At 41.2% G+C, this 230,686-nt stretch carries 204 protein-coding genes, 1 tRNA gene, 1 other RNA gene and 3 pseudogenes (2 of these 209 running past the window's edge); 68 read left to right on the top strand and 141 right to left on the bottom strand.

Translation table 11 applies throughout. From position 1 onward, the window contains the following. The 3 genes from ACH784_RS06425 to ACH784_RS06415 all read right to left on the bottom strand — a co-directional run. Nucleotides 1-5,541 carry the 5' portion of a FimV/HubP family polar landmark protein gene (locus ACH784_RS06425; protein WP_404394345.1) on the bottom strand. 420 nt of this gene lie to the left of the window's left edge, so 5,541 of the gene's 5,961 nt are visible here — the first part of the coding sequence; the start codon lies at nt 5,539-5,541; its stop codon lies beyond the left edge, outside the window. Nucleotides 5,542-5,813: 272 nt separating this feature from the next. Further along, complete coding sequence (locus tag ACH784_RS06420; protein WP_404394343.1) at nt 5,814-6,830, bottom strand: aspartate-semialdehyde dehydrogenase; 1,017 nt, start codon at nt 6,828-6,830, stop codon at nt 5,814-5,816. 11 nt (nt 6,831-6,841) lie between these two features. Beyond that, a complete protein-coding gene (locus ACH784_RS06415; RefSeq protein ID WP_404394341.1) occupies nt 6,842-7,966 on the bottom strand; it encodes a 4-phosphoerythronate dehydrogenase in 1,125 nt (374 codons plus the stop codon). Between the two features lie 213 nt (nt 7,967-8,179). Between ACH784_RS06415 and fadE the strand changes: the two genes are divergently transcribed. Further along, entirely contained in the window at nt 8,180-10,630 is a 2,451-nt protein-coding gene (fadE, locus tag ACH784_RS06410; RefSeq protein ID WP_404394338.1) for an acyl-CoA dehydrogenase FadE, read from the top strand. Between the two features lie 95 nt (nt 10,631-10,725). On the opposite strand, the gene ACH784_RS06405 is transcribed toward fadE, so the two are convergent. From ACH784_RS06405 to rppH, 17 genes are all read right to left on the bottom strand, one after another. Next, on the bottom strand, nt 10,726-11,799 hold the full coding sequence (locus ACH784_RS06405) for a DUF6136 family protein (RefSeq protein WP_404394336.1): 1,074 nt from the start codon (nt 11,797-11,799) through the stop codon (nt 10,726-10,728). Further along, on the bottom strand, nt 11,799-12,389 hold the full coding sequence (locus ACH784_RS06400) for an ATP-binding cassette domain-containing protein (protein WP_404394332.1): 591 nt from the start codon (nt 12,387-12,389) through the stop codon (nt 11,799-11,801). The genes ACH784_RS06405 and ACH784_RS06400 overlap by 1 nt, the downstream gene beginning before the upstream one ends. 73 nt (nt 12,390-12,462) lie before the next feature. Beyond that, nucleotides 12,463-12,537: transfer RNA gene (locus ACH784_RS06395), tRNA-Arg, on the bottom strand. Nucleotides 12,538-12,631: 94 nt separating this feature from the next. Continuing rightward, nucleotides 12,632-13,300, bottom strand: coding sequence for a FlgO family outer membrane protein (locus ACH784_RS06390; RefSeq protein WP_404394329.1), 669 nt, complete (start codon nt 13,298-13,300; stop codon nt 12,632-12,634). A gap of 10 nt (nt 13,301-13,310) precedes the next feature. Beyond that, entirely contained in the window at nt 13,311-13,985 is a 675-nt protein-coding gene (locus ACH784_RS06385; RefSeq protein ID WP_404394327.1) for a FlgO family outer membrane protein, read from the bottom strand. A gap of 14 nt (nt 13,986-13,999) precedes the next feature. After that, nucleotides 14,000-14,623, bottom strand: a complete 624-nt coding sequence (locus ACH784_RS06380; protein ID WP_404394324.1) for a FlgO family outer membrane protein — start codon at nt 14,621-14,623, stop codon at nt 14,000-14,002. Nucleotides 14,624-14,678: 55 nt separating this feature from the next. Beyond that, entirely contained in the window at nt 14,679-15,440 is a 762-nt protein-coding gene (locus tag ACH784_RS06375; RefSeq protein WP_404394322.1) for an SPOR domain-containing protein, read from the bottom strand. A gap of 10 nt (nt 15,441-15,450) precedes the next feature. Further along, nucleotides 15,451-18,291, bottom strand: coding sequence for a hypothetical protein (locus ACH784_RS06370; protein WP_404394319.1), 2,841 nt, complete (start codon nt 18,289-18,291; stop codon nt 15,451-15,453). An 89-nt stretch (nt 18,292-18,380) separates the two neighbouring features. Then, a complete protein-coding gene (locus ACH784_RS06365) occupies nt 18,381-19,175 on the bottom strand; it encodes a molecular chaperone (protein ID WP_404394315.1) in 795 nt (264 codons plus the stop codon). Between the two features lie 25 nt (nt 19,176-19,200). After that, the gene (locus ACH784_RS06360; RefSeq protein WP_404394313.1) at nt 19,201-19,638 is read right to left on the bottom strand and encodes a hypothetical protein; all 438 of its coding nucleotides are present in this window, start codon (nt 19,636-19,638) and stop codon (nt 19,201-19,203) included. Between the two features lie 14 nt (nt 19,639-19,652). Next, nucleotides 19,653-20,270: a hypothetical protein gene (locus tag ACH784_RS06355; RefSeq protein WP_404394310.1), complete on the bottom strand. Its 618-nt coding sequence runs from the start codon at nt 20,268-20,270 to the stop codon at nt 19,653-19,655. A 161-nt stretch (nt 20,271-20,431) separates the two neighbouring features. Then, nucleotides 20,432-21,001, bottom strand: a complete 570-nt coding sequence (locus ACH784_RS06350) for a hypothetical protein (protein ID WP_404394308.1) — start codon at nt 20,999-21,001, stop codon at nt 20,432-20,434. Between the two features lie 44 nt (nt 21,002-21,045). Beyond that, nucleotides 21,046-21,879 carry a thymidylate synthase gene (locus ACH784_RS06345; RefSeq protein WP_404394305.1) on the bottom strand — a complete coding sequence of 278 codons (834 nt, stop codon included), beginning with the start codon at nt 21,877-21,879 and terminating at the stop codon, nt 21,046-21,048. 15 nt (nt 21,880-21,894) lie between these two features. Then, nucleotides 21,895-22,683 (bottom strand): prolipoprotein diacylglyceryl transferase, encoded by a 789-nt coding sequence (lgt, locus tag ACH784_RS06340; RefSeq protein ID WP_404394303.1) that lies wholly within the window; start codon nt 22,681-22,683, stop codon nt 21,895-21,897. 9 nt (nt 22,684-22,692) lie between these two features. Then, on the bottom strand, nt 22,693-23,505 hold the full coding sequence (locus ACH784_RS06335) for a sulfite exporter TauE/SafE family protein (protein ID WP_404394300.1): 813 nt from the start codon (nt 23,503-23,505) through the stop codon (nt 22,693-22,695). A gap of 83 nt (nt 23,506-23,588) precedes the next feature. Further along, nucleotides 23,589-25,862, bottom strand: a complete 2,274-nt coding sequence (gene ptsP, locus ACH784_RS06330; RefSeq protein ID WP_404394298.1) for a phosphoenolpyruvate--protein phosphotransferase — start codon at nt 25,860-25,862, stop codon at nt 23,589-23,591. Nucleotides 25,863-25,877: 15 nt separating this feature from the next. Further along, nucleotides 25,878-26,405, bottom strand: coding sequence for an RNA pyrophosphohydrolase (rppH, locus tag ACH784_RS06325; protein ID WP_404394295.1), 528 nt, complete (start codon nt 26,403-26,405; stop codon nt 25,878-25,880). A gap of 581 nt (nt 26,406-26,986) precedes the next feature. On the opposite strand from rppH, the gene ACH784_RS06320 reads away from it, so the two are divergent. Beyond that, the gene (locus tag ACH784_RS06320) at nt 26,987-27,220 is read left to right on the top strand and encodes a hypothetical protein (RefSeq protein ID WP_404394293.1); all 234 of its coding nucleotides are present in this window, start codon (nt 26,987-26,989) and stop codon (nt 27,218-27,220) included. A 52-nt stretch (nt 27,221-27,272) separates the two neighbouring features. Here the strand turns inward: ACH784_RS06320 and ACH784_RS06315 are convergent, their stop codons facing one another. Together ACH784_RS06315 and ACH784_RS06310 are read right to left on the bottom strand one after the other, a co-directional pair. Next, on the bottom strand, nt 27,273-28,307 hold the full coding sequence (locus tag ACH784_RS06315; protein ID WP_404394290.1) for a methionine synthase: 1,035 nt from the start codon (nt 28,305-28,307) through the stop codon (nt 27,273-27,275). Between the two features lie 77 nt (nt 28,308-28,384). Then, the gene (locus ACH784_RS06310) at nt 28,385-29,359 is read right to left on the bottom strand and encodes a DUF1852 domain-containing protein (protein WP_404394287.1); all 975 of its coding nucleotides are present in this window, start codon (nt 29,357-29,359) and stop codon (nt 28,385-28,387) included. Between the two features lie 481 nt (nt 29,360-29,840). On the opposite strand from ACH784_RS06310, the gene ACH784_RS06305 reads away from it, so the two are divergent. Then, the gene (locus tag ACH784_RS06305; protein ID WP_404394285.1) at nt 29,841-30,650 is read left to right on the top strand and encodes a sulfite exporter TauE/SafE family protein; all 810 of its coding nucleotides are present in this window, start codon (nt 29,841-29,843) and stop codon (nt 30,648-30,650) included. Between the two features lie 106 nt (nt 30,651-30,756). Further along, nucleotides 30,757-31,431, top strand: a complete 675-nt coding sequence (gene mutH / locus ACH784_RS06300) for a DNA mismatch repair endonuclease MutH (RefSeq protein ID WP_404394283.1) — start codon at nt 30,757-30,759, stop codon at nt 31,429-31,431. A 6-nt stretch (nt 31,432-31,437) separates the two neighbouring features. On the opposite strand, the gene ACH784_RS06295 is transcribed toward mutH, so the two are convergent. The 12 genes from ACH784_RS06295 to rlmD all read right to left on the bottom strand — a co-directional run bounded on the left by ACH784_RS06295 (nt 31,438) and on the right by rlmD (nt 52,405). Then, nucleotides 31,438-32,445, bottom strand: a complete 1,008-nt coding sequence (locus ACH784_RS06295) for a glucokinase (RefSeq protein WP_404394280.1) — start codon at nt 32,443-32,445, stop codon at nt 31,438-31,440. A gap of 2 nt (nt 32,446-32,447) precedes the next feature. Next, the gene (locus ACH784_RS06290; RefSeq protein WP_404394278.1) at nt 32,448-34,994 is read right to left on the bottom strand and encodes a glycoside hydrolase family 3 protein; all 2,547 of its coding nucleotides are present in this window, start codon (nt 34,992-34,994) and stop codon (nt 32,448-32,450) included. Between the two features lie 4 nt (nt 34,995-34,998). Further along, on the bottom strand, nt 34,999-36,246 hold the full coding sequence (locus ACH784_RS06285) for a sugar MFS transporter (RefSeq protein ID WP_404394276.1): 1,248 nt from the start codon (nt 36,244-36,246) through the stop codon (nt 34,999-35,001). 126 nt (nt 36,247-36,372) lie between these two features. Continuing rightward, nucleotides 36,373-39,330 (bottom strand): TonB-dependent receptor, encoded by a 2,958-nt coding sequence (locus ACH784_RS06280; protein ID WP_404394273.1) that lies wholly within the window; start codon nt 39,328-39,330, stop codon nt 36,373-36,375. Between the two features lie 66 nt (nt 39,331-39,396). Further along, nucleotides 39,397-42,057, bottom strand: coding sequence for a family 16 glycosylhydrolase (locus ACH784_RS06275; RefSeq protein ID WP_404394271.1), 2,661 nt, complete (start codon nt 42,055-42,057; stop codon nt 39,397-39,399). Between the two features lie 588 nt (nt 42,058-42,645). Further along, complete coding sequence (locus tag ACH784_RS06270) at nt 42,646-43,479, bottom strand: LytR/AlgR family response regulator transcription factor (RefSeq protein ID WP_404394268.1); 834 nt, start codon at nt 43,477-43,479, stop codon at nt 42,646-42,648. Beyond that, the gene (locus ACH784_RS06265; RefSeq protein WP_404394265.1) at nt 43,472-44,602 is read right to left on the bottom strand and encodes a sensor histidine kinase; all 1,131 of its coding nucleotides are present in this window, start codon (nt 44,600-44,602) and stop codon (nt 43,472-43,474) included. Before ACH784_RS06265 ends, ACH784_RS06270 begins: the two co-directional genes overlap by 8 nt. Before the next feature lie 134 nt (nt 44,603-44,736). Beyond that, on the bottom strand, nt 44,737-46,029 hold the full coding sequence (gene eno / locus ACH784_RS06260) for a phosphopyruvate hydratase (protein WP_404394263.1): 1,293 nt from the start codon (nt 46,027-46,029) through the stop codon (nt 44,737-44,739). 228 nt (nt 46,030-46,257) lie between these two features. Then, nucleotides 46,258-47,892, bottom strand: coding sequence for a CTP synthase (locus ACH784_RS06255; RefSeq protein ID WP_404394260.1), 1,635 nt, complete (start codon nt 47,890-47,892; stop codon nt 46,258-46,260). A 165-nt stretch (nt 47,893-48,057) separates the two neighbouring features. Beyond that, nucleotides 48,058-48,858, bottom strand: coding sequence for a nucleoside triphosphate pyrophosphohydrolase (gene mazG, locus ACH784_RS06250; protein WP_404394257.1), 801 nt, complete (start codon nt 48,856-48,858; stop codon nt 48,058-48,060). Between the two features lie 71 nt (nt 48,859-48,929). Then, nucleotides 48,930-51,086 carry a GTP diphosphokinase gene (gene relA, locus ACH784_RS06245; protein ID WP_404394254.1) on the bottom strand — a complete coding sequence of 719 codons (2,157 nt, stop codon included), beginning with the start codon at nt 51,084-51,086 and terminating at the stop codon, nt 48,930-48,932. 5 nt (nt 51,087-51,091) lie between these two features. Further along, entirely contained in the window at nt 51,092-52,405 is a 1,314-nt protein-coding gene (rlmD, locus tag ACH784_RS06240) for a 23S rRNA (uracil(1939)-C(5))-methyltransferase RlmD (RefSeq protein ID WP_404394252.1), read from the bottom strand. An 81-nt stretch (nt 52,406-52,486) separates the two neighbouring features. On the opposite strand from rlmD, the gene barA reads away from it, so the two are divergent. Then, nucleotides 52,487-55,246 (top strand): two-component sensor histidine kinase BarA, encoded by a 2,760-nt coding sequence (barA, locus tag ACH784_RS06235; RefSeq protein ID WP_404394249.1) that lies wholly within the window; start codon nt 52,487-52,489, stop codon nt 55,244-55,246. On the opposite strand, the gene ACH784_RS06230 is transcribed toward barA, so the two are convergent. The 3 genes from ACH784_RS06230 to ACH784_RS06220 all read right to left on the bottom strand — a co-directional run bounded on the left by ACH784_RS06230 (nt 55,243) and on the right by ACH784_RS06220 (nt 56,955). Next, a complete protein-coding gene (locus ACH784_RS06230) occupies nt 55,243-55,587 on the bottom strand; it encodes an HIT family protein (protein WP_404394246.1) in 345 nt (114 codons plus the stop codon). The two genes, barA and ACH784_RS06230, sit on opposite strands and share 4 nt — an antisense overlap. A 169-nt stretch (nt 55,588-55,756) precedes the next feature. Then, nucleotides 55,757-56,209 (bottom strand): Hsp20 family protein, encoded by a 453-nt coding sequence (locus tag ACH784_RS06225; protein ID WP_404394244.1) that lies wholly within the window; start codon nt 56,207-56,209, stop codon nt 55,757-55,759. Between the two features lie 476 nt (nt 56,210-56,685). Then, the gene (locus ACH784_RS06220) at nt 56,686-56,955 is read right to left on the bottom strand and encodes a hypothetical protein (protein WP_404394241.1); all 270 of its coding nucleotides are present in this window, start codon (nt 56,953-56,955) and stop codon (nt 56,686-56,688) included. A gap of 313 nt (nt 56,956-57,268) precedes the next feature. Here ACH784_RS06220 and ACH784_RS06215 point away from each other — a divergent pair, with 313 nt between their 5' ends. Together ACH784_RS06215 and ACH784_RS06210 are read left to right on the top strand one after the other, a co-directional pair. After that, nucleotides 57,269-58,351, top strand: a complete 1,083-nt coding sequence (locus tag ACH784_RS06215; RefSeq protein ID WP_404394238.1) for a 5-methyltetrahydropteroyltriglutamate--homocysteine methyltransferase — start codon at nt 57,269-57,271, stop codon at nt 58,349-58,351. An 11-nt stretch (nt 58,352-58,362) separates the two neighbouring features. Further along, nucleotides 58,363-59,316, top strand: a complete 954-nt coding sequence (locus tag ACH784_RS06210; RefSeq protein WP_404394235.1) for a GGDEF domain-containing protein — start codon at nt 58,363-58,365, stop codon at nt 59,314-59,316. A gap of 60 nt (nt 59,317-59,376) precedes the next feature. On the opposite strand, the gene ACH784_RS06205 is transcribed toward ACH784_RS06210, so the two are convergent. The 6 genes from ACH784_RS06205 to ACH784_RS06180 form a co-directional block, all read right to left on the bottom strand. Continuing rightward, complete coding sequence (locus ACH784_RS06205; protein WP_404394232.1) at nt 59,377-61,398, bottom strand: S9 family peptidase; 2,022 nt, start codon at nt 61,396-61,398, stop codon at nt 59,377-59,379. 126 nt (nt 61,399-61,524) lie between these two features. Continuing rightward, the gene (locus ACH784_RS06200; protein ID WP_404394229.1) at nt 61,525-62,055 is read right to left on the bottom strand and encodes a TIGR00645 family protein; all 531 of its coding nucleotides are present in this window, start codon (nt 62,053-62,055) and stop codon (nt 61,525-61,527) included. 86 nt (nt 62,056-62,141) lie between these two features. Next, nucleotides 62,142-63,476: an MFS transporter gene (locus tag ACH784_RS06195; RefSeq protein ID WP_404394226.1), complete on the bottom strand. Its 1,335-nt coding sequence runs from the start codon at nt 63,474-63,476 to the stop codon at nt 62,142-62,144. A 131-nt stretch (nt 63,477-63,607) separates the two neighbouring features. Then, nucleotides 63,608-65,242 carry a methyl-accepting chemotaxis protein gene (locus ACH784_RS06190; RefSeq protein ID WP_404394224.1) on the bottom strand — a complete coding sequence of 545 codons (1,635 nt, stop codon included), beginning with the start codon at nt 65,240-65,242 and terminating at the stop codon, nt 63,608-63,610. Nucleotides 65,243-65,363: 121 nt separating this feature from the next. Next, nucleotides 65,364-66,176, bottom strand: coding sequence for a PhzF family phenazine biosynthesis protein (locus tag ACH784_RS06185; RefSeq protein ID WP_404394221.1), 813 nt, complete (start codon nt 66,174-66,176; stop codon nt 65,364-65,366). Nucleotides 66,177-66,494: 318 nt separating this feature from the next. After that, nucleotides 66,495-67,115, bottom strand: a complete 621-nt coding sequence (locus ACH784_RS06180) for a phospholipid-binding protein MlaC (RefSeq protein WP_404394218.1) — start codon at nt 67,113-67,115, stop codon at nt 66,495-66,497. 234 nt (nt 67,116-67,349) lie between these two features. On the opposite strand from ACH784_RS06180, the gene ACH784_RS06175 reads away from it, so the two are divergent. Then, nucleotides 67,350-67,892, top strand: a complete 543-nt coding sequence (locus ACH784_RS06175; protein ID WP_404394215.1) for an acyloxyacyl hydrolase — start codon at nt 67,350-67,352, stop codon at nt 67,890-67,892. Between the two features lie 69 nt (nt 67,893-67,961). Here the strand turns inward: ACH784_RS06175 and ACH784_RS06170 are convergent, their stop codons facing one another. Next, nucleotides 67,962-68,963 carry a zinc-binding dehydrogenase gene (locus tag ACH784_RS06170; protein WP_404394212.1) on the bottom strand — a complete coding sequence of 334 codons (1,002 nt, stop codon included), beginning with the start codon at nt 68,961-68,963 and terminating at the stop codon, nt 67,962-67,964. A gap of 253 nt (nt 68,964-69,216) precedes the next feature. Here ACH784_RS06170 and ACH784_RS06165 point away from each other — a divergent pair, with 253 nt between their 5' ends. After that, nucleotides 69,217-70,164 carry a LysR family transcriptional regulator gene (locus tag ACH784_RS06165; RefSeq protein WP_404394210.1) on the top strand — a complete coding sequence of 316 codons (948 nt, stop codon included), beginning with the start codon at nt 69,217-69,219 and terminating at the stop codon, nt 70,162-70,164. A gap of 12 nt (nt 70,165-70,176) precedes the next feature. Here ACH784_RS06165 and ACH784_RS06160 read toward each other — a convergent pair whose 3' ends face one another. Continuing rightward, nucleotides 70,177-71,136, bottom strand: coding sequence for a diguanylate cyclase domain-containing protein (locus ACH784_RS06160; RefSeq protein ID WP_404394208.1), 960 nt, complete (start codon nt 71,134-71,136; stop codon nt 70,177-70,179). 200 nt (nt 71,137-71,336) lie between these two features. Here ACH784_RS06160 and ACH784_RS06155 point away from each other — a divergent pair, with 200 nt between their 5' ends. Further along, nucleotides 71,337-71,993, top strand: a complete 657-nt coding sequence (locus ACH784_RS06155) for an NAD(P)H-dependent oxidoreductase (RefSeq protein ID WP_404394205.1) — start codon at nt 71,337-71,339, stop codon at nt 71,991-71,993. Nucleotides 71,994-72,015: 22 nt separating this feature from the next. Here the strand turns inward: ACH784_RS06155 and ACH784_RS06150 are convergent, their stop codons facing one another. From ACH784_RS06150 to ACH784_RS06135, 4 genes and pseudogenes are all read right to left on the bottom strand, one after another. Further along, entirely contained in the window at nt 72,016-72,924 is a 909-nt protein-coding gene (locus tag ACH784_RS06150; RefSeq protein WP_404394202.1) for a diguanylate cyclase, read from the bottom strand. Between the two features lie 81 nt (nt 72,925-73,005). Beyond that, nucleotides 73,006-73,224 (bottom strand): annotated as a pseudogene (locus tag ACH784_RS06145) (cupin domain-containing protein); the annotation flags it as partial. Nucleotides 73,225-73,434: 210 nt separating this feature from the next. Next, nucleotides 73,435-73,854, bottom strand: a pseudogene (locus ACH784_RS06140) (cupin domain-containing protein); the annotation flags it as partial. 35 nt (nt 73,855-73,889) lie between these two features. After that, complete coding sequence (locus ACH784_RS06135) at nt 73,890-74,657, bottom strand: SDR family NAD(P)-dependent oxidoreductase (RefSeq protein WP_404394199.1); 768 nt, start codon at nt 74,655-74,657, stop codon at nt 73,890-73,892. 104 nt (nt 74,658-74,761) lie between these two features. Here ACH784_RS06135 and ACH784_RS06130 point away from each other — a divergent pair, with 104 nt between their 5' ends. Both ACH784_RS06130 and ACH784_RS06125 read left to right on the top strand, forming a co-directional pair. Then, nucleotides 74,762-75,106: a winged helix-turn-helix transcriptional regulator gene (locus ACH784_RS06130; RefSeq protein ID WP_404394197.1), complete on the top strand. Its 345-nt coding sequence runs from the start codon at nt 74,762-74,764 to the stop codon at nt 75,104-75,106. Between the two features lie 90 nt (nt 75,107-75,196). Beyond that, nucleotides 75,197-75,862 carry a DUF1826 domain-containing protein gene (locus ACH784_RS06125; protein ID WP_404394194.1) on the top strand — a complete coding sequence of 222 codons (666 nt, stop codon included), beginning with the start codon at nt 75,197-75,199 and terminating at the stop codon, nt 75,860-75,862. A gap of 101 nt (nt 75,863-75,963) precedes the next feature. Here ACH784_RS06125 and ACH784_RS06120 read toward each other — a convergent pair whose 3' ends face one another. Further along, nucleotides 75,964-77,214, bottom strand: a complete 1,251-nt coding sequence (locus ACH784_RS06120; RefSeq protein WP_404394192.1) for a carbohydrate porin — start codon at nt 77,212-77,214, stop codon at nt 75,964-75,966. A 403-nt stretch (nt 77,215-77,617) separates the two neighbouring features. Then, the gene (locus ACH784_RS06115; protein WP_404394189.1) at nt 77,618-80,062 is read right to left on the bottom strand and encodes a TonB-dependent receptor; all 2,445 of its coding nucleotides are present in this window, start codon (nt 80,060-80,062) and stop codon (nt 77,618-77,620) included. Nucleotides 80,063-80,336: 274 nt separating this feature from the next. Between ACH784_RS06115 and ACH784_RS06110 the strand changes: the two genes are divergently transcribed. From ACH784_RS06110 to ACH784_RS06065, 10 genes are read left to right on the top strand one after another with little or no spacing between them, the layout of a single operon-like run. Beyond that, nucleotides 80,337-81,008, top strand: a complete 672-nt coding sequence (locus tag ACH784_RS06110) for a thermostable hemolysin (RefSeq protein WP_404394188.1) — start codon at nt 80,337-80,339, stop codon at nt 81,006-81,008. Next, nucleotides 81,002-82,537 (top strand): AMP-binding protein, encoded by a 1,536-nt coding sequence (locus ACH784_RS06105; RefSeq protein ID WP_404394185.1) that lies wholly within the window; start codon nt 81,002-81,004, stop codon nt 82,535-82,537. Before ACH784_RS06110 ends, ACH784_RS06105 begins: the two co-directional genes overlap by 7 nt. A gap of 10 nt (nt 82,538-82,547) precedes the next feature. After that, nucleotides 82,548-83,216 (top strand): TenA family transcriptional regulator, encoded by a 669-nt coding sequence (locus tag ACH784_RS06100; protein ID WP_404394183.1) that lies wholly within the window; start codon nt 82,548-82,550, stop codon nt 83,214-83,216. Next, the gene (locus tag ACH784_RS06095) at nt 83,213-84,013 is read left to right on the top strand and encodes an SDR family oxidoreductase (protein WP_404394181.1); all 801 of its coding nucleotides are present in this window, start codon (nt 83,213-83,215) and stop codon (nt 84,011-84,013) included. The genes ACH784_RS06100 and ACH784_RS06095 overlap by 4 nt, the downstream gene beginning before the upstream one ends. Then, nucleotides 84,010-84,675: a hypothetical protein gene (locus ACH784_RS06090; RefSeq protein ID WP_404394178.1), complete on the top strand. Its 666-nt coding sequence runs from the start codon at nt 84,010-84,012 to the stop codon at nt 84,673-84,675. The genes ACH784_RS06095 and ACH784_RS06090 overlap by 4 nt, the downstream gene beginning before the upstream one ends. Beyond that, nucleotides 84,676-85,332 (top strand): response regulator, encoded by a 657-nt coding sequence (locus ACH784_RS06085; protein ID WP_404394177.1) that lies wholly within the window; start codon nt 84,676-84,678, stop codon nt 85,330-85,332. It begins immediately after the preceding gene. Then, nucleotides 85,332-86,726 (top strand): sensor histidine kinase, encoded by a 1,395-nt coding sequence (locus tag ACH784_RS06080; RefSeq protein WP_404394174.1) that lies wholly within the window; start codon nt 85,332-85,334, stop codon nt 86,724-86,726. Before ACH784_RS06085 ends, ACH784_RS06080 begins: the two co-directional genes overlap by 1 nt. After that, nucleotides 86,723-87,067: a cupredoxin domain-containing protein gene (locus tag ACH784_RS06075; RefSeq protein WP_138481058.1), complete on the top strand. Its 345-nt coding sequence runs from the start codon at nt 86,723-86,725 to the stop codon at nt 87,065-87,067. The genes ACH784_RS06080 and ACH784_RS06075 overlap by 4 nt, the downstream gene beginning before the upstream one ends. After that, nucleotides 87,057-87,812, top strand: a complete 756-nt coding sequence (locus ACH784_RS06070; RefSeq protein WP_404394171.1) for a hypothetical protein — start codon at nt 87,057-87,059, stop codon at nt 87,810-87,812. The genes ACH784_RS06075 and ACH784_RS06070 overlap by 11 nt, the downstream gene beginning before the upstream one ends. Beyond that, complete coding sequence (locus ACH784_RS06065; protein WP_404394169.1) at nt 87,809-88,516, top strand: hypothetical protein; 708 nt, start codon at nt 87,809-87,811, stop codon at nt 88,514-88,516. The genes ACH784_RS06070 and ACH784_RS06065 overlap by 4 nt, the downstream gene beginning before the upstream one ends. A gap of 21 nt (nt 88,517-88,537) precedes the next feature. Here the strand turns inward: ACH784_RS06065 and ACH784_RS06060 are convergent, their stop codons facing one another. Together ACH784_RS06060 and ACH784_RS06055 are read right to left on the bottom strand one after the other, a co-directional pair. Continuing rightward, on the bottom strand, nt 88,538-89,575 hold the full coding sequence (locus ACH784_RS06060) for a tetratricopeptide repeat protein (RefSeq protein WP_404394168.1): 1,038 nt from the start codon (nt 89,573-89,575) through the stop codon (nt 88,538-88,540). 138 nt (nt 89,576-89,713) lie between these two features. Continuing rightward, nucleotides 89,714-90,940, bottom strand: a complete 1,227-nt coding sequence (locus tag ACH784_RS06055; RefSeq protein WP_404395206.1) for an amidohydrolase family protein — start codon at nt 90,938-90,940, stop codon at nt 89,714-89,716. A gap of 495 nt (nt 90,941-91,435) precedes the next feature. Between ACH784_RS06055 and ACH784_RS06050 the strand changes: the two genes are divergently transcribed. Continuing rightward, entirely contained in the window at nt 91,436-93,652 is a 2,217-nt protein-coding gene (locus ACH784_RS06050) for a TonB-dependent receptor (RefSeq protein WP_404394165.1), read from the top strand. A 93-nt stretch (nt 93,653-93,745) separates the two neighbouring features. Here ACH784_RS06050 and ACH784_RS06045 read toward each other — a convergent pair whose 3' ends face one another. From ACH784_RS06045 to ACH784_RS06025, 5 genes are all read right to left on the bottom strand, one after another. Continuing rightward, nucleotides 93,746-94,741 carry an acyltransferase family protein gene (locus ACH784_RS06045; protein WP_404394163.1) on the bottom strand — a complete coding sequence of 332 codons (996 nt, stop codon included), beginning with the start codon at nt 94,739-94,741 and terminating at the stop codon, nt 93,746-93,748. A 73-nt stretch (nt 94,742-94,814) separates the two neighbouring features. Continuing rightward, the gene (locus ACH784_RS06040; protein ID WP_404394160.1) at nt 94,815-96,020 is read right to left on the bottom strand and encodes a low temperature requirement protein A; all 1,206 of its coding nucleotides are present in this window, start codon (nt 96,018-96,020) and stop codon (nt 94,815-94,817) included. Between the two features lie 119 nt (nt 96,021-96,139). Then, nucleotides 96,140-97,258 carry an HD domain-containing phosphohydrolase gene (locus ACH784_RS06035; RefSeq protein ID WP_404394159.1) on the bottom strand — a complete coding sequence of 373 codons (1,119 nt, stop codon included), beginning with the start codon at nt 97,256-97,258 and terminating at the stop codon, nt 96,140-96,142. Between the two features lie 43 nt (nt 97,259-97,301). Beyond that, nucleotides 97,302-99,533: a hypothetical protein gene (locus ACH784_RS06030; RefSeq protein ID WP_404394156.1), complete on the bottom strand. Its 2,232-nt coding sequence runs from the start codon at nt 99,531-99,533 to the stop codon at nt 97,302-97,304. A gap of 548 nt (nt 99,534-100,081) precedes the next feature. Continuing rightward, a complete protein-coding gene (locus ACH784_RS06025) occupies nt 100,082-101,269 on the bottom strand; it encodes an MFS transporter (RefSeq protein ID WP_404394154.1) in 1,188 nt (395 codons plus the stop codon). Nucleotides 101,270-101,382: 113 nt separating this feature from the next. Here ACH784_RS06025 and ACH784_RS06020 point away from each other — a divergent pair, with 113 nt between their 5' ends. Continuing rightward, entirely contained in the window at nt 101,383-102,267 is an 885-nt protein-coding gene (locus tag ACH784_RS06020; protein WP_404394151.1) for a LysR substrate-binding domain-containing protein, read from the top strand. Nucleotides 102,268-102,283: 16 nt separating this feature from the next. On the opposite strand, the gene ACH784_RS06015 is transcribed toward ACH784_RS06020, so the two are convergent. Next, the gene (locus ACH784_RS06015; RefSeq protein ID WP_058030352.1) at nt 102,284-102,724 is read right to left on the bottom strand and encodes an Lrp/AsnC family transcriptional regulator; all 441 of its coding nucleotides are present in this window, start codon (nt 102,722-102,724) and stop codon (nt 102,284-102,286) included. Between the two features lie 283 nt (nt 102,725-103,007). Between ACH784_RS06015 and ACH784_RS06010 the strand changes: the two genes are divergently transcribed. The 4 genes from ACH784_RS06010 (at nt 103,008) to ltaE (ending at nt 107,585) form a co-directional block, all read left to right on the top strand. Beyond that, complete coding sequence (locus tag ACH784_RS06010) at nt 103,008-104,024, top strand: ornithine cyclodeaminase (protein ID WP_404395204.1); 1,017 nt, start codon at nt 103,008-103,010, stop codon at nt 104,022-104,024. Between the two features lie 31 nt (nt 104,025-104,055). Further along, complete coding sequence (ctlX, locus tag ACH784_RS06005; RefSeq protein ID WP_404394149.1) at nt 104,056-104,976, top strand: citrulline utilization hydrolase CtlX; 921 nt, start codon at nt 104,056-104,058, stop codon at nt 104,974-104,976. Between the two features lie 48 nt (nt 104,977-105,024). Then, nucleotides 105,025-106,431 (top strand): alanine/glycine:cation symporter family protein, encoded by a 1,407-nt coding sequence (locus tag ACH784_RS06000; protein ID WP_404394148.1) that lies wholly within the window; start codon nt 105,025-105,027, stop codon nt 106,429-106,431. A gap of 146 nt (nt 106,432-106,577) precedes the next feature. Next, the gene (gene ltaE, locus ACH784_RS05995; RefSeq protein WP_404395202.1) at nt 106,578-107,585 is read left to right on the top strand and encodes a low-specificity L-threonine aldolase; all 1,008 of its coding nucleotides are present in this window, start codon (nt 106,578-106,580) and stop codon (nt 107,583-107,585) included. Nucleotides 107,586-107,763: 178 nt separating this feature from the next. Here ltaE and ACH784_RS05990 read toward each other — a convergent pair whose 3' ends face one another. Next, entirely contained in the window at nt 107,764-108,213 is a 450-nt protein-coding gene (locus ACH784_RS05990; RefSeq protein WP_404394145.1) for a nuclear transport factor 2 family protein, read from the bottom strand. A 226-nt stretch (nt 108,214-108,439) separates the two neighbouring features. Here ACH784_RS05990 and ACH784_RS05985 point away from each other — a divergent pair, with 226 nt between their 5' ends. Continuing rightward, entirely contained in the window at nt 108,440-109,021 is a 582-nt protein-coding gene (locus ACH784_RS05985; protein WP_404394143.1) for a DUF7010 family protein, read from the top strand. A gap of 104 nt (nt 109,022-109,125) precedes the next feature. On the opposite strand, the gene ACH784_RS05980 is transcribed toward ACH784_RS05985, so the two are convergent. Then, entirely contained in the window at nt 109,126-109,740 is a 615-nt protein-coding gene (locus ACH784_RS05980; RefSeq protein WP_404394141.1) for a flavin reductase family protein, read from the bottom strand. Between the two features lie 147 nt (nt 109,741-109,887). On the opposite strand from ACH784_RS05980, the gene ACH784_RS05975 reads away from it, so the two are divergent. Beyond that, a complete protein-coding gene (locus ACH784_RS05975; RefSeq protein ID WP_404394138.1) occupies nt 109,888-110,811 on the top strand; it encodes a histone deacetylase in 924 nt (307 codons plus the stop codon). A gap of 802 nt (nt 110,812-111,613) precedes the next feature. On the opposite strand, the gene ACH784_RS05970 is transcribed toward ACH784_RS05975, so the two are convergent. From ACH784_RS05970 to ACH784_RS05960, 3 genes are read right to left on the bottom strand one after another with little or no spacing between them, the layout of a single operon-like run. Continuing rightward, nucleotides 111,614-112,702: a DUF4340 domain-containing protein gene (locus ACH784_RS05970; protein ID WP_404394137.1), complete on the bottom strand. Its 1,089-nt coding sequence runs from the start codon at nt 112,700-112,702 to the stop codon at nt 111,614-111,616. Nucleotides 112,703-112,712: 10 nt separating this feature from the next. Beyond that, nucleotides 112,713-115,646, bottom strand: coding sequence for a Gldg family protein (locus ACH784_RS05965; protein WP_404394135.1), 2,934 nt, complete (start codon nt 115,644-115,646; stop codon nt 112,713-112,715). After that, nucleotides 115,636-116,589: an ABC transporter ATP-binding protein gene (locus ACH784_RS05960; RefSeq protein WP_404394133.1), complete on the bottom strand. Its 954-nt coding sequence runs from the start codon at nt 116,587-116,589 to the stop codon at nt 115,636-115,638. The genes ACH784_RS05965 and ACH784_RS05960 overlap by 11 nt, the downstream gene beginning before the upstream one ends. 588 nt (nt 116,590-117,177) lie before the next feature. Here ACH784_RS05960 and ACH784_RS05955 point away from each other — a divergent pair. Continuing rightward, nucleotides 117,178-118,038, top strand: a complete 861-nt coding sequence (locus tag ACH784_RS05955; protein WP_404394131.1) for a hypothetical protein — start codon at nt 117,178-117,180, stop codon at nt 118,036-118,038. On the opposite strand, the gene ACH784_RS05950 is transcribed toward ACH784_RS05955, so the two are convergent. Continuing rightward, nucleotides 118,028-118,423, bottom strand: coding sequence for a DoxX family protein (locus ACH784_RS05950; RefSeq protein ID WP_404394129.1), 396 nt, complete (start codon nt 118,421-118,423; stop codon nt 118,028-118,030). The two genes, ACH784_RS05955 and ACH784_RS05950, sit on opposite strands and share 11 nt — an antisense overlap. Nucleotides 118,424-118,523: 100 nt before the next feature. On the opposite strand from ACH784_RS05950, the gene ACH784_RS05945 reads away from it, so the two are divergent. Beyond that, on the top strand, nt 118,524-119,402 hold the full coding sequence (locus ACH784_RS05945; RefSeq protein ID WP_404394127.1) for a LysR family transcriptional regulator: 879 nt from the start codon (nt 118,524-118,526) through the stop codon (nt 119,400-119,402). A gap of 26 nt (nt 119,403-119,428) precedes the next feature. Here the strand turns inward: ACH784_RS05945 and ACH784_RS05940 are convergent, their stop codons facing one another. Together ACH784_RS05940 and ACH784_RS05935 are read right to left on the bottom strand one after the other, a co-directional pair. After that, the gene (locus ACH784_RS05940; RefSeq protein WP_404394125.1) at nt 119,429-120,244 is read right to left on the bottom strand and encodes a DUF4437 domain-containing protein; all 816 of its coding nucleotides are present in this window, start codon (nt 120,242-120,244) and stop codon (nt 119,429-119,431) included. 111 nt (nt 120,245-120,355) lie between these two features. After that, nucleotides 120,356-121,243, bottom strand: a complete 888-nt coding sequence (locus tag ACH784_RS05935) for a LysR family transcriptional regulator (RefSeq protein WP_404394123.1) — start codon at nt 121,241-121,243, stop codon at nt 120,356-120,358. A 128-nt stretch (nt 121,244-121,371) separates the two neighbouring features. On the opposite strand from ACH784_RS05935, the gene ACH784_RS05930 reads away from it, so the two are divergent. From ACH784_RS05930 to rsgA, 4 genes are all read left to right on the top strand, one after another. Further along, complete coding sequence (locus tag ACH784_RS05930) at nt 121,372-122,010, top strand: NAD(P)-dependent oxidoreductase (RefSeq protein WP_404394122.1); 639 nt, start codon at nt 121,372-121,374, stop codon at nt 122,008-122,010. Between the two features lie 351 nt (nt 122,011-122,361). Continuing rightward, complete coding sequence (locus tag ACH784_RS05925; RefSeq protein ID WP_404394120.1) at nt 122,362-122,916, top strand: TetR/AcrR family transcriptional regulator; 555 nt, start codon at nt 122,362-122,364, stop codon at nt 122,914-122,916. Between the two features lie 118 nt (nt 122,917-123,034). Then, nucleotides 123,035-123,445 carry an RNHCP domain-containing protein gene (locus tag ACH784_RS05920; protein WP_404394119.1) on the top strand — a complete coding sequence of 137 codons (411 nt, stop codon included), beginning with the start codon at nt 123,035-123,037 and terminating at the stop codon, nt 123,443-123,445. Then, nucleotides 123,432-124,460 carry a ribosome small subunit-dependent GTPase A gene (rsgA, locus tag ACH784_RS05915; RefSeq protein WP_404394118.1) on the top strand — a complete coding sequence of 343 codons (1,029 nt, stop codon included), beginning with the start codon at nt 123,432-123,434 and terminating at the stop codon, nt 124,458-124,460. The genes ACH784_RS05920 and rsgA overlap by 14 nt, the downstream gene beginning before the upstream one ends. A 194-nt stretch (nt 124,461-124,654) precedes the next feature. Here rsgA and def read toward each other — a convergent pair whose 3' ends face one another. The 5 genes from def to ACH784_RS05890 all read right to left on the bottom strand — a co-directional run bounded on the left by def (nt 124,655) and on the right by ACH784_RS05890 (nt 127,250). After that, entirely contained in the window at nt 124,655-125,155 is a 501-nt protein-coding gene (gene def, locus ACH784_RS05910; protein ID WP_404394116.1) for a peptide deformylase, read from the bottom strand. Between the two features lie 195 nt (nt 125,156-125,350). Continuing rightward, a complete protein-coding gene (locus tag ACH784_RS05905; protein ID WP_404394115.1) occupies nt 125,351-125,545 on the bottom strand; it encodes a hypothetical protein in 195 nt (64 codons plus the stop codon). 36 nt (nt 125,546-125,581) lie between these two features. Further along, on the bottom strand, nt 125,582-125,749 hold the full coding sequence (locus tag ACH784_RS05900) for a DUF1328 domain-containing protein (RefSeq protein ID WP_404394113.1): 168 nt from the start codon (nt 125,747-125,749) through the stop codon (nt 125,582-125,584). A gap of 10 nt (nt 125,750-125,759) precedes the next feature. Beyond that, complete coding sequence (locus ACH784_RS05895; RefSeq protein ID WP_404394111.1) at nt 125,760-126,206, bottom strand: PA2169 family four-helix-bundle protein; 447 nt, start codon at nt 126,204-126,206, stop codon at nt 125,760-125,762. 159 nt (nt 126,207-126,365) lie between these two features. Continuing rightward, complete coding sequence (locus ACH784_RS05890; protein WP_404394109.1) at nt 126,366-127,250, bottom strand: mechanosensitive ion channel family protein; 885 nt, start codon at nt 127,248-127,250, stop codon at nt 126,366-126,368. Between the two features lie 451 nt (nt 127,251-127,701). Between ACH784_RS05890 and ACH784_RS05885 the strand changes: the two genes are divergently transcribed. The 5 genes from ACH784_RS05885 to ACH784_RS05865 all read left to right on the top strand — a co-directional run bounded on the left by ACH784_RS05885 (nt 127,702) and on the right by ACH784_RS05865 (nt 130,325). Further along, nucleotides 127,702-128,256 carry a BON domain-containing protein gene (locus ACH784_RS05885; RefSeq protein WP_404394107.1) on the top strand — a complete coding sequence of 185 codons (555 nt, stop codon included), beginning with the start codon at nt 127,702-127,704 and terminating at the stop codon, nt 128,254-128,256. A 115-nt stretch (nt 128,257-128,371) separates the two neighbouring features. Further along, on the top strand, nt 128,372-128,947 hold the full coding sequence (locus ACH784_RS05880) for an outer membrane beta-barrel protein (protein WP_404394105.1): 576 nt from the start codon (nt 128,372-128,374) through the stop codon (nt 128,945-128,947). Nucleotides 128,948-129,329: 382 nt separating this feature from the next. Then, nucleotides 129,330-129,650 carry a hypothetical protein gene (locus ACH784_RS05875; RefSeq protein ID WP_404394104.1) on the top strand — a complete coding sequence of 107 codons (321 nt, stop codon included), beginning with the start codon at nt 129,330-129,332 and terminating at the stop codon, nt 129,648-129,650. A gap of 2 nt (nt 129,651-129,652) precedes the next feature. Continuing rightward, nucleotides 129,653-130,078, top strand: a complete 426-nt coding sequence (locus ACH784_RS05870; protein ID WP_404394102.1) for a hypothetical protein — start codon at nt 129,653-129,655, stop codon at nt 130,076-130,078. After that, complete coding sequence (locus ACH784_RS05865; protein WP_404394101.1) at nt 130,071-130,325, top strand: hypothetical protein; 255 nt, start codon at nt 130,071-130,073, stop codon at nt 130,323-130,325. Before ACH784_RS05870 ends, ACH784_RS05865 begins: the two co-directional genes overlap by 8 nt. A 100-nt stretch (nt 130,326-130,425) precedes the next feature. Here ACH784_RS05865 and ACH784_RS05860 read toward each other — a convergent pair whose 3' ends face one another. From ACH784_RS05860 to ACH784_RS05770, 19 genes are all read right to left on the bottom strand, one after another. Continuing rightward, nucleotides 130,426-130,770: a hypothetical protein gene (locus ACH784_RS05860; protein WP_404394099.1), complete on the bottom strand. Its 345-nt coding sequence runs from the start codon at nt 130,768-130,770 to the stop codon at nt 130,426-130,428. A gap of 99 nt (nt 130,771-130,869) precedes the next feature. Continuing rightward, on the bottom strand, nt 130,870-131,745 hold the full coding sequence (locus ACH784_RS05855; RefSeq protein WP_404394098.1) for a restriction endonuclease: 876 nt from the start codon (nt 131,743-131,745) through the stop codon (nt 130,870-130,872). 78 nt (nt 131,746-131,823) lie between these two features. After that, complete coding sequence (locus ACH784_RS05850; protein ID WP_404394096.1) at nt 131,824-132,138, bottom strand: hypothetical protein; 315 nt, start codon at nt 132,136-132,138, stop codon at nt 131,824-131,826. Between the two features lie 123 nt (nt 132,139-132,261). Then, the gene (locus ACH784_RS05845) at nt 132,262-132,873 is read right to left on the bottom strand and encodes an SLATT domain-containing protein (protein ID WP_404394094.1); all 612 of its coding nucleotides are present in this window, start codon (nt 132,871-132,873) and stop codon (nt 132,262-132,264) included. A gap of 298 nt (nt 132,874-133,171) precedes the next feature. Next, the gene (locus ACH784_RS05840) at nt 133,172-135,121 is read right to left on the bottom strand and encodes a response regulator (protein WP_404394092.1); all 1,950 of its coding nucleotides are present in this window, start codon (nt 135,119-135,121) and stop codon (nt 133,172-133,174) included. A 131-nt stretch (nt 135,122-135,252) separates the two neighbouring features. After that, a complete protein-coding gene (locus ACH784_RS05835) occupies nt 135,253-135,702 on the bottom strand; it encodes a response regulator (protein ID WP_404394090.1) in 450 nt (149 codons plus the stop codon). Then, the gene (locus ACH784_RS05830) at nt 135,699-137,177 is read right to left on the bottom strand and encodes an ATP-binding protein (RefSeq protein ID WP_404394088.1); all 1,479 of its coding nucleotides are present in this window, start codon (nt 137,175-137,177) and stop codon (nt 135,699-135,701) included. Before ACH784_RS05830 ends, ACH784_RS05835 begins: the two co-directional genes overlap by 4 nt. Beyond that, on the bottom strand, nt 137,174-137,389 hold the full coding sequence (locus tag ACH784_RS05825; RefSeq protein ID WP_404394087.1) for a histidine kinase: 216 nt from the start codon (nt 137,387-137,389) through the stop codon (nt 137,174-137,176). The genes ACH784_RS05830 and ACH784_RS05825 overlap by 4 nt, the downstream gene beginning before the upstream one ends. Before the next feature lie 15 nt (nt 137,390-137,404). Next, the gene (locus ACH784_RS05820; RefSeq protein ID WP_404394085.1) at nt 137,405-138,808 is read right to left on the bottom strand and encodes a sigma-54-dependent transcriptional regulator; all 1,404 of its coding nucleotides are present in this window, start codon (nt 138,806-138,808) and stop codon (nt 137,405-137,407) included. Nucleotides 138,809-138,882: 74 nt separating this feature from the next. Continuing rightward, the gene (locus ACH784_RS05815) at nt 138,883-140,493 is read right to left on the bottom strand and encodes a diacylglycerol kinase family protein (protein ID WP_404394084.1); all 1,611 of its coding nucleotides are present in this window, start codon (nt 140,491-140,493) and stop codon (nt 138,883-138,885) included. Between the two features lie 270 nt (nt 140,494-140,763). Continuing rightward, on the bottom strand, nt 140,764-141,189 hold the full coding sequence (locus ACH784_RS05810; protein WP_404394082.1) for a hypothetical protein: 426 nt from the start codon (nt 141,187-141,189) through the stop codon (nt 140,764-140,766). Between the two features lie 189 nt (nt 141,190-141,378). Continuing rightward, nucleotides 141,379-143,175, bottom strand: a complete 1,797-nt coding sequence (locus ACH784_RS05805) for an ATP-binding protein (RefSeq protein ID WP_404394081.1) — start codon at nt 143,173-143,175, stop codon at nt 141,379-141,381. Nucleotides 143,176-143,193: 18 nt separating this feature from the next. Next, nucleotides 143,194-143,835 carry a PAS domain S-box protein gene (locus ACH784_RS05800; RefSeq protein ID WP_404394079.1) on the bottom strand — a complete coding sequence of 214 codons (642 nt, stop codon included), beginning with the start codon at nt 143,833-143,835 and terminating at the stop codon, nt 143,194-143,196. A gap of 210 nt (nt 143,836-144,045) precedes the next feature. Further along, nucleotides 144,046-144,654, bottom strand: coding sequence for a glutathione S-transferase family protein (locus tag ACH784_RS05795; RefSeq protein WP_404394078.1), 609 nt, complete (start codon nt 144,652-144,654; stop codon nt 144,046-144,048). Nucleotides 144,655-144,686: 32 nt separating this feature from the next. Further along, nucleotides 144,687-145,730: an NADP-dependent oxidoreductase gene (locus ACH784_RS05790; RefSeq protein ID WP_404394076.1), complete on the bottom strand. Its 1,044-nt coding sequence runs from the start codon at nt 145,728-145,730 to the stop codon at nt 144,687-144,689. A 32-nt stretch (nt 145,731-145,762) separates the two neighbouring features. Further along, a complete protein-coding gene (locus tag ACH784_RS05785) occupies nt 145,763-146,437 on the bottom strand; it encodes a type 1 glutamine amidotransferase domain-containing protein (protein ID WP_404394075.1) in 675 nt (224 codons plus the stop codon). Nucleotides 146,438-146,734: 297 nt separating this feature from the next. Beyond that, entirely contained in the window at nt 146,735-147,685 is a 951-nt protein-coding gene (locus ACH784_RS05780; protein ID WP_404394073.1) for a carbohydrate kinase, read from the bottom strand. Nucleotides 147,686-147,709: 24 nt separating this feature from the next. After that, nucleotides 147,710-150,106, bottom strand: coding sequence for a TonB-dependent receptor domain-containing protein (locus tag ACH784_RS05775; protein ID WP_404394072.1), 2,397 nt, complete (start codon nt 150,104-150,106; stop codon nt 147,710-147,712). 233 nt (nt 150,107-150,339) lie between these two features. After that, complete coding sequence (locus ACH784_RS05770; protein WP_404394071.1) at nt 150,340-151,536, bottom strand: MFS transporter; 1,197 nt, start codon at nt 151,534-151,536, stop codon at nt 150,340-150,342. A 201-nt stretch (nt 151,537-151,737) separates the two neighbouring features. On the opposite strand from ACH784_RS05770, the gene gtfA reads away from it, so the two are divergent. Next, nucleotides 151,738-153,207: a sucrose phosphorylase gene (gtfA, locus tag ACH784_RS05765; RefSeq protein ID WP_404394070.1), complete on the top strand. Its 1,470-nt coding sequence runs from the start codon at nt 151,738-151,740 to the stop codon at nt 153,205-153,207. Between the two features lie 71 nt (nt 153,208-153,278). Here gtfA and ACH784_RS05760 read toward each other — a convergent pair whose 3' ends face one another. Next, a complete protein-coding gene (locus tag ACH784_RS05760) occupies nt 153,279-154,346 on the bottom strand; it encodes a LacI family DNA-binding transcriptional regulator (RefSeq protein ID WP_404394068.1) in 1,068 nt (355 codons plus the stop codon). A gap of 146 nt (nt 154,347-154,492) precedes the next feature. Here ACH784_RS05760 and ACH784_RS05755 point away from each other — a divergent pair, with 146 nt between their 5' ends. After that, a complete protein-coding gene (locus tag ACH784_RS05755) occupies nt 154,493-155,368 on the top strand; it encodes a LysR family transcriptional regulator (protein ID WP_404394067.1) in 876 nt (291 codons plus the stop codon). A gap of 97 nt (nt 155,369-155,465) precedes the next feature. Further along, entirely contained in the window at nt 155,466-155,978 is a 513-nt protein-coding gene (locus ACH784_RS05750; RefSeq protein WP_404394065.1) for a hypothetical protein, read from the top strand. Between the two features lie 124 nt (nt 155,979-156,102). Here ACH784_RS05750 and ACH784_RS05745 read toward each other — a convergent pair whose 3' ends face one another. The 4 genes from ACH784_RS05745 to ACH784_RS05730 all read right to left on the bottom strand — a co-directional run bounded on the left by ACH784_RS05745 (nt 156,103) and on the right by ACH784_RS05730 (nt 161,837). Then, entirely contained in the window at nt 156,103-157,413 is a 1,311-nt protein-coding gene (locus ACH784_RS05745; RefSeq protein WP_404394063.1) for a peroxidase, FMP-type, read from the bottom strand. A gap of 349 nt (nt 157,414-157,762) precedes the next feature. After that, the gene (locus ACH784_RS05740; protein ID WP_404394062.1) at nt 157,763-158,929 is read right to left on the bottom strand and encodes a DUF1624 domain-containing protein; all 1,167 of its coding nucleotides are present in this window, start codon (nt 158,927-158,929) and stop codon (nt 157,763-157,765) included. Between the two features lie 142 nt (nt 158,930-159,071). Next, nucleotides 159,072-161,174 carry a TonB-dependent siderophore receptor gene (locus ACH784_RS05735; protein WP_404394060.1) on the bottom strand — a complete coding sequence of 701 codons (2,103 nt, stop codon included), beginning with the start codon at nt 161,172-161,174 and terminating at the stop codon, nt 159,072-159,074. Between the two features lie 201 nt (nt 161,175-161,375). Further along, entirely contained in the window at nt 161,376-161,837 is a 462-nt protein-coding gene (locus ACH784_RS05730) for an Lrp/AsnC family transcriptional regulator (RefSeq protein ID WP_404394059.1), read from the bottom strand. A gap of 136 nt (nt 161,838-161,973) precedes the next feature. On the opposite strand from ACH784_RS05730, the gene ACH784_RS05725 reads away from it, so the two are divergent. Continuing rightward, nucleotides 161,974-163,014 carry a zinc-dependent alcohol dehydrogenase family protein gene (locus tag ACH784_RS05725; RefSeq protein WP_404394058.1) on the top strand — a complete coding sequence of 347 codons (1,041 nt, stop codon included), beginning with the start codon at nt 161,974-161,976 and terminating at the stop codon, nt 163,012-163,014. 6 nt (nt 163,015-163,020) lie between these two features. Here ACH784_RS05725 and ACH784_RS05720 read toward each other — a convergent pair whose 3' ends face one another. Beyond that, nucleotides 163,021-163,887 (bottom strand): alpha/beta fold hydrolase, encoded by an 867-nt coding sequence (locus ACH784_RS05720; RefSeq protein WP_404394056.1) that lies wholly within the window; start codon nt 163,885-163,887, stop codon nt 163,021-163,023. A gap of 208 nt (nt 163,888-164,095) precedes the next feature. Here ACH784_RS05720 and ACH784_RS05715 point away from each other — a divergent pair, with 208 nt between their 5' ends. Together ACH784_RS05715 and ACH784_RS05710 are read left to right on the top strand one after the other, a co-directional pair. After that, nucleotides 164,096-164,854: a hypothetical protein gene (locus ACH784_RS05715; RefSeq protein ID WP_404394054.1), complete on the top strand. Its 759-nt coding sequence runs from the start codon at nt 164,096-164,098 to the stop codon at nt 164,852-164,854. A 12-nt stretch (nt 164,855-164,866) separates the two neighbouring features. Beyond that, on the top strand, nt 164,867-165,265 hold the full coding sequence (locus tag ACH784_RS05710; RefSeq protein WP_404394053.1) for a hypothetical protein: 399 nt from the start codon (nt 164,867-164,869) through the stop codon (nt 165,263-165,265). A 179-nt stretch (nt 165,266-165,444) separates the two neighbouring features. Here the strand turns inward: ACH784_RS05710 and ACH784_RS05705 are convergent, their stop codons facing one another. Beyond that, entirely contained in the window at nt 165,445-166,041 is a 597-nt protein-coding gene (locus tag ACH784_RS05705) for an OsmC-related (seleno)protein (RefSeq protein ID WP_404394051.1), read from the bottom strand. A 137-nt stretch (nt 166,042-166,178) separates the two neighbouring features. Between ACH784_RS05705 and ACH784_RS05700 the strand changes: the two genes are divergently transcribed. Further along, nucleotides 166,179-166,643 (top strand): Lrp/AsnC family transcriptional regulator, encoded by a 465-nt coding sequence (locus ACH784_RS05700; protein WP_404394050.1) that lies wholly within the window; start codon nt 166,179-166,181, stop codon nt 166,641-166,643. A gap of 329 nt (nt 166,644-166,972) precedes the next feature. On the opposite strand, the gene ACH784_RS05695 is transcribed toward ACH784_RS05700, so the two are convergent. Both ACH784_RS05695 and ACH784_RS05690 read right to left on the bottom strand, forming a co-directional pair. Beyond that, a complete protein-coding gene (locus tag ACH784_RS05695; RefSeq protein WP_404394049.1) occupies nt 166,973-167,743 on the bottom strand; it encodes an oxidoreductase in 771 nt (256 codons plus the stop codon). A 3-nt stretch (nt 167,744-167,746) separates the two neighbouring features. Beyond that, nucleotides 167,747-169,075, bottom strand: a complete 1,329-nt coding sequence (locus tag ACH784_RS05690) for an aldehyde dehydrogenase family protein (RefSeq protein ID WP_404394047.1) — start codon at nt 169,073-169,075, stop codon at nt 167,747-167,749. Between the two features lie 97 nt (nt 169,076-169,172). On the opposite strand from ACH784_RS05690, the gene ACH784_RS05685 reads away from it, so the two are divergent. Next, nucleotides 169,173-170,081 carry a LysR family transcriptional regulator gene (locus ACH784_RS05685; protein ID WP_404394046.1) on the top strand — a complete coding sequence of 303 codons (909 nt, stop codon included), beginning with the start codon at nt 169,173-169,175 and terminating at the stop codon, nt 170,079-170,081. Nucleotides 170,082-170,120: 39 nt separating this feature from the next. Here ACH784_RS05685 and ACH784_RS05680 read toward each other — a convergent pair whose 3' ends face one another. After that, a complete protein-coding gene (locus tag ACH784_RS05680; protein WP_138559217.1) occupies nt 170,121-170,486 on the bottom strand; it encodes a helix-turn-helix domain-containing protein in 366 nt (121 codons plus the stop codon). 107 nt (nt 170,487-170,593) lie between these two features. Here ACH784_RS05680 and ACH784_RS05675 point away from each other — a divergent pair, with 107 nt between their 5' ends. Genes ACH784_RS05675 through ACH784_RS05665 form a run of 3 tightly spaced genes read left to right on the top strand, consistent with a single transcriptional unit; the run spans nt 170,594 to nt 172,115 of the window. Then, on the top strand, nt 170,594-171,175 hold the full coding sequence (locus ACH784_RS05675; RefSeq protein ID WP_404394044.1) for an NAD(P)H-dependent oxidoreductase: 582 nt from the start codon (nt 170,594-170,596) through the stop codon (nt 171,173-171,175). Between the two features lie 21 nt (nt 171,176-171,196). Next, on the top strand, nt 171,197-171,739 hold the full coding sequence (locus ACH784_RS05670) for a redoxin domain-containing protein (protein ID WP_404394043.1): 543 nt from the start codon (nt 171,197-171,199) through the stop codon (nt 171,737-171,739). Nucleotides 171,740-171,743: 4 nt separating this feature from the next. After that, entirely contained in the window at nt 171,744-172,115 is a 372-nt protein-coding gene (locus ACH784_RS05665) for a hypothetical protein (protein ID WP_404394042.1), read from the top strand. A gap of 85 nt (nt 172,116-172,200) precedes the next feature. On the opposite strand, the gene ACH784_RS05660 is transcribed toward ACH784_RS05665, so the two are convergent. Next, the gene (locus ACH784_RS05660) at nt 172,201-172,812 is read right to left on the bottom strand and encodes a TetR/AcrR family transcriptional regulator (protein ID WP_404394040.1); all 612 of its coding nucleotides are present in this window, start codon (nt 172,810-172,812) and stop codon (nt 172,201-172,203) included. Between the two features lie 172 nt (nt 172,813-172,984). Here ACH784_RS05660 and ACH784_RS05655 point away from each other — a divergent pair, with 172 nt between their 5' ends. Next, entirely contained in the window at nt 172,985-174,079 is a 1,095-nt protein-coding gene (locus ACH784_RS05655) for an efflux RND transporter periplasmic adaptor subunit (RefSeq protein ID WP_404394038.1), read from the top strand. Between the two features lie 2 nt (nt 174,080-174,081). After that, complete coding sequence (locus ACH784_RS05650; protein ID WP_404394036.1) at nt 174,082-177,129, top strand: efflux RND transporter permease subunit; 3,048 nt, start codon at nt 174,082-174,084, stop codon at nt 177,127-177,129. Nucleotides 177,130-177,198: 69 nt separating this feature from the next. Here the strand turns inward: ACH784_RS05650 and ACH784_RS05645 are convergent, their stop codons facing one another. Both ACH784_RS05645 and ACH784_RS05640 read right to left on the bottom strand, forming a co-directional pair. Next, nucleotides 177,199-178,176: an MDR family oxidoreductase gene (locus ACH784_RS05645; protein ID WP_404394035.1), complete on the bottom strand. Its 978-nt coding sequence runs from the start codon at nt 178,174-178,176 to the stop codon at nt 177,199-177,201. A 333-nt stretch (nt 178,177-178,509) separates the two neighbouring features. Beyond that, the gene (locus tag ACH784_RS05640; protein ID WP_404394033.1) at nt 178,510-179,154 is read right to left on the bottom strand and encodes a TetR/AcrR family transcriptional regulator; all 645 of its coding nucleotides are present in this window, start codon (nt 179,152-179,154) and stop codon (nt 178,510-178,512) included. Between the two features lie 182 nt (nt 179,155-179,336). Here ACH784_RS05640 and ACH784_RS05635 point away from each other — a divergent pair, with 182 nt between their 5' ends. Next, a complete protein-coding gene (locus ACH784_RS05635) occupies nt 179,337-180,764 on the top strand; it encodes an alpha-amylase family protein (protein ID WP_404394031.1) in 1,428 nt (475 codons plus the stop codon). A gap of 68 nt (nt 180,765-180,832) precedes the next feature. On the opposite strand, the gene ACH784_RS05630 is transcribed toward ACH784_RS05635, so the two are convergent. Next, nucleotides 180,833-181,231 carry a hypothetical protein gene (locus tag ACH784_RS05630; protein WP_404394029.1) on the bottom strand — a complete coding sequence of 133 codons (399 nt, stop codon included), beginning with the start codon at nt 181,229-181,231 and terminating at the stop codon, nt 180,833-180,835. A 146-nt stretch (nt 181,232-181,377) separates the two neighbouring features. Here ACH784_RS05630 and ACH784_RS05625 point away from each other — a divergent pair, with 146 nt between their 5' ends. Further along, on the top strand, nt 181,378-182,151 hold the full coding sequence (locus tag ACH784_RS05625) for a MipA/OmpV family protein (RefSeq protein ID WP_404394028.1): 774 nt from the start codon (nt 181,378-181,380) through the stop codon (nt 182,149-182,151). A 38-nt stretch (nt 182,152-182,189) separates the two neighbouring features. On the opposite strand, the gene ACH784_RS05620 is transcribed toward ACH784_RS05625, so the two are convergent. The 5 genes from ACH784_RS05620 to ACH784_RS05600 form a co-directional block, all read right to left on the bottom strand. Then, a complete protein-coding gene (locus tag ACH784_RS05620) occupies nt 182,190-182,582 on the bottom strand; it encodes a hypothetical protein (RefSeq protein ID WP_404394026.1) in 393 nt (130 codons plus the stop codon). A 164-nt stretch (nt 182,583-182,746) separates the two neighbouring features. Next, on the bottom strand, nt 182,747-182,962 hold the full coding sequence (locus ACH784_RS05615) for a hypothetical protein (RefSeq protein WP_404394025.1): 216 nt from the start codon (nt 182,960-182,962) through the stop codon (nt 182,747-182,749). Nucleotides 182,963-183,166: 204 nt separating this feature from the next. Continuing rightward, nucleotides 183,167-183,985, bottom strand: coding sequence for a DODA-type extradiol aromatic ring-opening family dioxygenase (locus ACH784_RS05610; protein ID WP_404394023.1), 819 nt, complete (start codon nt 183,983-183,985; stop codon nt 183,167-183,169). Nucleotides 183,986-184,030: 45 nt separating this feature from the next. After that, the gene (locus tag ACH784_RS05605; RefSeq protein ID WP_404394021.1) at nt 184,031-184,594 is read right to left on the bottom strand and encodes a YceI family protein; all 564 of its coding nucleotides are present in this window, start codon (nt 184,592-184,594) and stop codon (nt 184,031-184,033) included. 86 nt (nt 184,595-184,680) lie between these two features. Beyond that, nucleotides 184,681-185,208, bottom strand: a complete 528-nt coding sequence (locus ACH784_RS05600; RefSeq protein WP_404394019.1) for a cytochrome b — start codon at nt 185,206-185,208, stop codon at nt 184,681-184,683. A 151-nt stretch (nt 185,209-185,359) separates the two neighbouring features. On the opposite strand from ACH784_RS05600, the gene ACH784_RS05595 reads away from it, so the two are divergent. The 3 genes from ACH784_RS05595 to ACH784_RS05585 all read left to right on the top strand — a co-directional run bounded on the left by ACH784_RS05595 (nt 185,360) and on the right by ACH784_RS05585 (nt 188,253). Then, nucleotides 185,360-186,268, top strand: a complete 909-nt coding sequence (locus tag ACH784_RS05595) for a LysR substrate-binding domain-containing protein (protein WP_404394017.1) — start codon at nt 185,360-185,362, stop codon at nt 186,266-186,268. A 100-nt stretch (nt 186,269-186,368) separates the two neighbouring features. Further along, the gene (locus ACH784_RS05590; RefSeq protein WP_404394015.1) at nt 186,369-187,370 is read left to right on the top strand and encodes a winged helix-turn-helix domain-containing protein; all 1,002 of its coding nucleotides are present in this window, start codon (nt 186,369-186,371) and stop codon (nt 187,368-187,370) included. A 121-nt stretch (nt 187,371-187,491) separates the two neighbouring features. After that, entirely contained in the window at nt 187,492-188,253 is a 762-nt protein-coding gene (locus ACH784_RS05585) for a DsbC family protein (RefSeq protein ID WP_404394014.1), read from the top strand. A gap of 98 nt (nt 188,254-188,351) precedes the next feature. Here the strand turns inward: ACH784_RS05585 and ACH784_RS05580 are convergent, their stop codons facing one another. Both ACH784_RS05580 and ACH784_RS05575 read right to left on the bottom strand, forming a co-directional pair. Beyond that, entirely contained in the window at nt 188,352-189,173 is an 822-nt protein-coding gene (locus ACH784_RS05580; protein WP_404394012.1) for a hypothetical protein, read from the bottom strand. Nucleotides 189,174-189,957: 784 nt separating this feature from the next. Next, nucleotides 189,958-190,221 carry a hypothetical protein gene (locus tag ACH784_RS05575; RefSeq protein ID WP_404394010.1) on the bottom strand — a complete coding sequence of 88 codons (264 nt, stop codon included), beginning with the start codon at nt 190,219-190,221 and terminating at the stop codon, nt 189,958-189,960. A 553-nt stretch (nt 190,222-190,774) separates the two neighbouring features. Here ACH784_RS05575 and ACH784_RS05570 point away from each other — a divergent pair. The 3 genes from ACH784_RS05570 to ACH784_RS05560 all read left to right on the top strand — a co-directional run bounded on the left by ACH784_RS05570 (nt 190,775) and on the right by ACH784_RS05560 (nt 194,980). Then, nucleotides 190,775-192,523, top strand: coding sequence for a hypothetical protein (locus tag ACH784_RS05570; protein ID WP_404394008.1), 1,749 nt, complete (start codon nt 190,775-190,777; stop codon nt 192,521-192,523). Between the two features lie 13 nt (nt 192,524-192,536). Continuing rightward, a complete protein-coding gene (locus tag ACH784_RS05565; RefSeq protein WP_404394006.1) occupies nt 192,537-192,848 on the top strand; it encodes a hypothetical protein in 312 nt (103 codons plus the stop codon). 455 nt (nt 192,849-193,303) lie between these two features. Then, entirely contained in the window at nt 193,304-194,980 is a 1,677-nt protein-coding gene (locus ACH784_RS05560; protein WP_404394004.1) for a hypothetical protein, read from the top strand. Nucleotides 194,981-195,528: 548 nt separating this feature from the next. On the opposite strand, the pseudogene ACH784_RS05555 reads toward ACH784_RS05560, so the two are convergent. From ACH784_RS05555 to ACH784_RS05545, 3 genes and pseudogenes are all read right to left on the bottom strand, one after another. Next, nucleotides 195,529-195,715 (bottom strand): annotated as a pseudogene (locus ACH784_RS05555) (endonuclease); the annotation flags it as partial. A gap of 128 nt (nt 195,716-195,843) precedes the next feature. Then, nucleotides 195,844-195,940, bottom strand: an RNA gene (gene ffs / locus ACH784_RS05550) — signal recognition particle sRNA small type. Between the two features lie 132 nt (nt 195,941-196,072). Beyond that, complete coding sequence (locus tag ACH784_RS05545; protein WP_404394003.1) at nt 196,073-196,963, bottom strand: DUF3014 domain-containing protein; 891 nt, start codon at nt 196,961-196,963, stop codon at nt 196,073-196,075. Between the two features lie 151 nt (nt 196,964-197,114). Between ACH784_RS05545 and ACH784_RS05540 the strand changes: the two genes are divergently transcribed. Next, nucleotides 197,115-198,266: a patatin-like phospholipase family protein gene (locus ACH784_RS05540; protein ID WP_404394001.1), complete on the top strand. Its 1,152-nt coding sequence runs from the start codon at nt 197,115-197,117 to the stop codon at nt 198,264-198,266. A 44-nt stretch (nt 198,267-198,310) separates the two neighbouring features. On the opposite strand, the gene ACH784_RS05535 is transcribed toward ACH784_RS05540, so the two are convergent. After that, entirely contained in the window at nt 198,311-198,604 is a 294-nt protein-coding gene (locus ACH784_RS05535; protein ID WP_404393999.1) for a hypothetical protein, read from the bottom strand. Between the two features lie 313 nt (nt 198,605-198,917). Continuing rightward, nucleotides 198,918-200,891 (bottom strand): cation:proton antiporter, encoded by a 1,974-nt coding sequence (locus tag ACH784_RS05530; protein ID WP_404393997.1) that lies wholly within the window; start codon nt 200,889-200,891, stop codon nt 198,918-198,920. A 144-nt stretch (nt 200,892-201,035) separates the two neighbouring features. On the opposite strand from ACH784_RS05530, the gene ACH784_RS05525 reads away from it, so the two are divergent. Then, nucleotides 201,036-201,932: a GGDEF domain-containing protein gene (locus ACH784_RS05525; RefSeq protein WP_404393995.1), complete on the top strand. Its 897-nt coding sequence runs from the start codon at nt 201,036-201,038 to the stop codon at nt 201,930-201,932. Between the two features lie 43 nt (nt 201,933-201,975). Here ACH784_RS05525 and ACH784_RS05520 read toward each other — a convergent pair whose 3' ends face one another. From ACH784_RS05520 to rpsB, 19 genes are all read right to left on the bottom strand, one after another. After that, complete coding sequence (locus ACH784_RS05520) at nt 201,976-202,326, bottom strand: hypothetical protein (RefSeq protein ID WP_404393993.1); 351 nt, start codon at nt 202,324-202,326, stop codon at nt 201,976-201,978. Then, nucleotides 202,316-203,653: a tRNA lysidine(34) synthetase TilS gene (gene tilS, locus ACH784_RS05515; protein ID WP_404393991.1), complete on the bottom strand. Its 1,338-nt coding sequence runs from the start codon at nt 203,651-203,653 to the stop codon at nt 202,316-202,318. Before tilS ends, ACH784_RS05520 begins: the two co-directional genes overlap by 11 nt. A gap of 53 nt (nt 203,654-203,706) precedes the next feature. Then, the gene (gene accA / locus ACH784_RS05510; protein ID WP_130257115.1) at nt 203,707-204,663 is read right to left on the bottom strand and encodes an acetyl-CoA carboxylase carboxyl transferase subunit alpha; all 957 of its coding nucleotides are present in this window, start codon (nt 204,661-204,663) and stop codon (nt 203,707-203,709) included. 14 nt (nt 204,664-204,677) lie between these two features. Then, a complete protein-coding gene (dnaE, locus tag ACH784_RS05505; protein WP_404393989.1) occupies nt 204,678-208,169 on the bottom strand; it encodes a DNA polymerase III subunit alpha in 3,492 nt (1,163 codons plus the stop codon). Then, the gene (rnhB, locus tag ACH784_RS05500; protein ID WP_404393987.1) at nt 208,169-208,765 is read right to left on the bottom strand and encodes a ribonuclease HII; all 597 of its coding nucleotides are present in this window, start codon (nt 208,763-208,765) and stop codon (nt 208,169-208,171) included. Before rnhB ends, dnaE begins: the two co-directional genes overlap by 1 nt. Next, nucleotides 208,755-209,912, bottom strand: coding sequence for a lipid-A-disaccharide synthase (gene lpxB / locus ACH784_RS05495; RefSeq protein ID WP_404393985.1), 1,158 nt, complete (start codon nt 209,910-209,912; stop codon nt 208,755-208,757). Before lpxB ends, rnhB begins: the two co-directional genes overlap by 11 nt. 80 nt (nt 209,913-209,992) lie before the next feature. Next, entirely contained in the window at nt 209,993-210,766 is a 774-nt protein-coding gene (gene lpxA / locus ACH784_RS05490) for an acyl-ACP--UDP-N-acetylglucosamine O-acyltransferase (protein WP_404393984.1), read from the bottom strand. Then, on the bottom strand, nt 210,766-211,218 hold the full coding sequence (fabZ, locus tag ACH784_RS05485; protein ID WP_058031624.1) for a 3-hydroxyacyl-ACP dehydratase FabZ: 453 nt from the start codon (nt 211,216-211,218) through the stop codon (nt 210,766-210,768). Before fabZ ends, lpxA begins: the two co-directional genes overlap by 1 nt. Before the next feature lie 10 nt (nt 211,219-211,228). Then, complete coding sequence (lpxD, locus tag ACH784_RS05480) at nt 211,229-212,266, bottom strand: UDP-3-O-(3-hydroxymyristoyl)glucosamine N-acyltransferase (protein WP_404393983.1); 1,038 nt, start codon at nt 212,264-212,266, stop codon at nt 211,229-211,231. After that, nucleotides 212,266-212,736: an OmpH family outer membrane protein gene (locus ACH784_RS05475; protein WP_404395201.1), complete on the bottom strand. Its 471-nt coding sequence runs from the start codon at nt 212,734-212,736 to the stop codon at nt 212,266-212,268. The genes lpxD and ACH784_RS05475 overlap by 1 nt, the downstream gene beginning before the upstream one ends. Before the next feature lie 58 nt (nt 212,737-212,794). Further along, a complete protein-coding gene (bamA, locus tag ACH784_RS05470; protein WP_404393981.1) occupies nt 212,795-215,266 on the bottom strand; it encodes an outer membrane protein assembly factor BamA in 2,472 nt (823 codons plus the stop codon). A gap of 68 nt (nt 215,267-215,334) precedes the next feature. Continuing rightward, the gene (gene rseP / locus ACH784_RS05465; protein WP_404393979.1) at nt 215,335-216,687 is read right to left on the bottom strand and encodes a sigma E protease regulator RseP; all 1,353 of its coding nucleotides are present in this window, start codon (nt 216,685-216,687) and stop codon (nt 215,335-215,337) included. A 2-nt stretch (nt 216,688-216,689) separates the two neighbouring features. Further along, a complete protein-coding gene (gene ispC / locus ACH784_RS05460; protein WP_404393977.1) occupies nt 216,690-217,880 on the bottom strand; it encodes a 1-deoxy-D-xylulose-5-phosphate reductoisomerase in 1,191 nt (396 codons plus the stop codon). Next, nucleotides 217,877-218,743 carry a phosphatidate cytidylyltransferase gene (locus tag ACH784_RS05455; protein WP_404393975.1) on the bottom strand — a complete coding sequence of 289 codons (867 nt, stop codon included), beginning with the start codon at nt 218,741-218,743 and terminating at the stop codon, nt 217,877-217,879. The genes ispC and ACH784_RS05455 overlap by 4 nt, the downstream gene beginning before the upstream one ends. 11 nt (nt 218,744-218,754) lie before the next feature. Then, nucleotides 218,755-219,528 carry an isoprenyl transferase gene (locus tag ACH784_RS05450; RefSeq protein WP_404393973.1) on the bottom strand — a complete coding sequence of 258 codons (774 nt, stop codon included), beginning with the start codon at nt 219,526-219,528 and terminating at the stop codon, nt 218,755-218,757. Nucleotides 219,529-219,661: 133 nt separating this feature from the next. Further along, entirely contained in the window at nt 219,662-220,219 is a 558-nt protein-coding gene (gene frr, locus ACH784_RS05445) for a ribosome recycling factor (RefSeq protein ID WP_404393972.1), read from the bottom strand. A 23-nt stretch (nt 220,220-220,242) separates the two neighbouring features. Further along, nucleotides 220,243-220,980, bottom strand: coding sequence for a UMP kinase (gene pyrH / locus ACH784_RS05440; RefSeq protein WP_138481234.1), 738 nt, complete (start codon nt 220,978-220,980; stop codon nt 220,243-220,245). A 149-nt stretch (nt 220,981-221,129) separates the two neighbouring features. Continuing rightward, the gene (tsf, locus tag ACH784_RS05435; RefSeq protein ID WP_404393970.1) at nt 221,130-221,981 is read right to left on the bottom strand and encodes a translation elongation factor Ts; all 852 of its coding nucleotides are present in this window, start codon (nt 221,979-221,981) and stop codon (nt 221,130-221,132) included. 103 nt (nt 221,982-222,084) lie between these two features. After that, nucleotides 222,085-222,813 carry a 30S ribosomal protein S2 gene (gene rpsB, locus ACH784_RS05430; RefSeq protein ID WP_404393968.1) on the bottom strand — a complete coding sequence of 243 codons (729 nt, stop codon included), beginning with the start codon at nt 222,811-222,813 and terminating at the stop codon, nt 222,085-222,087. Between the two features lie 264 nt (nt 222,814-223,077). On the opposite strand from rpsB, the gene map reads away from it, so the two are divergent. Then, nucleotides 223,078-223,866, top strand: a complete 789-nt coding sequence (gene map, locus ACH784_RS05425; protein WP_404393966.1) for a type I methionyl aminopeptidase — start codon at nt 223,078-223,080, stop codon at nt 223,864-223,866. Between the two features lie 74 nt (nt 223,867-223,940). On the opposite strand, the gene ACH784_RS05420 is transcribed toward map, so the two are convergent. Then, nucleotides 223,941-224,150 (bottom strand): hypothetical protein, encoded by a 210-nt coding sequence (locus tag ACH784_RS05420; protein WP_404393964.1) that lies wholly within the window; start codon nt 224,148-224,150, stop codon nt 223,941-223,943. A 239-nt stretch (nt 224,151-224,389) separates the two neighbouring features. On the opposite strand from ACH784_RS05420, the gene glnD reads away from it, so the two are divergent. After that, nucleotides 224,390-227,008: a [protein-PII] uridylyltransferase gene (gene glnD, locus ACH784_RS05415; RefSeq protein ID WP_404393963.1), complete on the top strand. Its 2,619-nt coding sequence runs from the start codon at nt 224,390-224,392 to the stop codon at nt 227,006-227,008. 8 nt (nt 227,009-227,016) lie between these two features. Beyond that, a complete protein-coding gene (gene dapD, locus ACH784_RS05410; RefSeq protein WP_404393961.1) occupies nt 227,017-227,844 on the top strand; it encodes a 2,3,4,5-tetrahydropyridine-2,6-dicarboxylate N-succinyltransferase in 828 nt (275 codons plus the stop codon). A gap of 70 nt (nt 227,845-227,914) precedes the next feature. Here the strand turns inward: dapD and ACH784_RS05405 are convergent, their stop codons facing one another. From ACH784_RS05405 to ACH784_RS05390, 4 genes are read right to left on the bottom strand one after another with little or no spacing between them, the layout of a single operon-like run. Continuing rightward, nucleotides 227,915-228,502 carry a hypothetical protein gene (locus ACH784_RS05405; RefSeq protein WP_404393959.1) on the bottom strand — a complete coding sequence of 196 codons (588 nt, stop codon included), beginning with the start codon at nt 228,500-228,502 and terminating at the stop codon, nt 227,915-227,917. A gap of 1 nt (nt 228,503) precedes the next feature. Next, nucleotides 228,504-228,944, bottom strand: a complete 441-nt coding sequence (locus ACH784_RS05400; RefSeq protein WP_404393957.1) for a flavodoxin — start codon at nt 228,942-228,944, stop codon at nt 228,504-228,506. Continuing rightward, the gene (gene truC, locus ACH784_RS05395) at nt 228,944-229,678 is read right to left on the bottom strand and encodes a tRNA pseudouridine(65) synthase TruC (RefSeq protein ID WP_404393955.1); all 735 of its coding nucleotides are present in this window, start codon (nt 229,676-229,678) and stop codon (nt 228,944-228,946) included. The genes ACH784_RS05400 and truC overlap by 1 nt, the downstream gene beginning before the upstream one ends. Before the next feature lie 12 nt (nt 229,679-229,690). Then, nucleotides 229,691-230,017: a YqcC family protein gene (locus tag ACH784_RS05390; RefSeq protein WP_404393954.1), complete on the bottom strand. Its 327-nt coding sequence runs from the start codon at nt 230,015-230,017 to the stop codon at nt 229,691-229,693. A 140-nt stretch (nt 230,018-230,157) separates the two neighbouring features. Between ACH784_RS05390 and ACH784_RS05385 the strand changes: the two genes are divergently transcribed. Further along, nucleotides 230,158-230,686: the 5' portion of a DUF3549 family protein gene (locus ACH784_RS05385; RefSeq protein ID WP_404393952.1), read on the top strand. The gene runs 500 nt beyond the window's last position; the window shows 529 of its 1,029 coding nt (coding positions 1-529); its start codon is at nt 230,158-230,160; its stop codon lies beyond the right edge, outside the window.

The raw sequence follows: 230,686 nt of genomic DNA, 5'->3' as shown, positions 1-230,686 counted from the left end.
TGAATCAGTATCAATTGGCTCAGGTTCCGCAAGATCATTTAGTAAAGCATCGAAATCTGTGTCAGAAATTTCTGACATAAACTGATCTTCAATCGCCGCTTCATCAATTGCTAAATCAACATCCTGTTCATCTTCATCAGCTAAGCTGTTTAACTCATCTAAGAATGCATCAGGTGATAAGGCATCAGACTCAGGTAAAGAATCTAAATTTTCGCCAGCTGCTTCAAAGTTATCAACGGTAACTGAGTCTTCATCAGTAACAGGCTGCGCCTCTTCAATCGTCTGTTCAGAACTATCAACTTGATAATTTTGTTCAAATTCAGCTGCGTCTAAAGCATCTTCTTCGCTAAACTCAGGAAGATCTTCAATCTCTACTTCATCTTCGAGCGACTGTTGTTCAACGTCGTTTTCTAATTCGTTGTCTGCCGCTGGCTCTTCAATTGAATCAACAAATGTTTTTTCTAACTCTTCATGCTCTGAATCAAGTGCACTTAGGGCCGACTCTTCATCAAATTCAGGGATGTTTTCAACATCGAATTCATCTTCTTCGAATGGCTGTTCATCAACGTCGGTTTCAGACTCGCTTTCTAACTCGTTGTCTACTGCTGGTTCTTCGAGTAAAGCTTCAGGTTCTTCAGTTGAATCATCGCCTGTTTTTGCTAATTCTTGCTGCTCTGAATCAAGTGCATCTAGGGCCGACTCTTCATCAAATTCAGGCATGTTTTCAACATCGAATTCATCTTCTTCGAATGGCTGTTCATCAAAGTCGGTTTCAGACTCGCTTTCTAACTCGTTGTCTACTGCTGGCTCTTCGACTAAAGCTTCAGGTTCTTCAGTTGAATCATCGCCTGTTGTTGCTAACTCTTCCTGCTCTGAATCAAGTGCATCTAGGACAGACTCTTCATCAAATTCAGGCATGTTTTCAACATCGAATTCATCTTCTTCGAATGGCTGTTCATCAACGCCGTTTTCAGACTCGCTTTCTAACTCGTTGTCTGCTGCTGACTCTTCAACTAAAGCTTCAGGTTCTTCAGTTGAATCATCGCCTGTTGTTGCTAATTCTTCATACTCTGAATCAAGTGCACCTAGGGCCGAATCTTCATCAAATTCAGGCATGTTTTCAACATCGAATTCATCTTCTTCGAATGGCTGTTCATCAACGCCGTTTTCAGACTCGCTTTCTAACTCGTTGTCTGCTGCTGGTTCTTCGAGTAAAGCTTCAGGTTCTTCAGTTGAATCATCGCCTGTTGTTGCTAATTCTTCCTGCTCTGAATCAAGTGCATCTAGGGTCGAATCTTCATCAAATTCAGGCATGTTTTCAACATCGAATTCATCTTCTTCGAATGGCTGTTCATCAACGCCGTTTTCAGACTCGCTTTCTAACTCGTTGTCTACAGCTGGTTCTTCGAGTAAAGCTTCAGGTTCTTCAGTTGAATCATCGCCTGTTTTTACTAATTCTTCCTGCTCTGAATCAAGTGCATCTAGGTCCGACTCTTCATCAAATTCAGGAAAATCTTCAATTACTGGCTCACTCAATTCTTGTGCCAAATCAGAATCAGATAATTCGCCTACTTCAGGCTCTTCGTCTAAGCCAGGGACATCATCAAATGACAACTCATCATCTGTGAGCAGATCGTCAAAATCGTCCTCTAAAGTTTCATCTGATGCATTACCCGTCTCTAAAGCTTGCGATAACTCTTGCTCTGTTGCGCTAATATTTAGTACATCTTCGTCAAGTTCTTCATCTAAATCTAATTCTGGATAACTCTCTAATTCTGCACTTGGAGTTACTGTGTCAATTTCAGGCAGTTCTTCTTCTGAGGCTAGGTCAATATCATCTGATAAAGGATCATCACCTAAATCAACCTCACCCTCAAACTCATCCTCAGTTCCCCAATCTTCATCAGACTCAAGTTCTTCGAGCATTTCATCAACGCTCTTAAGAGGCTCTTGAGGTGCTTGATTATCAAACTCACTCGGGATTTCTTCATCTAACTCTGCGGATGCTTGTTGATTCATTGCGTTCAACTCATCAACAATGCTTTGTTCAATAGATTTAGGCTCTACTTCACTTTCTGCATCTTCTATTTCAACACCAGCTTCTGACTCAACAGCTTCTTCTAGTAAATCATCTTCAAGCAGATCATCTAAGTCATCAAGTGCGATATCTTCAGATTCATCAGGCGTTATTTCTGCAGCCTCTGCAGCAGGTTCTTCTTGAACTTCAGCTAAAAGCTCGTCGCTTGATTCTGGTTCATCAATCAAGTCTTCAATGTCAGTATCAAGTGAATCTTCTGACTCAACAGCTTCATCTAGTAAATCATCTTCAAGCAGGTCATCTAAGTCATCAAGTGCGATATCTTCAGATTCATCAGGCGTTATTTCTGCAGCAGGTTCGGCAGCAGGTTCTTCTTGAACTTCAGCTAAAAGCTCGTCGCTTGATTCTGGTTCATCAATCAAGTCTTCAATGTCAGTATCAAGTGAATCTTCTGACTCAACAGCTTCTTCTAGTAAATCATCTTCAAGCAGATCATCTAAGTCATCAAGTGCGATATCTTCAGATTCATCAGGTGTTATTTCTGCAGCCTTTGCAGCAGGTTCTTCTTGAAGTTCAGCTAAAAGCTCATCGCTTGATTCTGGTTCATCAATCAAGTCTTCAATATCAGTATCAAGTGAATCTTCTGACTCAACAGCTTCATCTAGTAAATCATCTTCAAGCAGGTCATCTAAGTCATCAAGTGCGATATCTTCAGATTCATCAGCCGTTATTTCTGCAGGTTCGGCAGCAGGTTCGTCTTGAAGTTCATCTAATAGCTCATCGCTTGATTCTGGTTCATCAATCAAGTCTTCAATATCAGTAGCAAGTGAATCTTCTGACTCAACAGCTTCATCTAGTAAATTATCTTCAAGCAGGTCATCTAAGTCATCAAGTGCGATATCTTCAGATTCATCAGCCGTTATTTCTGCAGGTTCGGCAGCAGGTTCGTCTTGAAGTTCATCTAATAGCTCATCGCTTGATTCTGGTTCATCAATTAAATTTTCAATGTCAGTATCAAGTGAATCTTCTGACTCAACAACTTCTTCTAGCAAATCATCTTCAAGCAGGTCATCTAAGTTATCAAGTGCGATGTCTTCAGGTTCAACTGACGTTGTTTCTACAGGCCCTGCAGCAGGTTCTTCTTGAAGTTCAGCTAAAAGCTCATCGCTTGATTCTGGTTCATCAATCAAGTCTTCAATGTCAGTATCAAGTGAATCTTCTGACTCAACAGCTTCATCTAGTAAATCATCTTCGAGCAGGTCATCTAAGTCGTCAAGTGCGATATCTTCAGATTCATCAGCCGTTATTTCTGCAGGTTCGGCAGCAGGTTCTTCTTGAAGTTCATCTAATAGCTCGTCGCTTGACTCTGATTCATCGATTAAATCTTCAATGTCAGCATCCAGCGTACCTTCTGACTCAACAGCTTCTTCTAATAAATCATCTTCAAGCAGATCATCTAAGTCATCAAGTGCGATGTCTTCAGGTTCAACTGGCGTTGTTTCTTCAGGTTCGGCAGCAGCTTCTTCTTGAAGTTCATCTATTAGCTCGTCGCTTGACTCTGATTCATCGATTAAATCTTCAATGTCAGTATCTAGAAGCGTGTCCGGTTGAGAATCATCTTGCGTTGTCTCCTCAATTAGCGAGTCAATGTCATCTAAATCAAAACCATCTTCTTCTAATAATTCATCTTCATTTACTGACTGTTCTTGTGGTTGCTCAAGTAAGTCATCAATGTCATCCGCATCAACATCTTCAGAATTAACATCATCAACTAAGCTATCAATATCATCTTCATCTAAAAGCTGTGCATCATCACTCGCCTGCTCACTGCCTGTTTCCGTTGAGCCACCGACTTCATCGAGTAAGTCGTCAATATTATCAATATCAAAATCATCATCGTCATTGATTTCGACTGCTGGCTCATCGTTCTGCGCAACTTCATCAAGCAGGTTATCTATATCATCCAGATCAAAGTCATCATCTGCTCCTTCAGGACTTTCATCCTTTGGGGGTTGTTCAGAAACCTCGTCTATTAAACTGTCAATATCATCTAGATCAAAATCATCATCTTCAACTGATGGTTCAGTTCCAGATGCTTCATCTAAGATGGAATCAATATCAACATCTTCTTGCTGCTCAGTCGCTAGCTCTTCACTTAATGCGGCAAGTGCATCATCGCTAACATCTAGCTCATCATCCGACGAGTCATCTGATTCATTAAATAAGTCGTCTAAATCATCTGAGCTTAGGATATCGTCGCTATTTGCATCGGTACCACTGTCAAGATCAACCATGTCGTCTAGTGAGTCATCTGCATCAAAGTTTTGCTGCAAGAAATCGTCCAGATCATCACCATCCGAACCATCATCAAATGACATATCATCACCAAGCAAACTGTCTAGTTCGTCTTGATCTAAAGCATCATTTCCGGCTTCAAAACTATCATCCTCTAAAGAGTCGAACATCATGTCATCATCTTCAGGCAAGATATCGTCGTCTAACTGCACACTGTCTTCTACTGGCATGCTGCTATCTAAAGGCGGAACATCTAAATCGAGCGGATCAGCCGCTGCTGCACCTGCGACTCCCGCAGCTGCGCCAGCGCCTGCTGCTGGCGCTTGTGGTAGGAAATCATCTTCGTCATCAGTATTATTAGCATTCTTACGTTTACGCAAGAACATCACTAATCCACCAATCACTAATAAAGCCGGTAAAGTTGCCAACAGCCCAATCATCACTGGGTTTGAGAGTAAGTCAGCACTTTGCTCTTCTTGCTGCTGTGCTCTTTGGCGTTCAATCAAGGCATTTTGAAGTTCTATAACCGACTGAAGCTGTTGCTGAATTTCAGAATCCTGACCAAGTTGGTTACGTACGTTTTGCAACTCTTCAGAAATGTTTGTTAGCTGGCCTTTCAGCTTGTTGTTTTCTTCTAGTATTTCTTCAACACTGCGAACTGAATTTTTAAATTGTGATTGTAGCTCCTGCAACTTAGCATCTTGCTCCATTTGCAAAGATTTCAATTGCGAAGTCAGTTGTTGCTGCGCGTTATCGACATCAATTTTACGCGCTTGGGTTACTTTCTTTTGTGCTTCTTCAATCGTCTGGTTGTCGAGCATGCCGCTCTTTTTTAACTCCCAGAGGTCATCATCTTGATCTGAACGCTGCTTTGCCATAGCCGGGTTTTCACGACGCATTTCAGCAATAGTAGGGATTTTCAGATATGCGCCATCGCGCATGTGATTTAGATTTTTGTCTAAAAAAGCATTGGGATTTTTACGATAAAGTGCGCTCATTACCTGATAAACAGTCACAGAGCCATCATCGGGTCTTATTTTTTGCGCGATTCGCCACAAGGTATCCGAAGGTTTTATTGGCCCAATTGAGCGACCCATTTGACCATAATCGGCATTCTTAGGGCCTTTTAAAATAGTACCGTCTTGTGTGTAGGCAGGTATGGTTATCAATGCAAATGCAAAGAAACAAATAAACACTAAACCGCGCATGTTGATCCTTTAGATATCATGTCCAACATTGTGCTAAACATTAAAATATTGCTAATGGTAGCTTTTGCAAGCTCTATTCCAACTGCAAACTATAAACCAGTTACAAGGGAATATCTATGACAAAGCTTTGATAAATAATGCTTAGAGCGTAGTAAAGTATTAGAAGATGTGAATGAAGAATGTGCTTTGTGGCTAATCGACGAGCTGTTTTTTATACCACCGTTATAAAAAAGCGGCAAAACCCTGCCGAAACAGGGTTTTATTATTGCAGGTTATAAATAGTTATTAATTAACTCTTCTGCAATTTGTACACTGTTTGTGGCAGCGCCTTTACGAGTATTGTCTGAAACAACCCACAGGTTTAAGCCGTGAGGATGCGAAATATCAGCACGTAAACGACCAACATAAACCGTATCGTTGCCGCTTGCATCAGACACAGGTGTTGGGTAATCATTTTCGTCTTCAATAAGTTCAACACCAGGTGCATCATTAAGTAACTGTTTAACCTGCTCTAAGTCATAAGGCATGCGCGTTTCTAAATGGATCGCTTCTGCATGGCCAAAGAACACTGGCACACGCACTGCTGTTGGGTTTACCATAACAGAGCTGTCGCCTAAGATCTTTTGTGTTTCCCACACCATTTTCATTTCTTCTTTGGTGTAGCCATTTTCTTGGAACACATCAATTTGTGGGATCACATTAAAGGCGATTTGCTTAGGGAATACATCGTTGTCCATAGGACGTGCATTCATTAGATTAGCTGTTTGCTTCGCCAGCTCATCAACCGCTTCTTTACCAGCACCAGAAACCGCTTGGTAAGTAGATACGTTAATACGGTCGATTCCATAAGCATCGTAAATAGGCTTAAGCGCGACTAGCATTTGAATCGTAGAACAGTTTGGGTTAGCAATAATGTTGCGATTTCTGAAATCAGCTAAATTATGCGCATTTACTTCAGGCACAATCAGAGGAACGTCATAATCGTATCTGAAATGTGAGGTATTATCGATTACAACACAGCCCGCTTCTGCGGCAATTGGGGCATATTTTTCTGATACGCTGCCACCGGCTGAAAATAAACCAATATGTGCATTTGAAAAATCAAATTCTTCTACATCTAAAACCGTCACTTTTTCGCCGTTAAAGTCGATTTCTTCACCCGCACTTCTGCTGCTTGCAAGTGGAAAAAGTTGGTCTACCGGAAACTTGCGCTCTGCTAGAGTTTCGATGATTTGACGACCCACAAGGCCTGTTGCGCCAAGCACGGCGACATTAAATTTCTGAGACATTTGACCTCATCCTATTCTGAAACTTTAAAGCCAAGTGTTGCGAGTTGTCCCGCAAACTGACTACCATTATTTTTGACTGTCACTGTACTGAATTCACGTCTTACTGGATAAGACTTACGAAGGTGATCAAAGCCCTTCTCAGACAGTGATTTTCTTAAAATGCCATCATCTCGTCTAAGATCGTAAACCAGATGAACAAGTCGACCTAAATCGTCTTGACTAAAATTATCTTGCAATGTGACTTCTGTGATCACAGGTTTTGGTAAAAAGTCACTTAACTGTTTCTCTGCTGGGATATCTAAAAGCTCACACACTTTTTGATACAGCATTTGCGTACCACGAGCCTTGCCCTCAAGAGTATGCCCTGCGATATGGACACTGCTATAACGCACAAAGTGCAATAACTCAGTTAAGATGTTTGGTTCGTTTTCCCATACATCTAGCACCAGCTCTAACTGCTTTCCTGCTTGCAAAGCTTGAAGTAATGCTTGGTTGTCAATGACTTCACCACGACACGCATTGATCACCAGCATATTATCTTTTAATTTTGCAATACGCGCTGAATCAATTAAATGCAGGGTTTTATGTTTACCTGTTTTAACTAATGGCACGTGAAATGAAACTATGTCAGATTGCGTTAATAGGTCGTCTAACTCAATATGCTCTTCAAGTTCACCATTTTCAAACTTGATTGGATCACACAACAATAAGTTGATACCACTGCCTTGCAACTTTTCACGTAAACACTGACCAATGTTGCCCACACCGACAATACCTAAAGTTTTGCCTTGCAAGCTTGTTGAAGTTTCTTGCGCATAGGCATAAAGCGCACTGATCACATACTCTGCAACAGCAATAGCGTTGCAGCCCGGTGCGCTGCTGAATGCAATATCTTTTTTGTCGAGTAATTCAGTATCAATATGATCGATACCTATGGTAGCAGTACCCACAAATTTTAGCTTTTTAGCATACTGTAATAGCTCAGCGTTTACTTTCGTTACTGAGCGAGTCAATAAAATATCAACATCTTCGATTTGTTCGGGCTTGGCATTGCGCCCATCAAATCGCGTTACACTGCCTAAATCAGCAAAATACTCCTCAACTAAGGGCATATTTTGATCTGCCAAAATCTTCATCTATATTTTCCGAGGTAACTGCAAAAACGCATTGTAACCGCGGTATCAATAAATTGCGACTCAGTGACTTTGATTGGACTGCTTTAATGGCCAGATAACTGGACAAAATCATTAAATCGAGCAAATTTCAACCTCATCAGATGACTTGCAATCATTAGCAGTTAGAGCTAGTCTAAAGCTTAGTGGTCAGACCACCATAACAAGGAAAATAATATGACTCTGATTTTTGTATTAATTTTAATCGCGCTACTCAGTGTCGCTAGCTATCACAGAGCTAGTTGGCATAGCTGCGTAGCGGTAGCTGGGGCAACCTTGCTAGTCGGTACAATAGCTGGTGCATTTGGTGCTTTATCTTGGCTTATTTTCTTAGCCATCGTATTGCCTTTATCACTAAGCAACATTCGTCAACAGTATATCAGTGGCCCGCTTTTTAAAGCATTTAAAAAGGTCACGCCAACTATGTCAGAAACCGAGAAGTCGGCAATCGATGCAGGTACTACTTGGTGGGAAGCTGATTTATTCTGCGGCAACCCAGACTGGCGTAAACTTCACCAATATCCTAAGCCACGTTTAACACCAGAAGAACAAGCTTTCTTAGATGGTCCGGTTGAAGAAGTGTGTGCCATGCTTGACGATTGGAAAGCAACGCATGAATTAACTGATTTACCAGAAGACGTTTGGCAATATCTAAAAGACAACAAATTCTTCGCGATGATCATCAAGAAGCAATATGGCGGTCTTGAGTTTTCAGCTTATGCGCAATCTTGTGTGCTGCAAAAGCTAACCAGTAAATCAACGCTTCTATCTTCAATTGTTGGTGTACCAAACTCGTTAGGTCCGGGTGAGCTACTACAACACTATGGTACGCAAGAGCAAAAAGACCATTATCTTCCTCGCCTTGCCAAAGGCGATGAAATTCCATGTTTCGCATTAACCTCTCCTGAAGCAGGCTCTGATGCCTCTTCAATTCCTGATTTCGGTGTGGTTTGTAAAGGCGAGTGGAATGGAGAAGAAACGTTAGGTATTCGTTTAACTTGGAATAAGCGCTACATCACGCTTGCCCCTGTTGCGACTGTATTAGGTTTAGCATTTAAACTACGTGACCCTGATGGTTTACTTGGTGATGACAAAGAACCGGGTATTACTTGTGCGCTAATTCCAACTAACACGCCAGGTGTTAAAATTGGTCGTCGCCACTTCCCACTGAACGTGCCATTCCAAAATGGTCCAACGCAAGGTGAAGATATCTTCGTGCCTATCGACTACATCATTGGTGGCGCAAAAATGGCTGGTCAAGGCTGGCGCATGCTGGTTGAGTGCTTATCTGTGGGTCGTGTTATCACACTACCTTCAAACTCTACAGGTGGCATCAAGTCGTTAGCGCTTGCAAGTGGTGCATACAGCCGTATTCGTCGCCAGTTCAAATTACCAATTGGTAAGATGGAAGGTATTGAAGAAGCATTGGCAAAATTAGGTGGTTATGCCTATAGCACTGACGCAGCCGTGACTATGTCAACAGGTGCTGTCGATTTAGGTGAAAAGCCATCTGTTGTTTCAGCTATTCTTAAATACCATTTAACCGAGCAGATGCGCGACTCTACCAAGCATGCGATGGATATCCATGGTGGTAAAGGTATCTGTTTAGGCCCTAACAACTATTTAGGCCGTGGCTACCAAGGCGCTCCAATTGCGATTACCGTTGAAGGTGCAAATATCCTTACCCGTAATATGATCATTTACGGTCAAGGCGCTATTCGCTGTCACCCATTCGTACTTGCTGAGCTTAATGCGGTATCTATGGAAGACAAACGCGAAGCGCTTAACAGCTTTGACAAGTCGCTAATGGGCCATATTGGTTTCACTATTTCGAACCTTGTACGCACTAAGTGGCTTGCATTAACTGGTGCGCGTTTTACAAAAGTACCTTTCAATGACGAAACAGCCGATTACTACCGTAACGCAGCACGCTTCAGTGCAGCTTTAGCATTTATGTCTGATATCTGTATGGCGGTATTTGGTGGCTCACTAAAACGCAAAGAACGTATCTCTGCTCGTTTAGGTGACTTACTAAGTTATCTATACCTAGTGTCTGCAACGCTAAAACGCTACAACGATGAAGGTCGTCAAATTGAAGATCTTCCGTTTGTACAGTGGAGCTGTCAAGAACACCTATATTTATGTCAGCGTGCATTAGCAGATCTGATCAACAATATGCCATTTGCACCACTGCGTTTTGCACTTAAGTTAATGCTATTCCCATTCGGTCGTCCTGTTCGCAAACCGACTGATAAGCTAGAGCAAAAAGTAGCACGTTTACTGCAAACGCCAAATAACGCACGTAGCCGTTTAGCTGCGCACATCTACACAACTGATGAGCCGTTAAACCTACTTGGTAAACAAGAGCAAACGCTTAAAGATATCTTAGATATTGAGCCGTTGTTCGATAAGATTTGCCGTGCAAAAGGTCAGAAAATCCCATTTATGCAATTAGACAAAGTGGCAGCAGATGCACTAGACGCCGGCATTATCTCTAAAGATGAGGCTGACAAGCTAGCCGCTGTAGAAGCGAAACGTCTTGCAGTTATTAACGTAGATGACTTTGACCCAGCTGATTTATTAGCAGGTAAAGCGCGCGTGTCTGAAACGAACTCAAGCGCAGCTTAAGTTTAATACTCAAATGAAAACGCCAGCAACTGCTGGCGTTTTTTTATTCAATTCGAGACTTACTTTAAGGGCTAACTTTATTTAACCTCTAAAAGTTAAATAAGTACCATACTCAATATCAGCAAGATGCTGCAACTTGCCCACACTACCGCTAATAACTGACTGCGATTTTTAGCCAATAAAATCACCATAGGCGTCAACATAAAGCTTAACCAAATACTGAAATGCCCTGTGAATAAAGACAAAAATGGTAGAGTAAAAATCGATGCTAATAGGGCTAAGTAAAACCATTGTACTTTAGCAACTTTTGAGTAAGCATTAATGCTCTGCCAATACAATTTATGCTTACTAATGAACTGATTCGTCTCGATTAATAAGCTTGCCCACCATAATTGATTAAGTAAAGCGCCGCCCAACGCATACCAATGGACTAGATCAGGTCGCTCTATCGCGATGATAAAAACCGCCCAAAATACCAAACCACTCATGGTAATGCGCCAAGTAATACGCCATAAATCTGCACTAAAATAGCTTAACCAAATCGTCCAAATATTGATTTTTGGCTTAAAATTAAAGCGAATAGTCTGAGGCATAAAGTAACTAGCCAGCAAAGCCGCATTCAAACACACTAAAAAGCCGATTACCGATTGAGAAAAAGCCAATAAAACAAACCCTGATATAAACGCCCAGAATAAGGCTGGCGGTCTGTATAACAGCACCCATGCAAAGCTCAATTGTGAAAACATAAACAACACAAAATGAGGTGCCCTACTGAGCTTGTCTGGTCCCATTGCAAGCATCAAAACCAAGCTTAACAGCCACAACACGTGACAGGTTAACATTGCCATGAAATCACAGGCCCACTGAGGCGCATTGTGCTTAAGCAAGGTAGTATGAAATATCCGATTTTTTGAATCTAAAATGGCCGGCTTAAAAACAGCCAAGATCAGAGACTGAAAAATCAAATAAGCAAGTGCAACCTGCATACTCACTTGCACACTACTACTTTGCACCACTTTACCTAAGCCAAAGAATAGCCCTGCAATTAACCCTGGCAGAAAAATATAAAACAAAGTTGCCAACATTAAGACAAACTGCTGTAACTGCTTAAAAATCTCTTGTATGGCTAAGTTAAACGCCTGATAGCGATAGGCATAGAAATGCTTCATTACACAAGCTCACTGAATAAAGGCTGAGTGCTAAAGCCGAGCTCTAAAAATGGCAGAGGTTCGTGACAACTGATAAGTAATTGCCCTTTATATTGCTCAATCCATGAAAGTAACGCTTTTACGCTATCAGCATCAAGTGCTGCACTTGGCTCATCTAAAATCAAATAGTCACAATCACGCATGATGGCATTAATTAATTGCAGCTTTTTTTGATTTCCTGAAGAGAGCTCTGAGACTTTGGTGTCTAGAAAGGCATTAAAGTGCAAGCTTTCACATAAAGAGCCTGGCCAGTCACATTGCCAACTTGCTTGCGTTAATGAAAGTACCTGTTTGGCTGTTAGAAACGCCGGAAATGGAATTTTATCAGACGCTATCGCCACTTTAGTTTGCAGCTTACTACCCTTCTGACCATCTAGTAAAATATCACCACTGTAATGGGGATCAAGGCCAGCAATAATGGTGAATAAGGTGGTCTTTCCCAAGCCATTCTCGGCTTCGATACATAACCTTTTCGATGAAAAACACGTTGAATAATTTTGAAAAACAACTTTGTCTGCAAAGCTTTTAGTTAGATTTGTTACTTCAATCACACAAGACTCCTTTTTGAAGAGCTTGAATTTAGCATAAATCTCAACTGAGTGATTAAAGAAAAAGAAAAGAGTCTGGCAGCCTCTACAGGAATCGAACCTGTAATTACCCCTTAGGAGGGGGTCGTTATATCCATTTAACTAAGAGGCCAAGCCATTGATATTCATAATATATAGCTATAAAAACAGAATCAAGTCTGATGAGCGAGTAATATTACGGGTGACTTTTCTTCTGTTTGTTAAGTTCAGTAACTTGAAGAAACCAAAATATTCTCTGATCTTAAAACATACCAAGGGATCATTTTGCTCGTTGTTGCGACAACTTTTTTGCTTTCAAGTGACATTACTCGGGCATTAACCAGCACCCCTTTCTCACGATACAGCATAGTGCCAGACAATACATATTCAGCCGCTTCAGAGTTAAATCTAGATTTCGATTTACGGCTAAACACATAATCACCCATGCGTGTTATATGCACATTATCGAGTAATTTTGTATCAACAACCTGATAGCCAAAACGATGTAGCTGGTGCATAAAGGTTTCAGCAAGTTGATTACCTAATTGATCACTGGTTTGCAACGTGCCATCTAAACGTACAAATGAAGCCACGGCGAGTTCTGTCGACATATTCTGTGTTTCACTGAGTAAATCAGATAACTCAATGGCCATCTGCTCAACATAGTTATCAAGCTTTACAAAATGATTCATCGGAACGTAATCAGGTTTGCTTGGTTGCATGTCATCTTCAACTTCTACAGTCGTTTCTGATTTTGCTACCATTTCGTCAATCATCATCGACTGATCGTTCACAACCACTACAGATTGACTCATCGCAGGTTGACCCATTAACAAACTACATCCTGAAAGCAAGAGCACTGGCAATGATAGAATAAACGTTGTAATAGGTTTCATACTCACCTTCCTATCGGGCACTTGACTTCAACATAATGCCATCGGTTCGCTCGCTGCTACCCAAAGCATCTAATACAGCTTGAGGGATCAGACCTTGTGCAGAGCCGACAACAGCTTTACTTTGCAAACCAACCACTCGTACATTCACCAGCACACCACCTTTGTGATTGACTAAAGTACCAGCCATTACATATTGAAAGTTTTGCTCTTCATCAAGCTCTAAATAATCACGGCTGAACACAAAGTCGCCTTTTGGTGTAACGCGCATAAAGCCCGTTGTTTTGAAATCAATAACAGGGATGCCATATTGATAAAGCTCATGCATAAAGCTTTCAGAAATTTGGTTACCTAGCAAAGTACCTTCGTCGTACTTATCATCCAAAAATACAAAACTGGCAACTGCAAGTGGCGTATTTTGATTTACATATTTAAGGTTAGACGCTAAGTCTTGCATCATACCGCGCACATAATGGTTAATATTTTTCTTAGGCCCATTGTGCGAGCCAAACATTTGTTTTTGGTCAGGCGCTTGTGCTTGAAAGAATTGATTAGTATTCAATGGTGACTGAATACTTCGTGTAATTTTGCTAGAGTGGATGGTTTGCGCATTACTACCGTAGTCATCTTGCATGGCCGTGCAGCCCACCACTGATAATGCAAATAATGATGTTAACAGTGCTCTCATGTTCTGCTCCTAAATTAATACTCAGCTCGGTAAAGCTTGTTGTTGCGCATTTGGATTTTCTCATCTGTCCACATCACATTGATTGGAACTTCTGTAAATGCTGCAGAGATAACTTGACCATTCAAAACATTGACCAATCGTGCGTTTATCATATTGGCGTGCTCTTGGCGTGTTATGGTGCCAAGAATAACGTAGTCAATGTTTTGACGAGTGCGAAGATTGCTCAAATTGCGCGTTAGCATATCTTCATGATGCTCGCTGACAGTGATTGAGTCACTTATTCTGTGTTCAACCATGCTGTAGCCCAATTGTGTCATTTGAGTTATCAAACTTTCTTGAATTTGCTGACTTAAACCACTACTTTGTTGGGCGGCAGTTTTTTGCCCCAATTCTGTTGCCAGAGTAAAGCTCATGACCGCAATATTCGAGTTTCTCAGCCTACCTGCTTCTCCCTTATATAGCTGGTTTGCTAAATTCAAAGTGTAGTTATGAAGAGGAAAACTCGACATTCCCTTTACTTCCATAGGCAATGAGCCTTCAATTCCTTTCGGGTTTGCAAGCTCATCTTCTCGTTTAATTTCGTTCATTAATTGGCAGCCACTTAATAATGTAATAAGGACTAAAATACACAGGCGCATGACAACTCCGCATAAATCTTTTATCTAAAAAAGCAAGAATCACGCCACAATAGAGTTATAACCAATCACCTTTATTTAGACCACCAAACTGTGCAACAAAACAATTTACTTGGTGTTTTTGCCATTGCGAACATGCTGACTGCGCTTGTTCTTTTGTCGCAAACGCACCGAGCTTAAGTCGATAAAATTGTTGCTGGCCAATTTGTTTAGGCTCAAGTCTCGCTTCTTGCATCGTGTGCTTAGCGCCCACTAACTTAACTTTCAACCTTTCATACACTTGCTTTGCTTTTTGCCTGCTTTTTACAGACGCAACTTGCACAGCATATTTTGCAGTTGACGACTTGGTACTCGGTTTCTGAGTTTCAAGTAAAATCGTCTCAGGCTTTTTTGAAACTAATGATTGTTCCCGAACAGCTTTATCCGCCTTGAAAAGAGTAATAACGACGTCTTCTTTTTTTGCTTTACTCGATGTAGAAGTTTGCGAAATAAGTGCCTTGTTCGGTTTATTTTCTGCTTCTACGCTTTCATCTTGCTTGTGTTTGTTATTATCGGCCAAAGAGAAGTTTGCTTTATCATTATTTGCAACAAGGCGATTTAGATCTTTCACTAACACACCCAAAGTTTGCTCATAGGCAAGTAAGCGCTCTATGCCTGCTTTGTTTTCTTGCCATTGCTGAGCCATTTCTTTTAACTGCCGATACTCTTGCTGAGTTAATGTGACGGTTTGAGCTGTTGAGTTTGCTTTTGGCTTTTTTTGCACAGAAGTACAGCCACTAAAAATAATAAGGCTCAAAATAAAAATAGTGCATGTCTTCATTGATAATTGCTTATTGAGTGAACTGAACATATCTAACCTCACAAGATAACCCTTTACTTGCTGCGTCTAAACACAGCGCAGCGATTTTATCTTTATCGTCATTGTCGTAAGCAACTGACAATAACCACGAGCCATCGCTTTGCTTAATATAAAAAGGCGAAACGCCCAGTATGTTGCGCCATTTACTTTTAACTAGCTGCCAGTAGGCTTTCATAATATCCAAATTACTGAACTGACCGACTACTGCAACGTAACCTGAATGGCTCTGTAGACTTGTAAGTTGAATATTAACGTCTGAAAGTACATCGCCTAAGGGCGATAAGGTCACTTTTGCTTGCGTATTATATCCAAGTTGCTTTGTTTCCAGCTTATGCTCATCTACAAAAATGTCGTACTCTCCAGGTCTAAGATCTGTAAACAAGTAATAACCATCAAACTCAGAAATCGCTTCGGCCACGACCCTGTTATTTTTGTCTTTTAATTGCAGCTTAGTGTGCGCAATCGGTTTGCCATTTTCATGGTATAAAATACCTTCAATTTCACCTGAATAAACAACTGGAATATCTAATGACTCCATTGCTCCTGCTCTAGGCGTAAGAGAGTAACCTTCATTGGCTGGCAGCATGAAAGGATCTGCAAAACTGGTTTCAACGACCTCAATATCAGTGCGCCGATTTGCCATAACACCAGCTAAAACAGCCACGCCTCGCTCATCTGTTTTTGCTTTACGATACGATTGTATCGCTCTTACTGTGACATTTTCTAAAGGCGTTTCGGTATCATCAAACAGGCCATTGTCATTTTCATCAAAGAAGACCCGAACTATGATAGTGCCTTTATTTGACAGCCTTTGTTTAGAACCAAAGAACGCTTGGTTTACTTGGTTATAACCAAAGCTAAACCTCGTTGAGAGTTGTAGTTGCCAATCATCATCACTGTCGTATTGCGCAGATGTGTTTAAGATAAAGTCATCAAAAGAGAAATTAAGCCCAAGTTCTGTGCTCTCGATACCTGAGTCGATAGCACGCTTAAACCTAAGTTGTCCTCTTAAGGTGTTATTGAAGCTTCTGATCAAGTCAACGGAGTAATTATTTACTTTAAAACTTGGATAAATATCATAGCCAAGGTTAAACCTGCCGTATGAGCGCCTTAAATTCGCTTTAAAATTTAAGCTCCCTGAGCCGTATTCTTCACTTTCTTGCCATTGCCAATCAAGTTGATTACCCAATGCATATTTAGAAAAGCGATAGTTAAGATCATGCGTTAAGCGAGTCGCTCGCTTTCCATCGGTGTTTGCCACTTCAAGGCTGGTTAAATAGTTTAATCGTGTACGCTGTTTTTTATAAATATCACCAGCAAGGGTCGCTTTAAACGTATTTACTGCTCCCTCTGCATAGCGCTCTCTACTTGCTGCAAACCTAACTCGTTGATCAAATACTAACAACCTTGCTGTTGCTTCATTAAAATAGTGCTTAGAGCTGCGACCTTGATGTGACAGATTAAACAACATCTGGCCATTTGGTTTATAACTCACACCGGATGCAAATTCCTGGAATTCTTCTGCCGATTCAGTAAACCTTGAAGCTCCCAAATAGGCTCTTAATTGATGAGAGAAAACATGCTCGAAACGACCTGAGAGTCTTAATTCACCCGTATCAGTACCGCTTTGCGTTTCACTTAGTAGACGCTTACCATCTTTATTGATTGAAACAGCATAAGTACTACGCCCTACTTCTTCTACGCCATCACTGAAATAACGCTCTGTGTGCTTTTCAATTTGGCCCTCAGCTCCATACTTAACGACTTCAAAAATATTTTCACCGAACAAGAGTTCTATATTGTCGAAAAAGAACACGCCAGCTTGAATGTCGAGCTTTTGATCTATCAAGATGCCATTCTGATAAAGTTCTATGTCCCAACCTTCACCGGCCACACCATTGATTGAGACTCGACCAGAACTTGTTTTAGCTAACAGCGGAGCATTAGTTAAGCTTACCCCCTGCGATAAACTACCGATAGCACGTTCTCCAAATAAGATAGGCTGAATATCTCCAAACTTTATCTCACTGGCATTCAAGCCAAACAGTGCTCCTTGAGGAGATTGGCGGCTAAAAGTAAGCCTTGAATTTTGTAGCAAATCGCCACTTTCCCCAGATAAAAAATATTCAGATCGCAAATAGGCTAATTCGTTTGACCCCGTCAGTGCATAACTCAAGACCTGATCATTATCTGAATATTTGTAGCGTGTATTTAAATCGAATAAAGGGGAAGATAGAGCTTGGTAACTGCGATTAAGCTCTGGGAATAACGCGCCGCCTTGCACAGATGTAGTGACAAGTTGCTGGGCTTGTCTGGCAAGTGCTTGTTCAACAGGAAAATAGCCTTTACCCTGGATTGTTACAGACTGCTGCACATAGTCTGTGCTTAATTCAAAATCAAACCATAATTGTAACTGCCGAATATCGGCATAGAGTAAGCCATCTTCAAACAGCAACTCAGTTGGCTCAAGCTGATATTCTTCACCATTAAGCACTAATTGATAGGTTTCAGGGTCAAGTAAAAAACGATTACCAGGTTCTTTAAACCAACCTTCTACTTTGTTATTGGCATATAGAATTGGCAGAGAAAATAAATCTATAAAGCTTTCTAACTCAACATAGTACGCATCTCGGTTCTTAATAACCGTCAGCTCACCGATATAGCTTTGGTTTAAGTTTGCTGATAAAAACAAAACTTCACCGACAGGAATATGATCTCCTGATTGGGCGTCTATTTTTTGACTTGGTTTGGAATGTTTAGCATCCGATAATGTATTCTGAATAGAGCTTAGTACCTTGATCACTGCTCGCATATCAGTCGAGGCCTCAACTGATAAAACAGAAGAAACCAATAGCAGGGCACTAAGATACGGCAGATTAAAGCGCACGACAGGGGTAGAAGTTAGTTAATGTCAATTTGCTCTTCGAAGAATACCTCTTCTTGATATTCTTTTTGTCCTGAGTACTTTAGCGTAAGCTTGCCAGAACCAGATAAGCGATACCCGTCTAGCAGTGTCATTGGCAATAAAGCGTTTTCAAGCTCTGAATGGATGCTGTAGCTTTCAATAATGCCAATTCGCTGTTTTTCAGCTTTTCCGTTTGCTGTGAAAAAAGCTTCAACTCGTCCAAAACTGCTAAATTGACCTTGCTTTGCCATTGAGATTTGAAGGGTATCGCTCTCTTCTGCTCGCTTCAGATCAAGGCCTGTTAATGAAACAACAGGCGTTTCTCTTTCAACTCTTAAAATAATCGGCAATGAATAATTAACTTGAATGTCTATATTAATGCCTTTTGCCGCCGCAGATCCCTGCTCCTCAGGCAAGGCACTCAATAATAAGTGAGAGCGGTATTCTCCTGGCGCAAGTGCTTTTGTACGTCGCACTGACAGTTTAATGATTTGTTTTTGACCCGGTGCTAGGCGTATTTGGCTTGGGCTCATTCTCACCATTGCACTTAGAGATTTATCATGAGTACCTTCTAGGTTTTTGTACCCGCCCTCAGGTAACGCAGCTCTTTCTTGCCAAGATAATCGGTAACTCTGCACTTTGTCTGAGTTATTCACCACAATTAATCGCTCAGCTCTTTGCCTGTCTTCAAAAGCAACTCGGGTAGGTGAAATCAAAATATTTGCACTCGCACTGAATGCAGAGGTAATACATGATAAAAGTACTAAGAAAGCAAAATGGTATTTAAACAAGGTGGTGGCCTTAAAAATCGAAAAATTAGTATGAGAGTTCAATACTGACAGAGCCTTGATATTCTCCGTCGTTATATACGGCCCCGTCTCCGGAGGTTTGTAAAATTGCGCCGATAACAAGCTCAATTTCACCATATGCGTTGGTTTGAGCCGTCGGTCTAAAAAGTAATTGGCTAATAGTGAATACCGCGGGGCGACTCCCTAACTCAACATTCACGCTTGAACTGCTAAAACTGATTAAGGTGTTAGCCGGTAATGCCTCGAAGAAAAGCCTAGCAGGATGCCCTCTTTCCATAATATGAATGTCATTACTTGAAGACATAGCACTATTAGTTGGTAATTTAAGCGTGCTGACTCTGTCATTTCGCGCAACGACTATGGTGCCAAAATCAAGTGGATCAAGCACATCAGCGAATGCTGATGTGCTCAAAAAAGAAAGTATTACTAATATACTTTTAGTCAACGAGTGACCTTAGATTAATAACTTACTGTGACTGCAACGGTACCAGTATAATCACCGTCTACATATTCGCCATCGATGTCATCAGTCGTCAGCGTCGCACCTAAATTAAACTCAGCGTTACCAGTGCCATCAGTGGTAATCGTGCCTTGGTTTGTCGTTATTGCGATGTCTTGATTTGCGTTTTGCCCTACTGTGGCATAAAGCGTAAATGCGGTGATCTTAAATACTGGAGTGGTACCAGGTCCCGTTGTCGCAAGCTCAATCGGTGTTGTGCCTACATCTGGTAACTCAATCGTTAATGGCGTGTATTTTGTCGCTTCAGCAATTGTAAGCTGTGCAGGCTGTGCCGAGGCAGAATCTAAAATATCCATAATTGCCGGATCTGAGCCACCTGCAGCGGTTGTAGAAATTTGCAAATTCGGGTTTGCTGGTACACTCAGTGCTGCAGTAGATGACGCTTTAGAAACAGCTCTCACTGTACCGAAGTCTAACGTCTGCTTTACTTCAAGTTTAAACGTGTTTTGAACGGTTACTTTGGCATCAACATTTTGAGTTTGTGTGCTAGCGAATGATGAGAGTGTAAAAACTGAAAGAGATAACCCTAATGAAAGAGCGATAAAATTTTTTGTCATAACCGTGTCCTTTATTAAATGCTAATGAGCGCTCTGATATACCAATGAGTTTTAATTTTCCATTGAACTCTTTGATAATCTTATAAAAATGGTAATTACTTCTTGAGACAAATCAATAAAACAGAAAAGAGCTTCCATTCTAAACGTAATACTTTTGTTTATTATCTACTTTCTTCAACTGTACACAATACGCCGATATTATTAATAACAGCACATAGCTTGTTTGCATCATTTTCAATACTGACTGTTTCTAATACACCAACATATCGGCTTTGCAGCTTGTGCGTTTGCTTTTTAATAGAGCTTGAAAGTAAATTTGAAAGTTGAGGAAACCTATTATGCACTTTATTTAGTTGTGCCTGTGCACTGGCTTCACTAAACATTGGCTGTAAATGTAATTTAAAGCCTTGCGATTTTTTAGAGCTAGAAATTGCTTGGTTGCTCTGTGCTTGGCCTTTGTACTCTTTTACTTTTGGTTTATTGCGCAAAGAGGTTGGTAGGCTTTGTAAATCACTTTGCGCTGATAACGCAGCAATCAAGACTTTAAGGTCTTGTTCCATAGTCACTAAGCGTGCTAACTCTTCTCTGTTATTTTGCAGTTCAATTAAGAAGTCTTCGTCGACAGCTTTTTTGCTTGATTGTGTTTGCTGAATTGCAATAGGCGGTTTACTAGGACTTGTACAAGCTGATAAAAACAAAAGACTAAAGAATAGAAAAAACGTTAAACGCATTAATACCTCTGTTTGCTAGGGCGTTAGCCCTAGCAATAATACAGTTAAATTGAAACTGGCGCTTTAATATGTGGGTGCGCTTGGTAATCAACCAACTCGAAATCATCAAATTTGAAGCCGAAAATGTCTTTCACTTCTGGGTTAATCTTCATTGTCGGTTTAGGGAAAGGCGTACGGCTTAACTGCTCGTCTACTTGCTCTAAGTGGTTTAAATATAAATGCGCGTCACCAAAAGTATGGATAAAGTCGCCAACTTCTAAGTCACATACCTGAGCAATCATCATGGTTAATAACGCATAGCTTGCGATATTAAATGGCACGCCTAAGAAAATATCAGCACTGCGTTGATAAAGCTGACACGATAGCTTTCCGTCTAATACATAAAACTGGAAAAGCGTGTGGCATGGCGGCAATGCTTGCTTGCCCATAGCCGCATTCTCACTTGGTGAGTACTTAGTATCTGGCAATAACGCCGGGTTCCAAGCACTCACGATTAATCGACGTGAATCTGGGTTTGTTTTAATTTGCTCAATCAGCTCTTTAATCTGATCGACTACTTCTCCATTTGGACCAGTCCATGAGCGCCATTGCGCACCATACACGGGACCAAGCTCACCTTCTTCCGTTGCCCAGCCATCCCAAATACTTACACCATTATCCTTAAGGTATTGAATATTCGTTTCACCATTCAAAAACCAAAGTAATTCATGAATAATGGATCTCAAGTGACACTTTTTCGTCGTCACCAGCGGGAAACCTTCTTGAAGATTAAAACGCATCTGATAGCCAAAAACACTGATTGTGCCTGTGCCTGTTCTATCTTCTTTTTTAGTGCCATTCTCTTTTACATGGCGCATTAACTCTAAATATTGTTTCATAGCGTTTTATAACTCTTACTTTTGTGCAACGGGTTGGGTTTTATATGCCCAAAACATAATACCAAGGCCTGCGATAATCATTGGCATAGAAAGGATCTGTCCTTGTGAAATTAAGCCACCATATAAACCAATGTGCGCATCTGGTTCACGGAAATACTCAATGCAGAATCTAAAGAAGCCATAACCAAATAAGAATAGGCCTGCGACACTGCCTGTTGGACGAGGTTTTTTCGCAAACCAAACAAGCATAATAAATAATACTAACCCTTCAAAAAAAGCTTCATATAGTTGCGAAGGATGGCGCGGTAACGGTCCACCTGTAGGGAACACCATCGCCCAAGGTACATCGGTCGTGCGACCCCATAATTCGCCATTGATAAAATTACCAATACGACCCGCTAAAAGACCAACAGGAACCAGAGGAACAACAAAATCACCAACAGCAAAAGGAGAGCGTTTAGTGCGCCATGCAAAAACAAAAATAGCAGTAATTACACCTAATGCACCGCCATGGAATGACATGCCGCCTTCCCAAATCTTGAATAAGTAAAGCGGGTTATCAAGTAAATATGAAAATTGATAAAACAGTACATAACCAATACGGCCACCTAAAATAACTCCCAGCATGCCGTAAAATAATAAATCGCTGACTTCGTCTTTTGTCCAACCTGAATTTGGTTTTTCTGCTTGACGATTAGCCAACCACATTGCAAATGCAAAGCCGATCAAATACATCAAGCCATACCAGCGAACACTCAACGGCCCTATCGAAAAAATGATGGGATCAATTTGTGGAAACTCCATAGCCTTTCCTTAATTAATAATCATGTTGGCAGCGATCACCAAAAGTAACGCTGCAAAGATTTTTTTTATTGTTGAAACAGGTAAATATTGCGTCGATTTCGCACCAATGGGTGCCATAAACCAAGAGGTTGATACGATACCTAGCAAAGCGGGCAAATACACAAACCCTGCAAAGCCATGTGCAAGGTCAAAATGCTTGCTCCCTGCGCTGATATAACCCAACGACCCAAATAAAGCGATTACGATACCACAAGCCGATGCACAGCCGATGGCTTTTTTCATATCCATTGAGAAAAAAGTCAGTAATGGGACTAACAGCGCGCCCCCACCAATTCCTATCATCGCTGACAGGCCTCCGGTGATGCTGGTTAAAAAAGTGAGTACAGGACCACTTGGCAAAACTCTTGTAGGAGGTGTCGCTGTTTTTCGGCTGCTATAAAGCATTTTCAGAGCAATCAAGACCACACATACAGAAAAAATTATTCTTACAATTGATTCGGGTAGCATGGCCGCCATAAAGCCACTGATCAAAGCACCCAGTGCCACACCTGACATGATCCAAGGCGCGACTTGCCAAGGTACGTTACCATTTTTGTGATGAGCTAATGCAGAAGACGTCGAGGTAAATAAAATAGAAGCCAAAGAAGTCGCTATCGCAGCAATAACGACTTGCTCTGTTGGTAAAATATTAAAATGCAGCAGAATCGCGCTTAGCACTGGTACTATGATCAAGCCACCACCTATCCCCAATAGCCCGGCTAAAAAGCCTACACCACTGCCTAAAATGGCACAGGAGAGGACAACTAGTAACAAGTCATTCATGAACGCATCTCTTATTATAATTTGCGCGCTATCTTACCCGATCTGAAGCGGATTAAACACCTGAAATAAACCTTTGCAAACAGTTAGTGTTTAGATTGGTAAAGCAATTCGCTGAACTGGTTTTCAATCATAAAGCTTTTAAGTAATCGATGTACTTGTTTGGTGGTCGCCTGTTTTAAGCATTCGTTCAAGAGCGCTTCCATATCTGCAACTTTTAAACGCCTTAAGACCCATTTCACTTTACTCATGGTAGAAATGTTCATACTCAAACGTCGATAACCCATTGCTATTAATAAAATAGCACCTTCAGGCTCACCGCCTAGTTCGCCACATAAACTAAATGGTAACTCTAAACTTTGACATTGCTTAGCAACTTGATTGAGTACACGCAGTACACTAGGATGGAAAGGATCAAATAAATCAGCCACTTGTGCGTTATTTCTATCAACTGCAAGAAGATATTGCGTTAAATCATTACTGCCAACAGAGCAGAAATCGACCTTATCGGCCCATTCAGGTAACAAGTAAATACTAGAAGGCACTTCAAGCATTACACCGATTTCTGGTTTCTCAATTTGAATGAATTGATCTGCCCACTCTTCTTGCAGTTCAAAATAAGCCTGTTCAAGTAAACTAAGTGCTTCATCGACTTCTTCGGTATGACTGACCATAGGCAACATGATTTTTAAATTACCCAAGCCGGTATTTGCTTTCAACATAGCTTTGAGCTGGTCTAGCAGTAGCTCGGGGTGATCTAAAGAAATTCGAATACCACGCCAACCAAGAAACGGGTTTTCTTCTGTGAAATTAAAATAATCGAGTACTTTATCGCCGCCAATATCGAGTGTTCGCATCACTACATTTTCAGGGTGGTAGCGGGTTAATACTTCTCTATACCAATGCTCTTGTTCAGTTTGCGTCGGAAACTGACCTTTTTGCATAAACCAAGCTTCTGTTCGGTATAGGCCAACACCATCACAGTATTTACCAATTTCTTGCTCTGTCGATAAATCTAACCCGGCATTCACTAACAAGCTAATATGCTCACCATCTAAAGTTATGGCTTCTAAGTGGTGCTCGGCCTCAAATTTATCGTGTAACTTGCTCTCTTGAAGATGAAGTTGCTTATATTCTTTTTTAAGCGCTGGAGTCGGAGAAACATAAACCCGCCCTGCATACGCATCCAAAATAATATCTTTGTTTTCGAACTGCAGCAGCGGAATATCCTCAATACCCCAGACAGCAGGAATACCCATTGCGCGTGTTAATATTGAGGCATGAGAATTCGCAGAGCCATTGACACTTATTACCCCTTTTAATCGCTCCTTTGGCACTTCTGCTAACATAGTTGGAGTTAGAGTATGGGTAATTAATATGGTATTTTTAGGGTAAGATTTAACCGCTTGCTCAGTACTCATCAAGTGGTGCAAAACACGCAAGCCTATTTCTTTTACGTCGATAGCACGTTCTTTAATGTACGGATCTGACATTGCATTAAACTGGCTCACTAGACTTTCTATGACATACTTCAACGCACTTTTTGCATTCCACCCTTGTTCTAATTGTGCTTCTACTTGTCGTCCTAAACTACGCGCATCTAAGAGTTGTTGGTACACTTCAAAAACTGCCACAGCTTCTTTTGGCATTGAATCACTAAAGGTTGAAGCCATAACATGAAAGTCGTGCCTTGTGGCTGAAACGGCTTGTGCGAATAGCTTCTTTTGTTGCTCTACATTCTCGCTTTTCTGCATTTCTATGCTTGCAAAATCAAGTTTGGGAATAATGACAAAACCACTGCCCAAGGCAATACCCGGTGAACCTGATACACCTTTTAACACAGATGTTTTTTTCGCGGTTGTTTCAACCGATAAGATTGACTTAGCTTCGGTATTAGCAAGCTGAGATGCTAGTTGTGCAGATAAAGTAATTAAAAAGGACTCTTCATCATTACTAAAAGTGCGAGCTTTTTTTTGTTGAACAACAATAACCCCGATCACTTTTCTTTGGTGAACAAGCGGTACCGATAAAAAGGCGTTATAACCTTCTTCGTGGACTTCTGGGGAAAGTTTAAATCTCGGGTGAGACTGTGCATGAGCAATATTGATTGGCTCTTCGCGCTGTGCCACTAAACCAACAAGACCCTCTGTAAACCCTATTCTAAATTTACCGATGGCTTGAGGGTTTAAACCATCACTGGCCATCAGTATAAAATTATCTTGGCTGTAGTCAGCAAAATAGATAGAGCAGCACTCAGTGGCGAGTGCTTCTTTAACCATGGCGACAAAACGATTAAGTGCTTCAGTTAAGGTAGGCTGTTGTGCCACCGCTTCAACAATATTTCGTAACGTCGCAAGCACGGTTCTCTCCTTAATTTAACGGCGTTGCCGCCAATGATTATGCTCTTTCTGAATGTGTTCTTTTCGGTTAAAAGGCATCGCAAAAGGTGCAAACTCTTTCATAACACGACGATATACATCTCGCTTAAAAGAAACCACCTGACGAACTGGATACCAATAACTTACCCAACGCCAATCATCAAATTCGGGATGATGTGTATGAAGTAAGTCTACATCTTCATCTTTACAACGGAGTTTCAGTAAAAACCATTTTTGTTTTTGACCGATACAAACAGGGCTTGAATCTTTTCTGATCAGCCGCTTAGGTAGTTTATATCTTAACCAATGCTTAGAACTGGCCACAATTTCAACATCTTCAGGTTTTAACCCCACTTCTTCATGCAACTCTCGATACATGGTTTGCTCAGGGGTTTCTCCGTCGTCTACTCCACCTTGTGGAAATTGCCATGAATGTTGTCCATAGCGTCGTGCCCAAAAAACTTGACCTTGATTATTACAGATCACAATTCCGACATTGGCACGAAATCCTTCGGCATCAATCACCTTAGTGCCTCATTAAATAAGTCGATATTTTTCGATTGTTCCATAAGTTAAAGCACACGGCAAATATAATTCCAGCTTTCTACCACCTTATCCACAGGTTAATTTTAAAATTGAACAACTTTTAATTTAAACAAATTAAATCCACAAAAATACTGTATAAAACTCACTTTCTCCACAGATTCTGTGGATAACTGTGTTTATATTACTGTATTTATCCAAAGGCCTTACCAGATGAAGCTAACTCACGAATAACACATGAAATAAAAAACCATATATTTCATAAAGATATGAAAACAACTGTATAAATAAGCGGTTTTTTATCAATCAATTTAACGTATTTTTTTACCTGTCTACTTTTTACCCAAACAAGAGCATCAAACAAAATTCATCTTTTTCAGACAGTTACTTTAATTGTATAAGCTCAAAAATTGTGCTTAAAACAATCGACAATGTAAAATATTTGTTATGTTTTATTTTCCGCCGACTCTAATCATAGAAGTAGTAATTTATAAATCAAAATTATTTACTTTGATTAGTTTCGAGCAAATTTATGTATTCAAATATTGAAAAGGAAAATATTTATGAAACTTAAAATAAATAAAACAAAACTTAAAAACCTGTCTTCAGACGCAACATTATTGCCTTCGGGTATGACACCACAAGTTGGTGGTGGTGTGACTACTTCTGCTGCGATTGTGTGTGAAACACTAGGCTGTGGTACTTATTCAATGGGCGATTGCGCATCCTTGGATCGAGTGTGTTCACCATATGAAACACAAAACAACTGTGTAGACCCATTTACTGTGGGTTGCTAAAACAAGCTGACACCTTTTCTAATTTGAATAGGTGTCAGATTTAGAGTTAATTCTATAATTTCTTACTTAGTTCATTTCTTACTATCTCAGCACCTTGAGCTAGCGCTGTTAACTTGCCTCTTGCGACTTCTCTAGCAAGCGGCGCTAAACCACAGTTTGTACTGGGGTAAAGCTTATCGGCATCTACATAGCGCAACGCTTCACGTAATGTGTTGGCTACTTCTTCTGGTGTCTCAATGGTATTAGTTGCCACATCAATAGCCCCAACCATGACTTTTTTACCGCGGATCAAAGAAAGTAGCTCAATTGGTACACGAGAGTTATGACATTCAAGTGAGATAATATCTATGTTTGATTGCTGAAGTTTAGGGAATACCTCTTCATATTGACGCCACTCAGAACCCAATGTTTTCTTCCAATCTGTGTTGGCTTTAATGCCATAGCCATAACAAATATGAACTGCCGTTTCACAGTTTAAGCCTTCAATGGCACGCTCAAGACATTTTATGCCCCATTCATTTACTTCTTCAAAGAAAACATTAAACGCAGGTTCATCAAACTGAATAATATCAACACCAGCCGCTTCTAGTTCTTTGGCCTCTTGGTTAAGGATCACAGCAAATTCCCAAGCCAATTTTTCGCGACTTTTATAATGGTCGTCAAATAAAGTATCAACCATGGTCATTGGACCTGGCAATGCCCATTTAATCGGCTTATCTGTTTGTGCTCGTAAGAACTTTGCGTCTTCGACAAATACAGGTTTTTGACGTGAAACAGGCCCATAAACCGTCGGCACACTGGCATCATATCGGTCACGGATTTTAACTGTGCGGCGGTTTTCAAAATCAACACCATCAAGATGCTCAATAAAAGTCGTGACAAAGTGTTGCCTGGTTTGCTCACCATCGCTGACAATGTCTAAGCCAGTTTGATATTGCTCTTGTAATGACACACGTAATGCATCGTGTTTGCCATCAATTAATTCTTGCCCTTCCAATTTCCATGGTGACCAAAGTACTTCTGGTTGTGCTAACCATGATGGTTTTGGCAAACTGCCTGCAGTTGATGTCGGTAATAATGTTTTCATTTTACTAATTCTTTTCTAAGATGATTAAGCACTCGACCTTACCTATGTGTAAGGCCGTTTTCGAAGGCAACTGATAATTAAGCGAAGTTTGCCGACCACTGCGCCAGAATATTTTGGTAAGGCTTTATAAAATACTCTTCAGCAAACTTACCTTGCTCTTTGGCTAAACGGCTACGCTCTTCACGGTCATAAATAATTTGTGTAAGAGAGTGATCTAGGTTTTTCAAATTCGGCTTATAAACCTTGCCTGCAACCGCATGCGCGTTATAAATCTCTGGGCGATAGATCTTTTGGAACGTCTCCATGGTGCTAATGGTGCTTATAAGCTCTAAGTTGCTGTAGTCGTTTAATAAGTCACCGAAGAAGTAAAATGCAAAAGGCGCAACACTGTTTGGTGGCATAAAGTAGCGCACTTGTAAGCCCATCTTTTGGAAATATTGCTCGGTCAGTGACGACTCATTCGGTAAATATTCAAAACCTAACACTGGGTGCTGGTTTTCTGTACGACGATAAGTCTTGTTATCTGACACTGATAAACAGATCACAGGTGGCTTTTTGAAGTTGTTTTTATAAGTCTGTGAATTAACAAAATACTGGAATAACTTGCCGTGCAGATCGCCAAAGTCTTCAGGAATGCTAAATTGCGGCTTGTCTTTATTGTGGTCTAAAAGCAGCACGCTAAAGTCGTAGTCACGTACATAAGACGAGAAGTTGTTGCCCACAATACCTTCAATGCGCTCGTTGGTTTGTTTGTCCAAAATGTAGGTTTTCAGCACCTCAATCGACGGGAATGCCTCATCACTTCCTGTGATATCCATATCTACTGACACAATCTCTAACTCAACAGCATAACGGTCGGCATTTGGGTTATCCCAATGAGCAAGGGCGTTAAAACGGCTGTCGATCATGGTTAAGGCATTACGTAAATTTGCCTGACGACTCTCACCACGAGCTAAATTGGCAAAGTTCGTCGTGATACGTGTGCTGGTTGATGGCTCGTAATGTTCATCAAGGCGCTGCGTTTTAATGTTGAAGTTAAAATCGTGACTCATGTGTTTTGTATCCTTTTTACTGAGATAAATTGCTGCTCCCTTTACTTACCTAGCCTTTACTGAATATCTAAGTAAATCATGCTTATCTTGTACAAACTTAAAAACAACCTACTAAGGAATACTTAAATTCGTTTGGTCTTGCGTTCGGAGCCCTATTAGTTATACGGATCCTGCAACTTGAAGAAAAACGGTTTAATTTCACTTAAAACTTGAGTTTGATTCACGTTACTGAGGTCATGCTTGCCCGTATTGAATAATGAAAAGCCAGATTAATGACAAAACCGCAATAGAAATCTAGACGTCTAAATAAAATTCATTCCTATATCTATTTCTTTCATACAAAACATGAGGATTTTTCAGTAGTTATCTCCCACTTAACAATAACAAGCCGTTAAGATGTTGATATACTCGCGAGCGGTCTAGATGTCTATTTATCGAACGCATCTCAGCAAAGCGTTAATTTCAATGAAGAGAAAACGGAATGAGTGAGTTAATACTATTGGTGTTGTACTGTGCATTACTTGGCAGTGTTGTGGGCTTTTTAGCGGGGTTATTAGGTATTGGTGGCGGTTTAGTCATAGTGCCAATATTGAGTATTATTTTACTGCATTTTGAAGTGCTACCAACTGAGCAAGTGGTTGTTGCAGCCATTGCGACTTCTTTAGCTTCTATTCTATTCACCTCGACCTCTTCGGCTATTGCGCATCATAAAAATGGTAACGTGCCATGGGAATTAGCTCCTTGGATCATGACAGGTGTCGCCCTTGGTGCCCTTATTAGCGGTTTTATGGCTGCACTTCTACCTGAACACATTGTCAGAATTGTATTTGCAGTGAGTGTTGTACTTATTGCACTAAAAATGTTCTTAAGCAGTAAAACCGACACCCCAAGCGAGCGTACTTTACCGAACAAAGGGGTTTTAACCATTTTAACCACCATCACTGGAGGCCTCTCGGCCATGATAGGTATTGGCGGTGGCGCACTTTTAGTACCGCTATTAAGCTTTTTCTCGGTCGATATGAAAAAAGCCATTGGCTGTGCCTCTGCTTGCGGCATCGTTATCGCCCTATTTGGCTCAATTGGTTATATCAGCTCAGGCAGCAGTCATTTTGCACTGGCTGATGGCTTTGCGGGTTTTGTGTATTTACCTGCACTACTTGGCATTGTTTGCACATCTTGGTTTACCGCGCCCTTAGGTGCCAAAGCCACACACCATCTACCCGTGGCCACTATCAAGAAATTCTTCTCATTTTTGCTGGTCGCCATGGCTGCAAACATGATGTTGAGTTAACTATTACCTAAGGATAATTGCACTACCAAGCTAATCTAACTTTGCTTGGTAGCCGCCCACGCGCTCATTCGTTACAATATCGGTGATTTTGTAACGAGAGCTCACCATGCTAAAACCTTCGCCGCCACTTACCATTAATGAACTCATGCAACGCGTTGAGCAAATTGCAGGGCTGACCTTAGGCGAAATAGCAGCAGAGTTTAACTTTAAAACACCAGAGCATTTATTGCGTGAAAAAGGCTGGCAAGGTCAATTATTAGAATATGTGTTGGGTGCCACAGCGGGCTCAAAACCTGTACCAGACTTTGAGCACTTAGGCATCGAGCTTAAAACCATACCGATTGGCTTTAACGGCAAACCACTCGAAACGACTTATGTATCGGTTGTTCCGCTAACTAACCTGACGGGTATGACTTGGCAATCGAGTACCGTAAAGAAGAAGCTCACCCATGTTTTATGGCTGCCCATTTTAGCTGAAAAAACCATTCAACCCATAGATAGAACCATAGGTTCGGGATTTTTATGGCAACCAAGCTTGGCACAAGAGCAGCAATTACAAAGAGACTGGGAAGAGCAAATGGAACTAATTGCACTTGGCCGCATAGATGAAATATCTGGCCATTTAGGTGAGGTGATGCAAATTAGACCAAAAGCCGCGAACAGCAAAGCGTTAACCGATGTCATTGGGCCAAACGGAACAATGACGCAAACTTTGCCACGCGGCTATTATTTAAAAATTCCGTTTACTACACAGATCCTAACAGAACAGTTTGGCCTTTAAGCTCAGCTAGTTTATTTCCTGATTCAAAAATACAGCTGCGCCTAACAAACCCGGTTGTGGCTCTGTGATCACAAACACTGGCGTCTGCTCTGCAATATGAGAGAGACGCCCTTTTGCAATAAATCGCTCGCCAAAGTCACCTTGTTTTAAAAACTCGATGAACCTAGGAACAATACCACCAGCTATATACACCCCACCAAAACTACTATTAAGTAATGCAAGATTGCCAGCAAAACTGCCTAACACTTTACAAAACTGTTGCAGTGCTAAGCGAGATAGCGTGCAACTTCCTGAAATCGCGTTGTGAGAAATCTCAGCCGCACTCAAAGTAGTTTTCTGTACCGTGGTATGACGTCCTTCTATGGCATTTTGGTAATCTATAATCGCGCTATAAATTTGCTCTAACCCATAGCCTGATAATAGCTGCTCATAAGAGATCCGTGGTTTTCTGCCATCGAGATAGTTGAATATGATCAAGTCCAGCTCATCTACCGGTGCGAAATCTATATGCCCACCTTCTGAGTTAATACAATGCCAAAAATGATTGCTATGCAGTGTGACCGGTGTAAGGGTGGCTACCCCAAGCCCTGTACCTGGCCCACAAATAGAAATAGTGCTGTTTGCTCTGCCCTCTTGTGGCCCTCGGATATGGCACTTTTGCTCATCATTTAAAAAAGGCACTGACATCGCGATGGCTTTGTAGTCATTAATTAAATACAAGCTTTGTAAGCCCAACTCAGCCTTGAGCGCAGTTTGCGAAAACGCCCAAGGCAAGTTTGTCATTGAGATCCAGTCTTCATCGGTCGGACAGGCAATCGCAAGACAAGCATGTAAAGACTTACCTGCGATTTCTTGCTCAGCAATATACAACTTAAGCACATCTGACAGTTCAGCAAAGTCAGCACATTTATAGGTGCTGACATGCGATAACTGATTATCTTTCGTTGCTTGCGCAATGCGGATATTGGTACCGCCAATATCCGCCACCAGCCTAATGCTTTGTAAATGTTCCATAATTACTCACATTTAATTGTTGCTGATTTGCCTTGGCCCGGTGCAAAGTGAATATCACTAAACGATAAGTTCGCCTTGCCAGCTGTCGAAATTGAAAATGGCATTACAACTTGACTGTATTTTAAGCCTTGCTTTGCGAAGCAATTTAGATCAATAGATAAAGGCTGCCATTGCGTATCAGGCAATCTATTAATTTGCTCGGTAATCTCTACTTGAGCTCTACAACTACCGGCTTTATCACCTTCGCTTTCACAATGGCTCGAGATAATGACAGGTTTATCGGCAATGCCATCACGCATTAACTCTATAACTAACGCAGAATCACTGGCGTGTAATTGTGAAAGGTCCTCTCTAAACCAACTCTTACTCACAAACTGCATGCCCGCACTTTCTCGACCATTCCATACAAGTTTGAATGCATCTTCTTGAATATGCCTGTCGATAGTGCGGTACTCCAGCCCTGATAACGCAATACTGCTCGACATCACAGCTTGATTATTCGCCCCAGAGAATAAACGCATTTGCCAAGGCGCAAAGGCTTTACCTTTGAAGATTGCACTTACTTCACTGGCACCCGCATCTAATTCAACCGTTTCACTTAAGGTATTTGATAGCACAGACTTGTCGCCGTACTTCAGGCCAAAACCATAAGGCAGCAAGGGCGCATAATCTTCGTCAAAACGATTTACCGGCTTACTTGGGTGACTAGGCCAAGAGAACGATAATTTACCTTTAAAGTCATTTTGCACCTTACCCGCTTTGTCTGTGAGCAGCACATCTGCAACCGCATCGCCTTCAGAGCCTGGTAGCCAAGCAGCAACAAAAGCATCACTGGCATTTAGCTCTGGGTTGACCCAAAGTGGGCGGCCACTGATAAACACCGAAATCACCGGTATACCTTGCGCTTTTAGCTTTTTCAGTAAGGCTAAATCACGTTTATCACCTTGCTGGTATATTAAATTTTCTTTATCACCATGCCCTTCCGCGTATGGCTCTTCACCAAATACCACAATGGCAACATCCGGTTTGTTTTCAAAGCTGCCATCTTCGCTCAGCGTAACCTTGCCACCAGCCGCTTTAATTTGTTCGGCTAAACCATCATAAATTGAAGAGCCTCCTGGGAAGTCGGCATTTTCATTGTTGGTGCCCTGCCAAGTAATTGTCCAACCACCCGATTGCTTGCCAATATTGTTCGCCGCATCGCCCGCAATCAAAATATTCTGCTTAGGTGAAAGAGGCAGCAAGTTATCGTTATTTTTCAGCAATACTAAAGATTCACGAACCGCTTGTTTTGCAATTTCACGGTGCTCTAAGTGGCCAATCAAATCTGTATTATTGGCATATGGACGATTTGCAGGGCTTGCTTTATCGAATAGGCCCGCACGGAATTTCACACGTAAAATACGCGTTACCGCATCGTCAATACGTGACATTGGAATAATACCAGCACGCACTTGCTTAATGGTGTTTTCCATCAAAGGCTTCCATGCATCCGTTGGCACCATGTATACATCAAGACCGGCATTCACCGCTTGCGGACAGTCATGGTTGCTACAACCTGGGATCTGACCATGGCCGTTCCAGTCACCAACCACGAAGCCATCAAAACCCATTTTGCTTTTTAAAACATCGGTAAGCAGGTATTTATTGCCGTGAATTTTCTCACCATTCCAGCTATTGAAAGACGCCATCACAGACTGTGCGCCCGCAGTTAAACCGCCCACATAACCTTGCGAATGAATGTTGAATAAGTCTAACTCTGAGTCAATGTTATTACCTTGGTCGTCGCCTTTTACCGTGCCGCCGTCGCCCACAAAGTGCTTAACCGTACTAATGACTCTATCATCACCTAAGAAGTTATCGCCTTGCGTACCCTGTAAGCCATGAACAATTGCAGCAGCATATTCTTTTACTATTTCAGGGTCTTCAGAATAACCTTCGTAAGTTCGACCCCATCTATCATCGCGAACTGTCGCAACAGTGGGCGCGAACACCCAATCGATACCGGTTGCCATCACTTCTTTTGCGGTCACTTCGGCAATTTTCACAATTAAATCTGGATTATTTGCTGCGCCTAAGCCGATATTGTGCGGGAACAGCGTCGCGCCAATCACATTGTTGTGACCATGAACCGCATCGGTACCCCACATGGTTGGAATATTGATGCCGTCTAATGAATCATCAACCGACGCTTGATACATGGCCTCAGCTAAATCAACCCAATCTTTCACACTGGAATGTTTATTGTTATTTGGAAATGCACCACCGCCATTGAGGTATGAGCCAAAGCCGTAGCGACGCATATCCTCAACTGTAATATCGCGGATCTCAGGTTGGATCATTTGCGCTATTTTTTGCTCTAGCGTCATTTTTGCCAACAGTTCAGCGACTTTACGCTCAATCTCAGGGTCTTTTTTAACTTCAGAGTTAATCGTCGGCCAAATATCTAAGCCTGATTTTTCTACTTGAACATTGTCGTCCTGTTTTGCACACGATGCCAACAACCCTGTGACCATCACTGCAACTAATGATTTCTTTAAACGCTTCATTTTATTACCTCTCAGAAGAGCTGTTTACAGGTTGGTGGCCTTTTAAGCCAAAGTAGCCAATGAACACATAACACAGTGCAGGCAGTAAGAAAGACAGTTGCACGCCGACCACATCGGCAAGCATGCCTTGGAATAATGGCACGATTGCACCGCCAACAATGGCAAGACACAGTAAACCTGCGCCATGACTCGCTGCATCGCCTAATTTATTGATTGCTAGACTGAAGATGGTTGGGAACATAATTGAATTGAATAAGCCCACAGCCAAAATTGACCACTTCGCCACAGCGCCTTCAGACATCACTGCAACCACAAGCAAGACAATGGCCATCACCGCATTGAATGCCAACACTTTACCCGCTGCGATTTTTTGCATCACGACAGCACCGATAAAACGGCCGATCATGGCACCGCCCCAGTAGTAGGCGATTAACTTAGCGGCTTGCGCTTCATTCAAACCTGCAATATTTGGATCATGTAAGAAGTTCACTAAAAAGCTACCGATAGCGACTTCAGCACCCACATATAAAAAGATGCCAATCGCACCAAGTTTAAGGTGGGTATATTTCAATGCGGTTTTAATTGATGGGGTTGATTGTTCACTTTTACCAAGCTCTGGCAGCTTAATAAAGGCGAATATCACAGCTAAAGCCAATAGCGTCAGTGCTAAAAATAAATAAGGCACTTGTACTGCAGTTGCATCAGTTTGCGCAGCTGCATTTGTCTCAGAGAAAATCAACCATGCCCCAAAGAATGGCGCCACTGTTGTACCTAGCGAGTTAAACGCTTGCGTCATAGTCAAACGCGAAGAAGCGGTTTTTGCAGGCCCAAGTGCGCTCACAAATGGGTTTGCTGACACTTGCAACACCGTGATACCTGCAGCCAGTACAAATAGTGCCCCTAAAAATAAGGTATACACGCCCAAAGCAGCTGCAGGATAAAATAAAAAGCACCCAAGACTTGCTATTGCAAGGCCCGTAATTATGCCCTTTTTGAAACCTATTTTACTGACCAAAGTGCCCGCAGGAATAGACACAATAAAATAAGCGCCAAAGAAGCAAAATTGCACTAGAATAGCTTGGGTGTAAGTGAGGGAGAAAGCGTTTTTTAAATAAGGAATTAAAATGTCGTTAAGACAGGTAATAAACCCCCACATAAAGAACAAAGTGGTTAAGGTGATCAACGCAAAAGTATTATTTTGCGGTTGTTCAACCTGATTGTTTGTATCAAAAGTACCTATTGAGCTTGCCATAGTCATATTCCAGCATGCCGAACCCAAAGCGATAACATATAAAAGTTGCTAGCACTTGAGTTTTAATTAATCATGAATGGCTTACCTCTGCTCTAGAGGTAAGCGTTTGTTATGAGTTATAGTGAATTAATTGAACGAGTATCGAACGCCCACCGCATAACGAGGACCATATTCTCTTGCGAATAAGAATTGACGCTCGTAACGACCATAGCCTTGCTCTGTTTCGTTATTTAGGTTTATTCCTTCAAAGAACACAGTGACTTCATCGCTCACGTCATAGTTCACACTCATATCCCACTGACCAAATGCTTTTGCAAATTGCGGCGGATTATCTGAAGACCCTTGATCTTGACCAACACCAATCAGGTATTCATCACGCCATGCGTAAGTGAACTTGATAGATAGGCCATCTTTTTCATAGAAAGCTTGGAAGTTAGCTGAATCGCTTAGACCCGTTAATGGAGTTTGTTGGTCTAAACTATTTACATCGAACTCAACATCACCGTTTACGAAAGTCGCATTAACGCCAACACCAAAGCCTGTTTCACCGATTAGGTGTTGAACAGCAACTTCAATACCATCTACTGACTTAGTATCTGGCGCATTAAATGGGCGCGTGATGTCCCAAATCATCAAAGGATCATCAGCATTTGGCGTGATATAACCTTGCTCGTTTAATGCTGAACCATTCGCTTGTATTTGAGCGAAAATTGCATCATTAGTTGCTTGCTCACCACGTGCTTCAATATCAGAAACAGCTTGGTTCCAACGTGGACCTTTGTAAATATCATTAAAGCCTTCAATCGTAGTCGATACAATTTGACTACCAATAAAGTTCTTAACTGACTTGTCAAAGTAACCAATCGACGCGTAACTGCCCTCACCGTAATAATACTCAAGACTTAAATCAAAGTTTGTCGACTCAAATGGCTGTAAATTAGTATTACCTTCACTTGCATTTCGAGAACCAATTTTTGGACTGCCAGATAGGCTACGTCCACCTGCTAGATCACCTAAAGGTGCACGAGAAATGGTTTTACCCCATGAAATACGTGACACTAACTCTTCAGAAAGTTCAACTTTAATATCTAACATGGGTAATAACACATCATGTTCACCGGTGAGTGTTAAGGTATTATTTTCACCTGGAAGATACTGAGTATGCCATTCACTACCACCTTTCCACCAAACGGCAGTTGGGACTGGTTGGAATACATTACTGGTTACATCTGTTTCTTCGTAACGAACACCGGCATTTAGCTGCACTGGATAATCGGCAACTTCGAATTCCCAAGCGCTCGATAAGTAAATACTGGTTGTTTCTTCACGTACTGAGCCTTTAGAAAAAGTGCCCATATCATGATAGGCCGTCGTGGCAAAGTAATCATCACCACCTAACAGCTCGTTGGTTAAAAACGCTTCTGAGCGGGCAACGACTTCATCAAAATTAAACGTGTAATAATAATGAGGATTTAAATCACTGCCGCCACCTGCAAAGGCATCTAAGAAATCGCTTGTGTCGTGTTTAGTGAACATGCCATCAGGGAACATTTCAGGCCAAGATGGATTAAACAAGAAACCACCAATCAAGCCACTCCAAGCATTAGAGCCACCCATTTCTTGTTCTGTGCGGGCTGCACCAAATTTAATGTTTACAAGACCAATATCGTCGTAATAAACGTCCCAGATACCATCTAATTGAATTTGCTCAACCGTTGCTTTACCTGGTGAATGAATAAATTGGCTAAAGTGCGAATCCATTTCACTTGCTAACAATTCGTTTGTGCCATTTTTCCAAAGGATATTCGCGTGAGGTACTTCACCGGTACGGTAGTCGTACATTTTTGTAATAAGCTGATCTGAGCCTAAAACCAAAGAACCATGACTGCCTAGGCCTTTATCCGCACCATTATCTGTTTCACTCTTTGAGTCATGATAATCAAGGGTAAGCTTTAAAGAATCAGTCGCCTGCCAATCGAAGTTAAAACCGATTGAGCGCTCATTCACTTCTGTCGTTGCACGTGATGCCGTAAACGAGCCATCATTACCGCCAATATCAGCATAAACAACCGTGCCATTTTCATCTAGCTCGTAAGCATTGATGTTACCGCCGTAGTCATTCCACATACCCCAGCCGATAGAGTTCATGCCAGTAACCGCTTTAGTGCCCACATAGTCTAATGTGAATATCATGCTATCGACGGGTGCATATTGGAAAACCACATGACCATTGGTTCTTTCACGCTGGAAATCGCTGATACCGTAGTTCATATCTCGCGGAAAGAAGTGGTTACCAACACGGTTGCCGTCCGCATCTAGTGGGCGAGGGTCGACTACTTTGTCTTCTGCTAGATTACTTGGTAAATCAACGTTGGCTTGCCAACCTTGAATATTGGCACCTTGCTGTTGAAAATCGCGACGATGGTGATTAAATGACACTGCAAAACCAACGGTATCGTCTAAGTATGAATTTGAATAAAGTGCAGAAAACTCTGGCGTGACATCATCACCTGCTTCGTTTGATGAATCATGAATTGCTTTTGCAGAGACAGAGAACTTCTCCTGAGCGCTGCTTAACGGTTTTGCTGTCACAATATTAACTGTAGCACCTAGACCACCTGTTGGGTTGTCAGCTCGCGCGGTTTTATAAACCTCTAATGCAGATACACCACTTGAAGATAAGTTTTCGAAGCTATAAGAACGGGTGTTACCCGTCCCCGGCATTTGACGACCATTTAAGGTCACTAGGTTAAAGTCAGGACCAAAACCTCGCACAGTGATTTGGCTACCTTCACCATTACTACGGCTAACGGCAACACCCGTAATACGCTGTAGTGATTCAGCCAAGTTAGTGTCAGGGAATTTACCCATTTCTTCTGCTGAAATAGCATCAACAACACCCGACATCTCTCGCTTTACATTCATTGAACGCATCAAGCTGCCTTTGATACCCCGTACTTCAATGACTTCGACGTCTTTTTCTTTATCTGCTTCGTTCGCAAACACGTTGGCTGTAAAGCCAGTGCTTAATGCCGCACATACATAAAGTGCGATTTTTGATTGTTGGAATTTATAAGTATTCATAATTACCCTACTATATCTTGCTCAGTGAGGAGCGTGAACAACCACGCTCGACCTTATCGGTTAGTGTTAAAGTGCTTTGATCATCACGTTATCTACGCGATAAACCGCACCCTCTCCCGCTCCCCAAGCAGGGAAAAACATTAAGACATCAATAGCACTGATATCTAAACCAGCATCAGTTAAGTCTTTTAAAGAATAAGTATAGGTTTGCCATTCACCGACCACTGGCGCCTTGCCTTCTTGGCTACCACTTAACGGTAATTCAGCAAAGCTGCTTGCACCAAGAGATTCAATTTTGAATAACCAAGCCGCATCGGCATTATTTGGTGCTGTTACAACTTTTAGCTCAAATTGCACTACGCCCGTTTCAAACAGTGCTGATGCATCAATAAAGTGCTCATCTTCTGCGAATAGGCCTAATACAGTAGGCTCTGCACCCACTTTAAACTCTGCGGTCATGCCATGTGCAGTATCGTCATTTTCAAGCGTTGGCGTAGAGCCGCCACAACAATCCCACAGTGACCATTTTTCTTTCACATCATCGGCGAATAACACATGGCCCATGAACGCATCAGACGCATTTGGATCGTAGATTTTCACATTATCAACACGGTAAATTGCACCGGCACCTTCGCCCCATGCAGGAAAAATCATTAACACATCTATGGCGCTGACATCTAAACCCGCATTCGCTAAGTCAGAGAGTTTGAATGTGTATTTTTGCCACTCACCCGCAACAGGGGCTGTTTGCTCAACACTGGTTGATAAGTCCACTTCGGCAAATGTCGCTGCGCCCACTGACTCAACTTTAAACATCCAAGGTGCTGCAGCATTATCTGGTGCGTTGGTGATCTTCATCTCAAATTCAATCACACCATTTGACAGAATTGACGTTGCATCGAATGGGCTCACAGTACCGCCATCAAGCACATTGTCAGCGCGTGAAATAAAACCCATTACCGTTGGTGCATCACCAATTTTAAATTCAGCAACATTACCGTGCGCATCGTCATCTAGTTCAACAGTAGGTGTTGAACCGCCACAACAATCCCATAGTGGCCAACTTGGATTTTGCTCATTTTCAAATACAGTTAATTTAGGAGATGCGGTATCAGCTGCAATCTTCATATTCGCAACGCGATACTGCGCCCCTTCGCCAGTGCCCCATGCAGGGAAAATCATCACTACATCAATGGCACTTAAATCAAGGCCACCATCTGCTAGTGCTTGAAGAGAAAATTCAAAGGTTTGCCACTGGCCAACAACTGGTTCAGTACCTGATATATTTTGCGAAAGAGGGATTTCAACGGCAGTTGTGCCTTCTGAGCTTTCTAGCTTAAGCATCCAAGTAGACTCTGCATTATTTGGTGCAGTGACGATTTTCATGTCGAAACTTAGTTTGCCTGTTTCAAGCATAGGCGACGCGTCAAATGGAGATGGCTTGCCAGCTTCGTCTGTAATAAAAGCCTCGCGTGTGATAAAGCCATTTACTGTCGGCGCAGCACCCACTACAAACTCAACTACATTGCCTTTCATTTCATCTTCAACAACTAGTGGTGTTGAGCCGCCACAACAATCCCATGCTGGCCAGTTAGGATTAAACGAACCATCAAAAATTGTTAAATTTTGAGCAACGCCAGTTGATGGCGGTGATGGAATGGGTGCTTTACCCTCTACTAGGGCATCGTCCATTGAATCATAGCCTGCACGAACCGTTTCACAGCCTTTGCCTGTCTCAGTATCTTGTTGACACTGATACACACGTACGAAGTCGATTTCGAATGTTTGACCGTTTTCAAATGCACTTGCATCAATGCCTGTTTCATTGACGTTTTCAGGCCAATTTCCACCTACTGCAAAGTTCAGTAACATATGGAATTCTTGGTCGTACGGTGCATTACTGTAGTGAGTCGTTAGTTCACCTGTTACTTGGTCGTAGTATTCAGCAAACCAACCTCGGTGTTTTAAACCAACCGTCTCGCCTTTTGAGTTAGTACGAATTTCAGAGCGACGCTGTGTTGCGTATAAGTAATCGTCTACATACCAACGAATTTCACCTTCTTGCCACTCTATTGCATACGTATGGAATTCATCAGCTGGGTTCACACCATCAGGTAGTTTGTACGCTTTGCCAGAGTTCACATTATCAGGCCAATCTTTACCATAATGCAGCGTGCCATATACATGACTCTCCGGGTTACCATCGGCATCTTTGGCTTTTAAATTTACCGCTTCAACAATGTCGATTTCACCAGATTTTGGCCAACCACCATACACTTCATCAGTAGGAAGTAACCAAAATGCCGGCCAACTGCCTTGCCCGCTAGGTAATTTTGCACGTACCTCAAAGCGGCCATATTTAAAGTCAGCTTTATTTTTCGTTACCATTCGGGCCGATGTGTATGGCTTTTCAGCACCCTCTTCTGCAGGCAGAGCTACAATTTTAAGTGTGCCTTCACTAACAAATGAATTTGCTTCATTGTCTGTGTAACACTGCTTCTCTTCGTTACCACCGCCTAAGCAGTTAACCTCATGGGTCCATTTTTGACTATCGATTGACGACCCATCAAATTCATCACTCCAAACCAGCTTCCAATCACTCACTGGTGCTTGAGGGTTATATTGAGTTGGATCTGTTTTCGTCTCAGCACCACCGCCGCATCCCACTAAGGTAGATACTGCGATTAAGGCACCAACATGTGAAAAATGTTTTGCAACTTTTATCATAATGTGTGTTCCAAATATGCGACTTTGTTGTCATAACAATTCATGAGATCCGTTGTCATTTTTTACCTGAGGTTGGGATAAGAAATAAGATAAACACTTGTTATTAAAATTTTTTACCTTACTTTCTCGTCTAGCCAGAAAGTTTTAGAGCTAGCAAGGCGAATTTATGAAGCAATAGCAGGCTATTGGAAATAAATTCAACGCAGCTAGCGTTAAAAATGGCAGCTAGAGAGTTTTTAATTATCCGAATCTCTGGTTAATTATTAATGATTTCTCACAAATTGCGCATGGTGTGCAGTAAACAGACAAGCATGTAAACTGCGCCTGACTTTATCCTGTTCCATTAACCTCATTGTTACAATGCAGATTCGGTATCATGAAATAGAGCTGAGACGCCCGCGCTATGCGTCAAAATAGTGCGCGACAAAACGAAACAAATTTACGATGAAATGTGTAAGCCTTTTGTTGCTTGGGTTAATGAGGTGTTTTTATATTGGGGTCGTGCGCCATATTGGCGCACTTATTTAATGAGTTGCTTTGAACTGATGCAGCTCAGGCATTAAATGTAAGATAAGTGTTAAATCAGGCTTAGTTTATAACTGGCTTTTCCGCAATAAAATTTTGCAAAACTGGGCTGTAATTTCTGCTGACTTTTAGCTCAATATCATCATTCAAAGTCACTATACTCTCGTTGTTTCGAAGTGGCTTTATACTTATTACGTGATTTAAATTAACTATGGTCGATTTATGAATTCGTGCAAATTGCTTTTCGTCTAATAACGACTGCAATTTCTTCATGGTGATCCGTAATACATGGGTGTCTTTATCGGTATGCACACACATATAATCACCTGCCGCATCTACCCATTTTATTTCTTTAACTGGAACGAGCACTTTTTCATTATCGCTGTTCTTAATCACAATCTCTTGATTGATTGAGGTAGGAAGGGGTTCATCTGATTCAAGCCACTCTTCTAGCTCGGTGATTTCAATCCCTGATGTCTCACCAAGCGCATTGAGTAATTTAAATTTCTCTTTTTCTGCTTGGTGGGGGTTTTGTCGCTCAAGTATTCTCGACACGGTTTTTTGTAAACGACCTAAGTTTGCCGGTTTAAGCACATAATCAATGGCATTAAGCTCAAATGCTTCAATGGCATATTCACTATAAGCACTAACAAACACTATCATAGGTAATGTATCGGCTTGCATCGCTTGAACAACTTCGATGCCATTTAACCCGGGCAGCTGTAAATCAAGAAATAACACATCTGGCTCTAAAGTTTGGCAAAGCTTGATGGCTTCATCACCATTTTCAGCCTGACCAATCACTTTTATTTCAGGAATTTTCGCCAGACGAAGGCTCAGCCCCTCAAGGGCTAATGGTTCATCATCAACAATCACGGCCGTTAATTGTTTAGTCATTATTTACCTCATAAGGCATCGTCATGGTTACTGTATTTCCTCTTTCTTGATTTGGTGCCAAAGTCACCTCACATTCGCCATTAAACATCACATCTAATCTTGAGCGGGTATTTTGTAAACCAATACCAAAGCCTTTACTGTTTAACTCTTTTACAGCTTGGCCCGTATCCGTTATTTTAATTATTAAACTCTCATTGCTTTTATATGCCTTAAAAGTGATCTCAGCGCCTTCTTTGCTTGGCTCTACCGCATACTTAACTGCGTTTTCGATAATGGGCTGACAAAGCATATTGGGTAATACACAGTGCATTACGTCTTTATCTACGTCAAAGTTTACTTTGAGGCGTTTACCAAAACGGACCTTTTCAATCGACAAATAGAGTTTCAATAACTCCAATTCATCTTTCATCGTACTGTTACTTTGTTTTGTTGCTTCTAAAGAATGTCGGAAAAAGTCACATAATTTGTCTAGCATCTCTGATGCTGTGTCGTTTTCTTCTTTTAAGATCAGCGTCGAAATCGCATTCATTGTGTTAAACATAAAATGCGGATTGAGCTGATAACGTAACATTTCAAGTTGCGCGTCTTTAGCCAAAGTCTGCGCTCTTAATAATTGTTCATGTTCTCTTTGTAACTTGCTGTTATAAAGCATGATGAAGAAGATTGACGTCCACACAAACATGGTCGCTAAAGAAAACAATAACCAACCACCGAATTCGAGCATATTCCATGCTTCATTCCACTGTTGGCTATGAACAATTACTTTGTAACTACCTAACTTAATAATGTTATACAGTAAACCCAGCACTGCAGCCGATGAAAAACTCATTATTAAAGTTTGCTTCAAAGTATTGTGAATGACTCTTTGAATAAACAACCACTGTAATAAAGAGAGGCAAAAACCACTGAGTGTTTCGACTATGAGGTTAATTATTTGACCAACTAAATTAAAGTCAGGGGAGTCAAATTGCGGACGAATAATGGCAATAAACACCACAAACATGTAACCAAGCCAGCCACCTATCTGTAAGCTCCAAAACTGTTTAGACAACCTTTTAAAAGCGGAAGATTCTAATTCTAGCGGATTGCTGTCTGTAAGATGGGCTTTATTGAAAACGTTCAAAGCTTGCTCTATTTGTTTTGACTCTATAAATACTTTATTCAATAGAAATAAATAGGCAAGTAGAAAAGCGAAATGTATAAAACACAGGCACAAAAAAGCCGCCTTATTAGGCGGCTTTCAAAATCAGTTAAAAATTACTGACCTTTGATCTCGCTACGACCGTTGTAAACTGCTTTGTCACCTAGCGCTTCTTCAATACGAAGAAGTTGGTTGTACTTAGCTACACGGTCTGAACGACATAGTGAACCAGTCTTGATCTGACCTGCAGACGTTGCAACTGCTAAATCAGCGATAGTTGCATCTTCAGTTTCACCAGAACGGTGAGAGATAACCGCAGTGAAACCAGCTTCATGTGCCATTGCAATCGCGTCAAGCGTCTCAGAAAGTGAACCAATTTGGTTAAACTTGATAAGAATTGAGTTACCGATGTTTTCATCGATACCACGCTTAAGGATCTTAGTGTTTGTTACGAATAAGTCGTCACCAACTAGCTGAACTTTATCACCAATCTTATCAGTTAGTACTTTCCAACCAGCCCAATCGCTTTCGTCAAGACCGTCTTCGATTGAAACGATTGGGTAACGAGCAGCAAGGTCTGCTAAGAAGTCAGCAAAACCTTCAGAGTCGAATGCTTTACCTTCACCTTTAAGGTCATATTTACCGTCAACGTAGAACTCAGACGCCGCACAGTCTAGCGCTAATGTGATGTCTTTGTTTAACTCGTAACCTGCAGCAGCAACAGCTTCAGCGATTACTTCTAGTGCTTCTTCGTTTGACTTAAGGTCAGGTGCAAAACCACCTTCGTCACCTACTGCCGTGTTAAGACCACGTGCATTTAGTACTTTCTTAAGGCTGTGGAAGATTTCAGCACCCATACGTAGTGCTTCACGGAAGCTAGACGCGCCAACAGGCTGGATCATGAACTCTTGAATATCAACGTTGTTATCAGCGTGCTCACCACCGTTGATGATGTTCATCATAGGTACTGGCATTGAGTACTTACCTGAAGTACCGTTGATGTCAGCGATGTGCTCGTATAACGCAACGCCTTTATCTTCTGCTGCTGCTTTAGCTACTGCTAGAGATACAGCTAGGATCGCGTTTGCACCTAATTTTTCTTTGTTTTCAGTGCCGTCTAAGTCGATCATGATTTGATCGATAACGCGTTGTTCAGTCGCGTCTTTACCAGCTAGTGCTGATGCGATGTCGTTATTGATGTAGTTAACAGCAGTAAGTACGCCTTTACCTAGGTAGCGTGACTTATCACCATCACGTAACTCAAGTGCTTCGCGAGTACCAGTAGACGCACCTGATGGTGCACACGCACGGCCCCAAGCGCCTGACTCTAAATGTACATCAGCTTCAACGGTTGGGTTACCGCGAGAGTCCATAACCTCACGACCAATCACTTTAACGATTTTTGACATCTTGATTCCTCTTATTCCCATAGTGGTGATAATGTTTTATTGATAGCTATTTTCCTGTATAGGATTAAATAACAGTTTTACTTAACCCCATAATAACCATTGGTCTGCATTGTTTAAATTGAATAAAAATAACGCTGCACAGCAATGTTTATTACATACCAACCTTAACAAAATCCATGTAGTCGGTTTAGAGACAAAAAAGCCGTGCAAACGCACGGCTTCTTCAGGTTATTTCTCGGCTTTCTGATGTGCAAACGCTGCACCCACAAAACCTTCAAATAACGGGTGACCATCACGAGGTGTCGATGTGAACTCAGGGTGGAACTGAGCTGCAATGAACCAAGGGTGATCTTTATTTTCGATAATTTCAACTAGCTTCTTATCTTCAGACAAACCTGTGAATTGTAGGCCCGCTTTTTCAAGACGCTCGATGTAATTGTTGTTCACTTCATAACGGTGACGGTGACGTTCAGTGATTTCAGCATTGCCATACACTTCACGTACTTTTGAACCTTCTTTTAAGTGACAAAGTTGCGCACCTAGACGCATTGTGCCACCTAAATCAGACGCTTCATCACGTACTTCTACGTTACCTTCTGAATCTAACCACTCTGTGATCAGACCAACAACTGGGTGCGCTGATTCTGCGTCGAACTCTGTTGAGTTTGCACCTTCAAGACCTGCAACGTTACGCGCATATTCGATTAGCGCAACCTGCATACCTAAACAGATACCAAGGTAAGGTACTTTGTTCTCACGTGCATACTTAGCCGCTAGGATTTTACCTTCAACACCACGGCCGCCGAAACCACCTGGTACTAAAATAGCATCAAGGTCTTGTAATAGCTCAACACCTTTACTTTCGATATCTTGTGAATCAACGTATTGAATGTTTACTGTTACACGGTTTTTAAGACCCGCGTGCTTCAACGCTTCGTTTACTGACTTGTATGCATCTGGTAGTTCAATGTACTTACCAACCATACCAATTGTCACTTCACCAGTTGGGTTAGACTCTTGATAAAGAACCTGTTCCCACTCAGCTAAATCAGCTTCTGGTGCTTCAATGTAGAAACGACGACACACTAAGTTATCAAGATCTTGCGACTTTAATAACGCAGGGATCTTATAAATGCTGTCTACGTCTTGAAGTGAAATAACCGCTTTTTCTTCTACGTTAGTGAAAAGTGCGATCTTTGCACGTTCGTTTGCAGGAAGTTTGCAAGATGAACGACATACTAGAATATCTGGTTGAATACCAATTGAGCGTAGCTCTTTTACAGAGTGCTGAGTTGGCTTAGTTTTAACTTCACCAGCAGCACCAAGGAATGGTACTAAGGTTAAGTGCATGAATAATGCATTTTCACGACCAAGTTCTGTACCAAGCTGACGAATCGCTTCTAAGAACGGTTGTGACTCGATATCACCTACAGTACCGCCAATCTCAACGATCGCGATATCGTGACCTTCAGCACCTTCAATTACACGGCGCTTGATGTCATTAGTGATATGTGGAATTACCTGAATTGTCGCGCCTAGGTATTCACCTTTACGCTCACGACGAAGCACGTCTTCAAAAACACGACCTTGCGTGAAGTTGTTGCGCTTTGTCATTTTGGTGCGAATGAAACGCTCGTAGTGACCTAAGTCTAGGTCAGTTTCAGCACCGTCTTCAGTTACATAAACTTCACCGTGCTGAATTGGGCTCATTGTACCCGGATCCACGTTGATATAAGGATCCAGCTTAAGAATAGTTACGTTTAAGCCACGGGCTTCTAATATTGCTGCCAACGATGCTGCGGCAATACCTTTACCCAAAGACGAAACAACCCCGCCCGTTACGAAGATAAATTTTGTACTCATGCGAACCCTAGAATATCAGGAAAATGGAATTTTAAATAAGAATCAAGACGGGGCGATAGTATAGCAAAGCACTTAACATCAATCCACAAAAATTTAGCGTAAGCGCTTTAAATATTGACAAGTAAGACCTCAAAAAATCGTCGTCATTGTTTGCCTGATACCGTCTCATTGTTTCGCTCTTTTCTTCACCAGCTCCCAAGCCTCATCCATTTCTTCTAGGCTTGACGACTCTAGCCTTTTCCCCCGCTGTTTAAGTACGGCTTCAACTTGGGCAAATCTGCCAACAAATTTATCTGTCGCGTTTCTCAGTATCTGTTCTGGGTCGTGTTTAGCATGGCGAGCAACATTGACTGTCGCAAACAGTAAATCACCTATTTCTTCGGCCGAGTGATCAGACTGAGGGTTTTCTGCAAGTGCTTCACTCACTTCAGCCACTTCCTCAGATACTTTTTCAAGTGCCCCATGGTAATCTGGCCAATCAAAGCCGAGGTTTGCCGCGCGCTTTTGTACTTTTTTGGCACGCGTTAATGCTGGTAGTACTTTCGGAATATCATGCCATAGAGGTTGCTCAGATGAGTTCGGCTTTGCGGCTTTTTCTCTATTTTTAATCGCCTGCCATTGTTGCTCTAGCTCTTCATCGGTTAATGTTTTTTGCTCTGAAAATACATGAGGGTGCCTACGAACTAGCTTATTGTTTAAACCTTCAACCACCTCGTTGAAATCAAACAGCCCCTGCTCTTTGGCCATTTGCGCGTAAAAAATAACTTGGAATAACAAATCACCCAACTCATCTTTAAGATCCACCATATTGTCGCGCTCTATGGCATCAGCCACTTCATAAGCTTCTTCTAAGGTATGTGGCACGATGGTTTTGAATGTTTGGGCTTTATCCCAATCGCAGCCCTTTTCGGGATCACGAAGTGTTTGCATGATGTTGAGCAATTTATCGATTTCAGTTTGATTCATTTTTTAAACACTTATTTTTAAAACAATAAAGTCGGCAAATGCCGACTTTATTAAATTGATATTTTTAACTATTAATGCTGTCGCTTAGCTTCAAACACACCGTCAATTTGAACCAACTTAGTGATCAAGCGGTTCATCGAAGACAGATTAGAAACCTCTATTTGCATTAGGAATACTGCGGTATTTTGCTCATAGTTAGTTTGCAAGTTCATGTTTAATACATTCACTTTTTCATTGGCCAACACTGAACTAATATCACGAATAAGGCCTTGTCTGTCCTGCGCTTCAATTCGTAAATTAAGCGCATAAGATGACTTAATATCATCAGCCCAACTCACTGCAATTTCGCGCTCAGGATGTTGCTCGCAAATATGCGCAAACGACTCACAATCACTACGGTGCACTGCAATGCCACGACCTTGCGTGATATAGCCAACAATTTCATCGCCTGGAACTGGCTGACAACATTTAGCTACATGGCTAAGTAAGCTACCCACACCATCGACCACAATGCCGTTTTTGTCGCCTTTCACCTTTTTACGAGAAGTGATCTTAAGCGTATCTTCAGGCTCAGGCTTCGCTTGGATAAAGTTTAGGAATTGGTTAATGCGTACATCGCCCGCCCCCAATGCGACCATCAAGTCGTCAAGCTCTCTAAAGTTAAAACGCTCAACCGCAGGCTCTAAGTCTTTATAGGTTAGATCTAGTTTCGATAAATGCGAATCTAGCATCTCTTTACCCGCTTGTAGGTTTTTATCTCTGTCTTGCTGCTTAAACCAGTGATGGATTTTACTGCGAGCACGAGACGAGAAAATATAACCTAAGCTTGGGCTTAACCAGTCACGACTTGGCGCTGGATTTTTCTGGGTTAAGATCTCAACCTGATCGCCAGTTTTTAGCTTATAGGTAAACGGGACTATTTTGCCAAACACTTTAGCACCCACACAACGGTGGCCGACATTAGAGTGAATGTAATAAGCAAAGTCCAGTGGCGTCGCACCGAGTGGCAAGTCAAAAATATCGCCTTTAGGAGTGAACACGTAAACCCTGTCTTCAACCACTTGGTTTTTCAGTTCATCGGCTAAGTCACTGCCATCAACAACTTCTTCTTGCCATTGAAGTAGCTTGCGTAACCAGCTTATTTTTTGTTCATAACCTGAGCCTCGCCCAGGTAAAGCGCCTTCTTTATACATCCAGTGCGCCGCAACGCCAAGCTCAGCATCTTGGTGCATTTCTTCAGTACGAATTTGGATCTCGACTGTTTTACCTTCAGGACCAAACACCACGGTATGTATAGACTGGTAACCGTTTTGTTTTGGTGTGGCAACGTAGTCATCAAACTCTTTTGGTAAATGACGCCAACTAGTATGCACAATACCTAGCGCGGCATAACAGTCTTGAATTTCATCCACCACAATGCGCATAGCGCGAATATCGAAAAGCTGATCAAATTCATAGTTCTTTTGCGACATCTTTTTATAGATGCTGTAAATGTGCTTGGGACGCCCATAAACCTGCGCTTTTACGCCGGCTTCAGCAAGCTTACTAGATACCAGGTTCACCATGTTTTCCATATAGGATTCACGGTCTAAACGCTTATCAGACAACTGTTTTGCAATACGCTTGTAGGTATCTGGATGAAGATAGCGGAACGATAAGTCCTCAAGCTCCCACTTCAGCTGACCTATACCTAAACGGTTAGCCAATGGTGCGAAAATATTTGCGGTCGCTTTAGCAGTCACAACACGCTCTTCTTCATCGGCATTTTTTACTTCACGTAAATGACAAATTTGTTCGGCTAATTTAATAACAACTGCACGAACATCTTCAACCATGGCCAATAACATGCGACGGATGTTATCGATCTGTACATGACCTTTCCCCTGATGTGCCAAGGTGCTGATCGTCGCCATTTGCTCAACGCCCTGTAAAAGCAAAGCAACGTTGTCGCCGAGTTTTTCTTTTACATCATCAAAACTGATTAACCCTTCAAGAAAATAAGGCGTTAAATAAGCGGATGCCAAAGATTCAGGATCAAAATTCAACTCAGCAAGGATTTCCACCATCTCAACGGCTTTATTCAAGGTCGTTGCATTCACATCAGAAGGACATAAAGCATGGGCTCGGTCTAAATATGAGAGTTTATCGTCTGACAGATTCAGAAGATCTAGCCGAGCCGAAAAATCGGCTGGTAAGTGAGTTTGATGTGATTGGCGGGTTGCAACCATCTGCATTACCTCCTTTGGAACAACGCCATTGTCTCTATATGCCCCGTGTGAGGAAACATATTCATAAGTCCCACTTTACTGATTGTGAAGCCAGCTTCAAGTACTAAAGCACTATCTCTCGCTAAAGTAACCGGATCGCACGATACATAGAGGATTTTTTCGAATTGATTAAGTGGTAATTGCTTCAATACGTCGAAAGCACCAGTCCGAGATGGGTCTAAAATCAATACATTGGCTTGTTTATCGAACCACTTAGCACTTGAGATATCATCAGTCAGGTCAAAACATTCAAAAGATACATTTTCAAGCTGATTTTGTGCTGCATTTGCTTTTGCTCTTTGTACTGAACTATCAACCCCTTCGACACCAACAACACGTTTAGCATGTTTAGCTGCAAGCAATGAAAAGTTACCAATGCCGCAAAACAAATCTAATACGGTGTCTTGCTTATTAAGTGCTAACCAACCTAGTGATTGCATCAGCATTTTCTCATTTACTTCGCCGTTAACTTGAATGAAGTTATTAAGTTGAAAACCAAACTCAACCCCATCAACTCGATAGTTAGGGAGCTGTTCATATGCCACAGGTGTTTTGCCATCATCCCACAGAACCTGCACACCTGAGTCGCTTAACGCTGTCGTTAATATCTGTTTTGTATCTTCATCAATTACTTTGGTATGCCTGATTAATACAAATACACCGTTATCTGCTTCACAAAGCTGCACATGACTAATTGAATGAAGTTTGGCATTGTCTGTGATGGCAATTCTAAGTTGGGTGAATAGCTCTTTAAAAGAAATATTTAAAACAGGGCAACTTTCGACTTCTACTATTTGTTTACTTTTTTGCGCTCTGAAACCCAATTTGAATTGCTTCGTTTTCTTATCTGCAATACAAGCAATACGGGCAGAGCGACGATAGTGCTTATCATCACTGGTGATAGCAGGTTGCCATGCTAAGTGCGTTTCTTTCGCAAACTTTTCAAATAGTTTACTGACGGCTTGCTGTTTATGGGTGATTTGACTGTCTACTTTTAAATGCTGCAACTGACACCCGCCACATACGCCATAATGTTGGCAAAAAGGTGCAACACGCTCTTCACTTGGTGTGAGTACTTTGACTTGTTTCGCCTCAATGAGCTTTGACTTTTCATCAAGAATTTGTGCTTTTACTTGCTCGTTTGGTAATGCACCGTCAATAAAGCACACCTTACCATTGTGATTTGCAACACCACGACCTTGATGATCAAGCGACTTTACATTCAAAGTCAGTACTTTGCCTTTATTAGACGTTTTTTTAGCACGAAATATCTGTGCCATACGAATACCCCTTAATGTTTGCCAACCCGTGTCTAAGTCGATACTCTTAAAGCTAGAATATTAATAAGAAATAGTTCATTCATGACCAGATTAGGCCTGCGCGATAGCATTCTCGTTCTAACTTTAATTCCAACCATGCTGATTGGTTTAATTCTTGGAGGGTATTTTACAGTAAATCGCTATGTTGAGCTTGAAGAAATTCTCTTTCAACGAGGAACGAGTATTTCAGAGCCTTTAGCGATTGCCCTTGAGCAACCTGTTATACGTGAAAATAGAGCGCAACTTAAGCGCATTGTAAGTAATGCACATAACAAACACTCCCCACTTATTAAAAGCATTGCTATTTTCGATATTAAAAAAGAGTTGCTTCTGACAAGCAACTATCATGAACATTTCAACAATCTTAATTTTTCAGAAGAGATAAACTCACTACACCATACTGAAATGGTAAAAAAAGATGATACTTTCGTCTTTTTCACCCCAATAAAATTTAACTCTCAACCCGCAGACCAATGGCAAGAAGCCCATGCTGCACCTTTGGCATTATTAGTGATTGAAGTGAGTAAAGATCAAGCCATCATTGCTCAGCAACAAACATTGATCATGAGTATTAGTATTATTGTTATCGCGCTTATCTTAAGTGGCATTTTATCTCTACGTATCAGTAAGGTATTAGTTGCACCGCTTTCAAAATTATTATTAGCAACTGACAAACTTGTCGAAGGGAAACAAGACATTGGATTGCAAACCCCTATGCAAGGCGAGTTTGAACTGCTTCGTCAAGGGCTGCATACCATCAATGGTGCAATGGCAAACCAACGTGACGAAATGCAAAAGCATATCGACCAAGCCACCAGTGACTACCGAGAGACACTCGAGCAGTACGAAACTCAGAACATTCAGCTCAATATTGCCAAAAAAGAAGCCCAAGATGCCAACCGAGTTAAATCGGACTTTTTAGCAAAAATGAGTCATGAGTTACGAACTCCGTTAAATGGGGTAATTGGTTTCACAAGGCAGCTTTATAAAACGCCTCTCAATAAACACCAAAAAGAATATCTAGATACTATTGAGCTTTCGGCCAATAGCCTCATGACCATTATCAGCGATATTTTGGACTTCTCTAAATTAGAAGCCGGTGCAATGGAGCTAGAGAGTATTCACTTTCAGTTACGAGAAGTGATCAGTGAAGTCATGACATTATTGGCGCCAAGCGCTTATGAGAAAAAGCTTGAACTATCTATTTCTATTCACCCACATGTACCTGAGAACTTAGTCGGTGACCCCACTCGATTGAAACAGGTGCTTATTAATTTGATAAGTAACGCCATCAAGTTTACTGAAAAAGGCGCGGTTAAAATTGATATCACTCACCGTGTAATAAAACAAACGAATGCGTCGTTACTGGTATCTGTGAGTGATACTGGCGTCGGCATTGCGATGGAAAAACAAGACGCTTTATTCACCCCATTTGGTCAAGCAGATTCGAGTATCACTCGAAAGTTTGGTGGCACAGGCCTGGGTCTTATCATTACTAAACACATAGTAGAAGCTATGCGAGGCAGTATTAGCTTAAACTCTGCACCAGGCCAGGGTACTTGCTTTACTTTTAATGCTATTTTCGAGCTACCACAGCGCGCATTTAACAATGATTTACCAACCTATAGCTTAGAAAACAAACGCATTTTATTCTTTGAGCCGCAAGAACACACCCATTATGCGATTCTTGCTCAACTTAATGAATGGCAGATGCAAGTCACACCTTGCTTAACTGAAGAGACTTTTTTCCAAGCGTTAGACCAAGACTTTAGTTATGACATTTGTTTAATTGGTAATACAGCCGACGTGGAACAAATGCCTATTTTGAAGAACTACATTTCTAAAGCACGCCCGCTGTCAGACTATTTGTATCTTATGGTTAGTACCATTTCACACAATATGCGTGAATCTTTGGTCGGAAGTGGTGCTGACGCGTGTGCAAGTAAACCGTTACACTACAGAAAGTTATGTGAAATGCTCGCAGCTCCCTATCGCTTAGATCACCCGGATGTATCTACCGATGAAAACGATCAACCAATACTGCCGTTAAAAGCGCTCATTGCCGATGATAATGATGCAAACTTAAAGCTCCTTTCTACACTTTTATCTGAGCAAATAGAGAGTATTGATACAGCCCATAATGGTGCTCAAGCTGTCGCGCTTTGTAAGACCCATAAATATGATTTAATCTTCATGGACATTCAAATGCCCATAATGGACGGCATAACGGCATGTAAAACTATTTTAGATTCTTCTCTCAATGAAGATACACCAATCATTGCCGTGACCGCACACGCCCTAAGTGGTGAAAAAGATCAGTTGCTTAAAGATGGTTTTAGTGGCTATTTAACTAAACCCATTGATGAAGACATGCTGAAACAAACCATCTGTGATTACAGTAGTTCAAACTTTAATACCGCAAGTAAAACTAAAGTTGAGCAACCAGAATTAAGTCCAGCTCCTTTTGAAAGCCATTTATTAGATTGGCCTTTAGCGCTTCGTCATGCTGGCGGCAAACCCGATTTGGCCATTGAAATGTTAAACATGCTATTGGATAGCTTAAATGACACGCACCAACAAATAAATCAAGCGCTTGAAAATGAAGACTTCGCACTGCTACTGTCTGTTATTCATAAGTTCCATGGCGCTTGTTGCTACACAGGTGTGCCTAAATTAAAACAGTTATCAGAAACCATTGAAACCGGTCTGAAGCGCCATCAAAACATTGCCGATGTTGAGCCCGAAGTGCTCGAGTTACTTGATGAGCTAGAAAACTTTAAACAAGTGGCGCAAGCGAGCTAATTAAGTTTAGGCTCTCCAAAATTAACATGAAAATGCAAGTGCTTACTATCTTGGTAATTTCCAAGATTAGTGAGCACACGTGCAGCACCATATTCTTTTTCAACTTTACCTGCCAGCTCTTGTACAACCATCATAAGATGAAACAGTTGTTCTGAACTATGACCTCCTAAATCAGTAAATGAAGGAATATGTTGTTTAGGGATAACCACAATATGTACAGGCCAATGAGGCTGAGTATGATGAAAAGCGAGTACATGTTGATCTTCAAATACCACATCTAGCTCTACTTTGCCGCTAAGTGCTAGATCACAGTAAAAGTCATTACCTTTATAACTTGTCATGCTTCCTCCAAAATACATCTTTAGTTAGGTCAAAGGCTTTATAAGAAAAGATCCTTATCTTTAATACTTAGAGTGTAGCAATGAATTAAAAAACGAGGATATATGAAGCGAAAAAGCGGTTTACCTAAGTAAACCGCTGATTGGGAGACGTTAAAATGAATTGTACGGTTTATGCGCTTTTCAGAAGCTCTTGTTTAGCGCCATTAATAGCGATAGTACGAGGCTTCTCTGCTTCTGGGATTTCACGCTCTAAAGCGATGTTTAATAAGCCATTTTCTAATGCTGCGCCACGTACTTTTACATGGTCACCCAATTGGAATTTGTGTTCGAAATTTCTCTCTGCGATACCCTGATGGATAAAGGTTCGCTCTCCATCAACCGATTTTGTTTCTTTTAAACCTTTTACTGTTAAAGTGTTTTTCTCGGTTTCAATTTGCAGCTCAGATTCTACAAAACCAGCCACTGCCATAGTGATTTGATATTTGTCTTCACCTAAAAGCTCAATATTGTATGGAGGAAAGCTTGATTGCTTCGCATTGCGGCTAGCGTTATCCATAAGTTGAGCTAAGTGATCAAAACCAATGAATGAACGATAAAGTGGTGATAAGTCTACAGTACGCATAATTAATATCCTCTTAAAGCGATAGTGTGTTGGCATCTCCTCAAATGAGCAAGATTACCTAATAAAATCATAATGTTAATTTAATAAAGACCCTGTAAGGCGTCTTCACAATAAGAGATAGGGTCAGGAAAAATGTTTTCAAGGAACTTTTTTAAAATAATTTGAATAAAAAAATCTAAACGACTGATTATTAAACGTTTTTAATTTAATAGATTAGCGATAAATAAACGCTCATAGACTTTTTTCATCTATTATTGCTAGTCGTGCTAATCGAATGCTCAATTTTTTGGTGAGGCGTAAATTTTGCGATTTAGGCTTAGTCTCTGTCGGCAATGGCTGCATAGATATAGTCGTAAATAAAAGCTTTAAACGTCGAGAAGTAAGTTTTAATCCTGCAACATTTAAAACCTAAAGAAAAAGCCTGAGCAGCAGCCCAGGCTTTGTTTACTTACTGTTGGTTGGAATTCATTAAAAAGCTAATAATGCTTAGAATTTAAAGAAGAACTGGCATTATCAGAATTATGTTCAGTTGGGTAATAAGAAGAAAGGGAAAAAGCCATTGAGCTTTTTAAAGCTTCCATTTCCTCATGCGGTTGCGAGACTTTTGGTGCTTTGAAACTTGCCACTAGCACAGATGACAAAACTAAGATTATCCACAAAGAATAACTCCAATCACCTGATTGAATTGAACCCGCTATCGCTAAAAACACACCAATTAAAAGTATCAGTCTAAATCCATGCAACATTTTTAATCCCTTAAACTAAATAATCGTTTTGTTAAAGTTAATTGCAATTTATTTACAAATCAAGAAAGAAGTTAAGAAAATGTTTAATTAGTAACAAAAAAGCACGTTATTTTTGAATATTATGAAAATACTCATATGACCAGACTGATAGTTTAATTGTTAGATATAAAACAACAATAACCTCCACCTAGAAAACTGGGGATAAAACTGGAAGTTTTTGATCATTAATCTAGATTTAAAAAGAACGCTCTAGATTTAAATGGGCTTGCTTTGTGGTCTCACTCTTTTGATAACCACTTCGTAGAGGTGATGGATGAATAAACAGGTTATCCCATCAGAACAAATTGGATCAATCCCAAGAGCTCCTGAGCTTATCAATGCTTATAAATTATTTAAAGATAATAGGTTAGGCTATGATGAATTGTGCAACATAGCTGAGTCAGAAACTTTAAAGGTAATGAAAGACTTAGAGCAGCTTGGCTGTGAAGTAATCAGTGACGGCGAACAGAGAAAGTTTGACGGCTTTGCTCATTACTGTTTACATAACTCTTGTTGTTATGAACCAAACGGCTTACTGGTTGATTTCTCTGATGGCCATTCACGCGTATTTGCGCCTCATCTAAAAGTCGCTCCATTTAAATATGAACACACTGCTGATGAGTTTTTACAGTTTGCGTTACAACATACCAACGTACCTGTAAAGCAAGCTGTCATCTCTCCTTCTATGCTGAGTTTAGTTTACCCAAATAAAGGGCTAGAAAATTATAACCACCAACAATTTATTGAAGATTTAATAGAGCAACATGTTAATGAAGTGAAACGTTGCTTAGAGTTGGGTGCGCACAAAGTGCAAATAGACTTTACTGAAGCAAGATTGTCATTAAAGCTCGACCCTTCGGGCGAGTTACTGAACTCTTTTGTCGACTTAATAAATAAATGCCTTTCTAATTTTAATGAAAATGAAATCTCGCGCATTGGTATTCATACTTGCCCTGGTGCAGATATCGACTCTACTCACAGTGCAGAGGTAGATTATAAGTATTTACTTCCCACGCTATTTGAAATTAATGCAGGCAACTTTTACGTCGCCATAAGGGGTGAAAAAGAACCAGAAAAAGCGCTTTATTTACTTGGTAATGTGATAAAGCCAAATCAACGCGTGTTTGTAGGTGTTACAAATCCCATCAGTAAAGAGATTGAAACGCCTGAGTCTGTTTGTGATTTATTACTCACAGCTGCCAAATATATTCCCGTTGAGCAATTAGGCTCTACTGATGATTGCGGTTTTTCTCCATTCGCAGATGATATCTCTACAGCTAGAGAGGTTGCCTATCAAAAAATAAAAGCGCGACTAGAAGGAACTAAACTTGCTGAGAAAAAGCTTGGATTAAGTTAGAAGAGTCTAACATGACAAACCTAAAATCCGACTTGAACTCACATATCCTCAACCTTGAGATGGAAAATCATAAGCTAAAGAAAGATCTAAGAGAAAGGCAATTCGAACAGTTTACGTTATCCAAAATTCAGCAAATGGCCAAAGTGGGTACTTGGAAACTCAATCACTTAACGTACGATGTGTGTTTATCACAAGAACTACTTAATATGCTTGGGCTGGATCCTGCACAATGTAAACTGAAGTGGAGCGAATTTATTAACTTGTTAGACCCACTACACACCCTCGATTTAGAGATAAGCTTAATTCAACTTGAACAAATAGAGCACCCTGCGATTATCCACTCTTTTACGGCAAATAATAATAGCCCTCTTTACTTTAAGCATTACAGCCACAGTTTTTCAAACAGCATTGGCCAGCCTTTGCGTACAGTTGGACTAATACAAGATATTACCGACGAGTTTACGCAAGCTAAAGAACTAGAACATAAAGCAACAACTGACGATTTAACAGGGCTTTGCAATAGAAGGAAAGTCAATGAGTCGCTACATGATCTTATTCAAAAAGCAGAATCCTCCGCTCTAGTATTTTCAGTCATGTTATTCGATTTAGATCTCTTTAAAAGAGTAAATGATAAATTCGGCCATGCCTATGGTGATGAAGTATTAATAGCAACGGCAAATGTAATGCGCAAATATTTACCAAGCAGCGCTGAATTCGGTCGCTGGGGAGGAGAAGAGTTTCTGGTAATAAGTAAAAACCTATCTTTAACCGATACATGTCGAATTGCTCAACATATACAATATGGTTTAAGTCAGATTACCTTTCCTGATGGAAAAACACTGTCAGCAAGTTTCGGCGTGACCCAATTTAAACAGGGTGATAGCTTTGCAAGCTTGTTAACCAGAGTCGATAAACTCATGTATGACGCGAAACAGTCTGGGCGAAATTCAGTAATATGTGGTTAGCAAAATCATGATTTACTAACCACCTATTACTAAGCTGTACTTTGATTAATACCGATTCTCTTATTGCTTATATTTTTCAAACCAAGCCAGAGTATGCTCGATTTTACTCACCATACGTGATGGCTTTCCGGCAATACCATGTGGCGCTCCAGGAATTTTCACCAACACAGTATCAATCTTACGCAGTTTAAGTGCCTGATAATATTGCTCTGTTTCAGCCATCGGCGTGCGTAAGTCTTCTTCGCCTGTCATTAGCATCGTCGGTGTTGTTACATTACCCACTAACGATAACGGAGAGCGCTGCCAGTAATGTTCGACATGCTCCCAAGGCATACCCGGAAATTGTGTCGGGATCTGACCTAATCCGCTGTCGGCCGTTAATACTTTACTCAACCAGTTAATAACAGGTTTAACGACGACAGCTGCATTAAATCGGTCGGTTAAGCCAATCGCGTAAGCCGTTGCTATGCCCCCTGCTGACCCACCAGCAATAAATAGATTGTCTTTATCAATAAAGCCTTTCGCTATCATGGCATCAACGCCTGAATTGTGATCGGCAAAATCTTCCTTCGAGCTGTATTTATACTTTAACAACATGGCGAAATGCTCGCCGTAAGAGCTACTTCCACGGTGGTTATCGTAAAATACTACGTAGCCTTGTGCAGCATAACGCTGTAACTCAGCCGAAAAATGTGGGCCATAAGCTAGATGAGGGCCACCGTGAATTTCAATCAATAGCGGATACTTTTTCTTAGGATCAAAATTAGGGGGCGTGATGTACCAACCTTGAATTTGCTCTCCATCGAATGAAGACTTGTAGTTAATTTCGTGTACTTCACCCAATGTTTTATGAGCAAGTAAATCTTCGTTTAACGTGGTTAGCTGTTTGGTATTCCCTTTAGTCGATGCGATTGCTACATCCGCCGGCCTTTGCGCTGTGCCATGGGTAAAGGCGATTTTACCTGAATAATTCGCACTAAATTGACCGCTAATATAAGGTCTACCCAGTGTTGTGCCCGATAAGCTCTCTGCTAGGTCTTTGATATTGCCACTTAAAGAAATCGCTGCAAGTTTGCGTTTACCGAAGTCATCGTAGGCAATTGCCAATCTTGAATTGCTGATCCAAGTCGGATTTTGAATAGAGCGGTCAAAATCTTTGCCCACCATTTCAAACTCTTTATCTGACCAATCCATGATATTCAGTTTGTGATTACGATAAGGATTCAACTCACCAGATGCACTTAAGAAAGCAAGTTTTTTTCCGTCTCTTGAAAAGCTCGGAGAATGCTCTCGACCAGGTTGAGAAGTGAGCTGAGTTAGCTTGCCCTTTAAATCAACACTGAATAAATCACCTTCTAATCGCTTGTATTCCCAATCTTTAATTCTATTCGCCGAGAATACAATTTCTTCTGAGTTACTGTGCCAAGTAAGCTGGCCGCCATGGTGAAAATCACCTGAAGTCAGTTGACGCGGCGTACCGCCATCACTCGGTAAAATAAATATTTGACGGTAGCCAGGCTTAACTAATCCTCTGCCATCGGCTTGATAATAGGCTTTATCAATAACTATTGCAGGCTCTGACCATTTCGCACCTTTTGGCTTGGCTGGCATTTTCGCAATCACCGAAGGCTTTTCGTTGATTTGCTGGCTAAATGCCAGCCACTTGCCATCCGGAGACCAAGTTAAATTACTCACACTTGATTGAAGCTGGCTTAGTAGCGCCGTGCGATTTTGCTCTAGGTAATGCACATGCACTTGATAGCTACCAGAAACATTACTAATGAATGCGATTTTCTTTCCATCTGGTGACCATCTTGGGTGAAGGTATTGGTTTTCATTTGAAAATAACGGCGTTTGTTCGCCACTTTTTACATCTACTAACCACAAATTACGGCGTGTACTGTCTTTCATTATGTCATTTGAATTTCTGACATAAACGACCTGCTTACCGTTTGGCGAAATTTGCGGGTCGTTTGCATACTCTAATGCAAAGATATCATTGGCATTAAATGTGGAGTTTGCTTGCGCCAAAAGTGGTAAAAATGTGAGTGTTAGAAGAGAGCGACGGATCCCGTAAGCCATAGTTATTCCTAATTAATCATCTAATAGGTAAAAATCTAAGCTAACAATAGATAACTCGTCACTCTTTTATCGTTAAACTCACTAAATTTTGCGCGTAATGGGTCACGTTGGCACAGACAGACTAGATTAATGATTATGAGTTTTACTGTTAATGTAATCAGTAATTGAAAATAAAACGCCTGAAATCACAAACGTTAAGTGAATGCCTACTTTCCAAGCAAGCTCTTCATTGCTTAGAGATTCTGAACTAATAAAGACTTTTAATAACTCGACGGCTGAAATGGCGACAATGGCGCTGATGAGCTTGATTTTTAGGCCTGAGAAGCCAACTTTCCCCATCCAAGCGGGTCTATCTCTATGATTATCAATATCGAGTTTTGATACAAAGTTCTCGTAGCCGCTAAAAATGATGATCAATAACAGTCCTGCTAATAGAGCGGTATCGACTAAAGTTAAAATACCAACAAGCAAGTCATTGTTAGCTGTATTGAATGCAGTGAGTGTCATTGTATATAGCTGCTTAAAGAATTTGATGAGTAGCAAAATTACTGCAAACAACAAGCCTAAAAAGAAAGGCGCCAGTAGCCAGCGACCTTTAAAAAGGGTTGACTCTAAAACATGCTCCAGTTTGTTACCAAACGACTTAGGTTCGTTCATTATGTTACCTATCAAAGAATTTTCAGCATTCTAGTCTAACCACAACACGTGTTTCAAATAGTTAGACAAACAACTTATGAATTTAACTATTTACTGCTTTGTTCACTAAGACTATGTTCAGCCTCTTTAAGCCCGTCATCTAAACTATCATCAACTTTTGCTTCTTCATCACTTTCTACAACTAACAATTGCTCATGCGCAATTTCTTCTTCGATCCGCGGGTCCATTGCTGCTGCAAGCGGCGAGCTAGTGACATCTGAATTACCCACCACATAATCACTGGCTTCTGGCTGTTCGGCTTTTTGACGAGAGTTTATGAAAGTCAGTACGCCAAACATCAATACGGTGAGAACTGCAATAGATGCATATAAGGCCTTAGGGCCAAAAAAGGTCATAGATTTAGAAATGATCGCTGAACCAAAAGCAGCGCCTGCACCAAACACCATGAGGAGTGCAGATGATACGCCAACTCGGTCTTCATCACTGACACGTGAGTTTGCCAACGCTGATGAAAGCGGATAAAGCGTAAACGCAAACAAACCAAAAGCAAAACTACAGGCCATCAAAACTGTCGGCTCAGATGGTAATAAGCAAATTGCCAAACTAATGAGGCATAAAGCAACCGCATTACTTCTTAATAAAATACTTCTTGGTACTTTGTCGGAAATCACACCCATTGGCCACTGCGCCAATAGGCCTGCAAATATGGTAAAAGACATAAATTTTGCGATGTCTGCAGAGCTAAAGCCTATACCACTGCCAAAAGTGGGGGCTAGTCCATAAAAGCTACCGTTAATAATGCCAGCAAAAAGCACAGCTGTGAGTGCCTGAGGCACTTTCTTAAAGTAATCAAACAAACTTACTTGAATGGGTTTGATGGGTTTAGGGTGAATGCGTCGCGTGATTGCGATGGGAATAATACCCGCAGCAACCGCCATACAAACCAAGAATAAAGGTGCATACCCCAATTCAGGAAAACTTGATAATGCAAACTGACCAAGCACCATGCCCATGTATGAGGTGATCATATAAAACGAAAACACTTTACCCCGAGATTCAGGCTCTGCTTGTTCGTTAAGCCAACTTTCTAACACCATGTAATTGGCCATCATGCCCAACCCAACACACAGGCGAAGAAATAGCCATAAATAAACGTTATCACTGACGCCATGCGCGGCAACACAGGCGACAACTGCGGCAGTGCTCGCAGCGAAAGTACGAATATGACCAACCGATTTAATAAAGTGATAACCAAGCTTTGAGCCTAATAATAGACCCAAGTAATAACATGAGGTAAGTAAACCTATCCAAAAGGTCGAAACGTCTTTTTGACCTAAATAAAGCGCTAAATAAGTGGTTAGTAAGCCAGTGCCACTAATTAAAAATAGATTGGTGAAATATAAAGAGATAAATGATTTCATTACAAAAGTTTGCAGGCTTTTTTTGTGATACTAGAGCAACTAATCAGCTTTGCCAAGCGCTGTTATGAAATTATCTATTGCAGAGAAAATAGCCGAACTACTACTGGTTAAGTTCGGCTTAAAAGGGGAAGTTAAACTTTAAATTTCGATACGTGTGCTTTTAAGTCAACAGCTAGCGCTTTAAGCTCTGAGCCCGCCAAAGCGATGTCTTTTGTTGCATCAACAGTGGAAGAGGTATGGTCACTTACTGTGATTATGCTGCGGTTAATTTCTTCAGCGACTGCAGACTGCTCTTCAGAAGCCGTTGCTATTTGCGTACTCATTTCATTGATAATGGCAATGTCTTCTACAATTTCTTTTAAGGCATGATCCGCATTTTGTGCTTGTTCAACTGTACGCTCAGCATAAACCTGCCCTTCTTCCATCACTACAACCGCATCGTGAGAATACTTTTGCAGCTCTTCAATCATGCCTTGAATGCTTTCTGTTGATTCTTTGGTTCTTTGTGCAAGTGCCCTAACTTCATCAGCCACTACTGCAAAGCCTCGACCTTGCTCACCCGCTCTTGCTGCTTCAATTGCAGCATTAAGTGCGAGTAGATTCGTTTGCTCTGCAATGGCATTAATGACCGTGGTGACATTGCCAATTTCTTCACTCACAGAGCCCAGTTTATGAATAACCGCCGCTGCTTTTTCTACTTCATTAGCCAAACCGCTGATGGCCTCAATGGCAATATTCAACAGCGCCATGCCCTCACCCGCTTCTTTATGGGCTTTATGCGCGGCATTGGCCGTATTTACGACGTTATGCGCCACTTCAGAGACGGTCGCGGTCATCTCGTTCATGGCTGTGGCGGCTTGTTCAATTTCAATTTGCTGATTGGCCATCGCTTGCTTGGTGTCGTTGGCCACGCTTTCTAGGCTATGAGTTGAAACATTCAATTGCTCAACAGAGGCATTACTACTAAACGCAATATCTCTAAAGCTAGACACCATATTGTTCAGCCCCACAGCTATTTGAGTGAGTTCATCTTTACCTTTGGTATCCACCGCGAGCGTTAGGTCACCGGTCTCTTCAAGACGCTGAATGGTGCTACCTATTCTGTCTAATGGGTTGATAATACTGCGTAATACATTAACGGTGATAATGATTGAAATGATGGCAATGATGACAATGAGCACCACCATGGTCGACACTTCTTGCCAGAATGTCGCTTGTACGTCATCAATATAAATACCTGTTGCAATCACCCAGCCCCATGGAGAAAACTGTTTTGCATAAGAGATTTTATCAATCGGCGTCGAATTCGGTGTTTTTGGCCACATGTATTGCACAGAGCCTTCACCAAAGCGCGTCGCTGCACTGACCATTTCTCGAATAAAGTACACACCATTGGGATCTTTCATAGCAGCAGAATTAGTGCCATTTAAGCTTGGTTTTATCGGGTGCATCAGCATGGTGTGCTGGGTATCTAAAATAAACAAGTACTCGTCATCGGCGTAGCGCATTCCTTTAATAACTTGCTTGGCTTCAGTTTGCGCTTGCTCAAGCGTCATTTTTGAACTTGCCACTTGCTCTGCATAAAAACTTACTATGCCATGAGCTGTTTCAACGATATGTTGAGTTTCAAGCTGTTTAGACTGCTTTAATTCACTGTATAGCGAATTAAGCATTAAAAAAGTAATGACAAGAATAACGGCAAAACAGGCGCTAACTTGCGCCCATAATCGCGTTTTAACAGAGAGCTGTCGCAGTGTTGTTTCCATGATTTTCCTTAAGCATTAATCCCTGGGCCCAATGTGGCTCTAGAGGCATGTTTTTCGACACGAAAACTAAGCTAACAGCTATTGGATTGTTCCGACAAGGGTGATCAACCCATCTTTTGACTTATGACAAATTTTGCCTTTCATCGACTGAAATTGAACCCGATAAGTAATGCACTGCCTGCCCTCGTAGCTTCACTCTGTCGCCTTCAATCACACATAAAAGTTCACCACCTCTTTTCGATGCCTGATAGGCTTTCAACTCAGTTTTATTCAGCCTTTGAGACCAGTAAGGTGCTAATCCCGTGTGAATAGAGCCCGTTACCGGATCTTCATCACCGCCATTCGCAGGCCAAAAATAACGGGATACAAAATCATGGTTTTCGCCTGGAGCAGTCACAACCACATCAAACGGTGCCAATTGTTTAAGTTGCTCAGAACTTTGTTCTAGAGTTCTAACTTCGTGCTCAGTTTTATAAACAGCAAAATAGGCTTGCTGATTTTTTAGTACCTGTTGAGGCTTTATCGATAAACCCGCAATGAGGGCTTCGGGTATATCTTGAATGGCTTCTGGTGCAAAACTCGGAAAGTCCATTTCAATATAACCATTATCTAACTTGTTGATAAACATAGCGCCTACTGCTGGTGCGCTCAATGTTACCTGCTGAAAAGTTGGATTTTTATTAAACAGCACAAACGCGGATGCTAAAGTTGCATGACCACAAAATGCAATTTCGGTCAGTGGAGAAAACCAACGAATATCATAAACACCCGTTTCAACAGGCACTAAAAATGCTGTTTCTGATAAGTTATTTTCTGCTGCAATGGCCTGCATTAAGCTTTCGTTTAACCAAGTCTCTGTGATGATCACTGCCGCTGAATTGCCACCAAACTGAGTGGATGTAAAAGCATCCACTATGTCGATATTTAACTTCATAATTTCATTCACTTTATTTTTAATTACCAAGAAGCTAGCTGAGATTTAATGGTAAGTGAAGGAATTAAGTGTTATGCGTACAATTTCATGCTAATAAGTTTAGTGCAGGTTTAAAAGAAAAATAAGCGGGCAAAACTGCGAAGGGATGCAATTAAAGGGGACTGCCCGCTTGAAGAGCGTTGTTAAATAACAACTATGGAACTAAGTACGTTAATGTTCATTTAGTTACTAAGGTTTTTAGTAACTGGCTTAATGAGCGGTAACTGACTCTGTAAAATCAAGTTCAATATACTCTCTTATTTCTGACTGCAAACTGAATTAGCTCTTAGCAATCAATTCATTAGTTACCTTATCTATACCCACTTCACTAATACGAGAGACAATTTCTTTCTGCTTTGCATTCAATAGTGAAATACTTTCAGCAACTAGGTCATAAACCTGCCATTCGCCTTTCTTGTTTTTTCTAAACTTAAATACAATGTCAATACTCGGAGCGCCTGGCTCTACAATCTCAGATTTAACTGAGGCAAACTTACTTTTGCTGTCTAACACTGGTTCAATAAAGCGTACTTCTTGGCCTTTGTAACTCATTAATACATTGGCATACGTGCCCGTCAGATATTGTTCAACCGCATCAATAAAACTCACCGCTTGCTCACGTTTTACTTCTCTGACGTGTTTGCCAAGCAGCTTAAAAGAAACAAATTTAATGTCGATATGCGGCATCAGTTGGGCACTGACTAGCTTTTTAAGCTCTGTGCGTTTTGTGTCTTCGTCTAAATCTTTCAACTTACCAATATCGATAAACAGCTGATCACCGACTGATTTAATTAATGTGTATGGTGTCTCGGTATTTGCTTGTTTAGAACCCGCGCCAGCACTGTACGCACTGAATAGAATTAATACCGAAAAAAATAAATACTGTATTGCAGTTTTCATAATGTGTCCCCGTTTAGTTAGTGAGTGCATGATACGAGTTTGTTTAATGATTAAAAAGACACACTTTCGCACTCTTTTGTTGCCAAAAATGCACGCTAATAAAAAACCTATATATTTCAATTAGTTTTACTTTTGTTTCATTTTTAGCATCAATATCGTGCACATTTGTTTGCATATAAACACAAATAGCTTTGTGAAAATACGCTCATTGAAATGATGAGGTTCACATTGACTATGAATTTACTGCGTTTATTGGCGCTCGCCTTCTTATTAACATTTACTTCAACAGCATTTGCAGATAACAAACACGGTTATGCTATTCACTATATTCATGGCGAAGGAGACGTAGATGGGATCAAGCTTGCTTATCAGTACCACCCTGAAAACTTACTGCCTGATGCTTGGAAGAACTTTGACTTACACTTTGAGACCAGCATTAACTTTTGGAATTATTCAGCTGCTGGCAGAGGTTCAAAAAGCAACCACGATACTAACTTTGTTCTGGCTCTTACCCCTGTATTCAAATACCCGCTTACAACTTGGTATGAAAAACCCCTTTATTTAGAACTGGGTATTGGGCTTGCACTGCTAGACGACACGCATTTTGCTGGTAAAAACGTCAGCACCCATTATCAGTTTGAAGACAGACTCGGACTGGTTTATGACTTGGGGGATGCCAAAGTGGCCGTGAGGTATATGCATTACTCAAATGCGGGGTTCAAGAGCCCAAATCCAGGACTCGATTTTATTTCACTCTCGTATTCCAGCTTTTTTTGATGTTTCCTAAAAGCTGTTGAAGGGTTGTGTGGCTTAGCCACTCAACCCTTTTTTAATAATGACCTTAATTTATCTAATTTTGATAATCGGTCGCTTTGTACAAGTTTGAGTTAACAACATTGACAAGGCGTCACGTACTGCGGCCACCTCGAAATCGATTATGTTTAATTCTGGCGCCTGAATGCGTTTTTGCGCCACGTCTTGTAACAGCTGCTCGCCCATAAATCGTAAATGTTGTTGTGCACATAAACTATTTGAAAGCCAAGCTCCTGATACTGAGACCACCCCAATATTCGGCGCTTTCTCAAAAAGTAACTGTTCAGGGATAGTGCTAAAACCATTTAGACACGCAATACGACCACAAAAACGCAGATGTTGTAAATCTTCTAAGAAAGTTTCACCGCCTTGGGTATTAATGATGCAGTCAAATCCTGCATTGCCAATTTCTCTTTTAATCTGCTCACAAACACCTTCTTGCTCACAATCGAACGCTAAGTCAGCCCCCAACTTTTCAAGACGCTTCTGATGAGGTTTTTGTGCAAATGCATACACTTGCGCGCCTTGCTGTTTGGCATATTGAATCGCGAAGTGGGCAACCGCGCCTTGTGCACTGTTGATCAGTAAAGATTCACCTGATTGCAACTGTAGTTTGTTTAAGGCGATAAGTGCGGCCATACCAGCATTAGGCAAGGATACGGCAACCTCGCTAGGTACTTCATCAGGGATCACAGAGACACTGTGGCTAGGCACAACTGCATATTCTTTTAGCATACCCTGTTGAGATAGACAGGCATTAAATAACACGCGTGAGCCTTTGTTCGGAAAAACGCCCTTTGGCGCATCAACCACAGTACCCACGGCATCAAGCCCCAACACATGCGGGTACTGCCATTGTGAAAAGCCAGTCTGAGCTAATCGCGCGTCAACATGGTTCAAAGCAACATAATCTATAGCCACCAGCAATTCATTCGCACCCAATTGTGGTACTTGACGTTCAGCACATTGCAAGTCGAAAGCCTCTCCGGCCTGAACGAGTTCTATGACTTTCATTGAATTGTTAACTGCAGACATACATTTCCTGTCATTAAAAGAATCAGTTTGTGGTATCAAAACACGCCAATTATTGCAAAATAATTGCTAATTTGTCGCTTTTTGCTATTAAAACACGTCAATTCAAGTTCAACAACCTCACTGCGACAATTGTCAACATAAGGTAATGAAACCATTAAATTTATAATTTATGCTTTATTTGTAGATTATTTATCTAGTTTTACGCTTTCATTGGTGCCAAACTATCATCAATATTGATTTTTAGGATCGCACCGTGGATACAACCAGTCGCTTGATCATGTTACTTGAAGTTGTTGAACAAGGTTCATTTTCAAAAGCTGCCGAACTTAGAAACATTGATCGTTCTGTCATTTCAAAGCAAGTAAGTAAATTAGAAGAAGATTTGGGTGTGCGCCTGCTCAACCGAACAACTCGCTCTTTCTCTTTGACTGCTGCTGGCGCTGAAATGGTAAAAAAAGCCGCTGAACTTAGGTTATTGCTACAAGATACAGTGCAACTGGCTGAAAACTACCACCAAGAGCCTCGCGGTTTGTTACGAATTACGGCGTCGAGTTACATTGGTAAGTTTTATCTCATGCCTGTGATCAATGATTTTCAAAAGCGCTTTCCGCAAGTCACCATAGATTTAAGACACGACGACAGAGTCGTAGACATGGTGTCTGAAGGCTTTGATTTAGCATTTAGAATTGGTGAGCCTCGCGACTCTTCGCTTATAGCACGTAAAATTGCTCGTAATCGTATGCTTATTCTAGCCACTAAGCAGTTTTTAGAAATTTATGGTGAGCCAAAAACCATGGCTGACTTAGAAGAGTTGCCTGCTGCAGCCTATTCGAGTTCGCATATCCGCTTTGAATCCATCAGTTACATAGATGAAAAAGGCGAACCCCAAGAGCAGCCTATTAACCCGGTGTTTAAATCAAACGACGGTGAAGCATTAGTTGAAAAAGTGCTTTCACACAATGCCTTTATGACTGCTCCCGCTTTCTTTTTTGCAAAACCCATGGAAGAAAGTGACTTAGTACCCATTTTGACCGACGTGAATTTGCCTGATTACAGTGCCATGTATGCCGTGTATCCGCATCGTGACTTGCCAGTTAGAACACGATTATTTTTAGACGCCGCAAGACATTATATTGGTGATAAAACACCTATTTGGGAGAGAAATATTCCAAACATAGAACGCCTTTATCAACAAAAATAGCCTCAAAGTTTGCTACTTGAGCAATAATTTTTGTTGATACATGGCTTTGTCTGCTTCGATTAAAACACGCTCTAGCGTGTTGTCCTGATTTAGGTCTAGGGCAACTACCCCAGAAGAAAAACCGATGGTGTGCGCTGGGTAACCTTGTTGAACAAATTCGTTGATCCTTGCTATTAACTGCTTTGAATTAATTTCTTTATCACCATTAAATAAAACAACAAACTCATCGCCACCCCATCGACAAACCAGATCTGTAGACCGCGTTACTTCTGTCAGGGCTTGAGCAAAAATTTGTAGTAACTTATCGCCCATTTCATGACCTAAATTGTCATTCACTTTTTTAAAGTCATCTAAATCGATAAAACACAGTTTGGCCTTGCGACCAAGGCGCTGAGATAATCTACGATATTGTTCATAGGCCTCTTCAAACCCTCTTCGGTTCAGTATACCTGTTAGGGGATCGATCCGACTTTCTACTCGCAATTGGCTTTCTGTATATAAATGTGCCAAGTCACTATTCAACACTTCACTCATAAGCTCTAATGTATTAACTAGTTGATCGGCATAATCACTTGTTTGTGTATCCATCACACATAAAGTGCCAAAAGACGTACCATCAGGCCAAAAGATTGGGTAGCCTAAATAAGAAACATAATTGTCTTCGGTATACTCAGGGTTTGAGTGCCACTCGGGATGTTGTTCGGCATTTTTTACATACAAGGGCAGATTGTTTTGCACCACATAATGGCAATAAACATTTTCGTCCATATCCGCTGCGCCCCCAGGTGAATAGTGGGTTGTAGGCAACTCAGATGCAACAAGCACTTCAATGCCTTTATTACTTGCTTGAGTCACGAATGCCGCTGGCGCCGCGAATAAATTGGCAACCGTGTTCACTAGTTTTTGCCAGCGCTGCCAATCTATTTCTTCTACTGATAATTCATGAAAAGATTTATAAGGATAACCACTCATTTCGCTACTTAAAGACAATAAACTTTTTATAAAGATAGTAGAAGAAAGTGATTTAGACCTAGTTTGCCAGACTGATGGCCATGATCTAACTTCATTATCAATTTTTTATTGAAAGTGTTTCATGTATATAAGCAATTATCATTTTTAAAGCTCAAGTTAAAATAATCGCCAATAACCTATTCAACCGAATTGGAGACACTATGTCACAGCAGATTATTGAAGATTTAAACCGCCGCTACACCGTTAAAAAATACGATGCAACGAAGAAAGTTTCAAACGATGATTTAAATATTATTCTCGAAGCGCTTCGCTTGTCGGCATCATCTATAAACTCTCAGCCTTGGAAATTTGTCGTCATTGAAAGCGACGCAGCAAAGCAAAGATTGCATGATAGCTTTGCCAACAAGCATCAGTTTAATCAGCTTCATGCCAAAGAAGCTTCGCATACAATTCTATTAGCCTACGACCCTCAATTTACGAAAGAAAAGTTCAGTAAACGTGTCGATGCCGAGGTGAGTTCTGGTCATTTACCTGCTGAAATGTATGACACTTTTATGGGCGCTTATGCTTTTGCAGAAATGAACACCGATGAAACAGGTTACAACGGCGCTTGGACAAAAGCGCAAGTATATTTAGCCCTAGGTAATTTACTGCATGTGCTTGCCAGAATGGGGATTGCCTCTACCCCGATGGAAGGCGTTGACTCTGAGCTATTGGGCGAATTATTTAAAGAAGAGCTAGACGGGCATATCTGTGAAGTTGCCCTTGCAATCGGTTATCACAAAGACGGTGAAGACTGGAATCATGGTTTGCCTAAAGCGCGCTTACCTCGTGAAGCAGTCATTAGCGTGATTTAAATTTTATATAGGTAGTTGCTAATTAGGCAACTACCACTTTATTTCTTCCACCTTCCTTTGCCTTGTAAAGTGCTTTATCAGCGGATAAAAACACATCGTCCACATCATTATGATTGGCACAAACCTCTGCCACACCAAAGGAGCAAGTCACTTTAATGTTTGTTTGCTCGTCCTCAATGGTTGTATTCTCTATTGATAGGCGCATGCGTTCTGCAACTAACCCAGCTTGCTTTGAATCCGTATTAGGTAACACAACGGCATATTCTTCGCCGCCAAGTCGACCTACTAAGTCGTATTCTCGCACTTCTTTTTGTAGCACATCGGCTACCTGACTTATCACCCTATCACCCACTGGGTGGCCATAGGTGTCATTTACTTTTTTAAAAAAGTCGATATCTAGAATGAGTAAAGATAAGGGCGTATGCAAACGCCTCGCTCTATTAAATTCAATCGTCGCTTTATCAAATAAAGCTCTGCGATTACTCAGCCCTGTGAGTTCATCGGTTGTGGCCTGCTCATGTAACACCTCATTTAACTGAGTCAATTGCTGTTTGGCCACCTCAAGTTCTGTGATATCCATACCCAGTACAACATGACCGCCGTCTGAAAGAGTCATTCTCTGCATTTTGAAAAAGCGTCCATCAACGGTATCCGTTATAAATTGCCGCTCAGGTGTGCTTGACTGCATTCGCTCGACATTTTCTAACCAGGCTTTTAAGTCATCTGAGTCTATTTTTACACCCACTGACTTTTCATACATCTCGCTTATCACTTCAGACTGTTTGCGCCCTAAGATTGATTCGACGGGCAATCCAAGTAGCTCAGCCATTTTATTGTTGCAGTATTGATATACAAAATGTTTGTCCATCATGCCGACTGCAACGGCAGTTTCATCCATGATCTCTTCAAAAGGAATTTGGATCTCTGCCATTAAACACGCACCTTGAGTTCGAACAATACATTTAATTATAGACAAGCTTTATCAGACTCAAGGTTCAATTCGTATAATAGGTTAAAGAGGCAAGTGGCCCACTTTGACTAAAATAATGGTTTCTTGCTCCACAAAGGGGTGATGTTCACTCATGTGAGGACTGCGTAACCATGTGCCTTCAGGGTACCTTCCTTGCTCATCAATAAACTCGCCACTTAACACTAATATTTCTTCACCACCAAAATGTTTATGGGGCACAAACTGCTCGCCCGCAGGCCATTTCACTAGTGCAGTGTGTTCATGAACTAACTAACCTGAACTCTGGATAATAAGTTTATCTCCAGCGGCCGCTGTAAGCGCTAACTGTGTTGAATTCACTTGCAATAGGCTAGCTATTGACGCGTAAATTCGCCTTGTTATCACTTAAAGTTTCCGGCTGCAGACTAAAAAATATTTAATAGAATAATTTTTATGTGCTCGTAAACCTCTTAACCAAAGTTCAGGTTAACTATGTAATGGCATGACTTGCAAGTTACCCTGTCCTTGCTGCCACTGGATGTCTAAGGTGTGAACTCTTATCGTTTCGGTGTCTTGTTCGTCAAACTGATTAAGTTTAACGAAGATAACACAGCCCTCTTTACTAAATGGCGCATGAACGCTGTTTGGCGGATTGCGGATATAGGTCCCTGCTGGGTAATCGCCAAACTCGTCAGAAAACACGCCCTCTAGAACAAAGATTTCCTCACCCATAGGGTGAGGATGTGGCTTAAAAGCTGAGCCCGCGTCATATTTCACAATACTTGTGGTATGTCCTGTCTCTTTGTCTTCGCGCTCTAGAGGTTTACGCCACACACCTTGAGCAGGGCTAGGCTGCCAAGGCATATCTGCTGTTTCTATCACTAAACGTTCTAGAAAGTTCATATTCAACATATTTATCTCCCACAAAGCACAAGATGCTCAATGTATTAATTTCTTCCCGCCATCACACCGCCGTCCACATCTAAAATGCTGCCTGTGATCCAACTTGCATCATCTGATAATAAAAAGACGATACTGTTAGCAATATCATTTGGCTCACCCACTCGACCGATTGGGTGAAATTCATTAAAACTGTTTATCGTAGTGTCTATGTCTTCAGGCGCTATAAAAGAGCCATAAATCGGGGTTTTAACCACAGCTGGAGACACCGCATTAGCGCGAATTTTGTCATCAGCAAGTTCCATTGCCAAATGCTGAGTAAAAGCATGCAAGCCTGCTTTTGCCATTGAATACGCTGACGAAGGCGTCGCTTTGATGGCTTGTTTTGCCCACATAGAACCTATGTTCACTATGCTACCGCTACCCGCTTTTTGCATATTCTTGACAACCGCTTGGGTCAGTAAAAACGTCGCTTTATTTAAATCATGGTATTGATTGTAATCAGCTAAAGTGTGCTCAACAAAAGCCAGCGGTGAAAAATAGCCAGCCGCATTCACTAAGTAACCATAATGTTTAGACGATGAAGTAATTTTGCTCCCAAGCGCCTGTACAGCATCAATGTCATATAAATCGATTTGTGTGCCAGTGACTTGACCTAAACCGCTCAGCTTACTGACGGCTTTATCGAGTTTGTCGGCATTATTCGCTAAAATTTCTACCTTAAGTCCGAGCGCTAATAGTGCTTTTGCTGTCGCGAAGCCCATGCCACTTGAACCGCCAATAATCATCACTGTGCCTGCATTTGAAAATTTCATAATCACATCTCTTGTTTGTAAAAGTCGTGATAATATTAATTTTACGAAAAGCCTCTGAATAGTAAGCACAATTTGGTTAGGTAGGTACTTTTTGGTACATCTTTATGACAGCAAACGAAAAAATATTTCCAAGAAAATTAGCGCCTCAATCTAGCGCACGCATGGTCGAAACCATTTATGGCTGTAAATGGTCTTTAACTGTGTATCAATTATTAGATGAAGGGATAAATCGCCCCGGTGAAATGGTCCGTCAAGTTGAGGGGCTAACCACCAAAGTGCTTAATCAATGTCTTAAACGTAATGTCGAATTTGGCATTTTAGAAAAGCAAATATTCAACGAGCTCCCTCCTCGTGTTGAATATCAAGTGACCCCGTTTGGAGAAAAGTTTTTAGCCATACTCGAGCAATTAGAGCATTTACAAAACGAGATAGATTTACAGAAAGTTTAAATCAACGATGATTTATACTGGCACACTATAGATATTGATACTTTATAACATTACAATGAATTCAATGTTCAATTGATTTCTCTAACCCTTATGGCTTTTTTAAACACCGCAGAGCAGTTCGACATCATTGAAAGTGTGTCTATATCAAATGAAATACAAGTATTAACAGATATTTATAGCGATGATATTAATATCGCTATTTGGCAACATGCTTTGTCAGATGAAGTAATTCATGAATCAAACTGGCTCATCGACAACGCGCCATATCTTAACGAAGCACTCGCCGTTAGCTCGCAAAATGTATTAGAGCAATTAACGCAAACTCATAAAGCATTAAAATGGACACCTAACTTATGCCAACATATTGCACTTCTAGTCGATATGTTTTGTACTTTGTTTGAAGCTAAACGCGCCGGTGTGCGTTTGTCGGTGTTAGACAAGGCAATGTGCCCAAAATTTCATGTCGACAAAATCCCTTGTCGCTTAGTCACCACTTTTGAAGGCGTAGCCACAGAATGGCTCCTTAACGAACATCTTGACCGTTCAAAACTTGGTGCGGGCAGCCAAGGTCTTGATGACGAACAGTCAGGTATTATGACCGTGCAAAATGCCATTCAAACACTTGAAGCCGGCGATGTTGCCTTGCTAAAAGGTGCAGGTTGGGCTGGTAATGAAGGTAAAGGCTTAGTTCACCGCTCGCCAAAATTGGCCGATGGTAAAAAGCGCTTATTGCTGACGCTCGATTTGATTGATTAGGTTTTTGATTAATTTCTCAGATTTGGCGTGCTATTTATCGCTCTTATTAACCAATTAAGAGCGATAAATCTCGTAGATTTCTTTCGTTTCTCTAGACGTTTTTAGAAATAATAACCCACGTTAATATTCAGCCTTCTTTCAAAATCGTCACTGTTGCCAGCAATCGAGCCGCCAACAAAAGGTTGGTTTTTCGCATGCACCAAATCAACATACGTAAACAGCGCCCCTGCTGAAATCGACATCCCCGTAATATTCATCCACGTATTGGCAGTATCATCTGATTTGTTATAGACGGTGCCAAAATCGTTGTAGAAACTCAGTTGGGAAATAGGCCCAATATCTACCGATAAATCATAAGAAACTGCAAGGTTAGTGCTGGTCGCCTCACTGGCGATGGTGTCATACATAGAGTTAGCACCTACAACGATTTGTGTCACATTATCTATATGATATTGATACTGAGTATGCTGTAAATGCACGCGCCATTGACCAATATGCGTCGAAGCATGTAGCGCCCATGCAGTATGGTCACCTATACGACTCACACCATCATGCAAACCGCCATCAAGCGCTGAAAAACCAACATGCGTTGTACCAAACTGATGTTCTAATTGATAAGTATAACGACCCACTAGCGTGTTATATTCAGCTAAAGTCGTTGTTGGTGCATCATGGATGTTTTCACCATTTAACCTAATCCCTAGTGCATCGACTGAATAGCGATCTTTACGCTCTTCTGCACCGCCATCAACGCCACCATGTTCGTCGTTTTTGAAAAATGCGATGTCTAATACGCTGTTTTCGGTTGCTTTGTGTTTGAGTACCAGTCCTAAGTCATAATCTTCTTGCAAGCCAATGAAGTAATTAGGGCTCATAAAGTAACTATGAAAGCCACTATGTGGTGCATTACCAAATGGCACAGGTGCCAAACCCAGTTGCCCATGCCAGTCATCACTGAAGTCATAATCAAGATAGGCAAACTTAACCACGCGCATATAATCTAAAAAGCGGATCTCTGCATTTACACCAACATCGGCAATGTCACCCGAAAAATTCAAGCGCACTAAATCAAAGTCGATATCGCCGCCACGCTTTTCGTTGTCATCATCATACGACACCATGTTGTAGTTAAAACGAATAGCACCACCGACATGAATATCTGGAGTAGCATTTACTACCACCTCTTTGCTGTTATTCGCTTTGATCTGTTTTACTTGCTGCTCTAATACAGCGATTTGTTGCTCTAACTTTTCAAGCTCAGTATTGGCTGTATTGCCTGCAGCCTCAACAGAAGTTGATACGAATAATGACGCCATAATACAGGCCGACAAACGAGGTGAAAAAAGAGACATAAAAGCGAATTTCCGAGGTGAGAGTAATAAAATTCGCGCAAGCCTAGCCTACTCTTTTTGTGTATTCAAATTAGGGAAAATTGCAAAACTGCTAGTGATGTAAGCGAAGAATTTAAAGGCTGTTTAAACTCGTAAACAATGTAAATGATAAGAAAACTTGTGCTATTTAGCACCGCTACACAAGAAGATAAGAAACCAAGGTTATACAATTAAAAACACTAAAAATCATGGGCTTGATATCTTCTTTTACGTAATCGATCATAAACCGTAAATTCTCTGTAACTTTCACCGCTCTGAATGCTTGATTTTCAACCACTTAAATCCAAATTGACTGTTTGCTCAAGGTTTAATCAAAAACAAAAAAGAGCGCCGCAGCGCTCTTAATGGTACTCAATTTTGTGAATTAAAAAGCATACGTTACTTTTAGCTTCACGTTGCGCTCATCCCCTGGCATACCGCCTAAGAACATGGCTTTGTTGTAATACACTTTGTCGAATAAATTGTAGATATTCGCTTGGATTTTCCAGTTGTCGTGGCTGTAACTCACACCAGCATCAAATACGCTGTAGCTTGGCACATATCCGTCAGGAATACCGAATGAAGTAGAGTGCGTGCTGCGGTTATCAACATACTTGTGGCCTAAACTGAAGTTCATTGGCTCAGCGAGATCAAACAGCTCTTTTGAATAAGTAACCCAACTACCTACCGTCACATAAGGCACACCTTTTTGACGTGTATCGAATGAATCGCGGTTTGGATCTTTCTTATCACGTGCATCTTGATAAACCGCATTAAAGTTCAGCTTCCACTCATCAGTTAATACTGCATTTAGGTCAAGTTCTACACCCTGAGTTTGCTCTTTCCCATCAAAGAAGCTCTTTGGTACGCTCGCGGCCGACACTCCCTCTTCATAATCCGGGTTTGCATACTCTAAATTAGTACGGCTGCTATCAAAAACGATGAATGAAGCGACAAGTTGATCATCAAATGCTTTAACACGTAAGCCGATATCGTTTGAGATTGACTCTGAATCTTCACGGTCCTTTTCATTACCATAAATGGTTCCCAGTACGCTATATGCCGTGCGGCCTTTGGCATGGTTAACAAACATTGATACATCATCAGTAAACTTATAGCTCGCGCCTAAATTAAACGTTAAGCCGCTATCTGAGGTATCTTGCTCTGGCGTTGGCTCTGCAGCACTTGCACGGTATCTTGCATCTACACCAAAGTGCTCATAACTTTGCTTGATACGGTTATACGCCACGCCCACTCGCGTTGTAATGCCATTTTCAAAGTAGGCAACATGTTGTGCGCCTAAGCCCCACGCATTCACTGTTTTATTGTAATCACTGGTTTTTAACGGATCGTGATCTTCAAAGCTGCCCGTTGCCCAGTTCGGGTTACGAATATCAAAAATGTAAGGTAATTTACCTTGATAGATCACGTCACCTTCTTTGTTTTTAATCACTTTGTCAGCATCGTAAATTGAGTATTGCTTAAAGCGGATATCACGATCTTCGTAGTTTGCGTTGACTAAAAACTCATTATCAACATTGCCTAAAGTAAAGTCATAGCGTAGATCGGCAAAGTACTGCCAAGATTGCTCTTCAGCCTCGACTTTACGATATTCCTGACGACGGGCAGCATAAGGATAAAGTACATCATCCACCACTAAAGGTGCGCGCGGATCAGCATTGATCGTGCCACGACGATTCCAGTATACATAGTTATAGGCACCGGTTTGGCGGGCAAAGCCAGAATCATAGTTACGGAATTGCAGTTGGTGGTTTAAGGTCAAGTCATCAGTGAAAGCAATATTGTGAGTCAGTTTTACACGCAACTCTTCGCCTTCATTGTCTTTTGCCATTGGTGAAATAATACCGTTATGGCCAAATGTATATGGCGTTAAGCCATCATTGGCTGCCAAAGAGTTTGCAAGCTGTTGGCGCTGAGCATCCGATAACTGCACACCTTTGCCTGCAGGATCATTAATTAAATCTTGCCAGCTCGCTTCACCTGCGGTTTTGCCATCAACAGATTCAGCATTATAAATTCGAATTGGGTGACCAATTGAGTCAACCGCTATGGCATCTTTGATATATGCCGTTGAAAGCATGATATCTTGCGCATCACTGAGCACATATTTGAAACTGACATACGCTTCATCTCTGTCATTACTTAAATCACGGTAGCCATCACTACGCTGCGTTTTAACCAATACACGGTACGTCAGATCATCAGTAATGCCAGCAGTTGAGTCCATTTCTACAGAGTAGCTATTCCACTGACCTAGCTCAGCGGTTAGCCCATGCTGCTCTTCAAATTCAGGTTTTTTCTCAATCAGGTTGATAACACCACCGGCACTGCCCATACCATACAAACCTGTTGCAGGGCCTTTCAATACCTCAATCGACTCAACGTTGGTCAAAGAGCGTGTTGGGTTAAAAGTGTTACCTAAACCGGCACCGCCATACATGCCATCGTAGGTATAGTTGGCACCTAAGCCACGCACCACTAGGTTATCACCAATACCATAGTTGTTGCCTGCTTGCGTCACACCACTGATATTACGCACAAGATCTTGCAGATTTGAAACGCCTTGTGCGTTGATGAGTTCACTGTCGACAATCACAACCGCCGCAGGTGTTTCCATCAGTGACATATCTGACTTAGTGGCTAAACCCGAGTTCATAACAACTTGGTTTTGACGACCATAAACGCTGATCACTTCAATGTCAGAGCTGTCGGTTGCCGAGTTATTATTTGCATCTGCTTTTGCTTGCGCATAAGTGAAAGGTGAGACCGCACAAGCGGCTGCGATGAGAGATAAGCTAAATTTTTTCATTTTTGGAATATGTGCTCTAGTTTCAAATCGTGCAAACTCTAAATAAAAACAATTATCATTGCAATGATCATTATTAAAATATTTTTATTCGCTCAATCCTTAATCGCACATGTGATCTTTATGTTTCTAAACGCCGCAATTTAGCAACAACGTTCGAAACAAACTCTTCCAATTCATTAACTTAAAAGACAGTTTACGCTTCCTTAAGAAATTTAAGTTTTTCTTAAGGTTCGAGATTTAGGATCAAACTATTCCAAATCAAGAGAGTTTTGCCATGTTAGCTAAGAGCATTGAATTTTATAAAACCGCTACGGCGTTTTTGCCTCGCTATCAACTGCTACGTAATGATGGCTCGGCTCCACAAGTGTGTGAGTTTATTGAAGCTGGATATAAAGACCGCTTTGATGCCTCAATCAAAGTCTCTATGCCCTACATTCTGCGCTTAAGCTTTTTATCAAAGCATGCCGCTATGGGCGTTCGCAGTGCTAACTCACCGCTATTTATCGAACAGTATCTTGATAAGCCAATAGAAGACTATACGCAGCAATATTTTGCTTTTAACGACAGAAGTAAAATCGTCGAATACGGCAGCTTGTACAGCAATGGTCATAAGCTTGCGACCCCTCTTTTCATGTTAAGCACCCTAGCGTTAATGAAAAGCGGCGTAACAGCCTTGGCGTTTTGCGCCACCCAAGGCGTTGCCAATATCTTAAAAGGCTATGGCTTAACCTTAACTCATTTAGCCAAAGCCGATCCAAGCAAGCTTGCAACCTCAAACAATGACTGGGGTCGTTATTACGATACCAAGCCGCAAGTGTACTTATTGAGCTTGCCGCAGGTCGCCCATGTGGTCAGTAACACTCCGAAATACGCGCAAATGTTCAAACTGATCAGCCCTTCAATCAACAAACTGGCTGCGCAAATCTCTAAGGAAGCACTATGTTAAACGCCACTTCAAACACGCCTTTTGGTTCGCTTTTAACTGCGCTGCGTGCACACCCTGCCAATGACATTGCCGTGATAGCGCCTGAGCAAAGTTTGACTTATGCAGAGCTGGTCAGTCACATTATTGCCTTTAGCCGCCAGCTAGATAGCGCCAAAATTAATGCCTTTGCACTGCAAAGTAGTAATAGTTTAGCTTGGTTGATTGCGGATTTAGCAGCCCATTGTAGTGATAGATTAATTGTGCCTGTGCCCGACTTTTTTACCGAGCTACAAAAACAACATTTGTTCGAATCGAGTCAAATTAAGCATTTACTCACCGACGAGGCTGCACTCCAGAGTAAGCCTTTTGCGTACGATTTAAATGTGTTGTCGATAGAAACTGAGGGTGAGATCAACTGCCCAACAGGCACGCAAAAAATCACTTTTACGTCGGGTTCAACAGGCTCTCCTAAAGGCGTGTGTTTAAGTAAAGAAAATCAACTTAATGTGGCACAAAGTTTAGCGACCACCATTAATACTGCTACTACGCTCAATAATTCGAGCAACAACAATAAAGCTAAACACTTATGTTTACTGCCCTTTAGCACCTTGCTTGAGAATATTGCGGGCATTTATGCCGTGCTGCTCAGTGGCGGTACTGTGGTCATTGCCAGCGACGAACAAAGAGGCTTTAAAGGCAGTAAACTTATCAATCCACACGCATTACTGACCGCTATTTCAAGCACTCAACCTAATACCATAATTTTGGTGCCTGAGTTGCTAAAACTGCTGGTAACCGCAAGTAAGCAAGGTTGGCAAGCACCAAGCAGCCTAACTTTTATTGCTGCTGGCGGCGCGAAAGTGGATGGGCAATTAATTTCGCAAGCTCACGCCCTTGGCCTACCGGTTTATCAAGGCTACGGCTTGTCTGAGGCAGGCTCTGTAGTTGCCCTCAATACGCACATTATTGAGGGCAATAATGCTGCGGGCGAACTACTTGCGCACAGCAAAGTGAGCATTGAAAACGGCGAAGTGATTATTCACAGCAACTTATTCTTAGGATATCTCGGTGAGCCAGAGTCTTGGTATCCAACACGTTTCGCAACTGGCGATCTGGGCGAGATTATCGGTAATTCGCTACAACTATCTGGTCGTCGTAAAAACCTCATTATTAACGCCTTTGGCAGAAACATTTCACCCGAATGGCCTGAGTCACTGCTCGATGCCACAGGCGCATTTATGCAAGTTGTGGTACTCGGCGACGGCTATCCGGCACTGACTGCAGTGGCGTATCCGTTTGCGCCACTGAACGACGAGCAATTGCAAGGCTGTTTGGCACTGGTGAATCAACAACTGCCCGATTACGCACAAATCGCACACATCTTTGTGCTTTCGAGCCCAATCAGCGACATCAATGGCTGCACCACAGCCAACGGCAAATTTATTCGCCCCGCTATTGAGCACGCATTTAAACAACATTTAGACACTTATTTTAATCAAGCAGCCCACTTTGCTCATCCGCAATTGGATGCAACTGCAAAGCTTGCTTAGGAGAATACTTATGAGCTTTTTTAAACAACTGGTTTTAGAAACAGAACAAGAACGCGCTTACTTACTGGGTTCTCCAATTATTGCCCGCTGTTTTGAAGGTGATATTGAACTAAACGACTATGTGAACTTTTTAACCGAGGCCTATCATCACGTAAAACACACAGTGCCTTTACTGATGACCCTTGGTGGCAAACTCACTGAGCAACAAGAGTGGCTGCGTGAAGCCGTTGCTGAATACATTGAAGAAGAGCTGGGTCATCAAGAATGGATTTTAAACGACATTGCTGCTTGCGGTTTTGACAAAGAAGCAACTCGTCAATCTGAGCCTTTACTGCAAACTGAGCTAATGGTTTCTTACGCCTACGATTTAATTACTCGTATCGAGCCCGTGGCCTTCTTCGGCATGGTACATGTGCTAGAAGGCACCAGTGTCACAATCGCCGATATGGCCGCTGCAAAAATTAAAGAAACCCTAAATTTACCGAATGCTGCATTTAGCTACTTACGCTCGCATGGCTCACTGGACCAAGAGCATGTGAAGTTTTTCGAAAACTTAATGAATAAAATTGACTGCCCAAAACAGCAGCAAGCCATTATTCGCAGTGCAAAACGTTTTTACGTGCTGTATGGCAACATGTTTAGAGCATTAGACCTACCAAAACAAGGAGCTGCTGCATGAGTACAACACACCCTTTGTGTTTGCTAAGTGGTGCCAGCGGAGGCATAGGCGAAGCCATTGCCTTAGAGCTTGCCTCCCAAGGCTACACGCTCATTTTAACGGCCAGAGATACCAGAAAGCTCACCGCTTTGAGTAATCAATTACCCGGCGAGCACTATATCTTTAGTGCCGATTTAACCGAGCAAAGCGCTCGACACGATTTATTGTCATTCTGCTCGCAATTAGGCGAGCTCGATTTAGTGGTCAACTGTGCGGGCACATCACAATTTGGCGCCTTTGTAGAGGGCAGCTATCAAGACATTGAACATATTTTTAATGTCAATGTAACTGCTGTGATGGCACTTAATCAATTACTACTACAACAAGCCAAACAACGCCCATTAACTTTGGTAAATGTCGGCTCGGCCCTAGGTGCAATTGGGCATCCGGGTTATGTGAATTATTGCGCCAGTAAGTTTGCCCTGCGCGGCTTTACAGAAGCCTTAGCGCGGGAATATTCAGGCTCAAATAAACGCATTAAATACCTTGCGCCTCGCGCCACAAAAACCGCGATTAACTCGCAACAAGTCAACGACATGAACAGCGCTCTTGGCAATCAAGTCGATGAGCCTGAAGTGGTCGCTAAAGCCTTAATAACACTGATTAACTCAAATAAACGCCGCTTAACCTTGGGCTGGCCCGAGCGCTTATTTGTACGATTAAACGGCGCACTACCGGAAGTCGTTGATAATGCACTTGGCAAAAAACTGAAAAAAATTAAAACCTTCTTTCAACCTAGTTTGGAGAAACTATCATGAACTTATTCTGTAAATTATCAGTAGCGACACTATTTTGTTCTGCATTAAGCCTGCAAACAAGCGTTGTAAACGCCCAAGAAAACAGCTTAAACGCCATTCAAAAGCAATGGGCACATGTTAACTACCAACTTGAAGATGACGCCCAACTTGACGCCTACAAAGCGTTAATTAAGGATACCGAAGCCTTTAAAGCGGCAGAGCCAAATAATGCCGATGCGCTGATCTGGTATGGTATCGTGCAATCAAGTTATGCTGGAGCAAAAGGCGGCTTAGGTGCTTTAAAGCATGCTGAAAATGCCAAAGACGCATTCGAGCAAGCCCTTAAAATAAACCCAAATGCACTATCTGGCTCAGCCTATACCAGCTTAGGCACCCTATTTCACAAAGTGCCCGGTTGGCCGATTGGCTTTGGCGATGATGATAAAGCAGGCGAGTTGCTACAAAAGGCGCTAGAATTAAACCCACAAGGTATTGATCCTAATTACTTTTACGGTGAATACCTCTATGATGAAAGAAAATACAAACAAGCAAAATTGTATTTAGAGCGCGCCAAACAAGCCCCTGCTCGTCCAATGCGACCTGTGGCGGACGAGTTCAGACACCATGAAATCGATATGCTGATGGCGAAAGTCGATAAAAAATTAAACAAAAAGAAACGCTAAATGCGATTACTCTTAATTGAAGATGATGGGCCTCTCGCAAGAGGCCTGAAAACCTCTCTAGAAACCCAAGGTTATGCGGTCGACTGGGTGGCGCTTGGCAAACTCGGCATTGAGTCAGCTGCTCGCATTGATTACCAATTAGTGATCCTTGATTTAGGCTTGCCCGATCTCGATGGCCTTGAAGTACTTACTAAGCTCAAGGCGCACAATGCCACATTACCTGTGCTTATTCTTACCGCACGCAATGATATTAACAGTAAAGTCACAGGCCTCGACCAAGGCGCCGATGATTACCTCGCCAAACCTTTTGATGTTGCAGAGCTTATGGCGCGTTTGCGGGTGTTAGAGCGCCGCAATGGTACCAATACGCAAACCAATATCGTGGTCAATAATGTGGTGTTAAATACGCAAAACAACCAACTTATTGTTGATGGCAACGAAGTCAGCTTATCGCGCAAAGAATACATGGTGCTGCGCGCACTGATGGAAAATTTAAATCGTATTCAGTCAAAGTCGAGTCTCGAAGAAAAGCTTTATAATTGGGGTGAAGATGTTAGCTCAAACACCATTGAGGTTTACATCAGTAACTTGCGCAAACGCGTCCCCAAAGACTTTATTAAAACCATTCGTGGTGTGGGTTATATAATTAAAAATTGATGTCTATTCAAAAACAGTTACTCAAGCTCATTCTCGCCATGGTTGTATTGGCGACTTTTTTCGCCGCCTTGCAGAGTTATCAGCAAAGCGACCGTGAGCTTGAGCGCATTTTTGATAATCAATTGGCACAATTTACCCACACATTGGTTGCCTTAACACACAACAAATCGCCCATTGAAGACAACCAGCATGTTTTTCAAATTCGTTACGCTGATGGTCGTTTAGTACAAAGCCAAGCTTTAATAAAAGCAGCCAAACGTTTACCTCGCCCTTTTCAAGCTCATGCTAAGCAAAGCCAGTCGCAACACTTTGATAAGCCACAGCTTAAGCGCTCAGAAGCGAGCCAATTTTACGAAGCAGGATTTTGGGGGCAACGCTGGCGTTTATATGAAAAACACAATGATGCGTACTCGGTGCTTGTTGCCGAGCCAATTCAACAGCGCATCGACGCCTCTGAAAACTTATTGCTAAGTAGCATCTTGCCCATTGTCTTAACCATTCCCGTCATTGGCTTATTTATTTTTTATATTATTCAAAAAAGCGTGCAACCCGTTGCCGATTTAGGCATGGCACTCAAACAAAAAAGTCACCGTGATTTAAGCCCTCTTAACACCGAGCAAGTGCCGCAAGAGCTGCAATTGGTGACAGACAAAGTCAATGATCTCATGGCGCGCCTAGATAGCGCCTTTGACCGCGAAAAACGCTTAACCGCCAATATCGCCCACGAGCTTCGTACCCCCATTAGCGTGCTTACCATCACCAGCCATAACTTGTTACAGCAGATCAAAACGACACATATTAGCGAGTCACAACTGCTCGAACTCAAAGCCCAAGTTGCCAGAATGGCGCAAGTGGTTGAGCAAATCATTGCACTATCGCGTTACACGCCTGAGCATTTTGAACAGAGTTTAACGACCGTTGACTTAACTGCCCTGTTGCAAGAGTTGATTGGTCAACGCTACGAGCAAATCGCCGACAACGAGCAAGATATTAGCCTCAATGCCGATAATATTACTGTGTTTGGGGAGCAATTTGCTCTTACCACCCTATTCGACAATCTTTTAAAAAATGCCATTAAATATGCGGGCAAAGGGCAAACCATTATGATGCAAACCGTTGCTGCACCTAGCGGATTTATTGGCATCGAAGTGAGCGACTCAGGCCCAGGCGTAAAACCCGAGACACTTGCTAAACTGACCACACCGTTTTATCGTGACGACACCAATAAACATCAAGCAAAAGGCTCAGGGCTCGGCTTAGCCATAGTGCAACACATTGTCATGCTATTAAATGGCGAGCTCAAAATCGCCCAAAGTGCTCTTGGGGGTTTAGGCGTCACCATTTACTTACCGGTCGCAAAACCCGAGCAAGCTAGCCAAGGAGCGAAAATATGAGTTTACGCCCACTTTGGCTGAGTTTATTACTGCTATGTAGCTTTTCGAGTGTTGCCAAGCTTGAAGAGTTTTATATTGAACTGAAAGATCATATTTTTGTGCCCGAGCGCATCGAGCTGCCCGCCAATAAAAAAGTTAAATTGATCATACTCAATCGCGATACGACCGCAGAAGAATTTGATAGCTTCGACTTAAACCGCGAAAAAGTCTTGTTTCCGAATCGCAAAGCCGTGATTTTTGTCGGCCCTTTGAAGCCCGGTGAATACGAATTTTTTGGCGAATTTAACCCCGACTCTGCCAGAGGGTTTGTGGTTGTGAAGGAGCCAAGCGATGTTCATTAATACCGTAATTATCTTTTTGCGCGACTTATTGCCAATTTTTATTTTATTCACTTATGTACAAAACACCTTTGCACTGCAGTATTCCCTAAAACAGTTAGGCGTATTGTCAGTCGGTGCTTTACTGGGCATGTTCGCCTTCGTCGCCAGCTCTGCAAACATCAGTGAATGGTTCGATGGTATTGGCTTAGAGCTCAGTCAAAGTGTCCTACTGCTACTGAGCATATTGGCATTGCTCGTTGCCGCACACTTTAAAAAGTGGCTTATGCTTAGTTTAACCATTGCCTTGTGCAGCTTTGCAATTTTAAAACTTGCGAGCTTTTACGTGTACTTTTTAACTGCATGGCAAGGACATGGCTCATTGCAAATTCTGTTGGTTGCAGGGTGTGTCGGTTTTGGTATTTCGCTCAGCTTTGCGGTGCTTTGGTCGTTCTTTTTAAACGAACTTAGCAGCCGATTTGGCCTATTCATTAACTCGCTCGCATTTGCCAGCTTTGTCGCAGGACATAGCGCACAAATTAGCGATAACCTTGCGCAAGTCGATGTACTCGGTGCGGGAGAAACCTTGTTCGATATTTCCCATATCGTCGCTGACAAATCAGAGTACGGTCATTTACTCAGCGCCTTATTTGGCTTTGAAGCAGCGCCCACCAGCGGCTTTGCTTTGTTTTATCTAATTGTTATTGCTTTGTGTTTTAGTGCGTTTAGCAAACACAAAGCACATGTTACTGAGGAGCCAGCACGATGAATAAATCATTGCTCGGTTTTTTACTACTACTGGCTGCCACTTGGTTTACACCTTTTGCGCATGCCGATGGTTTGGTCGTCGATAAAGTCTATCACCCCTATGTGCTGGCCAACGAAAAGGAGTTTGAATGGCGCATTATGTCGAGCCAAACCGAAAATAAAAATCGCCTAGGTCAACGCTTTGGGTATGGTCAGTCATTTGCTGAAAACAAGATGTTGGAGCTCTATGTGATTGGCGAGCGTGACCAAGATGATAACTTTGGCGTTACCGGCTACGAGATCGAAATGCGCTGGATGCTCACAGAGCAAGGCCAATACAGTGCCGACTGGGGGGCTATTTTTGAATTCGAAAAGCACAATGGCGAAGATAACTTTGAAGCCACTTCTGGCATCGCCGTTGAAAAGGAGTTTGGTAAGCTCAGTGCCACATTAAATGCCTTTTTAATTTATGAATGGGGTAACAGCATAGATAACGAGTTTGAAACCGAATTCAGAGCCAAATTTAGATACCGTTATATGAGCGTGCTCCAACCTTCAATCGAAATCTATTTAGGCGAAGACTTTGTCGGTATTGGCCCAGGCTTTATGGGCACTTACCGCTTCGAAGGGCAAAAACAACTGAAGTGGGAAGCGGGTTTTATCAGTGAAATTTCACATTCAGGAAAAGATCATACTCTCAGATTTGCACTGGAGTATGAGTTTTAAGCCAAAGTAACCAGATATAGGCTAAAAATTACATTCAATGGCTTTTTTTAGCCATGGCCTTGTTTCAATGGCCAATGATTTTGTTTCGGATACTGATCCATGAATTAGTTCAACATCAACATTGATTGGTTTAGCTGCATATTTTTTTAGTAGTTTTTGCAATCCAATTTCATCAATTTGAAGAAAGCTTGCTTGTAATTCTCTAAGTTGCTCTGCTGTTAGACTTTGCTTTGCAAATTTAACCATTGCAAAAGCTTTAACCCACTCAAAATAGGCATTTTTCGTCTTACTATCATACTTTTGAACAAGTTCTTCAACATTATTATATATTCTGTCATAAGTACTTTTGTCACCCAAAATAACTAATGAGAATAATAAGTTAATGCCTGAGTTCATTTTTCCACTTTCATAGTCACTCATTTGGTAAGCACTATATGCTCGTTTAAAAAAAGCGCTTGATTGCTTAATATCTTCCGACTCAAGAGACATCACACCTAAGTTATTATTCGTTATGGCAACCGCTTTTTTATTATCAATACTTTTTGCTATTTTTAGTGTTTTTTTGAAGTACTGCTCAGCTAATTTGTGTTTTCCTTCATGCCTAGTAAGAATACCTAGCGCATTGTACCCTCTCATTTGTTCAGACTCTGAATTCGCACCTTTTAATGCACATAGCAAAGCTTTTTCAGAAGACCCATAAAGGCTTTTCATTCTTAGCCAGACACTCAAACTGTAGAGAATACTAAAGCGATTTTCATGAAAAGCTTTGCGCTCAACGTTTAAAAAAATGGATGAGAATGACTTTTCAACTGTCGCTAGATTATGCAGCCTTAAAGCTGCCAAAATGCTTAGATGATAATATTTAATGTAATCATCATCTTTTTCTAGGTCTGCGATAGAAATTTGATTTAACAGCTGAGTGGTCTTTTGGGGGTTAGAGTTTAAGAAATAAGCGGCTTTACTCAGTTGATATTCAGGATCTTTTTTCATTTCTTCAGCCAAAGTCATAAAACTCATCAGGCTCAAAGGCACAAGAAAAGCCAAACATCGAATAATCACAAGAATCTCCCTTTAAAAATCTTGTAATATCTTAAATAACTTTGTGATGACTGTTGCGAGTAAATTGTAAACATATGTTAAATTTAGAGTTTAAGCTTCACCCTTGACTCTAAAGATGAAGCTTAAAATGTATATCCGTTATCTTTTATCGACTTCAATTTCGCCGTCTTTTACGACAAAGCTGACTTGCTCCATCACTGAAATATTCTCTAACGGGTTACCTTTAACGGCGATAAAATCCGCATACTTGCCAACTTCTAGTGAACCTAGCTTTTGCTCTTGTTTTAGCAAGGTGGCTGGCGTGATGGTCGCCGCTTGTAAAGCTTGCAGCTCGGTCATACCAAATTTCACCATACGGCTAAACTGCTTACCATTGTCGCCATGAGGATAAACCCCCGCGTCTGAGCCAAACACCATTTTTACGCCCGCTTTAACTGCTTTACCAAAACTCGCACGCTGCCTAGCACCTACAACACGCTCTTTGTTTAAGCTTTCCTCTAAAATACCGGCTTTCTCGCCTTCACCTAAAATATACTCGGTGTTGTAAATATCCATTGAGAAATAAGTGCCATGCTTTTTCGCAAGCTTGATGGCTTCGTCATCTAAAAAGCTCACATGTTCAACTGAATCAACACCCGCTTTGATGGCTGATTTTATGCCCTCAGTTCCATGAGCATGGGCTGCAACGGTCAAACCACGTAAATGTGCCTCTGAAACAATGGCGTCCATTTCTTCTTGAGTATATTGCTGGGCACCCACTTTAGTGCCTTTTGAAAGTACCCCACCGGTCGCACAATACTTAATCACATCGGCACCAAATTTAATGTTTTCACGTACTTTGGCACGCACCGCCCAAGGGCCATCAGCAACCCCTTTAGCTGTTACAGCATGTTCATGGGTCAGTAAGTTATTATCACAATGCCCACCAGTTACACCCAGCGATGGGCCTGAGGCAAAAATACGCGGCCCTGGCACATCACCATCATAAATTGCTTGTTTTAATGCAATATCTGAATAACCCACAGCACCTAAGTTACGTACAGAGGTAAAACCGGCCTCTAAAGTACGTTTTGCATTACGAACACCCGTAATTGCAGCACGTTGCGAAGTGCGTTGTAAGCGTTTATAGCCATGAACTTGAGCGTCGCTGGTTAAGTGAACATGCATATCGAATAACCCTGGTAATAATGTATGCCCGGGTAATTCAATAAGTTTATAGTCACCCGATACTTTAGAGTGACCACTTTTAATTTCTGAGATTTTATTGTCATCAACCACGAGCGTAACTGGCTTGATAAGCTTGCCTGTTTTAACATCGAGTGCCGCGTCGGCATGAATAATTAAGTCTTCAGCTAATGCTGACATACTCGCTGTAACAGCGAAAATGCTTAGCGCAATTGAGGTGAGTTTCATCAGGAGCCCTTGTTGTTTTAAGTGTTGTTTGTTTTCACAAAACCTATTAATTCATAAAGTGTTTGTTAATGCGAGTTTTTGCGATTTTTATAAAACCATTAACTTATATTAATTTAAGGTACAAAAATTTCTAATTTAGCCACAAAAACAACTTAATTATTTAACCAGTCTCTTAGTTTGGAGAATAAAATCTAATTTATTATTGCAGAATTATTACTCTTTCCTCTATAATGCCCGCCCAACCGAATAGCAGCATGATGCTGACCTTCATTTTATAAAAAATCATTTGTCATGGAAGCGATCGCCCTTTTAAGGTGATGGCGTTTTTGTGCGCGCGTGTTTTATAAATTAAAGTCTCATTTCTCTGTTATTCCACTAGGTTGGCGAGTCACCTCGCAAGAAACCAACACACACGAGATTTAAAACACAGTTTCTTGAGGAATAAATATGAGCACCCCTGTACGCAATTTATCTCCTATCGCTGCGGCGATGGCCTTTGCACTGACCAGCTTCTCTTCAACTTCGGTAATGGCTGACGAAGCCAAAGCTGAAGACAAAAAAATCGAAGCAATCACAGTAACAGCAACTAAACGTTCGCAAGTTATTTATGAAGTGCCAATTGCGATGAGTGCATTCTCAGGTGATGACCTTGATTCACAAGGTATTTCTGACATCACTGATGTAGGCAAGTTTGTTCCTAACTTAAATATCACTGGCTTCTCAGCGGGCCACAACTCATCTGCGAACCCGTTCATCCGTGGTATTGGTCTGCAAGATCACCTTATCACTACAGATCCAGGCGTCAGTGTTTACGTTGACGGCGTTTACTTAGGTCGTCAAGTAGGTCAAAACTGGAACCTAGCAAATATCGAACGTATCGAAGTATTACGTGGTCCTCAGGGCACACTTTACGGTCGTAACTCAATCGGTGGTGCAATCAACATCATCACTAAACAGCCAGATCAAGCAGCAGTTACTAAAGTAAGTGCTGAAGTGGGTACTCGTGGTCGCTTAAAAGGCAGCATCTTCACTAACCAAGCAGTGACTGAAGATTTAGCGTTTAACTTCAACATGGGCTTTAACCGTCGCGGTGGTTTAGGTGAGTTCATTAACTTACCAAATGCCGAATACGATGTGGGCGAAAACCAAGAGTTCCACGGTCGTCTATCTGTAAAATACAATGCAAGCGAAGACTTACGTTTGGTATTCACAGCTGATGCAAACGATGGTGAAGGCGGTACGCGTCCATTTACAACCTTAATTGACGAACTACCAAATGGTCGTTTAGCGCAAAGCGGTTTAACAAACGCTGACGTTGCAGCTGATCCATATGACAATGCAACTAGCACAATCGAAACTGCAACTGTTTCAAATAAAGCAAACGGCATTTCTTTAACGGCTGAATACGACATCAACGCTGACCTAGGTACTAAGTTCATCTTCTCTAAGCGTTCATCAGAATACAAAGCAGGTCTTGATGACGACGGTACGGCAGTAAAACTAGACCATTACCCAGAGCGTGGTACAGCTGATCAAACTTCTGTTGAACTACAATTAACAGGCTACTTAGGTTCAGTTGACTTTGTAACGGGCGTTTACTGGTTTAACGAAGAAGGTAGCAACCGTCAAAGCGACACTGAAGCACAGTTCAATGGCGGCCCAACTAAGCTTGAGCTTGACCAAGAAACGACAAGCCGCGCTGTATTCGTAAACGTGGGTTACGATGCAACTGACGACTTACGTCTATCTGGCGGTGTGCGTTACACAGAAGATGAAAAATCAGCGTCAACAAACGTATTTGACCCAGTAGGTACAATTTACTCAAGCCGCGAATGGGACGAAGTGTCTTATGAAGTTGCTGCAAACTACACGTTTGAAAACGGCTTAAACTGGTACGGTACAGTGCAAACTGGTTACCAATCAGGTCAGTACCCTGCGCGTCCTTACTTCTTAATCGGTCAATTCTTCGGTGCAGGTGGTTTTGATAACCCGGAAGCTGCGGCAATTGTACGTGCAAACAACGCATTTATGGCGAGTGATAACATCAGTGCAATCAACTACGAAACAGGTTTCAAAGGCCAGTTAACAGATGATTTCAGCATGAGTGTGGCATTCTTCAACACAGAATATGACGACCTACCTTACCAAGTGAACACGTCAACTGAGACAGGTTTTGATACGAATAACCTGATCGTTGAGCAAACGTCTCGCGGTGTTGAATTTGAAAGCACGTATTACGTAACTGACAACTTTACGCTTCACTCAAGCTTTGGCTTTATGGACGTAGACGTTGAAGAGCAAAATGGCGTGAAGCCAGTTGCACCACTTACACCAGAGTGGACAGCTTCACTTAGCCCGTCATACACGTTTGAACTTGAAAACAACGCGACAGTAACAAGCCGCTTTGATGTATCTTTCCGTGACAGCATGTACGGTGAGCCAAGCTCAGATCCACTTCGCATGACACAAGTTGAAAGCCGTACAACAGTAAACTTCGATATCTCTTACGCGCCTGCAAACGCAAACTGGGACGTATCACTATACGGTCGTAACATCTTTGATGAGCGTTATGATGATGCGCGCTTAAACACAGGTGACTACCTACTTGTTATCAAGAGCAATGATGCAAGTGAATTTGGTGTACGCTACCGCGCTACATTCTAATTCATAATTAAGCGAATAATAAAACGGGGCCATGTGCCCCGTTTTGTTTTTTAACCTCTAAAGTAACCCGACATAAAGTCGGTGCTACCGATCCTAAAGACTCTTAAGAAACTTCGAAACTGGCCTTTCAAATAACAAATAGCTGAGCGTCGCCGCCAACACAGATAAACCAATAAATAGCCACAACTGCATTAATATTGATACCTCTAACTTAACTACTTGCGTCAATATAGGCATATGCAGCAAGTATAAAGAGAACGAAATTTTGCCAAGAAAGTCGCCGAGTTTGTTTTCTAAAATCACATTTTTATCGGGCACTAAATACACCAGCGCAAAGAAAATAGTCGACATCATCAGTAACACCTCATAGCTGAGCCACATGCGATACACACTATTAAATCTTACAGGGCTTAAATCAGGATATAACAAGACAATACCGCCGAGCATCAAAACAAAACCATGGCTTTTTAAATAGTCAGGAATATGGGCTTTGTCGTAATGTAAGCCAAATAGCACTCCAACTAAAAAGTATGGCAGACTTCTAAAAATATGCAGATCATAAGCAAGCTCAAATAATTGCCCAATTGGCCTTGGAAAGTTAAATAAAAACAGTCCGATTAAACAAGTGAAAACCAGTAAATGCACATAGCCAAAACGCCACCGTGCAATGCCCCAAAGAAGAACAAAAAGTAGATAAAAATGAATCTCAGGAGCAATAGTCCAAAGTACACTGTCGCCTTTTAAAAACAACAAATGTGAGAGCAAAGCACTGCTATCAGGGATGTCATATAAGCTTTGAAACCCAAGCTGTAGCGTGCCAAATGACACCAGCACCACTAACAAATACAAAGGTAAAACTCGGGCAACACGCGCCATTAAATATGCTTTAATCTTGACCGTATTAAATAACTTGTCGGCATACAAATACGCCATTAAAAACCCACTTAACATAAAAAACAGCATTACGCCGTACTGCCCAGCTCGCCCTCCTAAAATGCCACCCAACCAGTCGGTTTTATCACTAAAATGAGTAATTAATACAATGATGGCCGCAAGCGCGCGTATAGTGTTAAGTCTTCTGATCTGCAAACTAATATTCTTATTTTTATAAAGTTTCAGCTAAAAACCCTAACGAAATTAGCAGCCTTTGTCATTTTTATTATTAGGGCCCAGACGCCTCTTCTTTTTGAAAAGTGAAATAAGCTTTTGTGACAGGGATGGCGATTTGCGAAAACAGTGCACTGCCCCATAACAAATTGCCAATAAATGAAGGTACAAATGGAACTATGACCAATGTTAACAGCGCTAAAAAAACGCCTAAGAATCGAATTTTGGCTGTTGCAAATCGATGTGCGACCCGATACTCAATATTCTTTTGTATCCATAGTAAACTGAGCAAATAAACAGTCAAGCCTATACACCCGATCGTTGCATACTTAAGTGGATAAGGTTCCCAAAACCCTACTTTAACCTCTCCCGATAAAGCAACACCTATCATTACAGCCGCTAACATAACCAGTAAATGAGCCAGCCACCAGCTTACGAGCGTCCACTTTTTTGTATTCTTAGGCTTACCATTTCCAACAAAATCAAAATAAATCCAACATAAAACAAATACAGAGATCCCACCAAAAATGAAGTTAACTAAAACATCCGAACTCACTTTATAAATGCCTTTCTCAGATAAAGTGATCACCAACTTAAAAAAGCCTTCACCAAGTACAATTAAAACAAGTAACGCGAATCGCTCTGACATATGGCCGAGGCGAGGTAAAAAGCGACTGCATTCTAAAACACCTATTTTTGGTAGCATGTACAAAAGTTGAATGCTGATTATGCCAAGAGCAAATAAAAGGTAGTTGTAAGGTGCTGGAATAATCGCACTTACGGTAAAAAGAACCGCCAAAGCCGCAAAGTTTTTACTGACTTTATTTGCCAATACAGTTTCTTCAATCCCCAATCTATCGGTTCGATAATATAAATAAGCAGTTATAAAGCGGTTTGCTGAGTAGGCAAGAGCAAAGTACACCCACCCCTTTTCATGAATATTGGGAATAGAAGCCGCCATGATCATAGCGGTGACAATTTGGCTACTCATAATAAAACGGTGTTTGATGTCAGTGCTGACATAGAGAGAGTTGAAAACACTGGAGTCTGCCCAAGCAAACCAGACTGCAATAAATACACCTGTAAAAACTGCAAAACCACCGGGATTTAAATGGTCGCTCAAGTAATTACCGAGCAAGAATATAATGACCACATGGATTAAGTCATAAAATAACTCAATCCAATGAACATGATCATGTTGATGGTCACTGTCCATGTGATGCTGTGGTGCTTTCCACATTGGGTGTTTGTCTAAAGCCATTTTTTATACCTGTTATTGCTTTAGACTAATTTTAGATTGGCTGTTTAATTTAACAACTAGTCTCTTTTTAGTAACCTAGTCTTCTTTCAAGATTATACCTACCAACACAACCGGCAGGCCTAGTCGTAAATACCCGCAAAGGTTGGATCTTGTTCGTAACACGCCATAAAGGCATCAACCACATAGGGGTCGTACACAGTGCCTCGCCCCTCTTTAAGCACTTTAATAGCCGCTTGCGCTCCTAGGGCCTTGCGATAAGGTCTATCATTTGCCATTGCATCAAAAGTATCGGCCACTGCGATAATTTTTGCTTCTAAACAAATTTGATTTTCAGTAAGTCCTTTAGGGTAGCCACTGCCATCAAGTCGTTCGTGATGCTGACCTATCATATCTTGAATAGGCCATGGGAAATGGCACTCCCTAAACATCTCAACACCATTACTAGTATGCGTTCTTAAAAGGGCCAACTCTTCAGGAATGAGCTTAGAGGGTTTAGTTAAAATAACACTGGGGATATTTGATTTACCAATATCGTGAATTAATGCGCCTATATAAAGTCCCATTCTTTGCTTTTCGGGCAGAGCAAGCTTGGTCGCAATTTCTGAGCAAATATAAGCAACATGCTTTTGATGATAAGCAGTGTAAGGGTCTCGCATCTCAAGGCTATGGGTAATTGCTTTGAGCATTTCTAGCAAAATTTGATGTGGACTATATTTTAAAAACTCCTCTTCTAAGAGTTTTTCTCGTCTTTTTATACCTTCTATTTTTTCGCATGCAATAGTGCATAACTCAGTAATTTTTGCTTCTAAGCTTGTTATTACTTTTTCAGTGTATCCGTCAGGGTGATTGCCTATACCCAATACGCCAATAACATTTTGACCTTCAAATATTGGAAATGCAGCATGATTTTGTAACGGAAAATGTCCTTCTGGCAGGTCGTTTTTGTGTTTTAAGTTTGGATAGTCATTATGAAAAATAGCTTTTTTTAAACGAATAGCATCAGCCCAAATGCCTGCTTTTTCTAGCGGGTAATGAGAGTCGGTAGAGGCTGAGCAAAACTCCAAAACACTTTTAGACCAAATATTTAAACGCAGCGTTTTAGTCGCTTCATCATATAAATGAAAATAACCAATCTGACTGCCACTTAAAGCAACGATGATTTCTAAAAAGTCCTGATACACTCCACGTACCGTGAAGTATTCATGGTTCAATAACGTATGCCTTAAACTCGCTTCCATATAACCTCCATATTACTCACCTAAAGCATACGTCATTTATGCTTTATTCTCCAAGATTTGGGCAAACATCTCCTTTGCACGTTACACCAGCATCTAACTTTATATTCTCAGTTTTAAGCTTTGTATTATTACTCAAGTCAATTTCGATTAAGTTATTACCCTCTAGATATAACTTTTCTAGCGCAACATTGCTCGATAAGTCTATTTTTGATAACTGATTATTAGTCAATAAAAGTTCCAATAATGACGTTTGTAAAGACAAATCTATATCAATTAAATCATTGAAGTTTAAGTTAAGCTCCTTTAACTTTTCATGCCTTGAGAGATTAACTTCAGTAAGACCCATGCTGTAGAGTTTTAATGATTCAAGTTCGGTATTTACGCTCAAATCTAAGTTAGATAAATTCTTGTTACCGCCCAAACTCAAGGCTATTAATTTGCTATTATTAGCCAAATTGAGCTCTTTCAAATCATTAGGTGTATTACTGTCGCTTGTTGAATACAAACTAAGCTCTGTTAATGAAGTATTCTTTGACACATCAATACTGGTTAAATTAGTCTCATAAAGGTTTAACTCTTCAAGTAAAACATGTTTTGAAACATCAATATTGCCTAAGTCATTTCCACCTAAATTGAGTGCTTTTAGAACAAGGTTGTTAGAAATATCAATGTCACTTAGGCCTGTTTCATACAAACTCAGTTCTTCTAGATCAGTATGCTTAGAGACATCAATTGAACCTAGTGTATTTCCACCCAAATTCAGCGTTTTTAAAGCAAGATTATTCGCAATATTAACTTGAGAAAAGTTATTTCTATACAGTTTAAGAGACACTAACTGTGTATGCTGGCTTATATCAATATCGCTTAGTTGGTTACTACCTACACTTAGCTCGACTAGATTCAAATTATTAGCAATATCAAGTTCTTTTAGTTGGTTTTCATACAAACTTAAACGCGTTAATTGCGTATTTTTTGAGATATCAAGCGTCGTCAGATGATTCCCAAACAACCTTAAATCCGTTAATGCTAAGTTTTTTGATACATCTATTGATGAGATTAAGTTTCTTCCTAGGCTTAAAACTGACAATGCAGGGTTTGCCTTCGTATCAATTGCTTGAATCTGGTTGTTCGATGCTCTTAATGCTTCGAGTGCAATATTGTTGGAGATATCTAAACTTGCCAGTTTATTATCATCCAATCGTAAGTCTTGTAGTAAAGGCGCCGTACTCACATTAAGCTTCGTAAGTTGGTTGTCTTCCACTCTAAGCTCAATGAGATTTGTGTTGTTCGAGATATCTAGCTCTGTGAGCTGATTCGCTGTCAGCACCATTTTTTTCAATGCAGAGTTATTTGTAACATCAATGCTGTTCAGTGATGTATTGGTAACAGCCAGCTCACTAAGCGCTATGTTAGCGCTGATATCAATTTGTGAGAGTAGACTATTTTCAATGTGAAGGGCTGTGAGCTGATTATTCGCCTGTAAATCTATACTTGTGATTGGCGTGTTGACGAGTGAAATACTTGTCAGGGCTGGATTTTTTGAAGCATCAAGTTGCTGAACTTGGCTATTTACAAGCCTCAAAGTTGTCAGATTTGGCAGTGATGGTAATACATCTAAAGATGTCACCTCACTATCACAAGCAAGCTCGGCAATATCGGTTGCATACTTATAACCGGAGGCTTGTGTACATGCCAATAAAGCCGGATCTTGTATGATCTCTGCAAGCACCAGTTTTGGCTTGAATACCACCTTAATTTCACAGTTTCCAATGATAGGTCCGGTGACATACACATTATTATCTCTTAATTCGCCACCGCAGCCACTTACCGATTCAACTAACTGATCTTCATTAGGGGAAACTTGAAAGCTTTGAATTCTATTTTGAATCACTTCAGCAGAGCCGGGGGAGATAGTGCCCCCCTCTGTTACATTCGTCGAAACCAGCAGAGGCCTTAGTTTAAAACTGGCTTTTACAACACAGTTTTCATTAATTGCACCAGTTGTATATGTAGTTCCCGATAAGCTTCCGCTGCAGCCAGAAACAGTATCAATCACTAATCCTTCATCGGGGGTAATCTCAAATGTTACTGTCTCGCCAGCTTTTACTTGAGCTGAATTTTTATCTACGCTGCCATTACTATTAATATCTACAGAGACTGAATAAGTAACTTTGCCATCATTATTGGTATTTTCTTGACCGGATTCAGAGCTGCCACCACAACCCACTAAAACCATGGTTGATAAACTTAATAATCCCAATAAAAACCGCTTCATTGTCTCGTCCACATATTCATATTCAATAACTTAGATATTCTACCTCGAATTTGAGTAATAAACCTTCACTATTAACAATGTAAAGTGCATATAGACAAAAATGGCCTTACATGAAGGCCATTGTGATTACTATTTATTAATTGTATTACCCCAACAAATACGTGGATCACTCGGACGAGTATTACAACCTTCATTTAGGGTAAAGTTTACATCCTCAGTACCACCTGCCATCGCAGCAGTTAATTCACGCGAAAGGGCTTTATTGTTTAAGCTTTTTAGTGGTTTATTTTTTATACCAACCCTCTTAATTAAGCGGTCTATTTTGAGGCAAGAAAAACTAGTCGATAACGAGGCGGAAGTTTTGCTATTTAGTTGTTCTAAATAAGAAATTTTCAACGAAGTTAGCGTCAGTTTTAGTCCCTCAAAATGATTGAGTATTATTGAGGATTGGTATTAGTTGTAGTTTCATTTTATATTCCTTATATGTTGTCGAAATTTCAACCTAACACAAAAGTTCCAAAAGTCCACCATTAACTTTGTATTTACATTTAACTTTTGCATTCGGCCAATTGATTTGCTGCTTGCTTATCTAAATAACCTGAGAAACGTGTTAATGCGAATGCCAACACCACAATTGCTGCGCCTATCCAAGCTGTGTCTGTTAAAGCCATGTCTTCAACAATGACACCACCCACAACAGAACCAAATGCGATGCCAACATTAAATGCTGCAATATTGAGTCCTGATGCAACATCCACAGCGTTTGGGGTGTGCTTCTCTGCCAGTTGCACCACATAAACTTGTAGGCCTGGCACATTACCAAACGCAAATGCGCCCCAAATTAAAACGGTCAACACTGCACCTATTTGGCTTTGCGCTGTGAAAGTAAAGACCAATAAAACCAATGCCAGAGCAGAAAATATAAGTTGTAATGCTTTGACAGGACCCATTTTGTCAGCGAGCTTACCACCCCAAATGTTACCCACTGCCACAGAAACGCCATACACCAGCATGATCAAGCCAATTGAACTCGAAGCGAAACCAGATACTTGCTCTAAAATTGGTGCTAAATACGTGAATGCCACAAATGTGCCGCCATACCCAACTGCTGTCATCGCATACACAAGTAGTAGCCTTGGTTGTGTTAACACTTTTAATTGATCCGTTATTTTCGCAGGTGCAGACTGCTTGAGGTTTTTTGGTACCAAAATAGCACTGCCGATCAAAGCAATTAAGCCAAGTACTGATACCACTAAAAACGTCGCTCGCCAGCCCAGCTCTTGCCCTATCCAAGTGCCCAGCGGCACACCGGTGACAAGCGCAACCGTTAAACCTGTAAACATAATGGCAATGGCGCTGGCTTCTTTGTCTTTACTCACTAGGCTTGTTGCTATGGTTGAGCCAATTGAGAAAAATACCCCATGGGCTAAGCCTGTGAGAATACGCGCTGTGATTAAAGACTCATAGCTAGGTGCTTGCCACGCTAACAAATTGCCCGCCACAAACAGCGCCATTAATGTCAGCAATACCAACTTGCGGTCCCACCTTCCTGTCAGTGCAGTTAACACGGGTGCACCAACCGCAACACCCAGCGCATATAAACTCACCAATAAACCCGCGGAAGGTAAAGACACGCCCAAGTCTGCAGCTATGGTTGGCACCAAACCGACAATCACAAACTCAGTGGTGCCAATTGCAAAAGCACTGAGAGTCAGCGCGAATAAAGCCAAAGGCATAATTAGATTCCTCACATAATTAAAGTGAGGGTATTTTGGAGAAAATTTAAATTGACAAAAACAGCAATAATCTCAAAATACTTTTGTGATTATTGTAAAAGTGAACATATAAAATGCCGCAACCAAAGACTGAAGATTTAGAAATATTTGTGACTGTGGCCGAGTCTCAGAGCTTTACCCTTGCTGCCAACTTTCATAATACGCAGGTCGCCAAGATCTCCCGCGCAATTGCCCGATTAGAAAGCATATTAAATGTCACGCTGTTTAACAGAACCACCAGAAAAATTGATTTAACCGAAGATGGGCAAACATTTTTAACTTTTGCCAAGCAAAGCCTCGCCATTTTATCAGAAGGCACAGCGGCACTCAGTGTAAATAAGCGCTCCCCCAATGGCCCACTTAGAGTGGATGCAGCTAGCCCTTTTATGTTCCATCAAATAATCCCTTGGGTTAAAGTATTTAAACAAGCGTACCCTCAGATCCAGCTAGAGCTGATCACCCACGAGAATATTGTTGATCTCATTGAGAAAAAGACTGATGTGGCTATTCGCATAGGTCGACTGTCTGATTCAAACCTGTATGCGAAAAAGCTAGGAACCAGCCCATTACGCATTGTTGCAAGTCCTGAATATCTAAAAGAATGCGGCACTCCTAAAAATAGCCAAGACCTTTCGGCGCATACCCTTATCGGTTTTGCCGAAGCACCTAAACTCAATAACTGGCCTTTAAAAGAGCATGCACGCATAAAACCAAGTTTATTTGCCAGTAACGGCGAATCTGTAAGACAGTTGACCCTAGCAGGTAATGGTCTGTCTCTGCTTTCAAACTTTATGGTGCACGACGACCTAAAATCAGGGCGCTTAGTTGAAGTGCTCCCTAATACTTTGCAAACTCCGAATCCAAGAGAAGAAATCCATGCGGTTTATTATAAAAACTCCAGCGTCTTGGCACGTATAAACGCTTTTATCGACTTTTTCTCACCGAGGCTCACTCTATAATTAAACCGAGCTTAAATTAGACAGAGCTTAGCAAAATACTGGTTTCAGAATTCAATACCCCGTCAATGGCTCTCACTTCTCGAAGCACTAAATCAAATTCTTGTAGGTTCGAAGTCTGAATTTCTGCGATTAGATCCCACGCCCCATTGGTGGTGTGCATTTTTAACAGCTGAGGGATACCCCGTAACTTTTGAATAACTTGAGTCGTCGATTTGCCTACGACTTCGATCATCATCACCGCTTTAATGGCATCTGTTTCGATTTGCTCATGGGCGCGAATGGTGAAGCCTAAAATTGCCCCACTACTTACCAGCCTATCTAAGCGGTTTTGTACTGTACCACGCGATACGCCGAGTATTTTTGCAAGTTTTGCCACAGGCGCTCTGGCGTCACTTTTTAAAATGGCGACCAGCTCTTTATCGATGGCATCAAATAGATAAGGTTTTCGATTATCCAAAATTACTCTCCATTACATTAGCCCTTTACTCAGCCGTTGAAATATCACTTTGCCTATAAAGAACTAGCAAAATGCCAAAAATTAATACAAAAAGCATCACATTTTGACATTTAGTTTAGCTCAACTCATTTCTATTATTTGCTTAAGTTCAAAGTCCAAGTTTAACTAGGTAGTAAAAATGCACACAGAAACCCCGTTCAAAACACACTTTAACGCTGAACAAGCAGGCTTAGAGTCATTAAATATTAAGTCTTCAAACATCACTTTTGTGAGTGTCTCAGATATGTTGGCACTGATTAATCAATATGGTGTTGAGCAGCTGATGCTTGGCATGGTTGAGTATCTTGAAGCTGATTTTAGACGTTGGCTTGATTTTGATAAGTCACCCCGTTTTGCGGCGCACTCTGCGGAGGGCGTAATCGAGCTGATGCCCGTTGCTGACCACCAGCAATTCAGCTTTAAATATGTGAACGGTCACCCAAAAAACACCAAAATCGGCCTACAAACCGTTACCGCATTTGGCGTACTAAGCGATGTTGCCAGTGGTTACCCGCTGATGCTCAGTGAAATGACCATACTTACAGCACTCAGAACAGCTGCAACATCGGCCATGATGGCTAAATATCTTGCACCCAAGCACAGTAAAACTCTGGCAATGATTGGCTGTGGTGCGCAATCTGAGTTTCAGGTACTCGCATTCAAAGCCATCTTGGGCGTCACCCATGTTCGCCTTTATGACATTGAGCCTAAAGCGAGCGAAAAGTGCTTCAGTAACTTACAAAGTTATAGCAAAGAAAACGAACTCAATATTGAAATATGCCACTCAGCCGAAGAGGTTATAAAAGGGGCTGACATCATTACTACCTGCACCGCGGATAAACGAAATGCCACCATTTTAACCAGTGACATGGTAGGTGAAGGCATTCACATCAATGCCATTGGCGGCGACTGCCCAGGTAAAACTGAACTCGATGCAGCCCTACTCAATCGTGCAGATGTATTCGTGGAGTACGAACCTCAAACGCGTATTGAAGGCGATATTCAGCAACTACCAAGCGACAGTAAAGTGACCGAGATGTACCAAGTTATTTTGGGTGAAAAATCAGGGCGTACCCATGACGCTCAACTGACCATTTTCGACGGTGTTGGTTTTGCGCTTGAAGATTATTCGGCATTGCGATTTATTTTTGAGCTGGTAAAACAGAATAAAGAGGCGCAGCAGATTGAGTTATTAGCAAGCCCTGAAGACCCAAGAAACTTGTTTGGCTTAACGCAAACTCACAGCACCCCAAGCGCATAGATGCTGAGTTATATAAAAATAAGAGACCACTATGAGTTTATTTCCCCAAGCACCTAATGCGGTGGTGATGATAAGACCGCATCATTTTAGCCCAAACGAGCAAACTGCGGGTGATAACAGCTTTCAGTCAAGCAGCAAATTCGACCACGCTGAGGTAAGTCGTTTAGCCTATGAGCAAGTTACTAAAGCCGCTGAAACCTTGCGCAGTCATGGTATTAACGTACATATTATTGAAGATGAAAGCACCGAAACTCCAGACTCGGTATTTCCTAATAATTGGTTTTCGACCCATCTTGGTGGGCAAATTGCCATTTACCCTATGTACGCGCCGAATAGGCGCAAAGAGCGTCGCAGTGATGTCATCGAATTTTTAAAAGCCCATTATCGCGTACAAGATGTCATTGATTATTCTGGCCTTGAGTACGACAACCTGTTTTTAGAGGGTACGGGGGCCATGGTGTTAGATCACATTGAACGAGTCGCTTACGCTGCGCGTTCAAACCGCACCGACTCTCATGTGTTAGAGCGTTTTTGTTCGCACTTTAATTTTGAACCTATGGTGTTTGACGCCCAAGATAAGCAAGGTAAAGCGGTTTACCATACCAATGTCTTGATGTGTATTGGCAGCGACTTTGTTATAGCTGGGTTTGAGATGATGACAGATACCAAACGTCGAGATGAAATCATTCGCCGTTTTGAATTTGCGGGCAAGAAGGTGATCCATTTAACTGAAGCGCAAATAGGCGCATTTTGCGGTAATGCACTAGAGTTACACGCAGGCTCTAAACGTCTATTGGCATTGTCGAGCACCGCATTTGCAGCGCTCAGCCAATCGCAAAAAGCATTGCTTGAGCAAAGTGTCACGTTAGTACCACTCGATGTTTCGGCCATTGAACTAGCAGGCGGCTCAGTTCGCTGCATGCTAGCGGGCATACATCTGTCAAAACGCTAACACTGCTAAATTAAAGCCTTAATAGGTATAAAAAGAGAGCATATAACAATGATAAATAGCGCAATTAGTACCATTAACAATTTACTGTGGGGCCAAGGCCAAATACTCATTTATTTGCTGTTATTTGCAGGCTTCTGGTTTTCATTCAAGCTCAAGTTTGTGCAATTTCGCCACTTTAGATACATGTTCAAAGTGATGAAAGACAGTACTCAAGGCGATAAATCTGGTATCAGCTCGTTTCAAGCTTTATGTACCGGTTTATCGGCTCGGGTCGGCACAGGTAACTTGGCTGGCGTTGCCATTGCCATCTCCTTAGGGGGCAGTGGCGCGGTATTTTGGATGTGGTTAATTGCGCTATTAGGTATGGCGACAGGGTTCGCCGAAAGCGTACTCGGTCAGCTTTATAAAATTCGTGACGGCAACAATGAATTTCGTGGCGGTCCTGCCTACTATATTCGTAAAGGTCTAAACAAACCTTGGCTCGCGGTACTGTTCGCACTGTGTTTGTTTTTAGGCTACGGGGTGAGCTTCAGCGCAATGCAAGCCAACACCATTGCCGATGCGCTTAACAATACTTTTGCTATCGACCCAACCTTCTCAGGCGCAGTAATTGCCGTTATCGCAGGTTTCATTGTGGTCGGCGGCCTTCGCAATATTGCCCGTTTTGCCGAGCTCATAGTGCCATTTATGGGACTGGCATTTGTGGCCGTGGCGCTGGTAATTACCGCAATGAACATTCAACATCTGCCAGCTATGTTTGCTGATATGTTCGCCTCGGCATTTGGCTTAACAGAAGCTGGTGCAGGTGCACTCGGCGCAGCCATTAAAAATGGCATTCAACGCGGTTTATATTCGAATGAAGCTGGCGCAGGTAGCGTGCCCCATGCAGCTGCTGGTGCGTCTCCTGTGCCAAACCACCCTGTTGCGCAAGGTTATGTGCAAATGCTTGGGGTATTTGTCGATACCATTGTTTTATGTAGCTGTACTGCCGTGGTCATTTTACTGTCTGACATTACCATCAGTGGTGAAATGGAAGGCATAGGCATGACACAAAACGCCATGAGCAGCCACTTTGGCGAATTTGGTCATTATTTTGTTGCCGCGGCCATTACCCTGTTTGCCTTTACTTCCGTGGTCGCAAACTACGCTTACGCAGAAAGTAACCTTCACTTGTTCAAACTCGACAATAAACTCGGTCGCGCAGCCTATACGGCCTTATATTTATTTATGGTGTTTTGGGGAGCAACAGCATCACTCAAAGAGGTATGGAGCATGGCTGACGCGGCTCTTGGTTTAATGACCTTAGTGAACGTTTACGCCATTGTGCTGCTCACCCCAACCATTGTTAGTATTACCAAAGACTATCAGAGTCAGTTAAAAGCCAATAAAACCCCAGAGTTCAAATTAGGCAATGTTGAAATTCAGGGTAAAACAGAAAAAGGCGTGTGGGAATAGCACTCGAAAAAGCTCGAGCTTATGCTTATTTTTATACTGCGACAGAGTCAAATATGGCTTTGTCGCTTTGCCATTGAATCTACAAAACCCTCCAGTTACACTCAAATCACCCACCGCTAATATAAGTAACTAGAATGACAACAAGAATAATAGACCTACGCAGTGATACCGTTACCCAACCTTGTAAAGCCATGCGTGATGCAATGGCCAACGCGCCTGTTGGCGACGACGTGTTTGGTGATGATCCAACCGTAAATGCACTTCAACAAAAAGCCGCAGAGTTAACCGGCCATGAAGCGGCGTTATTTGCCCCAAGTGGCACACAAAGTAACTTGCTTGCCCTACTCGCCCATTGTCAGCGCGGTGACGAATATATTGTTGGTCAAGACGCCCATACTTATAAATACGAAGGCGGTGGCGCAGCAGTATTAGGCAGCATTCAACCTCAGCCAATAGAGTTTGCAGCAAACGGCACTATTCCACTGGATATCGCGAAAAAGAAAATTAAACCTAACGACCACCACTTTGCGCGCACCCGTTTGCTATCAATCGAGAACACAGTAGGCGGGCAAGCTCTGCCTATGTCTTACCTAGATGATGCACGCGCGTTTTGTAACGACACCGGACTTGGTTTACACCTTGATGGCGCACGGGTATTCAATGCTGCGGTGCATCACAATGTGCCTGTATCGGCAATTACCTCTCAGATGGATTCGGTTTCTATCTGTTTATCAAAAGGTTTAGGTACGCCGCTTGGCAGTATTTTATGTGGCCCGAAAGACTTTATTCATGAAGCCCATAAGTGGCGCAAAATGCTCGGTGGTGGCATGCGACAAGCTGGCATTGTCGCAGCCGCCGGTATATTCGCGTTAGACAACAACATCGAAAGACTGATTGGAGATCACCAAAACGCTGAGCTTTTAGCCTCAGAGCTTAACGAACTCGACGAACTAACAGTTACCAAGCAATTCACCAATATGGTGTTTGTTGAATACCAAGGCCCGCTTTCACCCTCTGAGCTTGCCGACAAGCTGCTAGAAAAAGGCATCAAAATTTGTGCAGGTGAACAAATGCGGTTTGTGCTGCATAAAGATGTGAGCAACGCAGATTGTAAGCGCGTTGTAGAAGGGTTTAAGGCTGTTTTTAGTGGGTAAGCTGAAAGCTGAAAGCTGAAAGCTGAAAGCTGAAAGCTGAAAGCTGAAAGCTGAAAGCTGAAAGCTGAAAGCTGAAAGCTGAAAGCTGAAAGCTGAAAGTGTCAGATTTGCTTGATAAAACTCAAACAAATCTGACTATAAATCTAAATAGAAAAGAAAATCTAGTTTCGTAAGTAATCTACTTCAAAAATAGCACCCGCTTTATCAAACCATCTTCAATTTCGTAGGTGACGATCGATTTAAGCTTTTTTTCGTGTTCTTTACCTTGACGCATAAACTTAGTCGTAATTTCTTCAGTATCAACAACGAAGCGACCTTTAATTTCACGGTTGGTAATTGTGGCATGTAAATAACTGACTCTACTGATCAACCGCTCATATTCATCTTTTAGGTTATCAATTCCTTTGTATTTCAGGCCTGCTGGAAAATAGTGAATCTCGACGTCTTTGTGATAAGTTGCTAAAAACGCGTCAATGTCGCGGTTGTTGTAGGCTTTGAGTTGGATATCGACAATGTCTGTGACACTTTTTGCTGCTTCTGCAGAAGTTGAAGCTGCAAAAGATGATGTAGAAAGCGTTGAGGTGCCAAACAGTATGGCGGCAGATAATAAAGTGCAAATTAATTTCATAACTTTATATTTCCTTTAAAGTTTTTATTATTTCTTGATATTACCATGATAAATAAATTGCGTAGACTTTAATTTAGCTCCAACAAAACACGCCCTCAACTCATGCTAATGAACTCATACCTATAAACTAAAGCAATGACATTTGTCATCTGAGCTCATGACAAAGCTCACTGATATACACCCTACCTTCTGGCCATACTTACTCCATCAACAGACGGAGATTGCCATGAACACCATTAACCTAGAAACACATTTACAAAACTATCAAAACCGCCGCTTTCTGGCTGTGCCGCTGGCTGGCATGATAGTGTGGAGCTTGCTGATTTTTACTGGCATGTCTTTATCGTTACACATGCAAACTTGGGCAATTTATATTGGTACAGGTTCAATTGTGTATTTGGGATTAGGTCTGGCTAAATTAACTGGTGAAGACGTACAGTTTAAAAAAGGCGCTGAACGTAACCCGTTCGATACCATCTTTTTAGCTGCGGTTGCGATGACATTTTTGACCTTTTCAATCAGCATTACCTTTGCTATGCAAAATCCTTACGCCCTGCCATTTGCGATTGCAGTACAGTCGGGGTTGATGTGGTTGGTTCATGGTGCAATTTGTAAGATTAAGGTCTGTGTGGCTCACGCAGTTGTAAGAACCGTTTTATGTACCGCCGCTTTTATCATCAGTCCTGAGAACAGCTTTGTGTTACAACCAATTATTGTGGTGCTGTGTTACTTATTTACCATCTTGGTACTCGAAAAAAGATGGGCAAACTTACAAATGCAAAAAGCGTTAAACCCGCAAGTGGCTTAACCAAAAGCTTTGCAATTTAAGTTCTCCCAAAAAACAAGCGCAGTGTGATACTGCGCTTGTCAGTTCTGATAACCAAAATTGGTATTGTTTTACTTGAACCGTGATTATTTAGGTCTCGCCATCGCAAAAGGAGCAGTAATGCCGGAATATTCCCCACCGCCTAAACGCGCCAGCGGTGCGACTTTGTCGGCATGAATTTTTAAACGTTGCTTGGCATCCAGTTCAATTACTTCATCATTTACATATAAGGTTTTTACCTTCACAAATACCAACGATTGCGGCGCTTCGCCCATTTGCTGCACTTCATATAACTCACAACCATAAGCAATATGGCAGTTTTTAATGCGTGGCAGGTCAAAGCCTGTGAACTCCACCATTTCAATGTCGTTGGCGGTGACTTCAGACTCACCATGCTCGAGTGTTGCAGCCGTGGCGGTGACTAAATCAGCGTCTTGCTCAGAGGCAATGTGAATAACGCACTGTTTGGTATTTATTACGTTTTTAACTGTGTCTTTAATCTCGCCTGTAGGCTTTTTGCCTGCCGAAAACATCATCAGAGGCGGCGCACTCGACACCGCTGTGAAATAAGAAAATGGCGCAAGATTGTAGCTTTGCTCGCCCGAGTCAGTTAACACCCAAGCGATAGGACGCGGAATAATGGTTTGCGTCATTAAGTGATAGATTTGATTGCCAGAAAAGTCAGAGAAATTCAGTTCCATTTGTCTTTACCACTTTGAAAAATAAGGCCAACATGATTGCATAAACCATACGGTAAAAAAACCTGTAGGCGCAGATAATAATCTCAACTGTAAGCTGGTACGTATATCAGTTACACTTATTGAACTTGAAACTAAGCACCGTCTTTAATGCTCTCAAATCACAACCCGCTCAACACCCGTTTACCGCTTGTTTATCATCCAAATTACTCGTTTAGTTTTGATCCTAAGCACCGCTTTGTAATGAGCAAATTCGCAAACTTATTCAATGAAGTAAAAAGCATGGGTTTAATTGGCGACAACTTAGTTCGACCAGAGCTTGGGTCGCCTACGCCACTCGAGCTGGTGCATTGCGAAGACTATATTTGGGATCTATGGCGTAACCAACTCGATGACAAAGCAATGCGCCGGATTGGCTTACCTTGGTCAGAGCAATTAATGGCGCGTACTTTTACCGCACCGCTTGGCACATTAAAAACCGCAGAATTGGCCCTCGAACATGGGGTTGCTTGTCACCTTGCTGGTGGCACCCATCATGCGCATTATGATTTTGGCTCTGGCTACTGCATGGTAAACGACCTTGCGTTTACATCAACAACGCTTATTCAGCAAGGCAAGGTGAATAATGTACTGATTTTTGATTTAGACGTGCACCAAGGCGATGGCACTGCCGCCATGTTAAAACACAACCCGTATGTGTTTACCTGCTCTATTCATTGCGAGAAGAACTTTCCGTTTAGAAAGCACGACAGTGATTTAGATATCGGCCTAGAGAATCACTTAGAAGACGCTGCATATTTAAATATTGTGCAAGAGACCTTAACGGGGCTGATTGAAGACTTGAATCCAGATTTAGTACTGTACGATGCTGGCGTTGATGTATGGGAGCAAGATACCCTAGGTAAGCTCAATATTTCATGGCAAGGATTAGAAAAGCGTGATGCATTAGTGCTTAAAGCCTGCCAAAACAAAGGCGTGCCAGTGGCAACGGTGATCGGCGGCGGTTACGATAAAGATCATTTACGATTGGCAAAACGTCATGCGATTGTAGTGAAACAAGCCGCGTTGTTATAAAAGCTAAAAGCTAAAAGCTAAAAAGTATCTCGGTAGCACCGACTTTATGTCGGGTTTTTTCTTTCTATTTCTTATCCGTCCCCTTACTAGCCAAAATAAAAAAGTGAAGCAAGCAGCATTGTTATAGATGATTTTGAAGCACTGGGTAAACCAACGCCTACAAGACTTGCTCTGAGCTGTAGGCGCGATTTTATATCGCGCAACACGGTGTAGATAACTCAGCACTCACCTTAAAAATTCAAAATGCGTTGGGTAAACCAACGCCTATAAGACTTGCTCTGAGTTGTAGGCGCGATTTTATATCGCGCGGCGTGTTTAAGATAACGCAACATTCATCTTATAAATTCAAAATGCGTTGGGTAAACCAACGTCTACAAGGCTTGCTCTGAGCTGTATGCGCGGCTTTATATCGCGCAACATGGTTTAGGTAACGCAACATTCACCTTATAAATTCAAAATGCGTTGGGTAAACCAACGCCTACAAGGCTTGCTCTGAGCTGTATGCGCGGCTTTATATCGCGCAACATGGTTTAGGTAACGCAACATTCACCTTATAAATTCAAAATGCGTTGGGTAAACCAACGCCTACAAGGCTTGCTCTGAGCTGTATGCGCGGCTTTATATCGCGCAACATGGTTTAGGTAACGCAACATTCACCTTATAAATTCTAAAAGCGTTGGGTAAACCAACGCCTAAAAGGCTTGCTCTGAGTTGTAGGCGCGATTTTATATCGCGCAAAATAAAAAAGGTGCAACCCTTTGGGGTCGCACCTTTGCCTACTTTGGAGTAGAGCTACGGCGAATTAATCTGATGTTTCAGTGTCCGTTTGTTGATTTGTTTCATTACTCAATTGCTGCGAATTTTCGTCATCATCTGGGGTAATGAAAAAATCATTGGCATTGATATTCGCTAGGTTTTCAAACTGCGCTTTGCCAAGGCTAAACCAATATGCAAAGTCACTGCGTTTTACATAATAGCTGTCTTCATGTTGAGCAAACTCAAAGTCGAACTGCTTGCCATCGGCATCTTTCACGCTGAGCTTTTCAATCTCTGCAAAAGCGATTTTTTGTTCGGCGATTTTTGTGACCGTTAAACTCGAAAATTGCTCTAGCAGCTCGTCAATACGCTCGGTATTGAGTCTTTGACCTTCAGGTAATTTTGCAGGTGCTTTAACTTGCCATATGGTTTCAACATCGGTCTTTGAGCTGGCGTTTGCATTGATGATATCTGCTAAGACAGCGCTTTTGTCTGCACTTGTGTTTTTAACTGACTCGGTGTTTTCGTCTAGTTCAGCATCTTGCTGAGCTTGGACTTTTTCAAACGCAAACCCTGCTTGGCTAATTTCGCTGATATCTTTTACTGACAGCAACGACTTATTCAACCAATCATTTTTATCAACACTCAGCTGATAGCCGCTGAACTCTATGGTGAACACATCGTTATTTTCGCCATTACGCGCGTAGAGCTTTTTAAAGCTGGGTGACTCACCTAATAACACTTCAACTTCATCATCACCTAGCTTGTAGGTGATGCGTTTTTCGAAGTTGTCATCGGCCACTTTAAAACGTTCGTGACTGGCTTGTGTGCGTGAAACAGGCCAATTCACCTTGCTGTTGATTAAAGTGTCGGTCAGGGCTGACACTTTGTAATCAAGTAAAGGTAAATTTGAGTAATCAGCCAAATGCCAATTCTCACCGTTTTTTACCAATGTAAGCGGCTTATCATTATCACCTTCTTGTAAGGTAATTTCGCTGATGGCTTGTTGCTCCAGGCTTAACAATGAAACTGGCGCTTGTGTCTCAAAGCTATTTTGGCCGTTATAAAATAGTGCGCCAGCTAAAATAACCTGTGCGCCTAGTGCCACAGATAAAATAGTTACTGCTTTATTCATGGTTGCACTCCTATTGCGAAATCCAAGTTAAATACTCACGCTTTTTGCGCTTTCTACGTTGACGATCAAATAGGGCTAAGCCCATTAGTAATGCAAAGGCCAGCGCATAGTTTCCGTATTCCCACATAAGCTGCTGATCATGTTCCATCGGTGGTAGGGTGCGGTTGAAATTACCACGCGTGCGAATGCTCATGAGCGCTCGGTCTTCCAACGACCAATCCACGGCGTTCATCATCAGCTGCAAACTATTTAAATAATCATTTTGCGATACGCCTGCGGTCAGTTGCAGCACTTGGTCTTGTACAAAGTCATTTGAGCTGAACAAGATAATGCGTGCACTGTCTGGCGCGTGCTTAATCACACTGCTGACATCAAACTGCGTGTCGCTCTGAGTTTCACTGTTTTCAGACTCATTCTCAGTGTTGTCATCCGATGCTGTATTTTGAGAGTCAGACTCTTTGCTGGCTAAAAGCGGAGAGCTTTTATCCGCAAAGTATGAGGTAAATTTACCTTGTGCCATCACACCCATTAACTGCTTCGCGGTGTCTCCTTCTGAGATATAACTCGCCTCGCCTTGCGCGTTTAGCTGCGGCATCACATCAAGAGACGAAGACGTCCACGCTTTGTCAGAGCTTTCAATCAACTTAGTGAAAGTGATATTGTCTTTATTCTCTGCAAGGGTAATGGGCGACGACCATGCCATGGTCAGCTGCGGTAGCTCAGAGGTGATTAAATTGTCTTGATTTAACCCATCACGAATATCTGCAAAGTACGGGTAATCCAACATACGCATTTCTTGCAGTTGGAAACCACCGACATTACGGGTTACTGGAATTGGGAATGCCGCATTGGTGGCATCCATCACTAGGCTGTTTTCAATGTTTAAACCATGGTGCGCCAACCAGTCTGTCAGCCCACTGTCGACTGAGGTCATGTTCAAACTGCCACCAGCAAGATTGATGCTGTAAGGTGACGTCGCCGCTATCACTGTCCCACCTTTCATTAAGAATTGGTCTACGGCAAATAACTGTGTTTCATCCAGTGATTTAGGGGCGATAAGCATTAGAATATCGGCTTCACCCGAAACACTGCCATCGCTTAAATCTTCATTGATGATGTTCAGCTCACTGCCTAACATGCGCTCTAGCTCTCTAAAGCTGCTGCTTGGCATACCGTAGCCATAACTCGGGGCTGAAGCGGGTTTTACCAGCGCTAAGTTTTTAGTGAATCCAGAGGCAAAACGCTTAATTGCCGCATCGAGATTGCGCTCAAAGCTTGCGTCGCTAAAGTCATCCAGTGGAATTTGTACGATTTGATCTTCACCCGCCAAAGTCAGGTAAAAGTAGAAGGTTTGATCTGAGAAAAAGCTGGTTGCCATTGGCTCAAAGCCATAGTCTTCGGCTATCTGAGTTGCAACTTTACCGCCTTCGGCTTCTGGCTCGATAAAATTAACAGCCAGCTTATTGTAAGACTTGGCTTGCACATCATTTAAATGCTTTTCAATACCCTGCTTTAAGGCTTGTAATTGCTCAGGCAGTTTGTCATTTGCCGACACATAAGCGTTAAACGTCAGTGTTTGTTTCACTGTGTCGAACAAGTTACCGCCGCTTTGATAGTTTTGCAGTACGGTTTTAATCGCGCGGGTAATGTCGTGCTCTGGGTTACGTAACAGCACTTCAACATCTGACTCGGCGCGGGCATTAACCTCGATTAAATCTCTAAACCCTAATACTTGATGCTCATCGCCGTATTGCACCAGAATATTAAAATAGGAGCTGACAATGGACGCTTGATAACGGTCGGCCACTTGGAACGGCATCGGCTTAATACCAAATTGGGTGTTGGCTTCTTCTTCAAGCTCAGGATGCATTTGCGGATCAATAAACTCTACGCGTACTCTGCCATCGGCAACAACTTCGTACTCTTGTAATAAGTCTTTCACTTGCGGCACCAGAGGCGCTAGTAACGGGTGGGTTTTATTGCTGAAATATCCTCGGATCAACATAGGTTCTTGCAACTGCGCCAAATAAGACTCAGTCGCCTCAGAAATCGAGTATTGTTTGCCTGCGGTGGTGTCTAAACGCAGTTGTGGTAACTGACTGAGCCACACATTAGCTGTGAGTAAATTTACCACCAGTAAACCTGTCACTAACTGCCAGGTTTTATGATGACCTGATTGTGTCTTTGCTTTGTTGTCGTTTTTCGCCCAGCGCTCTTGCTCTAAAAAATAAGTGTTTAAAGCCAAGAATACTAGAGTTAATGAAACATAATAGACCAAGTCTCGCACATCAATGACACCACGGGTGATGTCGTCAAAACGCGCGCCGGTGCCGAGTTGTCTTAAGAATTCAGCCCCTTGATGGGAGAAAAAGTCGGTGATCGCGGCGGTACCAATAAAGTAAAAAAGTCCACCAATCACACATGCAGTGATCAAACTAACAATTTGATTATCACTGCGCGCTGATACCGCCAAACCAATGGCAATATAGGCGCTACCCAATAACAACACCGCCAAATAACCCGAAATAACCGGGCCCCAGTCTAACTCGCCTAAAAAGCTAACGGTGATAGGCAAAGGCAATGTGATCACTAACGCTATCGCCAGCAGTGCCAAACAGCCTAAAAATTTGCCTAGCACAAAATGCCACAGTGGCACCGATAAGGTATGCACGTATTCAATGGTGCCGCTGCGTCGCTCTTCACTCCAGAGCTTCATGGTTAAAGTCGCCGATAAGAAGATGAGTAGAACGGGCATCCACTCAAACATTGGCCGCACATCGGCAATGTTACGAGAGAAAAATGCCTCAGCCCAAAAGAAGATAAACAAGGTTAACGCCACAAATGCGCCAATAAACAAATAAGCAATGGGCGATGAGAAAAATAGCGCGATTTCTTTTTGCGCAATACGAACAGCATTAAACTGCGCAGATTGACTAGGCTGCATGCGCGGCTCCTCCCTTAGTGTTATTCGCGGTTGCGACGAATTCATCGTTATTGATTTGGTTAAAGACGGTTTCTAGGTCTCGTTTTTGCGGATAAAGAGCAAACAACTGCGCGCCACTTTCAATAATGGTTTTGCTGATAGAGGCTGCAACTTGCTGCATATTCGCCTTGTCTTCTAAGCTCACTATAAATTTTTGAGGCTCTTGTTCAACAGCAAAAACGCCTTCAATATCGGTAAGTTTTTTCGCTTCTGCTAAGTCGCTTTCAACCACCAGCTGTTTGCTGTGCTGCAATGCTTCGAGTTGTTCATCAAGTACCAGTTGCCCCGATTTCAAGATCAACACACGATCACACAAAGCATTCACCTCTTGCATAATATGGGTCGATAAAATCACCGTAGCTTTTTTAGCGATGTCTTTAATCAGCTCACGCATGTGTTGGGTTTGCTCGGGGTCGAGGCCATTGGTTGGCTCATCCAAAATCAATAGTTTTGGTTGCCCCAAAATAGCCTGTGCTACACCCACACGCTGCTTATAACCTCGCGATAAGGTTTCGTTGGGGGCTAACAATTTTGCCGATAAGTCAGTGGCTTTGATGGCGCGTTTAATTTCAGCCACTTTAGTGTTGCCCTTTAACCCTTTTAAATCAGCGGCGTAATCTAGGTATTCGGCCACACTCATTTCTGGGTAGACGGGCAAACTTTCGGGTAAATAACCGAGTTGGCTTTGAAGTTTTTTAGGGTCTTTAGAAAGCGTTACACCATCTAAGCTGACGTCGCCGGTATCGGCTTCGAGATAGCCGCTGATCATTTTCATTATGGTGGTTTTACCCGCGCCGTTGTGCCCAAGCAGCCCGATAATTTCACCTTTTTGGATTTTAAAACTCACAGAATCTACAGCTTTAAAACTGCCATAGCTGCGAGTTAAATTACTCACCTCTAACATGGAAGTCTCCGAATTAAGCTTAACTAACCTGATCTCTGGATAATAAATCTATCTGCAGCGGCTACTTTCAACGCTAACTACGTTAAATTTACTTGCAATAGACCTGCTATTGACGCGCAAATTTGCCTTGTTATCCCTAAAAGTTTCCGGCTGCAGACTTAAATGACGCTTATCGATTAAATATCGCTATGTCAGTAAATCTCTTAACCAAAGTTCAGCTTAGTTTCTAGTTGTTTATAAATAGATTTTTATTTGAAAAGAGTGCTCGAGATGTTATCGAAAAATACATTGTTATTATCTCCATAGTTGCTGGGCTTGTCCCCAAAACAAAGTAAAGAACGAATCGCATTTTTTGATATGGGCGAACTCAAAAAGTTCAAGAGAGAAATTTTAAATTTGTTTAAGCTTGTTTATGACTCTTTTTTATTCTACAAACTTAATCTGTAATCTAATGATTTTAAATAACAAAAATCAGATTATGACGTTGGAGCAAATACACCACCTACCACTTTTATCGTGTTTTAAAACTCTCCATCAGTTATTGTATTTATTGACTATAATAGAATAAATCAACTTCAAGTGGTGTTTATGAAGTACTTACTTTCACTATGTTCTATCTTAGTGATGTCTTTGAGCGTCAATGCAGGAACCATTACTCTGCTCAGCGATGATCCTAAAGACTTAGAATTGTTTTACAAAGATGGGCAGCATGATATTGCCAGTGACTCTTACCGCTTGTTATTTGAAAACTTAGAAAACGTTAAATTTGAGCTAAAAATCGCCCCCACCGCTCGTATTGACGCACTGCTTAAACAAGACAAAACCATTTGTGCTGTTAATCGCATCAAAACCGAAGAGCGCGAGCTTTACAACCTCTACTCGTACCCAGTGCACTTGTATCCAAGTCACCGTCTTTATTACTTTAAAGACCGCACACCTTTGCTCGATAGTATGATCACAAAAGACGGAGAACTGAGCAGTTTACTCAGCTTATTTAACCAGTATCCAAACGCAAGCATTGCCTCTGAAGCTGGTCGCTCATACGGCAAAGTGTTAGATTCTCAACTTGCTAAACTGAATCCTGAAAATGTACTTTCACGTGCTGGCAGTGATGCCTACGAAGCTATGATCAAGTTATTCCAACGTCATAGGGTCGATTTTTTAATTTCTTATCCAACTATTTTTAAGCAATACTACTCCGAAAATAACTCCGATATCGCATCAGTGGCCGTTGCAAAACACCCTCATTTTATTGCCGGACATATTGCATGTAGTAGCACGCCAAGATCTAAGCAAATCATTGAGAAAATAAATCAAACACTCATAGATCTTTACCCAAATAGCGCATTTTTAGCCCTGCATTTACATCACGTTCCAAACAGTGAACATGATTTAGTAACTCGCAGGATCAGCGATTTATTTTTGAAATATAAGCTATCTAGTAAATAAGCTTTTCGAATAAAACTAATAAAGCGTGATACACATATTCATTACAAAAGAGTAAAGCGCCCGATAAAGACAAAGTGACTATTGCTGGTATAGCATCTTTTAGCGTGTCAAAACGTAGATGAAAGAAAATTGCGCCTATTGATGTAAATAGTATGCCGGTTGCACCTAACGCATTGAGTAAGCTGTTGTCTATTAATACTGATAACAGCAAACACAGTGCTGATGCGCTTTCTATCAACCCAATTAAGAACATATGGGTACGATTCAAGCCATAGTTTTTGAAAAAACCTAACTGGATCTGAAAAATCGTCTTCTGCCACCCCGTTAATTTAATTGAACTTGCAAATGAAAAGAACGCAAATAACACCAATGAAATAATCGTCATGTTTAAACTCCGTATTTGATAATGGTGTTATTTAAACATTCCTAAAACTTGCGATAAATGCTATTAATTACATAGTTAATATTCCCATCTGGAATACATAATGGATAAACTTACATGTCTTTCTGTGTTTGCCACCGCAGCGCGTTTGGGTAGTTTTACTGCAACCGCAGACGAGCTAAACATGACTCAAGGCGCTGTCAGCAAACGTATTGCCTGGCTTGAACAAGACTTGGGCTTTAATTTATTTAACCGAACACCTAGAAAGATCACGCTTACAGATGCTGGGAGTGATTACTTAGCCTGTAGCCAAGAGGTGCTTGAGAAGCTGTCGTTAACTGAGCACCAGATCCGCAACGAGCAATCAAAAGTCGTTGGCAAGCTCAGAATTTCTGCGCCTTCGGCGTTTGCAACAAAGCGGCTCGCTGAGCCATTGAAACACTTTATGGCACAACACCCCGAGCTCGAGCTTGATATCTCAGTGAATGATCAACAGGCTGATTTATTCAAAGACAATATTGATATTGCGATCAGGGCCGCTCACCTTGAAGACTCAAACTTAAAAGCGAAAAAATTAATTGAGCATTCCTTATGTTACTTCGCCTCTCCTGGTTACTTAGCTGAAAATGGTACACCTCAAAACCCATCTCAGTTAAGCACCCATAAGTGCATTACTTACTCTTTAATACGACCTTCAAATGTATGGACTTTTGAAGCCAGTAAGGTACAAGTAAACGAAGTGATAAAGAGTGATAACCCTGACATGATAGTGAAAATGGCAAGGTTGGGTTCTGGTATAGCTGCCATGCCAAAATGGATGGTCGAAGAGCATTTTAAAAATGGTGAACTTGTTGAAATTTTACAACAAAAGCATGCATTTTCACTGCCAATGTATGCAGTTTATAAAAATAGCAATTACATTCCTCACAAGATTGGGGCTTTTATTGATTTCTTGAGTGCCCATTTAAAAGAGCATGAATAGTCTCTTATTCATGCTCTAAAAGGCGGTTAATCCCTTACGTCAAACTCACCATTTGAACGAATATATAAAATTGCAGGTTGTGATGAAGAAAGGTTAAATTTACCAACTCCGTTTAACTCTATATAACTCCCAGCTTCTAATAAATCATTGTCCTTTGAACTAGCAAGGTTTACAGCACCTTGAATGATCACAGCTTTAAACTCTTCTGACATAACATGCACATTACCGCTGAAATCAGCGGGTAACTTTAATAGCTGCCCTTTTGTTCTGCCATCATTTGACTGCCATAAAGGTGCTAAAAACATAGCTTGCCTTGTTTTCAACGCTGTCAGTTCATCTGCACTTTGCCACACCAAATTATCAGCATGAAAGTTGAGTGGATACTCCTGATTATTGAACTGCTTTTCACTTGGCTTAACCAAATAAGGACCACTATCTATTTCTAAATAAATGAGATTTTCATCACCGTTTGCTGCGGTAATGTGATTGCCACCCGCAGGTTGCGTCCAATATGAAGTTGAAGGCATCCATAAATGTTCTGCATTTGGATCTGCATTATGTATTAACCCTTTGATCACAATGCCACGGTAAGAGATATTGTGGATATGCGGAGGTGACGAAAACCCTTTTTTAAATCGAACAAGCATGCCTGTAGCGTTGTTTTTTGTTCTATCTCCCCACAGTTCAGCAGCCCCCGGACTTTTGGCACCTCGAAGTGGGTTCAGATAACCCCATTCTACTGATTGCGCTTTAATTACTTTAAGCTCTGCAGTGAAAGCCTTTGTTGAAATAAAAGTGAGAAAAAATGTGACTGAAACAATGTTTTTTAATACATGACGCATAAATATTGTGACTCATCGCTTGTCGATAAAACATAGATTTTAAAGGTTCGTCTTAAACTGTTTTAGCCCTGTAATCACTAAAACAGTTTCAATATTTTTTTGATAATAGATTCATGGCACTATGTCTTCTTGCCAAAGCGCCGCCACAAAATCAATAAAAGCACGCACAACAGGCGATTGATAACTTCTTGATAAGTAAACCGCCCAAAGTTGATTATTCTCAATTTTATAATTTTGCAAAATAGGCACGAGCTTTTTCTCAGTGATGTAGCTCCTCGCAATATCATATGGCAGCCACGCGATGCCCGTGCCATTCATTGCAGCTTGCACGAGTGTAGGTACATCATTACAAACTAATGGCCCGTGTACTTTCACCTCAACACTTTGCTCAGCTTTGATGAATCGCCATTTATCATGTGACAAATGCACTAAACAAGGGTGCTCTGCAAGCGCTTCAGGCTTTTTGGGGGCTTTATGTTTTTTTAAATATTCTGGAGATGCACAAACACATGCGCCTATCACCATCAGTCGTCTGGCAATCAAGTTTTCATCGGGTGTATTAGTATATCTGAGCGCAATATCTATTCGTTGCTCAACTAAATTCGAAAAACTATCGCTGGCATGAATATCAATTTTAACGTTTGGATGCTGCGCTATAAATTGACTGACGGCATTGACCAACATATTTTGGGCAAAACCGATAGGACTCGAAATTCGAACCGTGCCCGATAACGTTTGCCTGCCTTCGGTACTCTCAGCGATCAAAGCACTGGTTTCATCGAGAATTCGCTCAAATCTATGTAGAGCTTGTTCTCCATGCTGCGTCAAGCTCACCTTTCTGGTGGTTCGATGCAATAACCTTTGTTCTAGCCATTGTTCTAACTCTTGTACATGACGAGTCACTTGAAGACGACTTAGATCAAGACGTTCAGCGGCTTTCGTGAAGCTAGATAAATGCGCCACTTCAACAAAGCTTTTAATGGCAGTAATACGATCCATATTAAAAATTCAGCCCATTATTAGATAGCAAATAAGAAATAATCTATTTCAATTTTGCTCGATTATTTCATCTTAGTTTTCTTCTAATCTAGACACAACTCAAAACACTTACCCAAGAGGAAAATATTATGAAACTAATCGTATTAGGCGCATCAGGTTGGATAGGCTCTCATATCGTGGCAGAAGCAAAATCAAGAGGTCATGAGATCACAGCGCTAGTTCGAGCACATGATAAATACGACGTACCCAATGTCACCGCAAAATCATTCGACTTAAATAACCCATCAGATAACTTAAGCGCTTTAATCAGTGATGAAACGGTGTTTGTTGCGGCCATTGGTGGTCAAGCTTTAGGCAATCACGAGATTGTAAAAAATACCGCAGAGCGATTACTCAATGAATTACCAAGCACCAACATTGAGCGTTTACTATGGGTTGGTGGCGCAGGCTCGCTAGAAGTGGCACCAAACTTAAAGTTAATCGATACCCCTGAATTTCCTGCTGAATATAAAGATGAAGCCATTGCGCAAGGTGAAGCACTTGACGTGTTTAAACAGTCGAATAGCCCGTTAAACTGGACGTTTATTAGCCCTGCAGCTGAGATTTTCCCGGGTGATAAGTTAAACCAATATCGTACCGGTGCTGAGCAACTAATTACCGATGAGCAAGGCAATAGCCGTATTTCAGTCGCCGACTATGCCGTCGCATTCGTAGATGAGATTGAAAAAGCAGCACATATCAACAAAAGAATGGGTGTGGCTTACTAAGAAAAAAGCCTTGATGCTCAGTGAACATCAAGGCTTTAAATACTCAATGCAATAAGCTTAATAAGTCTTAACTTAATCTGACAGCTTTGATTTCTAGGTTTTGCTCAAATCTAACTGCCGTATATTAGCCAGCAGAGGACTTTCAACCTTCATAGTTCTAACAAGCAAAATAATTTATTCTCAGTCAAAATGACCTATTTAAAAACATCATCCTAGCAAGATTGCCTTGCAAGTAAGCCCTGTCCTTATTTGCAAAAAAGAAAAGAACAAAAAGCAATCAGTTGACAAATGTTAACGTTAATATATTATGCACTGACTGTACGGTCAGTACTTTTTTGAATGAGGTGTTGTGTGGATAAGCGTGAAGAAATTTTAGATGTTGCTACTAAGCTTTTTGCAAAAAATGGCTTTGAAAAAACGCCAATATCTGCAATTTGCACAGAGGCAAATATTTCAAAAGGTCTGGTATTTCATCACTTTAAAACTAAAGATGAGTTACTAAGAGAGATTTTCGCTCGAATAACTGAAATCATAGGTAACTCGAGTAAAGCGTACAAACAAAAAACAGACCCAACCCAAAGGTTAATTGCTTTTATTGAGTCTATTTTTTCGGCAATGTCGGTTGATGAGCATAAATATATCTATCAGTTAAATTTTAATGTTATGTTTCAACCTTCAACAAGAAGTCTACTTCAAGATTTAATTGAAGAGAGAACTAACATTTTACAAACCGAAGTTAAGGAAATCTTTGACTTTTTAGGTTATAAATCAAGCAGTATTATAAGTAGGCTATTTGTCGCTGAAGTTGATGGTATTGCATTGAACTACTTATTTCTTGGCGATGATTTTGATTTGCCAGCAGTAAAACAAGTATTTATTGAGAAGTACGTAAAAATGGCCAAATAAAAAAGGCCTTTTGCAAACATTATTTATCAAAATTTTTTACATAAAAAACTGACTGCACAGTCAGTCAATATATATTTTGGTTAAAGGAGAGCCATCACTTTAAAAGAGGTTAAGCATTATGACGAGAAATAATACCATTCGACAAAATCCACAAGAATCATTTATTTGTGCATCATGTGGTCAAGGAGTTTCGCCAATTATTTATGGTGGTCAGCATAGAAACCATTGCCCATATTGTTTATGTAGTGTGCATATGGACATCAAAGCTGGGGATCGCCGATCAAGCTGTCGAGGAATTATGCAGCCAATAGGCATTCATGTTCAGAAAAATCAAGAATGGTCATTAATTCATAAATGTTCAAAATGTAAGACTATCAGAACCAACAGAGTCGCTGCGAACGATAACGAATTGTTGCTTCTCACGATAGCTGCGGAACCAATTATGTCATTACCATTCCCATCAAAAATGGTCTTAACAAGATTAAAGCAACTTAGTATAGAAAGCGGTAGAAACAATGAACACACATAGCAAGTACAGAGTTATTGAAAAGCATTACGATAGTTATAAAATTCAAACCGAAAGCGGGATTAAGTCTGCAATATTAAAAGGCAGTTTTTTACATACTATTAAAAGTAAAGAGTCTCTCCCATGTGTCGGAGATTGGGTGAACGTAGTAAATGAACACTCTCACTATTTAATTAATGGTATTGAGAAAAGACACAGCCTTGTTAGCCGAAAATTCACTGGTAACACTACCGAGCAACAGGCAATCGCAGCTAATGTTGATTATGTGTTTATCGTATTGGGTCTTGATCGTGAGCGGCATTATTCTGACCGATTACTTGAACGACTGCTGACAATTGCTTGGAATAGCGGCGCTACTCCTATCGTCATTTTGAATAAATGCGATCTAAATGACATGGCAAGTTTAATTAAACGGCAGTTAGAAACTGTTGCGCTGGATATTAATATCATTATTTGCAGCGCGGAAGATAAAACAGGCATCGAAGAAGTTGTGTCATATTTGGTAAATGGAGCAGTTGGAATGTTTATCGGCCCATCTGGTGTAGGTAAATCAACGCTCACAAATACTATTCTCAAAAATAGTATACAGAAAACTAATTCCGGCAGAGATAAAGATAAAAGAGGACGACATACCACTTCAGCGTGTTATCTGTTTGAATTAGAAAACGGCGGGTATATTGTTGACTCTTCAGGTATCAAAGAGGTACAAGCTTGGGCTGAATCAGAGGATATTGAAGCCGTTTTTGGTGAAATTCAAAATGCATCTAATTTGTGTCATTTTCGAGATTGCTCACATGAAGGTGAACCTGGCTGCGCAGTTCAACAAGAACTAGAAAACGGAAATATAACAGCCGAGCGATATGATAGTTACCTACACTTAAAACAAGAGCAAGCTTTCTTAGAAAGAAGAATAAATGCTCGAAATAAAAGTGTAGAGCGACAGCATGATAAAGATTTCACAAAAATGGTTAAATCTACTTTGAGCAAAAAACAAATTTTGCGAAATGCACAACGTTAAGAAAAATGCGCCTAGGAATTTTTTGGCGCATTTTTCTTAGTTAACTAGAACTATTAGTTTAATTTTAAGTATTGAAATTAGTATACATTGTCAACGACTGCCCTTCGCTCATAGCTGTTTGTCAGGTGAAGTCCAAATCAATTCATCGAAACTGTAAGATCAGATATGAGCTACTGCTGTTTACCCCAAAGCGATTAAGCCGCTTTAATCGCTTTCTTAACCTTTTTCATCGCCATTTTTTGTTTTAAAGGCGACAAGTAATCAATGAACAGCTTACCTTTCAAATGGTCAATTTCATGCTGTAGCACGATTGCTAAAAAGTCATCGCTTTCAACGAGTACTTCTTTACCTGTTCTGTCTAAACCCTTGACTTGTACAGAGGTAAAACGTTCTACATCAGCATAATATCCCGGCACTGACAAACAGCCTTCTTGACCCATCTCTTTGTTAGACCCACCCACCACTTCTGGGTTAATCAGAATTAACGGTTCGTTTCTTTGTTCAGAAATATCTATGATGATAATGGCTTCTTTACGGCCAACTTGAGTCGCCGCCAGACCAATGCCATCATCGGTGTCGTACATAGTATCCAGCATGTCATCAATCAAAGTTTGCACACTTTCTACGTCAGTTACTTGCTCTGCAACAACTTTCAATTTTTCATTTGGAGCTTTTAGAATCTCTAAAACAGCCATTTTACCTCTATGTTTTTCACGCTCTTAAATAATGGGCGAATTATACACATATTATGCTCAAGCGTTGTGATCTCATTTGGTACACCAACAGGGCTGTAGATAAGGTAAGAGAATTGAGAAAACTAAACCTCAGTTAACAATCACGTTAACTGAGGTTTCTTTGTTAGTGCTGATTTTAGAAAGTCTGCGATTTACTTAGCACTCTTCATTCTTCGCGTTTACTTCTTCTTTAACCTTTTCGCATGCATCTTCAACGCTGTTTTCAACTTCTTGAACCTTCTCATCTAAGCGTTCACCAGCCTCTTCTGCAGGGCCATCATTACAGCCAAATAGCGCCAAAATTGAAATAAAACCAAATACTTTTGCTAGAGTTATTGATAATCTCATCATTAATCTCCTATAACGATTTAAATATTCAATTCCCTCTTAATTGGGAGTTTTTCTCTTTCCAAAAAAGAATGAAATGACCATAAATGCGATAAATACAAAAAATAAAATTTTAGCCATTCCAGCTGCTGCGCCTGCTATGCCTGAAAAACCCAACACAGCAGCAATCAGCGCAAGACATAAGAAGGTTATTGCCCACCTAAGCATGCTCTCCTCCTTAAGCGGTCAACTCTTGTAACTGCTTCATCTGGTCATGACAAACCTGCATTCGGCTTTGAATTTGCAGCAGTGCACTTTTGCATTTTGGCGGTAGTGGCTCACTCAATGCCTTATCAAGCTTATCTAGCACTTTATCTTCAACTTCTTCTAACTGAGAAATATAAGTGTGCGCTTTGTCAGTACTTAAAACGCCAATGACTTTGGTGTAAGACTCACGAATATCAACACTCGTTGCAGTGTCAGTCTCAACAGTACCTTCATCTACGAAAACAAACGGCTGAAGATCAGAAATTGCTTGCGCTTTATCTGCGATCATTTGGTCAAACACGCGGTTCAAGTTAGTGCTATCCAGCTTTTTCTTAGCTTGAGTGTAAAATTCAACGCCACCGTTAAGCACTCTAATTAGATCTTTCACAGGGCTCATATCGTAGTTTGAATGTGTCATAAGTAACTCCTTTCATTTCGATATTGTTTAAATTCAGTAAGTGTTTTAATTACTGTGAACTCTATGCAGCAGGTTTAATGCCAAACTTAAATATTTGTTTTTAAAGAAAAAATAAAAACCAATTTTTACACGATGAAAATATTACATAGGCTTTGTAAATTATTCCTGTGTAAATTGTGCACCTAACCGTGTGCCGCCTTTTGCATTGAAGTCGAGCGTTCTAATAGGGAATGGAATTAATATGTCATTATCTGATAGCACTCGATTAATCGTGCAGATGGCTTTGTGGCGCACCAGCATAAAGCTTGGCTCACTGGGATAATCAATCCAAAACCACACTAGTAAGTTTATGGCGCTATCACCAAATGATGCTGCATATACATCTGTTTCGTCGGGATCTAAAACAAAGTCATGCTGATTCAGCGCTTCTACAATCAGTGACCTTGCCCGCTCAGGATCATCCGCGTAAGAAATACCAACAGGTATCTCTATTCTGCGTTTGCCGAGTTTCGAGTAATTCTGCAGCTCATTTTTAAATAATGTTTTATTCGGAACATATGACAGCTGCCCATAAAAATTTTCAACCAGGGTGTTTCGCAAATTGATCCTGCTCACTGTTCCGAAGCAGTCTTTGGTTTTTATGATGTCACCCACCATAAATGGCTTTCTTACACTCATGACGAACCCGGCTATCAGGTTTTCGGTCATATCCTGAAACGCAAAACCAATCGCTAGCCCTATAATGCCGGCACCAGCTAATAAAGACATAACCGCACCAGAGAGCTTCACAATATCTAACGCAAAGAAAACACCCACCAAGATGATGATGATCTTAAATACTGAGCTGATCAAAGACGCGACTTGTGCTGTTTTAATAATTCTATAGATGACTTTTGAGAACCAAACCGACAATACCCTCGCGAGCAAAGTGAAGAATATCAAAACACATAATGCCAAAATTATGTTGGGTAATAGTTGAATAGCACTTTCTAACCAGGCGATTAGTTTTTCATTAATGAGTTTCCAAAATTTATCTATTTCCATTATTCATAACTCCTGAGTATTTTTTAAGTTTGATGAATAATGCAGAAAGCATTCCTCTAAGAGTGTGTAAACAATATTAGACTCAGTGTTGATAGCCTTTTTTTGCCAGCATAAATAAGGCTTACACAACCTAAGTTAAGCCTCTTTACACTCTCGAGCTTGTGAACATACCGCCTTTAGACGTATTAGCACATCGTATTGGTAAAGCGCGGCATTGGCTCATTACTTGATTGAGCGATTTATTCTAAAAGCCTCTATTTGGTCACTAGGCTGCACCAAACTAGAAATTGCGCTTATAAACAGCGTAACTTTTACAGACTTGCTTCAAAACTTCCCTGTAAGAATTTCAGCCCTCACTTGCACAATAAAAATAAACATTAAAAATCAATAGGTTAAAAATGGCACATCACATGCAAATATTAATTCGACTTTAAATTAAAGGAGTTTAATTATGAAAATCACATTAATTGCAACAGTTCTAGTTTCAGCACTTACAACAACTTCTGTATTTGCATCTGACAACAACTGGGAAAAAGAAGCGAGTGACGCCTGGATTGATGGCAAAGCCGAAGCAACACTACTCTTTAATGGTGAGCTTAATAACTTCGACATAAACACCGATGTAAAAAATGGTGTTGTGGTATTAACGGGTGAAGTTGAGCGTTCAGTAGATAAAAAGCTAGCTGAAGAGCTTGTACTAGGCATCGATGGTGTTAAGAAGGTCAAAAACGAACTGACTATTTTAGACATTCACAAAAAGGCAGACAGTAAAGAAGACAGCAGTGCTTTTACTGACGCTAAAATTGCCACCGTCATTAAGTCACGATACCTGTTTGATACAGACGTAGACGGCACAGACATTGACGTTGATGTAGAGCGCCGCATTGTAACTTTAAACGGCCACGTAGCAAGCGAAGCTGAGCGTGACTTAGCAATTCAAATTGCGAAAAATGCTAACGATGTACTTGAAGTAGAAGACAACTTGCGTATCAGCAGCAAGTCATAAATTCAAATCTGTGAGGGGCTTGCCCCCTCTCCTCTAAGTATCAATTTCATTAGTTTGGTAATCAATTTTTATCAAATAAAGCTTATTTAAGTTTCAATTTAATAAAGGAATGAACATGAAAAAACTAGCTATTACTGCTGCGCTTTTTGCGTCATTAGGTTTGGTATCAACCACTGCTTATTCAAAAGAAACGTTTTGGCCCGATGGTTATAAAATCTACACGGGTATTGGCTATGGTCAGTATTCTTTTCAATGGGACGACAGAGAAAACGACACCTCGTTTGATGACGACTCCTCAATGTTAAAAGCTTACGTAGGTACAAAAATTAACCCTTACTGGAGCTTTGAACTAGCCTATGAAAACTTTGATGAAGCAAGTGACATCGATAACTCAGCTGAAGTCGATGGTATATCTTTATCAACAAGGTTATCTGCTCCGCTAAATGAACACTTTTCAGTTTATGCAAAAGGTGGCTGGCTTGAGTGGGATGCTGACGTGCATGCAGATATTCCTGCCATTGGTCGAGTTTCATCGAGTATAGACGGTGGCGACTGGCTATACGGCGCCGGTGTTGAATTTCACCTCAATGAAAACGTAAATATGCGCTTAGAATATACGCGCTATGAACTTGAAAACAATATTGACCCTGATATGGACGTAGCAGCCATATCTGTTGAATACCAATTTTAAAGGTATTGCTACCGAATTTATCCCTTTGACTGATGCTCTTTTTTTTAGAGCGAGTTTGAGCGCTATATTTTATAGCGCTTTTTTTGTTTCTGCTTACTGCCTTATTAAATCTTATTAGACCGTGTTTATGCGCTTCGTGGCGTTCACACACTTAAACGCCCCTCAGGCTTATTCATCAAATGCCTTTTGCCAGTAACACCCTCAAGCCAGCTCAATGGCGATTGCTACTTTGTATTTATTACCGTGTAAATTTTACCCCCTTGCTTACAAAGCTACTCACCTACCATCCACAAAAAACCATAAAACACTGATAAATAAACACTATTTATCTGGCAAGGCACTTGCAACTCTCTAAGTGACTAACACAAATAAGGAGTAATTTATGAGTAATCAATCTCAATCGAACAGTAATTCAAAACAAAAGCCAAATGGCCAAGACACAAGCCACCCTGTTGCAGATAACCTCGCTGAATCTTTACATGAATCAGTCGACTCATTGCACGCAACTGCTTCTCGCACAGAAACTTCACTAAGAGAAAAAAGCCATGATTCAAGCAAGGCCATTAATATGAAGCGTGAAAAATTGCAGCGCGCCTGGGATAAGTCAGGTGTAAAAAAATACGCCACTGAGAACCCGGTTAAAACGGCTGGTATTGCATTTTCCCTTGGCATGCTAGCAACCATGCTATTAAGGAAAAAATAACGATGCAAGACAAGGACCGCGTCGCTGATCAAAGCACAGCTCACGAGCGCAAACCTGCGCTCGCTGAGCTCACTGATTCGGCTTCATTGCTATTAGACAGCTATAAACAAATCGCAGAAGCAACCCTACATTTACTGGGCGCTAAATTAAAAGCGAATGCTCAAACCTTATGTATAGGGCTTGGCGTTATCTTATTCGCCGCTGTTTTAGCCGTCGCGGTGTGGGTATGTGCTCAGGTGTTGGTTGTTTATGCACTCAATTATGCAGGGCTTAACCTGTTTTTATCAGCAGGCTTGGTACTGAGTATTAACTTTGCGGCGGTCATTTACTTAATTCTGACAGGGCTAAAGCTCTTTGATCACAGCATTGACAGTTTAACCTCAGGCTTCTTTTCAGAGTTTGTACAAAAGGATAAAAACGATGACTAAGCTTGCAAATCATATTATTAATAAGACACACCGAATCGTTAACGAACAAGAAGAAGCGCTATTTAACGCTTCACAATTTAACAGACTCACTAAGGTGCGAGCTCGTAAAGCTATTGCAAACACAATGAACTCACCTGAAGGGATTGCCCTCACTTTTGTTGTCGGTGCACTCAGTGCTAAATATGGTAAGTATGGTGCGCTCAGAAAAGTTGTGCTTATTCGCAGAGTCTTGCAAGGACTTATTTGAAAAGCCCTAACTAGATCTGGTTAGGGCAATAGATTTAGATATTAGTGTTGTATAGGTGCGAGTAGCAGTTAATTTGCAACGTATTTTTGTATGAGCTGCGCTACAAGCGGTCAAAAATTCCTTTAAGATCTGCGATCGTAGTCGCATTACTGACTTTGGCAACCATGTCTCCTTTAAAACTATTTTTGCGAATTTCAATAGTGTCATCTTCATGTTCGTAACGAAAAGCATATCTTTGTGAGTTCTTCGTAAACCATAACATATTTCCAGTTGCACCCTTGCTACCCCTAACTTGAATATCTGAATCAGCATCCATTGTCAAAACAATCAAACCAAGAAGTGGGTAAATCACTTCACTTACATTTGGCGCATGATGCTCTGAGCGTGCCACAACCCCCAAAAAATACTCTTGCAATAACTCAACCTGATTAACTTTTACTGCCATTTTATCTCCAAATTTAATTTGTTGGCCTAAAATCTGAAACAAAGTGTATCAAACCCCAAAATAAAACTGCCGAATGTGACGTGGCACCTTAGTTGATTGTTAAGTTTGTGAACCCCAACCTTTGACAACGCGCTCCTTGAATATCGCAGTCTTTGAGCTTTTACCTAAGTATTCGATGACACCTATAAGTTCCTTTGAAAAGTCTATATGAATAGACTGCTCAATTGGCTTAGATACAAAATATGTTATATCTGCGGCAAGCATTTTCAGTTTCATATCACCACAATGCAGAAATGCGTTATCAAAAGTAAGGGTCAGACTTCTTTCACCAAAATCCATTTCAGCACCTCGCCCCAACCTTTCCTCTAATGCTAGAAGAGAGTATTCCTCCGACTTTCCAACGTCTTCAATGAAAGTCATATCATTACGCATATTAAGTTGGAAATTGCCATTTGAAACGTCAATCTCCGTATTTTCCTTAACCCAATTTCCATCTATTTTAGGTGTAAATGAAATAATTCTTGCTGCAGATATTACTTGCATACTTATCATAACTTCTTTGATTAAGGGCGTGCCATCCTCAAGCTCCCAATCTGTGTCTTTTTGTTCACGCACAATCAAGAGCTCAACTCTATTATTTTGAGCTTTGATTTTTGCACCAGATTGGTAACCTGTTTTTGTCGCAAAAATTGGCTTTAAATCAGGTATGTCTCGAATTTTCCCCAGTAGAGCATCTATTTTCTCAATGCTAACTTTTGATGCATAGTCTTTGCATTCAATTACAGTTTTATATGTAATGCCTGCTAGCTCGTATTCCCAATAAAGATCAAACTCACGAAGAATACCAGAGTTATCTTTTATCTTTTTATTCTTCTCAATTTGAATATTTCGTAACTCTGTCCACTTCTCAGATTCAAACAAAGCTTTTTGTAAAGAAGCGACAAACTCCTCATAATCTCTACCACTATTGCTCAATACTACCTCCAAAGTTAAACATAAATATAACGCCGCCAGCAGAAGCGTAAAGTGCCCTGCTGGCTAGCCTTGTTAAATTTAACTGTACTGTCCCCAATTACGAGCAATAAACCAATTAGTTGGCCATGTAACAAACTCAGATGGGTCAAAACTTTCAGAAGTAAACTCCATATTTACTATCTGATTTGGTAGCAGTGATAGTACATGATTCCTTTCATCACTCTCATAGTCCCAAAGGTGGAATCTATCATCTTGGTTATGTGCTCGCCTGCTAGGACCAAAATCCATAGGCGCACAAAGCCTAGTCAGGTTATGCCCATCCTCTTTAGAAGCAAATGTAAGCCTGATCTTAGTTTTATTATGAATAGCTTGGATAAAGTTATTTTCGAACATTTAAAAGCCTCCTTGGCTAGATTGGAAGTTTAACGCTTGCCTAATCGGCGCGAAACTGCAGGCTAAAATTAGCACCGAAGGAACGCAAGCCTGCAGTTTTGCGCCCTTTGGTTTAGGAACTTGTTATGAAGCTGGGTGAAATGATGTAAAGACTTTATAAAGCACATACCCCAAAAACAGCCACGCTGGAAAGTAAAGCATTACACCTTTCAATTGATGATACCTAAATTTGCCACTAAACCAGATATAGCCTAAATATTCTGAGAGCTTTGTTGGCTTAACTTCAAGTTTCGTTGCGTAATAGTCTACGACTTCATGATTTTCATATTTCTCAAGAATGGCATAATATTCTTCAACCAACTCCGAATATTGAGTTTCAGTACAAGAACGTATGTAAGGTTTAAGTTTGCGGGCAAGCTTACCTAACTCAACACCGTTTCTTTGCATTGCTTCAGAACGAGAAATGAAGTTTTCTTGCCCAAGCAATAAAGAGTAAACCAGTACCAATACTGCTAAAATAGATTGGATAAAGTTAAGTTGCTGATTATCAATTCCAACAGATATACCCCAAGCCTGAGACATTGGAATAATTAGTAAAGCTATTGATATAAAAGCTACAGTCCATTGAGAAACTCTATGATGAAATTTGAACCTTAAACTAGCCCCATATCGAGAAGAAGTCGTCATTTTGACTCGACGTAGCAATTCTCCAACATCATTGTCTAACTCTTGCACGTACAGATTCCTTCTTGCTTCATAACAGCTTTAGCATAAGAATAACCCCTGATTGTATCGAAAGAAAATCACAAATAACTCCTGCTAATTTCATTAACAATAAAATGCTTCTTAAGTAGACTTAACACCTCATAAAGTTCATGTGAAAAAACAGAAACTGCATAAGGGTAAATCCGAGTTATGTTTATTTACTAAACTTGAAGCACTTTTAATACATTTAACTATCCATAAATTTAAAATACAGTCTAACCTTAATTGCTTAACTGAAATATGCGCCACATCAACTTTTTAACTATCTTTACAATGACTCTATGATTGTTTGCAAATCAATAAGTGTAATGGGCTTTAGCAGCACGTCATCGACTTGAGACTCGGCTAACATTTCAGGTTCTGGATCAAACCCGCTGGCAATAACGATATGTTGCTCTCGGTTTTGTGACTTGATTTCTTTTGCCAGTGACAGGCCTGACGCATCTGGAAGGCCAATGTCCATCAAAATCGTATCGAATTTCTGTTTGCCGTTTATATGCTGTCTACAAGCTTGTGCGCTGTCTGCTGTCACCACATTCACTTGCTGTGAGTTTAGGAGTAATTCTAACAAGTTACGTGCATCGGCATCGTCTTCAACAACTAAAAATGTCAGTTCGTCTGAGGCGGAATCAATATGAGTTACTTCGCTGTTTTGTTGCGCATTTAAGTAGTTTTTTAGGCAGTGCCCAAGTTCAGGAACACTCACAGGCTTGCTCAGCATATCGTTAAAGCCAAGGGCTATGAGCTCTTCTTTGGTCCCTTTTTGAGCTGCTGCTGTGAGTGCAATAACAGGGAGTTCAAGCCCACTTTGTCTTAACGTAACTAACGTATCTCGACCATCCATTCTTGGCATGTGCAGGTCCATAAATACTAAATCGTATTTATCTGGATTGCGCTTTAAAGTCTCAAGCGCTTCAACGCCGTCACTGGCAATATCTGCAGTTGCCCCGGTTTGGCCGATTAACGTACGCATTAACATCTGAATTTCGCTCATGTCTTCAACAATCAAAATGTGTCCATTTAGATCACTTGGCAATGAGTCTTCTTCGTCGTTTTTCGCATCATTTAATCGTAACGGTTCAAGTGTTGTTTCATCAGCCATATCAAGCGCAATAAAAAAGCCAAATTCACTGCCCTCGCCTAAGGTAGAGCTCACTTCAAGTTTGCCTCCCATTAGGGCAATTAATGCAGAGCTAATAGCTAAACCAAGTCCGGCTCCCTCATCACTGCGGGTGGTGACATTTTGCACCTGCTCGAACGGTTTGAATATACGCTTTAGTTTCTCTTGCGGAATTCCGATACCAGAATCAATCACCTTAAATTCAAGTTTTGAGCTTTCATTTAAAGCGATTTCAACTTTCACAAACCCTGAGCTTGTGAATTTTATTGCGTTATAAATGATGTTGATGAGAATTTGTTTTAACCGTGTTTTGTCTACTCGCACGTTTTTTGGCAAAAGCGTTTTTGCTTCGATATTAAAGCTCAGCCCTTTTTTTGCAGCAGCCATCTTGAACAAGCTATGGAGATCACTCAAAAAGCTATTCAAGCACACATCTTCAACATTCAGTTGTAGGTTATTTTCATTTATCTTAGAAAGGTCTAGCACATCATTCAGCAAGCTAAGTAAGTGCTCGCTATTGTTATTGATGATTGATAGTTCTGGTTTTACGTTTTCTAATTCTTGTCTAGAGAGTAATAAGTTTGTGTAACCTAAGATGGAGGTCAGCGGTGTTCTGAGCTCATGACTTAAATGCGCTAAAAAGCGGTCTTTGGCTCTAATATCAGACTCTACTCTTAAGCGCTCTAGTCGTTCTAATTCAAGTTCTTTACGCGCTAGAGCATAGCGAATAGAACGTATAAAACGCACACTGCCAATTTCTGATTTAAGCACAAAATCTTCTGCACCGGCTTTTAAAGCCTCATCATCAAGCACCGCATCAGACTGCCCCGTTAACATTATAATCGGTGTATGAACGTCTCGCGCTTTCGCTTCTTTAAGTATGCTTAGCCCAGTTTTTGGGCCTAACTGGTAATCGAGTAAGCAAAGGTCATACTCGTTACTTTCTAATGCTTCTAACGCTTGATTATATTGACTGTGCCAAACTAGGTTGAAGTTAAAGTTAGCGATAGATTCTAAGTAATCTAAGGTTAAGACATAATCGTCTTCATCATCTTCAATAAGCAGTACATTAACGTCGCTGAGTGATCCCTTTGTCATGCTAATTTCCAAGTTAAAGTCATATTCATTGCGTGAAACGCTACACCGTCGCTATCTATCTAGGCTTTAAAGAGCGCTGCTAGATGACGATGGGCATGGGTGAGTAAATTCAGATAAATTGGCTTCGAGTATTAGTTAGGCAGCTCGACAATTTCTATCCAGTACTTACCTAAATTCTTCATTAAATCTACTAAACCATCAAAGTCCACAGGTTTAGTAATATATGAGGCCGCACCAGAATCATAACCTCTGAGCTTGTCTTCTTCTTCTTTGGAGGTGGTTAAAATAACAACCGGGATCGAGCGCAGTGCTGGGTCTTTTTTTATCTCTCTTAATGCTTCGCGGCCATCCATTCTCGGCATATTTAAGTCGAGTAAAATAAGGTTTGGTCTTGGGTATTTTTGTGCACTGGTGAACTGCCCTTCATTTCTGAGATATTCAAGCAATTCGACTCCATCTTTCACAAACTGAACCGCATTAAGTACACGACTTTCTTCAAGTGCATCTTGTGCTAGTAAGCGATCGTCTTCGTCATCATCGGCCATCAGTATGTGGATTGGCTGGGTCTTTCTGTAGTTCATGTGTTCAATTCCTGAATTATTTGTACTGGTTCGGCAAGAAGCGTGATAGAGAATTTTGCGCCTTTGCCCTGCTCTGCCGACGCAGAAATAACACCGCTATGGCGCTCTACAATTCGTCTGCAAACGGTTAGGCCTATGCCCGTTCCGGCATATTGGTTTCTGTCATGAAGGCGCTGAAATGGCGAGAATATTTTTTCTGCATATTCTTGCTCAAAACCTATGCCATTGTCTTCAATGACAAAAGTGTATGCTTTTTGCTCCATGAATAAGGTTTCATCGACCGTGATTTTAACTTCGGGTGTCAGCCCTGGTGCACGAAATTTGAGTGCGTTCGAAATGAGGTTTAAAAAGAGTTGATGTATTTGGCTGGCATCACACATGAGTTTAGGTAAAGTCGCAATATCGACTACGGCATGACTTTCTTTGACTGCGATTTCTAGATCATCTTGCACATATTGTAAAATCTCATTGAGATCATTTAACTCGAAAGGTTTTGCACGCGTCGTTACTCTCGACAGCTCCAATAAATCAGTTATCAACGTTGACATTCTTTTCGCTGCGCTAGTCATGCGCGCTAAATAATCTAGGCCTTTTTCGTCCAACTGTTGGCTATGGTTTTTCTCAATTCGATCACCAAAAGCCCGTATTTTTCTGAGCGGCTCTTGTAAATCATGTGATGCAACAAAGGCAAAGTCTTCGAGCTCTCGATTGCTGCGATTTAATTCTTCGGCGTAATGTTCTAATACTTCTGTTCTTGCCTTTACTTTATCTTCAAGATCACTATTGGCGCGCTGCAATTCAATTTTTGCTCTTTTGGCATGTCTGAGGTTCATTGTCATTAACGCCAGTATTGCAAGTAACAGTGTCACGCTCAGTAAAGCTGACAGGGTAATATTGCTGGTTGCATCAGCTTTCACTTTACCCAAAGCTTTGATTTGAAAGTCTCTGATCTCTTCTTCTTTTGAAATGATTTCTTCGTACAATTGACGCAATTCACCACCCGAGTTCGACGCTCTATCAAGCAACTTTAATTCATCAGCGTGGGCATTGTTTTGGGCAATAAATATGGTTGATTCTAGTGCAGTAAAGCGTTTTTTCACCCCTTCAACGTAGCGATTGATTTTATTTTGCTGGGTTTTGCTTTCTGATTGCCGCGCACTTACTTTAGCAATATTGGTTTCAAGTAAAGCCAACGCAGACTTAAATGGCAGTAGGTCTTGCTCATTCGATGCCAATAAAAAAGCCCGTTGCACTGACTCGGCATCTAACATCGAGATATGAAGTTGATCGAGTGACATCATAACTTCGCTGGTGTTGCTGATGCTTAATTGCACACTATTCAAGTATTGAATATTTTTGTAACTCACCATGACATTCGCCGCGACCAATGCCATAACGATAAGGGCTAACACCCAAATATAATTTAACTTGCTAAATAAGCGCTGAAACACATTTACCTTTGGGCTTAAACTCATTCACTCGTTCCTTGCTCGACCAGTTTTTGCAACAACTCACTACATTCTTTGCTGGCCTTAATAATGGCGTTAGCACTTTCAATCACTTGCTCGTGAGAGCCGGGCTTTTCAGCAAGTAACTTTATTATTTCTGAATTCATTGATATTTGATTCAATGGCTTACGTGCATCATGTACCAACTGAGTTAGATTTTCATTATTGTTTTTTGACATCTTAGCCCCCTATATTTATGGATGTGCTACTCCCTCGTAGGTGTTTAAGCGGTTGTAGAGTGTTTTTGTGCTGATCCCAAGCATTTTTGCAGCAAGGGTTTTGTTTCCCTCTACTGAGTCGAGCGTATGGTAAATTAGCTCTCGCTCCACTTCTTCTATGGTTTTGCCTGTTTTCATTTCTGGCGAGTCTATTTCAATGGCCTTTGGCTGCTGCAAACTGCTGCTTTGCACTGGGCTTTGGGCAGTCACCACCGATGAGTGTTCATGCATACGTTTTGCTTGTGCAAATGGTGAGGCAAAATTGGTGTCGAACTGTAACGTCTGTGTGTCGTGATCGGCCATTATATAAGCACGATGAATGGTGTGTTTAAGCTCTCGCACATTACCCGGCCAGTCATATTCTTCTAACCGAGACAGATCTGAAGGCGCGATAACATACTCGGTGTTGCCTTTTTTATTCAGGCCTTGCAAAAAGTGCTCGGCTAAAATCGGAATATCGTCTTTTCTAGACCTAAGCGGCGGGATCTCTATCGGGAAAACGGCAAGGCGAAAATAAATATCTTCTCGTAACACTTCATTCGTCGCAATATCTTCAACACTGCGGTTTGTGGCAGAGATAACCCGACAATTCACATTAATTGATTTTGTACCGCCAACTCGCGTCACGGCTTGTGTTTCTAAAACGCGTAGTAAATTTGGTTGTTGCTCAATGGGCATTTCGGTTAATTCGTCTAAGAATAGCGTGCCATTTTCAGCTTGTTCAAATACCCCGACCTTCTGGGCATTTGCCCCAGTAAATGCCCCTTTCTCATGACCAAAAAGCTCACTGCCAATTAAGTCTTTTGGAATAGCACCACAGTTAACACTGACAAGCTCCCCTTTGACCAAACTGGCATTGTGGATTGCTTGAGCGAACATTTCTTTACCTACACCGCTTTCTCCCATCAGCATCACGTTGGCATCGGTCTTTGCTACGCGCTCTATCATTTTATAAAGCTGCTTCATCTTTTCAGATTCGCCTAGAAGAACACCAAAATGGGCCTTGTTTTGTGCTGGTTTATTGGTTTTTAATTGAGGAGTCAGTGCTGTTTTAAAGTCATCGGCATCAATTGGCTTAGTAAGATAATTCAAGCCGTCATGACACAACTGAGACAAAGCTGACTTTACTGATGGATGGCCTGTCACTAAAGTGATGGGCGTTTTGTCACCTTGCCCTCTCAGTGCATCAACTAAGTGCAAGCCGCTGCCATCAGGCAACATAAAATCTAAAAAGATATGGTCAAATTTTTGGGTTTCTAGCCACTGTTTTGCAGCAGATAAGTCATTTGCAATATATGCCTCATGACCTAGGTGCTCAAGAATACGCGCAGCGAGCTCTGCAAACTCATTGTCATCATCTACAAGTAAAACTGTTTTCAATTGGATCCCTCTCGAATAATTTTGCGTTTATGCCACTGAGTGACTTAACAGTTAACTCTTATCTCACAACGCGCCTAATTGGGCGTCATAACGTTAAGGGCATGTTTTTGGATCACTATTTCAATGCTTTTAGCATGAAGAATCTCGCCATCAAGGGCGAAATTTTGCTCTTGCTCAAATTCTAAATTTATTTTTTCGCACTGCTTTACGCGAATATCTGAAAATACTCTATCGTGCTCAGGTAAAAGAAGCTCTGCGACTGTAATACTCTGCGCGCTTTCTGGTTTAAAAGGTAAAATGGTCACGTCTAACTTGCCATCATCATAAATTGGCTCACCATGCCCTTGCGCCAAGATAGTTGTTTTTGGCGCCGCATTGGCAACTACGAGGCTAACACATTCAATGTCAGAATACGCATTACCATCAAAACTCACCTTTAGCTTTAATGGCTTATTTTCGCTGACGGCTTCTAATAGGCTTTTTATGTAGGCAAATTGGCCAGACATATTTTTTTGTTCTCGATCGGCTTTTTCAATCATCTCTTCGCCAAAGCCAATCGCAGCCGCTAAAAGCGCCGTTTTATCATTGCAGGTCATGATATCTATGGGTTTAAGTCGGCCTGACAAAATGGCTTCACATGACGTGGAGATGGGCACTACTTTTGTTGCTGGCCCTAATAGTACCGTTGCTAGTGAATTCGCAGTACCCAGCGGGAGAATGCCAAATTTAACATCGCTTTTTATGATCCCGTGAGCAACCGCCGCTAATGTGCCGTCCCCGCCACCTGCAATAACCATATTGGGTTTATCCGAGGTTAATATTTGCTTCGCAAACACGGCAACATCGGTATCTGCCTCGGTGAAATGAATCGTTAAATGGTACTTACTGGTTAACAAGCCAATAATTTCATTCTCTGAAATAGACCATTTTTTCGCACCCGCCACTGGGTTAATAATCAATGACGCTTTATCTGTGTGTGCCAGCGCCTGACTTTCATGTAATTTTGTCAGTGTTTTGAGCTGATGCTTGTTCAGCCTAGCGCTTTCTCGACGTTGCTGAATTTGCTCAAGTACCTGTTGAACTGTGTCATGTTTATTTTTAAACAGTAAATATGCCGCACAATAAAACACTGAACGACCGCGACCTAAAGCGCAGTGCACCACCACTTTTCGACCTAATTTATGCTGCGCATCAATCCAAGCAATACCATGAGATAACTGCTCGCTTGTTGGGGGCTGATGATCAAGTACTGGAATATTGAGGTAATGCAGGCCTTGCTGCTCAGCTGACCAATTTAGTCCATCAAATTCAGCTGTGACATCTAAAATCGCTTCAATGCCTTGGGCTTTTAGCATATCAACATCGCTAGGAAACAAACGACAAGCAACAAATAAATTATCGGATAGAGGCTGAAATACATCCACGGTATCTCTTTTTCTTGCAAGCCCATTATATAGGTGAACGCCACTCAAATATGGCCAGAATAACCAAGTAATGTACCAAGGGATCTTGCCTGTGCTTTTTTTTCTAAAAACTGAAGGTGAGTTTGTGGCATAAGCAAAAGTAACCGAAAAGAAAGACAAGGTTATCCAAAGAATTGGCAATAAAAACCAAGTGCCTATGCTATAAATGGTGAGTGCGGCTAAGCATAAACTGACCGCTAAATAATACTTTAACATCTTCATTGCTTATCCTTAATTGCTTGTAGCGTGCTTTGTACGGCTTTCGGTTTTAACTCAAAGCCATAAGTGATTTCCGGTTACCGGTGACCGGTGACCGATGACCGATAATAGGTAACCGACTGCTAGCGTGACATTATAGATTGCTCTTTATTAACCTAAGCTTATCCATAAACTTAGCATGTATATTAGATAATCTATGGAGATGAACTTTTATTTATCAAGTCGAAGGCTAAAAACAGTGCACTCTCAATGTGTAAAGTGGTGACCTAAAAGCTACTCACCTTTTGCATTTGGTAAGGTTTCTCCTCCCACATTTTGCTCGATATTCTGGTGTTCTAGCCACAATTTGATATACAAGCCAGCAATGACAAATTCTGTAAAAATAGCGAGTAAAATACCCGGCCCAGCATGACCCTGTAATAACTCAAAAACGCCAAGACCAGCAAGCCCGCACATCGAAACAGCAATACTTAGGCTTATTGCTTGTCGTGACTCTGAATGTGCTGCATTTCTGCATACCCAAAGCAGTGTGGCTAAACCTAAAAACAGCATTGCCATTCTTCGACCGACAAAAAGAGCAGAGTTGCTTTGTTCAATACCAAATAGCCAAAAGAGCATTTCAGGGAATAGGATCAGAATAGAAAAAAGTGTAAAAGCAATGAGAGCGGTATAGGTACTAGTCGTTTTATAATTGAGCATATTCGTCCTTAAATTTTCAATGTTATGTCATCCATAACTATCACAAATACGATTAAAAGTCATACTCTAATAGTTGAACAGTGAGCTTTAGGTACTTTAACACGCTCAATTCACAAGTATTTTAAATACTTGTAGCTGATAAACTTACACGTAAAACACAAACCGTTAATTAGGCTTTAAATGAGCCATTCACCCTGCTTTTTTCTCTAAATACTTTTCTAGTTGTTGAAAAAGTTTATCTTGAATGATTGGCTTACCAATGTGTTCATCAAAACCGCTGTTTAGATACTCTTTCACATCTTCAAGTAACACATTCGCAGTAAGCGCAATAATGGGAACCGATTTATCTGTATCTCGTATTTTTTTACACGCATCAAGGCCATCCATTTCAGGCATTTGAATGTCCATCAAAATCAGATCAGGTGTGTGCTTTTCAAAAAGCGCTATTGCTTGCAGACCATTTTCAGCCATAACTATGTCAGCACGTGTTTTATTAATCATTGCTGACACAATAAGTTGGTTCACTTTATTGTCTTCTGCAATTAAGATTTTCCTGTTGGCGAAGTTCGGAACACATTCAAGTTTTGACTGCTGCTTTTTAGGCTTAATGTGACCACGCTCTAATGGTATTAACACATTAAACTCGGTGCCAACGCCCACCTGACTTGTGACTGAAATTGTTCCTCGCATTAACTCAATTAAGCTTTTAGTGATCGCCATACCAAGACCTGTACCGCCATACTTTCTAGTGGTTGAAGAGTCGGCTTGAGTAAAGCGTCCAAATAGTGTTTTTAAAGCTTTGTCGTCCATGCCTATACCTGTATCAGCCACAATTAAACATAGGCAAGACTCACCTTGATGAGTTTTTTGCTCTAGAGTTAATGTAATTGTGCCCCGCTCTGTAAACTTAGCGGCATTGGTTATTAGGTTTGAGATAACTTGCTTAACACGCGTAGGGTCACCTAGCCAAGCATCTGGGCAATCTGCTGATATTTTTTTCTCGACCTTGACTTGCTTGTTAGTTAACTTAATTGCGAGCTCACTCAACACGGAATCTATGATCTCGCCAATCGAGAAATCGACTTTTTCAAGATTAAGCATATTCGCTTCGATTTTAGAAAAGTCGAGAATGTCATTAATAATGGTTAATAAAGAAAGTGAAGAGTTCAATGCATTGTCTAACAACCCTTTTGCTGACCCAGAAACTTGCCCGTCTAATAACTGCAGCGCGCCTAAAACGCCATTCATCGGAGTTCTAATTTCATGGCTCACAGCGGCAAGAAACTGACTTTTAGCGATATTGGCTGTTTCTGCCTTTTGCTTTGCTCTTAAAAGCGCTCTTTGTGTTTGCTTGTGCTCGGTCATGTCTTGAACAACAGACCAAATATATTTTTTGCCATCAATGTCTTTCATCATTATTCCAGATAACAAAACAGGATAAAGATGTCCGTCTTGGTGAATATATTCTTTTTGATAAGGCCCGTATCGCCCTGTTTGCTCTAATTGGGTTAATTGCGCTTGCTCTTGAGACTGGTACTTTTCAGGTGTTAGTTGCCAGTAATCCATTGAGTTTAGTGCTTCAACAGTATGGCCAGTAAAACGGCTAAATTCGTCGTTAATATATTCGAATGCACCGTCTTCAAAACGATTTATTGCTATTCCTATGGGCGCAAGGTTTACAAATTTCGCAAATTTTTGTTGCTCAAACTCGTAAGCCTGCTCAAGGTGCTTTTGTTCATCGATGTCTTCTAAACTACCAACCATATATGTAGGCTCTGATAGTGAATTAACCTCTGACTTACCTTTTACTCTAAACCACCGATATTCACCGTTTTTACATTTCAGTCTAAATTCAGCTTTATATTTTCGGCCTTGGTTGATGAAACTATTAATTTGAGTAAGAACATCATATTTATCTTCAGGATGTAAACGGCTCTGTAACTCTTCAACCGACGGCGCAATTTCTCCTTCTTCAAAACCCAACAAGGCATAAAGCTTAGGAGACTAATAGTGAAGATTTTTAGTGATATCCCAAGACCATAAGCCAACATCTGTTCCCTCTATGGCAAGGTTATATCTGTGATTACTTATTTCGAGTTTATCGGCATACTTTGCTGCACGCTCTGACTCCTTTCTTAACTGCTCTGTTTTTAACGCAACTTCAGACGTTATCTGCTCATTTATTACTGCCAACTTTTCTTTCTGGGCTTTTTCAACAGAAATATCAGTAACAAACGCAAATAGCACCTCTTCGCTTCCATGTTGTAATAAATGCCCTCTAATTCGTACTGGAAACACTTCGCCAGACTTTTTTTGATGCTGAGTTTCAAATTCTATATTTCTCTTTTGCTGCATTTCTTGCCAAAACTCAGGCCAGACCTCGCGCGGAAATAATGGGTCCCATTCCCAGACATGCATACCGACCAATTCTTCACGGGAGTAACCGAGTTTTTTACAAGCTGCGTCGTTTACGTAGAAAATTTCAGAGTCAGACCGCATCCAAAAAACTTCATCAGCAGCCATTTCGGTAGAAAAAATTAAAAACTTATAAAGATCGTCCGTGTTAAGCTCATTTGGAAAAGGACTATTCACGAATGCCTCGTTAATTTCATTCAACGATACATTGATGCCCGAATCTTTATTCATATATTTGCAATTGAGACACTATTTTCTTCAGTATAGATTAGAAAATAAAAATTGCTGAAAAGCCTTTTAATTCGTCACATATTAAAAATATTGAATTGAGATTGCACATGAATTTATTAAACATAGAGCAATAGAGAAGGTCGTTTATGGAAATACCCGCGAGTGAAAAAATCACTTCGCGAGTTTTGAAGTAAGCGGCTAAAACAAGATTTAACCGAATGAACGCGCTTTTAAGTACGCTTCGCGGCTTTGCATATTCGCAAGATAACCAGCGATATTTTCACGGCCTTGTAGCAAGTTTAGGCTACCAGCAATTTCAAGTGTAATAGTCATCATAATATCGGCCGCAGTAAACTCATCTCCAGCAAAATAAGTTTGTTTAGCGAGTACCGAATCTATGTATGAGAAGTCTAGGTTTAGTTCTTTGGCAATATACCCATCCATCGGGTTGGTGCCACTGCGCTCTTCCATCTGCATCAGCAAGCTAGTGATCACTGGCAAGCCTAAAGAGCCCTCAGCAAAATGCGACCATTCAACGTACTGGTAATAAGCTTTGCTGCCCTTCTCTGGGCGTAAACGCTGCTCTGTGTCTTGGTCAAGAATGTACTCCATAATCGCACCCGATTCACAGATCACAATGTCATTGTGCTCAATGATTGGCGCTTTATTTAATGGATGTATTTTACCTAGACTTGCTGGCGCTAAACGCGTAGCTGCATCGCGCTCGTGTTTCTCAACTTCATATGGCATGCCAAGTTCTTCTAATAGCCATAACACGCGTGTTGAACGCGATTGATTGAGATGATGTACCTTTATCATATTTTGATCCTGTGTGTTGCGATGAATAATCTTTAATCTAAGTGCTCTGGACCCACTTGCACGACCAATTTGCCAAAGTTTTCACCTTGTAATAATCCGATAAATGCAGCCGAAGCATTTTCAAGCCCACTGACTTTATCTTCTTTGTACTTAATTTGCCCTGACATCAACCAAGGCACCATGGCTTGCTGAAACTCGTCATAGCGATGGCCATAATCGTCAAATACAATAAAGCCTTGCATTTTTATACGCTTAACGAGCAAGTTCCCCATGAGTAAGCCCATACGATCAGGCCCTTCAGGTAAATCAGTGGCATTGTATTGAGCAATTAAGCCGCAAAGTGGCACCCGTGCTTTTGAGTTTAAGAGGGGTAATACGGTGTTAAACACTTTTCCGCCCACATTTTCAAAATAAATATCTATGCCATTGGAGCAAACGGTTGCCAATTGTGATTCTAGGTCTGCGTCATTGTGGTTAAGACACGCATCAAAACCGAGTTCACGCACAGCGTAATCACACTTTTCTTTACTTCCGGCGATGCCGACGACTTTACAACCTTGTAACTTGCCTATTTGGCCAACCAAGCTACCCACTGCGCCTGTAGCTGCGGCAACAACCAGTGTTTCGCCTTTTTTCGGCTGACCGATGTCCATCAAGCCCATATAAGCGGTTAGCCCCGGCATACCTAACACGCCTAAGCCATAAGATGGGTTTTCCATTGCTGAATCTAGTTTGATCACCCCTTCGCCATTCGAGACGCTGTAATCTTGCCAACCACTAAATGCGACAACCAAATCGCCTTGTTCAAAACCTTGATGATTTGAAACCTCAACACGGCAGATACTGCCACCAACCATTACCTCACCTAAAGCGACTGGTGGCGCATATGATTTGGCATCATTCATACGCCCACGCATATAAGGGTCTAAAGATAGGTAAATGGTGCGGAGTAAAATTTCACCCTCTCCCGCTTCTGGGATAGCCGACTCTACAAGGTTGAAGTTGCTTAACGTTGGTGCCCCATGAGGGCGTGAATTCAAAGTTATTTGGCGATTAACATTACGATTTTGATTCATATTAAATCCTTCTTTTTAAAGTTGTTAGCCAATTACTCAGCTAACAATTTCACCAAAAACTCACCTACCGCATGGGCACTTGCTGGGTTTTGACCTGTCACTAAACGGTCGTCTTGAATGACAAATTCATTCCAAGGTTGCACCTTGCTATATTGAGCCGCTTTTCGTGTCAACGCTTCTTCTAATAAGAAAGGAATATCATTGATGGTGCCAAAGTCGACTTCTTCTTCTCGGGTAAATGCAGTGACTTCTTTGTCCGCAATTAATAATTCGCCATTGCTGAGTGTAATTGGCAATAATGCAGCTGGGCCGTGGCACACTGCCGCAATGATCCCGCCCGCTTCATAATGCTTGGCTGCCATTGCAGCAACTTCTTCGTTGCTTACTAAGTCTGACAGTAAGCCAAAACCACCTGGATAGAAAATAGCATCGTAGTCGTCTACGTTAACCTGAGAAACAGGCACGGTATTGTTGATCTGCGTTTGGAATGACGCGTCTCCTAATACCTTATTATTCACCTCATCACCCTCAATGTCGGTGCCATACAGTGGTGCTTTACCACCTTGAATAGAGACAATATCAAACCCAATATTATTCGCATTTAATACATCAACAACATGCGTTAGCTCTGGTGCATAGGTACCATTAGCTTGATCTGTACTGCCGAGTGTTGCGTGATTAGTGACTGGAACAAGTACTTTTTTCATGATGATTACCTTAACTCAGTGTTGTCATAAAGTTGTTTGATGCCTTTGTGCAAGCTGCTAAAAAGACGATAAGGACACTGTATATTATTCCCCAATGAATGATAATTAGCTAAATCAGTGAAACTCTTTTGCTATTTAGCAACAGTCAATACAATGAATTGATCCAAGCTTATAAGATACGGCGCTGCCCTTTGAAAGATCGCTTTTCTATTTATTTCTTTTAAAAGCCTAAAATAAAAAAGGCCATTCGCTTTAACGAATGGCCTTCAATCAAAATAAGTTAGACAAAGAAAGCGATTAATTCACTTCGTCGTAAGTTGGCAGTGCGGGCATTGCGCCAAGCTTTGTGCAGGTATAGGCCCCACACTTGACTGCAAACTCAGCGGCATCAATCAGCTTCTCAAGATTTGTGTTCAACTGGGATTGCTCTAATTGCTGCTGAGCTAAAGCGAATAAAAAGCCACTTATTAAACTATCTCCTGCCCCAGTGGTATCAACAGCGTTAATGGTCGGGGTTGCAATTGAATGAGTCTGTTGTGGCGTGATCAATTGCACTGGATTTTTCCCATCTGACACCAAGATCACCTGAACACCCAGCTCGCATAATCGCTGAATATATCGCTCTGTTGAAAGCGATGCCGCTTGGCTTAAATATTCAAGCTCTTCTAAGCTAAATTTTAAGATGTCACAATGCGAAAAACAGGCCTCAACGCGAGCCGGTAAATCAGCTAAATCGTGCCAGAGATTTAATCTAAGATTGACATCAAAACTAATGATTTGCCCATGCGCTTTGGCCTGCTCTAATAACGCCATATGCGTTGCTGTAATTGACGAGTCCGTTAAGGTATTCGAACAAAAATGGTAAATACCTGATTGCGGCCAATTGAATTCATTAAAGTCATCCATTGATACGCTGATATCTGCCGTTTGTTGACGATAAAAGCTAAATTGTCGCTCTTTGTGCTCATCGAGCTGAACAACCGCCAGCGCGGTGTTTGCTTCTTTGATAACCGGACAATGTGCCGTATCTACCCCATAATGTTGCAATGTCTTAGCAATGGTCTGCCCGAATGCATCATTCGATAGCCCACCTAAAAACGCACTGTGACCACCTAGTTTGGCAAAACCCACAGCGGCATTGGCGGGTGCCCCGCCCACAATGGGAAGCAAAGCTTCGCCATCGTGAGGTAAAAGGTCCATTAATGCTTCGCCAAAGCAAGTTAGTTGCATGGTCGTTTGTTCAGTCATAATAACTCCAACTCAATATGCGGTTTAGAATTGATAGTTCAATGTGAACGACGTCGTACGGCCATTAATGCTTCGTGCGCGAATAATGTCGTTAGCTGGTACGCTGCCCTCTTCTGCTTCTGTTATGCCCACCGTATCAAACAGGTTATTGATGTTGAGTGAAACAGATAAGTTGTCAGTCACGTCATAGCTTGCAAATGCATTAACCTGCGTGTAGCCATCGAACTTTAAGTCATTATTATCTTGTGCGTACGCATCTGTGGTGCCGATAAAGCTTAAGCCAACCGCGCCTTGCTCCATGTTGTAACGCGCCATCAGTGAGTAGATAAAATCAGCTTGACGACGAGGCGTGTTACCCACTACTTCAGGTGTTAATGCATCTTTGGCAATTTCTGCATCCGTCCAAGTCACATTACCTCTGAAGTCGAATGACCCCACAAAGTAAACCCCCTCTAGCTCAATGCCTTTTGCTTCGTACTGGCGATCAAAGAACTTTTGACTGGTTGCTTCAAAGTTTTGCTCTTCTGTTTCAGCATAAAATGCCGTTGCAAATAAACTGCCGTTTTCAAAACGTTGCTTTAAACCAAACTCATATTGGGTTACTTCATCAATGGCATCTTCTTTGGCCACGCTGCCGTCGGCGTTTACTTTACCAAACAGTAATCTATCAGCATTTGCACGTGCACCTTCACTGATACGGCCAAACACAGCTTGTGTTGGGTTGATTTGATAATTAGCACCGATTGAATAACTGGTGTAGCTCCAGTCATAGTTCACAGCACTTGGGTTTGCGATATCGATGCCAGCGACTTGCTCTTCTGGTTTTGAAATAACGCCGTCACCATTAATGTCTCGTTGTGACACTACAGCACCCGCATACGTGCCTTTGGCCTCTCCCGAGTCATAGCGCACACTTGCATCTAGGGTGATATCGTCAAATTGAGAAGATACCGCCAAATAAGGCGCTCGCGTTGAATAGTCTGTGTCGTAGTTACGTTGACAACAGTTGCCCCATGCTGGCGTGCCATAGGCATACAAACCGTTTTCTGAATATGCAGTACCGTCAGCTGCAAATACATCAACGAGCGCGGCATTATCGCCCTGTAACTCCATTAAATAAGAGTTCCAAAGCCAAGACATGGCAATGGTTTGCTCAGATGCATAAAAACCAAATGTAACTGACGTATCATCGCTTAATGATTTAGTTAACTTGGTGTCATTAACCATTGAACCGAAATCACGCATTTCAACATCAAAAGTGTGAATACGCATCAATGTGTCATCATTAAAGGCTGAACCTGCTTGTGGACCGTTTGCATAATGTAAGGTGGCACCTTCTCCAGCAATACTTGCAGCGATATTTGATGCACTGCCAACCTCAGCAGGGAAAGGAGAATTAAAAGAGCCTTTCACACTTGCAACACGAAAACGGTTTTCTATTTTCCAATCATTACTAAGATCAAAACTGGCTTCTACACCCACACTGTCTACTTGTGGATGCATACCATCACGCATATCGCCTTGGCGAATTTCATTATTTGCGCCTAAGCCTTGTGTTTTAATAAAGTACGCCGAGTGTGGTGTATCAGATAAAGCGTCAAAGTTGGCTAACGAATCGCCATTTGAGCGCATTGGCATTGGTAAATAGCTGGTGCTACGATCGTCTAAATGCTTTAGATACAAACGCACATAACCGTTATCAAACTCTTTGGTTAAATTAGCTTTGATCTGGCCGCCTTTGTTGCCTGTGTAACCTGTGTCTCTTGGCCCTTCACCTTGGCGAACAAAACCACCGATATGAAAGCGCACACTGTCAGATAAGTAAGTACCAAATTCAAAGTCGGTTCTGAACTCATCATAATCTAAACCAAAGGTTGTCGCGATACTGCCTGACTCGCTGTCACCTGTTTTAGAAATAAAGTTGATGATACCGCCCGGTGCATTACTTGCTGCCGTAGACGCAGAGCCACCACGAATAGACTCGACAGATTGGACAGTGTTATCTAGGCGCAAAAAGATATCAGCATTACCAAATGCAATATCACCAAACTGTAAAACTGGTAGCCCATCTTCTTGAAGCTGTAAAAACTTAGCCCCACCCGATGCAACTGGTAGGCCACGCACTGCAATGTTTGCATTACCTTCACCGCCCGTCGACTCAGAGCGCACACCCGGTAATATTCTAAATGCTTCAGCGGTGGTTCTAGGTGTTGAGACATTGATCTGCTCTGCAGAGATGCTGCTCACTGACACACTAGATGCCATCACGGTGCGACGTTGAGGCACACCTGTAACAATTATCTTTTCTAATTCATTTTGTGGCTTTGCGGTATTTGCTTGTTGTTCTTCAGCCAGTGTTTGAGTGCTGATCGCGAGTGCGATAGCGCTTAGGGCAAACCAAGTGGGGTTATGTGTTCTCATAATGTGCCTCATTGTTGTTCAATTTAAAGTATGGCACCACGAATGTGGATTTTCTTACTTAATCGATTAAGTAAGTTAGCAAAAATGTCATCTTTTGCAATAAAAAAGTGCTCGATTATTGTGCTTAGTTTATTAAGTAGTTGTTATAGATAACAAAAAAGTGTCCAACTCGGTGCATCCAAATTGGCAGATTTGGTGCAGTTGAACACTTTGACAAGGGGATTTGATTTAAGTTAAGCGTGAGCTAAACGCGCTTTTGCTGGATCTTTAAAATAGTTGTACAACATGCCTAACATAAGTAATGCAGCAAAGCCGGTTGCCAATGCAAAGCCATATTCAATATGACCAAAGTGATCGCTCACGATACCCATCAATAAAGGCGCAACCGCTGCTGACAAAGCAGTAAAGAATAAAATCACCCCGGCGACAGAGCCGTGTTGATGTTTCTCAAAACAAGAGATCCCTTTTGAGTTCAGGGTCGGATAAATCATCGACATAAATAAGCCACTCAGTGGCAATGTAAACACAGCTGCATCTACACCAAACAGGTAAGTTGCTAAATAACATAAGAATATCGCGCTACTGAGTGCAAGCATCACGCTCTGCCACGAGAATAAATTCAACAACCATACAGCCATAAATCGACCCACAGCACGCAGTATAAAGAAAATAGTCAATGCATAAGTTGCCAGTAACGTCCAATCACCTTGGTAGGTTTTAAGCAAGGTTGGCATCCAGACATAGATTGCAACTTCAGTCGCCACATAAAGCGCAATGGCAGCAGAAAAACCAAGGGCATGCTTGTCTTTTAACATCATAAGCGTTTGTTTAAAGCTCGCCTGCTCGTTGCTTTTTTTCACTGTTTTAGCAGGGAAAGACACCTTAAAAGTCGCCAAACATAGCAACACACACATGGCGCCTGCCAGTAAATATAGGTACTTCCAACTGACGCCAGCAACCAACATATAACTAACAATAGCCGGACCCACTATGGCACCCACAGCAAAGAATCCCTCTACGGTATTCATGGTTTTAGTATGCGCTTTGCTTGATGGTGTTAGATCGCCAAGTAAAGCCAGCGCCGCGGTTTTAAACAAGCCAATTGCCAGACCAATCATACTTAACAGGCCGACAAATAGCGTAAATGTATTGCCGACAGCAAAACCAAAACACGCCACAGAGAATAATAAAAAGCCAATAATTATGGTGGGCTTATGGCCTATTTTATCTGCTAAAAAACCAAGGCACAGGCCACTAATGGCAATCCAAATCATGGGCGCATAATGAAAAGCACTGGCTTGTGTCATGGTTAGGTTATATTCGCTGATCAGCTCTGGAATAATCACGCCCACCGCGTCTGAGGTCATCGCAAACATGAAAAACATCATGTAGGTCAACCAGCGAAGCGTCGATAAGTTGTGTGTTGTCATAATGGTTACCTCGAGGGTTAATACCAACTTTATTAAGTGGTTAATTCAGTTGATATAACTGGCTGATCTTAAATAAGTCTAGCCTGTATCAGGCCAGCTTCAGCCAATTTTTATTGTAAATAGTACTTGAATATCTTTGATTGCTGATTAAAGATATAACTTAATCGATTAAGAATCAACTTTGAGATATTGAGTGCGACTATGAAAAACCAAGTGCAATTGATCACCTATGCAGACAGGCTTACAGGGAGTGGCCTACCAGTGTTAAAGCAGATGCTTGACGGGCCGCTGGTAGGTCTATTCTCTGGCGTACATATTTTGCCTTTTTACTACCCTATCGACGGTAGCGATGCGGGGTTTGACCCAATTGACCATGCACAAATTGATAGTCGCTTAGGTAGCTGGCCAGATTTAAAAGCGTTAGGCGAAGACTATGAAATAATGGCTGATCTCATCGTCAACCACGCTTCTGGTCAATCTCCAGAGTTTTTGGATGTGCTTGAAAATGGGACAGCATCTAAGTATTGGAGTATGTTTTTAAAAGAGCAAGATGTGTTTCCAAATGGCATCACAGACGAAGAAGCCGCCGCTATTTTTAGACCTCGACCCACCAGTTGTTTTACACCTAAGACATTGGCTTCAGGCGAAGTTGTTAATTTCTGGACGACCTTTACCGACAACCAAATTGATATAAATGTTGAAACCGAAGCAGGTAAAAATTACTTAGATAAAGTACTCAACTTATTTGCCAACAATGGGGTGAAGATCATTCGTTTAGATGCCGCAGGTTTTGCCATTAAGCGCGCAGGTACCAGCTGCTTTATGACCGATGAAGCCTTTGCTTTTATTAAACAACTCTCAAAACAAGCCAATGAGATGGGCATGGAAACCATTGCCGAAATTCACAGCCATTATCAGACCCAAATTGCGGTTGCAGAGAAAGTAGACCGCGTGTACGACTTTGCGCTGCCACCACTCATCTTACACACTTTGTTTACGCAAAATGTGGATGCCTTGGTGTCTTGGCTGACCATTGCGCCGCGTAACTGCTTGACTGTGCTCGACACCCACGATGGTATTGGTATTGTTGATGCGGGTCCTGAAGGTGAAAAACCGGGGTTACTCAATGCAGCTCAAGTCGACAGCTTAGTTGAACAGATCCATGAAAATAGCAATTCACAAAGTCGTCAAGCGACCGGTGCAGCAGCCAGCAACGTCGACTTATATCAAGTGAACTGCACCTATTATGATGCCCTCGCCCGCAATGACTTAGACTACTTAACAGCAAGAGCTATTCAGTTCTTCTCACCGGGTGTACCACAGGTTTATTATGGTGGTTTACTTGCATTGCATAATGACATGGCATTACTTGATAGCACCAATGTTGGCCGAGATATTAATCGCAGCTATTTAACGCCAGAAAAGGTCTATATTCAATTACAAAAACCTGTGGTTAAAGCACTGTCAGAACTCATTAAATTGCGTAATGAAAGCCAAGCTTTTAATGGTGCATTCTCTTTGCAAGGCGCTGACAGTTTATTGATCATGGAGTGGGAAAATCAGCAGCACACAGCCTGTTTGAAAATTGATTTTGAAACACAGCAAATTGAAATGACCTTTGCTGATGGAAAAGGCACTAAGCGTTTTAATATCGCGGATTTACTTAAGTAACCTGAGCTCTAGATACAAATCTCATAACCAAAGCTCAGACTACTTAGTATCTGTTAATTGCTCCAAAGATGTTAGGTCGACTGGCCTAACTTAAGGTTGAAAGGCAGCATAACTTGCTGCTTTTCTTTATTTATAAACAGCTCAGCCGCTTGTTGCCCTTTATTCTCACTGTTTTGGTGAATGGTGGTAATGGCTGGTTGAAAAAGCTCTGCTTCATCAATACCGTCAAAGCCTACAATTTTAAGCTCCTCAGGGATCTTAATGCTCTGCGCTTGGGCTTCTCTCGCTGCGGCGAGTGCAATTAAATCACTCATACATAACAACACATTGGGTCGAGGCGATGTATTTAATGCTTCTTTGGCAGCAATGCGCGCATAACGTTCGCTACTCTCAGGTATATTCCAAGTTTTATCATCCGCAATGACGATCCCCAACTCATTGATAGCTTGACGAAATCCAGCCAGACGTTGATGTGCAATAGAAGTATTAAGTTCAGGCAAATGATGGTCATACACTCGGCAGATAAGCTCAGTATCAAGCAAGCGTAGGCCTAAAATAGCTGCCTCAATGTTATCACTTGTGTTATCACTTGTGCTAACACTGGTCGTTTCAAAACCTGTAAATGCTTGTTTCGCGACTGTGTAAGCGGCTTCATGATTATTGATATTCACACTGGCTTTGTTGTCTAACTCAAAATCGACCGTCACGACATGCTTGCTGAGCGCTTCAAGGTGAGTGATTAATTTGGTATTACGAGGGCGGCCATAGCAAATAAAACCATCAACAAAATCGACAATATCATTGACGCTTTCAGCATTACCCGAGAAAAGCAGTAAATTAATACCTTGAGGTTCAAGCACTTTGGCAACACCGCGCATAAAGCTGCTCGCCACCGGATCTGACACCATGTATTCAACGCTGTCAGGAAGCACGAGCGCGACAATGTTGAACGTGCCTTTTCGCAACGAACGTGCTGCTTTATTTGGCCCAAAGTAACCGAGTTCATGGCACGCAGCGAGGATTTCTTCACGCTTTGCTTTCGACAGCTGATCTGGTCGATTAAAAGCATTTGAAACGGTGGCATTCGACACACCTAAATGTGCAGCGATACTCTTTAGCGTCCATTTTCTGTCGGTCATTAACGTTGAAACCCTGAGCAAACAATAACTATAAGTGAAGATAGTAATAAATTTACTTATTAAAAGACAGCCAATCTTCTTTGCTATTTAAGATAAGTGATTGTTAAATAACACCTGCAAATATTTACGAAATAGGCAAAGTAGTGATGGACAGTTTTGAAGGCATTTTTGAATTTGTGGCTGTTGCAGAAAGCGGTGGCTTTTCGGCGGCTGCAAAAAAGTTAAACTGCTCCACCAGCCATGTCAGCCGACAAGTTTCTCGCTTAGAAGAACGCTTAGGCTCGCGCCTTTTGGCACGAACCACTCGCCAAATTAGCCTGACTGAAAATGGCGAGTTTTACTACCAACAGTGCAAGCAACTCGTCACAGGCTTACAACAAGCAAACGAGCAATTGAGCCAGCAGCAATATCAGTTATCTGGCACGCTCAGAGTCAGTGCCGCAGGTGGTTTTGCCGAAAGTTACATCGCCCCTGCTCTAATGGAATTTGCCAAACAGCATCCCGAGCTCAATATTGAAATAGACTTCAATTCTCGACTGGTTAATTTTGTTGAAGACGGTATCGACTTTGCCATTCGCTATGGCGAATTGAATGATTCAAACCTCATCGCCCGTAAGTTAATTAGCCGCTCTATGATGGTGGTTGCCAGCCCTGAATATCTCAAAATCTATGGTATACCAAACCATCCCAACCAACTAAAAAGCCATCGCTGTATTATCGCCAATAACGACCACTGGGCGTTTAATATCGACGGAACCAAACAAAGTGTGAAAGTCACTGGTAACTGGCGTAGCAATAACGCCAATGTGGTACGCGAAGCCTGCGAGCAAGGTCTGGGTATCGCCTATATGCCCGAAAGCACCTTCACAGAATCAATCGAACAGCAAAAGCTGGTACCGCTTTTAGACTCATATTGCATTAAAGGCGCTACCAGTTGGATTGTTTATCAAAACAAGCAATTTATGCCGCTTAGGGCACGCCTAGCCATAGACTTTTTATTAGAGCGGTTTGCAAAGTGGTAAATTAAAGCTGCATTCAGATTAGGTGTTTAAACCTTTATTTACTTAAATATTTTATGTGTGTATAACGCTAGTTAAATTATAAAACCATCTGATTTTTATGTTGAAAAACCTACTATTTTTATTTCTTTTCCTAAGTACGCCTGTATTTGCAAAAGAAACTAATTCTCCAATTCATGCCGTCTCTTCGTTCCTAGAAAACATGAAGAGTAAAAATTACTCTACTGCTTCAACTTTTATCTCAAAAGCTGAACTCAAATGGCTAAAGCAATCAACACTACCACTGCTTAAAAACAAAGAGTTTATTGAGTCATATGGCATTCAATCATTAGATGATAATGAAATTAGTTCGCTTACTGATGGCGATATTTTTGAACTATGGTCTTATATAGCTCTTGAGATAAGAGATAAAAGTTTTGGAAGCTATGTTCCTGAAAACGTTCTAGGCTCAATAAGAGAAAACGACATATTAGCGCATGTAGTTGTTAAAGATATCATTAATCCTGAGCATGAAGCTCTAGTTTATACTGTAAATCTAGAAGAGAATACTTGGAAAATAAAGTTACCTAGGATTGTAAAAGGAACAGTAACAATTTCTAAAAAAATTTTTTAACCTCAGTGTCATTACTTAAGCATAAACTGCTGTTCCAAATAGCCTAAAGAGTTAAAAGCGGTCTCGAATAATATTTAAAATATGCGCCAAGAGTTCAATTTCAAGGCGCATTGCCTTCAGTAATTTAATCTTTAGAATGATTCATCTTATTGAATTGAGATGAAGCTTTAAGCACTGGTGTTTTATCAGATTGCTCGTCAACTTTGATTGGCGGCAGCCTTTTGTCTTCAGGAATATCTTCTAAACGGCGCAGCGTATTCACCTGAATGTGTGGCCATAATGTTGTTTCGCCACTGGCACCAAACATAAATTCAAAGTCAACGATTTGCTCATATTGCAGCTGTTGAATGACTTTATTCTTCCCATTATGGTCTTTTTCGTCTAATTCGATTTCTTCGAGCCACATTCGGTGGCGCATTCTCGCAACGCGGCAATAACGATGGATCATGACATTGTTAACGGTGCCACCTTGAACGCCTGTTTCATGTTGAGAGTCCAGCTCTATTTTCGCGTATTTTCTAAACTTTAACCCTTCATTAGCTTCACTTAATTTTAGATTCGGCTGAACTGTGTAGGGAAACTTGGCACCAAAGTCGTTGTAGTTAAAGATGCGCTGAAAATAAGCTCTTGCACTGTTTACACCCCTATGTGCAGGCGGTTGCATATCAGAGTCCACTAAGTCTTCGCGTGGTACATAAGTCCAATCAGGTTTTTCTAGCGAACCAGGGGTTAAGTCTCTCTCGGGATTTATACCCATAGTCGGTGAAATTGCTAAGTACTGCTGTTCCCATAAATCCGCAATATGCGGTGGTTTCATTTCTGTGAACGGCTCTTTTATATGCTGCGTTTCGGTGATGTTACCTGTGATATGTATGGTTGTACCATGAGGAATAACACCAGAACGTGAGATAGAATGAGGTGGCACAAATTGCGGCCCAAGTTCTCCAGATCCTATTACAGGCTCACCATCATCGTCTCTAACTGAGTCATCAGTTGAGGTGTGTTTAAACATGGTTGGCGGGTTTTGATATGGACCATCGGCTTGCCAAGGCATTTGATTATCCCCCAGCCACAAATACATACCATTTTCAAAATGTTGCAATGTACCTTTATTATCAATAATGGCTGTTTCGTACTTTAATGCCGCATTAAACTGCTCGTTTGAACCGCCCCTATTGCGAACAGGTTCGTTCACTTGGGTGAATTTTAGCTCTTCTGTATATTCTTGAGATTTAAAATGAAATACCCCAAAAATGGTTTCAGATGATGTGCCCGGTGACGGCATACAAGTGGTATGTAAGCCTTTAGGTCCATCTTTCCAATTCACCCAAGTGCCAGTGAGCTCAGATAAAATACCAAACTGAGGTGATACGGGTTGGCCCTCTTCCCATTCTAGATAGGGTTTTACTGATGAAACTTGTGGTTCCTTATTCATGGTAACTCTCCTTAACGCATTCTTCCTATGAATGACTAGCTGATTAAACTGCTACAAAGTTAGCTTTCAAACCAAACATTTCACCCTTAGGTTTGGTATTGAAATCGCGTGCTGATTGCTGAACTTTCGCTCACTCAATCTATGTGACCCAATTAAAATGGCCCACTATCGTTAACAATTCAATTACATTAGCTTACACGGCGCCCACTGTTAGCTCATAGTTGAGCCAAGAAGATATGAAGAAGAGTAAATTAGAAAAGCGCTAGAACAGCGCCCATAAATTAAAGAAGTAAATAAGCGAACATACATTCATATGCTCGCAAAACCAGTATTTAGCCTTTAAAAGCAACTAAAAATACTTAACCCAGCGCGCTGATGTTTTGCGTTTATAACCCGCAAACCATTTACATAGTGGGTATAAAAGTACACTTAAGCACATTGCAAACAGCCACACTTGCCAGACATGATAAAAACCAAAATATGCAGTCTGATCACTGCCATAATGCATATTAGTGCCAAATAGCCACTGTGCCACTATGCTAGCAACAAGCAATGCATATAAATGCGTGATATAGAAAAACATAGGGGCAGAACCCAATATTCTTACAGGCTCTAACACCTTGAATACGCTCGTTTCTAACACCGCTAACACAAAGGCTCCTACTCCCAATGTAAGTAGAATAAAATCAAGAGACGGCGGATACTTGGTGAAATTAAAAAAGTCCATCACAGTCAAAAGCGCGGTTGCCTGTTGAGACCAATCAAGGGTTTCACCGTAAATGTTTAACCCTCTTAACATTAATAACCCTAATAAAAGTACGGCGCCACTTTGCAACAATATCGTTTTTCGCTTTTGCGAAGGTACCGAACTCGAAAATAAAGGCCCCACCGCATAGCCACACAAAATAACCCCGATCCAAGGTAAAACTGGGTAAGAGGCTTTTATCTTAATGAATGCATCTGTGACTAAATATCCTCGGTCATGCAAAATCGTCCATAGCGAATACCCCATTTCATTTGCCGCAAATTCAATGGGCGATAATAAGTTATGACCAGCGACTATGCTTATACCTAATATGGCGATAATGCTTCGAGGTAAAGCGACCACAATGGCTAAAGCCACCATGCTCACCCCTATCGCCCAGATAACTTGCAAGTACAATGTTTGATAAGCGCCAAACCAAGAGAAATTGACCAATGTCATTTCAAGCAAGATTAGAAATAAGCCACGTTTTAGCAAAAATGATTGAGCTGAACGCTTTGCACCGTTTGCGGGGTTTTCATATAACCACGCTGATAGACCGGTCAAAAACACAAAAATGGGCGCACAAAAGTGGGCACTTAAACGGGTAAAATAAAGATCAGGACTCGTCGTTTGAATGTCCATTGGATCAAGCACTTGAGCATGTAAGAAAAAACGCTCTCTGACATGATCAACCAGCATGAATAACATCACGATGCCACGAAGTATATCGATGGACGGCAAGCGCGTTTTACTGTTTTGAAGATGATTCATTACACTCTTTCTCGTGTTTTAAACGAAAAACAGCCTAAATAACCACTTAACCAAGGTTTGGTTAAGTGCAATTACTCAGACTGCTATTTTTCAATTACTAAAATGACTTAGAGCACACTAAGACATTAACTCACAGTGAAGATCAGAACTGATATTTAATCGTTGCACTGTAAGTTGTCGGTGAGCCCGGCATAGTCCAAAGTTTGTGGTAAGAATTTTCAAAGTAGGCCTTATCAAACAGATTGTTGATATCGAACTTCATACTTACCTTGTCATTTACTTCAATCGACGCTGACAAGTTAACGAGCGTGTATGATGGCAAAATAAAGTTTGCATCTGTTGTTTCGCCCAAACGATCACCCACATAATTCACAGTTGCACCAAGGTAAGACGCTTTACCTAACAGTGTGGTGTAATGCTTTAGTGCAACATGGCCTATATGATCAGCAATATTAATTAAGCGCGAGCCTTTTGGAATTGGTACCCCCCAATCGGCATTAATCACATCATTTGCTGTTTTTGCATCTGTATAAGCGTAAGCAAGTTCAAGTACTGTGTTATCTGTCAGCTCAGTGGTTAACTGAAAATCCACACCTTGGCTTTCAACTTCGCCTAACGTTGCCGATAACCCCGTATCTGGCTCAGCAGTGAGCATATTGGTTTTTTTTGCATCAAAAAGGGCTATGCTACCCGAGAAGCGCCCCGCAATATTTTGCCACTTTGCGCCAATTTCAAATGACTTAGTTTCTTCTGGCTCGAACGCATTACGGTTTGAATCAAGACCCGGATTTGGCCTAAAACCTTCGGCATAACTCGTATAAAGATTAACTTGGTCATTCGCACTATAAATAAAGCCTAAGCGTGGGGTAAATTCGGTTTGCTCTTGGCTTTGCGCTTCATCGCTGCGTAAGTTAAGAATGTCTTGTTCAAATTTATCAACACGTACACCCACTAATACTTTCGACTTTTCAGTCAGTTCAATCAGATTCTGGGCATAAATGCCTAAACCTTTTTGATTCTCTTCAGTCAGCGTTTTTTGTACTGGCTCAGGTTGAGCTTGAGTGTAGTCTGGATTGTTAGGGTCAATGGTATAAGTCGTATCGCCTGAGCCCCATGCTGTGCGCCATACTTTGTAGTCGGTATCAATATCAAAATTATAGTGATCCACACCCACTAAAATATTATGCGTTAGACTGCCCAGCTCAAGTTCGCCACTTAATTCAAAGCGGGCCGATACATCAAGCGCTTGATAATCACGTGCACGACGTTGGCGAGACAGTAAGTTTTCATCGCTATACACCAGCTGTCTACCACCTGATAATTCAGTATCAGAAGACATACCTTTAAACGAAGAATCTCGATAAGCAAAGCCTGTCAGTAAATGCCAATCGTCGTTTAACTTATGATTTAACACGAGCTGATGACCGAGTGCTTCAACTTGATGCGCGCCATCACGGATATCCCCATAAAAAGCATCAGCTTTCACACCATCAAAGTCATTATTCAGAATGTATACACCTCTATCTAAAGGCTTTTTCTGATCTAGCACTTCCATTTCGTAGTTCAGACTGGTGTCATCAGAAATGTTCCACAATACCGATGGCGATAAATGTAAGCTTTCGATTGAAACATGTTCTCTATGTGTAGCTGAGTCTTCATACGAACCATTTAGTCGATATGCGGCCTCTTCATTCAGTGCATTAGTGTAATCAAATTCAAACTGTTTTTTACTGTAATTACCTAGCGTTGCTTGAACATAGCCTTGCTCATTAAACTGTGGCTTTTTGGTGATAATATTAATAGTACCACCCGGTTCACCTTGTCCATAAAGTGCAGAGCCTGGGCCTTTCATCACTTCAATACTTTCGATATTAGCGGTATTTCTATTACCGTTATAACCTCGAGAATTAAAGCCGTTCACAAGATAACCCGATGGGTTATTTTCGTCTCCCGAGAAACCACGAATAGCAAAACTATCAAACATACCGCCTGAATTATTCTGCCTAACTATACTAGGTGAAAGCTCGAGCGCTTCCATAAAGCGGGTGATACTTTCACTTTCAAGCACATCAGCACTAATCGTGTCGACTGCTTGCGGGGTTTGAACTAAAGGAACATTACCACGGTAAGGTTGCCACACACGTTTAACTTCAATGTGTTCTATGTCTTCGTTTGATTTAACAGCATCTTGCGCAATGACACCATTCGATGCCACCAAAAGTGAGAGTAGTAATTTCTTTTTCACACAAATCTCTATTTTTAGGAATGATTAATTCGATACAATATAACATAACGCACCACATTATTGTTATTTCCTAAAAAGTAAATTAACGCGTTATTTTGCGTTTAGTCGAAAACTACTGACTGATAGAGCTGATGAATGCTTTAAAACAATGCAGATATAATTGAATTGAATGGGTTATTTAAGTGCAAATGGCTGCTGTTGCTAAATCGGCAACCGAGATGATGATTTAAGCTCTTTGAGTGATAGACTCGATTTAATCCCTGATATGCCTTTTAATTTTCTTAAAACACCATCAATAAAATTGCTGTAGTCATCTAAATCTTTGGCGACCACCTGTAATAAGAAATCGGCATCTCCCGTCGTATTGTGACAAGATAAAACATTATCACAATCATTGATCATGGCTACAAAATCCTGAGTGGTTTTTTCATCATGCTCGACGTAAGTCAATTGCACAAATGCCATCACACCATACCCCAGTTTTTTTCTGTTTAAATTTGCTTGGTAATCTTCAATGTAGCCCTGCTCTTCTAAACGCTTAATACGACGCCAACATGGGGTTTCACTCAATGCCAGCTCATTCGCAAGCTTGGCACTAGACTGACGGCCATTGCTTTGTAAACGTGCCAAAATAAGCATATCTGTCTTATCTAACTCAGCCATTTAAAAGAATCCTTCAATATACAACCTTAAAGAAAAAGACTATTTCAGAAAGCACCTTTATTCAAGTAAACATAGCAAGGTAATTTCTACCAGCAAGCGTAAATTAAAAGCATCAATCATCGATAGGATAAACGCCATGAAAGCCCTTGTTTACGAAAACTTTAAATCAGCACCTAAAATTATGCATGTAAGCGACCCTATTCCAGAACCTCATGGGGTCATCGTTAATGTTAAAGCGACAGGCGTGTGTCGCAGCGACTGGCATGGCTGGATGGGCCATGACGATGGTATTGAACTTCCTCACGTACCTGGGCACGAGTTTGCAGGCACAATTGCAGCCTTAGGCAAAGATGTCAGAGGCTTTAAAGTCGGTGATAGAGTGACGGTGCCTTTTATCAATGCTTGTGGCAGTTGCCCTGATTGCCATTCTGGAAACCATCAAGTGTGCGGAAGCCAAACTCAGCCAGGCTTTACTCATTGGGGGTCTTTTGCTGAATATGTGTCTGTTGATCATGCCAACATCAACCTAGTAAAACTGCCTGATGAAATGGACTTTGTGACCGCAGCCAGCTTGGGCTGTCGTTTTGTGACTTCGTTTAGAGCTGTAGTTGACCAAGGAAATATCAAAGCAGGTCAATGGGTTGCAGTTCATGGCTGCGGTGGAGTTGGCTTATCTGCCATCATGATAGCCAAGGCCATCGGGGCAAATGTGATTGCTATTGATATCGATGACAGTGCGCTTAAGCTAGCAAGTAACCTCGGGGCTGTTGCTACCATTAATGCCAATCAGGTGACTAGCGTGCCCGAAGCAATTAAAACACTCACAAAAGGCGGAGTTCATGTGTCTCTTGACGCGTTAGGTCACCCTGTCACCTGTATAAATTCAATCAAGAGCTTGAGAAAACTGGGCAAGCATATACAAGTTGGCTTATTGTTAGCTGAACATTCGACACCCAACATTCCTATGGATGCCGTTATTGCTAACGAACTCGAAATAATTGGTAGCCATGGTATGCAAGCACATAGATATGACGCAATGCTAGCGATGATCCTCTCGGGTCAGCTACAGCCTGAAAAGTTATTAGGAAAGACCATTTCTTTAACCGAATCAATCGATGTACTTACTGGCTTAGATAAAAACAATACGCCTGGCGTCACTGTAATAAATCAGTTTTAACGATCATTAAGCGTGGCTATTTAACCACTCTAACGGGATATCCCATAAAACACTGGCTTTGCGACTGAAGAATTTCATATGTCCAATCTCTTTTAAACCATGATCTTTGGGGTCTAGGGTCAGTGTTTTCGCCTGAATATTAGGGCTCACAGACATCATGTCTTGCACATTTTTATCATTTGCAATGAAGTCATCAACAGCGTTAACCCACATTGTAGGGAATGCAAGCTCATCGAAATAATGTTTTTCAATGGTTTTGCCAAATGCTGTTTTTACATAACCACCGCCGTTACACCATGTTTGCCATTGCTTTGCCACTGCTTTTGGTAATGGCTCTCCCATACCTAGCCACTGAGATTTAGTATGACCAAACACGCTATTAGAGATCGGAATAAAAAGGTTCATAAAAAAGTGAGACTTAAATTGATCTCTTATTTTCATATTTAATAATCGCCCTGATGAACTCGCAAAATTAAACATGGATGTTAACGCTTTGGCGTTGTGCGCGAGTCCAAATAGCTGTCCACCAGCACTGTGACCGACTAAGTGATAACTTGTATTTGGGAATTGCGCCATGAGTTCAGCAATCACAGCAGGTTGATCAAGTAACCCCCAACATTGCAAACTAGCAGAGTGCTTTTTAATGTCTCCATGCAATGACCCGCCAATTCCACGATTATCATAACTAAGAACAGCAAAATCATTCTCAGCTAAAAACTCTGCAAATGGCTTATAGAATTGACGCTTAATCCCTGTTGCAGGCCCAATTAATACGGCGCCTTTAATTTGACCTGAAGGCGAGAACATTGAACCCGCAAGCTTATACCCATCTTCGCAGATTATGGTTATTTCTTTACAGTTAACTTTAGACATATGATTTGCAACTTAGTAGTCCGTTTTGAACAGCTTACAAATGCCAAGCAAATATCGCAACGGCAAATGTTAAAATTTAGAGTTAAAGCTCAAATTGAAAACTAATGAGCATTTTCATGAATGCTTATGCTAGCTTAACGCGCAGCAGTAAACGCCTCTTAACCTCTGCTATTCATCACATAAAAAGAAAAACAACACAGGACACAACGTGAACAAACTATTGCTAACTTTATTTTGGTTAATCTCTCTGCTGATCATGTTTTTTATCGGAAAAAATACAGGTGCGGGAGACTTTGCAATGGCAACAAAAGCGCAAGTAAACAGCACAAAAAACTTAACTGAACCAGCCTTATACGAAATAGGAAAATGTGACACTACTCTAACTGACGAGCACAAAGCTTTGACCTCATCAGAACAAGCAACGAATAATCAGGCGAGTAAAAATAATCAGACAAATGCTCAGCACACGCTTATTAAAGAATTAGCTGAGGTTAAGCGACAACTCAAAGAAGCTGAGTCTAAGCTCGAATCTTTTTACGCAACAGAATCTAATGTATCGAGACAAGCAGAACAACCATCTCAAGTGACTGAAGAAGAAGTTGCCCAGCATTTATCTGCACCTTTTGATTCTGTAATACTCGAAGCAAGGGGCTCTATGGTTGATAAATTTAGACAACTGCATGAAGAACCTGAAGATCATGAGTGGTCAATCATCATGGAACAACATATCTCTGATTTTTTTGTTACCCATGATTTCGCAGACAAAGTGAAATTAGACGCCGTGACCTGTAAACAGACTATTTGCGAAATTCGTGGGTTTGAGTTTGAAAATGAAGCTTGGGGAAGAGTGATGTCAGATATGAGAAACCAGTCTTGGTGGAATTTCGTCAGTTCGCATTCAACAACGCAAAATAACAAAGAGTTTGGTATGTATTTCTATTCGTTGATTTCAAAAACAGTAATATAAAGCTCAGGCATTATGAAAGAGCCAGATTATAAGTCTTACTCGCTCAGCGAATTACAAGAAGCGCTTGAATCTATCGACTCAGAAAGATTTAAAGCGCGCTTTGCACGCTTACAAAATGAAATAGCTCAAAGAGGAACAGGCGATACGGAGCCGGCAAAAGAAGACACGGAAATCATTGATCCTCAAACAAAAAAACGGCTATCTGTATTATTCACAATGTTCTTTACAATCCCCTTAATGACTTATGGTTGCTATGATGCGATTAAAACGGGAGAGATTTCGTTTAGAAGTTGGCACTTTAGCTTAAATGAACAGCCAACTCTTTACTGGTTTTTTACTGGATTTTTGGCGGCTACAACCCTATTTCTATTTGTAGCCGTTATCTTAGTTATCAAAGATAAAAAGTTTTAATTTTTTTAAAAAGAGGTGATCGCTTCATCTCGTTGCTGCGTTAAACATATTGAAGGGTCGAAACGGTGTTGCATTCGCCAAGAACTAGTCCTTGTGTTTAGTACCCCTTCACCATTCGCAGAAATTAAGCGCACTACCCTACAGTGCGCTTTTTCTTTTCTGAGAAATAATACTAATCCTCATTCGCCTGAACGGCTGATCGCCTCTTTACCGTTATAAACTAAGCGTGTCGACCAAGGAATAGGGTTGCGAAGCGCAAAATGTGCCATACAGCCATTTTCAGCTTCATCCAATAGATCTTTGATTTTCTCTTCAGGCTCTGGACTTTCGATGATCACATGAGTCTCAACTACATCACAGCCGCCATCTGTCATGTAGCCATGTTCGCGCATGTGTCCCAAGTTAGTACGAAATACAATTCGCTGCTCTAGCTTCAAACTATCTACCTGAATTTTTCGTGCTGTCAAAATATCGGTTAAATGCGTCATTAAGCAAAAACCAATGCCTGCCGAGAAAAATGCCAGTGGCGGCGGCGCAGTATCTTCACCTACAGGCGGTTGTTCGTCACAATATAATTTCACTGGGCTAAAGCCTGGAATATTCACCGAAACCACACCGGTTTTACTTTGCATATTGCCTGCTTCTGCACTTAAGTTGACTTCAAAGCGGTACGGCTCTGGGTGCTTTGCTTTAGCAAATTTTGAAGGTTGGTATTGAGTTGTTGCAGGTTGCTCAAGGCTTCTTTCACCAACGTGATAAAACTTTTGTTCTGTCATGATGCTCTCTTTAAACGTGTTTTTGTTTAAAAATAGCTTATGCCATTTTGTCTGCAGGGTGCCGTCAAAATAGCCTAAAATTGAATCTAATTTGGTGCTATCCTTCAACTTAAAAACTAAATATGACGGAAACCGCCATGCTTGAGAAGCAAGACAAAAATATCCTTTCACAGCTGCAGAGTAACGGTCGCATGTCTATGGTTGATTTGGCCAAAGAAACTAATATGTCTGAATCAACTTGTTTGCGTCGCACCAAAGCACTTGAAGAGAAAGGCGTTATTAAAGGCTACAGTGCCGTACTCGATGCCGAAGAAGCGGGGTTTGGGGTGTTAGCCTTTGTGCAGGTGAGCATAGACCAGAAAAATGAAGCGGCATTTGATAAATTCAAACTGGCTGTGATTGAGCACCCGCTTATTTTAGAATGCTATTCGCTCTCTGGTGCCTATGACCATTTAATGAAAGTCGTTGCGCGGTCAAACAAAGAGCTCTCACGTTTTATACTCAAAGAATTAAGAAGCTTTCCTGAAATTAAAGAAGCACAAACCCTGTTTGTACTCGATCAGGTTAAACACACCACAGCCTTGCCTGTAGAGCTGGATTAATGTTCACTATTAAAGAAAAAAGCTCGGCTTGACGACGAGCTTTGGTGGAGAATGTACTAATACCCAAACTACCTCAAGATACATGATTCAGAGCACTGCCTTCTGTTCTAGTTCAAGGAAAAGGACGCAGCGTAATGACGAGTCCTTTCCAAGTTCTTTGACGATGAAATAGGACTGAAAGCACGCTCCCTTGGGCGAGTTTGATTGGCTTTCATACTGCGTTATCAATTTTCGATTTAGAACCACTAGACCTTCAAATCGATGCCTTGTCTGACAGCCAATCAATTCTCGCTGAACCTCGTATCTTGAGGTGGTTTGGGTATACCCTATTAATCTATAGGGAATAACAGGTCTGTGCGGATAATATATTTTACGCCTTGAGTAATTGCCTCTGAACTATGTAAGCAATGTAAAGGGTGTGTGCCATGCGGAAAACATAACACGCCACCTGCGGGTGTTCTGACATTTATGATTTTTGCAAGCTCTCCATTTTTTGCCGGCCTTGAGTGATTTTGTGCATTCACCCAAAATTGTGTGTTACCGCCTTTAAAGTCATCTGACAACAAAATTAAAAATGTCATCTGACTCCATCTGTCATCGTATGCATTCATAATATTTTGTTCATTAATGATCTTGCTGCCCGGCCAAGCGCCATCAATATGAGGTTTAAAGAAGTCCCCTTCTCCATATTTATAAAAACGGCATCGAGCATTGATCCCAACAGGTATTTGACCTGAAATGGCTTCAATACCTTGAGACAATAGAGGTGCGCATCGCTCCCAGATTAATGATTCAGTTTGTTCGTCGATGACCCAAGTGAGGCTTGAGTTATGTCTCACTGAGCGAGGAAGAGACACAGCGGCATCTAAATTAAAATTCAGCGATTCAGCAATCTCGATAAGTCTTTGGCATTCGGCTTGAGACAAAACATTCAATAACTGAAATGCGCCTGGCACCTCTTCAATTGGGTTTAATTCAACTTGCCTTTCATGAATAAGCGCCAACTGAGCAGGGTTTTCCCCTCTATTTGCCCAAAGTGGAATATCACTGCGTTCAGCACCTTTTTCACGTGCAACAACATAAAAGTCATCATAGTTCATTACTTAACTCACCACTGTCATCTGTGCAAATTGACGATGCCCTTGCAGACTACCATGAAAACCAAAACCGCTTTGTTTTGCACCAACCCAAGGGCTATCGCCATTGCCACCAGGCCCTTTGTTAATGCCAATCATGCCTGCTTCTAACTGTGCAGCAACATGTTGCGCATCCTGTTTGCCAAACACCACGGCCCCTAAACCATAGGTAGAATCATTGGCTCGTTCTATCGCCTCACTCACTGTTTGAAAAGTAGATATTGCGACAACAGGACCAAATGTCTCTTGCTGCTCCATGGCCATTTCACGAGTGATACCGCTGATCACAGTCGGTTCGATAAATCGGTCTTCAACTGCATGGCCGCCGAGCAATAAATGCGCGCCTTTGCTCAATGCATCATCAATATGCGACTGAATCTTTCGCACTTGCTTGGCATTGATTATCGGTCCAATATCAGCGTGTGGTTCATTCCAACAGCCAAGGCTATATTGCGAAGCCAACGCAGTGACTTCTTGTATAAATTCACTTGAGATTGACTCTGCCACATAGATACGCTCTGTCGATGTGCACATTTGACCCGCATTTTCAAAACTGCTCGCAACAGCAAATTGCGCTGCAGCTTTGATATTGGCATCTTCAAGCACAATCATGGGATCATTCCCTCCGAGCTCCATGATCAATCGCTTAAGTGAAGGCGCCGCTGATGCCATAATCTTCTTGCCAACGGCTTGTGAACCTGTGAATGCAATGAGATCAATACTTTCGTGAGCAACTATCGCACTACCAACCTCTCCATCGCCATGCAGAATGTTTAAAATACCCTCAGGCAAATATTGATTTAGTAGACGAATAAAACGCTCCGCAATTAATGGGGTTTCTTCTGAGGGCTTAAACACCACCGTATTACCAGCGACTAGAGCTGGTACGAATAAATTCACTGCCATTGCTAGTGGATAATTCCAAGGTGAGATCACTGCGCAAACGCCCAGAGGTCGATATTGCACACCACTGCCGTCAGTGTGAGGGGCTAATGCTTTTGCTGCTTCAGCCGCATAATAGCTTCCCGAAAATAGCGCCCCTCGTACCTCGCCAGTCCCTCTATCCAGACTTTTTCCCATCTCTTTGCAAAGTAACTCAGCCAGCTCATCTTGAAATGGGATCAAGGCTTTAAACGCCTGACTAATAATGCGACTTCTTTCATGTATAGGCGTTTGCCGCCAACTTAACTGTTGTAACTTTGCATGGGCTATCGTTGCATTTATCTTATCTTGATCTACTACTGACACTTCACCTAATACAAGGCCATTACTTGGGTCATACGAAATCAATGTCATGTCTCACCTAACGAATGCTATCTTTTTAAATGATGATTTCATGTTAAGACACAGGTGATACAATTAGAAACAAGAATAATGCGTATGAGATACAAGCATGAGCGGTATAGCAAATCTAGACATCAAACAGCTGAGAGTGTTGCACTTCTTGCTCATTGAACACAATGTCTCAAAAGTCGCGGCTCAAATGGGCATAAGTCAGCAAGCCGTGAGCGATCAATTAAAAAAGCTAAGGCACACTTTCAACGACAGGTTATTTGTCAGAAAAAGCAATGGGCTCATCCCAACCCCCTACGCATTATCACTCCAAAATGACGTTGCCAACATTATTGCTCAAGTTGAAAAACTAGTAGCACCCAAAGATTTTGATCCCAGCTCAACCAGTGGGGTATTTACCATCTGTGCAACTGATTATGCTCAATCAGTCATCTTACCCAATCTGCTGGCAAAACTAAGAAGCCAAGCACCTAACTTGAAAGTGATTGTGCGAGATATTGAAATAGATAACTTAAGTCAGTTACTAGATAGTGCTGAAGTTGACCTAGTATTGTCATTCCCAAGCTTTGTGCCCAGCAAGTATCCTAAACACGTTTTATATACCGAAACGCATCAGTGTGTTATCAGTAAAACACACCCAAAAGCTGAGCACCGCTGGACAATGGAAGAAATCGCTTCTCACCCACAACTTATCATTTCACCAAAACGTGCAAATTTGGTTGGCTCAGCAGATACGTTTTTTAAGTCTCATGGCTTAAAAAGAAACATCGTCATGACAGTGCCTTTTTTTGCGGCTGCCGCAGAATGTATCGCATCAACAGATGTGATAGCACTGCTACCGAGCAAACTATTACCCAACGATAATTTAAAAGTTTTAAACTGCCAGCTAAATCTACCCACTTTTGATGTCATCACAGTTTGGCACCAACGTTCAGACCAAGATCCATTAAACCGCTGGATAAGAAAGCAAGTGAACGCGCTTTATGATCCCGAAAATAAGTCAACTTAATTCTATTTTGATCTACATAAGAACTCGAGAAGCTAGTCGCTAATTCAATTCAATATCATGCGACTCAGACCACTGTCGCAATGCTTCTAAAATACTCAACGCTGAGCGCCCAAATTCTGTGAGCTCATAGGTCACAGCAACAGGGCGTTCACTGATGACTTTGCGCAACACCATGCCTTCTTGCTCTAACTCTTTGAGCCGTTGGTCGACCATTTTCTTGGTGGCGCCGCCTAACATACGCGACAAATCATTAAATCTCACAGGCTCATCTTTTAAGTGATAAATAATCGAGCCCTTCCATTTACCACCAATTAAACGCATTCCTTTTTCTATGGCACAAGGTTCAGTACAGGCATCTAAAACTTTTTTTCTGCCTTTACTATCTGTTTCTACTCGACTTTTCATTTTTTGACGCTCATTTTTATTAGGTTACTAAAAGTATACTAATTGATTAAGGTGAATAGGTTCCTAAAATATACCACAAGTCAATTACAAACACACTGGAGTAAAACATGAGCAATATTTTAATCATCAATGGTCATCAGTATTACCCGTTCTCTGAAGGTAAGTTAAACGCAACCTTGGTAGACAAAGCTGTCAGCATTTTTCAAAGCAAGGGTCACTCAACTCGCGTTGTGACGATGCAAGACAATATCGATGTCGAGAAAGAACTTGAAAATCACCAATGGGCTGACTATGTATTCTTACAAACTCCGGTCAATTGGATGGGCGTCACTTGGTCTTTCAAAAAGTATATGGATGAAGTCTACACAGCTGGTATGGGCGGCGCACTGTGCTTAGGTGATGGTCGAAATGAACAAGCACCTAAAGCCAACTATGGCAAAGGCGGCACAATGACAGGCACTAAATACATGCTTTCGCTGACATTTAATGCACCTGAAGAATCATTTAACGACACTAATGACTTTTTTGAAGGTAAGTCAGTTGATGACTTAATGTTCCCTATGCACATGAATTTTAAGTTTTTCGATATGCAACCAATGACCACATTTGCCTGCTTTGATGTGATGAAAAACGCCGATATTGAAAACGACTTAAAACGCTTTGAAGCACATTTAAACGCACATTTTTAGAATTCACTCTAAGGAAATTAAATGAACTCAGATTACACAACTAAACTTCATGCTGGCACTGTTTTTCCTGACATCACAGCCACTTTTCTCAGTGGCGAGTCAGTCAATCTTGCAAAGCCAAAGGCCGGTTTTGATTGGAAACTTGTGCTGGTATATCGTGGTAAACATTGCCCTTTATGTACTCGCTATCTCAACCAGCTAGAGCAGTTTAAAGATGCCCTAGCCGACATTGGCGTCGACATCATTGCCGTCTCTGGTGATAGTAAAGCGCAGCTTGAGGCACATAATGAGCAATTAGAGATAAGCTATGACATAAGTTATGGCTTGAGCATTGAGCAAATGAAAACGCTTGGCTTGTATATCTCTGATCCGCGTTCAGAACAAGAAACTGATCACCCATTTGCAGAGCCTGGCCTGTTCGTAATAAACGCTGAAGGTCATATTCAAGTGGTCGATATTTCAAATAATCCATTTGTGCGTCCTGAACTTCAAGCACTTGTAAATGGCTTAGCGTGGATCAGAAACCCAGACAATAACTACCCTATTCGTGGTATGCACAGGTAAGTTTATGTTTAATAAATTAACTGGGTTTTGCTTTTTTTGTGTATTGTTGGTGTTCAATGTACAAGCCAAGCCTGTTTATGAACATGCGCATCTTGCTTCACCTGAGCACTACAGCGTTTTGCTTGAAAACGAACAGGTACTGGTACTAAAAATGGTACTTAAACCCGGTGAGAGTGACCGTTTTCATAAGCACAATGCCGAAACCGTGTATTTTCAACAAGGTGGCCGTGCTGTTATAAAAACTGAAAAAGCATCACTCAACATAGATATTCCTGATGGCCACACTATGTGGCACGATCAGTGGGTACATCAAGTGAGTAATGTTGGCGACACCGAAATGATTGCGATTATTGTGGAGTCAAAGCAGACAAACTAAGATTTGATTTTAGGCAATAAATTGAATACCAAAACAAAAACGCCTTTTAGTGCGAGCGCTAAAAGGCGTTTTAATATTTGTTAGCTTAAACTTCGTAGTAGGCCAAGAAGAAGTCGATGGTATCTTCGGCCAATTTAGTGATCTCTTGCTCAGTCAATGGCTCTGCTTGATGCAAAATTTGCGGCCAAAATGCTTGGCCTTTTAATAAGCTCACTAACTGCTCGTGCGCTAAACGTGGCTCAGCCTCTTTTATTTTGCCATCCTGCATGGCCGACTTTAACCATCGGATTGTTGTCGTTTCTTGTTCGAAAAACTCGCCAATGTTATCGACAAATTTGTCTGGGTTGAATAAACACACCCCCATCGCAACGCGAATAAGCTCATGCATTTTTTTGTCATTCATGAACTGAATTTCTTTCACCACCAGCTCATGAAGTTGCGCTTTTACAGGGGTCGTCGCATCGTAAGGAAAGTCGTGATTTACGAAGTTTTGGCTCCAAATATCTTTAATTATTTCAGTAACTAAAGTCTCTTTATTTTGGAAATGGTTATACACGGTACGCTTCGACACGCCAGCAGTTTCGGCCACTTTGTCCATGCTGGTATCGCTCACCCCATACTTTTGAAACGCCTCTACTGCGCCATCCACTATGGCTTCACGCTTAAGCTCACTACGTGTTTTTTTAACTTCGCTCATAACTCACTCTCAGATATCTGACAGGGTTATTTTTACACTAATTAGTTTACTTTTCAATTTCCACCAGTAAACTACACCGTATAGTTTACTTGCTAGACTGCCAAGTCCGTTTAATATTCCAGCAGCAAGCAAGTCAAAAATTTAATTTCACTTTTTGGCGAGCCTATACAGTATGAAACTTAATGCTTTAGTTAATCTAACAACTCTCAAAGTCACGACTGCATTTATTATGACAATCGCAATGACGTCTGCCCTCACCGCTTGCGCGCCTGCCAACGAGCAGCAAACAGACACGCAAGTTGTACAAACGGTAAAACTTGCCCCTGTTATGACCAACGCAAAGCAATATACCCGCACTTTTCCTGCTGAAGTTGCGGCAGTTAAAACCATAGATTTAAGTTTTGAAGTGTCAGGTCGTCTTATTAATACCAAGCTGCAAACTGGATCTGTGGCGAATGAAGGTGAGATTTTGGCGCAAATCGACCCAACTCTTTTCAAACAAAGAGTGCAAGAAGCCCAAACGCGATTGAATCAAGCTGCAAGAGATTTAAAACGTATTGAAGCGACAGCTAAAAATGGTTTGGCTTCACAAAGCCAATTAGATAATGCGAAAACTAACTTTGAATTAGCTGAAATAGCCCTAAGTAAAGCTGAGCAAGACTTGAGTTACACCACGCTTTCGGCGCCATTTAATGCACAAGTATCTGAACGCTTAGTCGAAAACGGTAACTATGTAAAAGCTGGCGACATCATCGCCAAGTTGCAAGATGTTTCGCTATTTTACTTCAACGTGAATGTGCCTGAACGCCTTCTTAGTCGCTACCAACAAGGTAGTTTAGTCAAAACTGAAGCCCATATTATTTCTGCTCCAGAAAAGAAGTATGAACTTACTTACATAGAGCATGCCACGCAACCTGATCCCATCACACAAACATACAAAGTCGTATTTGCTGCACAGGTCAGCGACAACAGTTTAACACCTGGTGCTCGCGCCATTGTTAAAGTCAGTCTTGAAGACAATGCAAACGATGATGTGATGTTAGTGCCTTTTAATGCACTGCAAGGTAGTAACACTGACGGCTTTCATGTTTGGGCATACGACAAAGCCAATTCAACCGTGCAAAAACGCAGCGTCGAGGTACTTAAAGTTGATGACAATATGGCTGCCATTGCTAAAGGTTTAAATAAAGATGATTTAGTGGTTGCAGCAGGCGCACCGAAAATGCGTGAAGGCTTAGCGGTAAAACCGTATAAAGCGGAGCTATAACCATGGATATCGCACGTTATGCCATAAAAAATCCAGTCAACATCTGGTTGCTGGTGATCGTATTTTTAGTCGGTGGTGCCGTTGCCCTTGGTAAAATTGGTCGCTTAGAAGATCCCGCCTTTACCATTAAACAAGTGCAAGTAGTCACGCAATTTCCCGGTGCCAGTGCCGAGAAAGTAGAGCGCGAGATCACCGAGCCTTTAGAAATTGCATTACAGCAAATGCCGCAATTAAAGCGGTTAACCTCAATTTCTAAGCCAGGCATTTCTGAAATTTCAGTCGAAGTGCAATCACATTTTGATTCTGATGTACTCCCCCAAATATGGGATGAACTCAGAAAGCGCTTAAGAGATGCAGCAAAACAATTGCCTACGGGCAGCCACGCACCCAATGTGTATGATGACTTTGGTGATGTATACGGCATGTATTACGCACTCAGTGCCCCTGATTTTTCTCTACATGAGTTACGTGAATTTGCCCGCGTTATTCGTCGCGAACTGTTAGTAACAGAAGGCGTTGCAAAAGTGCAAGTGAGCGGTGTTCAGCAAGAGCAATTAGTGGCTTATATCAACCCCTATCAATTATCTGGCTTAGGGATCTCTTTTCCTGATCTAACCAGATTATTACAAGAAAACCTGCAGCCATTTAACGGCGGGCGTGTTGAAGTGGAAGGTCGTCAACTTCGTTTAGTTGTTGAAAACCCGGTTGATCACATTGAAGAAATTTATAATCTCACCTTAGTCGTACCAGGGACGAATCAGTCAATTAAAGTGCGTGACATCGCCACTCTTAAGTTTGAGCCAGTCGACATTCAACCTGTTCTTATTCGATATCAAGGTCACGATGCTATCACTTTAGCTGTGTCGGCCATTAACGATGTGAACATTGTTGAAGTGGGCCAACGTGTTAACGATAAAGCCAATGAATTACTGACAAAATTACCCGCAGGGATCACCCTCACGCCTATTTATGATCAAGCAGCTATCGTCGATGAGTCAGTAAAAGGCTTTATTAATAACTTGGTGCTATCGGTTGTGGTTGTAACACTGACCTTGATGCTATTCATGGGCTGGCGCTCAGGCGTGGTGGTTGGCTCTGTACTATTAGTAACCGTCATGGGCACGGTGTTAATTATGTGGTTAATGGGATTACAGTTAGAACGTATCTCGTTAGGCGCGATGGTTATCGCGATGGGTATGCTGGTTGACAATGCCATCGTGGTTGCCGAAGGTATGATGCTGCGCATGAAGCAAGGTAAAAAAGCTGCTGAAGCTGCAAGCTTTATTGTTAAAAGAACACAGTGGCCATTACTGGGCGCAACCATTATAGGGATCGCAGCATTCTCTGGTATTGGTTTATCTGACGATGCGACTGGTGAATTTCTGTATTCTTTATTCGCCGTTGTTTTAGTGTCTTTAATGCTGAGCTGGGTACTCGCCATCACAGTCGTGCCGCTGTTTGGTAAGTACTTTTACAAAGTTGAACAAAACCAAGCTGACCAACAACAGCATAGTGCATTTTACCGTGGCTATGAAAAAGTACTTCGTGGTGCGCTTAAGTTCCGCTGGCTCACCGTTGCTGGCTTATTCGCAATCACAGTTGTGGCATATGGCAGTTTTGGCTTAGTCAAACAAGGTTTCTTTCCGCCATCAAATGCGCCATTGTTCTTTGTGCATTATTGGGGCCCGCAAGGCCAAGATATTCGTGAGACCACCCGTAAAGTTGCGCTCACCGAAGCACTGATTTTAGAGCATGAAGAAGTCGAGTCTGTTACCAGTTTTGTTGGCCGAGGAGCAGATAGATTCACCCTAACTTATGCGCCTCAGCAACCAAATGAAAGCTATGGCTACTTCTTGATACGCACGCACAATCGCGATGAAATCGACGGTCTGATCCAAAAGCTCAATAGCAGCATGCCTGAGCTCGATTTAAACGCCGATTTTTATACTGAGCGTATGCAATTTGGCCCAGGAGGCAGTGCAAAGCTCGCGGTTAGATTCTCAGGCCCAGATGCCGAAGTGCTACGAGAGCTTGCCGAGCAAGCCGAGTTGCTAATGATAAATGACGGGAAAATTAGAGATATTCGTCATAACTGGCGTGAAAAAGGTCTTGTACTGAATGCCCACTATGACTCTGTCAGCGCAGGTATTGCTGCAGTCTCACGTAACGATTTCGCACAAGCTATTCAATATGCATCAAATGGACTTGAGTTAGGAAAATTACAAAATGGTGATTACAGCTACTCAATCAAAGCCAAAGTGGCCGGAGTTGAACAAAACGATATCGAAGCTATTGAGAACAGCCAAGTTTGGAGTTCATCACAGCGCACTTATATTCCCTTTAAACAGGTTTCAAAGGGGGTTGAATTAGAAAATGAAGAAACTCTTATTCATCGTCGAGATCGTGTTAGAACTATTACCATTTCGGCAGAGCCAGGCTTTAACGAAACCGCTGGTAAAGCGTTTGCCCGCATTAAGCCACAAATTGAAGCCCTACCATTACCTGATGGCTATAAAATTGAATGGGGTGGCGAGTACGAATCATCAAGAGACGCGCAAGAAGCCCTAGGCACAGGTCTGCCAGCAGGTTTCTTAGTGATGTTACTCGTGTCTATTTTGCTATTTGGTCGAGTGCGTCAGCCGCTTATTATCTGGCTTGTGGTGCCAATGGCCGCAGTAGGTGTGGTAACAGGCCTGCTCGTCACTGATATGCCGTTTGGCTTTATGTCACTGCTCGGATTTTTAAGTCTATTTGGCATGTTGATCAAGAACGCCATAGTCTTACTCGAAGAAATTGACCTGCAAATTGCCGAGGGCGTTGACCCTAGAGAAGCGATTGTTTCAGCAAGTAGCTCGCGTTTACGTCCTGTCGCACTGGCTGCTATCACCACCATTTTAGGTATGGCACCACTATTGAGCGATGCGTTTTTTGCGGATATGTCAGTGACCATCATGGGCGGTTTAGCATTTGCAACCATCTTAACCTTGATTGCAGTCCCTGTGTTTTACAGTCTGTTTTATCGGTTAAGTTATCGTAAAACCGCGTCTTAATGGTCGTTTAATTCCCAACAAAAAGGAGAGCATCACATTCGCTCTCCTTTTTTTAGTCGCTAAAAACAATTAAAGGGTAACCACCACTCGCCCTCTCACCTTGCCTTCTAATAGTTTTGAAGCGGTTTCAACGACTTCATTTAAACCAATATCAGCCGCAACGGCCTCAAGCATATCTGGTTCGATGATATCTGCTAAACGTGACCAAGCTTCTATTCTGTCTTCAAGCGGACGCATTACACTGTCGATACCTGTAAGCGTCACCCCCCTTAAAATGAAAGGCGCTACAGTTGCTGGAAACTCCATGCTCTGCGCCAAACCACATGCAGCCACAACGCCACCATATTTAATACCTGCACACACATTCGCTAGAGTGTGACCACCCACAGAATCAATGGCCGCAGCCCACCTTTCTTTGCCAAGTGGTCTACCCGGCTCAGATAACGTATTACGATCAATCACGTCACTTGCCCCTAATTTGGTCAAGTAATCTGATTCGTCCAAGCGACCCGTTGAAGCAACCACTTTGTAGCCCAGCTTAGCTAATATAGCGATGGCAAAACTGCCAACACCACCATTTGCTCCCGTAACAAGAATATCGCCTTTTTCAGGCGTAATGCCCTGCTTTTCAAGAGCCAAAACACATAGCATAGCGGTGTAACCGGCTGTGCCAATTGCCATGGCTTGTTTCGCAGATAAAGACTCAGGCAAAGGGATCAACCACTCACTTTTTAGTCGCGCTTTTTCAGCTAAGCCGCCGCAGTGTGCTTCACCAACACCAAATCCATTTAATAGTACTTTGTCACCAATTTGGAATTTATCAGAATCAGATTGCTCAACCTCACCAACTAAATCTATACCAGGGATCATCGGAAAAGTACGAACGACGGGCGCTTTACCTGTGATTGCCAATGCATCTTTGTAGTTCAACGTACTATGAGACACGCTTACAGTGACATCTCCTTCAGGTAAAACCTTGTCATCAATATCAGTAACAGACGCCTGATAACCTTGTTCATCTTTATTGATCAAAATACCTTTAAACATCGTTCGCTCCTAATTTAGACCGGTTGTCTATAAGGGCCTGTGATCCTTTTCCGTCCGAGTTTTGCTCTCTCTGAGCGAGCTTTGAACGCGACGCTCGGTTTGATGCTTAGCGAGCTAAGTACAAATCGAGCAACAATGTGCAAAGTTTGCTCAGAAGAGCCCTTTGGGCAGTGTTTGACTGGCATTTCTACTGCGTTATCGCAAGACTCACATGGAAGAACCATGCTACGCTTGCTCTGCGGGGCAGCCCCCTGCCTTGTATAAAAACCAGTCAAACTTCTGCAAAAACGAACTTAAAAGGTTAACAGGCCCTCAGTTAAATTTTTTTAAAACTTACTTATGTGAGGACAATGAAATCCCCATTACAAAACACTTAAAATAATTATCGAGTGGTTTGACCGAAGCCTCTAAACGAGCACGGCTTACAGCGCCTTCCCAACCAATCCAAAAATACTCAGCAAGCTGCGCGGAATCTGCGTTTTGTGCAATTTGACCTTGTTTTTTAGCCTCTTCTAAACATACCGCGACTTCACATTGCCAAGTTTCAAATATTGCCACCAACTCTTTTCTGAAACTGATGGGTAATAAATCTACCTCTTGCCCCAAATTACCGACCAAGCAACCGCGTTTAAAACTATGCTTTTGCATACCTGACTTGGCATCTTCGACAAAATTACTCAGTCTTGACAGAGGCGCTTCATTACTTTGCGCTAAATGTCTGTTTAGCTTTTTCAAAAAATACGCTGCATAACTTTCAAGTACGGCCAAACCAAAGGCCTCTTTGCTACTGAAATAATGATAAAACGAGCCCTTTGGTACACCCACTCGTTTTAATATTTGTTCAATACCTGAAGCGGCAAAGCCTGATTCTGTTAACTGCTCAAGTCCAGCTCGAATTAGCTCGGCTCTTGTATCTTGATTTTCACGCGCCACTTTGGGTGGGCGACCTCGTCGAGGTTTTGCTGCTTTTTCATTCATTTTTATATATTAGACCGATCGTCTATAAAAATACAATATGCCGCAATATCGACTTTAGCCGTATGCGAAAATGTCATGTTTTATCTATGAATACGTATGCATAACATTTCATTAACCTCAATAATATGTGAATTTTATGTTTCCTATTTCAACACGCAAGGATGGCGATAAAAGGTACACATATGACAACAATGATAATGAAAAACTCAAAACCACAATTAAAGTTAGCCACACTTTTACTTGGTGCTGTCAGTTTTCAAAGCAGTGCTGATGTAATTCTGCATGCGTTTAACTGGCGCTATGATGACGTTGCGAGCAAGGCACAAGAAATTGCTTCGCTTGGGTATAAAAAAGTACTCGTCTCTCCTGCTTATAAATCGACTGGAGATGCATGGTGGTCTCGTTATCAGCCACAGGATCTTCGTGTCATCGATAATCCATTGGGCGATACCAATGATTTTAAGGCCATGGTGCAAGCGCTTAAAGCGCAAGGTGTAGAGACTTATGCCGACATTGTGTTTAATCATATGGCAAATGAGCAATGGAAACGCGCTGATCTTAACTATCCGGGAAGCGAAGTTTTAGCCGATTACGCCGCTGATATTAACTATTACAACGACATTACACTATTCGGGGATGTTAAAGATGGTTTATTCGGCGCGGGTGATTTTCACGGTACATACGACCAAGGTGGTCCGAAATGTATCAGTAATTACAATGACGTTGGCGATGTACAATACAACAGACTGTGCGGCGCTGCCCCCGATCCTGGCCTACCCGATTTAGACCCGAACAATTGGGTTGTTACTCAACAAAAAGCGTATTTAAATGCGTTAAAGCAAATTGGTGTAACGGGCTTCAGAGTTGATGCCGCAAAACACATGACCAACTACCATATTAATGCCGTATTCGATGCTGACATTAAAAAAGATACCCATGTATTTGGTGAAATTATAACGACTGGTGGTTCAGGTAGCGGTGATTACGATAATTTTTTAGTACCTTACTTGGCACAAACAGGCCACTCAGCTTATGACTTCCCTCTGTTTGCGCAGATCAGAAGCGCATTCAGCTTTGGCGGTTCAATGAGTCAGCTTGTTGACCCTGCAGCCTATGGTCAAGCATTGGCCGGTAACAAAGCCATTACGTTTAGCGTTACTCATGATATTCCACTCAATGATGGCTTTAGGTATCAAATTATGGATGCCACTGACGAAAAACTTGCCAACGCATTTGTTTTAGGAAGAGATGGTGGTGTACCGCTGATGTATTCGGATAATAACGAAAGTGGTGATAACCGCTGGAATAACCTTTACAACCGTGAAGACATTAAAGGCATGCTTAAATTCCACAATGCCACGCAAGGCAGTAGCATGCAGGTACTAAGCCACAATAGCTGTATTTTATTATTCAAACGTGAGCACAAAGGCGTGGTTGGTATCAATAAATGTGGTACTGGCCAAGATATCTGGGTAGATACGCAAGCCGATAATTTATGGTGGCACCGCAACTACCGAGACACATTAAGTAACGATGTGCAAAATATCTCGAGTCAATGGCATAAGTTTTATCTACCAGCCAGAACAGCAAGAATGTGGCTGATGGAATAGCACGATTGCTAATAATTCCCTGTTAACAAATCAAGGTCGCCAAAGCGACCTTTTTTATTTCTTAACACTTATTTCAATAGGTCAAATAATAAATCTAGTCCATTGATTTTATCTGCAGTATTTAAAACACGAATATCACGATTGTCTCTGAAATTATTTAAAAAATCTTTTAACTCACCTTGCTTAAACCAGGCGCCAAAGCAGGTATGGCAGTAGCTAAAGTGACTATTTTCAAAGAAGTGACGATGCAATTGACCACAGCCAGTCGGGCAACTTAATGCTGTTGTTTCTTTCACCTGACTTTGTACTTGGCCGACAAACGCCATGTAATCAAACTCTTTAACAGTGCCAATTGCTTTTAAAAACTTGGCGGGTAAAAAGGCCCCATGACACTGAGAACAGCCATACCCGGTATGAACTTCGGTTAAGTCATATTCAAGTTTTACATTACATTGGTAACACTGCATACGTTACTGCCTTATAAATTCTCTCATGGGATACCAATCAGATAATACATAAAACAAAAACAGGTACAAACATAAAAAGTGTCATAACACTGATCTAATGTTTGTTTTCAACCATACTGGTACTCTGACAATCAAAGGACATCAACATGCTCAGAATTATAAAAGCCTTAGCACTTGCTTCATTACCTGTATTTTTCTCTGCAAACACATTTGCTGACGAGCGTGGGGATGTACGCGCTCAACTTGAACCCAAAGGTTACTTGTATGGCATTGGTTTAGGTTTAAGCCAAGAAATCTATAAAGGTTACAACCGCCGCGTTATTCCTCTGCCTATATTAGGCTATCGCGGAGAGAAACTATCAGTTTATGGTCCTTTTGTAAGTTATGAGTTGTTAGAGCTAGGGGATGTTGAGCTTGAAGTACAAGCTTCACCAAGGTTTCAAGGCTTTGACGAATCAGATAGTGACATCTTCTTAGGTATGGAAGAACGTGATTTTTCAATGGATCTCGGCGCGTACTTAAAATATGAGCGAGATAATTGGAAGCTGAGTGTTGGCTTTTTACGCGATATCTTCAATAAATCTGACGGCCTAGAATTAAAAGCCAAAATTGCCAAAGCCTATAAATTTGGGCCCATATTTTTTGAGCCAAATTTATCAATAAGTCATTTAGACAAAAATCATGTTGACTATTACTACGGCGTGAGAGACTTCGAAGTCACACAAAGCAGAGCTTTATATCAAGGCGATAGCGCAATAAATCAGTCAATCGGATTTTCAGTGTCAACGCCAATATTTTTTGGCGGTTTCACACAATTAGCCATTGATTACACCATGTTTGACAGCAGTATCACTGACAGTCCGTTAGTTGAGCGCGATAATAACTTAAGTATGAGATTGCTATTTAGTAAGTTTTTTTAGTCAAATAGATACTTTCAACAATAAAGCAGTAGATTAACTTACTGCTTTTTTGATTTAGGCATAAAATACTGCTCTAGTTTTACGTTTCGAGCCGCATTCTCGACTTGTTGACGCTCACTTTCTGACAACACTTTATATCCTCGCGGATATGGCCAACCATAGCCCCAGCGAAAAGGCGTAGGTAAGTATGGACTGCCTCCGACTCTAACACCTGCCAACATCATGCTAGCGATAATAGGCTCGCCCACCTCTTTAACACATTGTTTTAATCGCGCGTCAGATTGTTCTCGTTGCATTGCTGTACCACCCTGCCAATAATCAAAATCATGAGCGACACAACAAGTTAGCCACAATTCTTGCTGCTCAACAGTACCATCGGGAAACAAACTACATCCATCGCTTGTAAATGGCTTTAATTCAGTCGTACTCAAAGCTATTGTGCTGAAAAACAATGTGAAAAATAAAAGGCCTTTTTTAAGCATAATATTATTAGGTTAGATTAAAAACAGGGAGGAGTTTAAATGAATTTACGCCACTAGTCTCATAACAGACATGTCCTTGGCGATGATCAAAAAGGACTATCGACTAAACACACTTACCCTTTGAAGTGACTGTAGGCATCTCCAACAGTAAAATGGCCGCTTTCAAGTCGTTTTACAAGTTGCTGCTCTTCAAGGTCATTAAGTACTTGATACAGCCCGTTACCATAAGCATTGATACTATCTGCAGACAATAAATCTACTGGCTCAGGAAAGTGCTGACTGACATCACTCAACACCAACCGAACCATCAGTTTCTCTACTCTATCCATATACTTACCCTCAAAAAGAATCAGTGTGATTAAAGTAAATACTACTTTGCATAACATAATGCCATGAGACGTCATGCTGAACTGCAAATTTAAATTAGCGGAGAAAGATAGAAATGGGAAGAAAAATAAGTCAGTTTTTTTACATCAAAAAAGCGCCTAAATTGACGCTTTTATAACCTTACATCTCAAAAATTTTTAAGTCTATTAATTTAAAAGACTATTTTCGAACCAAGCAAACATGGTTGAGTATCGATTCAAAATCTTAACGTCTAATTGCTCATCAGCAGCACTATCAGCTAAGCCATAACAGACATGCAGTGGCATTAAGTGCTCTTCGCGTGGATGACAAAACCTTGCATGGGGCGCACTTTCCCAATCTAAGAGTCGGCTTACTCGCATACTTTCATCAAGTGTTTTATTACTTACTGTGTCTCTGAGCCAAGTCTCAAATGCCAGATTTTTTTCATCAACTTCTCTGTCACCTTGCGAGAAAAAAGCACGCATATTATGAAAAGAGAACCCAGAACCAATCACTAATAAATTGTCATACGCTAGTGACTGTAAAGCTTTACCAATATTAAGGTGTAAGTTCGGCTCTAAACTCTTTGCCAATGAAAGCTGCACACAAGGAATGTCAGCCTCAGGAAACATGATTTTCAAAGGAATAAACATGCCATGGTCAAAGCCGCGTTGCGCATCGAGTTGATGTTCAATGCCCGCTTGCGCTAACGCTGTTGCCACTTCAGATGCCAACTTAGGCGAACCAACACAAGGATATTGGATGTTATATGCCGCTTCAGGAAAACCATAGTAGTCATAAATGAGCTCAGGTATCTCCGAAGAGGTAATGGTCGGCACTGCTTCTTCCCAGTGGGCGCTTATCAACAAAATAGCACTTGGCTTTTCAATATTTTTCGCCAATTTCTCTAGTGCATTTACCATTTCTGTGTGGCTGGGGTCACCCAATAAAGGCATCGGCCCGCCGCCGTGAGAGATAAAAAATACATTGCGTTTTGTTTTCATAGCACACCACCGAGATCAGACTAATCGTGAGTTAAAACTCGTGTATTATTTACGAATACCTTCAACATGTAAGTCGAGCATCACTGTTGTTGGGCCTAGCACTTCTTTCATACCATAGTCTGCTAAACGAATTTCAGTGGTACCAGAGAAACCAGCTCGGTAACCGCCCCAAGGATCTTTACCTTCACCAATTTTTTGTGCATCAATGACAATAGTCTTAGTTGTTCCGTGCAATGTGAATGCGCCCTGCACTTCTAGTTTACCATTACCTTTGTCGATAATTTTGCTGCTTACAAACTTCGCAGTTGGAAATTTACCCACATTTAAAAAGTCATCACTACGTAAGTGCTTATCACGCTCTGCATGATTTGAATCGATACTGGTAGTATCAATGTTCACTTCAATTTTTGCGTTGTCATAGCTTTTACCATCATAGTTAAAAGAGCCCTCAAATGTGTTGAATCGACCCGTTAACCAAGACACACCTAAATGCGATGTTTTAAAGTTAATAAAAGCATGGGCGCCTTTGGTATCTATCACGTACTCAGCAGCACTTGCCGTTGTTGATAGCGCACCTAAAATAGCCGCAGTTAGAATCATTTTTTTCATTGTAATCTCCTGTTTAGAAGCCAAAATATTTAATAAGTTAAGATGAATGCATGTAATTTTTAAGAAACTTACCTATGTGAAGTCTCTTAGAGCATCCGCTTCAATGTATTGTCTTTGTCTATGAAATGATGTTTTAGGGCAGCCAATGCGTGTAATAGAACTAACCCCACCAAACCATAAGCACTGAATTTATGAATGAGCCCAGCGGTATCGGCTTGTTGTGAAAAAAGCTCCCCAAAGCTTGGCAATACAAACCAGTTAAACACTTCAATACCGCGACCATCGGCCGTTGAAATTAAGTAGCCACTGACACAAATCACAATAATCAGCAGATATAAAACGATATGCGCAGCTTTTGCCATAAATTGCTCAAATGCATTACCCACAGCATTTGGACTTATGTTACTTGCCTTCCAACATAATCTGGCAACAGTTAATAGCAGCAACAGTACACCGACACTTTTGTGAATAAATGGCGCGGTTTTATACCAATCGCTGTAATAGTTCAGCTCTACCATCCACCAGCCGGACGCAAACATGCCTATGACGACCACTGCAGAAACCCAGTGCAGGCTTTTAGCTACCCAACCATAGTTTTGTGTCGTGTTTTTCATTCAAATCCTCATTCGCTTGTTAACTTAATCAACAAACCTCTCTTTCAATGCTGGCTATATTACTATGACGATTTTTTATGATTAAGTGGGGCTATGTTGTATTATTTACAACGTTACGTTGATAGTTGGTTATTAATTGAGGGTTGTGGTGATGATTAAAATTGAATTGCTCAAAGTGTTTTTAAGCGTTGCTGACGAAGGCAGCTTTACCAAAGCGGCCGAAAAGTTAGAGATGTCGAATCAACTGGTTAGTAAGTATATTTCGCAGCTAGAAGCACACCTAAATGCCCGTCTATTCAATCGCACGACTCGAAAAGTAAGCCTCACTGAAGCGGGCGAAAAGTGCCGCCAGCACGCAAAACAAATACTAGAAAATGTAGATAACTTAGAAGCACAATTTGGTGAGTTGCAAACAACGGTCACAGGTACTTTGAATATCAGTGCGCCTGTTTCATTTTCGACTTTACACCTATCGAAATTCATCAGTGTATTTAGAAAAAAGTACCCTGAAATAGAGCTCAACATTCAGCTTAATGACCGTAAAGTCGATGTGATCGAAGAAGGTTTTGACGTTGCGCTACGAATTGGTCAATTGCAAAGCTCTTCTTTGGTTGCTAAGAAAATAGCGCCTGTACGTTTGGTCTTATGCGCTTCTCCTGAATACTTAATGCATAATGGCACGCCTTCGCACCCGAACGAGCTCAACCCTAAGCACTTTTTGCATTACAGTTATTCTAGCTATGACAAAACCGACAACCTACTTTTAAGTACCCTAAAATCAATAAGTCAAAACAAACACCCTACTATCATCTCGAATAACGGTGAACTGCTCATGGCCGCAGCTATCGCTGGAGAAGGTTATTTGGTGCAACCTACATTCATTGCAGGTCAGGCACTCAAAAAAGGTGATTTAAAAATATTCTTAGAAGACTATGAACCTGAGCCCATTGCGTTATATGCGGTTTATCCACATCGCAAACTGCTCTCTTCAAAAGTAAGAGTCTTTATTGACGAACTCAGTGAATTTTTTGGTGAAAAGCCGTATTGGGATGAGTTTTAATTTCAACGACACCTAAATTGATCAGAAAAGAGCGGTAATTTGCTAACTTCATAATTAACCTTTATAAAGGCCTTATGTCAGTATGCTTTAAGGATAACTTGTGGCAATTTATCAATTTTTAGAATTTACCTTTTGTGATCAAAGCTATCAATTACGCCACTCAGGTAAACCCATTAATATCCGACCTAAAACAGCACAAGCAATAGAGCTGTTTATTAATAACCCTCAGACTCTGATCACCAAAGATGAATTGCATACTGCATTATGGGGCAATTCACAACACCAAGATTACCGCCTCTTTCAAGTGATCAGCGAAATCCGAAAGCTCGCACCCAATAAAAACCTTATTCGCACTCAGCCTAATCACGGCTATTACTGGCTAGCCCCTACCAGTAAACTGGCAGCCAAAAAACCAAATAGCATGACGAACTATGCCATAGCAGCCAGCTTAGCCATTTGTAGTTTAGCCACAACAGCACTAATCATTAAAAACAACGATACAATTGAACCAGAGATACAGACAGCTCTAAGCAGTTATACACATGCAGTAAATGCGTACCAGTTAAAAGAGTACGAAACAGCACAGAAATGGCTGCACTTCAGCTTACAAGAAAACCCTCACTCTCAAGAAGCTAAGTTATTATTGGCTGAGATAAAATTAAGCCAGCAACAGATAGCGCATGCACAACAATTGGCACATGAGCTTATCATTGAAAATGAGTCACAAAGTTACTATCGAGGCCAAGCTCTTTCATTGCTAAGCCGAATAGCAATGATGCAAAACAACTTTAATGACGCCCTTGATTTTGCCATTCAAGGAAAAGAATCTGTTGAGCAAGGTCTTGCAACATGTAGTGCGCAAATGTTTGAACAACAAATAGCTGCCATCGTTAAACAACAGCAAGGCAAATCACTTTCAGTGACTACTCGTATTGATAATCAGGACCTTAAAGCTGAATCAGATAATCTTGAAAATACCGCAAAAAGTAACGAACATGCTCAGCTTTGCAATGAGCTTAAAGATTCAGTTACTTCAAAGGTCGAGTGCAAAAACAGCGATTATATCGCTCAACTATTTCGCTCAAGACGATTCATAACCTAGCCCAATACTTTGAAAAGTATGCGAATATATATATTTATAGAAGTTTAGAGGTGTTTATACTGACATAAAGTATGCCATTCATTTTATAAAAGCACTTACTTAATAATTTAGTGAGCGTCTAATGAAAGCATTATATAAAGCATCTATCTTAGTCATCGCGGCTTATGTCATTCTTATTTCAAAAACTGTGTCTGCAGATGCTGCAACTCCCTCTTTGTCTAACACGATAAATCCAATTTTAAATTCAAAATTAAAGACTCTGCTAGGTCCAGATGAAAAGTTTGAGATAGCCCCATTTAATGACGCGTTTGATCAAGTCACAGTCAACAACCAAGTTATGCTTGCCAGCAAAGATGGAGGTTACTTATTTTTTGGAAAAGTAATCGATACTTCGACCCGAGCCGATATGATGGAAGTGGCAAATCTGCAACATAGGAAAACACTCATCTCGTCTATACCCAGAGAAAAGCTACTCACTTATTCAGCCAAAGAACAACAGCACCGGATCACTATTTTCACCGACATAGACTGTCCTTTCTGCCGAAAGCTGCACACTCAAATTAAAGACTTAAATCAACAAGGCGTAACCATTGATTATGTCATGATCCCAAGAGGGCAAGTTGGCAGCAAAGCTTTTACTAAAACAGTTAATGCTCTATGTGCTACAAATCCACAGACGGCCATGGATTCTGCAATGCATAGTGGGTACTTTGAGTCTAATACTCAGGCTTCATCTGAGTGTATTAATAACCTCAAAACTCAACAAACCTTAGCGCAAGCCTTTGGCTTTAGCGCCACTCCGACCATTTTGTTTACCAATGGAGAAGTTGTTGCCGGTTTTATTAATACTCAAGCACTACTGGCACGTTTGAAAAGTTTATAAAACATTTATAGAAGAACTAAGAAGAAATAGACCATAACCTAGAAAAGGTTAAAGAGCAGAAAGAATGCGCTATGTGAGCGCATTCTCAATACAATTACTTAAATCTCGATTTCATCGACATTTTGTGCAATCTTTCCCCCAAGTTTTGTGACTATTTTGTCTCTTACCTGAGAGTAAACTTCTTCATTTAACACCGCACTTTCCGTGCCTTTAAAGATTTTAGTCTCCGAGCTTTTAAACTCAAAAAACAACACCTTGGTAGAGTTTTGTGTGCTATCAAAATAAAACGCTCCCAAATTAACTGCTACATCGCCATCAGCTTCTCTGGCGCTTGCAATTTGAAAGTTTCCGTTACCTTGATGGTGAGAATTACTATCAAATAATACTAGCTTGCCGTCTTTATCAGATAACGCTTCTAGCGCTTTTAATGTCTCTTGTACTACCGCCATTTCGTTTTCTGACGCAATAGCTTTTAATACATCAAGAACAACTTTATCGACAGTAAATGTAGAGCCTGAGACTTGATATTCAGAGAAAGAAAAACCTTGCGCAACCCAACCAATTTTTTCAAGGGTATCAATATAAAACTTATACCAGGCTTCGGTATCTTTGTATCTATCATATTTTTTGGTCGCCGCCAGTTGCGCTAGTAGCGTCGAGTTCAACACATCTTTTTTGTGCTGAGCGCTGATGCCATCAACAAAAGTAACCAAGCTACCGTTGTTAACATACGCCCCTTTACTGTCAGATTCGATATCTTTATTGGCAGCGGTAGAGGTAACAAAGTTAGCGACTTGCAAAGGCACAACTGGCTCATGCAACTCTAAAGAGTCCATAAAGTCATGTGCTTGCTGAATTTTTTCCATTGGTGCTGGATGGGTGTTTTTTAATACATCCGGGTTTGAAACTTGATCGTTCATAAAATCATCCTTTTAAGTTTTTAAACAACTCGAATTCACATTGAAATCCATTTCAAAGCTAGTTAAGGCACTTTAATTTGTCGATTACACAGGGTTACACCTACTGCTTAGATTAAAAATGTAGTTATCTTTAGGTCTATTTACATCTGCCTTTTACGCGAAACAAACCAAAGACTTAGGCCCCAACCAGTCCAGCTTATTTTGCTTGGATCTATGAAAACAGAAGAAATATTAAAAAGGATTAATCAATTTTAAATATGATGATTTAGCATGAAAAATGACTGATGCAGTAAATAGGAATGATTATGTGTGTTATTTAGATTGTGGCTTGGAGTGATGTTTGAAGCATAAGTTGACATAAACAACAAAGTTACTTCAATCACTTAAAAATAAATTTGAAGTATAAGTTGACATAAAATTGAAGCGTAAGTCTGCAAAAAATAACTTACTTAATAAATTTCCTTTGCCCTTGCTTAATGCCAGACATGGTCGTTAAGCAATTTAAACTCTTGCAAACCCTAGTATCCAAACAGCCATCGTGTAGCGACGAAATCAAGCTTTAATGTTTACCCAATTAGATTCTTTGCCTGATAGCATATTTTCATACATCTCAGCATGTTTGTCAGAATATTCATCCCAAATCTTCCAGCACTTGTATTTTTTGTTCATCAGTCGCATGACAAGCTGAAGCACTACATCACCAAACAAACCTCTTTCATGCATCCGACTGATTAATAACCTATATTCTCACTCTGGCATAAACTTAACAATAAGCTCTCCATTTTTATGTATTTAACTCTGATGTGTTCCTCATTTTGCCCATTGAGGTAACCATGAACCAATTGATTTCTATAATCTTGTATAAAATTCGTTCTTCTTCAGTAAGAGCACTCCATAGCTCGATAATTGAATCAACGAGTTCGCAAGATTGTTTGCAATAACGAACCAAATGAAGCTGATTCTTAGAGATAGCCTCACTTTTGAAGCCATCTATTTTCTTGCGGTGTGATAACACCACATCAAGTAATCCAGTAAGTAGTAAAAGCATAGCTTTTGTAATCAAAGGTCTATCGCCTTGGTATTTGGCTGATATCAGATATACCTCCCAATTATTCGTGCAAATATAGGGCGTATGAAATAGAGTGTAAATTTTTATTAATGATTTTAATATTTTGATTTTTTGTTTCCATTAACTATCACATTCCTCGTTAATTGAGGCTCTTCCTGTGGGCTAACTCCCGATTAACGGATAAAAATTGTGAGCTAAATATTGAGCGAAGCGAACAGCCCGCAAATTTTATCTCTGTTGAACTACTTATATAATCCGGAGAATGTTTACACATATAATATTGATTCATTAGTGCACTAGCCGTATTAGGCATACCTAAAGCTGCTGTGTACAGCCAGTTGCTTTTCTGGCTTGCTTTACGTTGGTTATTCCATAAGTAACTTAGCTAAAAGCTTTAGTAGCTAAGACTTTCTTAGTATTAGGAACTTTTTGATACTAAGAAACACTTAGCTTTGTAGGGAGGGGTAACTTATATTTATTAAACTCCTAGTGATTTTGTTATGAAAGATATAAGATAAGCTCTTAAAGGATAATGCAAATTAAAAAAATGAAATTTTCTCACCATATTCAAAACTACTTTCCTAACTTTAAAGTTTCTCTTTTTAAAACAATTAATAATAAAAACTTATCCCTTACCTACTCCGTGCCATCTAAAGCTGAAAACTTAAATGAAATTATCCAGTGGCCTACAAATATATTTCTTATTTTGTACACACTGGTTGATTATACAGATAAATACCGTTTGTTAGTTGCCCCTCAAAAGCATTTCAAATGGGACCGAAATAACTTAAATACCCTCAATTTATTAGCAAAAGAATGGGATACCTTTTTTGGGGGGAAACCGCTCGCTCTAGGAAGTGTATTAATAAAGCATTTAAACGTAATCTTCAAAAGAAAGAACTTTAATCAATGTGTATATGATCTGATTAATTCAGACTCTGGATTTTGTTCTTCGCTATTCTTTGTACTTCTTTCGATTGACCGAGCATTTGAAGATAACAATCTAAAAAAGTTTGATTATGATGAGCTAACCAATATTGAGGTCGCTTTGTTAACTAGAATGGTGATGAAAGACTTATATGATAGCTCACCTAAAAATAGTGAGATTGCTCTTGAGCCAAACATTGCAGATAATGATACAAGGTATGGATTTGTATCTTTTAAAAGTTTAGTACCTCAATCTGGCTTAACAATTAATAACCTCTGTCAGAACTTAACTTTTATAAAACCAAGCGTTAAGCCACAGATTGTATACAACAATACAAAAAATAATTCCAAAAGATATAATGTACTTTTACTTCCTTGGCCATATGAAATTAGGGATGAGTACTTTTCCTCTTCCAAAGTAAAACCAATAGAAACTGATAACTATTTTGATTTTTTTAGCTACGAACCAATGGAGAATTATTCAGAGCTTTCAAAAAGCTTCATGTCAGCAATAGTCACATGTATGAAGAGGGTAGGACAAATAGACTTAATTGTTTTGCCTGAGTGTTCTTTGTCACAAGTTCATTATGATAGGCTTAGAGATCTTCTATACGAGAAATTTAAAGACAATTCACCTTCTCTTCTTGCGGGTGTTTATGGCAGAACACCTGAAGGGGTTGGAATAAACAAAGCTGTTCTCTCGTTTATAGGGGCATCAGGGGACTTTGATTATATATCTCAAAATAAACACCATCGTTGGTTTTTAGATAGAGATCAAATACGAACATATAACCTTGCAACACAGCTAGATCCAAATAAGAAATGGTGGGAAGATATTGGAGTATCAAGGAGAAATCTAGTTATTCTCGATACATCAAATGGTGTAAAATTGTGCCCCCTTGTATGTGAAGACTTAGCTAGACAAGAGCCTGTTGCCCAAGCTGTAAGATCTATAGGGCCAAATTTCGTTATTAGTTTACTTTTAGATGGTCCACAGCTTGAAAATAGGTGGCCAGGAAAGTATTCTGCTGTATTATCTGACGACCCAGGTTGCACAGTTTTCTCTGTTACTCCCCTCGGCATGACGCTTCGTTCGACTGGCTCAGGGTTTTCTCCTAGCCGTGTTGTAGGCTTATGGAGTGAGCCAAACAAGCCTTCAGAACGTATAGAAATACAAGATGAGGGAATAGGAGTTCTTCTCGAACTTAGTTTATCTGAGACTCAATGTTGGTCCATTGACGGTAGAGTAGAAAATAAAGTAATTCCTAAGAAAGAATTTCATACTACAATAAAAGATGAGTATTCTGACTTGAATTCCTCGTTAATCAGAACGATTTTTCTGAAAAAATCTTAAATGGAGATCTAAAATGAGTTTATCGCTACATGAAAAGCAATTTTTACACTCCATCATTGAGCTGATTGTAAAAAATAGAAATCTTGCTCAAGATGTTTTGCAGCACGCGCAAAATCGTAATGGAGAGTATTCTAAAACTCTCCAAAAGATTTTACCTATTTTAGAGACTTTAGAGGAAATCAATAAAGAAGATATTGAGAATGATTACTCATTTTTACTAAGTAGTGCTGCCGATAGCATCGTTGATAGCGAGGTAAAAGCAGTAGTAAAATCAACTATTAAAAGCTCAGGGCTTCCTTCAAGACAAAAGGCTATTCATACTTAGTTACAAACTAAAAAAATCAAAACTTTAATATCTTACAAAGTTTTTCTCTCTTTAATTACTTGTTTTAACAAAAGGATCTTCACCTGAAGATCCTTCACAAATAAAGTTAGAATAACCTTTTACTTCAGCCCCTCAATTTCTGAAGCGTTTAACTCAAACACATTGTTTAATTCAGGGCGAAATGTTTCAAGAACCAAACTAAGCTGCTTTTGATTTAATATTTTAAATCATTAATTAGTGGATCTGTAAGTGCTTAGTCCAAAAGTTTTTCAGCTTTCGAAAACATCCACATGAAATTGCAAATAATGCCAATACTGTCTCCTCTTTAGCTAAATCAGGCTTTTCTGAAAAAGGCATTTTATTTGCTAAACCAATCTGAATCGCTCATTATTTGAACACATCTTGTTTTTAGATTAGATTTAATATTGCTTTTTAGTTATCAATAAGGAAATAAAGTGAATAAGTTTTTAATTTTAATTGTATCTATGCTATTCGGAATAGGAGGATGTGCTTTCGCGCCAAAAAATCCTGCTTCTCATAAAGTTGAAGTGGAAGAACACCTATTACGAGTGAATAGGAATGGCTATTTAATTCCTTCTGATTTTGCAATGCAAAACCCTCTATCTAGAGATTCTACCAAAGCTTCGCTTTCTTTTAATGAAGTCGAAATTAAATATACAAAAATATGGGAGCAAGCAATTAGTTTAGCATGTTTGAAACAAACTAAATTCAAACAAAAGCAATGTTTTGATTCCTTTCAATCTTACTTTCTTGATCCAAATAATGATAAATATTTTAGTAACTCAGAAGGAGAAGCAGTTAAAGACACTCCTATAAAACTACTTGTTTATTTTCATGGTGGGTTAAACACGTACTCAGACAGTGATGAGCGAGTTGAAAACCACGTTTCTTACATCGAAGATATAAAAACTAACTCAAATACAAACCCTGATTGGCATTACCCTATATTTGTGTCATGGCCTTCAAATTTGTTGGGAACTATTGGAGAGCATTTGTTATGGGAACGAGAAGGCAGAGTAACATCTACTGGAACTGGATTAATATCCACGCCATTTATTATTTTTGAAGATGTCGTTTCAAGTATTGGGGAATTACCATCAAACTTTTATTTCCAATTTACAAATGACAAAGATCGATACGCATCAGGAACAAACTTATCTAAATATTTAACATCTAGTATATGGGAAGAGGCTTATTACAAATATCAAAACCTCAACTTCCAAGAGCCTCTTACCTCTGATTATCTTAGATCTAAATATCACTCAGGGAGGCTAAATAGTGATATGAAAAATATTGCGATTAATCGTAGTATTTATTCTAGATCAGGGTTTAAACATAGAGCCGAAAGTGCAGGGACATTACTATTTACCCCTTTTAGATATGTAGTGGGTAGTTTATGGAATGGAGCTATTGCAGCAAACTCTTGGGACATGATGAAAAGACGAGCTAGAAGTATGTTCTATCCTCATGGGGACTTTGACAAAAGGATGAAGGCACAATCTGGAGAACACTTAGGTACTTTCTTTGAGTTTATTCTGAATAAAGAGAAAAGTTACCCGGCCTTGGATATTGAGCTTACTTTAATTGGTCATAGTATGGGGACGATTGCCATCAATAACCTATTATCTAAGTATAAACAAGATTGGGAAGAGACATCAATTTTAAAAGATATTGTATACATGGCCGCAGCAGCGAATATCAATGATACTTTATCTATAGTCCCTACAATACTGCGTAACAATATAAATGACATTGGTTTTCATAATTTAACTCTAAATAGGGTTGCTGAATCAGCAGAAGTTTATGGGTATGGTTTGCTTCCGTCAGGTTCACTTCTAGTCTCAATCGATAAATATCATGATTCACCTGAACACCACCTATTGAGAACTATGGGTACTGAACTTAATGTACATTCATCGCTAGATGTTATTACAGAAGCTTTTTCTGGAATGACAGATCCCGTAAGTTTTAAAAGCTTTAATAGCATTAATCACTCTCTTCCCAAAAAACACGGTGATTTTGGTTGCATACTTTATTGGAAAAGCTCAACATGGGATATAAGAAACGAGGAAGGACATACCCCAAAACCGGGTGAAGAGCTTTGCGAGTAGCTGATTGACAGATTAATATTTTAGAATATTCCAGCTCTTAATTTCTATAAGAGCTGGAGCCTTTATTTTCTTTCTATAATAAAATTGAAGCTTAACAGTTTTATAAAAGCAGTAGATATAAGAAACAAACCTTATTTCATTTCTTAGCACAGTTTTCAAGAATCCATACCCGCTTTTAATCAAAGAACCTACTAGCTGCTTACAAAATCAATAATTTGCAGTGTTGTGGGATTTAAATCACGCTCCACTGGCTAAAATCATTCCACAACGCAGACAAACCAAGCACGCGTTGTTAGTTTCTTGATAAAGTTTTATCCACTTAAGTCTTTGTTGAATTTCACCGTTTATGACACTCAGATATAGAAAGGATCTCTATGAATCACACTAATAATGCTATGCAAATATCAGCTTTTGATCCGCTCTGAATAGATTAAGTAACATCCTTTACCTGAGCCTTTTATTGTAACTCCCTTAAAAAATGTCAGTTTTGTAGAACTAAATGAGCTAAATTAGTTTTATCAGGTTACATTCTACAAGTGGCTATTTGTTTTACCCTCAAAGTCATACATAAAACCAATAGGTTGTGCTTCAAAGGCTTTTATCTTGGAAGAATATTCGAAATGAAAACAGGCATCAAACTCTAAAGAGCTTTCAACTAAAAGCGTTTGGCTTTTTTTGACTAGCAAATTTAAATAGGTTTTTAACTCGCGAGTGCTTTATTTTACGTCTGATCATAATCAAAACCTAAACGGCTTATGACTAGAAAATAGACTATGACAGCTTATTGTTCAAATTATGACAAGAATTAGTTCAGATATGACAGCTTATGGTTCAAACATCAAGGAGAAATATTTGGGTGGTAGTCTTATCAGCCACATCCCGGCACACAAGTCATCCGCTGTGGCTGCTCCCTTCCGGGCCTGACCAGGTTCACGAACTATTGTTGCGAGAGGACCAATAAGACCACCATAGAGGGCCTTGTTTGGCGCGGGAGAGATTATCTCCATAATGTGCTTTAGATTCAAGGAAAAACTCAATTAATTAAACCGATTGCTCAATGCTTAAGCAATCGGTTTAAAATATAACAAGTGATTAATTTGCTAGAGACTTTTGAACTGCTGCTAATTTTGTCTTAATACGTTTCATGTTTGCAGGGCCCATACGTAAGAATTGCTTTTGGGCAGCTGATAACTTTTCCCACTCTGGGTAAGCGTAACTGTAAGTTACCGAGTCTTTGATCAGTGGCAAGCTGGTTTCAGGTACTGGCGTTTCTAGAATTTCATTAATTGCTTGGTTTAACGTGTAATTGAATTCATCACCTTCATAACCAATCTCTTCATAGGCTTCAAACATAAGTGGCTGAAACTTTTTATAAAGACGAACAATTTGCGCATTACTCATTTGTGAAATCATATCAACATATGGCGTATAGCGCTCGTAGCTATTTGGATCTGTAATAATGATATCTGACTCTAGCGCCATGAATTTATCAACAGGAGCACTTACTGGTGCATGCTTTCTAGCCATTTTACCTTGAGCGAGATTATCAACAAAAACAACCGTTCTGCGGATCATGTCATCCGTTACAAATAAGCCCAGAGACTGCTCTGTAAGATACTCTTGTAAATTCTGTTTAATCTCTTGGTCGCTTTCATCAAGGCTTGGTAATTGCGGTTTAGGTGGCTGAACTTGAACAACTGGTTCTTCAGGCTCTGCAGCTACCACTGGCTCTGGCTCTACTGGCTGAGTTGGCGCTTCAATAACAGGCTCTGGCTCAGGCTCAGGCTGGCTTTGTGCTGTATTAACTGGTTTAACAGGATCTGATGCTGGCACAACAACATCTTGCTTAAACTTTTCATTTTCAGAAGGCTGTTCAGATTTATTTGATAAAACAAAAACAGCAACGACGACTAACGCCATAACAACAACGGCTGCGAAAAGCAGCTGGGTATTAGAAGGTTTTGAAGAAGGTTGTTCTGACATGTTGGCTCCGTTTAATGGCTGAACAAAATATTTCGTTGAATATTCTATAATTAGTTATAAAGTAAAGATATATCACTGAGTAATTGTTGCAAGTGATATACGGTAACTGATGGCATTCGCAGCAAAAAGTTCATAATAATTAAGGGCGAATATGGAAAAAAAACCGCAAAACACTCAGCACTCAAAGATGGCTTTGTTATTAACCGGCGGTGGCGCTCGAGCAGCCTATCAAGTTGGTGTTTTAAAAGCCCTCGCTTTGAGTATGCCTCGTAACGCAAAAATCCCTTTTCAAGTTATTAATGGTACATCTGCGGGCGCAATTAATTCAGCAGCCATGGCATGTTATGCATCTTGTATGCATTTAGCTGTGAGAAAGATTGAGTGGGTGTGGCGACAGTTTCATACCCATATGGTGTATAAAAGTTCATTTACAGGTGCCTCGAGTTACATTCTCGGCAATATGATGCGCAGTTTTCAATCTGACTATTTAAATCACCCACCTGCCAGTCTATTGGATAATTCGCCGCTTCGAGCATTACTTGATGATGTTTTAGATTTATCGCGCATTGATCGAAACTTACATAAGAAATACTTAGAGGCTGTATCTGTTACGGTATCAAGTTACTCAACAGGTAAATCCGTTGCAGTATTTCAAGCAAATAATGCCTCACCTTGGCAGCGAGCTAAACGTGAAGGCGTAGCTGGTCAAATTACGTTAGATTTACTGATGGCATCGAGTGCTATTCCCATGGTGTTTCCGAGTGTCAGAGTAAAGCACCACTATTATGGTGATGGCTCAATACACCAACTTTCGCCGCTTAGCCCATCAATTCATTTAGGTGCAGATAAAATATTCATTATTGGTGTTGAGCAGCCAAAACGCCAACGTGCCATAGGTTACGAGCCGCACTTTCCGGGCGTATCAACGGTTGCAGGTCATTTATTAGATAGTGTCTTTGCAGACACGCTGCAATCAGATTTGGAACGTTTAGAACGAGTTAACCGAACCATAGGTTTACTGCCTTCTAACTCTAAAAATAAACATAAAGAACTTAAACAGGTTTCAACACTGGTCATTAACCCAACGCAAAACTTTAATGAAGTTGCCACTGAGTGCTATGAGCAAATGCCAATGGCTGTGAGAATGCTGCTGCGCTCAATAGGTATCAAGAAAAATTCAGAATCAAGCTTAGCCAGTTATTTGATGTTTGAGAAAGCCTACACTCGTAAACTTATTGAGTTTGGATATCAAGATGGACTTAATAGGCTAGATGAAATCAGGGACTTCCTGGAACTGAATTAATTAACCAGCCCTATGATTTGATAACAAAGTTCTCTTCTCGAAGGCTAACTATCTGAGAAGCAATGATAATGCGGATCTGAGAACCACTTTGTACTTGAACTATCAAGGCAAAACGCAGTAATAATGGCGTGTTTAACTGAGCTGTTAAAGATTGTTTTGTCTAAATAAACTTTGCTAAATTGATTGGCCCTATCAAAAATCACTCTACCTCTCGGAAGACTGTGGTAAGGACTCGACGAGATATTTAAATTAAATTGCTTATAGAGCGCATTAAGCTCCCATTCTTCAAAATGTTTAAAGTCACTATCAACTAATCCCAAACTATCTTTTTTTAGCATCTGTATACATGCAGACTTATTATACCAATCCTCAATAATACTTAATCATTTTGAGGGATTAAAGCTGCCGCTAACCGCGTTAAAAATTTCTCATTTAGAACAACTAAATAGCAAAATTTTCGCCTCGTTATCGACAAGCTTTCCTTGCCTCAAAATAGATCTCTTAATTAAGAGGATTGGTATAAACTAATGTATTTTCAACAAACCAAAATATGCCTACTTTCATTGCAAACCTCGTCATTTAAAATTCCAATAGACACTCATGTTTGCTGGCATTAGAACCCTGATAATTATAATTTAATTGAACGTTACTTTAAGATAATCCTTCTAACAAAAATTGCTCTGCTCGCTCAACGCGTCTCGGCTTGCCCTTTAATAATAAAATATCGTTTGCTTGCAATTTCATTTCATCATCTGGCGACTCAATTTCTTGTCCGTCCCTTCTTAATGCAGTGATCACTACACGTTGCTTTTTCAAATCTAACTGCGCAATAAGTTTATTCACTGCATATGCTGAGTCTGGAAGAGCAATTGCGTGCAAATACTCCAAACGCTCTAAAGGCTCACTGTTTTGCTCTACAGAGCCGTCAGTGAAAAAGCCATGCAAGAACTCGTATCGGTTTTCTCGCTCTTTACTTACTCGCCTTAAAATCCGTCGCATAGGCACACCAGACATATGCAATACATGAGAGATGAGCATTAAACTGGCCTCGAGCGCTTCAGGTACAACTTCAGCTACTCCCATCTTTTTAAAGTCTTCAAGGTGAGTGTCATCGGTAGCTCGAACAATAATAGAAACTCCCGGCGCTACCCGTTTAATGGCGTCTATCACTTGCTGGTTTTGTTCAAACTCTGCCATGGTCACAATAACGAGTTTGGCTTGTTCAATCTTGGCTGATTTTAAAATGGTATTTTGCGCTGCGTGCCCAAATAAGACCGGCTCACCTGCATTTTGTGCTTCTTGGACTAATAGTGGATTACGCTCAATCGCAACGTAAGGAATGGCTTCAGGCTTTAAGAAACGAGTAATTGTTTGACCAACCCGCCCATAGCCTAAAATAAGAACATGGCCGTTTAAACTCTTATTACCAAAGTTTTTCTGAAACTGCTCATTGGTTTGCTCATTATCAAGGTTAAGTAAACTCAGTATATTATCGGTTTGACCAATTAAGTATGGCGTAAGAGCCATAGACAATACGCCCAAAGCAATTAAGAAAGAAGCGGTCGTTGACGCCATGAGTTCATGTTTTGAAGCTAAAGCGATTAACACAAAGCCAAACTCGCCCATTTGCCAAAGCAAAATCCCTGACGCAATTGCATCTTTTTTACGTTCACCAATGAGCTGTGCGCATCCCCAAATTAGCAATAGTTTTAAAACAAATAAAATCGCTAAGGCAGCACAAATGTACCAAAACATCTCAATAACAAAACCAACATTAAGCTGCATACCCACTGTGACAAAAAACAGCCCCATTAGAATATCTCTAAAGGGTCGTATTTCAGCTTCGAGCTGATGCCGATACTGACTCTCACCTAGCATCATACCTGCCAAAAACGCACCTAGAGCCATAGATAAACCGAATAGGTAGGTCAACCCCGACGCGCAAAGAGCAACCACTAAGGTCGACAAAACGAATAACTCATCGGTTCTCACTTGCGCTACTTCATTAAACACAATAGGAAGTAACCACTTACCAACAGCCCAAAGCAAAATACAAACAAACGCACCTTTCGCTAAGGCAATTGCTAGAGTACTGGCTAGCATTTGATTGTCAGCTTGAGCAAACAGCGGAATACTGATCAACAAGGGCACAACGGCAATATCTTGGAAAAGTAAAATACCGATTGAAAGCTGCCCTCTTCGCTGATTTAAGGCTCCGTTTTCTTTTAGAATTTTAACCACAACCGCGGTAGAAGAAAGCGCCATAATACTGGCAATAGTGAATGCACTTAACCAACCATAATCGAAGAATTTGACGATGGGCATAGCAACTAAAATAGTCAAAATCACTTGTAGGCTGCCCAAGCCAAAAACCAGATTGCGCATGGCCATTAATTTAGGCACTGAAAATTCAAGACCCAGGCTAAAAAGCAGAAAGACTATGCCAAGTTCTGCAATAAAGTGCATTTCATCACTCATGCTCATCCACCCTATTGATGGACTACTCGCCAACACACCTGTCACTAGGTACGCCAAGATTGCCGGTAAGCCTATTCGCTTGAATAACCAAACCAAAATCATTGCGGCAAGTAATAAGGCAAAAACTTGACTATAAATGCTCTGCAAATGGCCTCCAGAGAGTCAATTTTGTTGATGTTTATAATTCGACTTAAATTAACTATAGCAAGCGATTGTTTTTCAGCCAGTTTAAATTTCTGGCACAGAAATAGCTTATTCATCCTTAGTTATGATAATTAGGGGTTCTAACTGATGGAAAACGTCCATATTCTGACGCAACGGCTAACAACACGCGGCGATTATTTGCCGTTTAACGCCGAGCAATATATTAACCAAGAGCCAATGTTTGCTCATCGATTGGTTGAGAAATTACAAACTACGCTAGATATTGAAGAGCTGCTTGCTATTTACGCAGAGCATGCTGAGCGTATTATCAAGTTATCAGGACTACAGTTTCATACTTCTTTAGGCGCTTTTCAGTTAAAAGACAGCGACAAACAATACACTCCGTTTAGTTTTGATCTAGACCTCAACGGTGAGCATTTAGGTAAGCTTGTCTATTTTTGCCAGTACCAATTAAGTACAGCTATCAAAAACAAACTGCAATCTATACACCAAGTATTAGTGTACCCACTGAGAAATGCTTTGATGTACCAACGTGTACTTCAGCTTGCAACCAAAGATTCATTAACTGGTTTATACAACCGTAGCCAATTTAATGACAACTTGGTTCAGAGAATAGAAAATAGCCGCCGTCATCACCGTAAGTTCAGCCTGATGTTGCTTGATTTAGATAACTTCAAACAAGTAAACGATAACTTTGGTCATAAAGCGGGTGACGAAGTACTCATTGAGTTTTCGAATATTTTAAAAGCGTCTATCAGAGCGACTGACAGCGTGTATCGTTTTGGTGGGGATGAGTTTGCTATTTTGATTGATGACCCTGAGTTTGTGACAAATAAACTCATTGCAGAGCGTATTATGAAGTCGGTAGAAAGCTGTGAACTGCTTTCAAAATACGAAGTCACAACCAGTATTGGTTTTACACTTGCTGAAAACAATGACTGTGAAGACAATATTTTTGCAAGAGCTGATAAAGGCCTGTACAAAGCAAAAGCTGCAGGTAGAAACTGCGCTCGCGCAATCTAGTCTTTTCGCCAAAGCAAGCCCCTAACTTGCTTTGGCTTTCACTTTATTTCTCTGACGTTTTTAATTTACTTAAAAATGAGTAGATAAATAAGCAACTGGCCGTCCCTAAGAAAAAGCAGTTAATTAACCATGCCAAAGCAATAAAATTTGGCAAGTCAGCGATAACAACTAACACCAACGGCATTAATAAAGCGACGATAAAAAAGCTCCCCCCTTTGCCATGCCAGTATCCTAATAACAAAACTACTGTCATCGCACCTAGTATTAGTGCAGACACTAAGTTGCCAATTATCGGCGAACTATTCATAGCTAGAGGAATAAAAGCTAAAAGTGTAAAAATTATCGCAATCGGCGATTTCTTTGCTAACGATTCACCTATTTGTTTATTCTGCATGTTGGATAAGCTCCCAAGAAATACCACTTTCCTCACAAATATGTTCTGCAGACACAAAGTGCCCTACTACCTGAACTAACGCATCGTTGTAATACACTAAGGGAATATGCTCACGCTGCCATGTGGGGACTTTAAATTCTTTAAGCCAATATTTTAACGTATTACTGCGCACTTTCTTATATGGTTTTATTTGTGCTTTTAACAGGCCAAAACGGATAGAAACCACTTCACTGTCTAAAGGTTTACGCAACAATCCATTTTGTTTTTGTTGCACACACGCATGATCACTTAAGATAACTTCTGTCGTGTTTACTAATTTAACATCTAATGGTTTTGGGTATTGCGCATCAAAATACAGTTTATTTCTATAACGTCTGATCGCCCCTTTCGATAACTGCACTTGCATTTGTGCATCTTCTCGACTGTCTAGGCTTTGCGTTAAAATCTGAGACATTTGCGCCTTTGACGGCATCACTATCCCTAAATCGTTTAACCATGCTCTCACCACATTGCTCTGCCTAAGCGCACTAAACTGTTCTAACTCATTGAGCTTTAGCGTGGCTGGCACAGTGTTTTTATCTAAACAGAGCCATAAATCAGCTTGGCTTATTTCATCAATTAAGGCTTGCTGTTGTTGTAACAACTCAATACTGCGCAGCGTACTTTTTAAAAAGCCATTAAAGCGTTTTTTAAGCGGTGGAATGATTTGGTTACGTAAGAAATTACGGTCGAACTTATCATCTTGATTCGACTCATCTTCAATATGCACTAAAGAAAAAGTGCGAGCAAATGCTTCAATGTCTTCTCGGGAAATATTCAAAAGCGGCCTAATACATTGCCTGCCCGATGATAAACGAACTGTATCTTGCATTGCACAGAGCCCAGCAAGGCCAGAGCCGCGCTTGAGTCGTAATAAGAATGTTTCTAACTGATCGTCCGCATGCTGACCTAATAAAATTAAGTTACCCTGCTCTGCTAGCTCATCTAGCGCCTGATAGCGCGCATCTCGAGCAAGTGCTTCAAGGGATTGTCTAGGTTTTGGCTGAACATTAACAGTCTTGGTTTTAAAAGGAATATTCAGAGATAGACAAAGCTGCTCACAAAATTTTTGCCAGTCTTGAGCGTTTTCAGATAAGCCATGATTAACATAAATAGCTTCGACTGGAATAGACAGATGTGGATCTAGACTCTCAAGGTAGGTCTTACACAAATGTAATAACACAACAGAGTCTACACCACCCGAAAGTGCCACCGTTAGGCCTGAGCCTAAATGTAATTTTGGCTCTAATGCTGTTTTAAACTGTTTAAATAACGAGGTTTGTATCATAACTCTAAAACGCAAAAAAGCCGCATAATGCGGCTTTTTTCAAAAGCTTAAGTTTAGCAATAACCAAACGACATTAGTCGCTTGTAACGCTGCTCAAGCATATCTTCTGTGCTTAATGCCGTTAGTTCAGCAAGGTCACGGTTAAGTTGAGCTTTTAAGTTTTTCGCCATCTCATCGTAGTTACGATGCGCGCCACCTAGTGGCTCGTCGATGATGTTGTTGATAAGGTCTAGCTCTTTTACACGCGTTGCCGATACACCCATTGCTTCAGCTGCAAGAGGCGCTTTTTCAGCACTCTTCCAAAGGATTGATGCACAACCTTCAGGAGAGATAACAGAGTACGTGCTGTACTGAAGCATGTTTACACGGTCGCCCACGCCAATGGCTAGAGCACCACCAGAACCACCTTCACCGATAACCGTACAAATTGTTGGTACTTTTAACGCAGCCATTACTTTTAGGTTACGTGCGATTGCTTCACTTTGACCACGCTCTTCAGCGCCAACACCTGGGTATGCTCCCGGTGTGTCAATGAATGTAATGATTGGCATTTTAAAACGCTCAGCCATTTCCATTAGGCGAAGGGCTTTACGGTAACCTTCAGGCTTTGGCATACCGAAGTTACGCTTAATCTTTTCTGCTGTATCACGGCCTTTTTGCTGACCGATAACCATAACCGGCTTACCGTCTAAACGCGCTACACCACCTAAAATTGCAGGGTCGTTTGCGAAAGTACGGTCACCCGCAAATTCATCAAACTCAGTAAAAATGCGCTCGATGTAATCACGTGCATATGGACGTAACGGGTGACGTGCAAGTTGAGAAACCTGCCATGCACCTAATTCAGAAAATACTTTTTCAGTTAGCTCAACGTTCTTTTCTTTTAAACGAGAAATTTCTTCTTCTAAGCTCAGGTCTAAACTGCCTGAACGGCTAACATTTTGTAATTCTTTAATTTTTGCTTCTAATTCAGCAATTGGAAGCTCAAAATCAAGATAATTGAGGCTCATGCTCTACAACCTAATTAATTAAATTCTAATTCTATATCTTGTGCCGCTAACTGAGATAATCGCGTTATTAGATCATCTGTTGGCGTCACACACCATTCTGTACCTAACGTTAGTTCTGCTAACGCATCAGGACGCTGATACTGAACCTTAACTTCGCAAGTGCCGAATTTGTAAGGTTCTAAGACTTTTCGTAAATTATCGAAGAAGTTCGCGTCAATTCGCACCATATTTAGAGTCATTTTTATCGCTCTGATGCGTTTTTCACGCGCCTGAGCTATGGTACACACGTCTCTGGCTGTCATTGTAATGCCACCAGAGAAGTTATCAAAGCTGACCTGTCCAGATATTACCAAGATTTGGTTAATTTGCAGCAATTCTTGATAAGTTTCGTACTGTTCAGGAAATAAGCGTACATCAATTCGGGCGCTTTTGTCATCTAAAGTTATTAAGCCCCAACGCTGATTTCGTTTATTAATCAGCGTTCTTGCATTAATCACCAAACCGGCGGCCGTTGCGGTAACATCTCGGTTAGTGGGCTGTAAGTCAACCAATTTACCCGACGTATAGTGCTTTAACTCTTTACGATATTGATTTATGGGGTGACCCGTTAAATACAAGCCTAAGGTTTCTTTCTCACCATTTAGCCACTCTTTATCTGGCATTGGTAAAGCTGGCTCAAACGCTTGCTCAACTTCATCTGGCTCAGTCGCGAGTAAACCAAATAAGTCACTTTGACCAATTGCTTCTGCTTTATGGTGCTGTTCGGCAGCTTTCATAGCTGCAGGTAGACTAGCAATTAAGATTGAGCGACCTGCTTGGTTTTTTTCAGGACCAAGTTGGTCTAGCGCACCTGCATAGATCAGCTTTTCAACCACGCGTTTGTTCAAACGCTTTAAATCCACTCGAGCACAGAAATCGAATAAGTCTTTAAACTCTCCGCCTTGCTCACGTGCTTCTAGAATGGCTTCAACCGGGCCTTCACCGACCCCTTTAATCGCACCGATACCGTAAACAATTTCGCCTTTTAAGTTTACGGTAAATTTATATAACCCTTCATTGACGTTAGGCGGTAATAAGGCCAACTTCATGTTTTCACATTCATCAACTAAGGTAACAATTTTGTCGGTGTTATCCATATCCGCCGACATTACCGCAGCCATAAACTCGGCTGGGTAATGAGTTTTCATCCATAGCGTTTGGTACGAAACCAGTGCATACGCTGCTGAGTGAGATTTGTTAAAGCCGTAACCTGCGAACTTTTCTACCAAGTCGAAGATCTTCATGGCGAGTTCGCCATCGACACCGTTGTTTACGGCACCCTCTTCGAAGGTTGAACGCTGCTTCGCCATTTCTTCAGGTTTTTTCTTACCCATCGCACGACGAAGCATGTCAGCGCCACCTAGCGTATAACCTGCTAGCACCTGCGCGATCTGCATTACCTGTTCCTGATAGAGAATGATCCCGTAGGTTGGCTCTAGAATAGGTTGTAAACTGTCGTGCTGATACTGAGCATCTGGGTACGAAATTTCTTCTCGGCCGTGCTTACGGTCGATAAAGTTATCTACCATGCCCGATTGGAGTGGACCCGGTCGGAATAAAGCTACCAGAGCGATCATATCTTCGAAGCAGTCGGGTTTAAGACGACGAATTAGGTCTTTCATACCACGAGATTCAAGCTGGAACACCGCGGTGGTTTCAGCGCGAAGTAAAAGCTCAATACTCGGTTTATCATCAAGCGGGATAGCATTAATATCGACAGGCTCTTTACCTTCTCGAGCTAAACGCTCGTTGGTCATATCTAGCGCCCACTGTAAGATTGTCAGTGTTCTTAGACCTAAGAAGTCAAACTTAACCAAGCCCGCAGTTTCAACGTCGTTTTTATCAAATTGCGTAACCGGGAACTTACCTTCTTCATCGCAATACAGCGCGGCGAAATCAGTAATGGTCGTTGGCGAGATAACAACACCACCGGCGTGCTTACCGGCGTTACGTGTACAACCTTCAAGAATGCGACACATGTCGATAAGCTCTTTTACTTCTTCATCGCCGTCGTAAGCTTCAGGTAAACGCGGCTCGACATCAAAGGCTTTAGCTAGGGTCATACCCGGATCTGGCGGTACTAACTTTGATATACGGTCAACGAAGCCATACGGGTGACCGAGTACACGACCTACGTCACGTATTACTGCTTTTGCGGCCATAGTACCGAAAGTGATGATCTGAGATACCGCGTCCCGCCCATATAACTTGGCTACGTGGTCGATTACCTCGTCTCGTCTATCCATACAGAAGTCGACGTCGAAGTCGGGCATCGAAATACGTTCAGGGTTTAGGAATCGTTCGAATAGTAGGTCGAATTCAAGAGGATCAAGATCTGTGATCTTCAGAGCATAAGCTACTAATGAACCCGCACCCGAACCACGCCCGGGTCCTACTGGAATATTGTTATCTTTACTCCACTGGATGAACTCCATTACGATCAAGAAGTAACCTGGGAATCCCATTTGGTTGATAACGTCGAGTTCGATTTTAAGACGTTCATCATACTCAACGCGTTTTTCTTTACGTTCATCTTCGTCAGGGAATAAGAACTGCAAACGCTCTTCAAGACCGTCTTCAGAGACCTTAACCAAGAAGTCTTCAATTTTTAAATCACCAGTCGGATAATCTGGTAAGAAGTAAGTTCCAAGCTGCACGGTCACATTACAGCGTTTCGCAATTTCAACCGTGTTCTCAAGCGCTTCAGGAATATCGCTGAACAACTCAATCATTTGCTCAGGCGTTTTTAAATACTGCTCTTTTGAGAATCGTTTTGGACGGCGTTTGTCTTCGAGCGTGTAACCATCGTGAATTGCAACACGAATTTCGTGCGCATCAAAGTCATGTTCGTTTAAAAACACCACTTCATTGGTGGCAACAACCGGCAAGTCACGTTGCTCAGCCAGTTTCACCGCCTCATGTAAATAATCTTCTTCGTCTGCACGACCCGTTCTGATCAGCTCAAGATAGAAATGATCTTTGAAGTGTTCTTCATAGAAAGCAACAGTGTCTAATGCCAACTGATGATTATGCTTTAGAAGCGCCTTACCCACATCGCCGTCTTTACCACCCGAAAGTAAAATTAAGCCTTCTTTGTGCTCAGCTAGCCACTGTTTATCAACCACTGGACGATGGAATACATGACCACGCTGATAGGCTCTCGAGATAAGTAAAGTCAGGTTTTTGTAGCCATCGTTATTTTTGGCAAGTACCACTAAACGGCATGGCTCATCAGGAAACTCATCACTTTTAAGCCAAATATCCGCCCCGACAATGGGCTTAATACCTGCACCATGTGCCCCGCCATAAAAACGTACAAGGCCACATAAGTTCATTTGATCAGTAATAGCAAAGGCTGGAAGCGCTAACTCTTGTGCTCGCGCAACGATCGGCTTGGTCTTTGCCAAACCATCAACCATAGAGAAGTCACTGTGAACGCGTAAATGAACAAACTGCGGTGCTGGCATTACTGCTCCTTACTTTGCAAAATTCGCTGTACGGGCTTAAACGACGTGCGGTGGTATGGCGTTGCACCGTATTGCTCTAGGGCTGCAAAATGCGCTTTCGTTGGATAGCCTTTATGACCTGCAAAGCCATATTCTGGGTATTGTGAATCAAGCTCTAGCATTTCTTGGTCACGTGCAACTTTTGCTAAAATTGACGCTGCACTGATCTCCTCTACTAAACTATCGCCTTTCACCACACTCTGCGCTGCCATGCTTAGTTTTGGTAAGCGGTTGCCATCTACAAATACAAATTCGGGCTGAATAGTCAGACCTTCGACAGCACGAGTCATAGCAAGCATGGTCGCATGTAAAATATTCAGCTCATCAATTTCAGCCACACTGGCACGGGCAATATGATAGCAAAGTGCTTTTTCTTTGATTTCTGCAGCGAGCGCATTACGCTTTTTCTCAGTGAGCTTTTTAGAATCAGCAAGGCCTTCAATAGGCTTACTCGGATCTAAAATAACCGCAGCAGTGACAACATCACCTACTAGTGGGCCACGACCAACTTCGTCTACACCGGCAATATATTTAACATTTGGTCGTTCAATTTGCATTTATAAGCTCCTTAACTGCTAGAGCCGCTTGTTTGCTGGCATCAAGTCGAATGTTGTTATGAATATCGTAAAATTTATCTATGAGCGCTTGGCTATCGCCTTTTAGCATCGGAAAAAGCGCATCGGCTAGCGCATCGCTATTGCATTCATCTTGTAAAAATTCAGGCACTAAGGGCGCATCAGCCAACAGGTTTGGAAGAGAGAAATACTTAATATTAAAAGTAAAAAAGTTTTTGAATATCCAATAACTCACCGGCTTAAACTTATACCCGACCACCATAGGCTTTTTATAAAGCATGGCTTCAAGTGTCGCGGTACCTGAGGCTAGTAATACGGCGTTTGCCGCGGTCATCGCTTCGCTAGATTGGCCATCTAACAGCTGAACTTTTAGGTTTGGTGCGGCTTTTTCTTTAATCTCGGTAAATTGCGCTTTGCGTTTATCGTTTACTAAAGGCACGATAACTTTTAACTCGGGAATACGCTCTTGTAGTTTTTGGGCGGTTTGCAGATACGTCTCGCTTAATAAGCCCACCTCAGAGCCGCGACTGCCCGGAAGCAGTGCTAAAACGGTATCTTCCGCAGAAAGGTTTAGCTTGGTTCTCGCCGCATTGGTATCGGTTTCAAGGGGAATGTCATCGGCTAAAGTATGACCCACAAACGTGCACGGCACGTCATGTTTGTCATAAAAAGCTTTTTCAAATGGTAATAACGACAAAACCAGGCTAGTAGCTTCAGCAATATTAAAGATGCGTTTTTGACGCCAAGCCCACACTGAAGGGCTCACATATTGCACTGTTTTTATGCCAGCCGCTTTTAATGGTTTTTCTACACGAAGGTTAAAGTCTGGCGCATCAATGCCCACATAGACATCTGGTGGATTATCTATAAAGTGTTGGACTAGCTGTTTTCTGATTTTCAGCAAACGCGGTAAGCGACCTAAAACTTCAACTAACCCCATTACTGAGAGCTCTTCCATATCGAATAAACTCTCACAGCCTTCAGCCTGCATTTTAGGGCCAGCAATGCCGATAAATCGTGCATTAGGATAATGTACTTTCAACGCTTTGATTAAGCCTGCACCCAAAATATCGCCGGACAACTCGCCCGCGACAACACCAATTGTGATTGGCTGTGTATTTGTCGTCATGTTCTAATTCTTTTTAAATAAAAACGCCATACACGTTAAATTGTATGGCGTTTGTACATGCTTTAAATAAACCGTCGAGGCTAGCGAATGATGCCGCGCTCAGACGTGTCTAAGAAATCAATCATGCTTTGCACTGCTGCAAACTGCTTCGCATCATCAGCCAACGAAGCCACAGCTTCATCTAGCGTTAAGCCCTTTCTATAAAGTGCTTTATACGCTCTACGAACCGCCATAATTTCATCGCTTTCAAACCCGCGGCGTTTCATACCTTCGGTATTTACTGCTGCTGGTTTTGCTGGCATACCTGTAGTAGTAACAAATGGTGGAACATCTTTACTCACACCAGAGTACATACCAATAAATGCGTGCGCACCAATTTTACAGAACTGATGTACACCTGTATTACCCGCTAAAATAGCCCAATCACCTACATGAACGTGACCTGCTACACTTGCACCATTTGAAAAAATGACATTATTACCAATCACTGCATCATGAGCAATGTGCGTGTAAGCCATAAATAAGTTGTTACTACCTATTTTAGTCACGCCTTTATCTTGAATGGTACCACGGTGAATCGTCGCACATTCTCGAACAATATTGTTATCGCCCATGATTAATTGAGTTGGTTCATCCTTGTACTTTTTGTCTTGGCAGGCTTCTCCAATAGACGCGAACTGATAAAAGTGATTACCTTTACCAATCGTCGAAGGCCCTTTAACAACTACATGAGATTCAATAATGGTGTTATCTCCGATAACAACATCATTACCAATGTAGCTGTAAGGCCCTACTTTAACGTTTTCGCCAAGTTGGGCGCCTGGTTCAATAACTGCAGTAGGATGAATTAACATTAAAACTCTCTTCTTGCACACATAAGGTCAGCGGTACACACAACCTTACCATCTACTTTTGCTTCTGCTGAAAAACGCCAAATATTGCGACGCTCTTTTTCAAACTTTACGTGAATATGCATCTGATCACCAGGTACCACAGGCTGTTTAAAACGTGCATTATCAATACCTGCAAACAAGTATAGCTCGTTGTCGCCAGTATTTTGCACTGTTTTAAAACCTAATAGGCCTGTCGCTTGCGCCATAGCTTCTAAAATAAGTACACCTGGGAAGATTTTCTGGTCAGGAAAGTGACCCGTAAAAATTGGCTCATTTACGGTAACGTTTTTTACCGCATGCAAGTAATCACCCGGCTGAAAATCCACCACTTTGTCTACCAATAGCATAGGGTAACGGTGTGGCAATAAACGCATGATTTCTTGAACATCAAAACTGTTTAATTCGTTGGCCAAAATAGTATCCTTATTCATCAACTGTTTTTTGAGATGAGCGTGTTTCTAATGATTTAATACGCTCTTTAAAATCAGATAAATTTCTTAAATGCGCCATGTTACGACGCCATTCTTTGTTGGTTGTGTGCGGCATACCAGAAGAATATGCGCCAGGTTCGGTGATTGACTTAGTCACCATGGTCATTCCTGTCAGCATAACACCGTCACAAATATCGATATGTCCATTAATACCGACAAGACCTGCAATTTGGCAATACTTACCAATCGTTGTACTTCCTGCAACCACTGAGCAGGCAGCCATTGCGCTACCTTGACCAATTTCAACATTATGAGCGATTTGAATTTGATTATCTAAAATCACATCATCGTGGATAATCGTGTCATCCAAAGCGCCACGGTCGATGGTTGTGCTCGCACCAATTTCAACGCGATCACCAATAATCACTCGACCTAGCTGTGGAATTTTCACCCACTTCCCTGCTTCATTTGCATAACCAAAGCCATCGCTACCTATGACCGCACCTGATTGGAACAAGCAATGTTCGCCAATTTCAACATCATGATAAACGCTGACATTTGCCCAAAGCTTTGTGCCCTGCCCTATTTTGGTGTTTTCACCAATAAAGCACCCAGCACCAATCTGTACATTATCACCAATCACAGCACCTGCTGATACAACGGCATTTGCTGCAATACTGACATTTTCTCCTAATTTTGCTGTTGCATCGATAACAGCAGAAGGGTGAATGCCAGTTGCACAAGCTGGTGTCGTGTCCATCATTTGCGCGAGTTTCGCGTATGCGATATAGGCGTCTTTTACGATTACTTTATTGCCCGAGAAAAGCGCGGCTTCTTTTTCAGAAATAATGACTGCCCCTGCTTGTGTTTCATCAAGCTGAGCGCGGTACTTTTTATTTGCCAAAAAAGCGATATCTGACCCTTTAGCATTCGCTAAAGTTGCTATCTTCTCAATACAATGAGACGCATCCCCGTCAAGGGATGCGCCTAAAAATTCGCTAATTTGAGCGAGGGTATACTGTTTTGTCATTACTTTTTGCTAACTGCTTCAACAACCTTGCTAGAAAGGTCGGTTACTTTATCAGGGTTAAAGTAAATTGTCGTATCTTTTACTTTAACTTCATCAAACTTACCGCTTTTAGCTACAGATTCAATCGTTTCAATGATTAGCTTTTGTACTTTTGCTAACTCTTGGTTTTGACGTGCTTTGATTTCTTGCTCTAAAGGACGACCTTTTTCTGCAAGTTGCTTTTGCATGTCACGGATTTTGCCTTCAAGTGCCGCTTTTTGATCTTCGCTCATTGTCGCGTTTTCACGCTTGTATTTCTCAGCTTCAAAACGAATATCGCCTTGTAACTTCTCAAGCTCTTGACGACGCTCAGCAAACTCAGTTTGTAGTTGTTGCTCGATTTTAGCCATTTGCGGGATCTGTTGATAGATAGATTGCATATCAACAATACCAACTTTATGTGCAAGTGCACTTGCTGAAGTACCCATCATTAGTGCGGCTAAAATGCTTAATGCTGTTGTTTTTATAATCGTTTTCACAAAAAACTCCTTAGAAAGTATTCGTTATGTTAAAGCTGATAGTCTTAGTTTCGTCTGTGTCTTCTTTCTTAAGTGGATAAGCAAAACTAATCAGCATTGGTCCCATTGGGGAAATCCATTGTAGTGACAGACCGGTAGAAACGCGGAAGCGACCTGGGTCTGAGTAATCTCTTAATTGCGCTACTTGCTCTTCAGGTAAAGCTGCATAGCGGTCAATATCAAATTCGGTATCCCATACGTTAGCAGCGTCTATAAAGAAGCTAGTACGTACAGAGCTAGTTTTATCTTCATCCAAGAATGGCGTTGGTACGATTAGCTCTACACCGGCAAGTGCTTTCGCGTTACCACCAATTCGACCTACTTGTTGAAGTCTATCAAACTCTTCTGGAGAACCAATTGTACCTGTTGTACTACCATCTGGTAAAACAGAACCCTCGATGCTTGAAGTAATTCGTCTGATAGCTTGCGGTAAGATAGTATTTCGGTCAAAACCGCGTAATTCTTCTTCTGTGATCCTAAAGTACTCTTGGAAAGGTAAAATCTGGTCAAAACCGTTCGTTGAGCCATAACCATTACCATACGCGAACGCAGCTCGACTTGAGAACACCCAGCGATGGTCATTACTGATCGGCCAATAGAAGCGAGAATTATAGTTTATCTTAAAGAAGTTTAAGTCAGAGTTAGGCGTTGTCGCATTCAGTGTTAGAGTTTGACGCGAACCCGCCGTTGGGAACATACCGCGGTTAACCGTGATACGAGACCAACCTGCACTTAACTCATACTTGGTAAAATCATATGCTGCATCTGGGTCTTCAGGGTTGAAGAATGCTAAACGCATAATACGAGTTTGTTCGTAATCTGCAATGTCAGATAAGCTTTCTTGGATCCAACGACCACCAAAGTTGATTCGGTTTACGGCATCAATTGGGAAGCCAAAGTTAGTACCAATACCATAGCTCTTAGACTTATAAGGTACGATACTAAATGCAGAAGAATCGTAATTACTATAGAAAATGCTGGTACCTTGCGATACACCATCTGGCGTAAAGTAAGGATCAGTATATGAAATACTATAGCGGTCTGAACCTTTTGAGGTATTAATATTAAACGCTAATTGGTTACCTGTACCTAAAAAGTTTGATTCACTGACACCGATATTGAATTGCAAACCTGCATATGAACCATATGCAACACCCGCTTGGAAACTACCCGCAGGTTGCTCTTTAACAGTAAAGTCAATGTCAACTTGGTCATCAATACCTGCAATCGGCTTCACTTCAAACTCTACATTTTCCATATAAGGTAAACGTTGAATCTGAAGTTTTGAACGCTCTAAGCTCTGGTTAGATAGCCAAGCGCCCTCAAGCTGTGTCATTTCTCGACGAACAACTTCATCGGCAGTGATTTGGTTACCATTGACCATGATGCGACGAACATAAATACGCTTTCCTGGATTTACAGATAAGGTAAGTTTTACTTCTTTGTTCTCGTCATCAATTTCAGGAATTGTTCTTACTTCAGCATTGGCATAACCAAAGCGAGCAAGATAACTCTTAATGTATTCTTCTGAAGCCGTTACGATTGAACCATTGTAAAGCTCGCCCGTTTTAAGCGGCACAATACTTTTTAATAAGTCTTCACGGCCTAAAAGGTCACCGATAAAGTCAAAGTCTTTAACCGTGTATTGCTCACCTTCGGTGATATTTGCTGTCACATACACAGACTCACGCTCAGGGCTTACTGATACCTGTGTAGAATCAATATTGAAACGTAAGTAACCCTTATCAAGATAGAAACTTCTAATTTTTTCTAAGTCACCTTCAATGGTTTGTTTTTGATAACGGTCGTTAGATAAAAACTTCCACCAAGGTAAATCTTGTTGTGACTCAGCTAAATTAAGTAGCTCTTCATCAGAAAATAATTCATTACCAACAAGGTTAATCTGTCTGATTGATGCTGCGTCACCTTCGTCAAATTCAAGATTTAAGCGCACGCGGTTACGAGGTAGTTCAGTAATGCTTACATCAATCTTGGCATTGTATTTACCAATACTGTGGAAGAAGTCGATTAAGCCTTTTTCAATGTTAGATAAAACCGTTTTGTCTAACGGCTCACCAGCACGAATATTTTGCTGATCTAAACTTTCATTTAACTGCTCGTCTTTGATGTCTTTATTGCCATCAAACTCAATTGAAGAGATTGTCGGTCTTTCTTTAACTTTGAAGATAAGTAAGTCTTCATCACGATATACCGCAATATCTTCAAAGTGACCAGATTTGTATAACGCTTTGATTGTTTGAGAAATCGTATAGTCATCAATGTTATCGCCAACATTAATTGGAATATGCGTTAATGCAGCACCTAATGCTACACGTTGTAAACCTTCAACTTTTAAATCTTCTACGATAAAGGAGCTTTGCCCAGCTGCCGCAAAGCTTGCGCCAAGTAAACTGGTTACTGCGAGATGTTTTTTTATCGGCATTTTATTATCTTTATCCTTTACAACTATTAGCGTACATAGCGCTTTAAGACTTTGTATGACGTTATGGCTTACAGCCTAGAAACATCATTAAGCAATGCAAAACAGGTTAGGCCCAGAAGCAACATCGCCCCAATCTTGTAACCTAACTCTTGTGTCTTTTCAGAGACTGGCTTTTTACGAATAAGTTCAATTATGTAATACATTAAATGTCCGCCATCCAATACTGGCAGGGGTAATAAGTTAAAAACCCCAAGATTGACACTGATTAATGCTAAGAAACTTAAAAAAGCCACTAATCCATAACTGACACTGGTGCCTGCGCCAACTGCAATACCTACTGGACCACTCAAATTATTGACTGACACTTTGCCGGTAATTAAGTTACCAATCATGTCAAAACTCAATGTGATGAGTGCGTAGGTCTTTTGTACGCCAAGCACAATACTATCCAATGGACCATAATGTCTAGTTTCAATGTAGCCTGGCGGCCAACTTTCTAACTGAGGTACAACCCCTAAGAAACCTTGCTGCTCTCCATTTTGCCCTACTCTGGCTTCAGGCGTAACCGACAAGATTTGGCGATAACCGTCTCTCATCACTTCAAGTGCAATTAATTTATTGGGTGATGCTTGTACGATATTTACCAACGATTGCCATTCATCAATGACCTTGCCATCAGCAGACATCAAAGTATCGCCAACTAATAAGCCTGCTTTATTTGCTGCTGAGCCTTTCGCAACATGGCCAATAGTGAGAGTTAGAGCAGGTCTAAATGGTACGATACCAATGGCATCCAGAGGTGGCTGGTCTTTTTTATCTAGCTTCCAACCGTTTAAGTCGATAGTACGAATTTGAATTTGTTGTTGGGCGTCTTTTACCTTTACATCAACAGATGGCTCACCTAAATGCGACATCAAACTAAAGGTGACTTCTTGCCAAGAAAGTACGTCTTGTCCACCCATGGCTAAAATGTGATCGCCACTTTGAAACTGGGCTGCCGCAGCTCGGCTTTGCGTATTTACATTACCAACCACTGGTTTGGCATTTTGCACGCCAATCATATACATGATTGCTAGCGCAAAAATAGCAAAAATAAAGTTGGCTAAAGGTCCTGCTAAAACAATGGCAATACGAGACCAAACAGATTTGTTATTGAATGAAAGGTGAGACTCACTTGGGTCGACTTCTTCTACTCGCTCGTCGAGCATTTTGACGTAGCCACCAAGCGGGATCATAGCAATCACATACTCTGTACCTTGCTTGTCATGCCAACGGCATAGCGGCTTACCAAAACCAATTGAAAACCTTAAAACTTTTACGCCTGCTTTTCTTGCAACCCAAAAGTGCCCGTATTCATGCACGGTAACTAATATACCTAATGCTACAATGAAAGACCCTAAGTGCCAGAAAAACTCAAACATAATCACTCCATGGTTTTAAGTATATTTTTAGCCAAATTTCTTGCTTCAAAATCTTGAGCAAGCACATCATCAATGCTTGATAGTGTGCCAATCGAAATTTGGTTTAATACTTCTGCATTTACTTTATAAATATCTGTAAAGCCAATTTGCTTATTCAAAAATGCTGCAACCGCAATTTCATTAGCCGCATTCACAGCGGTTGTTGCAGCTTGCCCTGTTTTACACGCTTCTATTGCCAACGCTAAATTCGGATAACGATGATAATCAGGTTTTGTGAAAGTAAAATCACAGATTTGTGAGAAATCTAAAGGTGCTACTCCTGCGTCAATGCGCTCAGGGTAAGATAAGCCGTATGCAATTGGTGTTCGCATATCAGGTTGACCCATTTGAGCGATCACGGAGCCATCTTGGTACTGCACCATTGAGTGGATCATGCTTTGCGGGTGGATCACCACCTCAATATCGTCTGCATCGCAGTTAAATAACCACTTCGCTTCGATAAACTCTAAACCTTTATTCATCATGGTCGCTGAGTCTACAGAGATTTTTTGACCCATAGACCAGTTAGGATGGGCAACAGCTTCTTCAACGGTTACATCAGCTAAAGTCGCAATATCACGATTCAAGAAAGGTCCGCCAGAACCTGTTAGCAGTATTTTACGAATCCCAAACTGATTTAATTTAGGATCAGAATGCTGTTGAAATGCAGTTGGCAAGCTCTGATAAATCGCATTATGTTCACTGTCGATAGGCAATAAGGTCGCGCCATGCTGCTTTACCTTATCCATAAAAATTTGCCCAGACATCACCAAAGACTCTTTATTTGCTAAGAGTACTTTTTTACTGTGCTCAACTGCACTGATGGTAGGTAATAAACCAGCTGCGCCGACAATTGCTGACATAACAATATCAACGTCACTGTGAGAAACGACGTCTTGCATAGCTTGTACACCCGATAAAACGGTAATATCAGAGCCAGCTAAGGCGTCGGTAAGCTGTTTTGCAGCCAGCTCACATTGCATCACTGCAAACTTAGGTTTAAAAGTTTGGCATTGCTGACGCATCACCTCAACATTGCGACCTGCGACGAGTGCAAATACAGCGAACTTATCGGCATTTCTTGCAATAACATCTAAAGTAGAAACACCAATCGACCCCGTAGAGCCAAGGATTGCTACCTGTTGAAGGCTCATAGCGTCACCGTCCACGCATAACATAAAGCAAAGATTGGCGCTGCAGCTGTTAAGCTATCAATACGGTCTAAAATACCGCCATGACCTGGCAGACAACTACCTGAATCCTTTAAACCTGCTTCACGTTTAAACATACTTTCAAGTAAGTCACCAATTGCAGAGAACAATGCAATGAATACTGTCAGCAAGGCATAAACAGGCCACATCGCCTGCTCAACATCAGCACAAGCACAGAAAATCACGACAAAAATCACCGCGGTAAGTAAACCACCCACTAAACCTTCAATGGTTTTATTCGGGCTCACTTTAGGCATTAATTTATGTTTACCTAGATTTTTACCCGCAAAATAAGCGCCGATATCCGCACTCCAAACAATGCCTAGCACCACCATAATCAGAGTCGAACCAAATAGCTCAGATTGCTGATATTCAGCACTACGAAGCACGTTCAGTGCAAGCCATAAAGGTACCAACGTTAATAAGCCAGCTACCGCTTTCATGACTAGGCCTTCAGACCAAGCGCGTGACATACTAGGGTATTTAACTACTAAGAAAGTGGCAACGAGCCACCAGGCAAATGCCAATGTGAATAAATAGTTTGCATCAGGAAGGAGTTGACCATTTTGCCATAGAGACTCAATGGGCCAATGAAGGTGAAGACCACCAAGAATGGCGGCGACTAGCGCCACAAAAGCGCCTCTTTGAGCAACTTTTTTCAAGCCCATTAACGCAGACCATTCCCAAGCGCCCAGCAGAGTAATCGCACCGGCAATAAAACTAAATAGCGAAAGCGGTGTATAAAACACCAAAAGCATAGCCAGTGGCGCTAATACCACTGACGTTAAAATACGTTGTTTAAGCAAATTAATAACCTTTAACTTGTTGTTTTGGACTCGGCAAGTAATTGTTTTATTTGTTCGCCGGTACAGCCAAAGCGTCGCTCTCGAGATACAAAGCAGGCAAGTGCCTCAGAAAAAGCCTCTTCATTAAAATCAGGCCAAAGTGTATCTGTAAAATAAAGCTCCGCATAAGCTGCCTGCCAAAGTAAAAAGTTGCTGATGCGGCAATCTCCGCCAGTCCTTATCAACAAGTCTAATTCACTTTGATCTGCCATACTTAATTGTTCTGACAAAGTCTCTTCTGTGATGTCATTCACAGTAAGTTGACCATCTTGTACTTTCTGCGCCATCGTTTGCGCGGCTTGTACAATATCCCAACGGCCACCATAATTTGCCGCAACATTTAATTTCAGACCTGTATTATTAGCCGTTAATTCATGTGCCGCCTTCACCCTGTCTTGTAAAGATTCAGGAAAGCGCGATACATCGCCAATAATAGTCAGTTTTACATTATTCTTATGTAGTTTTTTAACTTCTTTAGATAAGACGAATAAGAACAGTTCCATTAAGGTACTGACTTCATCTTCAGGTCGACGCCAATTTTCGCTACTGAAAGCAAAAAGCGTCAACGACTCAATACCCAGTTTCGTACAAAACTGAACAGCTGAACGAACTGAGTCTACACCCTTTTTATGCCCGTATGTGCGAGGACGATTACGGCTTTGCGCCCAACGTCCGTTTCCATCCATGATAATAGCAACATGTTTAGGCAAAGACTGCTTTGAAACTGTTTCAGTACTTAAAACCATAATTCCGATTTACGTAAAAAAAAACGCCGCCTAGTATACCCTAGACGGCGTTTCAAAACTAATAAATTTACAAGTACCCGATAAGCGGATTAGATTGGTGTTTATACGACCAATTGTGCTTATCGGTAGTAAATTAGATTTCCATCAACTCTGCTTCTTTTGCACTCAGTTGAGTATCCATTTCTTTAACATACTTATCTGTTAATTTCTGGATTTCTTCTTCGCCCTGACGTGCTTCATCTTCAGAGATGTCTTTGTCTTTTAGAAGTGATTTGATATCACCGTTCGCATCACGACGGATGTTACGAATAGCAACACGACCACCTTCAACTTCACCACGAACAATCTTGATAAGGTCTTTACGACGCTCTTCAGTTAGTGGAGGAAGTGGAACACGGATCATAGTACCTGCAGACATAGGGTTTAGACCTAAATCAGAAGACATGATCGCTTTTTCAACTGCTTGAGCTAAAGACTTATCGAAAACACTGATTGCAAGTGTGCGTGAGTCTTCAGTCGTTACGTTTGCAACTTGGTTCAGAGGCGTGTCTGCACCATAGTAAGAAACAGTAATGCCGTCTAATAATGCTGGGTGTGCACGACCAGTACGGATTTTAGATAGCTGGCTTGCAAGTGCAGCCACGCTTTTTTTCATGCGCTCTTCAGCGTCTTTTCTAATATCATTAATCACAATTCAATCCTAGTCTTTGTAGATTATTCAGCTACTTGTGAAGAAATAAGGGTACCTTCTTCTTCACCCATGATAACGCGTTTAAGCGCACCTGGTTTATTCATGTTAAATACGCTCAAAGGCATATTATGGTCACGAGCTAGCGTAAATGCAGCTAGGTCCATCACCTTTAATTCTCTATCGATCACTTCATTATAAGTCAAATGACGGTGAAGTGTCGCTTCTGGGTTCTTCACAGGGTCATCGCTGAATACACCGTCAACTTTTGTTGCTTTAATTACGGTGTCAGCTTCAATTTCAATACCGCGTAAACACGCTGCAGAATCTGTTGTGAAGAATGGGTTACCTGTACCTGCAGAGAAGATCACTACGCGGCCAGACTTTAACAAGCTAATCGCTTCAGCCCAATTGTATGCATCACAAACACCATTTAGAGGAATAGCAGACATAAGACGTGCGTTTACAAATGCACGGTGAAGTGCGTCACGCATTGCTAAACCGTTCATAACAGTTGCTAGCATACCCATGTGGTCGCCAACTACGCGGTTCATGCCCGCTTCTGCTAATGAGCCACCACGTAAGAAGTTACCGCCACCGATAACTAAACCTACTTCTACGTCGAGTTCTACAAGCTCTTTGATTTCTTGCGCCATACGATCCAATACTTTTGGATCGATACCAAAGCCTTCGTCTCCCATTAAAGCTTCACCGCTTAATTTAAGAAGAACGCGTCTAAAAACAGGTTTTCTATTCGTAGTCATAATCTCAGGGCCATATGTAAAAGTGGGGATAAAAAATAACCGCGCTTATGAAACTCATAAATGCGCGGTTATTCTAAAGAATTTTCAGCATTGAAGCAAAAGCAAATGCTGCCTAAATGTGGCTTTTTGCCTCTGCTTCATGAGTAAAATTACTCGCCTTTAGCTGCTGCGATTTGCGCTGCAACTTCTGCTGCGAAATCTTCTTCTTTCTTCTCGATACCTTCACCAACTTCTAAACGGATGAAGTTAGAAACTGAAGCGCCTTTCTCTTTAAGGAATTCGCCAACAGATTTCTTAGGTTCCATGATGAAAGCTTGACCAGTAAGAGAGATCTCACCAGTGAACTTCTTCATACGACCAACAACCATCTTCTCAGCGATTTCTGCAGGCTTACCTTCGTTCATAGCGATTTCAACTTGAACAGCTTTTTCTTTTTCAACTACTTCAGCAGGTACGTCTTCAGGGTTTACGAAATCAGGCTTAGAAGCAGCTACGTGCATTGCAACGTGCTTAAGCGTTTCTTCGTCAGCGTTACCAGTTACAACAACACCGATACGGTCGCCGTGACGGTAAGCAGCTAGATTTTCACCATCGATGTACTCAACGCGACGAACGTTGATGTTTTCACCGATTTTAGCAACTAGCGCAACACGTGTTTCTTCGAACTGAGCTTTTAATGTGTCGATATCAGTTTTTGATTCAACAGCAGCGTCAAGAACAGTGTTAGCGAAACCTAGGAAGTTTTCGTCTTTAGCAACGAAGTCAGTTTGACAGTTAACTTCTAGAAGTGCAGCAAAACCTTCGCCTTGCTTGATTAGGATTGTACCTTCTGCAGCGATGTTACCCGCTTTCTTAGCAGCTTTAGCAGCACCACTCTTACGCATGTTTTCGATAGCTAGCTCGATATCACCGTTAGTTTCAGTTAGTGCTTTTTTACAATCCATCATGCCAGCGCCAGTACGCTCGCGTAATTCTTTAACTAGGGCAGCAGTTACAGCCATTAGTATATCCTCAAATATGAAGTTTTTTTCGGGGTGCGGAATGACCGCTCTTCAAGAATATCAAGCCTTCACCTTATTTTGATGAAGGCTTGATGACAGCTAATTACTCAGCTTCTACGAAATCGTCGTTTTCAGCTTGTGCAACGATGTTGCTTTCACGACCTTCAGTGATAGCAGTTGCAACAGCACCAGTGTAAAGCTGGATAGCGCGGATCGCGTCATCGTTACCTGGGATGATGAAGTCAACGCCGTCTGGGTTTGAGTTAGTATCAACTACAGATACTACTGGAATACCTAGGTTGTTAGCTTCACGGATTGCAATGTGCTCGTGGTCAGCGTCGATTACAAAGATAGCGTCAGGAAGACCGCCCATGTCTTTGATACCGCCAAGGCTCTTCTCAAGCTTTTCCATTTCACGCGTTTTCATTAGCGCTTCTTTCTTAGTCAGCTTCTCGAAAGTACCGTCTTGGCTTTGAGCTTCAAGGTCTTTAAGACGCTTGATTGATTGACGAACTGTTTTCCAGTTAGTCAACATACCACCTAACCAACGGTGATTTACGTAGAACTGATCGCTTTGAAGAGCTGATTCTTTAACTGCTTCGCTTGCAGCGCGCTTAGTACCTACAAAAAGGATTTTACCTTTGTTTGACGCAACGTTCTGTAAGAACTTAAGTGCATCGTTGAACATAGGAACAGTTTTTTCTAGGTTGATGATATGAACGCGGTTACGTGCACCGAAGATGAACGGCTTCATCTTAGGGTTCCAGTAACGTGCTTGGTGACCGAAGTGAACACCAGCTTGAAGCATATCGCGCATTGAAACGTTTGCCATTTTAATTTCCTCTAATATTTAGGGTTAGGCCTCCACATATCCCATAGCACCAACACGTAATATATAATTACCTGCACCCAAGTGTATGTGTCGATATGTGTGTGTGTTAATATAAAAAGTATGTTTGTCTTAACTACAAACTATCTTGAAAGATAAATTTGTAAAAAGACGGCGCGCTTTATACCATATTAAAGCGCCAGATTCAACGATACGACTAAAATTTGTGCGTTATTGCAAAGTGAAAAATTAACGATTGGAGCCTCAATGAGTGCAGTGATTAAAACCCCTGAAGAAATCGAAAAAATGCGTGTTGCCGGTCGCTTAGCGGCTGAAGTCTTAGAAATGATTGAACCTCATGTAAAGCCTGGGGTAACAACTGAAGAGCTAAACACCATTTGTCACAATTATATTGTCGACGTTCAAGATGCGGTGCCTGCACCTCTAAACTATCATGGTTTTCCAAAATCAATTTGTACTTCAGTAAACCATGTAATTTGTCACGGTATCCCAAATGACAAGCCTCTAAAAGACGGCGATATCATCAATATCGATATTACCGTGATTAAAGATGGTTACCACGGCGATACTTCAAAGATGTTCCATGTTGGTACACCTAGCATTCAAGGCAAGCGTTTAGCTCAGATCACACAAGAAAGCTTATACCTTGCAATTAAGATGGTTAAGCCGGGTGTGCGTTTAGGTGATATCGGTTCAGCGATTCAAAAATACGCTGAAGGCTTTAGCTACTCTATCGTGCGTGAATATTGCGGCCACGGCATTGGTGCTGAATTCCACGAAGAGCCACAAGTGATGCACTATGGTAAACCTGGCACAGGCGAAACCTTAAAAGCAGGCATGTGCTTAACGATTGAGCCAATGGTGAACGCGGGTAAACGTCAGTGTAAATTGCTAAAAGATGGTTGGACTGTTGTCACTAAAGACCGTAGCTTGTCAGCTCAGTGGGAACACACATTGCTTGTGACTGACAACGGTGTTGAAATTCTAACACTGCGAAATGATGAAACCATTGATCGCATAATAGAACACAAATAATTGTTTTATTTGCTAAGAAATTAATACTTAAAATGCCAACATGAACATGTTGGCATTTTTGTTTAACGCAGTTTTTACCAATCTAAAAAGACTGTTCCTTCACACTTACCTGGCACTCTGACTTTTTTAATCTCACAATTTTCGAAATAAACATAGTAAGGGACTGAGTTATCACAAATATATGCGCCACCACTTGGTAAAGCTAATGAATCGCTTACCGGTAGAAAAGTCGCTGAAACAAAAGTTGCAGCTGCGATTGCCATTGTTTTTAATGTATTTTTCATGTCGTTTCCTTGTTTTTGATTTAACCAAATCTATAAAAGCACACACCACCCGCATTATCAACATACTGTTTACATAAAACCCTAAAATAAAAACACATGCTAGCTCTTATAACTTTGCGCAGTTTAAGAACTAAACGTTCGAGCTTGTTCTATGCTCCTTGGCTCGCAATTCGAAGCAACTTAGTGTAAAACTGATAAAGCGCTCATCAATTCAATTGATACATAATCAGGGATATTCCGTGGCATTACCCAATAAATTAAAAACACTTCTTGATTCAGCGAATACGCTCGAAGATTTTAAAGACTGTTCGGCTTATTTTTATAAGTGGCTCAGTAATGAATTCTCAAAGCAGCCAGTAAAGTACCTTATCCGTGCTCGAGCTGAGTTTGTCGATTTAATGCTACAAAAACTCTATGTCATAACCGAACTGAATCGTCATGATGATATTGCACTCATTGCTGTCGGTGGATATGGTCGTGGAGAGTTACACCCCTACTCTGATATCGACTTTTTGGTTTTAGTTAGAAATGAGCCCAATGAGCAATTAAAAGAGTCTCTTGGCCAGTTTGTCACTTTCCTTTGGGATCTGGGTTTAGAAATTGGCCATAGTGTCCGTACACATGAGCAAGTCTTAGAACAAAAAAAACAAGACGTACATTTTACTACCAGCTTACTTGAGTGCCGCTTGATCAGTGGTAATGAATTAGAATTTGAACGCCTAAAAAGTCATATTATCGAAACTCCCATTTGGCGCTCTGAAGAGTTCTTCATTGCCAAAGTTGACGAGCAAAAAATTCGTCGTAAAAAATGTCATGGTACTGCGTACAACCTCGAACCGAACGTAAAAGAAAACCCGGGTGGTTTGCGTGACCTGCAAACAATATTCTGGGTGGCAAAAAAGCACTTTCACGCCGAAACACTTCGAGAGCTAATCAGTCACGGTTACCTCACCCATGAAGAGTATCAAGAGCTGCTGGAGTGTATAGAAAATCTCTGGAATATTCGCTTTGCTCTGCACCTCGCTGCGGGCAGAAACGAAAACCGCTTATTATTCGACCACCAGCCTCATGCCGCAGAATTACTCGGTTTTGGCTCTGAGGGTAAAGCGTCTGTTGAGCGTATGATGAAGCGTTTATTTAGGATCATGAGTCGTGTGCGCGAAATGAACCAGATGCTACTGTCTTATTTCGAGCAAAGTATCTTAGTTGACCAAGTTAAGCATCAACCTCAACCGCTCGATAAAAACTTTGAGCGTGTGGGCAACCGTATTCAAGTCACCGACCCTTCGGTTTTCTTCAAACGCGAACACATTTTTGTGTTATTTGAGCATATTGCTGATAACCCAGAAATCACTGACATTGAACCCAATACGCTTAGAACCATGCGTCAGGTTCGTCGCCGTTTATTAGGTGATTTGCAAGATTACGCAGGATGTAGAGACGCCTTCCTACGTTTAATCAAACACCCTAATGGCATGGGCCGAGCTTTCACACTGATGCACAAACACGGCATAATTGCGGCTTATCTGCCCCAGTGGCGAAATATTTTTGGACAGATGCAGTTCGACTTATTCCACGCTTATACCGTAGATGAACATACTCACAAGCTGATCAATAACATCTATAAGTATTTCGACAAAAACAAGCAAAAAGACTTCCCTATTTGCTCAGAAATTGTCACCCGCATGGACAAACCCGAGCTGCTTTATCTTGCCGGTATCTTCCACGATATTGCCAAAGGCCGCGGTGGTGACCATTCTGAGCTTGGCGCGGTTGATGCCAATACATTCTGTAAAATGCATGGTTTTAGTAATTCAGAAGCGCGTTTAGTGGCATGGTTGGTTGAGAACCATTTATTGATGTCTGTGACTGCTCAGCGTAAAGACATTAACGACCCGAATGTGATTGCCGAGTTTGCCTCTCATGTAAAAAATGAGCGTCAACTCGATTACTTATATTGTTTAACTGTTGCCGATATTCGCGCCACTAACGACAACCTTTGGAATGATTGGAAAAACACCCTGCTACGTGAGCTGTATTTACATACGCAACGGGCTTTGAGAGCGGGTCTTGAAAATCCAATGGATATGCGCGACCAAATTCGCGATAAAAAGCAACAAGCCAAACATCGTCTTATTGAGCTGGGTTTTGAAGAAAACCAAATTGATTTTATTTGGTCTCGTTTCAAGGCTAACTACTTCACAGCCTTTAGCGAACAGCAAATCTCTTGGCAATCTGAGCACTTACTCAAAGTAAAAGACTTGAGCGACTTCAGTGTCGTCGTTGGTGAAAAACCACTGCATGGTGGTACACAAGTGTTTGTTTATAGCCCGTATGAGGCCAGTTTATTCGCCAAACTCGTCAGTGTGATCGGCTCTAAAAAAGCGCAAATTCAACACGCGCAAGTTATGACAACCAAAGACGGCTTTGTGGTGTTTAACTTTGTTATTCTTGAACAAGACGGCGACCCTGTGTCGATTAACCGTGCTCGCTCTATTCGCAAAGGCATTGAATCATTACTACAAGATCCGAAGAAAAAGATCAGAGTGAAGAAAAACCGCTCTCATCGCTTTAAAGATTTTAATATCAAACCTAAAGTGATTGTGCGACCGCATGCGCGTGAAAATCGCAATCTCATAGAAATTCAAGCCATCGATATCCCCGGTTTATTGACCAAGATTGCTGAAGTATTTCAGGCGAATTCACTGCATATTCATGCCGCACGTATTACAACGGTCGGCGAACGTGCAGAAGACTTTTTCGTCATTTCAAATAAAGATTATCAAGCCCTCGATGAAGAGCATAAAGTGAAGCTTCAACGAGACTTAATGAAAAAATTAAACGCAGAAACAAATTAGAGGAAACTATGTCAGATTTAAAAACCATCATTGAACAAGCATGGGAGCAACGTGATGGCATTACTCCTACGCAAGTAAGCGACGAAGTAAAAGATGCAATCATTCAATCGCTTGCATTGTTAGACTCTGGTGCTGCACGTGTTGCTGAAAAAATCAGTGGTGAATGGGTTGTGCATCAGTGGCTTAAAAAAGCAGTACTGTTGTCTTTCCGTATTCGTGATAACCAGCCAATGAGTGATGGCGTAAACCAGTTTTATGACAAGGTGCCACTTAAATTTTCTGACTATACGCCAGAACAATTCCAACAAGGCGGTATGCGCGTAGTACCAAACGCTGTAGCTCGTCAGGGCAGCTTTGTCGGTAAGAACGTGGTACTAATGCCTTCTTATGTGAACATTGGTGCTTACGTTGATGAAGGCACTATGGTTGATACATGGGCTACTGTTGGTTCATGTGCACAGATTGGTAAAAACGTGCACCTGTCTGGTGGTGTAGGCATTGGTGGTGTACTAGAGCCATTACAAGCTAACCCAACTATCATTGAAGATAACTGTTTTATCGGTGCTCGCTCTGAAATCGTTGAAGGCGTCATTGTTGAAGAAGGTGCGGTTATTTCAATGGGCGTGTACATTTCTCAAAGTACGCGTATTTATGACCGTGAAACGGGCGAAATCCACTACGGTCGCGTACCAGCTGGTGCCGTTGTAGTACCTGGTTCATTGCCTAGTAAAGATGGCTCTCACAGCCTTTACGCAGCGATTATTGTGAAGAAAGTTGACCAGCAAACCCGTGAAAAAGTAGGTATTAACGCCCTACTTCGCTCTGTCGATGAGTAATCTAGAAAAATAAAAAAAGGCCGCAATCATTGACGATTTGCGGCCTTTTTTATTCGATTTTATGAAGAGGTTAGTTACAACTTAAGCCTTGAAGATCATAGTGCTTAAACTGCCTTTTATTATTTTCAGTAAAGCTGATGGTGAGTTGCTCTAACGGCTCGTAGCTTTCAATGGCAAGCGCTTTACCAAGCCACGGTTCTTTTGCCACCGCTAATAGCGTATAAAACCCAAATCCTTTATCACACATAATATTAATATCGTGAAATGCAGTGAGTAGCTTACCCGGTGCTTGGCTCTGAATACTGATATTGGCGTGCTCAATGTAGTTATTAGCCTTGGTACCATTAAACACATAATAAACCGAAGTGATACTGAGCATAATCACTTGTACAGAGGCTACAAACATTAAAGGCAGCACTGCTAGTTTAGCTTTACTGCTCACCTCATTGTGTTTCACAAAATAAATAAGTAACCAACAACCGGCAATGACCATGACTAACTTCAGCGGCACCAAAAACACGCTGAAATAGTACATGAGCTTTTCACTGCCCCACTTTAAGCCAAATGCATTTTCAAACCAGCTACTCTCAATTGCTGGCAGCACAATTAAAATACTGCTGAGTAATAATACCCATTTAAATTGTTGTAACTTCGACATATTAAAGTGTTTTTTGCCAGTCCGTTAGCCAAGTTTCAACCACTTCCCATGGTTCAAAATACTCACACGCATCCACATCTAGACGCGGTGAAGTTTGCTCTGCATTCAATTCTTGTAATAAAGCATCGACTTGCTTGCCCGCGCCACAATAGGTGTCACCGTAGCTTGAGTCGCCCAAGGAGATCACCCCCGCTTTTTTTCCTGTTAACATCGGCGACTGATTTCGCAACTGCATAATCAATGGCTCAATGTTATCTGGCAGGTCGCCTGAGCCTGTGGTCGAGGTAATAAACAAAATCACTTCAGCGGCTTTTACATCATCGATGCTTGCGCTTTCAAACACACTCACTTGATGTGACGATGACAAAGCGCCTTGCACCTGCTCAGCCAAATTCTGTGCATTGCCATACACACTGCCTACAAAAATTGAAATTGATGCCATTATTGATAATCCTGTTCGCTGCTGGGCCACCCCAACTGCGCACAGATATTTAGCATCTCTTCGCCTAGGTTAGCCCGAATGGTAATTTCTTGTTTTGTATAAGGATGAACAAACTTTAACCGAGTTGCAAATAACATTAAGCGCTGTAAACCAAAGTGCTCATAAAAAAAGTGATTATGCTTGTTATCACCATGGTTCACATCACCCAAAATAGGATGTGCTAAATGCTTTAAATGACGACGAATTTGATGCTTTCGGCCGGTTTTAGGAAAACACTCCACCAGCGAATAACGAATGCTCGGAAACTTACCAAAAGGAATAGGCAAACTTGCCTGATATAAACAGTTAAATTCTGTTTGCGCTTCTTGCGGCGCTTTATCTTGATCGGCAAATTTGTCGGCGATTTTATCTAAATGCTCTTTTAAAGGCCTGTCTAGATAAACATGCTCTGGCGCAAAGCCTCGCACTAGTGCTAAATAACGCTTCTCGATTTTGCCCTCAATGAATACTTGGTTCATGTCTCTGGCTGCTTCAGAGCTCAGTGCAAACAACAAAATACCACTGGTAGGACGGTCTAATCGATGCACCGGAAATACGTGCTGACCTAACTGATCACGCAACATTTGCATGGCAAATTGGGTTTCGCGTTTATCTAAAAATGAACGATGCACCAATAAGCCCGAAGGCTTATTAATCGCCACATAGTTTTCGTCTTGATAGACAATCTCAAGCATGATCTTTCTCTTTTAATTCTGTTGTAAGCTTTCGTCTAACTTGGTCAGTAGACTTAAAATCTGCGGATATTGTGGGTGAGTGGCAAAGCTCATTTCAGCCATGGGCGCAATCGACATATTGGCAGGTAGTGCCATGCCTTGCTCTATCATCAAGGTCATTTTAGGAATAAACACAAACTGCAACCACTGCTCAAATGTCATCACATCACAACAAAATGGCGCGGTAGAATTTAGCTTTTCAGCCTCAATGCTTTCACTTTGCCAAAGCTTGGCGATGCGTAATACCGCTTCGAGCTCTTTCAATAAGGTATAAACTGCTTGGTATTGGGCGTGACTCATCAAACCGACTCTTTGTAGACTATTTAAAACCCGCGAATTATAGCCCAGCTAACTTCTTTACAGTAGCTTTACGGCTTCGCTTATCAAGTGCCGAGAAAATCCGTATAATTCGGCTAATTTAAAATTTGCATGAGCGAACTATGACTGCGCATATTTCTACTTTAGGTGATCTTCTTAACACAGCTGGCACACAGTGGCGTGTTTACGACATGGGTCGAAAAATCACTAAAATTGATAAAGCCCTATTCAATCAACTTGAAAATGGTCAGGTACCTTACCCTTACCCGCTTGCTGGTCATGCCCTGATCGCCATTCAATTTTGGGATAACCAAGCCACCGCTGATCCGTATGTGTGGTTTTTAAAAATGCCCCTTGATGAGCAAAGTAAGTTAGTACTTGCAAGCCGTGACCACTTCGCAAATATGGTACTTGAAGCATTAGGCACTGAGTTAACTGGCGAGCAAGCCGATGGTAAGCTAGACAACAACCCATATGTGTTTACACCCAATGCCAATAAACTTGCTGCGTTCAATGCACTATTAAAAACTGAATTAAAGCGCCCTGCGTCTCAGTATTATGAGTTTACCGAACAGTTTTTTGCTGGCAATTTAACAGACGACGCGTGGCAAAGTATTGCAGTACAAGGCTTAGCTGACTTTGCCTTTAGAC

This window comes from Pseudoalteromonas phenolica (assembly GCF_044788725.1).
Classification (GTDB): Bacteria; Pseudomonadota; Gammaproteobacteria; order Enterobacterales; family Alteromonadaceae; genus Pseudoalteromonas; species Pseudoalteromonas phenolica_C.
Note: the sequence above shows the minus strand (reverse complement) of the source record. Positions and strands in the feature narration are given on the sequence as shown.

What these genes read in the sequence shown, in the direction of transcription:
- ACH784_RS06420 (WP_404394343.1), bottom strand. Translation starts at nt 6,830, where the DNA reads ATGTCTCAGAAATTTAATGTCGCCGTGCTTGGCGCAACAGGCCTTGTG.
- ACH784_RS06415 (WP_404394341.1), bottom strand. Translation starts at nt 7,966, where the DNA reads ATGAAGATTTTGGCAGATCAAAATATGCCCTTAGTTGAGGAGTATTTT.
- fadE (WP_404394338.1), top strand. Translation starts at nt 8,180, where the DNA reads ATGACTCTGATTTTTGTATTAATTTTAATCGCGCTACTCAGTGTCGCT.
- ACH784_RS06405 (WP_404394336.1), bottom strand. Translation starts at nt 11,799, where the DNA reads ATGAAGCATTTCTATGCCTATCGCTATCAGGCGTTTAACTTAGCCATA.
- ACH784_RS06390 (WP_404394329.1), bottom strand. Translation starts at nt 13,300, where the DNA reads ATGAAACCTATTACAACGTTTATTCTATCATTGCCAGTGCTCTTGCTT.
- ACH784_RS06385 (WP_404394327.1), bottom strand. Translation starts at nt 13,985, where the DNA reads ATGAGAGCACTGTTAACATCATTATTTGCATTATCAGTGGTGGGCTGC.
- ACH784_RS06380 (WP_404394324.1), bottom strand. Translation starts at nt 14,623, where the DNA reads ATGCGCCTGTGTATTTTAGTCCTTATTACATTATTAAGTGGCTGCCAA.
- ACH784_RS06375 (WP_404394322.1), bottom strand. Translation starts at nt 15,440, where the DNA reads ATGAAGACATGCACTATTTTTATTTTGAGCCTTATTATTTTTAGTGGC.
- ACH784_RS06370 (WP_404394319.1), bottom strand. Translation starts at nt 18,291, where the DNA reads ATGCGAGCAGTGATCAAGGTACTAAGCTCTATTCAGAATACATTATCG.
- ACH784_RS06355 (WP_404394310.1), bottom strand. Translation starts at nt 20,270, where the DNA reads ATGACAAAAAATTTTATCGCTCTTTCATTAGGGTTATCTCTTTCAGTT.
- ACH784_RS06350 (WP_404394308.1), bottom strand. Translation starts at nt 21,001, where the DNA reads ATGCGTTTAACGTTTTTTCTATTCTTTAGTCTTTTGTTTTTATCAGCT.
- ACH784_RS06345 (WP_404394305.1), bottom strand. Translation starts at nt 21,879, where the DNA reads ATGAAACAATATTTAGAGTTAATGCGCCATGTAAAAGAGAATGGCACT.
- lgt (WP_404394303.1), bottom strand. Translation starts at nt 22,683, where the DNA reads ATGGAGTTTCCACAAATTGATCCCATCATTTTTTCGATAGGGCCGTTG.
- ACH784_RS06335 (WP_404394300.1), bottom strand. Translation starts at nt 23,505, where the DNA reads ATGAATGACTTGTTACTAGTTGTCCTCTCCTGTGCCATTTTAGGCAGT.
- ACH784_RS06320 (WP_404394293.1), top strand. Translation starts at nt 26,987, where the DNA reads ATGAAACTTAAAATAAATAAAACAAAACTTAAAAACCTGTCTTCAGAC.
- ACH784_RS06315 (WP_404394290.1), bottom strand. Translation starts at nt 28,307, where the DNA reads ATGAAAACATTATTACCGACATCAACTGCAGGCAGTTTGCCAAAACCA.
- ACH784_RS06310 (WP_404394287.1), bottom strand. Translation starts at nt 29,359, where the DNA reads ATGAGTCACGATTTTAACTTCAACATTAAAACGCAGCGCCTTGATGAA.
- ACH784_RS06305 (WP_404394285.1), top strand. Translation starts at nt 29,841, where the DNA reads ATGAGTGAGTTAATACTATTGGTGTTGTACTGTGCATTACTTGGCAGT.
- mutH (WP_404394283.1), top strand. Translation starts at nt 30,757, where the DNA reads ATGCTAAAACCTTCGCCGCCACTTACCATTAATGAACTCATGCAACGC.
- ACH784_RS06295 (WP_404394280.1), bottom strand. Translation starts at nt 32,445, where the DNA reads ATGGAACATTTACAAAGCATTAGGCTGGTGGCGGATATTGGCGGTACC.
- ACH784_RS06290 (WP_404394278.1), bottom strand. Translation starts at nt 34,994, where the DNA reads ATGAAGCGTTTAAAGAAATCATTAGTTGCAGTGATGGTCACAGGGTTG.
- ACH784_RS06285 (WP_404394276.1), bottom strand. Translation starts at nt 36,246, where the DNA reads ATGGCAAGCTCAATAGGTACTTTTGATACAAACAATCAGGTTGAACAA.
- ACH784_RS06280 (WP_404394273.1), bottom strand. Translation starts at nt 39,330, where the DNA reads ATGAATACTTATAAATTCCAACAATCAAAAATCGCACTTTATGTATGT.
- ACH784_RS06275 (WP_404394271.1), bottom strand. Translation starts at nt 42,057, where the DNA reads ATGATAAAAGTTGCAAAACATTTTTCACATGTTGGTGCCTTAATCGCA.
- ACH784_RS06270 (WP_404394268.1), bottom strand. Translation starts at nt 43,479, where the DNA reads ATGACTAAACAATTAACGGCCGTGATTGTTGATGATGAACCATTAGCC.
- eno (WP_404394263.1), bottom strand. Translation starts at nt 46,029, where the DNA reads ATGTCAAAAATCGTTAAAGTGATTGGTCGTGAGGTTATGGACTCTCGC.
- ACH784_RS06255 (WP_404394260.1), bottom strand. Translation starts at nt 47,892, where the DNA reads ATGAGTACAAAATTTATCTTCGTAACGGGCGGGGTTGTTTCGTCTTTG.
- mazG (WP_404394257.1), bottom strand. Translation starts at nt 48,858, where the DNA reads ATGAATCAAACTGAAATCGATAAATTGCTCAACATCATGCAAACACTT.
- relA (WP_404394254.1), bottom strand. Translation starts at nt 51,086, where the DNA reads ATGGTTGCAACCCGCCAATCACATCAAACTCACTTACCAGCCGATTTT.
- rlmD (WP_404394252.1), bottom strand. Translation starts at nt 52,405, where the DNA reads ATGGCACAGATATTTCGTGCTAAAAAAACGTCTAATAAAGGCAAAGTA.
- barA (WP_404394249.1), top strand. Translation starts at nt 52,487, where the DNA reads ATGACCAGATTAGGCCTGCGCGATAGCATTCTCGTTCTAACTTTAATT.
- ACH784_RS06230 (WP_404394246.1), bottom strand. Translation starts at nt 55,587, where the DNA reads ATGACAAGTTATAAAGGTAATGACTTTTACTGTGATCTAGCACTTAGC.
- ACH784_RS06225 (WP_404394244.1), bottom strand. Translation starts at nt 56,209, where the DNA reads ATGCGTACTGTAGACTTATCACCACTTTATCGTTCATTCATTGGTTTT.
- ACH784_RS06220 (WP_404394241.1), bottom strand. Translation starts at nt 56,955, where the DNA reads ATGTTGCATGGATTTAGACTGATACTTTTAATTGGTGTGTTTTTAGCG.
- ACH784_RS06215 (WP_404394238.1), top strand. Translation starts at nt 57,269, where the DNA reads ATGAATAAACAGGTTATCCCATCAGAACAAATTGGATCAATCCCAAGA.
- ACH784_RS06210 (WP_404394235.1), top strand. Translation starts at nt 58,363, where the DNA reads ATGACAAACCTAAAATCCGACTTGAACTCACATATCCTCAACCTTGAG.
- ACH784_RS06205 (WP_404394232.1), bottom strand. Translation starts at nt 61,398, where the DNA reads ATGGCTTACGGGATCCGTCGCTCTCTTCTAACACTCACATTTTTACCA.
- ACH784_RS06200 (WP_404394229.1), bottom strand. Translation starts at nt 62,055, where the DNA reads ATGAACGAACCTAAGTCGTTTGGTAACAAACTGGAGCATGTTTTAGAG.
- ACH784_RS06195 (WP_404394226.1), bottom strand. Translation starts at nt 63,476, where the DNA reads ATGAAATCATTTATCTCTTTATATTTCACCAATCTATTTTTAATTAGT.
- ACH784_RS06190 (WP_404394224.1), bottom strand. Translation starts at nt 65,242, where the DNA reads ATGGAAACAACACTGCGACAGCTCTCTGTTAAAACGCGATTATGGGCG.
- ACH784_RS06185 (WP_404394221.1), bottom strand. Translation starts at nt 66,176, where the DNA reads ATGAAGTTAAATATCGACATAGTGGATGCTTTTACATCCACTCAGTTT.
- ACH784_RS06180 (WP_404394218.1), bottom strand. Translation starts at nt 67,115, where the DNA reads ATGAAAACTGCAATACAGTATTTATTTTTTTCGGTATTAATTCTATTC.
- ACH784_RS06175 (WP_404394215.1), top strand. Translation starts at nt 67,350, where the DNA reads ATGAATTTACTGCGTTTATTGGCGCTCGCCTTCTTATTAACATTTACT.
- ACH784_RS06170 (WP_404394212.1), bottom strand. Translation starts at nt 68,963, where the DNA reads ATGTCTGCAGTTAACAATTCAATGAAAGTCATAGAACTCGTTCAGGCC.
- ACH784_RS06160 (WP_404394208.1), bottom strand. Translation starts at nt 71,136, where the DNA reads ATGAGTGGTTATCCTTATAAATCTTTTCATGAATTATCAGTAGAAGAA.
- ACH784_RS06155 (WP_404394205.1), top strand. Translation starts at nt 71,337, where the DNA reads ATGTCACAGCAGATTATTGAAGATTTAAACCGCCGCTACACCGTTAAA.
- ACH784_RS06150 (WP_404394202.1), bottom strand. Translation starts at nt 72,924, where the DNA reads ATGGCAGAGATCCAAATTCCTTTTGAAGAGATCATGGATGAAACTGCC.
- ACH784_RS06135 (WP_404394199.1), bottom strand. Translation starts at nt 74,657, where the DNA reads ATGAAATTTTCAAATGCAGGCACAGTGATGATTATTGGCGGTTCAAGT.
- ACH784_RS06130 (WP_404394197.1), top strand. Translation starts at nt 74,762, where the DNA reads ATGACAGCAAACGAAAAAATATTTCCAAGAAAATTAGCGCCTCAATCT.
- ACH784_RS06125 (WP_404394194.1), top strand. Translation starts at nt 75,197, where the DNA reads ATGGCTTTTTTAAACACCGCAGAGCAGTTCGACATCATTGAAAGTGTG.
- ACH784_RS06120 (WP_404394192.1), bottom strand. Translation starts at nt 77,214, where the DNA reads ATGTCTCTTTTTTCACCTCGTTTGTCGGCCTGTATTATGGCGTCATTA.
- ACH784_RS06115 (WP_404394189.1), bottom strand. Translation starts at nt 80,062, where the DNA reads ATGAAAAAATTTAGCTTATCTCTCATCGCAGCCGCTTGTGCGGTCTCA.
- ACH784_RS06110 (WP_404394188.1), top strand. Translation starts at nt 80,337, where the DNA reads ATGTTAGCTAAGAGCATTGAATTTTATAAAACCGCTACGGCGTTTTTG.
- ACH784_RS06105 (WP_404394185.1), top strand. Translation starts at nt 81,002, where the DNA reads ATGTTAAACGCCACTTCAAACACGCCTTTTGGTTCGCTTTTAACTGCG.
- ACH784_RS06100 (WP_404394183.1), top strand. Translation starts at nt 82,548, where the DNA reads ATGAGCTTTTTTAAACAACTGGTTTTAGAAACAGAACAAGAACGCGCT.
- ACH784_RS06095 (WP_404394181.1), top strand. Translation starts at nt 83,213, where the DNA reads ATGAGTACAACACACCCTTTGTGTTTGCTAAGTGGTGCCAGCGGAGGC.
- ACH784_RS06090 (WP_404394178.1), top strand. Translation starts at nt 84,010, where the DNA reads ATGAACTTATTCTGTAAATTATCAGTAGCGACACTATTTTGTTCTGCA.
- ACH784_RS06085 (WP_404394177.1), top strand. Translation starts at nt 84,676, where the DNA reads ATGCGATTACTCTTAATTGAAGATGATGGGCCTCTCGCAAGAGGCCTG.
- ACH784_RS06080 (WP_404394174.1), top strand. Translation starts at nt 85,332, where the DNA reads ATGTCTATTCAAAAACAGTTACTCAAGCTCATTCTCGCCATGGTTGTA.
- ACH784_RS06075 (WP_138481058.1), top strand. Translation starts at nt 86,723, where the DNA reads ATGAGTTTACGCCCACTTTGGCTGAGTTTATTACTGCTATGTAGCTTT.
- ACH784_RS06070 (WP_404394171.1), top strand. Translation starts at nt 87,057, where the DNA reads ATGTTCATTAATACCGTAATTATCTTTTTGCGCGACTTATTGCCAATT.
- ACH784_RS06065 (WP_404394169.1), top strand. Translation starts at nt 87,809, where the DNA reads ATGAATAAATCATTGCTCGGTTTTTTACTACTACTGGCTGCCACTTGG.
- ACH784_RS06055 (WP_404395206.1), bottom strand. Translation starts at nt 90,940, where the DNA reads ATGTCAGCATTAGCTGAAGACTTAATTATTCATGCCGACGCGGCACTC.
- ACH784_RS06050 (WP_404394165.1), top strand. Translation starts at nt 91,436, where the DNA reads ATGAGCACCCCTGTACGCAATTTATCTCCTATCGCTGCGGCGATGGCC.
- ACH784_RS06040 (WP_404394160.1), bottom strand. Translation starts at nt 96,020, where the DNA reads ATGGCTTTAGACAAACACCCAATGTGGAAAGCACCACAGCATCACATG.
- ACH784_RS06035 (WP_404394159.1), bottom strand. Translation starts at nt 97,258, where the DNA reads ATGGAAGCGAGTTTAAGGCATACGTTATTGAACCATGAATACTTCACG.
- ACH784_RS06030 (WP_404394156.1), bottom strand. Translation starts at nt 99,533, where the DNA reads ATGAAGCGGTTTTTATTGGGATTATTAAGTTTATCAACCATGGTTTTA.
- ACH784_RS06025 (WP_404394154.1), bottom strand. Translation starts at nt 101,269, where the DNA reads ATGCCTTTGGCTTTATTCGCGCTGACTCTCAGTGCTTTTGCAATTGGC.
- ACH784_RS06020 (WP_404394151.1), top strand. Translation starts at nt 101,383, where the DNA reads ATGCCGCAACCAAAGACTGAAGATTTAGAAATATTTGTGACTGTGGCC.
- ACH784_RS06010 (WP_404395204.1), top strand. Translation starts at nt 103,008, where the DNA reads ATGTTGGCACTGATTAATCAATATGGTGTTGAGCAGCTGATGCTTGGC.
- ctlX (WP_404394149.1), top strand. Translation starts at nt 104,056, where the DNA reads ATGAGTTTATTTCCCCAAGCACCTAATGCGGTGGTGATGATAAGACCG.
- ACH784_RS06000 (WP_404394148.1), top strand. Translation starts at nt 105,025, where the DNA reads ATGATAAATAGCGCAATTAGTACCATTAACAATTTACTGTGGGGCCAA.
- ACH784_RS05990 (WP_404394145.1), bottom strand. Translation starts at nt 108,213, where the DNA reads ATGAAATTAATTTGCACTTTATTATCTGCCGCCATACTGTTTGGCACC.
- ACH784_RS05985 (WP_404394143.1), top strand. Translation starts at nt 108,440, where the DNA reads ATGAACACCATTAACCTAGAAACACATTTACAAAACTATCAAAACCGC.
- ACH784_RS05980 (WP_404394141.1), bottom strand. Translation starts at nt 109,740, where the DNA reads ATGGAACTGAATTTCTCTGACTTTTCTGGCAATCAAATCTATCACTTA.
- ACH784_RS05975 (WP_404394138.1), top strand. Translation starts at nt 109,888, where the DNA reads ATGCTCTCAAATCACAACCCGCTCAACACCCGTTTACCGCTTGTTTAT.
- ACH784_RS05970 (WP_404394137.1), bottom strand. Translation starts at nt 112,702, where the DNA reads ATGAATAAAGCAGTAACTATTTTATCTGTGGCACTAGGCGCACAGGTT.
- ACH784_RS05965 (WP_404394135.1), bottom strand. Translation starts at nt 115,646, where the DNA reads ATGCAGCCTAGTCAATCTGCGCAGTTTAATGCTGTTCGTATTGCGCAA.
- ACH784_RS05960 (WP_404394133.1), bottom strand. Translation starts at nt 116,589, where the DNA reads ATGTTAGAGGTGAGTAATTTAACTCGCAGCTATGGCAGTTTTAAAGCT.
- ACH784_RS05955 (WP_404394131.1), top strand. Translation starts at nt 117,178, where the DNA reads ATGAAGTACTTACTTTCACTATGTTCTATCTTAGTGATGTCTTTGAGC.
- ACH784_RS05950 (WP_404394129.1), bottom strand. Translation starts at nt 118,423, where the DNA reads ATGACGATTATTTCATTGGTGTTATTTGCGTTCTTTTCATTTGCAAGT.
- ACH784_RS05945 (WP_404394127.1), top strand. Translation starts at nt 118,524, where the DNA reads ATGGATAAACTTACATGTCTTTCTGTGTTTGCCACCGCAGCGCGTTTG.
- ACH784_RS05940 (WP_404394125.1), bottom strand. Translation starts at nt 120,244, where the DNA reads ATGCGTCATGTATTAAAAAACATTGTTTCAGTCACATTTTTTCTCACT.
- ACH784_RS05935 (WP_404394123.1), bottom strand. Translation starts at nt 121,243, where the DNA reads ATGGATCGTATTACTGCCATTAAAAGCTTTGTTGAAGTGGCGCATTTA.
- ACH784_RS05930 (WP_404394122.1), top strand. Translation starts at nt 121,372, where the DNA reads ATGAAACTAATCGTATTAGGCGCATCAGGTTGGATAGGCTCTCATATC.
- ACH784_RS05920 (WP_404394119.1), top strand. Translation starts at nt 123,035, where the DNA reads ATGACGAGAAATAATACCATTCGACAAAATCCACAAGAATCATTTATT.
- rsgA (WP_404394118.1), top strand. Translation starts at nt 123,432, where the DNA reads ATGAACACACATAGCAAGTACAGAGTTATTGAAAAGCATTACGATAGT.
- def (WP_404394116.1), bottom strand. Translation starts at nt 125,155, where the DNA reads ATGGCTGTTTTAGAGATTCTAAAAGCTCCAAATGAAAAATTGAAAGTT.
- ACH784_RS05905 (WP_404394115.1), bottom strand. Translation starts at nt 125,545, where the DNA reads ATGATGAGATTATCAATAACTCTAGCAAAAGTATTTGGTTTTATTTCA.
- ACH784_RS05900 (WP_404394113.1), bottom strand. Translation starts at nt 125,749, where the DNA reads ATGCTTAGGTGGGCAATAACCTTCTTATGTCTTGCGCTGATTGCTGCT.
- ACH784_RS05895 (WP_404394111.1), bottom strand. Translation starts at nt 126,206, where the DNA reads ATGACACATTCAAACTACGATATGAGCCCTGTGAAAGATCTAATTAGA.
- ACH784_RS05890 (WP_404394109.1), bottom strand. Translation starts at nt 127,250, where the DNA reads ATGGAAATAGATAAATTTTGGAAACTCATTAATGAAAAACTAATCGCC.
- ACH784_RS05885 (WP_404394107.1), top strand. Translation starts at nt 127,702, where the DNA reads ATGAAAATCACATTAATTGCAACAGTTCTAGTTTCAGCACTTACAACA.
- ACH784_RS05880 (WP_404394105.1), top strand. Translation starts at nt 128,372, where the DNA reads ATGAAAAAACTAGCTATTACTGCTGCGCTTTTTGCGTCATTAGGTTTG.
- ACH784_RS05875 (WP_404394104.1), top strand. Translation starts at nt 129,330, where the DNA reads ATGAGTAATCAATCTCAATCGAACAGTAATTCAAAACAAAAGCCAAAT.
- ACH784_RS05870 (WP_404394102.1), top strand. Translation starts at nt 129,653, where the DNA reads ATGCAAGACAAGGACCGCGTCGCTGATCAAAGCACAGCTCACGAGCGC.
- ACH784_RS05865 (WP_404394101.1), top strand. Translation starts at nt 130,071, where the DNA reads ATGACTAAGCTTGCAAATCATATTATTAATAAGACACACCGAATCGTT.
- ACH784_RS05860 (WP_404394099.1), bottom strand. Translation starts at nt 130,770, where the DNA reads ATGGCAGTAAAAGTTAATCAGGTTGAGTTATTGCAAGAGTATTTTTTG.
- ACH784_RS05850 (WP_404394096.1), bottom strand. Translation starts at nt 132,138, where the DNA reads ATGTTCGAAAATAACTTTATCCAAGCTATTCATAATAAAACTAAGATC.
- ACH784_RS05840 (WP_404394092.1), bottom strand. Translation starts at nt 135,121, where the DNA reads ATGACAAAGGGATCACTCAGCGACGTTAATGTACTGCTTATTGAAGAT.
- ACH784_RS05835 (WP_404394090.1), bottom strand. Translation starts at nt 135,702, where the DNA reads ATGAACTACAGAAAGACCCAGCCAATCCACATACTGATGGCCGATGAT.
- ACH784_RS05830 (WP_404394088.1), bottom strand. Translation starts at nt 137,177, where the DNA reads ATGAGTTTAAGCCCAAAGGTAAATGTGTTTCAGCGCTTATTTAGCAAG.
- ACH784_RS05825 (WP_404394087.1), bottom strand. Translation starts at nt 137,389, where the DNA reads ATGTCAAAAAACAATAATGAAAATCTAACTCAGTTGGTACATGATGCA.
- ACH784_RS05815 (WP_404394084.1), bottom strand. Translation starts at nt 140,493, where the DNA reads ATGAAGATGTTAAAGTATTATTTAGCGGTCAGTTTATGCTTAGCCGCA.
- ACH784_RS05810 (WP_404394082.1), bottom strand. Translation starts at nt 141,189, where the DNA reads ATGCTCAATTATAAAACGACTAGTACCTATACCGCTCTCATTGCTTTT.
- ACH784_RS05800 (WP_404394079.1), bottom strand. Translation starts at nt 143,835, where the DNA reads ATGAATAAAGATTCGGGCATCAATGTATCGTTGAATGAAATTAACGAG.
- ACH784_RS05795 (WP_404394078.1), bottom strand. Translation starts at nt 144,654, where the DNA reads ATGATAAAGGTACATCATCTCAATCAATCGCGTTCAACACGCGTGTTA.
- ACH784_RS05790 (WP_404394076.1), bottom strand. Translation starts at nt 145,730, where the DNA reads ATGAATCAAAATCGTAATGTTAATCGCCAAATAACTTTGAATTCACGC.
- ACH784_RS05785 (WP_404394075.1), bottom strand. Translation starts at nt 146,437, where the DNA reads ATGAAAAAAGTACTTGTTCCAGTCACTAATCACGCAACACTCGGCAGT.
- ACH784_RS05780 (WP_404394073.1), bottom strand. Translation starts at nt 147,685, where the DNA reads ATGACTGAACAAACGACCATGCAACTAACTTGCTTTGGCGAAGCATTA.
- ACH784_RS05775 (WP_404394072.1), bottom strand. Translation starts at nt 150,106, where the DNA reads ATGAGAACACATAACCCCACTTGGTTTGCCCTAAGCGCTATCGCACTC.
- ACH784_RS05770 (WP_404394071.1), bottom strand. Translation starts at nt 151,536, where the DNA reads ATGACAACACACAACTTATCGACGCTTCGCTGGTTGACCTACATGATG.
- gtfA (WP_404394070.1), top strand. Translation starts at nt 151,738, where the DNA reads ATGAAAAACCAAGTGCAATTGATCACCTATGCAGACAGGCTTACAGGG.
- ACH784_RS05760 (WP_404394068.1), bottom strand. Translation starts at nt 154,346, where the DNA reads ATGACCGACAGAAAATGGACGCTAAAGAGTATCGCTGCACATTTAGGT.
- ACH784_RS05755 (WP_404394067.1), top strand. Translation starts at nt 154,493, where the DNA reads ATGGACAGTTTTGAAGGCATTTTTGAATTTGTGGCTGTTGCAGAAAGC.
- ACH784_RS05750 (WP_404394065.1), top strand. Translation starts at nt 155,466, where the DNA reads ATGTTGAAAAACCTACTATTTTTATTTCTTTTCCTAAGTACGCCTGTA.
- ACH784_RS05745 (WP_404394063.1), bottom strand. Translation starts at nt 157,413, where the DNA reads ATGAATAAGGAACCACAAGTTTCATCAGTAAAACCCTATCTAGAATGG.
- ACH784_RS05740 (WP_404394062.1), bottom strand. Translation starts at nt 158,929, where the DNA reads ATGAATCATCTTCAAAACAGTAAAACGCGCTTGCCGTCCATCGATATA.
- ACH784_RS05730 (WP_404394059.1), bottom strand. Translation starts at nt 161,837, where the DNA reads ATGGCTGAGTTAGATAAGACAGATATGCTTATTTTGGCACGTTTACAA.
- ACH784_RS05725 (WP_404394058.1), top strand. Translation starts at nt 161,974, where the DNA reads ATGAAAGCCCTTGTTTACGAAAACTTTAAATCAGCACCTAAAATTATG.
- ACH784_RS05720 (WP_404394056.1), bottom strand. Translation starts at nt 163,887, where the DNA reads ATGTCTAAAGTTAACTGTAAAGAAATAACCATAATCTGCGAAGATGGG.
- ACH784_RS05710 (WP_404394053.1), top strand. Translation starts at nt 164,867, where the DNA reads ATGAAAGAGCCAGATTATAAGTCTTACTCGCTCAGCGAATTACAAGAA.
- ACH784_RS05705 (WP_404394051.1), bottom strand. Translation starts at nt 166,041, where the DNA reads ATGACAGAACAAAAGTTTTATCACGTTGGTGAAAGAAGCCTTGAGCAA.
- ACH784_RS05700 (WP_404394050.1), top strand. Translation starts at nt 166,179, where the DNA reads ATGCTTGAGAAGCAAGACAAAAATATCCTTTCACAGCTGCAGAGTAAC.
- ACH784_RS05695 (WP_404394049.1), bottom strand. Translation starts at nt 167,743, where the DNA reads ATGAACTATGATGACTTTTATGTTGTTGCACGTGAAAAAGGTGCTGAA.
- ACH784_RS05690 (WP_404394047.1), bottom strand. Translation starts at nt 169,075, where the DNA reads ATGACATTGATTTCGTATGACCCAAGTAATGGCCTTGTATTAGGTGAA.
- ACH784_RS05685 (WP_404394046.1), top strand. Translation starts at nt 169,173, where the DNA reads ATGAGCGGTATAGCAAATCTAGACATCAAACAGCTGAGAGTGTTGCAC.
- ACH784_RS05680 (WP_138559217.1), bottom strand. Translation starts at nt 170,486, where the DNA reads ATGAAAAGTCGAGTAGAAACAGATAGTAAAGGCAGAAAAAAAGTTTTA.
- ACH784_RS05675 (WP_404394044.1), top strand. Translation starts at nt 170,594, where the DNA reads ATGAGCAATATTTTAATCATCAATGGTCATCAGTATTACCCGTTCTCT.
- ACH784_RS05670 (WP_404394043.1), top strand. Translation starts at nt 171,197, where the DNA reads ATGAACTCAGATTACACAACTAAACTTCATGCTGGCACTGTTTTTCCT.
- ACH784_RS05665 (WP_404394042.1), top strand. Translation starts at nt 171,744, where the DNA reads ATGTTTAATAAATTAACTGGGTTTTGCTTTTTTTGTGTATTGTTGGTG.
- ACH784_RS05660 (WP_404394040.1), bottom strand. Translation starts at nt 172,812, where the DNA reads ATGAGCGAAGTTAAAAAAACACGTAGTGAGCTTAAGCGTGAAGCCATA.
- ACH784_RS05655 (WP_404394038.1), top strand. Translation starts at nt 172,985, where the DNA reads ATGAAACTTAATGCTTTAGTTAATCTAACAACTCTCAAAGTCACGACT.
- ACH784_RS05650 (WP_404394036.1), top strand. Translation starts at nt 174,082, where the DNA reads ATGGATATCGCACGTTATGCCATAAAAAATCCAGTCAACATCTGGTTG.
- ACH784_RS05645 (WP_404394035.1), bottom strand. Translation starts at nt 178,176, where the DNA reads ATGTTTAAAGGTATTTTGATCAATAAAGATGAACAAGGTTATCAGGCG.
- ACH784_RS05640 (WP_404394033.1), bottom strand. Translation starts at nt 179,154, where the DNA reads ATGAATGAAAAAGCAGCAAAACCTCGACGAGGTCGCCCACCCAAAGTG.
- ACH784_RS05635 (WP_404394031.1), top strand. Translation starts at nt 179,337, where the DNA reads ATGACAACAATGATAATGAAAAACTCAAAACCACAATTAAAGTTAGCC.
- ACH784_RS05630 (WP_404394029.1), bottom strand. Translation starts at nt 181,231, where the DNA reads ATGCAGTGTTACCAATGTAATGTAAAACTTGAATATGACTTAACCGAA.
- ACH784_RS05625 (WP_404394028.1), top strand. Translation starts at nt 181,378, where the DNA reads ATGCTCAGAATTATAAAAGCCTTAGCACTTGCTTCATTACCTGTATTT.
- ACH784_RS05615 (WP_404394025.1), bottom strand. Translation starts at nt 182,962, where the DNA reads ATGGATAGAGTAGAGAAACTGATGGTTCGGTTGGTGTTGAGTGATGTC.
- ACH784_RS05610 (WP_404394023.1), bottom strand. Translation starts at nt 183,985, where the DNA reads ATGAAAACAAAACGCAATGTATTTTTTATCTCTCACGGCGGCGGGCCG.
- ACH784_RS05605 (WP_404394021.1), bottom strand. Translation starts at nt 184,594, where the DNA reads ATGAAAAAAATGATTCTAACTGCGGCTATTTTAGGTGCGCTATCAACA.
- ACH784_RS05600 (WP_404394019.1), bottom strand. Translation starts at nt 185,208, where the DNA reads ATGAAAAACACGACACAAAACTATGGTTGGGTAGCTAAAAGCCTGCAC.
- ACH784_RS05595 (WP_404394017.1), top strand. Translation starts at nt 185,360, where the DNA reads ATGATTAAAATTGAATTGCTCAAAGTGTTTTTAAGCGTTGCTGACGAA.
- ACH784_RS05585 (WP_404394014.1), top strand. Translation starts at nt 187,492, where the DNA reads ATGAAAGCATTATATAAAGCATCTATCTTAGTCATCGCGGCTTATGTC.
- ACH784_RS05580 (WP_404394012.1), bottom strand. Translation starts at nt 189,173, where the DNA reads ATGAACGATCAAGTTTCAAACCCGGATGTATTAAAAAACACCCATCCA.
- ACH784_RS05575 (WP_404394010.1), bottom strand. Translation starts at nt 190,221, where the DNA reads ATGCTTTTACTACTTACTGGATTACTTGATGTGGTGTTATCACACCGC.
- ACH784_RS05570 (WP_404394008.1), top strand. Translation starts at nt 190,775, where the DNA reads ATGCAAATTAAAAAAATGAAATTTTCTCACCATATTCAAAACTACTTT.
- ACH784_RS05565 (WP_404394006.1), top strand. Translation starts at nt 192,537, where the DNA reads ATGAGTTTATCGCTACATGAAAAGCAATTTTTACACTCCATCATTGAG.
- ACH784_RS05545 (WP_404394003.1), bottom strand. Translation starts at nt 196,963, where the DNA reads ATGTCAGAACAACCTTCTTCAAAACCTTCTAATACCCAGCTGCTTTTC.
- ACH784_RS05540 (WP_404394001.1), top strand. Translation starts at nt 197,115, where the DNA reads ATGGAAAAAAAACCGCAAAACACTCAGCACTCAAAGATGGCTTTGTTA.
- ACH784_RS05535 (WP_404393999.1), bottom strand. Translation starts at nt 198,604, where the DNA reads ATGCTAAAAAAAGATAGTTTGGGATTAGTTGATAGTGACTTTAAACAT.
- ACH784_RS05525 (WP_404393995.1), top strand. Translation starts at nt 201,036, where the DNA reads ATGGAAAACGTCCATATTCTGACGCAACGGCTAACAACACGCGGCGAT.
- ACH784_RS05520 (WP_404393993.1), bottom strand. Translation starts at nt 202,326, where the DNA reads ATGCAGAATAAACAAATAGGTGAATCGTTAGCAAAGAAATCGCCGATT.
- tilS (WP_404393991.1), bottom strand. Translation starts at nt 203,653, where the DNA reads ATGATACAAACCTCGTTATTTAAACAGTTTAAAACAGCATTAGAGCCA.
- accA (WP_130257115.1), bottom strand. Translation starts at nt 204,663, where the DNA reads ATGAGCCTCAATTATCTTGATTTTGAGCTTCCAATTGCTGAATTAGAA.
- dnaE (WP_404393989.1), bottom strand. Translation starts at nt 208,169, where the DNA reads ATGCCAGCACCGCAGTTTGTTCATTTACGCGTTCACAGTGACTTCTCT.
- rnhB (WP_404393987.1), bottom strand. Translation starts at nt 208,765, where the DNA reads ATGCAAATTGAACGACCAAATGTTAAATATATTGCCGGTGTAGACGAA.
- lpxB (WP_404393985.1), bottom strand. Translation starts at nt 209,912, where the DNA reads ATGACGACAAATACACAGCCAATCACAATTGGTGTTGTCGCGGGCGAG.
- lpxA (WP_404393984.1), bottom strand. Translation starts at nt 210,766, where the DNA reads ATGTTAATTCATCCTACTGCAGTTATTGAACCAGGCGCCCAACTTGGC.
- lpxD (WP_404393983.1), bottom strand. Translation starts at nt 212,266, where the DNA reads ATGACAAAACAGTATACCCTCGCTCAAATTAGCGAATTTTTAGGCGCA.
- ACH784_RS05475 (WP_404395201.1), bottom strand. Translation starts at nt 212,736, where the DNA reads ATGATGGGTACTTCAGCAAGTGCACTTGCACATAAAGTTGGTATTGTT.
- bamA (WP_404393981.1), bottom strand. Translation starts at nt 215,266, where the DNA reads ATGCCGATAAAAAAACATCTCGCAGTAACCAGTTTACTTGGCGCAAGC.
- rseP (WP_404393979.1), bottom strand. Translation starts at nt 216,687, where the DNA reads ATGTTTGAGTTTTTCTGGCACTTAGGGTCTTTCATTGTAGCATTAGGT.
- ispC (WP_404393977.1), bottom strand. Translation starts at nt 217,880, where the DNA reads ATGAGCCTTCAACAGGTAGCAATCCTTGGCTCTACGGGGTCGATTGGT.
- ACH784_RS05450 (WP_404393973.1), bottom strand. Translation starts at nt 219,528, where the DNA reads ATGGTTTTAAGTACTGAAACAGTTTCAAAGCAGTCTTTGCCTAAACAT.
- pyrH (WP_138481234.1), bottom strand. Translation starts at nt 220,980, where the DNA reads ATGACTACGAATAGAAAACCTGTTTTTAGACGCGTTCTTCTTAAATTA.
- tsf (WP_404393970.1), bottom strand. Translation starts at nt 221,981, where the DNA reads ATGGCTGTAACTGCTGCCCTAGTTAAAGAATTACGCGAGCGTACTGGC.
- rpsB (WP_404393968.1), bottom strand. Translation starts at nt 222,813, where the DNA reads ATGGCAAACGTTTCAATGCGCGATATGCTTCAAGCTGGTGTTCACTTC.
- map (WP_404393966.1), top strand. Translation starts at nt 223,078, where the DNA reads ATGAGTGCAGTGATTAAAACCCCTGAAGAAATCGAAAAAATGCGTGTT.
- ACH784_RS05420 (WP_404393964.1), bottom strand. Translation starts at nt 224,150, where the DNA reads ATGAAAAATACATTAAAAACAATGGCAATCGCAGCTGCAACTTTTGTT.
- dapD (WP_404393961.1), top strand. Translation starts at nt 227,017, where the DNA reads ATGTCAGATTTAAAAACCATCATTGAACAAGCATGGGAGCAACGTGAT.
- ACH784_RS05405 (WP_404393959.1), bottom strand. Translation starts at nt 228,502, where the DNA reads ATGTCGAAGTTACAACAATTTAAATGGGTATTATTACTCAGCAGTATT.
- ACH784_RS05400 (WP_404393957.1), bottom strand. Translation starts at nt 228,944, where the DNA reads ATGGCATCAATTTCAATTTTTGTAGGCAGTGTGTATGGCAATGCACAG.
- truC (WP_404393955.1), bottom strand. Translation starts at nt 229,678, where the DNA reads ATGCTTGAGATTGTCTATCAAGACGAAAACTATGTGGCGATTAATAAG.
- ACH784_RS05390 (WP_404393954.1), bottom strand. Translation starts at nt 230,017, where the DNA reads ATGAGTCACGCCCAATACCAAGCAGTTTATACCTTATTGAAAGAGCTC.